A 223,937-nucleotide genomic window follows, 5' to 3' on the forward strand; every position below is an offset into this window, starting at 1 on the left:
AGCGCCTGCGCTTCGCCATCCGCGAAGGCGGCCGCACCGTCGGCGCCGGCATCGTCGCCTCGATCGTCGAGTAATCGGCGGCGCATGAGTTGGGCAAATGGCGCGCAAGCGCGATTTGCCCCGCGACGCCGGCATCGTCGAGCGATCGACGAAGGTAGAACAGGCGAAAGGCCCGGCCGGCGCCGCTATGCGGTCCCGGCATGGCCGCCACGAGAGATTTAGTCGGTCGCACCGCTTGCCGACGACGCGAAAATAGTGCAAATGGCGCGCACGCGTGATTTGCACCCTGCTTCGTCATGGTGCGATCGCCAAAGGACAAGGCCGGCCACGGCCGCTCAAATAGGAAGGGGCAGGGGAAACCCTGTCCCTCCGATCTTTGAAAAGCTAGCGGACTGGCCGGACATTAATCGAAGTTCAATGCGTGCTCCTCTATGGAGCCGCGGTAAACAAGAACAAGGACAAGTCGTATGAACGGCCAGAACATCCGCATTCGCCTCAAGGCGTTTGATCACCGGATCCTCGATGCGTCGACGCGCGAAATCGTGTCGACGGCCAAGCGCACCGGTGCAGGCGTGCGCGGCCCGGTGCCGCTTCCGACGCGTATTGAAAAATTCACGGTCAACCGGTCGCCTCACATCGACAAGAAGAGCCGCGAACAGTTCGAGATGCGCACCCACAAGCGTCTTCTCGACATTGTCGACCCGACCCCTCAGACGGTCGACGCCCTGATGAAGCTCGATCTCGCCGCCGGCGTCGACGTAGAGATCAAGCTCTAATCAGGTTTCTCAAGTCCGGCGTAAGCCGAATAACAAGGAAGGTACGTGGCGGTAACGCCAACGGCTTCTAGGAACGGGAAACCCGAAGGTCGGACGACCTCCGTGGAATCCTTAAACAAGAGGCGTGTGGGGGCGGTGCCCCGACAGGACTTCTAAGAGGAATGAACCATGCGTTCAGGTGTGATTGCACAGAAAGTGGGAATGACCCGCGTCTACAACGACGCAGGAGAACACGTTCCCGTAACAGTTTTGCGATTGGACGGCTGCCAGGTCGTCGCCCATCGCACGGAAGAAAAGAATGGCTACACCGCAGTCCAGCTCGGTGCCGGCCACTCGAAAGTGAAGAACACGTCGAAGGCGCTTCGCGGCCAGTTTGCCGCAGCAAGCGTCGAGCCGAAGGCGAAGCTCGTCGAGTTCCGCGTTTCCGCCGACAACCTTATCGAGATCGGTGCGGAGCTTTCCGCTAGCCATTTTGTCGCCGGCCAGCTGGTCGACGTCACCGGCACCACGATCGGTAAGGGTTTTGCCGGTGCGATGAAGCGCCACAACTTCGGCGGTCTGCGCGCCACGCACGGCGTGTCCGTCTCGCACCGTTCGCATGGTTCGACCGGCTCCAACCAGGATCCGGGTCGCGTCTGGAAGGGCAAGCGCATGGCTGGTCACATGGGCCAGACGCGCGTCACCACCCAGAACCTCGAGGTCGTCTCGACCGATGAGGACCGTGGTCTGATCCTCGTCAAGGGCGCCGTACCGGGTTCCAAGGGTTCCTGGATCGTCGTTCGCGACGCCATCAAGTCCGGCACGCCGGCTGACGCTCCGCGTCCGGCCGCTGTTCGCGCCGCAGCCAAGTAAGGGAGCCTGGTTATGGATCTCAAAGTCACGACCCTCGAAGGGAAGGACGCCGGCAAGGTTTCCCTCTCCGACGCGATCTTCGGTCTGGAGCCGCGCGAGGACATCATCGCCCGCGTCGTTCGCTGGCAGCTCGCCAAGAAGCAGCAGGGCACCCACAAGACCAAGGGCCGCTCGGAAGTTTCCCGTACCGGCGCCAAGATGTACAAGCAGAAGGGCACGGGCCGCGCTCGTCACCATTCTGCTCGCGCTCCGCAGTTCCGCGGCGGCGGCAGGGCCCATGGCCCGGTGGTTCGCAGCCACGAGCACGACCTTCCGAAGAAGGTTCGCGCGCTCGGCCTGCGTCACGCCCTTTCCGCCAAGCTGAAGGCAGAAGACATCATCATCATCGATGATCTCGTTGCTGCCGAAGCAAAGACCAAGGCACTGGCCGGCTCGTTCGCCAGCCTCGGCCTGACCAACGCCCTCTTCATCGGTGGCGCCGAGCTGGACAACAACTTCAAGCTCGCAGCACAGAACATCCCGAACGTGGACGTTCTGCCGGTCCAGGGCATCAACGTTTACGACATCCTGCGCCGTGGCAAGCTGGTGCTGTCCAAGGCTGCAGTCGAAGCTCTGGAGGAGCGGTTCAAATGACGGATCTTCGCCACTATGATGTGATCGTCTCGCCGTCGATCACGGAAAAGTCGACGCTGGTCTCCGAACAGAACCAGGTCGTATTCAACGTCGCCAAGCGCGCTTCCAAGCCTGAGATCAAGGCCGCGGTCGAAGCTCTGTTCGGCGTCAAGGTCACGGCTGTGAACACGCTCGTCCGCAAGGGCAAGGTCAAGCGTTTCCGCGGCTTCTCCGGCCGGCAGGGAGATGTCAAGAAGGCGATCGTCACGCTTGCTGACGGTCAGTCGATCGACGTCTCCACCGGGCTCTAATCGGGCAGTCGGCTAAGGACAGAGGAAACAAGAAATGTCATTGAAAAGCTTCAACCCGACGACCCCCAGCCAGCGCCAGCTGGTCATCGTCGATCGGTCGGCTCTCTACAAGGGCAAGCCGGTCAAGGCACTGACCGAGGGCCTGAGCTCCAAGGGCGGTCGCAACAACATGGGCCGCATCACCGTTCGCTTCCAGGGCGGCGGTCACAAGCGGACCTACCGCCTGATCGACTTCAAGCGTCGCAAGTTCGACGTCGAGGGCACGGTCGAGCGTCTCGAGTACGACCCGAACCGCTCCGCGTTCATCGCGCTTGTCAGCTATCCCGATGGCGAGCAGGCCTACATCCTCGCGCCGCAGCGTCTTGCTGCCGGCGACAAGGTGATCGCCTCCGACAAGGCCGTCGACGTCAAGCCGGGCAATGCGATGCCGTTGCAGAACATCCCGGTCGGCTCGATCATCCACAACGTCGAGATGAAGCCGGGCAAGGGCGGCCAGATCGCCCGTTCGGCTGGTGCGTTCGCGCAGCTCGTCGGTCGTGACCAGGGGATGGCGATCCTTCGCCTGAACTCCGGCGAACAGCGCCTCGTGCACGGCTCCTGCCTTGCTTCGATCGGCGCGGTTTCCAACCCGGACCACGCCAACATCAACGACGGCAAGGCTGGCCGTTCGCGCTGGCGCGGCAAGCGTCCGCACGTTCGCGGCGTCGTCATGAACCCGGTCGACCACCCGCACGGTGGTGGTGAAGGCCGTACGTCGGGTGGTCGTCACCCGGTTACCCCGTGGGGCAAGCCCACCAAGGGCAAGCGTACGCGCTCGAACAAGTCGACCGACAAGTTCATCATGCGTTCGCGCCATCAGCGCAAGAAGTAAGAGAGGTAGTCAGGAATGGCTCGTTCAGTATGGAAAGGCCCGTTTGTTGACGGCTATCTTCTCAAGAAGGCTGAGAAGGTGCGCGAAGGCGGCCGCAACGAAGTTATCAAGATCTGGAGCCGTCGCTCCACGATCCTGCCGCAGTTCGTCGGTCTCACCTTTGGTGTCTACAACGGCAGCAAGCATGTTCCGGTCAGCGTCAACGAAGACATGGTCGGACACAAGTTCGGTGAATTCTCTCCGACCCGGACCTACTATGGTCACGGTGCGGACAAGAAGGCGAAGAGGAAGTAACGATGGGCAAGGCAAAAGCCGAACGTCGGCTGAAGGATAACGAGGCGCAGGCCGTTGCGCGCACGATCCGCGTCAGCCCCCAGAAGCTCAACCTGGTTGCCGCGATGATCCGCGGCAAGAAGGTCGACCGCGCTCTGGCCGAACTTGAATTCTCCCGCAAGCGCATCGCCGGCACGGTCAAGAAGACCCTGGAATCGGCGATCGCGAACGCAGAGAACAACCATGATCTCGACGTCGACTCGCTCGTCGTCGCTGAGGCTTTCGTCGGAAAGTCGATCGTCATGAAGCGCTTCCACGCCCGCGGTCGCGGTCGTGCATCGCGTGTCGAGAAGCCCTTCTCGCACCTGACGATCGTCGTCCGTGAAGCCGAAGCCAAAGGGGAGGCCGCATAATGGGTCAGAAAATCAATCCGATCGGCTTGCGCCTCGGCATCAACCGTACCTGGGATAGCCGCTGGTTTGCCGACAACGCCGAGTATGGCCAGCTGCTCCACGAAGACCTGAAGATCCGCAAGTATCTGATGGCCGAACTGAAGCAGGCCGGCATCTCGAAGGTCGTCATCGAGCGTCCGCACAAGAAGTGCCGCGTCACGATCCACTCGGCTCGCCCGGGTCTGATCATCGGCAAGAAGGGCGCGGACATCGAGAAGCTCCGCAAGAAGCTTTCCGAGATGACCAGCTCGGAGACGCACCTCAACATCGTCGAGGTGCGCAAGCCGGAAACCGACGCGACGCTGGTGGCCCAGTCGATCGCCCAGCAGCTCGAGCGTCGTGTGGCCTTCCGCCGTGCGATGAAGCGTGCGGTTCAGTCGGCGATGCGTCTTGGTGCCGAAGGCATCAAGATCACCTGCGGCGGCCGTCTGGGCGGTGCGGAAATCGCGCGTACCGAATGGTACCGCGAGGGCCGCGTTCCGCTGCACACGCTGCGTGCGGACATCGACTATGGTACGGCAGAAGCGGAAACCGCTTTCGGCATCTGCGGCATCAAGGTCTGGATCTTCAAGGGCGAAATCCTTGAGCACGATCCGATGGCCTCCGAGCGCCGCGCGACCGAAGGCGAAGCCCAGGGCGAACGCCAGGGCGAACGCCGTCGCCGTGAAAACGCTTAATTCGCTTTAGGCGAGCAGATCGGAGAATAGAAAATGTTGCAGCCAAAGCGTACTAAGTACCGCAAGCAGTTCAAGGGCCGCATCAAGGGCGTCGCCAAGGGCGGCTCGGACCTCGCCTTCGGCGAGTTCGGCTTGAAGGCTCAGGAACCCAACCGCGTCAACGCCCGCGAGATCGAGGCGGCCCGCCGCGCGATCACCCGCTACATGAAGCGTGCCGGTCGCGTCTGGATCCGCGTGTTCCCGGACGTTCCGGTGACCGCCAAGCCGACCGAAGTCCGCATGGGTAAGGGCAAGGGTTCGGTCGAATACTGGGCATGCAAGGTCAAGCCCGGCCGTATGATGTTTGAGATCGACGGCGTCAGCGAAGAGATCGCCCGCGAGGCTCTTCGTCTGGGTTCCGCCAAGCTCTCGGTCAAGACGCGCTTCGTACAGCGCATTGCAGAGTGAGGATTGAGCCATGAAAGCCGCAGATGTTCGCGCCCTCAGCGCCGACCAGCTTAACGACGAGCTTGCCAAGTTGAAGAAGGAGCAGTTCAACCTGCGCTTTCAGAAGGCGACTGGCCAGCTCGAGAAGTCCTCGCGTATCAACGAAGTCCGCAGGGACATCGCGCGCGTGAAAACCATTGCCCGCCAGAAGGCGGCAGAAGCCAAGGCCTAAGGACCAAGAAAAATGCCGAAACGCATTCTGCAGGGCACCGTCGTCAGCGACAAGAACGACAAGACTGTTGTCGTTCGGGTCGAACGCCGCTTTGCACACCCGCTTCTTCAGAAGACCGTTCGTCGTTCGAAGAAGTACAAGGCGCACGACGAAAACAACCAGTACAAGATCGGCGACGTCGTCTCCATCGAGGAGTGCGCGCCGATTTCGAAGGACAAGCGCTGGACGGTGGTTTCCGCCCAGGCCTGATCCAACACTTTTCGCGCAAGGGCTTGCCCTTTGCGCGAAAACCTGTATGAAGCAGCGCAAGGACGCTCGGAATCGCGAGCGTCTTTTGCTTTCAGCGCAGGGAAGGTCCCGGGTTTCGCCAGGCGGAACTAACGAGGAAACCACCTTGGCAAGACCCATCCCGCGCGAAAACATGGATTCTCATAAGCTGGAACAGGGGGCATCCGCGCCCAACCGGTCCGGTTACAACAAGAAGGCGACCTGACATGATTCAGATGCAGACTAACCTCGACGTGGCGGATAATTCCGGCGCACGTCGTGTCATGTGCATCAAGGTGCTGGGCGGCTCCAAGCGCAAGTACGCTTCGGTCGGCGACATCATTGTCGTCTCGATCAAGGAAGCGATTCCGCGCGGCCGCGTAAAGAAGGGTGACGTGATGAAGGCGGTTGTCGTTCGTACCGCCAAGGATATCCGTCGCGCCGATGGCAGCGTCATTCGTTTCGACAGCAACGCAGCTGTCCTGATCGACAACAAGAAAGAGCCGATCGGCACCCGTATCTTCGGACCGGTTCCGCGCGAACTCCGCGCCAAGAACCACATGAAGATCATCTCGCTGGCTCCGGAAGTACTCTAAGGGGGCGATGGCTATGCAAAAGATTCGCAAGGGCGACAAGGTCGTCGTACTCACCGGTAAGGACAAGGGCCGTACCGGCGAAGTCATCCAGGTGATGCCGAAGGAAGACCGCGCGGTCGTGCGCGGCATCAACATGGTCAAGCGCCATCAGCGCCAGACTCAGTCGCAGGAAGCCGGCATCATCACCAAGGAAGCCTCGATCCACCTGTCGAACATCGCGATCGCCGACCCCAAGGACGGCAAGCCGACCCGCGTCGGTTTCAAGATCGAGGGCGACAAGAAGGTCCGTGTGGCAAAGCGTTCGGGAGTTTCGATCGATGGCTGAGACCAAGTATGAGCCGCGGCTCAAGAAGGAATATGTCGAGCGTATCCGCAAGGCGCTGCAGGAGCAGTTTTCCTACGCCAACGAGATGCAGATCCCGCGCCTCGACAAGATCGTGATCAACATGGGCGTTGGTGAATCGACGGGCGACTCGAAGAAGCCTTCGGTTGCAGCTGCCGATCTCGCAGCAATCGCCGGCCAGAAGCCGGTCATCACCCGCGCGCGCAATTCTATCGCCGGCTTCAAGCTGCGCGAGGGCATGCCGATCGGCGCCAAGGTTACCCTGCGCGGCGTTCGCATGTACGAATTTCTGGATCGCCTCGTGAACATCGCGCTGCCTCGGGTACGCGACTTCCGGGGTCTGAACCCGAAGTCCTTCGATGGTCGTGGCAATTTCGCCATGGGCATCAAGGAGCACATTGTGTTCCCTGAAATCAACTACGACAAGGTTGATCAGATGTGGGGCATGGACATCATCGTTTGCACGACGGCCACTAACGACGACGAAGCTCGCGCTCTGCTGAAAGAGCTGAACTTCCCGTTCCGTCAGTAATCCGTAACGACAAGCGTAAAGAAGGATAACTGTTATGGCGAAAACGAGCGCAGTTGAAAAGAACAAGCGCCGCCGCAAACTGGTTGCCAGCCAGGCCGCAAAGCGTGCGGCCCTGAAGGCAATCATCCAGAACCAGTCGCTTCCGATTGAAGATCGGTTCAAGGCCACCCTGAAGCTTGCCGCCCTGCCGCGCAATGGCTCCAAGACCCGCATTCGCAACCGGTGCGAAGTCACGGGCCGTCCGCGCGCATTCTATCGTAAACTCCGCATGTCGCGTATCGCGCTGCGTGAACTCGGCAATCTCGGCAAGGTGCCGGGCATCGTCAAGTCGAGCTGGTAAGGAGACGGGTACATGGCAATGACTGATCCGCTGGGCGATATGCTCACCCGTATCCGCAACGGTGCTGCTCGCCGCAAGTCGAGCGTTTCGACGCCGGCCTCCAAGCTGCGCGCACGCGTTCTCGATGTCCTTCAGGCCGAAGGCTACATCCGCGGTTACTCCGAAGTCGAGTTTGGCAATGGCAAGTCCGAGCTGAACATCGAGCTGAAATACTACGAAGGCGCGTCCGTGATCCGCAAGATCGACCGCGTCTCCAAGCCGGGCCGCCGGGTTTATGTCTCGGTCAAGTCCATTCCGCAGGTCGCGAACGGTCTCGGCATCACCATCCTTTCGACCCCGAAGGGCGTGATGGCCGATCACCAGGCACGCGAACAGAACGTTGGTGGCGAGCTTCTTTGCTCTGTCTTCTAAGGCAGGCAAGGAAACTCCATAGCGAACAGACAGGATAGAAAATGTCTCGTATCGGTAAAAGACCCGTTCCGGTTCCCGCTGGTGTCACGGCTTCTGTTGATGGCCAGAAGGTTTCGGCAAAGGGCCCGAAGGGTGAACTCTTCTTCGTCGCAAACGACGAAGTTTCCGTGAAGCTGGAGGACAACGCCATTGTCGTTCAGCCGATCAATCAGTCCAAGGACGCTCGGTCGAAGTGGGGCATGTCCCGCACGATGATCGAAGGCATCCTCAAGGGCGTCAAGGACGGTTTCGAGCGCAAGCTCGAGATCAACGGCGTTGGTTACCGTGCGTCCATGCAGGGCAAGAACCTGCAGCTGGCGCTCGGTTTCAGCCACGACGTGGTCTATGAAGCCCCGGAAGGCATCACGATCGCTGTTCCGAAGCCGACCGAAATCATCGTGTCCGGCATCAACAAGCAGCAGGTCGGCCAGGTTGCCGCGGAAATCCGCGAATACCGCTCCCCCGAGCCCTACAAGGGCAAGGGCGTCAAGTATGCCGAAGAGCGGATTGTCCGCAAAGAAGGCAAGAAGAAGTAAGGAACACGCGAAATGGCTAGCAGGAAAGAACAACTTGCACGTCGTGCCAACCGCGTGCGCCGTCAGATCAAGGCGGTCGCCAACGGTCGCCCGCGCCTGTCGGTTCATCGCTCGTCGAAGAACATCTACGTACAGGTCATCGATGACGTGGCCGGCAAGACGCTTGCGTCCGCCTCCACGCTCGACACCGATCTGCGCTCGTCTTTGAAGACGGGCGCCGACACGGCAGCCGCTGCTGCCGTCGGCAAGCTCATCGCTGAGCGTGCCGTCAAGGCTGGCGTCAAGGAAGTGGTCTTCGACCGCGGCGCCTTCATCTATCACGGCCGCATTAAGGCTCTGGCCGAGGCTGCCCGTGAAGGTGGTCTGAGCTTCTGATCGTTGTTGGCGGGCCTCGTGCCCGCCATTCGACGATCAGTGGGTAGTGGTCGCCTGTCCGAAAGAACAAGGCGATCTTTTGACAATCTGCCGATTGCACCCGGAAAAGAAAAAGGAAAAGGACAATGGCACAGGAAAGAAGGGGCCGCGAGGATCGCCAGCCCCGTGAAGAGCGCGACAGCGAATTTGTCGACAAGCTCGTAGCAATCAATCGCGTCGCCAAGGTGGTGAAGGGCGGCCGTCGTTTCGGCTTCGCAGCCCTCGTCGTCGTCGGCGACCAGAAGGGCCGCGTCGGCTTCGGCCATGGCAAGGCTCGTGAAGTTCCGGAAGCGATCCGGAAGGCCACCGAAGCCGCCAAGCGCGACCTCATCTTCGTTCCGCTGCGCTCCGGCCGCACGCTGCACCATGACGTTCACGGCCGTCACGGCGCCGGCAAGGTGCTGCTGCGCTCGGCCAAGGCCGGTACCGGTATCATCGCCGGCGGTCCGATGCGCGCCGTCTTCGAAACGCTTGGCATGCAGGACGTCGTTGCCAAGTCGACCGGTTCGTCGAACCCCTACAACATGATCCGTGCGACCTTTGACGCGCTGAAGAGCCAGATGCATCCGAAGGACATCGCGGCACAGCGCGGCATCAAGTACGCAACGCTGCAGGCCCGCCGCGCTTCCGCCGGCGTCGCTTCCGAAGAATAAGGGAGCTTGAACAATGGCTAAGAAAGAAACTGTAACGAAGACGGTCACCGTCGAGCAGATCGGCTCGCCGATCCGCCGCCCGGCCGTCCAGCGCCAGACGCTGATCGGCCTTGGTCTCAACAAGATGCACCGGGTTCGCACGCTGGAAGACACCCCTTCCGTGCGCGGCATGATCCGGGCCGTCCAGCACCTCGTTCGCGTCGTCGACGAGAAGTGAGGGAGATAAGCTCATGAAACTGAACGAAATCAAGGACAACGAAGGCGCAACCCAGAACCGCAAGCGCGTCGGTCGCGGTATCGGTTCGGGCTCCGGCAAGACCGGTGGTCGCGGCGTCAAGGGTCAGAAGTCCCGCTCGGGCGTCTCGATCAATGGCTTCGAAGGCGGCCAGATGCCCATCTACCGCCGTCTGCCGAAGCGCGGTTTCAACAACATCTTCGCTGCCGAATTTGTCGTTGTATCGCTTGACCGTCTTCAGAAGGCGGTTGACGCAGGCAAGCTGGACCCGAAGGCAACGGTTGATGCAGCAGCCCTGAAGGCTGCCGGCGTGATCCGTCGGCCGAAGGACGGCGTTCGCATCCTGGCGGACGGCGATCTGAAGGCGAAGCTTTCGATCGAGGTGGCAGGTGCCTCCAAGGCCGCGATCGAGAAGATCGAGAAGGCCGGCGGCAACGTTAAGCTGCTTTCGGCTGCTGCCGAGTAAGTTTCGAATTTTTGAACGCCCGGAGTGCTTCATTCCGGGCGTTCTCGCTCCCATATGAGAGCCTCACACTGGCAGGCGAAGCACGCTTCGTTTGTTTCTCGGGAGAATAGACCGCGGTGAGGCCTGGATTGCTTGACAATCCGCGTTCTGCCCGGTTTACCCTCCGTTCCGCCTGCTTCGCCTTCGGTCGGGCCGGCAACGAAATTCAGGCGTGCGATTCGGTCGGGCGGGAAGCCGGGCAGGGGCGCGCCGCAACGGATCAGCCGTTGTCCGGGTCTGGGATCCCTTCCTCCGCCTCGGGCATGGTTACGCGGAGAAATGCATGGCTTCGGCAGCGGAACAACTTGCCTCCAATCTCAATTTTTCGACCTTCGCCAAGGCAGAGGATCTGAAGAAGCGCCTCTGGTTTACCCTCGGCGCGCTGCTGGTCTATCGGCTTGGAACCTATATCCCGCTTCCGGGCTTGAACGCGGACGCGTTTGCCCGTGCCTTCCAGGGGCAGAGCGGCGGTATCGTCGGTCTGTTCAACATGTTTTCCGGCGGCGCCGTCGAGCGCATGGCGATCTTCGCGCTGGGCATCATGCCCTACATCTCGGCCTCGATCATCGTTCAGCTGATGACGTCGGTTGTTCCGGCGTTGGAGCAGTTGAAGAAGGAAGGCGAGCAGGGGCGCAAGATCATCAACCAGTACACCCGTTACGGCACTGTCCTGCTCGGCGCCTTGCAGGCCTATGGCATCGCGGTCGGGCTCGAAGGCGGTGAGGGACTGGTGTTGGATCAGGGCTGGTTCTTCCGCATCTCGACGGTGATCTCGCTGCTCGGCGGCACGATGTTCCTGATGTGGCTTGGGGAGCAGATCACGTCGCGCGGTATCGGCAACGGCATTTCGCTGATCATCTTCGCCGGCATCGTCGCGCATCTGCCGACGGCCCTTGCCGGTACCCTTGAACTCGGCCGCACCGGCGCGCTGTCCTTCGGCGTCATCGCTGCCGTGGTTGCCATGGCCGTTGCCGTCATCGCGCTGATCGTCTTCGTGGAGCGGGCGCAGCGTCGCCTGCTGATCCAGTATCCGAAGCGCCAGGTCGGCAACCGCATGTTCCAGGGCGACACGTCGCATCTTCCGCTCAAGCTCAACACCTCGGGCGTGATTCCGGCGATCTTCGCTTCGTCGCTGCTGCTGCTGCCGGCGACGCTGGCAGGCTTCAGCAACACGACCGAACTGCCTGGCTGGGCAACGACCATCATTGCCGCGCTTGGCCACGGCAAGCCGCTCTACATGGTCTTTTATGCGGCGATGATCGCGTTCTTCGCCTTCTTCTATACGGCCATCGTGTTCAATCCGAAGGACACCGCCGACAATCTGAAGAAGCATGGCGGCTTCATTCCGGGCATCCGCCCGGGCGACCGCACCGCCGAATACATCGACTACGTGCTGACCCGTATCACGGTGCTTGGCGCCATTTATCTCGTCTTCGTTTGCATCCTTCCGGAGATCCTGATCGCGCAGACCGGCGTGCCGTTCTACCTTGGTGGTACGTCGCTTTTGATTGTTGTCAGCGTCACCCTTGATACTGTAGCACAGATTCAGGGTCACCTGATCGCACAGCAGTACGAGGGGCTGATCAAGAAATCGAAGCTGCGCGGAGGAAAGAGGGGACGATGAGACTGATATTTTTGGGGCCGCCGGGTGCCGGCAAAGGCACCCAGGCGAAGCTCCTGACGGAAAAGCACGGAATTCCCCAGCTTTCCACCGGTGACATGCTGCGCGCCGCCGTCGCGGCGCAGACGGAAGTCGGCAAGCGGGCAAAGGCGGTCATGGACGCGGGGCAGCTTGTCTCCGATGCGATCGTCAACGAGATCGTCTCCGACCGCATCGATTCGCCGGACTGCGCCAAGGGCTTCATTCTGGATGGTTATCCGCGCACCGTTCCGCAGGCGCAGGCGCTCGACGAAATGCTTGCCGGCAAGGGGATCGGCCTCGATGCGGTCATCGAGCTGAAGGTAGACGAGGCGGCGCTGGTTCGGCGTATGGAGACGCGTGTGGCCGAAACGATTGCCGCCGGTGGCTCCGTCCGCTCCGACGACAATCCGGAAGCCTTCCGGCGGCGGCTCGCCGAATACCGTGAAAAGACTGCGCCGTTGTCGAACTATTACGCGACAACGGGAAAGCTGAAGACGGTCGACGGCATGGCGGACGTCGATACGGTCACCAAAGAGATTGGCAGGATCCTGTCCTAGGTCGGACCATTGCCAAAACGAGGGGCCGGGGTTGACTTTTCCGGCCGATTCCTCTTAAGACAGCGCCAACTCGCGACATGGAAGCGATCGGCGCGGATTTCTCGGAACAACGGGGTCTGGGGCGGTCGCTTTTGACGTGTCTCGAACTTCTAGATTGAACGAAGCGGCCACCGGCCGTATGACGAAGAAACCCACTTGCCGGATGGCAACTGGAAGCAAGGAGAACAGGCGTGGCTCGTATCGCTGGCGTCAACATCCCGACTGCAAAGCGCGTCGTTATCGCGCTGCGTTACATTCACGGGATCGGCCCGAAATTCGCACAGGAAATCATCGAAAAGGTCGGCATTCCTTCGGAGCGCCGCGTGCATCAGCTCACCGATGCCGAGGTCCTGGCGATCCGTGAAACCATCGACCGTGACTATCAGGTTGAAGGCGACCTGCGCCGCGAAACCTCGATGAACATCAAGCGTCTGATGGATCTCGGCTGCTACCGGGGTCTGCGCCATCGTCGTAGCCTTCCGGTTCGCGGCCAGCGCACGCACACCAACGCCCGTACCCGCAAGGGGCCGGCGAAGGCGATCGCGGGCAAGAAGAAGTAATTTCCCGCAGGCGGGAAATTGGAGGCTGGTGCATGGCGCCGGCCTCTTTTGAGTTTCGGGCGGGGCCTCGGCTGCATCTGCAGTGGCTGGTTTTCAAGGTTGCCCCGGTCGGTGGAGCTGCTGGGATTACGGCAGTGACGATATCGCCGCGCGGAGATCCTTCAGGGATGTCGGTGCAAACAACAATTCAGGGCAGGGGCGTGTCAGCTCCCACCCGGTGGAGCCGCTGGGACTACGGCGGTGTCGAGATCAACGAAAGGACTACCCATGGCCAAGGAAGCCGCACGCGTCCGCCGTCGCGAACGCAAGAACATCACCTCCGGTGTTGCTCACGTCAATTCTTCGTTCAACAACACGATGATCACCATCACCGACGCACAGGGCAACGCCATTGCCTGGTCGTCGGCCGGCGCCAAGGGCTTCAAGGGTTCGCGCAAGTCGACCCCGTTCGCTGCCCAGATCGCTGCCGAAGACTGCGCCAAGAAGGCCCAGGAACACGGCATGAAGTCGCTCGAAGTCGAAGTCTGCGGCCCGGGTTCCGGCCGTGAATCGGCGCTCCGCGCCCTCCAGGCTGCCGGCTTCATGATCACCTCGATCCGCGATGTGACGCCGATCCCGCACAACGGCTGCCGTCCGCGCAAGAAGCGCCGCGTCTGATCATTCAAATTCGTCATGCCGGTGAGCGCGGTTTGTGCGCTCCGCCCGGCTCTTCAAGGCTCGGCCGTCACGATTGGATGGTGGCGGCGAACGGAAGGCAAAAGATATGATCCAGAAAAACTGGCAGGAACTGATCAAGCCGAACAAGGTGGAGTTCGCCTCCTCCGGTCGCACCAAGGCAACGCTCGTCGCAGAACCGCTCGAGCGCGGCTTCGGTCTGACCCTCGGCAACGCGCTGCGCCGCGTGCTTCTGTCGTCGCTGCGCGGTGCTGCTGTCACCGCGGTCCAGATCGACGGCGTACTGCATGAGTTCTCCTCGATCCCGGGTGTGCGGGAAGACGTGACGGATATCGTGCTCAACATCAAGGAAATCGCCATCAAGATGGACGGCGATGATTCCAAGCGCATGGTCGTGCGCAAGCAGGGTCCGGGCGTCGTGACCGCCGGTGACATCCAGACGGTTGGGGACATCGAGATCCTTAACCCGAACCATGTGATCTGCACGCTCGACGAGGGCGCGGAGATCCGCATGGAGTTCACCGTCAACAACGGCAAGGGCTACGTTCCGGCTGACCGCAACCGCGCCGAAGACGCGCCGATTGGTCTCATCCCGATCGACAGCCTCTACTCGCCGGTCAAGAAGGTGTCCTACAAGGTTGAAAACACCCGCGAAGGACAGGTTCTCGACTACGACAAGCTGACGATGTCGATCGAAACCGACGGCTCCGTCACCGGCGAAGACGCGATTGCATTTGCCGCCCGCATTCTTCAGGACCAGCTGTCGGTCTTCGTCAACTTCGACGAGCCGCAGAGGGAGACCGAGGAGGAGGCCGTCACCGAGCTTGCCTTCAACCCGGCGCTGCTGAAGAAGGTCGATGAGCTCGAACTGTCGGTCCGGTCGGCGAACTGCCTGAAGAACGACAACATCGTCTACATCGGCGACCTGATCCAGAAGACGGAAGCGGAAATGCTCCGCACGCCGAACTTCGGCCGCAAGTCGCTGAACGAGATCAAGGAAGTTCTCGCTTCCATGGGCCTGCATCTCGGCATGGAAGTGCCGGCCTGGCCGCCCGAGAACATCGAAGATCTCGCCAAGCGCTACGAAGACCAATACTGAGAAAACAAAAGGCAGGTTGATCTCTGCCTTTCCCCGTCAAACAGCAGGCGTGATGCCTGTATGTGCCAGGAAACGGCAGGGCCGATGCGATATCGGCAGACCTGCATTGAAGGAGAATAGCAATGCGCCACCAGAACGCCGGCCGCAAGCTGAACCGTACCGCCAGCCACCGCAAGGCGATGTTCGCCAACATGGCTGCCTCGCTCATCACCCATGAGCAGATCGTGACCACCCTTCCGAAGGCGAAGGAAATCCGTCCGATCGTTGAAAAGCTCGTCACGCTCGGCAAGCGCGGTGACCTGCACGCCCGTCGTCAGGCGATCTCGCAGATCCGTGATGTCGCTGTCGTCTCGAAGCTGTTCGACGCGATCGCTTCGCGCTACGCCAATCGTAACGGCGGCTACCTTCGCATCATGAAGGCCGGCTTCCGTCAGGGCGACAACGCTCCGCTGGCCGTCATCGAGTTCGTCGACCGCGACGTCGCCGCCAAGGGCGCCGCCGACAAGGCCCGCGTTGAAGCCGAGGCTGCTGCCGAAGCCGCCTGATTTCGGGCAACGGAATGAATGAAGAGGCCGGGTGCGTGAGCGCCCGGCCTTTTCGCGTTGGGTTCTATCGGCTCTGGAGAGTTACTCAGTCGGCGATGGCGTTTTCCAGTCTCCGCAGGGGAAGGACGGGACGAGCGTGGCGCGGCTTTGTCCTTCTCCCCGATTACGGGGAGAAGGTGCCGACAGGCGGATGAGGGGCAGTCCAGATGCAAACGCGTGACCGCGTACGAGAGGTGGCGGCGGCGACCTGCGGTTACCGCGCCCGCTCGAAGCTCGGCCGTCCCACCTGGGCCCGTCGCCATTGGTTGTAGCGTGGCCGGATCGGCCGCCAGAGCAGCAGAACCGCCACCAGGCCGATATAGATCGATTGCTGCGGGCCGACCACCTTCACCGACAGCGCGTAATGCAGTGCGCCGGCGGCGGCGATGATATAGACAAGCTTGTGCAGCCGGATCCACCGCGCTCCGAGCCTGCGGATCGACAAATTGTTGGACGTCAGCGCCAGCGGAACCAGCATGACCAGGGCGGCCATGCCGATGGTGATGAACGGGCGCTTGGCGATATCGGCGAGGATCGTCGGGAAATCCAGGTACTTGTCGAGGATCAGGTAGGTCGAGAAATGCATCAGGACGTACCAGAAGGCCAGCAGTCCGAGTGCGCGACGGTAGCGGATCCAATTGATGCCGAAAAGGTCGCGGATCGGTGTGATGCAGAGCGTGGCGATCAGGAAGCGCAACCCCCAGAGGCCGAGCAGGTGCTCGAACTCCTTGATGGCATTGCCAGGCAGTTGGCCCGTAGCGCCGAGATAGAAGCCGGAGATGGCCGGGACGAAGCCGAGCGCATAGAGCGCCCAGATGGACGCGCCATGATATTTTCGGGGCAGGGCGGGGATCGCGGCCATCATCAGAAGTTCTTCGCCAGGTCCATGCCGGCATAGAGGCTGGCGACCTCGTCGGCGTAGCCGTTAAAGGGCAGCGTATCGCGCCTGCTGCCGCCGAAGAAGCCGCCTTCGCCGATCCGGTTTTCCGTCGCCTGGCTCCAGCGTGGATGGTCGACCGCCGGATTGACATTGGCGTAGAAGCCGTATTCGTTCGGGGCCGCGATGTTCCAGGTGCTCGGCGGCTGCTTGTCGGTGAGCGTGATCTTGACGATCGACTTGATCCCCTTGAAGCCGTATTTCCAGGGCACCACAAGACGGATCGGTGCTCCGTTCTGGTTCAGCAGTGTCTTGCCGTAGAGGCCGACGGCGAGAATCGTCAGCGGATGACGGGCTTCGTCCAGCCGCAACCCCTCAACATAGGGCCAGGGCAGCGGCTGAAAGTAGCCGGATTGACCGGGCATCTGCTCCGGTCGGACGACGGTTTCGAAGGCGACATACTTGGCGCTGCCAAGCGGTTCGACCTTGTCGAGCAGGCTCGCCAGCGGGAAACCCACCCAGGGGATGACCATCGACCATGCCTCGACGCAGCGCATGCGGTAGATGCGTTCCTCGAGCGGGAACTTCAGCAGGTCTTCGAGCCCGAACTCCTTCGGTTTGGCGACCATCCCTCCGACTGAGACCGTCCATGGCGTCGGTTGGAAATCGCCACTATTGGCCGCCGGATCGCCCTTGCCCAATCCGAACTCATAAAAGTTGTTGTAGTTCGTCACGTCCTTTTCCGGGGTCAGCGCTTCGCCGACCTTGAATGCGGATGGCGAGGCCTCCAGCGCAGCCGCGCGCGCGCTGTCCGCCGAAGCGAAAAGCAACCCGCCGACCGCTGCCCCGACAAAACTGCGTCGGTTCATGAAGATGGCCTCCGGCGTGATGTCGTGGGCGGCAATCTTCGGCGGGCGGTATGCGGTCATGGTGGTTTCCTTGAGGTAGCAAATCAGGCACGATTGTCGTGGCGGGCCGAATGACACCAAAGTTTCAATCACGAAGCTAGGGGGCGAACGACCACGATTTCGTGCGCGGTCCGTGAGGCAATTTCGCATCCGACCGCAGCGGTCTATTTGCCTTTTTCCTTGCCAAATCTTATCTGAACGTGGCGGCAACGAAAGGGAGAATCTTTGATGAAATTCGGCCACGGCCTTGCGACTGCAATCCTTGTTCTGTTGACCGTCTCCGCGCCCGCGATGGCGCAGGAAAAGTCCGTGCCCACTTCGCAGATGGAGATGCAACTCTCCTTTGCGCCGTTGGTCAAGAAGACCGCCAATGCGACGGTCAACGTCTACGCTGAGCGCGTGGTGGAGCGACGCTCGCTCTTCAACGATCCCTTCTTCGACGAGTTTTTCGGTCAGCGCATGCCGAACCGGACGCAGAAGCAGTCCTCGCTCGGCTCGGGAGTCATCGTCGGTACGGACGGCATCGTGGTGACAAACAATCACGTCATCGAGGGAGCCGACGACATCAAGGTGGCGCTCGCCGATGGCCGCGAGTACCCGAGCAAGGTTCTGCTCAAGGACGACCGCGTCGACCTGGCTGTTCTGAAGATCGAATCGAAGGACGCGTTCGAAACGCTGCCGCTCGGCGACAGCGACGCCGTCGAGGTGGGCGATCTCGTGCTGGCGATCGGCAACCCCTTCGGCGTCGGCCAGACGGTGACCAGCGGCATCGTTTCCGCGCTGGCGCGTAACCAGGTGAAGGCCGGCGATTTCGGCTTCTTCATCCAGACCGACGCCGCGATCAACCCGGGCAATTCCGGCGGCGGCCTGATCAACATGAAGGGCGAGCTGATCGGCATCAACACCGCGATCTTCTCGCGCGGCGGCGGCTCGAACGGGGTCGGTTTCGCCATCCCGGCAAACCTCGTCAAGGTTTTCGTCGCCAGCGCCATCAGCGGCCAGACGTCGTTCGAGCGCCCCTTCATCGGCGCTACCTTCGACGCCGTCACGTCCGACGTCGCCGAGGCGCTCGGCCTCGACAAGGCCCGCGGCGCGCTCGTCTCGAGCGTCCTGCCGCGGAGCCCGGCCGAGAAGGCCGGGCTGAAGCCCGGCGAGGTGGTGACCGCCGTCAACGGCATAGCCGTCGAGCATCCCGATGCGCTCGGCTATCGTCTGGCAACCGTCGGCATCGGCGGCACGGCGAAGCTGACCGTCAGTGACGGCGGCAAGGAGAAGGTGCTGACAATCGCGCTCGATCGCGCTCCCGAAACGCCGCCGCGCGACGAGCGGCATATCGAAGGCCGCAATCCCTTCGCTGGCGCCGTGGTGGCCAATCTTTCGCCGCGCGTCGCCGAAGAACTGCGCATGCCGGCTAGCTCCGTGGGGGTCGTGGTGACCGACATCGCCCGCGGTTCGCCGGCCGCGCGCATCGGCCTGCAGCCGCGTGACATCATTGTCGAGCTCAACGGCACGAGTGTCGCTTCGACCGACATCCTCGAGCATCTGGTTGCCGAGGACCCCTCGGTCTGGCGGGTCGAGATCGAGCGCGACGGCCAGCGCATCCGCCAGTACTTCCGATGACCGATCTGTTCGCCCCCTCCGAGCCGCAAGGAATGGCCGCCAAGCGACCGCTTGCCGACCGCTTGCGGCCGCAGTCCCTCAGCGAGGTCACCGGCCAGGAGCATCTGACCGGGGAGGACGGCGTTCTCTCCCGGATGATCGCCTCGGGCTCGCTCGGCTCGATGATCTTCTGGGGGCCGCCGGGTACCGGCAAGACGACGGTCGCCCGGCTGCTTTCGGGAGAGGCGGGTCTCGCCTTCGAGCAGATCTCGGCGATCTTCTCCGGCGTGGCGGACCTGAAAAAAGTGTTCGATGCGGCCCGGCAGCGCCGGATGGGTGGGCGGCAGACGTTGCTGTTCGTCGACGAGATCCATCGCTTCAACCGCGCCCAGCAGGACAGTTTCCTGCCGGTGATGGAAGACGGAACCATCATCCTCGTCGGAGCGACGACGGAAAATCCTTCCTTCGAGCTCAACGCCGCTCTGCTTTCGCGCGCACGGGTGCTGACCTTCAAGCCGCACGATGAGGCGAGCCTTGAGGAACTGCTCAAGCGCGCCGAGGCGGCGGAAGAGAAATCCCTGCCGCTGGCGCCAGACGCGCGCGCCTCGCTGCTGCGCATGGCCGACGGCGACGGCCGGGCCGTGCTGACGCTTGCCGAAGAGGTCTGGCGCGCGGCGCGCCCCGGTGAGGTCTTTGGCCAGGACGATCTCTTCCGCGTCGTGCAGCGGCGGGCGCCGGTCTATGACAAGGGGCAGGACGGTCACTACAACCTGATTTCGGCCCTGCACAAGTCGGTCCGTGGTTCGGATCCCGATGCTGCGCTTTATTACCTTTGCCGGATGTTCGATGCCGGCGAGGATCCGCTGTTCATCGGCCGCAGGCTGGTGCGGATGGCCGTGGAGGACATCGGCCTTGCCGATCCGCAGGCGCTGGTGGTCTGCAACGCGGCCAAGGACGCCTATGACTTTCTCGGTTCCCCGGAGGGAGAGTTGGCGCTGGCGCAGGCCTGCGTCTATCTCGCCACGGCGCCGAAGTCGAACGCGGTCTATACCGCTTTCAAGGCGGCCACGCGCACAGCCAAGGAGAACGGCTCGCTCCTGCCGCCGAAGCATATTCTCAATGCGCCGACGAAGCTGATGAAGGGCGAGGGCTACGGCGAAGGCTATCGCTACGACCACGACGAGCCGGATGCCTTTTCCGGGCAGGATTATTTTCCGGAGAAGCTGGGGCGACGGACATTCTACGATCCGCCGGAGCGCGGCTTCGAACGGGAGATCCGCAAACGGCTGGACTGGTGGGCAAAGCTGCGGCGCGAGCGCGGCTGAGCGGGGTTCGTCCGCGGCGGTCAGGGGGTGGCGACGATGCGTGGACCAGCCGGCACTTTTGGCTTTGAGACGACCCGAACGGAGGATTCGGCCTTGCCGGCATGACCTTCCATGTCGACAACGACGTGCCAGTGGGCGTCCTTCGGGATCGTCAGCCGAATCGGCGATTTTTTCGCCACACCGCCCACGAACTTGTGCTGGCGCGCATTCTTGAAGCGATCAAAGTCGTCGTTGGTCATCAGGCGGACGTTCGCAACGGCCGAAAGGGTAATCTCGATCGTGACGCCGGCACGGATATCCTTGAGATCGTAGTGGGTGAAGGGAAAACTGATCTGTGCCATTGCCGCCCTGCCGTGTCATTACTCGGCTAATATGCGGCCCAGCCGTTAAGGATCGGTTGGCAGTGGCGGGCAAATTGCGCGCAGCTGTGCGGTGTCTTGTTGCTGTGGAGAAACGCAAGCGGCAACAGCTCGCCGAACCGACACCGTGACGGTTACGTTATCCGGACCAAACGCCGAACCCGCAGCGCGCGCATCGATCTGCCCAGTGACCAGTGCGACGGTCAGTTCTTGCTGTCGTCGAATTTCGGCGGGGCGATCGGATCGCTTGCGGGAAACGACTCTTCGAGCGCTTCGTCAAGGTAGTCGTCTTCCGCCTTTCGTTTCGCCTCCTCGTCCTCGGGGGACTTGGGCCGCGTCGGCTGCTTGGCTGGCTGCTTTGCCTTCGTCATCACATTCTCCCGGGTTGGCGTTTTCGACCATCGGGCGGTTACTCTTTGTCGATCAGCGCTAGAATGCGCCTCTGTGTGTCCTGGTCCTGGGTGCGGATCGCATCGAGCAGAGTGGCCAGTCTACCACGAAGACCGTGGATCTGATCTAAAAGCCGCATCGCGACGTCCACACCGTCCACGTTGACACCCATCGGTCCGACAAGGTCCTGGATCAGGCGCGCCCGTGCCAGGTCCGCTTCATGGAAGATGCGTATCCCGTTCTCCTCTTCCGGGATGAGCCAGCGGTGCTCGACCCAGAAATCGAGAACCGCGATCTCGATCTCGAGATTGCTGCAGAATTCGGTGTCCTTCATCTCAGCCTCCCATGTGTTTGCGCGGCCGCTGTGCCTTTCCGGCCTCCCAGCCCTTGACGAAGGCGGTGAGCTCCGGATCCGCTGCGGGCGGCAACGTCACCTGCAGGGTCACGTAGGCATCGCCATGGCCACCGCCCGGCTTGTGCAGACCTTTGCCCTTCAGGCGCAGGACCTTGCCGGTGTTGGAGTTGGCCGGGATCGTGACATTGACCGCGCCGTCGAGTGTCGGAACGCGAATTTTGCCTCCCAGCACCGCCTCTGACAGGGAGATGGGCACTTCATAGCGGACGTCGTCGCCGTCCTGTCGGTAGAAGGAATGGGGGCGGACCCGGATTTCGATGCGGGCATCGCCGGCGGGGCCACCATTGACGCCCGGTTCGCCCTTGCCGCGCAGCCGCAGCGTCTGGCCGTCGCGCGTTCCGGGTGGGATGGTGAGGTCGATCGGCGGACCGTCGGGGAGGCTGATCTGCTTCTTCGCACCGTTAGCAGCCTCGAGGAAGTCGATCTCCATGGAAAAGTAGGCATCGCGGCCCTTGGATTGGCGTTGGCCGTGGCTGCGCCTTGAAAAGAAGCCGGAGAAGATGTCGTCGGCGGCGCCGAAATCCGAAAAGCTGTGCGCGCTTTCGTACCGGTTGGCCGTGTCGCCGGCCGAGGCATAGTCGCGATAGAAGTGCCTCGGCGGCGTCTCCGCACCGGTCTCGTCGATCTCGCCGCGATCGTACTTGCCGCGCTTGTCTTCGTCGCCGAGCAGGGCGTAGGCCGCCGAGACGGCCTTGAACCTGTCCTCCGCATCCTTGTCGCCGGGGTTGAGATCGGGATGCAGCTTCTTGGCAAGCCTGCGATAGGCACTCTGGATGTCCTTCTGGGTGGCATTCTTGCCGACGCCTAGGACCTCGTATGGACTGCGACTCATTCGCTTTTCCTCGAACCATGACATTTGCATCGTGGACAACGACCGGTCCCCGAAACGTGTCACGTCTTTGCTCTGATCTCAACCATCGTGCAGGGAACGGGAATGGACAGGGATGCGGCAATTCATCGCCGGTTGGGACGGAATGTAGCCTGGTTCTTAGCTGCGCTGCAGGACGATGTCGCTGGTGGCGATGTCTTTGCCCGTCGACAGGTCCTTGTCGACGGTCCGCAGCCTGAGGCCGTTGGCGCCGATCTTCTGGATCATCATCTGCGCCGACCGGTCGCCATTGACGATCCGGCTCCAACGGACGGCCAGGTTGATGGAATTTCCCTGCCGGCTTCCAGAAAGCACGGAGCGGCGACCGGTCGGGCCGACATAGATGCCCTTATAGCGCCCGGCGCTGGAATCCAGCGCCGCGGAGATTGTCCGGCTGAACAACAGAAGGCCGCGGCAGGTCGCCTTCATGTCGATCGACGCACCCTCTGCCGTCGAGACGAGGCGGCACTTGACGCTGATCGCGGGCCTGCCGATCCCGGGTGATGACGGTGCCCTTGCCGCTCCAGTTTCCGGCAAGCGAATTCAGGAACGCGGTTTCATCGGCCATCGCGGGATGCGTCGCGAACAACAAGAACAACAACAACGGACAGCGCCGAAGGATCTGCGGTACACGCACCATGGGTCTGTTCCGGTCATCTTCTAAGCTGGCGACGAGGACGCTAGGACCTCATCTTGTCTCATACACGGCTCGATGGCGAGCGGTTACCGCGTGCTACGATCGGCCGATGCGTATGAAACCGATCGATGGCTTGACGAACAGCCGTTTGCTGTGCCGCTGCGCCTGATGCAGGTTGCATGGTAACGGAAACCGGTGAGACCGGCACGGCAAATGGGGCATCCCGATCGCCGTGCCGGTCCCCTGCCAGGTGCCGATGAACCGGTTCATCCCGCCTGCGAACTGTTCGCGGTACGAGAAAGGTCAGCTGGATTGCCCGGAGACCCAATTGTGCCAGTCGTCCACGCTGCCGTGGAAAACGTTGAGGTCGATCTTTTCGCTCACACCATGCGACAGGCCGGAACCGGAATACTGCCAGAACACCCACTTGCGGCCCGGATAGCGCTTGGACGGGTGGGCGGCGACTGAACGCAGCCAGAAGGGGTAGTCGAGGAACTCGCCGCTGAGATTGTCGGCGTAGAAGTCGGGCGCGGTATAGATGATCGGTCGCTGGCCGTAATGGCGTTCCAGCTTGTCCATGAACACCTGCATCTTTTCCAGCACCTTGGCGCGCGACAGCCGCCGCTTGCAGCTCGATTCGGCATTATATTCGACGTCGATCACCGGCGGCAGCGCGCCCGGTTCCTTCGGCACGTTGCGAATGAACCAGTCGGCCTGTTCGCCGGCCGTTCTGCACCAGTAGAAGAAGTGGTAGGCCCCGCGTTTGATCCCGGCGTCCTTCGCCCGCTGCCAGTTCTTCCTGAACATCGGATCGATGTGGTCGCCGCCGTCCGTCGCCTTGATGAAGGCGAAGTTCGCCCCCTGCTGTCGCAGTGTCACCCAGTCGATTTCGCCCTGCCAGCGCGACACGTCCACTCCGTGCACCGCATGGCTGCGTGGAGAGATCTTGCCGAAATTGATCGGCTTGGCGTCGCGGAAGCGCTGGCTGTAGACCTTGCTGCGCCCGCCCGGTGCCGAACCGATTGCCGGTGCCGCGGGCGCGATCATCTGCAGCGGCCGTTGCGAGGGGATCGCCATCCCGGCCGTCCGCGTCACCGCCTCGAACGCCTGTTGGTCGGGGACCTGTCCCGCCCACGCAAGCTCCGTCTGTGGCTCGCCTTCCCGCGTTGCGGCGACCTCGCCGATATCCGCCGTCGGCACAGCCGAAGCGGCTCTGGCGACCGAGTTGGTCGTCTCCCGGGAGGGGCGCTTGGCCTGGGTGTCGTCGCCGCCGAATCTGCCGCCGCAACCTGCGAGCACCAAACCGAGGAGAAAGATTGCTGGAACAGCCGATAGACGCATGGAAACCCGCTACGCAAAACAAACCGACGGCATTGAATGCGCCGCCTGGGACCATTGGAACGTCAAGGCTAACGGGAAATTACCAAGAAAGACTGAATCCGATCTTTATAGAAATCCGGGGTCTCAACTGACGTCCGGCCGACAGATAACGGCGGCCTTACACGTTTTCAGCGGCTTGTGTCGCGGCGAAACCCATTCCGAGATGCCCAACGCCTTGAAGGTGCCCAAACACCGTCGCCCGCAGCGACAGGAAAACAGGCGCAATGGCGAAAACGTGATCGCGCCGTGAAGGAGAATGGCCGGATACCCGGCCATTCTGTGTTCGGTTTCAACGGGGCCGATGCTCGATCAGACCCCGATCTTGCCGCCGCCGATCTTGGTGATCGCCACGACAGCGGGGCGTACCGGCATGTCGTCCTTGAAGTCGGGCCAGCGGGTGGAGAGGTCCTCGTAATAGGACGGGCGGCCGTGGCCATCCCAGTCCTCGCCGCCGTCGCCCGGATGCTGCACGGCGACGAACACCGTCTCGTCGTCCGGGGTGAAGAGCGGGCCGCACATTTCGGCGCCGACCGGCACGCGGAAGAACAGCTTCGAGGTGGCGCGGGCGTCGCCTTCGGTGTCGACCGCCCAAAGGCCGTCGGTGCGGCCGGTCGCCTTGTTGGAGTTGCCGTCGGTCGAGACCCAGAGGCGCCCGGCGGCGTCGACGGCACAGTTGTCGGGCATGCCGAACCAGCCGTTCTTCGTCGTTTCCGTCGAGAACGTGGCGCCGACCTCGGCAACGGACGGGTCGCCGCATTTCAGCAGCACCTCCCACTTGCCCGACGTCGCGGTGAAGTCGCCGCCGTCTTCCTCGATCTCGATGATGTGACCGAAAGCGTTCGCCGCGCGCGGGTTGGCGGCATCGACCTGGTCGGCCTTGCGCTTGGAGTTGTTGGTCAGCATCACGTAGACCTTGCCGTTGACGCCGTTCGGCTGAACGTCTTCCGGGCGGTCCATCTTGGTGGCGCCGACAAGGTCGCCGGCGCGGCGGGTTTCGATCAGCACGTCGGCCTGGCTGGCAAAGCCGTTTTCGGCCGTCAGCGGGCCCTCGCCATGCACGAGCGGCAGCCACTGCATCGTGCCGTCCTCGTTGAACTTCGCGACATAGAGCGTGCCGGCGTCGAGCAGATCCATATTGGCGGCGCGGTCGTTCGGATTGTAGGTGCCGTCGGTGACGAACTTGTAGACATAGTCGAAGCGCTCGTCATCGCCGAGATAGAACACCACCTTGCCGTTCTTGGCGACGATCGATTCGGCGCCCTCGTGCTTGGTGCGGCCGAGGGCGGTGCGCTTCTTCGGCACCGAATTCGGGTCCATGACGTCAACCTCGACGATCCAGCCGAAACGGTTCGGCTCGTTCGGCTCCTTGGCGAGGTCGAAGCGGTCGTAGAAATTCGCCCAGTCGTAGCCGCTGTCCGGAACGCCGTAGCGCTTGTAATTGGCGGCTTCGGCATGGTCGGCCGGCAGTTCGCCGGAGAAGTAGCCGTGAAAATTCTCTTCCGCCATGATGTAGGTGCCCCACGGGGTTACCCCGCCGGCACAGTTGTTGAGCGTGCCGATGACCTTCGTGCCGGTGGCATCGGCGGACGTCTTGACGCGGTCGTGGCCGGCGACCGGGCCGGTAAGCCGCATTTCGGTGTTGGCGGTGATGCGGCGGTTATACTTGCCCTCCGGCACGACCTGCCACTTGCCGTCGACCTTGCGGATCTCGACGATCGTGCCGCCATGAGCGGCCATCTCGACGTCGACCTGGTCCTTCGACAGCTTGCCCTGCTCGATCTTGCCGTCGACAATGGTGACGAGGCCGGGGAACATCAGGTGCGGGTTGGTGTATTCGTGGTTGACGACGAGCAGGCCGTGCTCGGCCGAGCCGTCGAGCGGGATGAAGCCGACATAGTCGTTGTTGTAGCCGAACTGGCGTTCCTGCGCGGCGGCCGTCTGCTTCGTCGGGTCGAATTCCGGGGCATCGGCGAAGATCGCATCGCCCCAGCGCAGCAGGATGTCGGCGTCATAGCCCTCGGCGACATGGTGCGTGGCATCGACGCCGGCCTCGACCTCGGGGAACGAGAAGGCCGAACCGCCGTTTGCGCGCGCCTCTTGCGCGCTCAACAGTGCGGCCGGGCCGACGGTCGCGGCGATCGCCGAAACGGCGAGCGAGCCCTGCAGAAAGCCGCGGCGCGAGAAGCGCTTGCCGATGATCTCGCCCATTGTCGGATTCAGGCTCGTGTTGTGGCCGTCGCCGTCGGCGTCCTCGAGCTGGGTCGTCGGAAAGATCTTCTGGGAGAAGTGGTCGGTCATAAGGCTGCCTCCAGTTGGTAGCGGACTCGCTGTCAGAGTCGTCCAGCCTTTAGCCAAGGGATGCTTCCGTTTTGCGACAGGTCGAGCCTGGCCACGCGCCATCTTTGCGTCCGGGCCTATGGATGATTGTTTCGATGCCAACGCACCGTTCATTGCCAGCCGCGGGAACTTTGCCATGCCTTGAGGATTGAAAGGAGGAAGGCGATCGGCCAGCAAACCGCGGATCGCGGCATCAAGAAGGGCACCGCATGGCAAAATGCGGACGTCGTACGATTCTTTACGAACAGCCTGGGAAGGTCTATTGTTGGACGTCTGGCCTCGGCCCCCGAACAAGGGCCCCCGTCTTCTCGTGCTGTCCGACCGAAGCCGCGTCTAATTCGACATGGCCGCTGCGTTCATTTGATTTTTGGCAGCTGAACGGGCGGCGCTCGCGCGCGCCCTCTGTGTCTCAAAAGTGGAGGAGTTGTCGCCATGCTCTCAGACCTTCGTTGTGCTGGATCCCTCTCTAGAGGGGAGGTCGAGCGGTTGCAGAAGGTTCTCGACGAAATATGTCTGAACGAACGTGTCGCCCATCATTCGGCTTTGTGTGACGAAGTCGGAAAGCAGATCGTTCATCTCTATCGAAGCGGGATCCGGGATTCGTCCGAAATCATGGCGATCATGGAATTGCGTTTCCGCCGCCACTAAAGGGCGTCGATCTTTCTAGAGCCATCCACCCGAGAAGCCCGCCCTGCGCAAACCGGCAACGACCGGCCCGCATCGGCGCATGGTGTTCCACAGCAGACCGGTGCGATAGTTTTCGATCATCAGCACGACTGGCCCCTGATCGACGCCAAAATGAAAGGGACTGACCCACCATCCGGCGGATGTCCCGTCAACGGGAAAGGACGGGTTGAAGGAGGATTTGAAGCCATAGAGCCGGGTCATGCCCAGGTCCATTCGCGCAAAGTTCCTGACGGTGGGAACGACGATCTCCGGGGCGAACGGCAGCGATGCAACGACAACCCATGGCGACACCGTTCCATCGTCCGGGCCAAATGGCGCGCCGCGCGCAACGTAGTCGAAGAATTCCCGTTCCACGCCGTCAATGGTCCTCTTGATCCAACCCGGTCCGTCACTGGCCGTAAAACCCCAGCAATGTTCGCCATAGCCGGAAAAATGCAGGGGGTTGCGGATGGCGTACTCTTGATGGACGTATGTGGCGTGCCGGCTGTTCCGAAAGTAGTCGCTATCATGTTCGCGCATGAACGCGTCGCGGATGCCGCGAAAATCGATCCATAAGTGCGACAGTTGGTGGGTGAAGAGCGGGCCGGAGTAAAGCAACTCGCGCCCGTAGATGTTCCGCCATTCGTAGCTCTCGGTGTAGGCGGCGTAGGATTCCGGCGGCAACGGGTGGGTTGGCGACCCCAGCCCGAGGATGTAGAGCAGCAGACCCTCGTCGTATCCCCGCCAACGATGAGGAATGAATCCGCTCTCAGGCCTCCATCCGTGGGTCAGCGTCAGGCCGCGATCGCAAGCCCAGTTCCAGTCGGCGCGTTCGTAGAGTTCGGTGGCGAGACGGCGGACCTCGATCTCCTCGGCGGCATCGCCGTCAAAGTACGCCGCCACTGTCAACGCGCCCGCGAACAGAAAGGCCGAGTCGACCGTGGACAACTCGCAGTCCCAGACGCGGCGCCCCGTTTCAATGTCGAGGAAGTGATAGAAGAACCCTTTGTAGCCGGACGCATCCGGCTCGGGGCCTTGCGGGCAGGAGAGCAGGAACTGCAGCCGTTGCCGCGCGATCTTGACTGCAAACTGGCGGATGACGACGCCACGCTCTACCACCACCGGGATTGTGGCGAGTGCCATTCCAATTGCCGCTATGCTCGCGGGCGAGGCGGGCGACGTCTTGTCCCTTACGAGCCCGTTATCCGGATTGGTGCATTGGAGATAGTATAGAAGCGTGGTGAACTGCAGCCGGCCAAGGTCCTGATCCGTCGGCATGCGATGCAAATCCGGAGCGGTCGAAAGCTGTTGGGACATCGCGCTTATCCAGAGGCAAGCCGGAGATCGGGGCAGCGGCCATCGCCGGCAATCAGCACCCTCGGAATTGCCGGTCAGGCCGGCCATTCCGTCACATGTTGTCGCCTTCCGTGGACGTTTTCCGCCTCGCATCAGCAGGCGCCTTGCTGCCCCATTTCCAGCCACTGATCGAAGGCATGTCGTCACCGTGCTCTTCGATATATTCCCGGTGCTCGATCAGCTTCGAATGGATGGCCTGCTTGAAGTAGGCCGCGCGGGCACCAAGTTGCGGCAGTCGGTCTATGACGTCGCCGACGAGATGAAAGCGATCGATCTGGTTCAGAACCACCATGTCGAACGGCGTTGTCGTCGTTCCTTCCTCCTTGTAGCCGCGAACGTGCAGGTTCGCGTGGTTGGTCCTTCTGTAGGTCAGTCGGTGGATCAACCAGGGGTAGCCGTGGAAGGCAAAGATGATCGGCTTGTCCCGGGTGAACAAGGCGTCGAAATCCCGATCCGACAGCCCGTGCGGATGCTCTTCCGCCGGCTGCAGCTTCATCAGGTTCACGACATTGATGACACGCACCTTCAGATCGGGCAGGTGCTCCCGTATCAATTCGACCGCCGCCAGCGTCTCCAGGGTCGGCACATCACCGCAACAGGCCATCACGACATCCGGCTCGCTGCCCCTGTCATTGCTGGCCCATTCCCAGATGCCAAGTCCCATGTTGCAATGCTTGACGGCCTCGGACATCGTCAGCCATTGCGGGGCGGGCTGCTTTCCGGCGACGACGACGTTGACGTAGTTGCGGCTGCGCAGGCAATGGTCGGTCACCGACAACAGCGTGTTTGCATCGGGCGGCAGGTAGATGCGAATCACGTCGGCCTTCTTGTTGGCGACATGATCGATGAAACCCGGATCCTGATGACTGAAGCCGTTGTGATCCTGTCGCCAGACATGCGAACTGAGAAAGTAATTCAGAGAGGCGATCGACCGGCGCCAGGGTATGCCGTTGCACACCTTCAGCCACTTTGCATGCTGGTTGAACATCGAGTCGATGATGTGAATGAAGGCTTCGTAGCAGGAGAAGAAGCCATGCCGGCCGGTCAGGAGATAGCCTTCCAACCATCCCTGGCACTGGTGCTCGCTGAGAACCTCCATGATGCGGCCGTCCGGGGAGAGATGATCGTCGTCAGGATAGATTTCCGCCATGTAGCAACGGTCCGTCACCTCAAGCACGTCCTGCCAGCGATTGGAATTATTCTCGTCAGGGCTGAACAGGCGGAAGTTCTTGCTTTCCATGTTCGCCTTCATTACGTCCCGCAGAAATTTTCCCATGACGCGGGCGGATTCCGCCGTTGTCGCTCCGGGGCTCGGCACCTCGACGGCGTAGTCCCTGAAGTCCGGCAGCTTGAGGTCGCGTAAAAGCAGCCCGCCATTGGCGTGCGGATTGTCGCTCATCCGGCTATGGCCGGTGGGGGCCAGCGCTGCGATCTCGGGCCGTAGCCGGCCGGATGCCTCGAACAATTCCTCGGGGCGATAGCCCTTCATCCATTGTTCGAGAATGCGAATGTGTTCCGGCTTGTCCATCTCGCCCATCGGCACCTGGTGCGATCGCCAGTAGTCCTCGCACTTCTTGCCGTCGATCTCCTTCGGGCATGTCCAGCCCTTCGGTGTGCGAAAGACGATCATCGGCCACGTCGGACGCTTCAGGTTGCCGTTTGTGCGGGCGTCGGCCCAGATCCGCTTGATTTCCGCCACGACGGCATCGAGCGTGCCGGCCAGTTGCTGGTGGACCTTGTCGGGCTCGTTCCCTTCGACGAAATAGGGCCGGTAGCCCATGCCCTCGAAGAACTTGCGCAGTTCATCCTCGGGAATGCGGGCAAGGAAACACGGATTGGCGATCTTGTATCCATTGAGGTGGAGGATCGGCAGGACGCAGCCGTCGCGGGCAGGATTGAGAAACTTGTTGCCCTGCCAGCCGGTTGCCAGCGGGCCGGTCTCCGCTTCGCCGTCGCCGACGACGCACGCGACGATCAGATCCGGATTGTCGAAGGCGGCACCATAGGCGTGGCTGAGCGCATATCCGAGCTCTCCCCCCTCGTGGATGCTGCCCGGGGTTTCCGGGGCGACGTGGCTGGGGATGCCGCCGGGGAAGCTGAACTGCTTGAACAGCCGCTTCATGCCCTCCGCGTCCTGGCTGATATTCGGGTAGAATTCGCTGTAGGTGCCTTCGAGATAGGCATGCGCGACCAGCGACGGACCGCCATGGCCGGGGCCGATCACGTAGATCATGTCGAGATCGTCCCGCTTGATCACCCGGTTCAGATGCACATACAGCATGTTCAGGCCAGGGGATGTACCCCAGTGACCGAGCAGGCGTGGCTTGATGTGCTCGCGCTTGAGAGGCTCACGCAAGAGCGGATTGTCGAGCAGGTATATTTGACCGACGGACAGATAGTTGGATGCCCTCCAGTAAGCGTCCAACAGGTGGAGCTCTTCCGCCGAAAGAGCGATTTCGGTTTGCCCATCGGTCGGTCGGTCTTGCCTGCCCTTGGCCGTCTTGTCCGGTTCCATCGAAGTCTCCTGTCAAGTCGGATTGGTTCGAGAGCATGCTTGCTTCCAACTGGCGACGGCGGCCATCCCCTCGCGGCCGGTCAGGTAAAGTGCTCGACGACGCCTTTTACGCCGGGAACGCTTTCGGCCACGGTACGAGCGGCCCGCTTGCACTCTGACGCTTCCACAACGCCCCAGAGATGAACGATCCCGTTCTCCACGGTCACCTTGAGGCCAAGTGCTTCCAGACCGGTGTTTTCCAGAAGCCGAACCGTGACGCTCTTTTGAATGGCCTCATCGCCCGATGCTGTCCCATCCGGCCTGGCCGCTATGATTGCTTGCAGCAGGTCGGCACGGCTGACGATACCCACAAGGGCCCCATCCCGGGTGACCGGGATGCGTTTGATGCCATGGCGCTGCATGAGCGTCGCAGCCCGAGATACGGAGGCATTTTCGTCGATTGTTATCGGATCGGGGGTCATCGCGTCGCCAACCTTCCAGGAGGTGCGCCTGACGTAGGCATTGGCGCGCTCCTCGGCAGGTTCTGTCGGCTCTGGATCGGAAGCGATCAAGGCTCCGCCCAGTTCCGTCCTGCGGATCAGATCGCCTTCGCTGATGATGCCCGCGAGCTGACCATCCCCGCCAACCACCGGCAGGCCGCTGACGCGATGGTCCAGCATGATCCTGGCCGCCTGCCTGACACTGTTATCGGGCGACACACCGACAATGGTCGGCGACATGACATCCTTGACGCGCATCTTGGTTCCAGCATGAACATTCGCAGAATGTCACGTTACCCCCCTCGCGGGAGTTCGACAACCAGTTCGCACCAACTGACGTCCGTGCCCTCAGCCGGGATACGAAGCCTCGACGACCGCCAGCGCCGCCATGTTGACCACGCCGCGGGAGGTCACCGAAGGCGACAGGATGTGAGCGGGCAGGGCGGCGCCGAGCAGAATCGGGCCGACGTGAAGACCGTCCATCATCGTCTTGAGGACGCCGAGCGAAATGTTCGCGGCGTCGAGATTCGGGAACACCAGAAGGTTGGCCTCGCCGGTCAGCGTGCTCGTGGGCATCACGCGCTGGCGCAGCAATTCGGATATCGCGGAATCGCCGTGCATTTCGCCGTCGGCCTCCAGTTCCGGTGCCCTTTCCCGGACAAGCTCCATGGCCTTGCGCATCTTGAAGGCGCTGACCGAATCGCGCGAGCCAAAATTGGAATGCGACACCAGGGCCGCACGTGGCGTGATGCCGAAGCGGCGGATTTCCTTCGCCGCCATTACCGTCATCTGCGCAACTTCCTCCGCGCTCGGCTCGAAGGTGACGTAGGTATCGGTGAAGAAGGTGGCGCCCCGCTGGGAAATCAGCAAGCTGAGGGCGGAGAAGTCGGTTACGCCTTCGCGCAGGCCGATGATCTGCCGAACGTCTCGCAGGTGCTTGGCATAGCGGCCTTCGACACCGCAGATCAGCGCGTCGGCCTCGCCGCGCCGCACCGCGAGCGCGCCGATGACCGTCTGGTTCGTGCGAACGATCGTGCGGGCGGCCTCTGGAATGACGCCCAGCCGGCCGACCAGCTTGAAATAGTCGTCGACATACTCGCGGTAGCGCGGATCGTCTTCCGGGTTCACCACCTCAAAGTCCGCCGACGGGCGGATGCGCAGGCCGTAGCGCTCCAGCCGGGCCTCGATGATCTGCGGCCGGCCGATCAGAATCGGCTGGGCCGTGTTCTCCTCGAGCAGCACCTGGGCTGCGCGCAGCACCCGCTCGTCCTCGCCCTCGGCGAAGATCACGCGCTTCTTATCCGCCTTTTTCGCTGCCGCGAAGATCGGCTTCATGATGAAGCCGGAGCGCCAGACAAAGCGGTTGAGTTGATCCAGATAGGCGTCGAAATCGGCGATCGGCCGGGTGGCGACACCGCTTTCGGCGGCGGCGCGCGCGACGGCCGGGGCGATGCGCAGGATCAGGCGCTGGTCGAACGGCGATGGGATCAGATAGTTCGGGCCGAACACCGGCGTATCGCCGGAATAGGCACGCGCCGCGACGTCGGAGACCTCCTCGCGGGCGAGGGCGGCGATGGCCCGGACCGCGGCCATCTTCATCTCCTCGTTGATCGTGCGGGCGCCGCAATCGAGGGCCCCGCGGAAGATGTAGGGGAAGCAGAGGACGTTATTGACCTGGTTGGGGAAATCGGAGCGGCCGGTGCAGATCATCGCGTCCGGTCGGGCGGCGCGGGCCTCTTCGGGCATGATCTCCGGCGTCGGGTTGGCCAGCGCCATGATCAGCGGCTTGTCGGCCATGCGCGCCAGCAGTTCGGGTTTCAGGACGCCGGCGGCGGAAAGGCCGAGGAAGACATCGGCGCCGTCGATCGTCTGCGCCAGTTCGCGCTTGTCGGTCTCCTGCGCATAGACGGCCTTCCACTGGTCCATCAGCGCTTCCCGGCCCTTGTAAACGAGGCCTTCGATGTCATGCACCCAGATGTTCTCACGCTTTGCGCCGAGGGTAACGAGCAGATTGAGGCAGGCGAGGGCGGCCGCGCCGGCGCCGGACGCGATGATCTTTGCCTTGGCGATGTCCTTGCCGGCAAGCTCCAGTCCGTTCATGATCGCCGCGGCGACGATGATTGCCGTCCCATGCTGGTCGTCATGAAAAACCGGGATGTCCATCTTCTCGCGCAGCCGGCGCTCGACCTCGAAGCATTCGGGCGCCTTGATGTCTTCCAGATTGATGCCGCCGAAAGTCGGTTCGAGGGCGGAAATGACGTTGACCATCTCGTCCACGCTTGCTGCGTCGATCTCGATATCGAAGACGTCGACGCCGGCGAACTTCTTGAAAAGAACGGCCTTGCCTTCCATCACGGGCTTGGACGCCAGCGGCCCGATGTTGCCTAGGCCCAACACGGCCGTGCCGTTCGAGATGACCGCGACAAGGTTGGAGCGGGCGGTGTAGTCCGCTGCCGTTTCCGGATTGTCGCGGATCGCCAGACAAGGCGCGGCAACGCCGGGCGAATAGGCAAGTGCCAGGTCGCGCTGGTTGCCAAGCGGCTTGGTCGACTGGATCTCCAGCTTGCCGGGGCGGGGATAGCGATGGAAGAACAGGGCCTGCTGGTCGATGTCGCCGCTCGTGGGCTTGGAATTTGCTTTCGATTTGTCGCCAGTGGTCATGTTCTTCGCCCGCTTCATTCGCTCTTCCGCCCCTCTTCTGGCACGGATGGGGCGCGCCGTGAAGTTGGGACCGATGCCATAAAGCCCCATTTGGCCTCACTTGCAACCACCAACCCTGCCTTTGTGGGATGACCAGCGGCGCCACCATCAGGGGTGCGCCGGCCACGGTGACCAGTGGTTGTCGAGGGTGGCTGCTGATCGTATGAAAACGTCGCTTGAGCCAAGGAGGCCGGGATGGAATCGGAAGCAAACAAATCGATCGTTCAGGACTATATAGCCGCATTCAATACATTCGACCTGGAGAGGCTCGCGGAACTTTTCGCCCCGGACGCGAAGATCTACGGTGTGCTCGGTTTCGGCCTGCTTGCCGATGTCGTACCGATCTGGCGCGAGTTGCACGAGGGGATGAACATGCGGCTCGAAGCGCTCGATATTGCTGCCGACGGCTGCAATGTCGTGGTGCGGCTGCGCGAGACGGGCCGCTTCACCGGGACGTTCCGCGGGCTCGCTGGTCACGAACCGACCGGGCGTTCTTACGAGATCACCGCGATGGAGTGGTTTATCATCAAGGATGGCCGCATCACCTGCCGTTGGGGTGCGCGGGACAGTGCCGCCATTGCCCGCCAGGTCATCGGATAGCGCCAGCGCGAATCGGGATCGTTTCGGCGCGGCTGTCATTCTGCTGATACACGAGTCTGGTTTTCACCGTGCTTGGAGACAGGGTCTCCAGGAGAGGTATTTGCCGGAGTGCATGGGATGAGCGCCAACGACCCGACACCGAACGTGTGCCGCGTGAGGACCCTGTTCCTGTCGGACGTTCATCTCGGTTCCAGGGCAGCGAAGGCCGACTTTCTGCTTGACTTCCTGCGGTGCCATGAAGCGGAAACGATCATCCTTGTCGGGGATATCGTCGATGGCTGGCGGCTGAAGCGCAGCTGGTACTGGCCGCAGAGCTGCAACGATGTGGTTCAGAAACTGTTGCGCAAGGCGCGCAAGGGGACCCGGATCGTCTACATTCCGGGCAACCACGACGAATTCCTGCGGGACTTCCCCGGCGTTCACTTTGGCGGCATCGAGGTCGCGCAACAGATCATCCACGAAGCGGCCGACGGCAAGCGCTACCTGGTGCTGCATGGCGACGAGTTCGACGTCGTCGTCCGCAACGCCCGCCTCCTCGCCTATCTCGGGGACTGGGCCTATGATGCGGCGATCGGCGTCAACATCGTGCTTGCCGCCGCGCGCCGGCGCCTCGGCATGCCCTATTGGTCGTTTTCGGCCTGGGCAAAGCTGCGCGTCAAGCACGCGGTGAACTTCATCGGCGCCTTCCAGCGCGTGGTGGCGGAAGAGGCGCGCAGGCACGACGCCGACGGTGTGATTTGCGGCCACATCCACCATGCGGTGATCGAGGAGTTGGACGGGATCCGCTATATCAACACCGGGGACTGGGTGGAGAGCTGCACGGCCGTCGCCGAGCATTTCGACGGCCGAATGGAGCTGATCGCCTGGCAGTCGCCGGCCGCTCGTTCAACCGTTGCCGCCTCCAACTCGCGCGAACTGGAAGCGCGGGCGCCGAAGGCAGCGTGAAGAGCCGCAGGTCTCGAGTATGTGAGCCTGCTCGGAACAGTCGGGCGAAAAATCACGCCTACTGCGCAGCAAGCGCATCTTGAGGGCTTGAGACGCGCTTGCGATGACTTCATCGGCTGAAGTCGTGGAGCGGGAGAACCCGCAGGAGCTGGCAGAAATCACGGATTGGCGCATCTGCCTCAGCGTGGTAATCCTTCCCATCCTTCTGTTCAGGTTCCAAACATGCAATCGCCTCACGGCATGGTCGCGACCGCTGGTCCGCCGCGCCTCTTCGTTCTGCGAATCGCGATCGTCTTCTGCGCTCCGATGCTGGTGAACGGCATCGCGCTGCCGTTTTTCCCGACCTGGCTCCATACGCTGTCGATGACGGACTGGGAAATCGGCGTGGTGCTGGCGGTGCCGATGGTGGTGCGTGTCTTCACCGCGCCGCTCGCAGGCATGATCGCCGATCGGATCGGCGACCGGGCCAGCGTGCTGGTCTGGTCGGGGACGATGTCGCTTGCCACGGCCGTCGCGCTGCTCTTCACCGACCATTTTTGGCCCGTGCTGATCCTCTACACCCTGCAGGGGATCGTCTATGCGCCCTATCTGCCGATCACCGATGCGATCGCCCTCAGCGGCGTGCGCCGCTGGCACTTCGACTACAGCCGCATGCGCTTCTGGGGCTCGCTCGCCTTCATCGTGTCGACCATGGTGGGCGGCTGGCTCTCAGGGATTTTCGGTGGGGCGATGGTGCTGCCCGCCATGACGGTCGGCTTCGTCACGACGGTCATTACTGCCTTCATAGCACCGCGCATCGGCAAGCCGCGCCGGCCGTCGCCGATTTCGGCGCTGGCGGTCACTCCGACCGGTTCGGCCGGCCAGATCGACGTGCAACTGATGATGATCGGCGCGGCCCTGGTGAATGCCAGTCACGGCATGTTCTATGCCTTCGCCGCGATCCTCTGGGGTGCGGAGGGCTACTCGGGCACTGAAATCGGCGTTCTCTTCAGCGTCGGCGTCGCCGCGGAGGTGCTGTTCTTCATCGTTTCCGCCCGCCTGCGCCGGCGCATCAGCCTCTGGACCATGATTGTCCTCGGCTGCTCGGTCTCCGTCTTCCGCTGGATCGTCTTCCCGCAAGACCTCGGCTTTGCCGGCTATTTCGCGCTGCAATGCCTGCACGCCTTCACCTTCGCCGCCATTCACGTCGGCGTGCAGGGGCGGATTGTCGAGCGGGTCGCCGAGGAGAAGGAAGCCTCCGCGCAAGGGCTCTATTTCTTCTACAACGGCATCTTCATGGCCCTGACGACGTTTCTGTCGGGCTATCTCTTCGCCTGGTATGGCATCGATGGCTTCTATGCGATGTCGGCGGTCGCGGCCCTCGGACTGGTCCTGTTGCTGCTCGCCCGCAGCATTCAGCCCCAGAGACTGGGATCTGGCGGGAACACCAGCGAGTCCACGTAACGAAGGCCGGGCTCGCGATCGCGCGCCAGAAGGAGCGGGCCGTCCAGGTCTACGAAATCCGCGCCTTGCGCCAGTAGCACCGCCGGGGCCATCGCCAGCGACGAGCCGACCATGCAGCCCACCATCACCTTCAGGTTCAGACGGGCCGCCTCGGCGCGCAGGTCGAGCGCTTCCGTCAGGCCGCCCGCCTTGTCGAGCTTGATGTTGATGGCGTCGTAGCGATCGGTCAGTGCTGCAAGATCGGCTGTGAGATGCACGCTCTCGTCCGCGCAGACGGGAACGACCCGCTCCACATGCGCCAGTGCCTCGTCCCGGCCGGCCGGAAGCGGCTGTTCGATCAGGGAGATGCCGGCCTCGGCACAAACGGCGAGGTGATAGGCGAGTGTCTCGCCGGTCCATCCTTCGTTGGCGTCGAGGATGATGCGGGATTTCGGCGCGGCGTCACGAACGGCGCGGATGCGCGTTGCGTCGTCCGGGGTACCGACCTTCACCTTCAACAGCGCGCGATCCGCGTGGCGGGCGGTCTGCGCGGCCATCACCTCCGGTTCGCCGAGCGAGATCGTATAGGCGGTGGTGAGCGGCTGCGGCGGCGCGGCGTTGATCATCGACGCTACGGGCATGCCTGTGCGCTTGGCCTCGAGGTCCCACAACGCGCAATCGACGGCGTTGCGCGCTGCGCCGGCGCGCATGATCTGCCGAAGCTCCTCACGCGAGGCGCCCGACTCGACGGCCGCTGTCGCGGCGGCGATTTCCGCCAGAACGCTGCCGAGCGATTCGCCGTAGCGCGCATAGGGTACGCATTCGCCCCAGCCGGCATGACCGTCTGCGGTGATTCGGCAGGTCACGACGGCCGCCTCGGTCTTGGTTCCGCGCGAAATCGTGAAGCCGCCGGCGATCGGAAACGTCTCTGTGGCTGAGGCAAGGGTTCGACGCATGTCTTGTTCGGCTCCCAATCGATTTTTTAGGGTGGTCCGGCGACCGGATAAGGCTTCTTGCGGTGACAGATCAAGGCCGAGCCGATATGAGTCGCAATCAACGGTTCTATCATTTTTTGCCTGCATCGTCCGGGAAGAAGCAAGAGCATTGAATTCCGCGACCATCCCATCCGCCGAGATCGAGACTGCCAGCCGTCCGCAGGACGGCGGTGAGGTCTGGCGGCTTTCCGGGGCATGGCGTGCGCAGACCGCAGTCGCCGCCAAGCGCAAGCTGGACGCACTGAGTCACGGCAGGGGACCGCTCGAAATCGACCTCAGCGCGATCGAGGGGATGGACACGGCCGGCGCCTGGCTGATCCGCCAGGCGATGACCGGACTGCAGCAGGCCGGCGCGCAGGTTCGCGTCACCGATCCGCACGGCCGCTTTCTGGATTTGATCGAGGCGCTGCCCGCGCTATTGCCCGAGCCCGCCGCTGACAAAGAGCGCCGGGAAGCACTGCACACGCGGCTGTTGTCGGCGATCGGCAGGAATGTCGTCGAGATCTGGGGCGACGTGGTCGCCGCGATGTTCATCCTCGGCTCGGCGGTGCGCGGCGCGCAGCTCAAGCTCGGCCGCCACAGCGGCCTCTCGCCGGCGGCGATCGTCAACCAGATCGACCACATGGGGGTGCGGGCCGTCCCGATCATCACGTTGATGTCCTTCCTCATCGGCGCGATCATCGCCCAGCAGGGGGCATTCCAGCTGCGCTACTTCGGCGCCGAAGTGTTCGTCGTCGACCTCGTCGGGATCCTGCAGTTGCGCGAGATCGGCGTCCTGCTCACGGCCATCATGATCGCAGGCCGTTCGGGCAGCGCGATCACGGCCGAAATCGGCTCGATGAAGATGCGCGAGGAAATCGATGCCCTGAAGGTGATGGGCCTGTCACCGATCGGCGTCCTTGTCTTTCCGCGGCTCGTGGCGCTGACCGTCGCGCTGCCGCTCCTGACCATCATCGCCAATTTTGCGGCGCTGTTCGGGGCTGCTGTCGTGGCCAACGCCTATTCCGGCATCACCTTCGACACGTTCTTGGCGCGGCTGAGGGAAGCGGTCGACATGTCCACGGTGGTGTCGGGCATGATCAAGGCACCGTTCATGGCGCTCGTCATCGGCATCGTCGCATCCGTGGAGGGGCTGAAGGTGGGCGGCAGCGCCGAATCGCTCGGGCTGCGGGTCACGACGTCCGTGGTGAAGTCGATCTTCGTCGTGATCCTCATGGACGGACTGTTCGCCATGTTCTATGCGGCAATCGACTTCTGATGGACGGGGTTCGCGTGGACAAGCAAGCTGGAAGCACGAGAGAGGTGGTGCTCTCGGTCAAGGACCTGACAGTCGGCTTCGGCGACCGTATCGTGCTCGACCGGCTGAACCTGGACATCTACCGTGGCGAGATCCTCGGTTTCGTCGGGGCGTCCGGCTCGGGCAAATCAGTGTTGATGCGCACCGTGCTGCGCCTTCTTCCGCGTCGCGCCGGCACGATCCATATCCTGGGCGCCGACTACGACCGGACGAGCGAAGTGGAGCGAATGGCGCTCGACATGCGCCTCGGGGTGCTCTTCCAGCATGGTGCGCTCTTCTCCTCGCTGACGGTGCGCGAGAACATCCAGGTGCCGATGCGGGAATATCTCGACCTGCCGCAATCGATGATGGACGACCTCGCGCGGCTGAAGATCGAACTGGTCGGCCTGGCGCCGGAAGCGGCCGACAAGTTTCCTTCCGAACTGTCGGGCGGCATGATCAAGCGTGCGGCGCTGGCGCGGGCCCTTGCGCTCGATCCGGATCTGGTTTTTCTCGATGAACCGACCTCCGGTCTTGATCCGATCGGTGCGGCTGAATTCGACGAACTGATCGCCAAGTTGCGGGACACGCTGGGCCTGACGGTCTATATGGTGACGCATGACCTCGACAGCCTCTTTTCCGTGTGTGACCGGATCGCGGTGCTGGCGCAGAAGAAAGTGCTGGTCGAGGGAACGATCGACGACATGCTGGCCTGTGACGATGCCTGGGTGCAGGCCTACTTCCGTGGAAAGCGCGCCCGGTCGATCGTCAGGAAGTGAGCGGCTGCCGTGGCTGGACGTCGCGCGCCGGGTGGGGTTGAATTGATGCAGGCAGACGGGAAACGATTCCCGGGAAGCCTGCAAGAGGCGCCGGCGGCGCGGTTCGGACGAATGCGGGTGCATTGAGAGACATGGAAACAAAGGCCAATTACGCGATCGTCGGCTTCTTCACCTTGCTGGTGATCGCGGCCGCTTTCGGTTTCGTCTACTGGATGTCACAGTATGGCCGCAGTGGCGAGATGGCGCCGCTCGCCATTCGCATCCCGGGGTCGGCCAATGGCCTCAGCGTCGGCTCGCCTGTGCGCTTCAACGGCATACCAGTCGGGACGGTGCGCAACCTCGCGATCGATTCGGACGACCCGCGCTACTCCATCGCTCTGACGGAGGTCTCGACCGAGGCGCCGGTGAAGCAGTCGACATCGGCCGTGCTCGAGGTTCAGGGGCTCACGGGGGCTGCCTACATCGAGCTCTCCGGCGGCAGGGCGGAAGACAAGAACATTCTGAAACTTGCCCTTGAGACGGACGGAACCGCCGTTCTCGTTGCCGAACAGTCGAGCGTCACCAACCTGCTTGCGACCGCCGACAAGATTCTCAAGCGCGCCGACGACGCCATCTCCGACATCCAGGGGTTCGTCGCCGATGCGCGCGGCCCGCTCACAGCGACCATCCGGAACGCGGAAAAGTTCTCCGATGCACTGACGCGGAACTCGGACAACATCGACAAGTTCCTGCAGAGCATCGGCGGGCTATCCGATACTTTCACCGGTCTTTCCGGCCGGCTCGACGCGACGATGGCGTCGCTTGATTCGCTGCTAAAGGCGGTGGACGCGAAGAAGATCGACCGTGTCGTATCGAATGTCGACAAGGTGACGTCGGACCTGGCTGCCGCGTCCGGTGACGTGAAGGGCACGATCGAGAGCTTCAAGCGGGCAGCCGAAACCTTCGACAGCGTCGGCAAGAACGCAACCGCGACCCTGGACAAGGTCGACACGCTGATCGCGGCCGTCGACAGCGAGAAGGTGAAGCTCACGATCAACGACATCAATGCGGCGAGCGCCGATGCGCGCCAGGCGATTGCCTCCATCAAGGGCGTCACTGACAAGCTTGGCGCCCGCAAGGACGATATCGATCAGATCGTCACCGATGTTCGGCAAATGGCGAGCAAACTGAATGCTGCCTCGAGCCGCGTCGATGGCGTCCTCGCCAAACTTGACGGTTTCCTCGGCGAGGGTGAGTCCGAATCGCTGTTTGCCGAAGCGAAAGCCACGCTGCAATCCTTCAAACAGGCGGCCGACACGCTCAATGCCCGCATCGGTCCCATCGCCGACAACCTGCAGCGCTTCTCCGGCGGCGGCTTGCGGGACGTCGAGGCGCTCGTCGGTGAGACGCGGCAGGCGGTCCAGAGCCTGCAGGGCACGATTTCCAATTTCGACAAGAACCCGAGCCGGCTTCTGTTCGGCGGGGAGACAGTCAAGACCTACGACGGTCGGGCGCGCCGATAGCGGGCGCACTGTGGCCGCAACTCCACAACCATTGAAGCGATCGCCTTTCCCCTGCCTTCTCCTCACGCCCGGCGGTGACAGCCTGCCGGGCCGCTGCTACAGATTGCATATAGGAGAGATTCGCACAGCATGACGGTATTGGGGACGACGCGGCAGGGATACGGATGGGCGACGAAGGTCGCGGTTTTGGCCGTTTCCGCAGCCGCACTTGCATCGTGTGGCGGCGCAAAGGCTGTGAACGACACCTTCAATCTGACATCCGTGCCCACGGTGGAAGGACCCTCTGCCCGCGGTCGCCAGATTCTCGTGCCCGAGCCCTCCGCCCTGAAGGCGCTGGGTGGCGATCAGGTGGTGGTGCGGCCGGCATCGTCCGAAATCCAGTACCTCGCCAGGGCGCAATGGAGCGACAGCCTGCCGAAACTGGTGCAGGCGAAGCTGATCCAGGCCTTCGAGACAACCGGACAGGTCGGCGGTGTCGGAAAGCCGGGCGAGGGGCTTGCGATCGACTATCAGGTTGTGACCACGCTGCGGACCTTCGAAGTGCGCACAAATGGGCCGGCAACCGCCGTGGTGGAAATCTTCGCCAAGATCGTCAACGACCGCAACGGGACGGTCAGGGCGCAGCAGGTCTTCCGTGCCACCGCGCCCGTTTCCGGCTCCGGCGGCCCGGCCTTCATAGCCGGGCTCGACGCGGCCTTTGCCCGGGTCACTGCCGACATCGTCGCCTGGACGCTGAAGTCGATCTGACGACGCAGCCGCTCACGTCGCGGTTTGCCGATTCCGACGGCTCTGCCTTGACGCTACCCCTCCCGCTGTCGCAGCCGCTTGTTCGCACCGGATCTCGCGGGCCATGACCAAGGTCGCCGACATTCTGCAAAGTGCCCGCACTATTCCCGACCCGGCAATCACGCTGTAGACTGGCTGAATGGGCGCCCGACGATCCCGCCCTGAGGCAGAACGTCGGCGACCTTGCTCCCGATGGCCGAGGTCTTAATGTTTATGACGCCTGGGGCTCCGAGATCGTCGAGAAAGTGGAGCACGCGGAACTTTTCCTCTACCCCGGCGATCTGCACGACTTTGCCGACAGTTCACTCCCGTCCTATGACGCGGGTGCGTCCGTGCTGCTCGCCAGCCGTGTGCGCGCATTCCTGGATCGCGTTTGATCCAAGCCGCCAGACGCGTGGACCGGCGTCGGCTTTGCTTCCATGCTGCTGAACCGGAAACGCCTCGTCAATCGGCGGGCGCGGCGGGCCGGCTCGCAGGCGCGAACGGCCAAAACAGAACGGCCGCTTGCGCGGCCGTTCTGCAGTCTGAACTTGTTCAGTCGCCTCAGTTGAAGCGGCCGGCCGCGTGGGCGAGCATCGTATAGACCTTGCCGGTGTCGGACGTCAGGTAGGACTGGGTGAGCACCTTGTCGCGGTCGTTGCGCGCAACGTCGGCCAGGAGTTTTTCGAAGTCGCCGATGTAGCGGTCGACAGCGGTCCTGAACTCAGGTTCGTGATCGTACTTACGCTTGATCTCGTCGAAGGTCTGCTGGCCCTTCAGCGTGTAGAGACGACGGGTGAAGACGTCGCGCTCGCCGCGCTGGTAGCGGCGCCAGAGGTCGACCGATGCGTCATGATCGATCGCGCGGGCGATATCCACCGAAAGCGAATTCAGCGATTCGACCACGTGGTGCGGATTGCGGGCATCCGCCGTCCGCTGCGGCTGGTTCTCGGTTCGCTGCGGTTGACCGAACTGCTGCTCCTCGCGGGAGGCGCCGCGCAGGAGATCGCGCATCCAGCCGCCGCCTTCGGCCTGACGGCCCGGTTCGGCGGGCACCTGGGACCCTTGCGGAGCCTCGCGGACCGCCGGCGTCGACGCGCGCTCGAGGCCGAGGCTACCACGCAGCGGCGGGGCGCTCTCTTCCTGCCGCGGCGGGGCGACCGGCTGGGAGACCTGCTGGATCGCCTGGGCAACGGTCTGGGCGGCGGTCGGACGATAGTCCACCGGCCGCGAGACTTCGAGGCTCTGGGCGGACTTGCCGATGATGTCGCTCAGATCCTGCAACGCCTTGATCTGCTCCGAGACCGCGCGGCGCATGCTGGCGGCGCTCTCCTTGGCCTCTTCCGGGAGATCGAAGGCGCCGCGCTTCAGTTCCGTCCGGGTCTGGTCGAGTTCGCGCCGGATATCGGAGGCGGCGCGCCGGATCTCGTCGGTCGCACCCGAGAACTTGCCGAGCGCGTCGTCGACCGCCTGGCGCAGCGTTTCACCCATCTTCTGGGTGGCGGCGTCGGACTTCTGGCCGGTCTCGACGACAAGGCGATCCACGTCGGACAGCGTCGCGCCGACGCTGCCGCGCAGGCGGTTGGCAACCTCGCGGGCGCGCTCCTCGGCGTTGGCGAAGGCACCCTCGACCGCATGGCCGGCCTCCTCGCTGGCCTTGGCCAGCGCGTCGCGCAGGGTGGCCGATGCGGCCTGTGCGCGTTCCTCGGTTTCGCTCAGCAACTGGCCGACGTCGGTGAAGGACGCCTGGATGCCGCTGCGCAGGTTGGCGGCGACCTGGCCCGAGCGCTGCTCGGCGCGGCTGAAGGCGCCTTCCACCATGCCCTCCAGCGAGCGCATCGTGTTCTCGATATCTTCCGACCGCTGGACCAGGCCGACCGCCAGCGCGCGCAGGGCGTCCTGGCGTTCTTCCAGCGTGCTGACCAGATTGGACTGCGCCGCGCCCAGAAGCTCCGTGGCCTGGGAGAGCAGCTTCGAGTGATCCTCGAAGCGGCCAACGATACCGCCGATCTGTGACAGCGTCCCGTTCGAGATGTCCGAAAGCCGATCGATCTTGCCCTCGAGCAGGCGGGATACGGTCGAGACCACGTCGGCGGACGAGGAGAAGCGCTCGCTCGACGACGTCAGCTGCTCGTCCACCTTGGCGAGGTTGGTGGTCGCCTCGCTGACGAGCGCCGCAATCGCGTTGTTGCTGCCGGAGAGACGGTCGATCAGGCTGAGCACGCTGCCCTGAAGACTGGATTCGACCTGGTTGAGCGCCTGCGCCGCCTCCTGTGTGCGGGCCGTGATCGCCCCAAGCGTATCGTTGGTGCGGGCGGAGATCGCCTCCAGCAGTGCGGCATTCTCGGTGCGCAGCCGATCGGCATTTTGCTCGGCCGCCGCGGTGATCTGTTCGGCCGCCTCGCGTCCGACCGCGGCATAGCGTTCGATGATCGGCTTGGCCTGTTCGTCGAGGATGCGCGACAGTTCGGCCGAACGGCCGGCGAGCATCGAGTTCAGTTCGCGGGTGCGCTCGTCGAGCGTCGCACGGATCGAGGAACCGCGCGCTTCCAGCGCCTTGTCGATGTCGGAAAGGCCGGTGCGGATCGACTGGCTGTGGCCTTCCAGGCGGCCCTCGACCTCGGCGAAACGGCTGGCGGCGGCAGCGGTCGTGCTCTCGACGGAGCGGGTAAACGCTTCGTTGCGAGCGGCAAGATTCTCCGCAAATGCCTCGCCGGTCTTGGCGATCGTCTCTGCGGCGCGCTGCGCCTCGGCGCCCATGTCATGGGCTGCGCGGGAAACTGCGCTCTGAAGGGAGGTGCTGAGACTTGCGAATTCCTCGCCGGTCTTGGCCAAAGTCTGAGCCGAGCGGACGGCTTCGGCATCCATGTCCTGCGCAGCTTGCACAACGGCTTCACGCAGGGTCTGCGCCAGGCCTGCGGCCTTGCCGTCGATCGTGCGGTTGACGTTTTCCAGGCCGATCGTCAGCGCCTTGTCCATGGTGGCAAGGCGCTCGCCGATCCGCCCCGTCCGCTCGTCGATCGTGCCGGCAATGCGGCTTGCCGCTTCCTCGGTCACGCGATCGATCTCGGACGCGCGGCCGGCAAGCGTATCGGAGATGCGCCGGGTAACGTTCTCGCTCACATCCTCAAGAGTTCCGACGCTGGTGCTGACGGCCAGACCGATCGCATCCGACGAGGCATTGGCCGCCCGTTCGAGGTGTTCGATGCTGCTCGTCACCGCGCTATTGACGCTCTCCGAAGCATCGGCAGCCGCCCGCTCCAGATCGCCAAGCCGGTCGGAAAACGTCTCGGCAATACGGTTGCCGGCGGAGTCGACAAGGCCGGAGAGTTGTTCGACGCCATGCTGGATACGGTTTTCCAATGCGCCGAGATTGCCTTCGATCCGGCTTCCGGTGCCGTCCAGGCGGCTGGCGACGGCGTGGAGGGTGACATCCATGCGATTGCCGAAGGTTTCGGCGACCTGCGCAATCTCGTCGGAACTGGCGCTGAGGCGCTCGGCAACCGCGCCGGCGCTGTCGCGCAACCGCCTGTCGAGGGCCGTCGCGCTGCCGTCGATGGTGCGGCGCAGGTTTTCCTCCTGCTGCTCAAGGGTCATTTCCAGCATGCTGGCACTGGTGGCAATCGAGGTTCCAATTGCCGTCACCTGGTCGGAAAGGGTCTCCGACAGTTGTTGCTGGCCCTCGCTGATCGCGACGTTGATGGCGGTGATGCGGTCGTCCAGCGTCGTGCGGATCTGGTCGTGCGTGGAGACCAGGGAGCTTGCAAGCGCCGTCGCCCGTTCGGACAGCGTGCCGGCGATTTCGGCGGCGCGGCCGGAGAAGGCGTCGGCGAACTCCGCCACCTGGCCGGAGAGGACGCCGCCGATCTGTTCCGTACCCTCGCTGAGAACGGTCTCCACGCGGTTCGCCGCCTGATGGATCGCTGCCTTCATCGCTTCGGTGTTGCTGCCGAGCACGGTGTCGAGCGACTCCGTCCGCTTCGACATGACGCCGTCGATCTCCTGCGCCGCCCCCGAGAGCACCGTCTCGATCCGAGTGGCAGCGGAACCGACCGATGTTTCCAGCGCGCTGCTCGTTTCGTTCAGCATCGAGGACAACGAGGCTGTCCGTTCGGACAGTGCGTTGTCGATACGGTTGTGGCTCGCGGCGATCGACGAGGTGAACTCGTCGGCCCGGCTCGCGAGGGTTTCTTCCATGCGCGTCTGCGCCATGTCGAGAACCGTGACGAAGCCGAGGGTTCGGGACTCGAGCGCGTTGGTCAGCCGCTCCTCGCTGGCGGTCATCGCGCCGACAAGATGCTCGGCATGGGTGCCTACGCCGCGCTCCATTCGCTCCTGGATCTGGGTCAGGCTTCCGAGGAGGCTCTCGGAGCGCTTGTCGAGAGCCGACTGCATATTGTCCTGGGCCTCGCCGAGGGTCGTCTGCATCCGGTCCTGCGCAGACTTCATCACGTCGCGCATCTTGTCATGGGCACCGTCCACGGAAGCGCGAATCGACTCGGCGTGGCCGCTGACCGCGCTTTCAAAGACTTCCTGACCGGTTCCAAGCGCCGTGGTCAGCGCAAACGACTGGTCGGTCAGCGTCGTGGCAAGGCGGTCGATGCTGCTGCTGAGGACGCCCTCGATCGCTTCGTTGCCACCACTGAGCGTCTCGTTCAAGCGACCCAGGCTCTCCATCAGTTTCGTGTCGAGCGAGCCGGCGCGCTGGTCGAACGCCTCGGCGAAGTCGGCCAGGCGCTTGTCAAAGGCGCCGGCGACATGGCCGATGGTCGCCTGCAGCTTTTCATCGAAGAAGCCGGAGCGCAGATCGAGATCCATGATCGTGTCGTCGGCGGCGTTCTTCAGATTTTGCCGGAATTGCGCGCCCTTTTCGTCCAGTGTCGCATTCATCGTCTGGATGACATCATCGAGACCGCTGACGACGGCCTGCTGGCCGATCGTCAGGCTCTCGTTGATTTCGCGTGTCCGGGCAATGAGGGTTTCATTGAGTTGGCGCGCGCGCTCGTTCAGGGCCGCATTCAGCTTTTCGGTGTTTGCGTCGAGCGAGGAGGCGCGGGTCTCAAATTGCTTGAGCAGCGCCTGACCCTGCCTTTCCATCGCCGCGGTGAGCCCCTCCAGCCGACTGTCGAATTCGTTGGCAAGCGCGAAACCGGAAGAGTTGAGCGTCGAGAGCAGCGAATCCGTCCGGGCGGCGAGCATTGAACCCATCGTCTGCGTCGCACTGTCAGACTTTTCCATCAGCATGGCAGCGCGCGTGTCGATCATCGAGGCAAAGGCTTCTCCGGACGTGGCCATCCGGGCTGCGATGTCCTCGCTCACCGTTTCCAGATCCCGGCGCAGTTGCTCGTTGGCGCCCGATATCGTGGTGCGGATCCGCTCGGAGTGGTTGACGATCGCCTCACGTTCGGCGCCGAGTTCCTGCACAAGCGTGCGAACGCGAATTTCATTGTCGGCGTAGCTGCGTTCGAGCGCATTGACCTCGGAGTGGACGAGGGTCTCCAGTTCGGTGGCGCGCGCGATCGTGCGCTCGATGCCTTCGTTCATTGCCGACACTTCACGCCGGACGGCCTGTCCCACGGACATGATCCGTTCGGCGGCAACCGTTTCAGGCTCCGACAGCCGCAGGGCGACCTCCGCCATCGAACGGGCGGCGTTGCGCAGTTCCTGGGCGCGCGCGATCATCGTCGCAAAGGCGAAGAACAGCATGATCGGCATGACGATTGCGACGAGCATGCCAATGGCGCCGGGAAGGGCGACGAGATCGGCGACCGAGCGGATTTCCCAGATCTTCGGCGCATACAGCAGGTTGGCCACGCCGAGGCCGCCGACGACCCACAACGCGGAGATCACGGCCGCCATGCGTATGGCGGAACGGCCGGAGCGGACGTCGATCGAGCGCAGGATCGCAGCCGGGGTCTTGCGCGAGGCGTCGTTCGCCGGCGTGAAGGCCGGGCTCTTCGGCGCCGGTTCCGGCGCAACACTCTTACGGTCGTACTTTTCCGCCGTCTCAGGCTGAGCGGCGGCGCGTGGTGCGGCCTTGGCGGTCTCGGCCGTAGCGGCACCGGCGTCCTTCGCCGGCTTCGCTGGAGTGGTCGGTGCGAGGTCGTCGAAATCGATCTTCAGCGCTTCTTCCAGGGCCTGGAAAGCGGTGTCGTCAATCGACTCGTTGGTTTTCTTCGTCGCCATGCGAATACGCCTCGTTACTCTTGTACGGAAAAGATCCCGGTTTCTTGCCGCCTGCACAAGTTCCGCATCTTTTCTTTCCGATCGTGGCGGGCGCAACGCAGAGACTTTTCGTCAACGCTGCGATGGCGGGTCGCCACTTGTTACTCCAAACACGCTGGATAGTCCCAAATCCGCAAGGCAGACACCTTCCGAAACCGGTTATCCACCGGGACTGTCTCGCCTTTTCGGCGTAGACCCGACCCTAATCGTATCGTAGTGACACATTAGCGTGTTCCACACAATTGACAGGCAGGCGGGCCGACAGGGTTCCTAACAGAAAGTTAACGGCAAAATAGGGCCTATCACAGCGGAAAGACAGGGAATTCGCACCTAATCGGCGTCGTTAACCATAGTTGCCGAAACTGCGGGGCGATCCGGTCCTCCTTTAACCCGGATGGCGTCGGTCTGGCCTCAGAGTGGATCCCAGGCATGCAGCCCGAGGAACCGCTACTTCGAGGCGCCCCATCGCGCCCGCAGCTGCGGCCTTGCGCAAGTCTGACCCACGACGATACACGCCTGAGCAGACGGTGCAACCAGAGGGAAGAAAATGGACGATCGCTATCCCCAGCCCGACGCTGGTCAAATCGCCCGGAGGGTGGAATGAGACAGGTGCTCGATCTGGAACACCTCGGCCGGCAGACGATGGGAGACAAGGTGGTTGAGCGCGAGGTCCTGCTGCTCTTTTCGGGACAAGCGCGCCGCTGCGCCGAAGAACTCGCAGAAGCGGACGAGGCCGGCCGCAGGGCGATAGCCCATCGCCTGCAGGGCGCCGCTTGCAGCATCGGCGCCTTCCCGGTTGCTGCGGCCGGGCAGGCATTGGAAGGCGATCCGGCCAGCGACGCGTATCTGGCCACGTTTCGCGCGGCGCTAGCGGAGGTGGAAGACTTTATCCGGAAGCTCTGCGCCTGACCGGCGGCGACGCAACCGGAATGACGGATGCCGCTGCGGGAGCTGGAGTGGGGGCATGCGGCCGGGCGATGTTGACTGGCGTTTGGAATTGTTGGAAGTAACCCGCCGACCCGTGGCGTCCCCGGTGGGGAGTTTCAGGCGCCGCTGCCTGCATTCAACGCCAGACCGAACAATCAATCCGGAATTTTACGATGACCAAGCTTACAATCGTCGCATTCGATGGCACGTCGCACGAGTTGGAGGTGGCCAATGGCTCGACGGTGATGGAAAACGCCGTGCGCAACTCGATCCCGGGGATTGAAGCCGAATGCGGCGGCGCCTGCGCCTGTGCCACCTGTCACGTCTATGTCGACGAGGCCTGGACCGCGGCGGTCGGATCGCCGGAGGCGATGGAAGAAGACATGCTCGACTTTGCCTACGATGTCCGTCCGACGTCGCGGCTGAGCTGCCAGATCAAGATGTCCGACGCCCTCGACGGCCTCGTCGTTCATGTGCCGGAGCGGCAAGGCTGACCTTGCGTCGGCGCGCGGCCGGGTAGGGTGGAGACATGTCGGATAGCCGGAATACCGATGTTCTGATTGTCGGGGCTGGGCCGGCCGCCCTTTTCGCGATCTTTCAGTTGGGGTTGTACGGCCTGCGCTGTCAGGTGATCGACGGGCTCGGTCGGCCGGGCGGGCAATGCGCCGTATTGTACCCCGACAAGCCGATCTACGACGTTCCGGGGTTTCCGGAAATCGATGGGCAGGAGCTCTGTGAGCGACTGATGCGTCAGGCCGCCCCCTTCGAGCCCCGCTTCACCTTTGGTCGCACCGTCACCGACCTGACCCGTGATGCCGGTGGGGAGTGGCTGGCGCAGTTGGACGACGGTTCGCACCTTCGGGCCGATCATGTGCTGATCGCCAGCGGGATCGGACTCTTCAGCGCGCCCACGGACGGCAGCGCAACCGATGCCGAACTCAAGCCCGGACCGGCGGCGGTTTGGCCGCTTGAGCGTAGCCGCGGCGGCATTGTCGTGGATCCCGCAACATTCGAGACTTCGGAGCCCGGGCTGTTTGCGATCGGCGATGCGTGTGACTATCCCGGAAAGGTGCGGCTCATTCTCTCCGCCTTCCACGAAGCAGCCCTCGCCACCCAGGGAATTCGACGCCGACTCGCAGACGGCAAAGCGGCGTCGGTCGAGTACACCACCGCGTCGAAACGCATTCGTGAAAAGCTCGGCCGACCGTGATGGTGCGCGAGGGAAATCGATCCTGAAAAAAAAAGCGCCTCGCCGGTCCCATGGACGAGCGAGGCCAGGAGGGCGCATCGTAGGCGGGCGAGGGAGGTAACACCCGTCTAACCAGATAGACGCGCCAGGAGAACCTGTCACAAATTTTGAATTTCCAGCGCCGAACTTCCTGTTCGACTATCAAGAAAAAGATAGTGCGATTCTCTGCCTGGCGCCATCGCTAGAATTCACCAGTCATTTGCTGGCTTTGAGGGAGCGATCACTTTCGAGTGAACTGCTCTACTGTCGCCGACGGGGGAAATACTTGGTTGTGTCGATTGTCCGCGCAACTATTTCGCGCGATCTAGCCGGTAGGCCAGCAGCCGCAACATCCGTTCGTTGAAGTTGTAGGACTCGACGCGATCGAAGCGGGCCTGGTCCTTGTCGTGTGCTTCGACCACGGCCGCGGTTGTCCGGTCGACTTTCGCCTGCAACTTTGCGCAATCCCTGTCGGGGCGCAGCGCCTTCAACTCGCGCTCCAGATCGCGCGCGTGGTTTCTGGCGATCTCGGCGTGGCGTTCCTCGTGCCGCTTGATGTCGGCGGAGAGCGTGTCCCAGATCAGGCCAAGCGACTTCGAGGCGCTGCGGCGGTACTTCCAGCGCGGCAGGATAATGTTGGTGGAGACCGTGACCTTCGCGTTGCCCACATAGCATTTGTTGCCACGCCGGACGTAGGAAACAGAGCCGCCAAACCGGATCTTCGTTGCGCCGGGGTGACGAGACCCCGTGGCCTTCATCTGCGGGCCGCGCTTGTTCAATTCCTCGTCCAGTTCGGAAGCGGTACGCCCGCCGACCGAGTAGTAGGAGAAGGTCTTGTTCGTGATGGTTTCGCCTTGAGAGGGCGCTGCAATGACCGTCATCGACAGGAGAAGGACGAGCGGTCGGAGCATGGGGATAGCCGGCATGAATTTCCTCAAGGTCCGGGGCGGGTAGGGCAAGGGTGCAGGTGGGTCGGCTTCCGGTTCAACGCGTCGAAATGTTCGGTCGCATTGCAAACCTGTGAAGTCGGTTGAACTTGCCCCGACCTTGGGGCATAGCCTCTGCAGGTGCAACAGCTTTTCGTGCTGCCGGCCCATCGCTAACGGATGTTCCCATGTTTTCTGCCTTCGCCCCGTTCCACTGGTCACTCGCCCACGGCCGCAGTCTGCTACTCGGACCTCAAGGCGTGATCATGGCAATTGTCAACGTCACGCCGGATTCTTTTTCCGATGGCGGGTTGCACAATTCGACGGAGAAGGCGATCGAACACGCGCGTTCCTGCCTGTCGCAGGGCGCCCAGATCATCGACATTGGCGGTGAATCGACCAGACCCGGCGGCGCCGTGGTCTCCGCAATGGAAGAGCAGGATCGGGTGCTGCCTGTGATCGAGGCACTAGCGCGGGATGTTCGGGCGGTGATTTCAATCGACACCTATCGTGCCGAAACGGCGCGGCTGGCGGTGCTGGCAGGAGCCCATATCGTCAACGACGTGCATGGACTGCAGCGAGAATCGGCGATCGCCCAGGTGGCGGCACAGACCGGAGCGGGCCTGTGCATCATGCACACGGGGCGCGACCGCGAGAAATTGCCGGACGTGATCGAGGATCAGTTCGCCTTCCTCGGACGGTCCCTGGAAATTGCCGCCGAGGCTGGCGTCGCGGACGAAGCGATCGTGCTCGATCCGGGGTTCGGCTTTGCCAAGGATACTGCGGAGAATTTCGAGCTGATGGCCCGTTTCGAGGAGCTACTGCGCTTCGAGCGGCCGATTTTGGCGGGCACCTCCCGCAAGCGCTTCGTCGGCGCGGCCACCGGCCGGGAAGCCGCCGATCGCGATGCGGGTACGGCGGCGACCACCGCGTTGCTGCGGCAGGCAGGTGCGGCGGTGTTCCGGGTGCATGATGTCGCAATCAACAGGGACGCGCTGGCAATGGCGGATGCTATGCTGGAAGCCCGGTTCAAAGTTGCCGCGCACGCCGGCGAGTGAAAGACAGAATTCAAGATGACCAAGACATACACGATCACCCTCAAGAATTGCGCCTTCTTTGCCCGTCACGGCCTGCACGACGCCGAGGAGTTTCTCGGCCAGCGCTTCTTCGTTGACGCCGAACTGGAGGTGACACCGTCCAAGCCGCTTTCCGACGACCTCATCGATTCGACGGTCGACTACGGCGTCGCCTTCAAGGAAATCGAGGCGATCGTTACCGGCCGCCGACGGTTCCTGATCGAGGCGCTGGCGCAGGAGATCGCAACGGCGCTCTGCGCCCGGTTCCCGCAGATCAGCCGCGCCAGGATTTCGGTGCGCAAGCCGAATGCACCGGTCGCCGGTGTGCTCGATTACGTGCAGGTGACGGTGGATCATGTCGTCTGAACGGCTCGGCCATCGGGCAACGCTGGGGCTGGGCGGCAACATCGGCGATCCAGTCGCGGCGATGCGCTCGGCCTTGCTTGCGCTGGACGCACGCGCGGACTGCCGGGTGTCGCAGGTCTCGAGGCTTTACCGGACGCCGCCGTGGGGCAAGACCGATCAGGCCTGGTTCGTCAATTCCTGTGCGCTGATCGAGACTGCCTTGGCGCCGGAAGCGCTGCTCGAGGTCTGCCTCACGGTGGAGCGGCAGATGAAGCGGGAGCGGATCGAGCGCTGGGGGCCGCGAACGATCGACATCGATATCCTGACTTATGACGACGTTTCGCAGTCCGGCGGGCGGCTGGAAATTCCGCATCCGCGCATGACGGAGCGCGGTTTCGTGCTGATGCCGCTGGCCGATATCGCCGCAGACCAGGTCGTGCGGGGCAGGGCGGTTGCCGATTGGCTGGCAGTCGCGGACGTGACCGGCATCGAGCGAACGGGCGAGGATCGCGATTGGTGGCGGGAGTCGGCCGATCCTACTTGATCGAGCCGACCGCCATCGTGTCGACGCGTCGGTTCAGCGACATGCCGATGACCGGAATCATCTGGTCCTCGACCTTCACCGAGATCGTGATGTTCATCGTGTTGTCGTCCTGCAGGCGGGCGATCAGGGCGCCATTCAGCTGCTGACGGTTGATGGCGACGACGACCTTGTCGCCCGAGACGTTGCCCGAGAGGATATCGAGACCCTTGCCGGCTGCGCCATCGAGGAACTTGCCCTTGTAGGTTCCGCCGGTGCGTGTGATCAGGGCGGACATCGGCTGCTTGAACACGCCGACGCGGCAATGTCCGTCGAGCTGAATGCCGGTTCCATCAATCGTGGCGCTGTCGCCGCTCAGGCTGCAGGTGAACTTGGTGCCCTTGTACTTGCCGGCGACGATTTCGCCCGGCCCCTGCCAGGTGCCGGTGACCTGATCAAAGAAAGCCTTATCGTTTGAAGCAGCCTGGACCGGGCTTGCGACGGAAGACACGGCGACAAAAGCCGCTGCGATGCCGCGGGCGATCAAAGAAGTGCGCGAATACATGAACGATCCTTGACGGGCTGGTCGATTTTCTGGGTTCAGCCTTGCGTGAAATTGGTTAATGGAGCGTTTCGACAGCGTGTGCGGCGCACTATTTTGACGCGGTGGGCCATCGATGTCCACAAGGCTGTAACACCGGCGTCACGCCTGATCCTTGCCGCGGCCGGTGAGTGCGCCGGGCGCCAGATCGGCGATGAAGTCGCCCATGCGCGGACGTTTCAGCGCGGAGAACGGCATCGGGCGGCACAGATCCATCGCCGCAATTCCGATGCGCGCCGTCATCAGGCCATTGACGACGCCCTCGCCAAGGCGCGCCGATAGCCTGGAGGCCAGGCCATGACCGAGCACCTGCTGCACCAGGCTGTCGCCGACCGCGATCGAGCCGGTGACGGCGAGATGGGCAATCACGTCGCGCATGAGGCGCAGCATGCCGAGACTGCCCGGTCGGCCGCCGTAGAGCTCGGCCATCCTGCGTATAAGGCGGCTGCTCTCGAAGAGCACGTAGCCGAGGTCGACGAGCGCCCGCGGCGAGACCGCGGTAACGATGGAGACGCGCTTGGCGGCGGCGAGGATCAGGACACGGGCCTCGCGGTCCAAGGGTGCCAGCAATTCGCGCTCGGCCAGGTCGAGCAGGTGCGGGCCGTCGATGATATCGCCTTCCGTCTCTTGGAGGCGGCTGCGGCCGCGCGCCGTCTGCGGCCGGCTTGCAAGAAGATGCGTCAGGCGGTGGATTGCCTTTCGCGCTGGGGCAGGGGTGGGCGCCGTTGTGGCAGCGATCACCTCCTCTTTGACATTCTGGACGGCGGCCAACCGATGCAAGCCGGCGAGCTCCCGCAGCACGATGGCCAGGAGCGCCAATACGCCAAGGGCGGCAGCGCCCATCGCGATGTAGCCGAGCCAGTCGCTGCGGGAGAAGAGGCCGCGGATCAGGCGATCGACCCAAAGCCCGACGGCCAGCGATAGCAAGATGCCGAACGCCGCCGTGGCAATGCCGCCCAGCGTGATGCGGCGACGGCGCGGCCGTGCCTCCTCGGGCGGCGGAAGCGTCTCCAGATCGAGCGTGGTTTCGGCGAAGGGATCGTCCGCGTCTGGCGTGAGAATCACCCCTTCCGAATGCTGCGAGGGGCGGCGCGGTGCCGATGGCTCCGGCAGGCTGGCCTTTGGCGGGCTCTCCGGCACGGCAAATGCGGCGGGGCGTCGGCCGGTGGAGCGCCCGGTTGAGGGTTTGTCGGTCATGCCAGCCGATCTCCGATCAGGTATTGCAGCGCACGGTCGAGCCGGATGTGCGGGATGGACAGCTTCATTTCGCCACCGGGGGCGCCCATCTCCGGCGGGCGGAAGCGGACAAAGTTCAGCGTCGGCGCGAGCGGCTCCTGCGAGTGCGATTCAACGGCCTGGAACAGGGTCTCGGGATCCTCGGGCAGGTCTCCGGGAAAGATGGCTGTCTTGCGGTTGCCGTCGAAGGTTTCCCCGTCGATCGTCTCGCCGGCCATCGGGGTGCCGACGATCACCGGCAGTGACGTGCCCTCCTGCTTGACGGTTGCTTCGCGGGTCGCGCGGACGGAGGCGATCGCCATCACCTCGACGCCCGCGCCGCTCAGGCCAATTCGCTTGATGGCGCGGTCGACGAGGCGGCGGGTCAGGGCTTCCAGGTGGGGATGGCTTTCGTGATGAAGGTGATCCGCCTTGGTCGCGGCGACGACGACGCGGTCGATGCGGCGGGACAAAAGCGAGCCGAGGAAGCCGCCGCTGCCGGGGCGGAAGCAGGCCATGACATCGCCCAGCGCCCGCTCGAGGTCGTGTACCGCCTCCGCGCCGCGGTTGACCGCCTGCAGGGCGTCGATGAGCACGATCTGCCGATCCAGCCGCGCAAAATGCTCACGGAAGAACGGCTTGACCACATGCGTCTTGTAGGCCTCGTAACGGCGCTCCATCATCGCCCAGAGCGAGCCCTTCGGCGCTGCGCCCGCTGGAAGGTTCGGCAGCGGGGCAAACGTCAGCGCCGGGGAGCCTTCGAGGTCGCCGGGCATCAGGAAGCGCCCGGGCGGAAGGGTCGACAGCGAGCGCTCGTCCGACTTGCAGGCCCTGAGATAGAGCGTGAACGCTTCCGCTAGGCGACGGGCGGTCGTTTCGTCTGCGGCGGCGCGCGGGTCGAGCAATGCGGCGGCGCCGAGCCATTCGGTTGAGAGCTGGCGGCGGACACCGGTGTGGGCGAGCGTGATCGTGCTGGCGCTGAACGCCCGAAAATCCTGACCGAGCAGCGGCAGGTCGAGCAGCCACTCACCGGGATAATCGACGATGTCGATGGCGAGGCGACCGGCCGACCACAGCCGACCCCAACCGCTGGCGCTTTCGTAGTCCAGGGTGATGCGCAATTGCGAGATCGCACGGGTGGAATCGGGCCAGAGGCGCTCGCCGACGAGGGCGCGCACATGGTCTTCATACTGGAAGCGTGGCACGGCATCGTCCGGTTGCGGTTCCAGGCGGACCCGCGAGATCCGCCCCGAACGGCTTGGCTCGAACAGCGGCAGCCGGCCACCGTTCAAAAGATTGTGGACGAGCGAGGAGATGAAGACCGTCTTTCCCGCGCGGGAAAGCCCGGTAACGCCAAGGCGGATCGACGGATTGACAAGGCTTGCGGCGCGGTCGGTCAGATTGTCGAGGGCGATCAGCGCATCGTCTGCAAGGTTTGTGAGTTTCGACAATCCCGTTCCCCGGTGTGATCAGGTCCTTCGGCGATATAGGTAAGGGTGACCGTCGGAAAAAGCCAATGCGATCAATATTCACAAGCCTGAGTGCGGCGTGATGAAACAGGACAGCCGGCCGCCGGAGAAGTCCCGGTCGGTCGGCCTGCGGTCGAAATCGATGGTCGCAAGGGCGGCAGTGGGGAAACCGGCCGGCGCCGCCGTGTCGGCGACCGGCAAGCCGACGACGCGGCGAAAGAATTCCTCGATCGTCGGATTGTGGCCAACAATCATCACGGAGGTCTCCGCCCGATCGGCAAAGGCGACCTCTGCATAGGCATTGATGGAACCCCCATAGAGCGTATCTACATACTCGATCGGCAGTTCTTCTCCCAACGTCCGCTTCAGCGGTTCGGCGGTTTCCCTGCAGCGTACGGCCGTCGAGGAGATGACGACCTGCGGCCGGTATCCCTGATCTGCCATCTCTTCGGCCAGGATCTCGGCTTCCGCATAGCCCTGATCGTCGAGGGTCCTGTCGAAATCCGACTTCCCCGGTTCCGCCCAGCCAGCGCGGGCGTGCCGCAGGAGATAGAGCCGAAAGACCCCGGAGGTTGCCGTTGCCAAGCTGCTGTTCCCTTCGTCCCGTTGCGCATCACACAAGCTTTGTTTTTCCATCCCCGCGCCGAAAAGATCAACTGCTTTTGCTTTCCTGCTCCGCAGCGGAACCAAGCGATCGGACCGACGTTTTCATCGCAAGAAAAGCCGGCCCATAGGCGGCCAGCGCCCTGCCGGCGGGACGGGAGGTGCTGCATCGTCTGCCGCGTGTATCCGACGAGCGATCGTTATCTTGTTTATAAAATAGCCGGATAGTCTGCAGATCGGGCAGATTCAAATTTCGGTGCGCAAGATCAGGCAGGCTTGAATCGGCTCAAGCACAGGGATATACAGCGCCCCTTGAGATGTATCTTCAGGAGAATCGCGTTGAGTGAGAAGATCGATCTTAGTACCTTTGTCCTCAATGAAGACGAAGAGTTCATGAATGCCAACCAGCGGGCTTATTTTCGCGCGAAGCTGAATGCTTGGAGAAACGACATTCTGCGGGAAGCGCGTGAAACCCTCGATCACCTGGCCGAGGAGAGCGCCAATCATCCAGACCTCGCCGACAGGGCATCTTCCGAAACAGACCGCGCCATCGAACTGCGAGCCCGCGACCGTCAGCGGAAGCTGATTTCCAAGATCGACGCCGCTTTGCAGCGTCTGGACGAGGGCACCTATGGTTTTTGCGAGGAGACCGGCGAGCCGATCGGGTTGAAGCGGCTGGATGCCCGGCCGATCGCAACGCTGTCGATCGAGGCGCAGGAGCGCCACGAGCGCCGCGAGAAGGTTTATCGCGACGAGTAAGCCTCCAGGGGGATGCGGGTCAGGAGGCCGCGACCACCGAGCGCTTTGCTTGGGCCGTAAACTTTGCGACGTTGCAGGATCAAAACAGGGTTGATCCCGCCGGGGTGCTGGCGGGATCTTTTTATTTGTGGCACTGCACCCACCGTATTATGCGTTCGTCAGGTCACGACTTGCGGCTGGCGGAGAGTTCGCCGAGCAGACGCGCCATTTCCGCTTCCGTTTCCTCGCGGCTTTTCGGCGGCTCGCGCTGTGATTCGAGCGTTGCCGGCTCGCCGCGGGCACCGGGGGGAAGACCGCTTGCCGGGCGGGCGGGAGACGTTGCGATTTCCGCCTCCAGGATCCTCTCGAACTCGCTGACGAGCGCCGCATTGTCGGCGGCGGACTTTGGAAGCGCCTGCGCGGCCGCGGGTGTCGGCAAAATCGCGTGTTGGCCGTCGGGGCGGTCGCTGCCGGTGCCGACGGGATTTGTCAGGACGCGGTCCCGCGCGCGATCGAGGGCATCGATCAGGCTTTTTTCCGACGTTGCGGGCTGGCCGACGGGGGGCTGCGGGAGTGTTGGCGTCGGCGTGCCGGCACTGCCGGTGCGCAGCGTCTGGGGGGCCGGCTGGCCGGGCGCCAGCCGGGGCGTTTCCGGCTGCGTCGGCGCAGGCGCGTGGACCGGAATGTCGTCTTCACCATAGAGAACGTGCCCCATGGATGAAATGCTGTCGGAAGGCAGCGGCGGGGGCATCACCGGCTCCGGTCGCCGCTCTTCCGCAGCCGGCCGAGCGCGCGGAGCGGGTTCCCGCATTGGCGCGAGCGCGGCGCGCGCGGCTGCCGGCATCGCTGCAGGCTGATCCGCGTGTGGCGCCGTTTCCTGGACCGCAGCGCCAGCCTGCTCCGAAACGGCCTCTGCACCGGCAGTCATGATCCGGCTCTCGATGACGATGTCCGTCGGGCCGCCGATCATCAGAAGATGCTCGACGTCGTCGCGGCGGACCAGCACGAGCCGGCGACGTGTGTCGACCGCGGCTGCATCGAGGACGGCAAGGCGCGGCTGGCGGTTGCGCCCGCCACGGATAAACGGCGATGAGGGGCGGCGTCGAACGATCCAGAGCACAAGCGCCAGGCAAGCCAGACCAAGCAGAACGGCGAGCGCGGCAACAATGAATTTCGTGCCGTACTGGGCGATTATGTCCTCGAACATGAAGAGCTACTCCTTGGCGACACGATGGGTCCATTTGACGACTTTTTTCAGGCCTGCACAAGAACGGCCGACGGCCTGTCCTGTAAAGGGTCGCCCGGGCATTCGCAATCGGCCGGGAAGGGCGGGATACAACGTGGCCATAATCCCTGTGCATAGAGGCTTGCCGTTTTCATTCCTTTGCTTTTCGGGGTTCCCTCAAATAGCTAGAAGTGATTCTGCAGTTGTCTCCCACGCCGCGCGGCCTTCAGCAGTTCAGGCCAAGAGAGTGAGCGATGTCTAAGATCCGCCAGGAGGTCGAATATCACGCGCCGCTCGTCGAGCGCAGCAGCCGCCCCGGCGTGATCCTGCGGATCGTGCTGCTTGCGATCGTTTTGACCGCGTCGGCGGGCGCCTTCATCGTCTTCAAGAATCAGCTCGACAACGAGATCGTGCTCGGCATCCTCGGCGTGCTGGCAATGGTGGGGATCTTCTTTTTCGTCTCGGCCATGATCGGCTTCATCGAGATCATGCCGCAATCGCGCCCGGACGAACTGGCGCGGACCTTCGTCGACACCCAGCCGGACGGTACGCTGGTGACGGACCGGAAGGGGCGGATCGTCTATGCCAACGCCGCCTATGGGGCGCTGACCGGGGCGACCAGCGAAAGCGACGCCCAAACGCTCGAGACCTTGTTTTCGCGCGATCGCGAGGCGAGTGAATCGGTCTACCGGCTGATGAACGGCCTGCACGAAGGGCAGGAAGGCGCTGAAGAGTTCCGCCTGCTCAAACCGCTGAACCCGGGCACCGGTGTGGGGTCCGGCGCGCGCTGGTATCGGCTGAAGGCGCGTGTGCTTCCCAACCGCGAAGGGGGCGGACCGTCGCTCTACGTCTGGCAGATTGCCGACATCACGTCGGAGCGCGACGACCAGGAGCGCTTCTTCAAGGAATTGCAGAACGCGATCGACTACCTCGATCACGCGCCGGCCGGCTTTTTCTCCGCAGGGCGCAAGGGCGAGATCGTCTATCTGAACGCGACGCTGGCCGATTGGCTCGGTATCGATCTGACGAAATTTCATCCCGGAACACTCTCGGTCGGCGACCTCGTCGCGGGCGAGGGGCTGGCGCTGGTGCAGTCGGTGCAAGCCGAACCCGGTGCGATGCGCACGAAGGTGCTCGACCTCGATCTGCGCAAATCCAACGGACAGAGCCTGCCGGTCCGCCTCGTTCACCGCGTCAGCGCGACGCGCGACGGAGCGCCGGGTGAAAGCCGCACGATCGTGCTGGCCCGCGATGGTGCCGACGATGGCGATGCATCCGCCTCCAACGCGATGATGCGCTTCACCCGGTTCTTCAACAACACGCCGATGGCGATTGCCTCCGTCGACGGCGCAGGGCGCATCCTGAGCACCAATGCCCCGTTCCTGAAGCTGTTTTCCGGCGTCGTTTCCCGCGATGACATCGAGCGCGGGGCAAGGCTGGAAGCGATCGTGCACGAGAGCGACCGCCCGCGGCTGGTGGCTGCATTGGATGCCGCCCGCGACCGTCAGGGCGACATCCCGCCGATCGATTCGCGCTATCCGGGCGACGAGGGGCGGCACTTCCGTTTCTATGTGAACGCCGTCATTGACCAGAACGATCAGGCGCCGGAGGAGGCGGCGATTGTCTACGCCGTCGAGATCACCGAGCAGAAGGCGCTCGAGACGCAGATGGCGCAGACCCAGAAGATGAACGCGGTCGGCACGCTTGCCGGCGGCATCGCGCATGACTTCAACAACGTGCTGACGGCGATCCTGCTTTCCTCCGACCACCTGCTGTTGTCGGCGCGGCCGTCGGATCCGAGTTTCGCGGACCTGATGGAGATCAAGCGAAACGCCAACCGCGCGGCCGTGCTGGTGCGCCAGCTGCTCGCCTTCTCCCGCAAGCAGACGATGCGGCCGAGCGTGCTGCAGATGACCGACGTCATCGGCGACCTGCGCATGCTGGTCGACCGCATGACCGGCACGAAGGTCAAGATCGAGGTTGACTATGGGCGCGACCTCTGGCCGGTCCGCTCCGATCTCGGCCAGTTCGAGCAGGTGTTGATCAACCTCGCCGTCAATGCCCGCGACGCCATGCCCGACGGCGGCACGATCACCTTCCGCACGCGCAATGTGACCGCCTCGGAAGTGGCGGCGTTCAACTATCGCGAATTGCCGCCGGCGGACTATGTCGAGATCGACGTCGTCGACCAGGGCACCGGCATTCCGGCGGAAATCCGCGACAAGATCTTCGAGCCCTTCTTCACGACGAAGGAAGTGGGCAAGGGGACCGGGCTCGGGCTGTCGATGGTCTACGGCATCGTCAAGCAGAGCGGTGGCTACATCTTCGCCGATTCCGAAATGGGCAAGGGCACGACGTTCCGCATCTTCATGCCGCGCCACATCGAGGAAGCACCGGTCGCCGCACCCGTCGAGAACGCGGCGCAGAACGTCTCTGCGCCCGCGCCGGCAGCAAAGGAACCCCGTGACCTCACCGGCGACTCGGCCGTCGTCCTTCTCGTCGAGGACGAGGAGGCGGTCCGTCGCGGCGGAAAACGCATGCTGGAGACGCGCGGCTACACCGTCTACGAAGCCGGTTCCGGCGTCGAAGCGCTCGACATCATGGAGGAACTGGACGGTGCGGTGGACATCGTCGTTTCGGACGTGGTCATGCCGGAAATGGACGGGCCTTCGCTGTTGCGAGAATTGCGCAAGAAATACCCGGACCTGAAGTTCATCTTCGTCTCCGGCTACGCTGAGGACGCGTTCGCCCGCAACCTTCCGGCCGATGCCAAGTTCGGCTTCCTGCCCAAGCCGTTCTCGCTCAAGCAGCTTGCAGAGGCGGTGCGGGAGATGCTGGACGGGTAGGCGCCCATCCGGCCGCGTTCCGGGCGGACGGGCTATGCCGTCCACCGCCCTGCCGCGGTGGAGGACTGCCTGACCCCGCTCAGACCGCAAGCGCCACCGCGATCTCCGCCGCAAGCCGTGCGTTGTTCTCCACAAGTGCGATATTGGTCGCCAGGCTGCGGCCGTCGGTGAGGCGGAAGATCGTGTCGAGCAGATAGGGCGTCACCTCCTTGCCGGTGATCTCGTCGCGTTCTGCATTGTCCAGCGCGCGCTCGATGTAGATCTCCATCTCCGGGCGCGGAATTTCGTTTTCCGCCGGCACCGGGTTGGCGACCAGCATGCCGCCTGCAATGCCGAGTTGCGCGCGCACGGCCTGGAAATTGGCGATCGCCGCCGGGCTGTTCAGCATCAGCGGGCTCGGCAGGCCGGAATCGCGCGACCAGAAGGCGGGAAAATTCGGGCTGTCATAGGTGACGACCGGCACGCCACGCGTCTCCAGCACCTCAAGCGTTTTCGGGATGTCAAGGATCGCCTTGGCGCCGGCGCAGACGACGATGACGGCGGTGCGCGCCAGTTCTTCCAGGTCGGCGGAAATGTCGAACGTTTCCTCGGCCTTGCGGTGAACGCCGCCGATGCCGCCGGTGGCAAAGACGCGGATGCCGGCGAGGGCGGCGCCGATCATCGTCGCGGCAACCGTGGTCGCGCCGGTGCGCCGCTCGGCGATGGCGAAGGCAAGATCCGCACGCGAAACCTTCATCGCGCCGCTCGTCTGGGCGAGCGCCTGCAGTTCGGCGTCATCCAGGCCGATGTGCAGCACGCCATCGATCACGGCGATGGTGGCGGGCACCGCGCCCTCCTCGCGAATGATCCGTTCGACGCTTCGCGCCATCTCCAGGTTACCCGGATAGGGCATGCCATGCGTGATGATCGTGGACTCGAGCGCCACGATCGCGGCGCCGCGTGCCTTTGCGGCGGTGACCTCGTCGGAATAGGCGATCGGCAGGAGCGGGGAGGCGGATCTCGTCATCGTCGGGTCCTCGGGTTTCGTTGCTTGCAGGATGGGCCGGGCATCGGCGGCCGTCAAACCGCCCTCATGCCAGCATTTCCGCCTCGGGCACAAGAGCGACGACGCGCGCGAGCAGTTCGGGCTCGAGCTCCTCGGCGACGGCGAGCGGCGAGCGCACGGCGATGAGGGCGGCGGCGGTACCCTGACGAAGCGAGGCGGCAAGCGACTGGCCGTCCAGCCGGGCCGAGAGAAACCCGGACGCCAGCGCGTCGCCGGCGCCGGTCACGTCACCCAGCGCTTCGAGCAGCGGCGGCGCCAGCATCGCCGCACCGGTCGCGTCGAAGGCGATCGCCGCATTCCGCCCGCGCGTCACCACGCCGGAAGACAGCCCCGCACGCCGCAGGATGTCCGGCCATTGCCGCGGATCGTCCGGCCGGGCCTCCGCCAGCGCGCGCGCCTCCGCCTCGTTCATGAACAGGCAGGTGAGCACGGGCAGGGCGGTTCGGAACCGGGCGACCTTGGCGGGGGAAATCGCAATCCCGCACGCCGGCTTGCCGGCAGAGCGGGCCGCTTTCGCGATGGCTGCGACCGTCTCTTCCGGCAGATTGGCGTCGGTCAAGACCGCATCGGCCCGCGCGATTGCCTCCCGCACCGCGCGCTGTTGCAGGCGTCGCGGCGAAAACAGGCGGTAGAGTTCCATGTCGGCGAGCGCGATCACCAGGTTGCCGTCGCGCTCGATGATCGCCGTATAGCTGGGCGTTGCCCGGTCGAGAAAGATGAAGGGGGTGTCCTCGACGCCGGCGGCCAGGGCCGCGGCGGCGACGAGCTCGCCGTCGCTGTCGCCGCCGCGCGGAGCGATGAGGCGCACGGCATGACCGAGGCGCGCAAGGTTGCGCGCCGCGTTGAAGGCGCCGCCGCCGGCTTCGACGAACCAACTGCCGGGATTGCTGGCGCCGGGGGCTGTCTCGCCGTGGATGCGGCCGCGGCGGTCGACATGGGCTCCGCCGAGCACGAGGATGTTTCTACCGGTCATTTTCCTGCCTTTGCACGATCCGATTCGGACGATCTTTCCCCTCGCGCCGATCGTCGCGGCGATGGTAGAATGTCCGTGCAGTCCCTTGAAACGAAAAGGGAACGTACGGTCGAATATCGAAATTTATCAATTGCATCGTGTGCTGTTGTCAAAAGAGAACAAAAAGTGTACAAAGCTTCCATCGGCGGCTTCATTGCCTGTCTGGCCCCAATAACCTAAAGGTGGAGCAAATGGCACAAAACACTTTGCGGCTCGTAGAGGACAAATCGGTGGACAAAAGCAAGGCACTCGAAGCGGCACTTTCTCAGATCGAGAGGTCGTTCGGCAAGGGCTCGATCATGAAGCTCGGCTCGAAGGACAGCGTCGTCGAGATCGAAACCATCCCGACGGGCTCGCTCGGTCTCGACATCGCGCTCGGGATCGGCGGGCTGCCCAAGGGGCGAATCATCGAGATTTACGGGCCGGAAAGCTCGGGCAAGACGACGCTGGCGCTGCAGACAATCGCGGAAGCCCAGAAGAAGGGCGGCATCTGCGGCTTCGTCGATGCCGAGCACGCGCTCGATCCCGTCTATGCCCGCAAGCTCGGCGTCGATCTGGAAAACCTCCTGATCTCGCAGCCGGACAATGGCGAGCAGGCGCTCGAGATCACCGACGCGCTGGTTCGCTCCGGTGCGATCGACGTGCTCGTGATCGACTCGGTCGCCGCACTCACGCCGCGCGCCGAAATCGAGGGCGAGATGGGCGACAGCCTGCCGGGTCTGCAGGCCCGCCTGATGAGCCAGGCACTGCGCAAGCTGACGGCCTCGATCTCGCGTTCGAACACCATGGTCATCTTCATCAACCAGATCCGCATGAAGATCGGCGTCATGTTCGGTTCGCCGGAGACGACGACGGGCGGCAATGCGCTGAAGTTCTACGCCTCCGTCCGCCTCGACATCCGCCGCATCGGCGCGGTCAAGGAGCGCGACGAGGTGATCGGCAACCAGACGAAGATCAAGGTCGTCAAGAACAAGATGGCGCCGCCCTTCAAGGAGGTCGAGTTCGACATCATGTATGGCGAGGGCGTGTCCAAGACCGGCGAGCTGATCGACCTCGGCGTCAAGGCCGGCATCGTCGAAAAGTCCGGGTCCTGGTTCTCCTACAACAGCCAGCGCCTCGGCCAGGGTCGCGAAAACGCCAAGCAGTTCCTGCGCGACAACCCGGACGCGGCGCGCGAGATCGAGATGGCGCTCCGCCAGAACGCCGGCCTGATCGCCGACAAGCTGCTCGATGGCAAGCCCGAGGCGGACGAGGGCGACAGCCTCGCCGAAATGTGATCGGCACCGCGCCGAAGGAGCAGCCGCAAAGACCTGCTCCTTCGGCGTGCGGAGCGATTTCCCCTCGACAGCTGCCATGCGGATTGACGTCGGCGTTTGCTGTCGTCGCCGAGGACGAAGAAATTTAGATAAAGCAAAAGCCCGCCACGTGATCTCTCTCGTGACGGGCTTTTTTCTTTGACCCGGCACAAGGCCGGGTCTTGATCGTTTATGTCCAGGTTGCCGCTCAGGCGGCCATGGCCTTCTTCAGGTTCTCGTCGATCTTGTCGAGGAAGCCGGTGGTGGAGAGCCACGGCTGGTCGGGACCGATCAGGAGCGCCAGGTCCTTGGTCATGAAGCCGGCTTCGACGGTGTCGACGCAGACCTTTTCGAGCGTCGATGCGAACTTCGCCAGTTCGGCATTGCCGTCGAGCTTGGCGCGGTGCGCCAGGCCGCGGGTCCAGGCGAAGATCGAGGCGATCGAGTTGGTCGAGGTCTCCTCGCCCTTCTGATGCTGGCGGTAGTGGCGGGTCACGGTACCGTGCGCGGCCTCCGCCTCGACCGTCTGGCCGTCCGGCGTCATCAGCACCGAGGTCATCAGGCCGAGCGAGCCGAACCCTTGCGCGACGATGTCGGACTGCACGTCGCCGTCATAGTTCTTGCAGGCCCAGACATAGCCGCCGGACCACTTCAGCGCCGAGGCGACCATGTCGTCGATCAGGCGGTGCTCGTACCAGAGTTTCGCTTCCTTGAACTTGTCGGCGAACTCCTTGTCGAAGACCTCCTGGAAGATATCCTTGAAGCGGCCGTCATAGACCTTGAGGATGGTGTTCTTCGTCGACAGATAGACCGGCACCTTGCGCTGCAGGCCGTAGTTGAACGAGGCGCGGGCGAACTCGGTGATCGAGGCGTCGAGGTTATACATGCCCATGGCAACGCCGGCGGACGGCGCGTCGAAGACATCGTATTCGATTTCTTTGCCGTCCTCGCCGACGAACTTCATCGTCAGCTTGCCCTTGCCGGGGAACTTGAAGTCGGTGGCGCGGTACTGGTCGCCGAAGGCGTGGCGGCCGACGATGATCGGCTTGGTCCAGCCGGGCACGAGGCGCGGCACGTTCTTGCAGATGATCGGCTCGCGGAAGATGACACCGCCGAGAATGTTGCGGATCGTGCCGTTCGGCGACTTCCACATCTTCTTCAGCTTGAACTCCTCGACGCGCGCCTCGTCGGGGGTGATGGTGGCGCACTTGACGCCGACGCCATACGTCTTGATCGCGTTGGCGGCGTCGACTGTCACCTGGTCGTCGGTGGCGTCGCGGTTCTCCATGCCGAGGTCGAAGTACTTCAGGTCGATGTCCAGGTACGGATGGATCAGCTTGTCCTTGATGAACTGCCAGATGATGCGGGTCATCTCGTCGCCGTCGAGTTCGACGACCGGATTGGCGACCTTGATCTTTTTCATGGATTGCCTCGTAGCCTAGTGGGGCCGGATGCCCCGTTTCGTGAAGTAGCGATCGCGTGCGGCTATACCACTTGGGGCAGGGAAGGCAAAGCCGACCAAGGACTGAGAGACTTTATTTTCGCCCGGCAAGGAATATGCTCCGCGACTCAGATGCCGGGACGTCGACGGATGCGAGTCGATCCCGGAAAATTGCCGCAAAGGGTGGCCAATTGGTAGCGCGTCAGCCTGGGCCGCTTGGCCCCCATGCAATCCTTTCCGTGGAGATTACCACAATGCGCCTATGCCTCGCCGCCGCGCTCGCCCTGATGCCGTCCCTTGCACTTGCGGCAGACGCTGCCGAACCGGTGCGTGAAATCATGACCACGGCAACGAGCAACTGGGCCGATCTTGCCGGCGACAGCGACGACATGCCGGACTATGTCGACTATTTCAACGACGGTTTCCTGCAGCGTCTCTACAGCAAGGATTTCGTCGCCAAATATCGCGAGGCGGCAAAATATCCGGCCTACGAAGATGGCGGATCGCCGTTCGACTACGACGTGATTGCCATGGGCCAGGACGGCTGCTCGATCAAGGATCTCAAGATCGAGGCGGCGCCGGCTTCCGCTGGCGTGACCACGGTCAAGACGACCTTCGACAACACCCATTGCTTTGGCGAACGGGCAGCGGACTGGAAGCCGGCGGAGGTGGATTTCCAGGTGGTCGAGGAGGATGGCCGACCGGTCATCGATGATATTCTGCGGCCGCAGGACGGCGATCCGGGCTCGCTCAAGGCGGAACTGGTGGAGATCGCAAAGGAAGGGGCCAATCCGCAGCCGGAGGCCATTTCGCCCGAATAGGGCGGCATTCTTCCCTTTTCCTACGGTCTGTGGCAGGGGAACGCCACCTGAAGGGCCGGGATCACCCAGGGTCCGGCGGATGACGGGTCAACGGAAAAACGACGGTTGAGCGGATGGCGGGTACGAACAGCGAGCGGCAACTGATAGCGGAAGGGCCCGCAATCATATTGGTCCACCCCCAGCTTGGAGAAAACATCGGCATGGTGGCGCGCGCCATGGCCAATTTCGGTCTGGCGGAACTGCGGCTGGTCAACCCGCGGGATGGCTGGCCGAGCGAGAAGGCGATCTCGGCGGCAAGCAAGGCAGACCATGTCATTGCGGCCACCAAGGTCTTCTCTTCGCTGGAGGAGGCGATCGCCGATCTCAATTTTGTCTATGCGACGACGGCGCGCGACCGCTACGGCTACAAGGAAGTCCGCTCGCCGGTGGTTGCGGCCGAGACGTTGCGGGCGCGTTTTCGCGCCGGCGAGGCGACCGGCATCCTGTTCGGCCGCGAGCGCACCGGGCTGACCAATGAGGAAATCGCGCTCGCCGACGAACTCGTCACCTTTCCGGTCAATCCGGCGTTTGCGTCGCTCAATCTGGCACAGGCCGTGCTGCTGATGAGTTACGAGTGGATGAAGACCGGCATGGGGTCGATCGAGGAAACCGCCTTCAGCGCGCTGCCGCAGCGTCCGGCAAAGAAGGACGAACTGCAAGGTCTGTTCGACCATGTCCAGGAGGCGCTGGATGCGCGCGGCTACTTCCGTCCCGCCGCCAAAAAGCCGAAATTGATCGAAAACCTGCGCTCCGCACTCACCCGTCCCTCCTTCACCGGTTCGGAAATCCAGGTCTTGCGTGGCATCGTTTCCTGTCTCGATCGCTTTACCCGCGACGCGCCGCGTGGCTCGGGCGCGCCGGCGCCGAACCGCACCCGCAACAGAAGACCGAAGGCCGCCCGCAGCGATGAATGAACCCAAGCCGATCCTCGTGTTCGACAGCGGCATCGGCGGGCTGACGGTGCTGCGCGAGGCGCGGGTGCTGATGCCGGAACGGCATTTCATCTATGTCGCCGACGACGCCGGCTTTCCCTATGGCGGCTGGGAAGAGGCTGCGCTGAAGAGGCACATCATCGCGCTCTTTGACAAGCTGCTGGCGCAGCACGCCCCGGAGATCTGCGTCATTGCGTGCAACACGGCCTTTACGCTCGTTGGTGCCGACCTGCGCGCCACGTTTCCGACGATGCGCTTCGTTGGCACCGTTCCGGCGATCAAGCCCGCCGCCGAGCGAACGCGCTCCGGGCTGGTGTCCGTGCTGGCGACGCCGGGAACGGTCAAGCGCGCCTACACGCGCGACCTGATCCAGTCCTTTGCGAGGCAATGCCATGTGCGCCTTGTCGGCTCGGAAAATCTGGCGCGGATGGCTGAGGCCTATATCCGCGGCGAAACGCTGTCCGACGAGGCGGTGATGGCCGAGATCAGCCAGTGCTTTGTCGAGCGGGACGGGTGCAAGACCGACATCGTCGTGCTGGCCTGCACGCACTACCCGTTCATGGCGAACGTCTTCCGCCGCCTCGCGCCCTGGCCGGTCGACTGGCTCGATCCGGCGGAGGCGATCGCCCGCCAGGCGCGCCGGCTGGTGCCGTCGCGCGAAGTGCTGGCGCCCGGCGAGGATATCGCCGTCTTCACCTCCGGGAAGCCGGATTTTGCCACGCAGCGACTGATGCAGGGGTTCGGCTTGAAGGTCTGATACAGCGCCCTGCCTTGAGGGTTGCACCTTGCTGTTCTGTCCGAAGCGCGGGCGGCCAGCTTCGCATCCTCCGCGTTCCGGGCCACGATTCGATCGATCACGACTCCGACACAGCCGATGCGCCGGTGACCTTGATTGAGGACGCTTAGGCAAGGGCCACCTTCCTGTGGGTTTTTGCAATCACTTGCCCGCTGCAGCCAATTTCATGCTAGGCCTGTCCCGTTTTTCCGGCCGCACCAGACTGGCCGGGTCCATGGATGAGCACGAGGGTTGAATGAAGGTCGGCATCGACATGGGAACGGCGCAGGGCGGCGCGCCGGCCACGCTCGATATCGAGGAATTGCTCGCAACCCGTCTGCTCGTGCAGGGAAATTCCGGCTCCGGCAAGTCGCACCTGCTGCGGCGTCTGCTGGAACAATCGGCGCCCTGGGTGCAGCAGTGCATCATCGATCCCGAGGGCGATTTCGTCACGCTCTCCGACAAGTTCGGCCATGTGGTCATCGAGGGTGAGCGCACCGACGCCGAACTGATCGGGATTGCCACCCGCATCCGCCAGCACCGCGTTTCCTGCGTTCTTTCGCTCGAAGGCCTCGAGGTCGAGCAACAGATGCGTGCGGCCGGCATCTTCCTGAACGCGATGTTCGATGCCGACCGCGACTACTGGTATCCGGTCCTCGTCGTGGTCGACGAGGCGCAGATGTTCGCGCCGTCGGTCGCCGGCGACGTCGGGGAGGAGGCCCGAAAGGTTTCGCTCGGCGCGATGACCAATCTGATGTGCCGCGGCCGCAAGCGCGGGCTTGCCGGCGTGATCGCCACGCAGCGGCTGGCGAAGCTCGCCAAGAACGTCGCGGCGGAAGCCTCGAACTTTCTGATGGGGCGAACCTTCCTCGACATCGACATGGCGCGCGCTGCCGACCTGCTCGGCATGGACCGTCGCCAGGCGGAGATGTTCCGCGACCTGAAGCGCGGCTCCTTCGTGGCGCTCGGCCCGGCGCTGTCGCGCCGCCCGCTGCCGGTGACGATCGGGCCGGTCGAGACGTCCGCCCGCTCGACGAGCCCGAAGCTGATGCCGCTGCCGGAGGCGCCCCAGGATGTCGAGGACCTGATTTTTAGGCCCGATCCGGAAGAACTGACCCGCCCGCTCGTGCGCCGCGTCGCCCCGCAGCCGCGGCCGACGACAGACATCCTTGCCGAGCTGTCACGGGCCCGGCCGGAGCCCGTCGCCGCCGAGCCTGCGCGCCCTGCGGCGCCGGAAATGCCGGCTGAGGAGCGCGACGCGCTGCTCGACCAGGTGCTGGCCGAAATTCTCGACAATCCCGGTGCCGCCTTCCGCGCCGACGCGGAGCTGTTCCAGGATTTCCTCGTCCGCTGCCGCATCCGCCGGGTGCCCGGCGCGCCGCTGTCGCTGCCGGCCTTCCGCCGCAAGATGGCCGTGGCCCGCTCCGGCGTGGATGCCGAGACGGCCGGAACGGAACTGTGGGCGACGGCGCTGGAGCTGTCGCGCGCGGTGACCGAGGATCTGCAGGGCGTCTTCCTGCTCGTCGCGCAGGCCGCCGTGCGTGGCCTGCCGTGCCCTTCCGATGCAATGATCGCCCGCGCCTATGGCACCCACTCGGCCCGCCGCGCCCGCCGCCTGCTCGGATATTTCGAGGAGCAGGGTCTGATTGTCGTCCACAGCGACATGGCGGGCCTGCGCATCGTCGCCTTCCCGGACCTGGGCTGCGAAACCCAGCCGGGTGACGCCAACGGGCCGGACCTGACGGACACGCTGCGCCAGGCAGCGGAATAGACCCGCGGATGTCCATATTCCGTTTGACAAATTTGTAAAACGTACCTATTGAGCCCCCAACGCCGGGCAGAGATGTCCGGTGTTTCATTTGACATGTCCCGTGGCTTCTCCGGTCCGCGTATCGTGAGAAACCTGTCAGAAGGCCGAAATGGCGTTCAGAGGAGGGCGTGTTTCCTTGATCCGGCTTGGAAGCAAACCGGTGTAACTGATTGAAAGGAAATGCGATGAGCAAGCGCGCTTCATCAAAGTACAAGATCGACCGCCGCATGGGCGAAAACATCTGGGGCCGCCCTAAGTCCCCGGTGAACCGCCGCGAATACGGCCCGGGCCAGCATGGCCAGCGCCGCAAGTCCAAGCTGTCCGACTTCGGCGTGCAGCTGCGCGCCAAGCAGAAGCTGAAGGGCTACTACGGCGACATCCGCGAGAAGCAGTTCCGCGCCATCTACGACGAAGCCAACCGCCGCAAGGGCGACGCCTCGGAGAACCTGATCGGTCTGCTGGAATCGCGTCTGGACGCGATCGTATACCGCGCCAAGTTCGTACCGACCGTCTTTGCTGCACGCCAGTTCGTCAACCATGGCCACGTCAAGGTCAACGGCGTCCGCGTCAACATCGGTTCCTACCGCTGCAAGCCGGGCGACGTCATCGAGGTGCGCGAAAAGTCCAAGCAGCTCGTATCGGTTCTCGAATCGGTGCAGCTCGCAGAGCGTGACGTTCCGGACTACATCGAAGTCGACCACAACAAGATGGTTGCGACCTTCGCACGCGTTCCGGCCCTCTCCGACGTGCCGTACCCGGTCATCATGGAACCGAACCTGGTCGTCGAATTCTATTCGCGTTAATCCTGGCCCCGGCCGATGGATTTTGGAAGCCGCCCCGAAACGGGCGGCTTCCGTCGTTTCGGGGCGCAATTGTCATGGCAGCCGTCCGGCAAACCTTCGAGCGCGCAGAAACCGCTTGATCTTGCTGGGCCGGGTGGGCAATGCCTCTGCCGGAACGAGGATAACAGCGGCAGCGCACCGGACAGGAGCGGAATGATGAACGTCGCGGCAAGTACCGACAGCAGGGAATTCGCGGAAGCCGGGGCGGCTGACATTGGCCCCGATCATCCGCTCTTTTCCCAGATGCCATCGTCGGTTTCTTTCAACAAACTGCGCAAGCGGCTGCTTCGGCAGGTTCGCCAGGCGTTCGACGACTTCGCCATGCTGAAGGGGCAGAAGCGCTGGCTCATCGGGCTTTCCGGCGGCAAGGACAGCTATGGCCTGCTGGCGCTGCTTCTGGACCTGCAATGGCGCGGCCTGCTGCCGGTCGAACTGATCGCCTGCAACCTCGATCAGGGCCAGCCGAACTTTCCCAAGCATGTCCTTCCGGACTACCTTGCCTCGATCGGCGTCAGGCATCGGATCGAGTATCGCGATACCTATTCGGTGGTGAAGGAAAAGGTGCCGCAGGGGGCGACCTATTGTTCGCTCTGTTCACGTCTGCGGCGGGGAAACCTTTACCGGATCGCACGGGAGGAGGGGTGCGATGCGCTCGTTCTCGGGCATCATCGCGAGGATATCCTCGAAACCTTCTTCATGAATTTCTTCCACGGCGGCCGGCTGGCCTCGATGCCGGCCAAGCTCCTCAACGACGACGGCGACCTGATGGTGCTTCGCCCGCTCGCCTACGCCGCGGAGGACGACCTTGCAAAGTTCGCGACGGCGATGCGCTTTCCGATCATCCCGTGCGACCTCTGCGGCTCGCAGGATGGCCTGCAGCGCAATGCGATGAAGGCGATGCTGGCCGATATCGAGGCGCGCATGCCGGGCCGCAAGGACACGATGCTGCGCGCCTTGGCGCACGTGAACCCGTCCCACCTGCTGGACCCGACGCTCTTCGATTTCTCCTCTCTTGCCGCGGTATCTGCAAATGACGACACGAATTGACATCAACGCTCTCGCATTTCTTCTCAGCGAGGCGGCGGAGGCCGAAATCCGCCCGCGTTTTCGCGCGCTTGGCGAAGGCGACGTGCGCACGAAGACCAGCGCGATCGACCTGGTGACGGAGGCCGATGAGGCCGCCGAGCGCTACATCAGGGCCGGCATGGAGGCGGTTCTGCCGGGCGCCCTGTTCATCGGCGAGGAGAGCGTCGCCGCCGAGCCGGCGCTCTTGTCGAAACTGGCGCAGGCCGATCTGGCGGTGATCGTCGATCCGATCGACGGAACCTTCAACTTCGCCGCCGGCGTGCCGCTGTTCGGCGTCATGGCGGCGGTCGTTTCGGGCGGTGAAACCATCGCCGGCGTCATCTACGATCCGATGGGGGACGATTTCGTTCTGGCCGAGAAGGGCGCCGGTGCGTGGCAGACCGGCGGAAATCGCCCGGCAGTTCGCCTGAGGGCGACGGATGCGGTGCCTCTTTCCGAGATGACCGGCATGGCCTCGACCAGTTTCTTGCCCGCTGAAAAGCGCGCGCGGGTGATGGCCAATCTCGCCAAGGTCGCGTTTGCCGCCAACTACCGTTGCGCGGCGCACGAGTACCGGACCTTTGCGGCGGGTCACCTGCACTATCTGATGTATAATAGGTTGATGCCTTGGGATCATCTTGCTGGCACGCTGATCAGCCAGGAGGCCGGCGCCTATGCGGCCCGTTTCGACGGTTCCGCCTACGAACCGCGGCATCTCGACGGCGGTCTCCTGATCGCGCCCGACAGCGAGAGTTGGCACATGCTGCGGCGCAAGGTGTTCGTTGTCTGAAGTGTTTCGATAGCGACAGCAGCCCGGCTCTTTCGTCCGGTCTTTTGCGCTCAAGGACTTGAGCGCGCAGGATGCCGGATCGAGTCCGGCATGACGGAGCCGTATTAGATGCGGCGCGAAGGGGCTTGAAAGGCTTCGTCAGGACTCTAAGGCCCGGACCGTTCGTCCGGGCCATATTCGTTGGTGCGGTAGCATTCAGGCCGGCTGGCTGTGGGCCTGGAACAGCTTTCCCCGTTCCGCGATCAGCACGAAGATAAGGCCAACGACGCCGACCGAAAAGAACCCCAGCACAAGCGGCAGGGCGGTGCCGTCGAAGGCCTGGCCTATGCCGCCGCCGATGATGGCGCCGCCCGCCGTGCCCATGAAGCCGAGGACGGACGAGGCTGTGCCGGCAACATGGCCGAGCGGCTCCATCGCCAACGAATTGAAGTTCGAACCGATCCAGCCGAACTGGAACATCGCCAGCGCAAACAGGATGATGAAGATCGGGAAGGGCACATGCCCCGGCCAGGCGAGCGTGCAGGCCAGCCAGATCGTGTTCACGGTCAAAAAGCCGACCAGGGCCCCATGTGACAGGCGCCGCATGCCGAAACTTCCGACCAACCTCGCATTGACGAAGGACGACAGGGCCATGAACGCGGCGACGGCGGCAAACGCGACGGGGAACCACACGCCGAGGCCATAGATGCCGACATAGATCTGCTGGGCGGAATTGATGAAACCGAACAGCGCGCCGAAGATGAAGGTGCTCGAGAGCGTGTAGCAGAGCGCGACGCGGTTCGTCAGAACGATCCGAAATCCTTCCAGGATCGACGCCGGCGTAAAGGGGCGAACGTCCTTGGGGGCGAGCGTTTCCGGCAGCCGAAAGTACATCCAGGCGGCGACCAGCGTTCCGATCACCCCCATGAAGATGAAGATCAGGTGCCAGTCACCGAACAGCATGACGACCTGTCCGGTGCCGGGAGCAAGCACGGGAACGATCATGAAGACCATCATGATCAGTGACATGACCTCGGCCATGGCCCGGCCGCCGAAAATATCGCGCACGATCGAGACTGTGATGACGCGCATGGCGGCGGAGCCGATGCCTTGCACGAAACGCAGCGCCAACAATGCTGCGAAGCTCGGGACGAGCACGGCAACGAAGGAAGAAACGATATAGATGCCCAGCCCGACAAACATGGGGATCCGGCGCCCGAACCGGTCGGAGATCGGTCCATAGAGCAACTGCGCAAAGGCAAATCCGAGCAGATAGGCCGAAATCACGTACTGCCGGTGGTTCTCGTTTTCCACGCCGAGGCTCGCGCCGATCTGCTGGAGGCCTGGCAGCATGATGTCGATGGCTAGCGCGTTCAGCGCCATCAGCATAGCCATCAGGGCAATGAATTCGATCCTGCCCATGCCGTTCAGGCGGCGGATGGCTTCGGCCGAAAGTGCGCTCATAACGAAAATCCATACTTAAATGAGAGGAGGCGCCGTTGGAGCGGCGCCTCGGTCGATTTCCGGTCTGCGTGCGGTCCGAAGGTGCCTTATGCGGCGCCCTTGACTGCAATCCCCTGTCCTTCGAGGTGGGACTTCAGCTCCCCGGACTGGAACATTTCGCGGACGATGTCACATCCGCCGATGAACTCGCCTTTGACGTAGAGCTGCGGAATCGTCGGCCAGTTGGAATAGTCCTTGATGCCCTGGCGCAGGTCCGCGTCGGCGAGTACGTTGATGCCCTTGTAGTCGACACCGACATAATCGAGGATCTGCACGACCTGACCGGAGAAGCCGCACTGCGGAAACTGCGGTGTGCCCTTCATGAAGAGCACGACGTCGTTGTTCTTGACCTCATTGTCGATGAAATCGTGAATACCGCTCATTTCGAATCCCTTTTCTATCCGGGTTCAAGGCCCGGACCGCTGAGTTGCCCCCTAGATAGCACGCGCGGGACGAATTTCCATCACCCCGCGTCGATATGTTCCATCAAATCTGATGATGAACCGGCCTCGGCTGAAGGCGTCTCTTCCGAAAGCGGGAACCGGTTTCGTGACAAGGAATGCCCGGAAGAACAACGACCGCTTTGTAAGTCAATCTGGAACGCCACCCACCTAGACGCGGCGGCGCTGCTTGCTGCGGGCGGCGGCGGTCCTTCGCCGGCTGACCTGCTTGCGGGCAGGCTTCGGCTTTAGGGCGGCCTCGACGATGTCCGCCAGAATGTCGCCAGACTTGGCCTTGCTGGTACGACGTCGGGTTCGCCTCGTCTTCGTCCTGCGCACGCCGGATTTGGTCAGCACTTCCTTCAAGGCGCTGCTGACCACCCCGGAGACGAAGTCCTCGATTACGCCCGCCATCGTGGCGAACTCACTCCGGTGCCGATGTCTGCAGGGCGAGCGCGTGGAGAACGCCGCCCATGTTGCCCTTCAGCGCATTGTAGACCATCTGGTGCTGCTGCACCCGGGTCTTGCCGCGAAAGGCTTCCGCGACGACTTCGGCAGCATAGTGATCCCCATCGCCCGCGAGATCCCGGATCGTGACCTTGGCCCCTGGAATGCCGGCCTTGATCATGTCTTCGATTTCACCTGGTGCCATGGGCATGTGATGCACTCCCTTTTCTTCTATTCGGCGGCAGCCGCTGCATTCGAACTGCCATCCATGAAGTCAGGGAACCACGATTCATGGGTGCTACGCAATTGCTCAATCGAGACCGCCAACAGATCGTCGACCACGAGGCTCGAGCCTTCGACGGTGCCGAGGCGGCGGAACGGTACCCCGGCGCCTTCTGCATTGGCGCAGAGGAAATTGGCGAGGTCGGCCGGCATCGTCACGACATAGCGCGCCTGGTCTTCGCCGAAGAGAAGGGCGTGCGCCGGGCCATTTGCCTCCGACAGGCTCAGCTTCATGCCCTTGCCGGACGCCATCGTCATCTCGGCGAGCGCGACCGCGAGGCCGCCGGAGGAAATGTCGTGGCAGGCGCTAATCTGGCCGTTGCGGATCGCCGAGCGGACGAAGTCACCGTTGCGGCGCTCATCCGCAAGATCCACCCTCGGTGCCGGACCGTCGACGATGCCGAGCACGTCACGCAGGTAGACCGACTGGCCAAGATGCGTGCCGTCGCCGCCGATCAAGACGACGTGGTCGCCCTCATTGGCGCTGCCAATCTTGGCCATGGTCGACCAATCCGGCAGGAGGCCGACGCCGGCAATCGTGGGTGTCGGCAGGATGGCGACCCCGTTCGTCTCGTTGTAGAGCGACACGTTGCCGGAGACGATCGGGAAGTCGAGCGCGCGACAGGCTTCGCCGATGCCCTGGATAGCCTTGACGAACTGACCCATGATCTCGGGCTTTTCCGGGTTGCCGAAGTTCAGGTTGTCGGTCGCGGCCAGCGGCTCGGCGCCGGTGGCTGTGATGTTGCGCCAGCACTCGGCGACCGCCTGCTTGCCGCCCTCGAACGGATCCGCCTCGACATAGCGCGGGGTGACGTCGGAGGAGAAGGCGAGCGCCTTGGTCGGATGGCCCTCGACGCGCACGACGCCGGCGTCGCCGCCGGGGACCTGCAGCGAATTGCCCTGGATCAGCGTGTCATACTGCTCGTAAACCCAGCGGCGGCTTGACTGGTTCGGCGAGCCGACCAGCTTGAGCAGCGCAAGGCCGTAGTCGTTGGGCTCGGCGACCAGCGAGGCGGGCAGGGGCGACGCCGTGCCGGGCTCGCGCCACGGCCGGTCGTATTCCGGCGCCTCGTCGCCCAGTTCCTTGATCGGCAGGTTCGCGACTTCCTCGCCCTGGTGGAGGATGCGGAAGCGCAGATCGTCGGTCGTATGGCCGACGATGGCGAAATCGAGGCCCCACTTGTGGAAGATGGCCTCGGCTTCCTTCTCCTTCTCGGGGCGGAGAACCATGAGCATGCGCTCCTGGCTTTCCGACAGCATCATCTCGTAGGCGGTCATGTGCTCCTCGCGCACCGGCACGAGGTCGAGGTTGAGCTCGATGCCGAGATCGCCCTTGGCGCCCATTTCGACGGCCGAGCATGTGAGGCCGGCGGCACCCATGTCCTGGATGGCGATGACCGCGCCGGTCTGCATCAGTTCGAGGCAGGCTTCCAGCAGGCACTTCTCGGTGAAGGGGTCGCCGACCTGCACGGTCGGCCGCTTCTCCTTGATCGACTCGTCGAACTCGGCCGACGCCATCGTCGCGCCGCCGACGCCGTCGCGGCCGGTCTTGGCGCCGAGATAGACGACGGGGAGGCCGACGCCCTCGGCCTTGGAGTAGAAGATGCCGTCGGTCCTGGCGAGGCCGGCGGCAAAGGCGTTGACGAGGATGTTGCCGTTGTAGCGCGGGTCGAACTCGACCTCACCGCCGACGGTCGGAACGCCGAAGGAATTGCCGTAGCCGCCGACGCCGGAGACAACGCCGGAGACCAGGTGGCGGGTTTTCGGATGGTCCGGCGCGCCGAAGCGCAGCGCGTTCATTGCCGCGATCGGTCGGGCGCCCATGGTGAAGACGTCGCGCAGGATGCCGCCGACGCCCGTGGCCGCGCCCTGGTAAGGCTCGATGTAGGAGGGGTGGTTGTGGCTCTCCATCTTGAAGACGACGCAGTCGCCATCGTCGATGTCGACCACGCCGGCGTTCTCGCCGGGACCCTGGATGACGCGCGGCCCCTTGGTCGGCAGCGTGCGCAGCCAGCGTTTGGAGGACTTGTAGGAGCAGTGCTCGTTCCACATCGCCGAGAAGATGCCGAGCTCGGTGAAGGTCGGTTCGCGACCGATCAGCGACAGGATGCGCTCATATTCATCCGGCTTCAGCCCATGGGCGGCGATAAGCTCTGGGGTGATCGGGCGGCTGTTGGAGATGGTCATCGTCTCTCGTCTTGTCCGTGGGAGTAGGCTTTGCGGTCTCTTTAGCGCATGCGGAAGACCGGCGCGACAGGAAAATAGCCGCCTCACACGGTGGCGGCCGGTGGGTTCAGAAGAGTTCGCTCACTCTTTCGACGGGGCGGCATAGGCGGGCCCCCTTCTTGGTGATCACGATCGGTCGCTCGATCAGGATCGGGTTCTCCAGCATGGCGTCCATCAACTCGCGATCGGTGCGGGCAGGGTCCAGAAGCCCCAGTTCCTTGGCCAGTGGCTCCTTGGCGCGCAGGATCTCACGCGGGGTGGCGTCCATGGCCACAAGGATGCTGACGAGCTCCTCGCGCGTCGGCGGATTCTTCAGATATTCGATGATTTCTGGCTCGTGTCCGGCCGCGCGGATCATCTCCAGTGCCTTGCGCGACGTCGAGCAGCGGGGATTGTGGAGGATCTGGATCGTCATTGCACCCTCAAGAGGACAACCGGCGCAGGAAGGGCATCCTGACGCGAGCAATTTCGTACTTCGAAGTCTTAAGTTTACGCAGGTCTACCGGCAGCCCTTGCCGCCGGAAGCCCAGCGCTTCACGTCCGTGGCGATCCGCGAAGAGACAGGCTCATCCATCAACGGTCCGAAGGCGCTGAGCTGTGCCGGCTGCCCCTCGGCCTGCACCACCAGCATCGGCCGCGATTCCGGTGAACGGCGCGGCACCACGAGGATACGCGGCCTCCCCGAGAACGAGTTCAGTTCGGGTGCGAGGCGATAGGCAGAGAACGCGGCGTCGCCCGATTTGAACCAGCAGGTGTTGGCGCCGAGCGCGATCCGTTCCATCGTCGGCAGGGCGGCGCTGCTTGCCCTGGGGGCAGGCGGTGCCGGCTGACAGGCGGAACCGAGACCGGCTGCAGCGAGAACAAGCGGAATGAGGGCCTTGGACGAGGCAATGGGGCGCATGGCGAGCCTTTCAGACGGGACAGGCGCCCCTGATACGGGCGTAAGGTTAAGCGGCGATTACGTCGAGGGCCGAGGCGAAAAGGCCGCGGCCGTCGGATCCGCCGTGGGCGGCCTCGATCAGGTTTTCCGGGTGCGGCATCATGCCGAGCACGTTGCCTTGCTCGTTGATCACGCCGGCAATGTCGTTCAGCGAGCCGTTCGGGTTGGTCCCTTCGGCGTAGCGGAAAACGACCTGACCGTTGGCCTCGATCTTCGCCAGCGTCTCGGCGTCGGCGAAGAAATTGCCGTCGTGGTGGGCGACCGGGCAACGGATGATCTGGCCCTGGCTGTAGGCGCGGGTGAAGTCCGTGTCGGCGTTTGCGACTTCGAGCTTGATCTGCCTGCAGACGAACTTCAGCGAGGCGTTGCGCATCAGCGCGCCTGGCAGCAGGCCTGCTTCAAGCAGGATCTGGAAACCATTGCAGACGCCAAGCACCTTCACGCCGGCCTCGGCCTTCGCCTTGATCGCCTGCATCACCGGCATGCGGGCGGCAATTGCGCCGCAGCGCAGGTAGTCGCCGTAGGAGAAGCCGCCCGGGATGACGATCAGGTCGACACCGTCCGGGATCTCGGTCTCCGTCTGCCAGATGGTCAGGGGCGCCTTGCCGGAAATCTTAGTGAGCGCTGCGATCATGTCGCGGTCACGGTTGAGGCCTGGAAGCTGGACGACGGCTGATTTCATGGGTGTGGCTCAAACTTTGCCTGGGCCTCAGCGAGTTCACGCAATTCGAGGCGGTTTTCGATACGGTCGAGGCGCTGGTCCACGCGATCAAGGCGCGTGTAAATCTGATGAACGTCCATTTGCATGGATGCAACGACACCACGCAGATTGCTCATTTCGGTTTTTATGCTGGCGGTATCGAACTTCAGGGAAGAAATGTCCCCCTGAATTTTCTTCAGCATCTCGTAAATCAGATCGCCATCGACAGTCGCCATCATAAATCCTCAACTTCTAAGCGAGGGCGATAGTGTAGTTCTCGATCACCGTGTTCGCCAGAAGTTTCTCGCACATGTCCTTCAGCTCGGCCTCGGCCTTGACCTTATCGGCGGTCTGGAGTTCCAGGTCGAAGACCTTGCCCTGACGGACATGGCCGACGCCGTCAAAGCCGAGCGCGCCGAGCGCGCCTTCGATCGCCTTGCCCTGGGGGTCGAGAACGCCGTTCTTCAGCGTGACCGTTACGCGTGCCTTGATCATGTGTTCCTCTTCAGACGGATACTCGTTTAGCCATACGGCCGGGGCGGACCGAAGCCGCCCCCAAAATTACTTCACCAGCACGGGACCCGTGCCGCGGATCGGTTCGTTCTCGTTGATGATGCCGAGACGACGCGCCACCTCCTGGTAGGCTTCCAGCAGTCCGCCCATGTCGCGGCGGAAGCGGTCCTTGTCCATCTTTTCCTGGGTGTTGGTGTCCCAGAGGCGGCAGCTGTCGGGCGAAATCTCGTCGGCGATGATGATGCGCATCATGTCGCCTTCATAGAGGCGGCCGCACTCGATCTTGAAGTCGACGAGCTGGATGCCGACGCCGAGGAAGAGGCCGGAGAGAAAGTCGTTGACGCGGATGGCCAGCGCCATGATGTCGTCGAGTTCCTGCGGGCTCGCCCAGCCGAACGCGGTGATGTGCTCCTCGGAGACGAGCGGGTCGTCCAGGTTGTCGGCCTTGAAATAGAACTCGATGATCGAGCGCGGCAGGACGGTGCCTTCCTCGATCCCCAGGCGTCGGGAGAGCGAGCCGGCGGCGACGTTGCGCACGACGACTTCGAGCGGGATGATCTCGACTTCCTTGATCAGCTGCTCGCGCATGTTAAGGCGGCGGATGAAGTGGGTCGGGATGCCCATCCTGTTGAGATGGGTGAACAGGTATTCCGAGATCCGGTTGTTGAGCACACCCTTGCCGTCGATGACGTCATGCTTCTTCTTGTTGAAGGCGGTGGCGTCGTCCTTGAAGAACTGGATCAGCGTGCCAGGCTCTGGACCCTCATAGAGAATCTTGGCCTTGCCCTCGTAGATACGGCGGCGACGGTTCATTGATTTTGTCTCTGCAGTTGGCGTCCTAGGGTGACGCAGATATAGTTTCTTTCCGGGGTCCTTAAACGAATTGGGCCGCTTTAACAATCGGCCAGTGCGCCATATCCCTTAATTCCGGGCTTTGCGGCCGGTGCTTGACGAATGGCATTTGCACTTTCGACACGCTTTTGATTTATGGACCGGAAAACCCATCTAGAATGTGTCTGTTATACATATAGGGAGTCGCCACATGACCACCATGCAGGATCGCGAAAAAGGCTTCGAGGCCAAGTTTGCGCTGGACGAGGAACTTCGCTTCAAGGCGGAGGTCCGACGCAACAAGCTTGTCGGCCTGTGGGCTGCCGGGTTGCTGGGCAAGAGCGACCCGGAGGCCTATGCGAAGGAGGTCGTGGCCGCCGATTTCGAGGAAATCGGCCACGAGGATGTGGTGCGCAAGCTGAAGGCGGACTTCGATGCCGCCGGCATCGCAAAGACCGAGGATGAGATCCGCCGCCAGATGCTCGAACTTCTGGGCGTGGCGGTGGAGCAGCTCCAGAACGGTTGAGGCGACGTCGTTTCGACGCGCTTCCCGTGGCGAATAAACGATAAAGGGCGCGGCCTCGGCCGCGCCCTTTATCGTTGAGCGCCGAGCCCGCAATCAGGCCTGGCCAAAGACGCGCTTAAAGATCGTGTCGACATGCTTGGTGTGGTAGCCAAGATCGAACTTTTCGCGGATTTCCTCTTCCGACAGCGCGGCCCGCACCTCCTGGTCGGCCAGCAGTTCGGCAAGAAAGTCCTTGCCTTCTTCCCAGACCTTCATGGCGTTGCGCTGCACGAGGCGATAGCTGTCCTCGCGCGAGACGCCGGCCTGAGTGAGGGCCAGGAGAACACGCTGCGAGTGAACAAGTCCACGGAACTTGTCGAGGTTCTTCATTATGTTTTCCGGATAGATCACCAGCTTCTCGATGACCCCAGCCAGGCGGTGCAGAGCGAAGTCGAGGGTTACGGTCGTATCGGGACCGATGGCGCGCTCGACGCTCGAGTGGCTGATGTCGCGCTCGTGCCAGAGTGCGACGTTCTCCATGGCGGGGACGACCGACATGCGCACGAGGCGGGCAAGGCCCGTCAGGTTTTCCGTCAGCACCGGGTTGCGCTTGTGCGGCATGGCCGAGGAGCCCTTCTGGCCGGGCGAGAAGAACTCCTCCGCCTCAAGAACCTCGGTGCGCTGCATGTGGCGGATCTCGATCGCGACATTCTCGATCGATGAGGCGATGACGCCGAGCGTGGCAAAAAACATCGCGTGACGATCACGCGGAATGACCTGCGTCGAGACGGGCTCCGGCACGAGGCCGAGTGCGGCGCAGACATGCTCCTCGACCCGCGGGTCAATGTTGGCGAAGGTGCCCACGGCACCGGAGACCGCACCAGTTGCGATTTCAGCCCGGGCGGCAAGAAGACGTGCGCGGTTGCGGTCCATCTCGGCATAGAAGCGGGCAAGCGTCAGCCCCATCGTCGTCGGCTCGGCATGGATGCCGTGGCTGCGACCGATGCGAACGGTATCCTTGTGCTCGAAGGCCCGCGCCTTGAGGGCGGCGAGGACGCGGTCGAGACCGGCAAGAAGAATGTCGGCGGCACGAACGAGCTGGATGTTGAAAGTGGTGTCGAGCACGTCCGAGGAAGTCATGCCCTGGTGTACGAAGCGCGCGTCGGGGCCGACGATCTCGGCCAGATGCGTCAGGAAGGCGATGACGTCGTGCTTGGTGATGGCTTCGATCTCGTCGATGCGGGCGACGTCGAAGGTGGCCTTGCCACCCTTGTCCCAGATGGTCTTGGCTGCCTCCTTGGGGATGACGCCGAGTTCTGCGAGCGCGTCGCAAGCGTGCGCCTCGATCTCGAACCAGATGCGGAATTTCGTTTCGGGTGACCAGATGGCGACCATGTCCGGGCGGGAATAGCGGGGGATCATCGGCTTTCAGCTTTCTCTGGGAGGAGTGTTGGCGCCCCTCTACCAAGAAAGGCGGCCAAGCTCAACGCATGGCTTTTGCAAGCCAGAGGCTCACGCCCGCAAGAACGGGAAGTCCTGCCGGAAGATACAGCCCCAGTCCCATGACCGCAAACTGATAGACACCGGAAGCAGACGTGCCGACGAACTGGCGGATCCCCATGCGTGACAGGATCGGATGGTGCCACTGCGCATAGAAGAGGCGGTAGTCCATGGCGAAGAGGAAAGCGGTCATTGCAATCGTGCCCAATGCGAGAAGCACAAAGCATGCAGCAAAGCGCGTCTCGACGCGACCATAGCGGCTCAGCAGGCGCGCGGTTGGGACGATGAACGGCCAGGCAAGCAGACCACCGGCGAAGAAGAGGACCGCCAGTTCCATCAGGTGGAGCGTCTCGAGATGGTTTCGCCGGTAAAGGGACACGATCGCCGAGAGGGACATCAGGGCGCCCCAGCCGACCGCACCGGCCAGAAGCCGCGTCAGCGGCGGGAAAATGGGAATGGTGTTTGCGCCGTTCGGCACCTGTCCGGCCCTCGAACCTCCCGATGCCGCATCCGTATCCGTGCTCATGGCTTTAGCGGCACGGCGAGCCATCGGCCGTCGAGGCCCTCGAAGCCGTAGCGGAGCAGCATCACAAGCGCCATGTGGATCGTCTGCGATCCGCCCTGATGGGTGACGACGCCGGAGATGCGGTATCCGGTCGGGCAGCCCCGGCTCTGCGGCACACGGTCGTCGCGGTGGACGGTTTCGTTCACCGGCTTGCCTGCCTTTTCGGTGAAGGCCAGTTGAAAACCCGCACTGCGTTCGATGAGGCCCTTGCAGGTGTCCGGCACCGGTGCCTCGGTCTCCGTCAGCGTCAGCGTGTACGGCTGACCGACGCGTGGCTCTGCGGGAAATTCGTAGTAGCGAATGGACTCCGGTGCGGGACCGACTTCACTGTAGGGATTGAAGGCGACAAGCTGGCCCGGATTGTCATTCAGGCTGTAGCGTGCCACCAAAGGATTGGCTCTGGCTGCGGCTTCGGTCCGCACGCGCCGCAGGCTGGAATCGTTTTCCGGTCCCTGGACGCGGATCGGCGTGCCTGAAAGATAGGTGTCCTTTGCCGTGTCGATGAAATAGATGTTCGAGTATGCCGAGCCCGATCCGTCCTGGATGCCGAACTCCTCGTAGGCGAAGATGCCGCCGTCCGCAGAAAATCCGATCGGCCGGAACTGGGCAAAATCTCCGCCCAATGCGCAGGCCGGCGCGAGCATGGCGCCAGCCGACAGGGCGGTGATCTTGCCGGATCGTCTCAACCGCGTGCCCCTTCCGCATTGGCGCGCAGAGTGTCAATCGTTTTGCGATAGGCGTCAACATGGCCGCCACCGAAGATGGCGGAGCCGGCGACGAAGACGTTTGCGCCCGCGGCCGCCGGTCTGGCGATCGTGTCGACGGTAACGCCGCCGTCGACCTGCAGCTCGATCGGACGGTCCGCGATCATTTTGCGGATGCGCGCAATTTTACGTTCCATTTCCGGAATGAATTTCTGGCCGCCGAAACCGGGATTCACCGTCATCACCAGGATCAGGTCGAGCTTGTCGAGAATGTATTCCAGGACCGCTTCGGGCGTGGCGGGATTGATCGAGACGCCGGCCTTCTTGCCGAGCGCCCTGATGGCCTGGAGGGAGCGGTCGAGATGCGGGCCGGCTTCGGCATGGACGGTGATGCCATCGCAGCCGGCCTTGGCGAAGGCTTCGAGATAGGGGTCTGCCGGAGCGATCATGAGATGGCAGTCGAAGAAGGCTTCGGTGTGCGGGCGAAGCGCCTTGATCACATCGGGGCCGTACGAAATGTTCGGTACGAAATGACCGTCCATGATGTCGAGATGGATCCAATCGGCGCCGGCGGCGACGACGTCGCGCACCTCCTGGCCAAGCTTGGCATAATCGGCGGCGAGGATGGACGGGGCGATCCGGATGGGGCTGGGCATGGCTTGGGCTCCGAGGGCGACGTGATGTTGGGTGCCCATACCATCGCTTCCGGTGCCGGACAACGATGGATCGCGCCACGGCGGCCCTGGCGCCGTCATCCCGCCCGCCAGGCGGGCAGGAGATCATCCGGCATTGGCGTGGCGTCATGCACGCCGCGGGCGATGGCGCGGGCCATGGTGGATGCAGCGGCGGCACACAACGGGATGAACTCCTCGATCGTGACAGTCCTGCCGCTTGTGCCGGTGGCGAGCGCAAAGACGAGGTCGCCATCGAGCGGCGTGTGCGCCGGCCAGAGCGCGCGGGCGAAACCGTCATGGGCGCAAACGGCGAGCCGCTTGGCCTCGGCCTTCGTCAGGATGGCGTCCGTCGCAATGACCGCGATCGTGGTGTTCGTCGGCCCATCGCCAGCCGTGGTGAGTTTCGTGCGCGGCCGACGCGCCTCGTCCGAAACAAGCGTCGGCATCCCGAGGCCGCCGAACTCGGCGTCTTCTTCGAGCGGTGCAGCCCAGAAATGCCGGCTGGAGCCCAGCGTCGCGGAGCCAAGCGCATTGACTGCGGCGAGCGCGCCGACGGTGATGCCGTCGGCAAGAACGGTCGAGGCGGAGCCGAGGCCGCCCTTGAAGGTGGCTGTCGTCGCGCCGGTGCCGGCGCCGGCCGTGCCGGTGGCAAACTCGGTTCCGGCCGCCTGTGTCGCCGCATAGCCGAGTTCCCGGTACGGCGGATAGCGCCCCCAATCCTTGTCGCCGCCATTGGCCAGGTCGAACAGGATTGCGCCGGGGACGATCGGGACGCGGAAGGGCCCAACGGCAAAGCCGCGCCCCTGTTCGCGCAATGCCGCCTGCACGCCGGACGCCGCGTCCAGGCCGAAGGCGGAACCACCGGAAAGGCAGACGGCATCGATTGTCTGAACGGTGTTGTGCACCTCGAGAAGGTCGGTTTCGCGCGTGCCGGGCGCGCCGCCGAGCACCTGCACCGCGGCGACGGACGGCTTTTCGCAGACGACAACGGTGACGCCGGATTTCAGCCGATCGTCGGAGGCGTTGCCGACGCGTAGGCCAACGACGTCCGTGATCAGGTTGCGCGCTCCGGGTCTCATCAGTCACCCTCCAGCGTGGTCTCTATGGGCGTGAAGCGGTCCTGCTTCCATTCCATCAGCCGATAGGGATTGTCGCGCAACTCGTGCCCTGCACCGAAGCCGATCGGTCCGATGACCGTGAGAAATGTATCGGCCACGAGCGCATCGCTCAGCGGTTGCTGGGCGGATGCGGCCACCGCCGCCGCCTTGCTGACAAGCGTTGCTGCGGCATGGGCGGAAAAGACATAGCCTTCCGCGACGAGCCCCGCTTCCCTCATCGTGGCGGCGAGCGCCGCGCTTTCCGGCGTCACGCCGTCGATAGGCAGGACGATCGCCTGCGTGCCGTCAGGCAGTGGCGTGGTCGCATCTGCCGCCATCATGGACTCGCCTCCCATGAACGCCAGCGGCAATTTTTCTGCACGCGCGTCGCGGACGATGACGGCCATGTCGCCGCGGTCCCCGCCGACGAAGACACGGGCTGCGCCGGCCTTTGCGAGGCGGCGCACCAGGCCGATCTGCTGCTCCTGCGCGGGGCGGAAGGTGTCGACGAAGACGGGCTTCATGCCCTTTTCCTCGAGCTTCAGGCGGATCGCCTCGACCAGTTCCCGCGCATGGATGGTCCCATCGTCGATCAGGGCGAAAGGCTCGGCCGCCCAGGCAGTCGCGATGACGTCGACGGCCTTCTGCGCCTCCATGCCAGGCGCCGGCGCCAGCCGGAAAAGCGGCCAGCCCCGTTTCAGCGCGTCTTCCATCAGCACGCCGGAGCGCGCCGACAGCGTGATGGCGGGAATGCCCGCTTCCGCCAGCGCCGGCAACGCGGCCTGCAGGTCCTCGGTGCAGAGGAAACCGATGGCTGCGTCGGCACCGGCTGAAAGGATGTCCTTTGCAATCGATGCGTCCCCCTGTTCGTCGCAGGCCTCGTCGATTTCGACGATCTTGCTTCCGTCCGCCGCGGCGGCGAAACGGGCGCCTTCCCGGATCTGCTCGCCGAGAATCGCGAAAGGTCCCGTCTCCGGCGCGACGACCGCGATCGTCGGCCCTGCCGCGGTGGCGGGCGTGGCAAGCGCGAGGATGGACGAGAGGGCGATGGCGAGGCGACGGTACATGAAAAAATCCGGGTCGTGACGCGCAACCTTGTACGAAGGGAACGGCATCGGTCAAAGCAAAAGATGACCGCAATGTGCAGCCGCTCGCGTTCCCCGTCGTGAGTGCGGTGCAAAATCCTGGAAAATGTCGTTTTTGGGCTTACATTTTTCTTTATTCTTTCCATGTATCCCTTTCCACGAAGGGAGATCGCCGTGTTGGATCGATTGATGCTGGACCCGCCGCTGTATCGCGACGCCATGAGCCGCTACGCCGGGCACGTCCAACTCGTGACCACCGCCTTTGAGGGAGAACGCCGCGGCGTGACCATCACGGCGGCCTGTTCGGTTTCAGACAATCCGGCGATCGTGCTCGCCTGCCTGAACGTGACCAATCCGCGCAACGAGATCTTTCGCAAGAGCGGGCATTTTGCGCTCAACGCGCTGGCGGCAGACCAGGTCGAACTCGCCAATGTCTTCTCCGGCCGCGATCCTGCGATACCCGGCGACCGGTTCTCACAGGGACAATGGACCGAGCTCGTCACCGGTTCGCCGGTTCTGGTCGGCGCGCTGGCCTCGTTCGATTGCCGTTTGCTCGAGGTCAAGGTGATGGCCACGCACATGATTCTCTTCGGCGAGGTGCTGGGGCTGGCATATGGCCCGGAAAAACCGGCGCTGATCTATATGGACCGGGACTACCGCACGCTATAAGTTCTCCTCCAGAGCGGAGGAAGCATGGCAGCCTACAAGAAGGGGACCGTTCCCCAGTCGATCGAAGAGACGCTCGAGATGCTCGCGGCAGGCAACTACCTGGCCGGGCGATCGCTGGCGACGGTGCTGTTCCTCTCGCTGAAGATGAAGCGCCCGCTGTTCCTCGAGGGCGAGGCCGGCGTCGGCAAGACGGAGATCGCCAAGGTCCTTGCCAGCGCACTCGATCGCCCGCTGATCCGGCTACAGTGCTACGAGGGGCTCGATATCGCCTCTGCGGTGTACGAGTGGAACTATCCGGCGCAGATGCTCGAAATTCGTCTCGCAGAGGCGGCCGGGACGACCGATCGCGAACGCATCGAGTCCGACATCTTCTCCGATCGCTACCTCATCCGCCGCCCGGTGCTGCAGGCGCTGTCGTCACCGGACGGTCGCGCACCCGTGTTCCTGATCGACGAGCTCGACAGGACGGACGAGGCCTTCGAGGCCTTTCTGCTGGAAGTGCTTTCCGATTTCCAGGTAACGGTGCCCGAGCTTGGCACGATCCGCGCCGCCGAGCCGCCGATCGTCATCATCACGACGAACCGGACGCGGGAGGTGCACGACGCGTTGAAGCGGCGCTGCCTCTACCACTGGGTCGACTATCCGAAGGCGGAACAGGAGCTGGAGATCATTCGCCGCAAGGTGCCGGGCTGCAACGAAGTGCTGTCGGCCCAGATCGTCGCCTATGTGCAGAAGCTGCGCACGCTCGATCTCTTCAAGAACCCGGGCGTCGCCGAGACGATCGACTGGGCGACCGCGCTCACCGAACTCGACCGCACGGCGCTCGATCCGGAAACCGTCTCCGACACGCTCGGCACGCTCCTGAAGTACCAGGACGACATCGCCCGGATCGAAGGCGGTGAGGGGCGGAAGCTCTTGGACGAGGTGAAGTCCGAGCTTCGCGCGGCGGTCTGACCATGATCGAGGCGGCGACAGACGGGCTGGTCGTGCCGCCGATGCCGCCGGGCGACGGCCGCTTTGCCGACAATATCGTCCATTTCGCCCGCGCGTTGCGCAAGGCAGGCTTGCGGATCGGGCCGGCGGCGGTGGCAGATGCGATCGAAGCCGTGCAGGCGATCGGTATCGGCGATCGCGACGAATTCTACACCGCGTTGCATTGCACGCTGGTGACGCGCCACGAGGATCAGGCAATCTTCGACGAGGCGTTCCGGCTTTTCTGGCGCTCGCGGGACCTCGTGCAGAAGATGATCGCGATGATGTCCCCCGTCGTCCGAACGGATGCGGAAAGGGAAAAGAAGAAGGCGGGCGAAACACGCCTGTCGGACGCGCTCTTTGCGGGGCGGCAGGACGCGGCGCGGCCGTGGGAAGAGCCGGAGATCGAGGTCGACGCGCGTTTCACGACCTCCGCCAGCGAGGTGCTGCGCAAGACCGATTTCGCCCAGATGACGGCAGCGGAACTGCGGGAAGCCAAGCGTGCCATCGCCAGCCTCACATTGCCGATGGACGAGGTCAGGACGCGCCGCTTTCGCCGCAGCACGCGAAAGGCGATGGTGGATGCGCGGGCGACGATGCGGCAGGCGATGCGCACGGGCGGTGCGTTGATCCTGCCGCGGCATCGGGAACCGAAAATGGTGCATCCGCCGCTGGTGGTGCTTGCCGACATTTCCGGCTCGATGAGCCAGTACACCCGCATCTTCCTGCATTTTCTCCATGCGCTGACCGACCGGCGCCGGCGGGTCCATACCTTCCTGTTCGGCACGCGGCTGACCAATGTGACCCGGCAGATGCGCCATCGCGATCCGGATGAGTCGGTCGAGGAGTGCGCGCGCACGGTGGAAGACTGGTCGGGCGGCACGCGCATCGGCGAGACCCTGAAGGAGTTCAACCGGCTCTGGTCGCGGCGTGTGCTGGGGCAGGGCGCGATCGTGCTGTTGATCACCGACGGTCTTGAACGCGAAGGCATCGCGATCCTCGAAACGGAGATGGACCGGCTGCATCGCTCCTGCCGCAGGCTGATCTGGCTCAATCCGCTGCTGCGTTTCGAGGGCTTCGAGGCGCGGGCGCGGGGGGTGCGCGCCATGCTTCCGCACGTTGACGAATTGCGCGCGGTGCACAATCTTGAAGCTATATCGGATCTGGTCGCCGCGTTGTCCGGCAATGGTGGCGAGCGCGCCGACCCGCGACGATTCCTCGCCGCGATGCCGTGAAGGAGGCCGGGATGGAAGAGACGATCGATACGCTCGATCCGCTGGCGGTTGCGGAACGATGGATGGACGACGGGCGCAATGTTGCGATTGCGACCGTGGTCGAGACCTGGGGCTCGGCGCCGCGGCCGACCGGCAGCCATCTGGTCATCGACGGTGACGGCAATTTCCACGGATCGGTGTCGGGCGGCTGCGTGGAAGGGGCGGTCATCAGCGAGGCCCTTGAAGTGATCGAAAGCGGCGAACCGAAAATGCTGGAATTCGGCGTCGCCGACGAGACCGCCTGGCGGGTCGGGCTGTCCTGCGGCGGACGGATCCGCGTCTATGTGGAGCGGCTCGGCTGATGGATCCTCTCGTCTTGCGCAAAGTGAATGCCGAACGTCGCGCGCGCCGCGCCGTGGTGCACGTTACCGACCTCGGCGACGGGCGCGACCGCCTCGTGCGCGAGGGCGACGCTGTCGTCGGACCGCTCGGCGCGGCGATCGCCAGCGTGTTTCGATCCGGCAAATCTGGTGTCGTTGAGCTGGAGGGGCGCAGCTATTTCCTCAATGTCCACCTCCCGCCAGCGCGGATTGTCGTGATCGGCGCGGTGCATATCAGCCAGGCGCTGGCGGCGATCGCCAAGGTTGCCGGATTCGACCTGACGATCATCGATCCGCGCACGGCTTTCGCCACTGAGGAACGGTTCGCCGGCGTCGATCTGGTTGCCGACTGGCCGGAGGATGTGCTGAAGGCGCGTCCCCTGGATGCCTATTGCGCGCTCGTCGCCGTTACCCACGATCCGAAGATCGATGACTTTCCGATCCGTGCCGCCCTCGATGCCGGCTGCTTCTATGTCGGTGCGCTTGGCAGCCGGAAAACCCACGGAAAACGGATCGAACGGCTTACGGCGCAGGGCGTCCAGCAGGAAGCGCTTGCTCGCATCTCGGCGCCGATCGGTCTCGATATCGGAGCGGCGAGTCCGGCGGAAATCGCGGTGGCGATCCTGGCCGAGATCATCCAGGCCTTCCGCCGGCGCGATTTGCGAACGGAGGCTGCGCCATGATTTTCGGAGACGTGGCAGTTCACGAAGCGACGGGCGCAATCCTGGCACATGGCGTACGCGCCGAGGGGGTCTCCCTTTCCAAGGGCCACATGCTGTCGGACGCGGATTGCCGGCAGTTGCGGGCCGCGGGGGTCGAAAGCGTCACCGCGGTGCGGATGGAGCCCGGCGACATCGACGAGAATGCGGCCGCCGCTCGCGTCGCTGCGGCGATTGCCCCCGACCACCTGACCTTCACCACCCCCGCGACGGGCCGCATCAACCTGCACTCCGCCGTTGATGGCCTGTTTCGTGTCGATCGCGCCACGATCGATCGCTTCAACCGAATCGATCCGGCGATCACCATTGCCACCTTGCCGGACCGCGCGACCGTGCGGCCGGGCGACATGGTGGCGACGATCAAGATCATTCCACTGGCCGTTCCGGCCATGATCGCCGATCAGGCCGCTGCCGTCCTCGCCGCCGCCGCCGTCGTCGTGCGGCCGTTCACGGCCCGCCGGGTGGCGATGATTGCGACCGTCCTGCCTTCGCTGAAGCCCTCGGTGATGGACAAGACGAGGCTCCTGCTGGAGCACAGGCTCGCGCCCTCGGGAAGTTCGCTCACCGGCGAAGTGCGCGTGGCGCATCAGACGGCGGCGTTGGCAGCAGCGCTGGAGCCGGCGGCTCGTGACAGTGAACTCGTCGTCGTCTTCGGCGCCTCGGCCGTCGCCGATTCGGAGGACGTGATTCCTGCGGCGATCCGAGAGGCGGGCGGGCGCGTCGAGCAGGTCGGCATGCCCGTCGATCCGGGCAACCTTCTCGTGCTCGGCCAGATCGGTGATACGCCGGTGATCGGTGCGCCCGGCTGCGCCCGAAGCCCGAAGGAGAACGGCTTCGACTGGGTTCTCGCGCGCATCCTTGCCGGCGAGTCACCCGGAGCGGTCGATATCACGGGCATGGGTGTCGGCGGACTGCTGGCGGAGATACCGACCCGGCCGCGGCCGCGGGAACTGAAAGGCGAGCGCAGGGCAAACGCGATCGGGGCAAAAGACATCGTCGTCATCGTGCTTGCGGCGGGGCAGGCACGTCGCATGGGGAGTGTCGGGGGGCACAAGCTGCTCGCCGAATTCGATGGCGTTCCGCTGGTGCGCATGGCGGCCTCGGCGGCGCTTGCCGCCCAACCGGGCAAGGTCGTGGTCGTCACCGGGCATCGGGCAGATGCGATCGAGGCGGTCCTGGCCGGGCTGCCCGTGGAGATCGTCCGCAACCCGCTCTACCGCGAGGGGATGTCGACCTCGCTCAATGCCGGGCTTGATGCCGCCGGCGCTGATTGCAGCGGCGTCCTGGTCCATCTGGCCGACATGCCGAGGGTTACGCCGGGGGACCTGCGCAAACTGATGGCAGCCTTCGCGTCGGCCGGCGGAAGCGCCGTCGTGCGGGCCGTCTCGGACGGCAAGCGCGGCAACCCCGTCCTCCTGCCCCGTTCGACATTCGCCGCAATTCGCCGGCTCGAGGGCGACGTAGGCGCCCGGCACATCATCGAGACCTCCGGCCTTGATATCATCGACGTCGAGATCGGTGCGGCCGCACACCTGGACGTCGACACGCCGGAGGCAGTGGTGCAGGCCGGCGGCTTGCTGAAGGGCTAGCGATGGACAACGATGCGATCGAGGAGATGTTCCAGTCGCTCGGGCCGGTGACGATCAAGCGCATGTTTGGCGGGAAGGGCATCTACGTCGGCGACCTGATCGTTGCGCTCGAGGTGGATGGCGAGATTCTGCTGAAGGCCGATGAGGTGACGATCCCCGAATTTGAGATGTCAGGGTGCCGGCAATGGACCTACGAGGGAGGCCGGACCCGTGCGCCGCTGAAGATGCCCTACTGGACCATCCCTGAGGACGCCTTCGATGACCCGGATCTGATGGCGGAATGGGTGCGGTTGGCCCTGGACGCGGCGCTGCGCGCCAAACCGCTCAAGCGCTAGTTTCCGGCAGGCGCCCGGTGGCATGAAGTGCGGCAACGGCGTCTGCCGTGAAGCGCGAGAGCGGCTGCGGCAAAGCGTCGAGCGCGAACCAGCCGAATTCCGGCAGCTTCTGCGGTTCCATGACCCGCGGCTCTCCCGTGAAATCCTCGCTCACATAGATGACGGACACCCAGTGCTGGTTGTCGGCCGCGATGATCTGTTCGGAAAGACAAAGAAAATCGATCTGACCGATCGCCAGGCCGGTCTCCTCCTCGGCCTCGCGCCGGGCGGCGTCCTGCGAACGCTCCATGTGGTCGACCTTGCCGCCGACGATGTTCCAGTGGCCTGCTTCCGGTGGACGCGTACGGCGATAGAGCAGAAGCCTGCCGTCGCGCACGATGGCAAGTCCGCAGCCGACACCGGGTATGTCGACCCCAGGGACGGGCATGGAACGGGATCAGGCCTTGCCGGCGATCAGCATGAAGGCGGGGATATCGTCGCCGAAGCCGATCGGCGTCGGGCCGTCATCCTCGTCGCGGCGGTAGCGGCTGCGGCGGTCGCGATGATCGTCATTGGCTGGACGCTGGTTGCGCACCGGCTGGCTGGGTTTGCTGTCGTTATGACGATCGGCCTTCACGCTGTCGTTTCCTCTTTCCGCCGCCTCAGTTTGGCGCACAGTATCGTCCTTGCGCGTGTCACCCTTGTGACTGTTGCCGCGGTCGCGGTCGCGGCCACGTTCACGTCCCTTGCGCGGCTTTTCACGCTCGTCGCTCTCGGCGGCAGGCGGCAGCGCGGAAAGATCGCCGTTCAGCCATTCGACCGTCTGGCCGATGAGCTTCTCGATGGCGTCGGAGAACTTGGTGTCGCGCTTGGTGACCAGCGTGAAGGCGGCGCCGGAGCGGCCGGCCCGGCCGGTGCGGCCGATGCGGTGGACATAATCCTCGGCGTGGATCGGCACGTCGAAGTTGAAGACATGGCTGACATCGGGAATGTCGAGGCCGCGGGCAGCGACGTCGGAGGCGACGAGCAGCTTGATGTTTCCGTCCTTGAAGTTCGCCAGCATCGTCGTGCGCGAGCGCTGGTCCATGTCGCCGTGCAGGGCGCCGACGGAGAAGCCGTGCCGGTCGAGCGAACGGAACAGGTCGGCGACGTCCTTCTTGCGGTTGCAGAAGATGATTGCGTTCTTCAGGTCTTCCTGGGCGCGGATCAGGTCGCGCAGGGCCGAGCGCTTCTCGTAGTCCTTGGAATGCGTTGCGACGAAGCGCTGCGTCACCGTCGTGGCGGTGGAGGCGGGCGCGGAGACCTCGATGCGCTCGGGGTTCTGGAGGAAACGATCGGCGAGCTTCTGGATTTCCGGCGGCATGGTCGCGGAGAAGAACAGCGTCTGCCGGGTGAAGGGGATCAGCTTGGCGATGCGCTCGATATCGGGGATGAAACCCATGTCGAGCATCCGGTCGGCCTCATCGATCACGAGAATATCGACGCCGGTCATCAAAAGCTTGCCGCGCTCGCAATGGTCGAGCAGGCGACCGGGCGTCGCAATCAGCACGTCGGCGCCGCGCTCCAGCTTGCGATCCTGTTCGTCGAACGAGACGCCGCCGATCAGCAGGGCGATGTTGAGCTTGTGGTTCTTGCCGTACTTCTCAAAATTCTCGGCGACCTGCGCTGCGAGTTCCCGCGTCGGTTCAAGGATCAGCGTGCGCGGCATCCGTGCCCGGGCGCGCCCCTTTTCCAGAAGCGTCAGCATCGGCAGAACGAAGGAGGCGGTCTTGCCCGTTCCGGTCTGAGCAATGCCGAGGATGTCACGACGTTGAAGCGCGGGTGGGATCGCCCCCGCCTGGATTGGCGTTGGAATGGTGTAGCCCGCGTCCGTGACAGCGGAGAGTACTTTTTGGCTCAAGCCAAGGTCAGAAAAAGTGGTCAAAGGGAAATCTGTTTCCGTTCCGGTTCTCGCGAACGCCTGGGTTTCAGCTTTGGTAATGATCGCTGGATGGAGCGCACTTAGTCTGAAAGCGCCGGAAAGTCAAGGAAACGCGCGATTCTTGCGGATTCGCAAGCGGGACGAACACGATATGCGGTTAACACCCTCAGAATGGTCGCTTCAGTTCAGGTAGGCCGACAGCTTTGTTCCCGCCGCGATAAAGCGCGCCGGATCGCTCGCGCGGCCGTCTTGGCGTACCTCGTAGTGCAGGTGCGGTCCGGTCGAGCGGCCGGTCGATCCGGACAGTCCCACGATGTCGCCGGTTTCGACCGTTTCGCCGACCTTCGTCAGGATTCTGGAGAGATGCGCATAGCGCGTGACAAGGCCGCCACCGTGATCGATCTCGACCAGATTGCCGTAGCCGCCATTGCGGCCGGCCGAAACGACCGTCCCGGAACCTGTTGCGCGAACCTCGCTGCCGGTCGGCAGGCGGAAATCGATGCCGGCGTGCAGGGCGAGGCGGCCGAGGAACGGGTCGGTGCGATTGCCGAAACGGCTGGTAATGTCGCCCCTGGGGGCAGGGGTGGCGAAGGGCAGCTTCCGTGCGGTGTTGCGCACCGTGTCCAGCCGGTTCAACGCGTTGTCGAGCTCTCCGAGCGAAGACACGAACGCATCGTCGGTCTGCGGCTCGACGAAGGGGCCGCCGATCGCGCTGGCATTGTCGGCCGCGATCTGCGACTGGAGATCGATCCCCATGTGACCGACGATGGACTGGATCGCGTCCGCCATTTCGGCTGCGCCATCCGTCAGTGCGCGGATTCGCGTCATCTGCTCGCGCTCGACGTCCTTCAGCGACAGGGTCAGGCTCGAGAACATCCGGTCGGTGCGGTCGGCGACGGACTCGCCAGGCGCGGCATAGGCGAGGGGGGCGATGGATGCCTTCCGGGTCGCTTCGGCTGTCTCGCGCCCCAGAAGCTTGTCGATGGCCTTCAGGCCGGCTGCGGCATCGGCGCGCCGGCCATAGGCAAGCGGTTCGGCTTCGACGGCCGGCTCTTCGAGCGAGGGCTCCGACACTCCGGAGCTGCCCGCACGGCTCAGCAGCGTGTCGAGCTTGCCATTGCGTTCCGTCAGCGCAAGTTGCTGTTGAAGCAGTTTTTCGACCTTGTCTTCAACGATCTGCTGGTCAAGGAGCTGGCGGCTGGTCACGCGATCGACCTGGGCGCGCAGAGCGGAGATCCGATCCTCGTAGTCGTGTTGCATCCGGGCTTGGCGAGCCATGGTGGCGCCGATCAGCCCGTCGCGAAGGACGAGATAGGATGTGGCGGCGAGATAGCCGACGGTAAACATGCCGGCAAAACACATCGCCACCGCCGTCATCCAGGGACGGACGGTCATGTGGCGGATCTTGTCGCCGCTGGCGAGAATGATGATGTGCTGCTGCTCGCGCTTGCCGAACACGCGATTTTCAGGACGATCCGCCACCCTCATCTCCCGACCACCAAAAGAATCCCTGCCCCAGGGGTGTGGGGATTACAGCCTGTTAAGGTTAACAAACGTTTTAGGGATCAGCTTTGACTGACGGAGACCAGGCTGCGGTAGAAGGAAGGGGTCAATCCGGCTTCGGCGCGGGCCACATCGTTGAACGGCGCCTTGAGCGGGCCGCGGAAATTGACGCGCACCAGTTCCCTGAATGTCGCCGACGGATCCTTCTTCTCGCGTGCGCAGAGAAAGCGGAACCATTTTGCCCCGACCGCGACATGGCCCTTCTCATCGTTGTAGATCACGTCCAGGATATCGGCGCTTGCGGTGTCGCCGGTCTCACGCATCTTGGCCTGAAGCACGGGCGTGACGTCGAGGCCGCGCGCTTCCAGAATGAGCGGCACCACCGCAAGGCGGGCGGTGAGATCGTTGCGCGTGCTGTGGGCCGCCTGCCAAAGTCCGTCATGGGCCGGAAGGTCCCCGTATTCGGCGCCGAGTTCGCGCAAGCGGTCGCGCACCATGCGGAAATGCTTCGCTTCCTCGAAGGCGACCTGCATCCAGCCGTCGAAAAAGGAATGCGGAACACCTTCCGTCGTGAAACGCGCGACAATGTCGAGCGCCAGGTCGACGGCATTGAGTTCGATGTGGGCAAGCGCATGCAGCAGCGCGATCCGGCCCTTGAGGGTGTGCAGCGATCGCTTCTCCATGTTCTTCGGTGGCACAAGCACGGGCCTGTCCGGGCGACCGGGCCGGTCGGGGAGCGGTGGGTCCAGTGGCGAGCGCAGCGACAGGGTGCGCGCAAACCAGCGGCGCGCCGTCTCCTGGGCGAGTTCGGTCTTCAGGTCCAGGTCGGCCGAAAGGATCGCTTGAGTCGCGCCGCCGCGCAGGCTTTTGAGCGAGGAAAAACGTGAACTGGCAGGTGGATGCGGCATTGAATTAAAGTTCTTTCGCCCGCGCCAGGACGGCTTCGGCGTGACCGGCGACCTTTACCTTCGGCCAGATTTCCGCGATCTTTCCATCTGCATCGATCAGGAAGGTCGTGCGCTCCACACCCATGTAGTGACGGCCATACATGCTTTTTTCCTTCCAGACGCCATAGGCTTCGAGGACCTGATGGTCCTCATCGGAAAGCAGGCGCACCTTCAGGTCATGCTTCGATTTGAACCGGTCGTGCTTTCCTGCCGGGTCAGGGGAGAGACCGAGGACCGCGACGCCCGCTTTCTCGAACTCGCCGAGAAGTGCCGAGAACGCGATGTTTTCGGCGGTGCAGCCTTCGGTGTCGTCCTTCGGGTAGCAAAACAGCACGACGGGTTTACCGCGCAAATCGCTCAAGGCGATCTGGCCGCCGCCGTCGCTTGGCAGCGTGAAATCGGGAGCCATCGTTCCTGGCGACAATTCTGCCATGGGATTTCCTTTCTTTGGACAGGTTTTTCGGTCATGCGGGCGCTATCCCCGGTATATAGTCTCAAGTGGAATCGTCGCAATCGGTCGATCCATGTGGCTGGCTGAAAGTCTACCGGCATCAACAACGGAACAATCGCGATATGAGCGAAATCCGCGGCGAAAAGGTGAAGTTCGGCAGGGGCGACATCGTCTGCCTGCATGAATTGCCGTCGGCGCAGGCGCATGAGCCGATCGTGCTGCATTGCACCCATCGGCCGGGCCACTTCGCCGTGCTTTTGCGCGTGATCGGTGGACTTGGAGCGCTGGCTGCCCTGCTTCTGCTGCTGGTTGTAGCAACGGTCGAGAGCGGGCTGGCGGATGCGCCGCTGAACGCGCGGGCGCTTGCCGCCCTGAACGGTGCAGTGGGGCCGGGCTACCGCGCCACGGTGGAGAAAACCGTGCTCCGGTTTTCCAGCTTCGGCGGTCTGGCGCTGAAAGCTGAGAACGTCGTTCTTGCGGAAAAATCGAGCGGTGGAAACGTGGCCAATGCGAGCGCGGTTGCGATCGTGCTCGATCCGCTTGCGCTGCTGACGGGGCGCGTCTCGCCCTCGAGGCTGGATATCGATCAGGCGATGTTCAATCCGGCCCTCCTGCCCAAGGGGCCGCCCATCGACTTGGATACGGTTCGCATCGATTCGATCCCAGACTTTCAGGAACTCGCCTTTGATCGCCTCGAGGCGATCAAGGCGATGATTGCGGGCAACGGGCTTTCCCGTGTCCGGATCACCAACCTTGTCCTGCCGGTGACCGACACCGCAGGGCGGCCTCACTCGTTGAACATTGAAAACCTGACCTTTGCGCGGACCAGCGGCGATATGTCGATCGAAGGGCGTTACGCACTGGACGGCCAAGCGGGGACCATAGAGCTCGTTGCGAAGGGTGCCAGCGGTCTCAACGAGGTGAGCGGCCTGATTTCCGCTGTCCCGCTTGGCGCGTTTTCGCTGCGGCAGACCCCAGGCGGCGAACCCGCATGGGGGATTGATGCGCGGGCCGACGTCACCTTAGCCGCGACGCGTGGTGGCAACGGCGCTGAGCCACGGCTCGAACTGGTGGCGGCTACCAATGGCGGCACCGTGTATTTTGACGCCATTGGCGCGGCACTCAAGCCGACCAAGCTTGCCACCTTCTACGATTTTGCCCGCCGCTCGATCGAAATCGCTCCGTCGCAGGTTCGTGTTGGTTCATCCTCGTTTCCGTTCACCGGCGGCCTGATCGATCTGGACCGGCTGCCGAACCAGCGCGACCAGGGGTTCGCCGTCGATCTTGTGTTGCATAAAGCGGTCAGTGCGCCAGAGGATACGGGCGAAGCTCCGGTCAGCTTCGACGCCAAGATCGCGGGTCGGCTGATCCCGAAAACGAATCAGGTGCTGTTCGACCAACTCGGCGTGTCGAGCCCGCATGGGTCGCTCGCAGGGTCGCTCGGGCTGACCTTTGGCGGAAAATCCCCGGGGGTGAGCTTCGCCATGGTCAGCGACCGCCTGCAGGCGGTCGCGGTCAAGCAGTTGTGGCCATATTGGCTTGCCAAGAAGGCGCGCCAGTGGGTCGTGGGCAACATCTTCGGCGGGACCGTCACGAATGGTCGCATCGAAGTGTCGATGGCGGACGACCGCAAGGCCAGGCCCGATGGGCGGCTTGTGCTGGAGAAGGGCGAATTGATGATCGCCTTCGACATCGCCGATACGCGGCTCAACGTGACCGGTGCGATCCCGCCGCTGCGCGACGCGTCCGGCCATTTCGAGCTCCACGGCGAGAGTGTCGATATCAACTTCAAGGGCGGCACTGCTTACATGCCGTCTGGGCGGTCCGTGGCTGTGAAGGGCGGCACCTTCCGCATGCCTGACACCTCCGAGCGGCCCTTGATGGCGGAGATGGACATCAATCTGGCAGGCGCAGCAGATGCGGTCGCCGAATTGGTGACCTACAAGCCGATCGACGTGCTGAAGCGGACGGAGTTCGCGCCGGAGGACTTCACCGGTCCGGTCGAGGCGAATGTCAAGGCGCGCCTCGGGCTCGTCCGTGATCAGAATCCCCCGCCGCCGGAATGGACCGCCGACATCAATCTTCTCGGCGTGGATCTGAAGAAGCCGATCACCGGACGGCAGATTTCCCAGGTCGAGGGGCAACTCGTGATCAATCCCGCCCGCGCCGACCTTAAGGCCAAGGCACGTGTCGACAAGGTGCCTCTGGACATCGTTCTCGTCGAGCCGGTCGACCGTTCGTTGGATCTGAAACGCGAATTGAAGATCTCCGGCACAGTCGGGGATCAGGATCGGGCTCGCCTGTTCCCGGGCCTGAACGATCTGCTGTCGGGCCCGTTGGCTCTCGCTGTCACAACGCAGGCCGATGGCCGCCAGCGGGTCGAGGCCGACCTGCGGCGCACGGTCGTGTCGCTGCCATGGGTCGGCTGGACCAAGGGCGCTGGCGTGCCGGCGAAGGCAACCTTCGTCATCGACAAGCAGGAGGACGGCGCCACGCACCTGTCCAGTCTCAGCTTCTCCGGTGACGGCTTCTCGGTTTCTGGAGACGCAGTTCTCAAGGGGGCTTCGTTACATTCCGCGCGGCTCGACGAAGTGCGACTGTCGGCGCAGGATCGGTATGCGCTCACCATCGATCGTGCCAAGTCGGGATTTGTCGTGAAGGTGCAAGGGGATGTCGCCGATGCGCGCCCTGTGCTTGGCCGGCTGAAGGCAAACCCGACCGGGGCAGGCGATGGGAAGGATGAGGTGCCGGTCTCCATCCATGCCAATCTTGGGCAGGTCATCGGCTTCAACGGCGAGGCGCTCCGCAACGTCAGTCTCGACTACGCAACGAACGGCGGCCGACTCTCCGGTCTGGACCTCAGCGCCCTGACCGGTAGCGGCCAGGCACTGGTGGCCAAGCTGGGCAAGGCTGGGGGAACGCTCGAGCTGACAACCGGCGATGCGGGCGCGCTCGCCCGGTTGGCCAACATCTACAGGCACATGGAGGGAGGGCTGTTGAACGTCCGCCTGATGGCCGGTGCCGACGGCAGCTGGCGGGGACCTGTCGACGTCCGCAAGTTCAAGCTGACGGGCGAAGAAAAGCTACGCTCGATGGTCTCGACACCGGCCGGTGGCCGCAGCCTCAATGAAGCCGTCCGCAGCGAGATCGATACGAGTACGATGCATTTTTCACGCGGATTTGCCTTCGTCGTGTCGAAGGGCGGCACACTGCGCGTGGAGAACGGCGTGGTGCGAGGAGAGGCGGTCGGCGCGACCTTCCAGGGCACGGTTCGCGACGCAAGCGACCGGATGGAACTGACCGGCACTTTCATGCCGGCCTACGGCCTCAACCGGCTGTTTGCCGAACTGCCGCTGATCGGCTTCATTCTTGGCAACGGCAGCGACCGCGGCCTGATCGGCATCACCTTCAAGCTCAGCGGCCCGTTCGACCGGCCGGGTCTGGTGGTCAATCCGCTTTCGATCATCGCGCCGGGCGTGTTCCGCAACATCTTCGAGTTCTGACCGCCCGGCTTGCTGTGGGCAGCCCCAGTTCGCGTGCGGGTGCTTCCGATTCGCTGAGGCAAAGAAACGGCCCGCGACCATCGATCGCGGGCTGTTTCATTCGTCGGAGGGGTTGCGTTCGTTCCCGCTCAGGCGGGCCGGACGAGGATGTGTTTCTTCTTGCCGAGCGACAGCTTGATCACGCCGTCGGCCGTGATCTCGCCGCCGCCGATCGTCATCCGCTCGTCGGTGACGGTGTGATCGTTGATGCGCACGGCGCCGCCCTGGACGTGGCGGCGGGCTTCGCCGTTGGATCCGGCAAGACCGGCGCGGACGATCAGGGACAGAAGGCCGATGCCGCTTTCCAGTTCGCCGGCCGGAATTTCGACCGAGGGAAGGTTTTCGGCGAGCGCCCCCTCCTCGAAGGTCTTGCGGGCGGTTTCCGCCGCCTGCTCGGCGTTCTCGCGGCCGTGCAGCATTGCGGTGACCTCGGTGGCGAGGATCTTCTTGACCTCGTTGATCTCCGAGCCGCCAAGCGCCGAAAGCCGGGCGATCTCGTCCATCGGCAGCGTGGTATAGAGCTTGAGGAAGCGGGTGACGTCCGCATCCTCGGTGTTGCGCCAGTACTGCCAGAAGTCATAGGCCGACAGCATGTCCGGGTTCAGCCAGACGGCGCCGGACAGCGACTTGCCCATCTTGGCACCCGAAGCGGTGGTCAGGAGCGGCGAGGTCAGCGCGTAGAGCTGCGGCGTGCCCATGCGGTGGCCGAGGTCGAGGCCGTTGATGATGTTGCCCCACTGGTCGGACCCGCCCATCTGCAGCCGTGTGCCGTAGCGCTTGTTCAGCTCCACGAAGTCGTAGGCCTGCAGGATCATGTAGTTGAATTCGAGGAAGGACAGCGACTGCTCGCGGTCGAGGCGCATCTTGACGCTGTCGAATGACAGCATGCGGTTGACCGAGAAGTGGCGGCCGACGTCGCGCAGGAACTCGAGGTAGTTGATGCCGAGCAGCCAGTCGGCATTGTTGATCATCAGCGCGTCCTTCGGCCCGTCGCCATAGGTCAGGTAGCTGGAAAACACCTTCTTGATCGAGGCGATGTTGGCGTCGATCGTCTCCGGCGTCATCAGCTGGCGTGCTTCGTCCTTGAACGAGGGATCGCCGACCATGCCGGTGCCGCCGCCCATCAGCGAGATCGGCCGGTGGCCGGTCTGCTGGAACCAGTGCAGCATCATGATCTGGATCAGGCCGCCGGCGTGCAGGCTCGGCGCGGTCGGATCGAAGCCGATATAGGCGGTCACGGTTTCCTTGGCGAGCAGGTCGTCGAGGCCGGTCTCATCCGAGATCTGGTGGATGAAGCCGCGCTCGCTGAGCGTGCGAAGGAAATCTGACTTGAAACCCGACATTGGTCTTCTCTCTTGTGGGGGGAGGTTTTATTTAAGTGGACGGCCGGGCGTTTAGCACTGTTTTTGCGCATAATCACTTCAAAAGTGATTCTGGATTTCTTCAATGAGACAAATGAGAACCGCAATCGGCCTGATGAGCGGCACCAGCATGGACGGCATCGATGTGGCGCTGCTGAGGACCGACGGCGAGGTGCGGGTCGTCCGCGGACCGTCCATGGACATTGCCTATGATCCGTCGTTCCGTCGCCGCCTCCAGGCCGCTCTTGAAACGGCGAAGGCGATCGAAAAGCGGGAGGAGCGGCCGGGGGATCTGGCGGAGGTCGAACGCGAGCTCACCCTTCGCCACGCGGCTGCCGTGCAGGCCTTTTTGCACGAAAACAACATGGCGCCGGCCGACATCGACGTCGTGGGCTTCCACGGCCAGACGGTGCTGCACCGGCCGCGACAGGCGCTCACCGTTCAACTCGGCGACGGCGCCCTGCTGGCGCGGGAAACCGGCATCCCGGTCGTTTTCGACATGCGGGCGAACGATATGGTTCATGGCGGGCAGGGGGCGCCGCTGATTCCGGCCTACCACGCCGCGCTGGCGCGCAATCTCCCGGCGGACTGCGCCTTGCCCACGGTTTTCGTGAACATCGGCGGCATCTCCAACCTCACCTATGTCGGCGCGGACGGGCGGATCGTCGCCTTCGACAGCGGGCCGGGCAACACGTTGATCGATCAATGGGTCGAGGCCCACGCCGGGGTTCCGTTCGATCAGGGCGGCATGATCGCGAGCGAGGGCCGGATTCTCCCCGATCTCGTGGCGCGATACCTTTCCAACCCGTTCTTCGTCTCGGACGAGCGGCGATCGCTCGACCGCAACGACTTCACACCGCCGGCCGGATCGGAGGCGACGCTTGAAGACGGAGCACGCAGCTTGGCCCGTGTGACGGCAGCGGCAATCCTGAAATCGGCCGGTCACCTTCCGCAGGGGCCGAAAACCTATGTCGTGTGCGGCGGCGGGCGCCTCAATCGGGCGATCATGGGCGACCTTGCCGAGCTTGCCGGCGCCACTGGCGCGGTGGTCATGACGGCGGAAACCGTCGGCCTGAACGGTGACAGCATGGAGGCGGAGGCCTGGGCCTATCTTGCCGTGCGCTCGCTGGAGGGGCTGCCTTTAACCTTTCCCGGCACCACAGGGGTGCGGATGCCGGTCACGGGCGGTGTTCTGTCCACGCCTCAGCATCGATAGCACAAAAAAATCCGCCGGATTTCTCCGGCGGATCGAAGTCGGTCGTTGTTCTCCGGGGCTACCGCAGGCGCTTGGCCGCCGGCTCCGGGACCAGTTCGCCGGCGAGCCTGCGGTCGAGATAGTCCTCGCACTCGGCCATCAGCGTCTCGATCTGGCCGTTGAAGAAGTGGTTGGCGCCCGGGACGGTCTTGTGGGTGATCAGGATGCCCTTCTGCGCCTTCAGCTTCTCCACCAGGCCGTTGACGTCCTTTTCCGGGGCCACCTTGTCGGCGTCGCCGTTGATGATCAGGCCGGAGGACGGGCAGGGTGCGAGGAAGGAAAAATCATAGATGTTCGGCTGCGGCGCGATCGACATGAAGCCTTCGATCTCCGGCCGGCGCATCAGAAGCTGCATGCCGATCCAGGCGCCGAAGGAGTAACCGGCAACCCAGCAGCTCTTCGAATCCGGATGCAGGCTCTGCACCCAGTCGAGCGCGGATGCCGCGTCCGACAGTTCACCCGCGCCATGGTCGAATTCACCCTGGCTGCGGCCGATGCCGCGGAAATTGAAGCGGAGCGTCGTGAAGCCGCGCTTCTGGAACATGTAGAACAGCTGGTAGACGATCTGGTTGTTCATCGTGCCGCCGAACTGCGGATGCGGGTGCAGGATGATGGCGATCGGGGCGTTCTTCTGCTTGGAAGGCTGATAGCGGCCTTCCAGGCGACCGGCGGGTCCGTTGAAGATGATTTCGGGCATTCGTTCTCCGGCGTGTTTCTGGATCAAAAACCGTTTCGACAGCCCTGGATGTCTTGACGAAACCAGTCAGCTTTTCTAGAACCAGTTTAGAACCGTTCGAAACTTAAATCTGCGCTGAGCGCGTATCGAGGTTCGTCTCTTACGGCAAGCGCGGCGGAAATTTCAAGAAAAATGCACGCTGCCTCGCCAGGCGCAGGATTGGAGCCCTTTGTAACCATGCCAGGACGGCCGAGGACATATCTGGATTGGAACGCGACGGCACCGCTTATGGCGGACGCCCGTGAGGCGATGATCGCCGCGCTCGACCTGTCCGGCAATCCGTCGTCCGTGCATGGCGAAGGTCGGGCCCTGCGTGCTCTGATCGACGGCGCCCGCCGTGACGTGGCTGTGCTTGCCGGCGCCGAGGCGGCGCATGTGACCTTTACCAGCGGCGCCACCGAGGCGGCCAATATGGTGCTGACGCCCGACTTCCGCATGGGGCGTACGCCGCTGAAGGTCGGCCGCCTCTATGTGTCGGCGATCGAGCATCCGGCGGTACGCGAAGGTGGCCGATTCGAGAAGGAGCAGGTTTCCGAAATACCGGTGATGCCATCGGGCGTCGTGGACCTTGTCGCACTTGAAACCCTTCTGGAAGCCCATGACGCGTCGAGCGGGCTGCCCATGGTCGCCATCATGCTGGCGAACAACGAAACGGGGATCGTGCAGCCGGTGCGCGAGGCAGCCGCAATCGTGCGCAAGCGCGGCGGCCTGTTCGTCGTGGATGCCGTTCAGGCTGCCGGCAGGATCCCGCTCTCGATCGGTGAGATCGATGCGGATTTTCTGGTTCTGTCGGCGCACAAGCTTGGTGGCCCCAAGGGAGCCGGCGCGCTGGTGTCGCGCGGCGAGGTGCTGATGCCGGCGCCGCTGATCCATGGCGGCGGTCAGGAGAAGGGACACCGGTCGGGCACGGAGAATGCGGCAGCCCTGGCGGGCTTTGCGGCGGCCGCTCGGGCGGCACGCGAGGATATCGAGGCGCGCAACGCGCGCCTGGCGGGACTGCGCGACCGGATGGAGGATCGGATGAAGGCTCTTGCCGGCGGTCTCGTCATCCACGGTCAGGGAATGCCGCGCCTGTCCAATACGACCTTCTTCAGCCTTCCGGGCCTGAAGTCCGAGACGGGGCAGATCGCTTTCGACCTGGAGGGCATTGCGGTTTCGGCCGGATCCGCCTGCTCGTCGGGAAAGGTCGGCGCCAGTCATGTGCTGACCGCAATGGGTTTCGATGCGGCGCTAGGAGGCTTGCGCGTGTCGCTTGGGCCGACGACGACCGAGGCCGACGTGGATCGCTTTCTTGATGCGTTTGCGCGCATCGCAGCCCGGCGGCGACAGGGGGTGTCGGCGGCCTGACGGAAAGTTGCGGAAACGCAAGTTTTTGCTTGCCAAAAGGTGTGAAAAGCCCCTTCTGGCGCTTACATAACCGGCGGGATACCCGCCAGACGTTGACAAGCTGCCGGACCTTGGATCCGGCGAGATTGGAGAACGATATGCCTGCCGTGCAGGAAACGATCGATCAGGTCCGTCAGATTGACGTCGACCAGTACAAGTACGGCTTCGAGACGACCGTCGAGATGGAAAAGGCGCCGAAGGGCCTTAACGAAGACATCATCCGCTTCATCTCGGCCAAGAAGAACGAGCCAGACTGGATGCTCGAGTGGCGGCTTGGCGCCTATCGCCGCTGGTTGACCCTCGAGGAGCCGACGTGGGCGCGCGTCAACTACCCGAAGATCGACTTCAACGACCTCTACTACTACGCCGCGCCGAAAAACCAGACCGGCCCGATGTCGATCGACGATGTCGACCCGGAGATCATCAAGACCTATGAGAAGCTCGGCATTCCGCTGCGCGAGCAGGAGATTCTCGCTGGCGTGCAGACCTCCAAGGTCGCTGTCGACGCGGTGTTCGATTCCGTCTCGGTCGTCACCACCTTCAAGGAAGAGCTGAAGAAAGCCGGCGTGATCTTCATGTCGATCTCGGAGGCGATCCGCGAGCATCCGGAACTGGTGAAGAAGTATCTCGGCACCGTCGTGCCGACGACCGACAACTACTATGCAACGCTGAATTCCGCGGTCTTCACCGACGGCTCGTTCGTGTTCGTGCCGAAGGGCGTTCGTTGCCCGATGGAGCTGTCGACCTACTTCCGCATCAACGAGAAGAACACAGGCCAGTTCGAGCGCACGCTCATCATCGCCGAGGAAGGCGCCTATGTGTCCTACCTCGAAGGCTGCACCGCGCCGCAGCGCGACGAGAACCAGTTGCACGCTGCCGTGGTCGAACTGGTGGCGCTGGACGATGCCGAAATCAAGTATTCCACCGTCCAGAACTGGTATCCGGGCGACAAGGAAGGCAAGGGCGGCATCTACAACTTCGTCACCAAGCGGGGCGATTGCCGCGGCGAGAACTCAAAGATCTCCTGGACGCAGGTGGAAACCGGGTCGGCGATCACCTGGAAGTATCCGTCCTGCATCCTGCGCGGCGACAATTCGCGCGGCGAGTTCTACTCGATTGCCGTCTCGAACGGCCATCAGCAGATTGACTCGGGTACCAAGATGATCCACCTCGGCAAGAACACGTCGAGCCGCATCATCTCCAAGGGCATTGCCGCAGGTGTCTCGCAGAACACCTATCGCGGCCAGGTCTCGACCCATCGCAAGGCGGAGAACGCACGCAACTTCACGCAGTGCGACTCGCTGCTGATCGGCGACAAGTGCGGCGCGCACACCGTGCCCTACATCGAGGCGAAGAATTCCTCGACCCAGTTCGAGCACGAGGCGACCACCTCCAAGATCTCCGAGGACCAGCTGTTCTACTGCCTGCAGCGCGGCATTCCGGAAGAGGCGGCGATCGCCCTGATCGTCAACGGCTTCGTCAAGGAAGTGATCCAGGAGCTGCCGATGGAGTTCGCGGTCGAGGCGCAGAAGCTGATCAGCATCAGCCTCGAAGGCTCGGTCGGCTGACCGCCGCCGTTGAAAGAATTAGGCGCGCCTTTGCGCGCCATGTCCCATTCGATCCCGCAGAGGATACTTTTCATGCTTGAAATCAAGAACCTGCACGCACGCATCGCCGAAGGCGGCACCGAGATCATCCGTGGCCTGAACCTGACGGTGAAGGACGGCGAGGTGGCCGCGATCATGGGCCCGAACGGCTCGGGCAAGTCGACGCTATCCTATATCCTCGCCGGTCGAGAGGAATACGAAGTTACCGAAGGCGACATCCTCTATAATGGCGAGAGCATTCTCGAACTCGACCCGGCCGAGCGCGCCGCCAAGGGCGTCTTCCTGGCGTTCCAGTATCCGGTCGAAATTCCGGGCGTCGCCACCATGCAGTTCCTGAAGGTCGCGATGAACGAGCAGCGCAAGGCGCGCGGTGAGGACGAATTGTCGACGCCGGACTTCATGCGCCGCGTCAAGGAAGCCGCCGGCGAACTGCAGATCTCGCCGGAAATGTTACGCCGCCCGCTCAACGTCGGTTTCTCCGGCGGTGAAAAGAAGCGTGCCGAAATCCTGCAGATGGCGCTGCTGGAGCCGAAGCTGTGCGTGCTCGACGAGACCGACTCCGGCCTCGACATCGACGCGCTGAAGATCGTTGCCGACGGCGTCAATGCGCTGCGTTCGCCGGATCGTTCGGTCATCGTCATCACCCACTACCAGCGCCTGCTCGATTACATCGTGCCGGACACGGTGCATGTGCTCTACAAGGGCCAAGTGATCAAGTCGGGCGACAAGACGCTGGCGCACGAACTCGAGGCCAATGGCTACGCCGACATCATCGAGGCTGCTGCCTGAGCCGGGAAGGACACGATCCATGAACATCCAAGCTGGGATTAAGTTGACCGCGGCGGAAGCCGCTCTGGTCGACGCCTACAATGAACAGATCGGCGATCTTCCGGGTGATGGTGCGACCATTGCAGCCCGGGACATGCTGCTGAGCGAGTTCAAGGCGGCCGGGCTGCCCAACCGTCGCGTCGAGGCCTGGCACTACACCGACCTGAAGTCGCTGCTGCGCTCGGTTCCAAATTTCGAACTTGGTGCACGCGCCAACCGGGTCGATCCGATCGTGCCGGGCTCGATCGTCCTGTCTGTCACGAACGGCCAGGCCAACGAGCGCAGCCTTCAGGGCGGCATTTCGCTGAAGAGCTATTCCGACGCCCTGCAAGACGGCACGGCGGCCGAGCGGCTGGTCGAACGGGACCGGGACGACACGATCGCGCAGATCAACGGTTCCTTCGTCCGCGACGGTTTCGTGCTCGACTTCGCCGACGGCCTTGAACTCGATGCGCCGCTCGAGATCCAGTCGGTGCAAAACTGCGGTCAGGTCAACACGCGCTTTCCCGTTCGCTTCGGGAAGGGTGCCCGGGCGACCGTGATCGAGCGGCATCTGGCGGTCGGCGACGAGGCTTCGTTCGTCACGTCGGTTAGCGACGTCAAGCTGGAGGATGACGCCGAGATCACCTGGATCATCTTCCAGTCGCAGGGCGAAGCCGACACGCACCTTGGCCAGCTCAAGGCGGCTCTTGGCGCGAACGCCAAGCTTCGCCTCTATGTCATCAATGCCGGCGGCAAGCTCGTTCGGCAGGAGGTCCACGTGACGGTGGCCGGCGAAGGCGCCGACCTGACGCTGCGCGGCATCAACCTGCTTGGTGGAGACAGCCATACGGACCTGACCTTCACCGTCGGCCACAACGTGCCGCACACGACGTCTTCGGAAGTCATCAGAAATGTGGTCTTCGACCGTGCCAAGGGTGTGTTCCAGGGGCAGATCCGTGTTGCGCCCGATGCCCAGAAGACCGACGCGAAGATGTCGTGCAACACGCTGCTGCTGTCGGATGATGCGGAGTTCTCGGCAAAACCGGAGCTCGAGATCTTCGCCGACGACGTGCAGTGCGGGCATGGCGCCACCGTGATCGACATCAATCATACGCAGCTGTTCTACCTGATGGCGCGCGGGATCCCGGAGAACAAGGCGCGCGCCATGCTGGTCAACGCCTTCGTCGCCGAGATTGTCGAGGAGCTGGAAGACGAGCCGCTGGTCGAGGCGCTGGAAGGCGTCATTTCCGAGTGGCTGGAAAAGCACGCCTGATTGGCCGGAGTGGACTGTCGAGATGAATGAGATCAAGCCTGTCACGACCTATGACGTCGAAGCCATCCGCCGGGACTTTCCGATCCTGTCGCGGGAGGTCTACGGCAAGCCGCTGGTCTATCTCGACAACGGCGCTTCGGCGCAGAAGCCGAAAGCGGTGATCGACGCGATCGCGCACGCCTACTCGAACGAATACGCCAACGTCCATCGCGGCCTGCATTTCCTGTCGAATGCGGCCACCGATGCCTATGAGGGCGCGCGCGAGAAAGTAAGGCGCTTCCTCAACGCGCCGTCGGTCGACAACATCATCTTCACCAAATCGTCGACCGAGGCGATCAACACGGTTGCCTACGGCTATGGCATGCCCAAGCTCGGCGAGGGCGACGAGATCGTGCTGTCGATCATGGAGCACCACTCCAACATCGTTCCCTGGCATTTCATCCGCGAGCGGCAGGGGGCAAAGCTCGTCTGGGCGCCGGTGGACGACCAGGGTGCCTTCCACGTCGAGGATTTCGTCAAGTGCCTGACGGAGCGTACGAAGCTGATTGCGATCACACACATGTCGAACGCGCTCGGCACGGTCGTTCCGGTGAAGGAAATCTGCAGGATCGCCCGCGAACGCGGCATTCCGGTGCTGGTCGACGGCTCGCAGGGTGCGGTCCATCTGCCGGTGGACGTGCAGGACATCGACTGCGACTGGTACGTGATGACCGGCCACAAGCTCTATGGCCCGTCCGGCATTGGCGTGCTGTATGGCAAGACGGATCGGTTGAAGGAGATGCGGCCGTTCCAGGGCGGCGGCGAAATGATCGTGGAAGTGACCGAGGACATCGTCACCTACAACGACCCGCCGCACCGCTTTGAGGCCGGCACGCCGCCGATCGTCCAGGCCATCGGCCTCGGTTACGCGCTCGACTACATGGACCAGATCGGCCGGGCGGCGATCGCCGCACATGAGGCGGATTTGACGGCCTATGCGTTTGAGCGCCTGTCCAGGGTCAATTCGCTGAAGATCTTCGGCACGGCGCCCGACAAGGGCTCGATCTTCGCTTTCGAGCTCGAGGGCATCCATTCGCACGACGTCTCGATGGTGATCGACCGGGCAGGCGTTGCTGTGCGCGCCGGTACCCATTGCGCCCAGCCGCTCTTGAAGCGTTTCGGCGTAACCTCCACATGCCGGGCATCGTTCGGCATGTACAACACGCGTGCCGAGGTGGACGTTTTGGCCGACGCCCTGGACTACGCGCGCAAGTTCTTCGCCTGAGGAGTTGGAAATGTCACTCGAAGCCACCGAAGAGAAAGCCGACGTCCGCGAGGGCATCGTCACCTCCGCCATTCCGGCGGACGAGTTGGCCCGCCTCAGCGACGACATCATTGCCGCCCTGAAGACGGTGTACGATCCGGAAATCCCCGCCGACATCTTCGAACTCGGCCTGATCTACAAGATCGACATCGAGGATGACCGGATGGTGAAGATCGACATGACGCTGACCGCGCCCGGTTGCCCGGTCGCCGGCGAAATGCCGGGCTGGGTGGAAAACGCCGTCGGCGCGGTTGAGGGCGTTTCCGGTGTCGAGGTGAAGATGACCTTCGATCCGCCGTGGACCCCGGACCGCATGTCGGAAGAGGCGCAGGTCGCGGTCGGCTGGTACTAGGGCGCAGGCTTCGGAGACGACCTGCTGCACCGGAGTATTGATCCGTTTACCCGGCCCCACTACATTCTTGTTCAGACCCATCGGGCCTTGAACCCGGCTGGCGAAGGAGATGGCTGATGGCCTTTGCAATAATGACCCTGACCGATGCCGCCGCCGATCGCGTCAAGGCGATCGTGGACAATGCCGGCGGCGACGCCAAGGGCATTCGCGTCGGTGTGAAAAAGGGCGGCTGCGCGGGGATGGAGTATTCCGTCGATCTCGTGACCGAACCGAATCCCAAGGACGACCTCGTCGAGCACGCGGGCGCCAGCGTGTGGGTCGCGCCGGAGGCCGTGCTGTACCTGCTCGGAACCGAGATGGATTTCGAGGTCACCACGCTTCGTTCCGGCTTCACCTTCAAGAACCCGAATCAGACGTCTGCTTGTGGCTGTGGCGAATCGGTCGAACTGAAGCCGGCCGATCTCGCCGCGCTTGCGGCCGCCGGCAATGCGACCGTGCGGGTCGGTTGATTGCTCCATCCGTAACGTGGGCGTTTAACCCGTTCTCACGACCACGTAGGTGGCGGGGGTTTTCTTTGCCCACCGGTTCGTCTTGCTGACCCGCGCTCAGTTGCCAGAGCGGCTGTTTTTCTTCGCTGGGCCTGCGGTCCGTTGCTGTGGCCACCCATTTTCCCCTCGGGCCATTGGCTCGATGTGGAAAGCGCCACCACCAACCGTGTATGATGCCGACCACACAGCCGGGAGGTGGCATTGACAGGGGCGTACTCGCTGCAGGGCTTTGCAACATCGATCTACGAGTCGTTGCCTCTGCCCGTGATCGTCACGGCAGCCGACCTGTGCGGCCTTACGCTGAACGAGGCGGCAAGGCGCGCGTTGGGGTGCGAGGAGCGCCAGGCTGGCGCCGAGCCGCTGGCAACTCTGATTGACGAGCCGGACCTTCCGCTTCTTCTCCACCGACTTTCGCTCGGCGAGCGCACCGATACCCATTGCCTGCGATTCCGTCGGGCGAACGGCACAGGATTCGCAGCGATGACGCATGTGCTCGCCGTTGAGGCGGACGGCGGCGAGGCCGGCTACGCCGGCTACGCGTTGGTTTTGCGCAGTTTCGTGGACGGAGGCAGCCACGTGGCGCAGGCCCTTCCGGGCAACCGGGTCTATGCCGCGCTCGAGGCGATCACTGAAGGTGTCGCCATCTTCGACCGCGACGAAAAGCTTTTGATGTTCAACAGGGCCTTTCGCGATCGCTGTCATCCGGCAAGAGATGCAGTGCAGGTCGGGGCAACGATGGAAGACATCGTCCGGGCCAATCTTCGCAGCGGCCTCTATCAGGGCATCGTGGAGGGAACGCCGGAGGCCGAAGCCTGGGTTCAGTCGCGGCTGCGCCACCATCGCGAGCGTGGCGCGCCGCAGGTCATCCCATACAGCGATGGACGATGGATTCGCTCCGAGAGCCATGTTGCCGAAAGCGGCGAGGTGGTCGCCGTGCGCATCGATGTGACCGACCTCAAGCGTGCCGAACAAGTTTTGCGAGACAAGCACAGGCAGCAGTCGAGCTTCCTGCAAATATTCCCCGACATGCTTGTGCGCACCGATGGGGAGATGGTGATCCAGTTTGCCAACGATCAGTATGCGGCGTTTCTCGGATCGACGCCGGAAAAGCTGGTGGGGACGAGTTTCTGGGAAGTGGCCCGAACAAACGATGAGCGCGAGGCCCTTGGCAATCCCGGCGACTACACACCCAAGATGCCGCTGCGCACGCGTGAAATCTGCTACACAGGTGCCGACGGGCAGCCGGTCTGGCTGCTCTGGACGGCGATCGCAAGCTTCGACGACGGCAAACCGGTTGAATTTCTGGCGGTGGGCAGGAACGTCACCGAAACGAAGCTGCAACACGAACAGCTTTCCATTCAAGCAGTGGAGCTACAACGACGGAACGAGGCGCTGAACCAGTTCACGGCAACGGTCTCGCATGATTTGAAAGCGCCGATCCGACATATCGCCTCCTTCGCCGAAATGATCGCCGAGGAGGTCGATGAAGGACGGCTTGGCGAACTGGCGGTTCACGCCCGCTACCTGCAGCAGGCCGCCTCGCGCGTTCAGAAACTGGTGGAACGATTGCTGGAATATTCGCAGATTGCCTACCAGATTCGCGATTTCCAGAGGGTTTCCCTCGACGCGGTCGTTGTCGACGCGCTGTCGATGCTGGCCGGGCACATTCGGGAAACGGGCGCTGACGTGGAGGCTCGGCCTCTCCCCATCGTTCTCGGGGATCCGGAACTCCTGCGCAGGTTGATGCAGAACCTGATCGGAAACGCAATCAAGTATCGCCATGCCGATACCGCGCCGAAGGTCCGGGTCTATGGCGATAGCACTCACGATAAGGTCACGGTCGTGGTCGAGGACGAAGGGATCGGGATCGACCCCAAACATGCGGACCGGATTTTCGATTTGTTCCAGCGTCTGCATCCGGACGAAAGCCGGTTTGCCGGAACGGGCATCGGGCTGGCGCTCGCCAAGCGGATCGTCGACAGCCACCACGGAACGATTGCGCTCGATCCGGACTACCGGAGCGGTGCGCGGTTCGTCGTGACGCTTCCGAGGGGATGAGGTGGGGTCGCAGGGCTGCTGCGCGTCGCCAGGGCGATGAATCCAAGACTGATCTGGCCGCACTCTTGTCGTCGCCTGAAATACCCGGCACGGCCCAAGAAAAACCCCGGCCTTTCGGGCCGGGGTCTTTCGTTGGCTGCGTTACTCTGCCGCTTCCGCGTAGTCCTCGAGCGGCGGGCACGAGCAGACGAGGTTCCGGTCGCCAAAGACGTTGTCGACGCGGTTGACCGGCGACCAGTACTTGTCGACCCGGAAGGCGCCCGGCGGATAGCAGGCCTGTTCGCGCGTGTAGGGACGGTCCCAATCGCCGACGAGGTCCTCGACCGTGTGCGGGGCGTTCTTCAGAGGGTTGTTGACCTTGTCCATCCGGCCTTCCTCGATGGCACGGGCCTCCTCGCGGATCGCCAGCATCGCATCGCAGAAGCGGTCGAGTTCGGCCTTCGTCTCCGATTCGGTCGGCTCGATCATCAGCGTGCCGGCCACCGGCCAGCTCATCGTCGGGGCGTGGAAGCCGCAGTCGATTAGCCGCTTGGCGACGTCGTCGACGGTCACGCCGGCGCTGTCGACCAGCGGGCGCGTGTCGATGATGCACTCGTGCGCCACCCGTCCCTTCGCCGACTTGTACAGCACGTCATAGGCGCCCTTCAGCCGGGCAGCGATGTAGTTGGCATTGAGGATCGCCACCTTGGTCGCCTGGGTCAGGCCTTCCCCGCCCATCATCAGACAGTAGCTCCAGGAGATCGGCAGGATCGACGCCGAGCCGAACGGAGCGGCCGAGACCGCGCCGGCCTCGGCCGTGCGTGGGTCCTTGGGCAGGAACGGCGCCAGATGCGCCTTCACGCCGATCGGCCCCATGCCCGGACCGCCGCCGCCATGCGGGATGCAGAAGGTCTTGTGCAGGTTCAGGTGGCTGACGTCGGAGCCGATGTCGCCGGGGCGGGCAAGCCCGACCATGGCGTTCATGTTGGCGCCGTCGAGATAGACCTGCCCGCCGTGGTTGTGGACGATCTCGCAGATCTCGCGCACGTTCTCCTCGAACACGCCGTGGGTCGACGGATAGGTGATCATGCAGCATGAGAGATTTTCCGCATACTGCTTTGCTTTTGCGCGGAAATCCTCCATGTCGATGTCGCCGTTGTCGCTCACCTTGACGACGACGACCTTCATGCCGGCCATCTGCGCCGAGGCCGGATTGGTGCCGTGCGCCGAGGTCGGGATCAGGCAGACGTCGCGGTGCGCATCGCCGTTGGCGATGTGGTAGTCGCGGATCGTCAGCAGGCCCGCATATTCCCCTTGCGCGCCGGAATTCGGCTGCATGGAGATCGCGTCATAGCCGGTAATCGCGCAGAGCTTGGCCGACAGGTCGTCGATCATCTCGCGGTAGCCTTCCGCCTGATCGGCCGGCGCGAAGGGATGGATCTCCGAGAACTCCGGCCAGGTGATCGGCAGCATTTCGGCGGTCGCGTTCAGCTTCATCGTGCAGGAGCCGAGCGGGATCATCGAGCGGTCGAGCGCGAGGTCGCGGTCCGCCAGCCGGCGGATGTAGCGGGTCATTTCGCTTTCCGCGCGGTTCATGTGGAAGATCGGGTGGGTCAGGTAGGCACTGGTGCGGAGCAGGTTCGACGGCAGACGGTAGCCCGGCTCGAAGTCCGAAACCTCGAAGTCGCCGCCGAAGGCACGCCAAACCGCTTCCAGCGTCACCGGCCGCGACCGCTCGTCGAGACTGATGCCGATGCGGTCGTCGCCGATCTTGCGCAGGTTCACCTCTTCGGCGACCGCCGCCTTTAGGATGATGCCCTGCAGCTTGCCGACATGGACGGTGATCGTGTCGAAGAACACCTCCGGCTCGACCGTGTAGCCGAGCTTCTCCAGTCCCATGGCGAGGCGGACGGTCTTCTGGTGCACGCTCTGCGAGATCGCCTTGATGCCCTGCGGGCCGTGGAAGACCGCATACATCGAGGCCATGACGGCGAGCAGCACCTGGGCGGTGCAGATGTTCGACGTCGCCTTCTCGCGGCGGATGTGCTGCTCGCGCGTCTGCAGCGACAGGCGATAGGCGCGGTTGCCGCGGGCATCGACGGAGACGCCGACGAGGCGGCCGGGCATGTTGCGCTTGTAGGCGTCCTTGACGGCCATGTAGGCGGCGTGCGGCCCGCCGTAGCCGACCGGAACGCCGAAGCGCTGGGTCGTGCCAATGGCGATGTCGGCATCCATGTCGCCCGGAGACTTCAGCAGCGCCAGAGCGAGCGGATCAGCGGCCACGACGGCGATCGCACCGGCGGCATGCAGCGAGGCGATGACGTCGGTGAAGTCGTGCACGTGGCCGTAGGTGCCCGGATACTGGAAGATTGCGCCGAAGACCTCGGACGGGACCAGATCCTTGAACGGGTTGCCGACCTTGATCGACCATCCGAGCGGTTCGGAACGGGTCTTCAGCAGCGCGATCGTTTGCGGGTGGCAGTTCTCGTCGACGAAGAAGGTCGTCGCCTTGGAGGTCGAGACGCGCTCAGCCATGGCCATCGCCTCGGCGGCGGCGGTCGCCTCGTCGAGCAGCGAGGCGTTGGCGATGTCGAGACCGGTCAGGTCGCAGACCATGGTCTGGTAGTTGAGCAGCGCCTCCAGCCGGCCCTGGCTGATCTCCGGCTGGTAGGGCGTGTAGGCCGTGTACCAGGCCGGGTTTTCCAGGATGTTGCGCTGGATGACCGGGGGCGTGATCGTGCCGTAGTAGCCCTGGCCGATCAGCGAAACGAGCTTCTGGTTCTTGTTCGCGGTCTCGCGCAGCTTGTCGAGCGCCTCGCGCTCGGTCATCGGCGCGCCCCATTCGAGCGGCTTCTGCTGGCGGATCGACGACGGCACGGTGTCGTCGATCAGCGCGTCGAGGCTGTCATAACCCACGACCTTCAGCATCTCCTCCATCTCCTTCGGAGAGGGGCCGATATGGCGACGGTTGGCGAAGTCGTAGGGCTGGTAATCGGTGAAGGTAAAATCCTTGGGCAGGTTCATCAGCCGACGAGCTCCTTGTAGGCCGCCTCGTCAAGCAGATCATCGGCGTCGGCCTTGTTGGCGAGCTTCATCTTGAAGAACCAGCCGGCGCCCTGCGGGTCGCTGTTGACGAGGGACGGGTCGTCGACGATCGCCTGGTTGGTCTCCAGGCATTCACCATCAAGCGGGGCGTAGACATCGGATGCGGCCTTCACGGATTCGACTGTCGCCGCGTCGCCGCCCTTGGAGAAGGACGTTCCGACGGCCGGCAGCTCGACGAACACGAGGTCGCCGAGCTGTTCGGCCGCATGAGTGGTGATACCGACGGTGGCGACGTCGCCGTCGATCTTCAGCCACTCGTGTTCTGCGGTAAATTTCAGCATGGGTGGGCCTTTCTGATCAGCGTTTGAAGGTGTTGGAGACAAAGGGTAGGGCGCTCACGGAGACTGGCAGGAACTTGCCGCGCACTTCTGCAAACAGATCCGTGCCGGGTGCTGCGAGCGCGGTCGCGACGTATCCCATGGCGACGGGGTTCTGCACCGTCGGGCCGAACCCGCCGGAGGTGACGTGGCCGACCTCGGTTTTGCCATCGGCATCGGCGTAGAGCCTTGCCGGCGGACGAACGGGTGCCTTGCCGTCGATCTTGAGGCCGACGCGGCGCCGCGCGGTGGTCTTTTCCAGCTGATCGAGGATGACATCGGCACCCGGGAACCCGCCGGCACGGTCGCCGCCGCGGCGGCGCACCTTCTGGATCGCCCATCCAAGCCCCGCTTCAGCCGGTGTCGTGGTGGTGTCGATATCGTTGCCGTAGAGACAGAGGCCAGCCTCGAGGCGCAGCGAGTCACGAGCGCCGAGGCCGATCGGCTGGACGTCCGGGTGATCAAGCAGCCGGCGGCAGACCGTTTCCGCCTGCGCGGCCGGGATGGAAATCTCGAAGCCGTCCTCACCCGTATAGCCGGCGCGGGAGACGATGCATTCGGCGTCGTGAAGATCGCAACTGCGCACGTCCATGAATCGCATGTCGGCAATGTCGGCCCAGAATTCGGCGAGCACCGTTTCGGCACGCGGCCCCTGCAGGGCGATCAGGGCCCGGTCCGTCAGCATGGTGACGTCGCAAGTATCGCCCAGATGCTTTTGCAGATGCGCGAAATCGGCGTCCTTGCAGGCGGCGTTGACGACAAGGAACAGATGATCACCGCGATTGGTGATCATCAGATCGTCGAGGATGCCGCCGGCGTCGTTGGTGAAAAGCGCATAGCGCTGGCGGCCCTCGGCAATGCCGAGCACATCGACCGGCACGAGCGCCTCCAGCGCGCGGGCCGCGTCGGCATTGTCGCCGGAGCGGGCGCGAATGACGATCTGTCCCATATGCGAGACGTCGAACAGGCCTGCGGCAGTGCGCGTATGAAGGTGTTCCTTCATGACGCCTGCGGGAAACTGCACCGGCATCTCATAGCCCGCATATGGCACCATGCGGGCACCGAGCGAGACATTGAGATCGTACAACGGGGTTTTCTTCAGCTCAGACGTACCGTCCAAAAGGCGCCCTCCAGTCTGTTGGCGTGCGCTTGCACGCCGGCTCATCCTACGGCGCCTGCGCGCCGCTCTTCAGAGCCCCCTCTGTCCCTTCGCCTGAGATTGTTATCCCTTCGGCGGGCGTGTGAACGCCTCTCTCCAGAGTCCTGTCGGCACCTTGCTGGTCCTTTTGCCTGAGAGTTTCCGGGGCGGTTGCTCCTTCGGCACCGGCCATACCCGTTTGGGTGGCCGGTTTCTCCCAGCGAGGTCATGCCACATAAGAGCGTCGGCGCAATTTTGGCAAGAGCGTTGCGTCGCCGCGGAGCAAATATTTGTCGTCCTCGCTCGCGTGGCGGAAACTGGCCCCGAAAAGGGAGCCGCGCTACGTGATGGTTCTCAAATCGCGGACGGCGCGTGGTGCAGGCGGATGGGTCCTGGCAAAAATGTCTGGGCGAAGGGGGGCGGCCCGGGTGTTGCCGCCAAAACAAAACCCGCCGAAAGACATCGGCGGGTTTGTAATGGAGCAAGTCCGGTCTTGGGACCGGTCTGCATCAGTCGCTCGATCAGCGCTTTGAAACGGGTACATAGTCCCGCTTGGGGGCCCCGATATAGAGCTGGCGCGGACGGCCGATGCGCTGTTCCGGATCCTCGATCATCTCGTTCCACTGGGCGATCCAGCCGACGGTGCGGGCCAGTGCGAACAGCACGGTGAACATCGTGGTGGGGAAGCCGAGTGCCTTGAGCGTGATGCCGGAATAGAAATCGATATTCGGGTAGAGCTTCTTTTCGATGAAGTATTCATCGGTGAGCGCGATACGCTCGAGCTCCATCGCGACTTCGAGCATCGGATCGTCCTTGATGCCGAGTTCGCCGAGAACCTCGTGCGTCGTCTTCTGCATGATGCGGGCGCGCGGGTCGTAGTTCTTGTAGACGCGATGGCCGAAGCCCATCAGACGGAACGGATCGTTCTTGTCCTTGGCACGCGCGACGAACTCCGGAATGCGATCGGCCGTGCCGATCTCCGCGAGCATGTTCAGCGCTGCCTCGTTCGCGCCGCCGTGTGCCGGGCCCCAGAGGCAGGCGATGCCGGCTGCGATGCAGGCAAACGGATTGGCGCCCGACGAGCCGGCGAGGCGTACGGTCGAGGTCGACGCGTTCTGCTCGTGGTCGGCGTGCAGGATGAAGATGCGATCCATCGCCCGCGACAGGACCGGATTGACGGTATACTCTTCGCAGGGCACGGCAAAGCACATGCGCAGGAAGTTCGACGCATAGTCGAGGTCGTTCTTCGGGTAAACGAACGGCTGGCCGATGTGATACTTGTAGGCCATCGCCGCGATCGTCGGCATCTTGGCGATCATGCGCAGCGATGCAACCATGCGCTGGTGCGGATCGGTGATGTCGGTGGAGTCGTGGTAGAAGGCCGACAGCGCACCGACACAACCACACATCACCGCCATCGGATGGGCGTCGCGGCGGAAGCCGGTGAAGAAGCGCGACATCTGCTCATGCACCATCGTGTGGTGGGTGACGCGATAGTCGAAGTCGTCCTTCTGCGCCTTGGTCGGCAGTTCGCCGTAGAGAAGCAGGTAGCACACTTCCAGAAAATCGCCGTGCTCCGCCAGTTGCTCGATCGGGTAGCCGCGATGCAGGAGAACGCCCTCATCACCGTCGATGTAGGTGATCTTGGACTCGCACGAGGCCGTCGAGGTGAAGCCCGGGTCATAGGTGAAAGTGCCGGTCTGCTTGTAGAGCGTGCCGATGTCGATCACCGACGGACCGATCGATCCGGATCGCAATGGCAACTCCACTTTCTTGTCACTGACAGTGACTTCCGCGCTCTTTCCCGTCATGAGGATCTCCATCTGCTGGTGTGGCACAGGCAGTGCCTGTCGTGGCCGTGCCGCTTTGCTAGCCCAAAATCGCATCGTCGTGCCCGGCAAGACGAAGGCCGCATTTGTGCAATGCAAAAACAAACATTCCGGCATCGCAATATCTACTCTTCCTCGCCAGTTGCAAGCAACTTATGGGCGAGATTCGAGAATTATGGAGGGTGCATCCTTTCTCGGAAAGCGAGTGCATTGGTGCGGAATTTGCGATTGCAAAACAAAATCTGAAGTTGCATGATGCCGCTGGATATGGCTGGGGCAGGCGCCATGGGGGAGGGAAACGCTACCAAAGTCGCAATCCCGGCCGCCCACGCGGCCCGGAGCCTGCAGAGCCTGCAGACGGCAAGCCAGCCAACCGCAATCACGGGCGGTCGAACGGTCGTTTTCGCGGCGCGTCCGGGCGGTTTAAGGCGCTGGTTCGGCGCCCCCCTGGCGTCGGGATGGGCGGCAGCGTGGCAGTGCGAGCGAGACCACGGCAGCGTCTTCCTGTTCGTTCCCGTCTTTATCGGCGCAGGGGCATGGTGCTGGTACGCGCTCGCCCGTGATCCGCCGCTGGCGCCGCTGCTGATCGGTCTGATCGGCTGCGGGTTCACCGCGGTGGCCCTGCGCTATCGCCAACCCTTGCTGTCCGTTGTCGCGCACGCCGCATTCCTGCTGCTTCTCGGCATGACGCTGTCTGCGTTTGAGAGTTGGCGGGTTTCGACCGTCATGCTCGACCAACCGGTGACGACGACGATCAAGGGACAGGTGCTGTCGAGCGAGGCCGACGATCGCGGTCGCATGCGCTACCGGGTGGCGCTGCTGTCGACCGACGGCCCGACCCTGCGGCGGCCACCTGGCCATATCAGTCTGCTGGCGCGCAGCCCCCACGTGCCGGTGCCGATCGGCAGCGGGATCGTCGGACGTGCGCGGCTGAACCCACCGTCCGGACCGGCGCTGCCGGGTCTCAACGACTTTGCATTCGACGCCTATTTCGCCGGGACAGGCGCCATCGGCTACTTTTACGGCAAACCGACGGCGACGGAGCTGAACCCGTCGGCGCGAGGCGAGACCGTATCCGCGGCAGCAATCCGAATGGTAGCCGAATGGAGGAGTGCCGTCACGCAACACATCCGCGGCCGCATCGGCGGCGATGCCGGCGCCATTTCCGCCGCCCTGATCACGGCAGAACAGCGCGGCATCAGCCCGGAAACGGTGGAGGCTTTGCGGCAATCGGGCCTCGCTCACGTTCTGGCGATTTCAGGGCTCAACATGGCCCTTGCGGCGGGCACCTTTCTGGTCGGCGCCCGTCTGCTGCTGGCACTGGTCCCGGGGGCAGCCGAGCAGTTCCCGGTGAAGAAGATCGCAGCCGTCGGCGGATTGATCACGGTCACGCTCTACATCATGATTTCCGGCGGCGCGGTTTCGGCAATCCGCTCGTGGCTCATGATCGTCGTCATGCTGTTCGCTGTCTTATTCGACCGCACCGCCATCAGCCTGCGCAACGTTGCGCTCTCGGCCTTGATCATTCTGGCAGTGACCCCGTCGGCGGTCACCGGTCCCGGCTTCCAGATGTCCTACGCGGCAACCCTGGGCCTCGTCGCGGGCTATGGTGCCTGGCGCGACTGGTCCGCGCGACGCCCGCGGTGGATCGGTGACCGGTCACGGGTCCTGTCGGTTGCATCCGCGCTTGTCGGTGGAATTCTGCTGTCGTCTCTGATCGGCGGGGTCGCGACGCTCGTCTATTCCATCGGGCACTTCCATCGAATCCCGGCCTATGGCCTCGCCGGAAACCTTCTTGCGATGCCGATCATATCGTTCCTCGTCATGCCGATGGCCGTCATCGCCATGCTGCTCATGCCGTTCGGACTGGACGGCATCCCGCTCGCGATCATGGGACGGGGCGTCGACTGGATCATCGCGATGGCCAATTGGGTTGCCGGCTGGGGCGGAGAGGTGGTCACCGGCCGATTGCCGCCGCTGGCTTTCACGCTTGTCGCGGCTGGAGGCGGGCTGGTCTGCCTGTTTCGCACCCGTTTCGCAACCATCGGTCTCTTACCACTCGTCTTCGGCGTGGCTGTCGTCGCCGTCCGCCCCTCGGATGTGCCGCCCGAGGTTCTCGTGTCGAAGGACGGCCGGCTCGTGGCGCTCGTCATGCCCGGAGAAGCCGCCACGAACCGGTCGCGGCCGCCCGATTTCATCTACGATCAATGGCGTCGTGCCCTTCGCCTTGGTACCCATCGATCGCCAATGTTCCTCACCGATGGCGATGCCGCGCAATGGCGGACGGCGACTGGAAGTGGCGCGGGCACCCATCGCTCGGAGGGCCTGGTTGGCCTGGCAGTGCCGAAAGTCCGTCCGCAAGGACGGCAGCGCCGAGGCATGGATAGGGAGGTGGCGCCTGATCCTGTTGCGATCGCGCGGGCACGGGACGACATGGATTCTGCGTTCGCCGTAGCCGCCAACGACAAGCGGTTCGTTTGCCGCCGCAAGGAGTGGTGTGCCGGCACCGCGCCGTCCGGTTGGCGTGTCCTCGTGCTCGAGGATCCGGCCCTTCTCGGGGCCGCCTGCGACCGTGCCGATCTCGTGGTCATATCACGCTACATTCGGATGGAAACCTGCCGTTCCGGCGCGAAACTCGTTTCGGCACGCAGCCTGCGTCGCACCGGGGCCCTCGAGATAACACCGCGGCCTGCCGATCGGCCTGCCGATTGGACCGGCCGATTACGCTACAGCGTTCGCAACGCCGTCACGACGCATCACCGCCCCTGGAGCCGACACCGCCTGTACGACTGGCGGACGAACACCTTCTTCGATTCAGAAAATGCAGTCAGTGATAACGGCGAATGAGGCCGACGAGCTTGCCCTGAATTTTCACTCGGTCGGGGCCGAAGATGCGGGTCTCGTAGGCGGGATTGGCGGCTTCCAAAGCAATGGAGGCGCCCTTGCGGCGGAAGCGCTTCAGTGTCGCCTCCTCGTCGTCGACGAGGGCCACGACGATCTCTCCCGGGTTGGCGGAGTTCGTGTTGCGGATGATGACGGTATCTCCATCCAGGATCCCGGCCTCGATCATCGAGTCGCCCTTGACTTCCAGCGCATAGTGCTCACCAGCACCGAGCATCTCCATTGGAACGGAGATGTCATGGGTGTTGTTCTGGATTGCCGAGATCGGCACGCCGGCGGCGATGCGCCCCATGACCGGAACCGAAACCGACCCATCCGCCACGGCGGCGGCCGGCCTGGCCGGGGAGGGCGCTGGCATTGGCTTGCCAAGGCTTCCTTCGATCACCGATGGCGAAAAACCGCGCCGCGCCTTCAGGCTGGGCGAATAGGCTTCGGGCAGCTTGATCACCTCGAGTGCGCGTGCCCGATTGGGCAACCGACGGATGAAGCCGCGCTCCTCGAGCGCGGTAATCAGCCGGTGAATGCCCGATTTCGAGGCGAGGTCGAGGGCATCCTTCATCTCATCGAATGACGGCGGAATGCCGGTCTCCTTCATCCGCTCGTGGATGAACAGCAGCAGTTCCTGTTGTTTGCGGGTCAGCATGGCTCGTCACCCAGAATCGTGAAACAAATCCAGAACGGACACTATCTGTTCCACATGTGTTCCGCAAGGGGCAAATTTCAATCAAAGGTACAGCGGCTCGTGTGAGACTGTCGGCCGCGAGGCCGGCGGCAGCTTCCATGGTCGGGAAAAAGGCCCTATCGGGGACGAGGGGCCTTCTTCCCGGTTCAACTGCGACACGGTTTGCGCGCCGATTAGGGGCAGGCGGCGATGTAGCGACGCCCGTAGCGATCGCGGTAGTAACACCGACCGGGCTGTCCGGCCACGTTGCCGATGACGGCGCCGGAAACGCCGCCGATCGCGGCCCCGACGGCTGCGCCCCGAACGTCATTGGTGATGGCGCCGCCGATCACTGCACCGGTGGCTGCGCCGATGCCGGCCCCCCTCTCGGTTGGCGTGCAGCCGACCGCTGCGAGCCCGGCCAGAACGAGTATTAGGGAAATCTTGGTCATCTCCATTCCTTCCTGTCTCGTTGATTTTCTTGCCTGTCGATATCTTGTCCACCCCAACCAGCCGTCAAGTGTAATCCGGTTTTTCGTCCAGGTACAACCGGTCGTGGCGCATGCGCGTTCGGGCGAATGTTGCGATCGGACAGATACGATCATGCCGGTAGCGCCTTCAAGGCGGTCGGGGATCGGTCAGATCGGGTGACACGCTAGTGCGCGCTATAGGCACCATCCACGAGATGGTAGCTGCCCGTGATGAAGCTCGCCTCGTCCGAGAGCAGGAAACAGACGAGTGCTGCGACTTCTTCCGGTCGTCCCCGTCGCCCCATCGGCTGCAGCGACTCCATCCGACGGCTGCTCGCCAGTTGCGGATGCTCCGCCAGGAGCGGGGTATCGATCCAGCCGGGACCGACGGCGTTGATGCGGATCCCGAACTTGGCATATTCGATCGCCGCGACCTTGGTCAGTCCCGTGACACCGTGCTTTGCCGCCGTATAGGCCACAGTAAAGGGCAGACCGACGCAACCGAGCACGGAGGAAACGTTGACGATCGCGCCACCGCCCGACGCCATCATGGCGGAAATCTGATGCTTCATGCCGTAGAAGACCCCGTTCAGATTGACGTCCATCACCTTCTGCCAATCGTCGATGGGATAATCCCCACTGGGAAGCCGCGGTCCGTGAATACCGGCATTGTTCACCGCCAGATGCAAGCCGCCGCATCTTTCCACCGTGGTTTCGACCAGCATCCCGACCGCTTCGGCGTCGGTGACGTCCACCGCGACCGCATGGGCCTTGTCTCCATGCGCCCGACGGATCTCGGCGGCAACGCCCTGCGCGGCGTCATGGTCGACGTCGGCGAGGACAACCTCGGCGCCGCCGGCGGCCAGGCGCCGCGATATGGCGGCACCGATTCCCGAGCCAGCACCCGTCACGATCGCGACTTTTCCATCTAAGGCAAACGCCATCGCGTCCCATCCCTGTTTGACTGCCATGGCCAGTCGAGCAGAGGCCGCCCTTCGACGCAAGGGGATTCATCGGAAGCAGAACCGGCATGGTTGGCCGGCACTCTTTTTCTCCCTGGCTTCAATCAAAGGGAGAGACTTGGCCGAAGCGCGCCGCAATGGTATCCATAAAAAAGCAGGGGTTCGTCTGATCGCTAGCAGGTGCAAATGGACAGGAACTTCATGACGCGTCGGGGATTGGTGTTCCTGGGGCTGGGCCTGCTGGCCTCTGGATGCAGTTCGACCTTCGGATCGACGGGATACCCCTCCATGTCGACCTATCGCGTTGCCTCCCAATACCGCCGTCGTCAGGTCGCGTATGAGGGCAACGAGCCGCCCGGAACGATCGTCGTCAACACCTCGGAACGTTATCTCTACCTCGTCGAGGGCGGTGGGCAGGCGATACGTTATGGGGTCGCCGTGGGCGAGGAGGGGCTGACATTCAGGGGAGAGGCGACCGTCGGCCGCAAGGCGGAATGGCCCTCGTGGAGGCCGACGGACGACATGATTCGGCGTAAACCGCGGCTGGCGCAGTATGCGGGCGGCGTGGAGGGCGGTCCGCATAACCCGCTTGGGGCGGCCGCGCTCTATCTCTACCAGGGCAATCAGGACACCATGTACCGGCTGCATGGGACGAATGAACCGTGGTCGATCGGGCATGCGGTCTCAAATGGATGCGTGCGCTTGACGAACGAGGACATCATCGATCTCTACAGCCGCGCACCCGTGGGAACGCGCGTGAAGGTCATTTGACAATACATCCGGGAGGATTTGGCCAAAGGTCCATGTGTTTCCTGCCTTTGCGGCTATAAAAATCAAACCTTCCGCCAGTTTTGCGCGGCGGTTATTTCGAATGGCCGCCGTCAAGCATGCACATACGAGGCCCTTGTTCATTGAGGACACGGTCTACTGAACAACCGGAAGCGACGGTCCTTTCGCCAAGAGCCGTCGCTGGAAGCGGCATCGTACCCTGCAAGCGCGCGCAGGATAATCGACGATCACGGCTTGAAACAATTCGTTGATAAATCTGATCTTGCCAGCTCTTTGCAGTGATTAACTTTGTGTCGCTTCCGCACTATGCCTTTGTTGCTTTTGCGGTTATTAGTAGTAGCGTTGCCTTCGAAAACCTATTCCGTTCCAAGGAAAGGACATGTTGATGAGCAGACTTCTGATCGTGACAGTAGCAGTACTTTCCGTAGTCAGTCTGAGTGCCTGCGGCACAGTCGGCAAAGGCAAGGGCAAAGCCCCGCCACCAGTCGAGCAGCCGGCACCCGTATATAAGTGACAACCAGCTTAAAAAGGGGAAGTGCCTGGTGGCACTTCCCCTTTCTGCGCGCTCTCTCCAGCAGTGAATCCAGCGGCTGTTGCCGATAGCAGGCGAGGGTGCTTTCCAGCCAAAATTGGGCTACCCTGACCGCGGCACCGGTAAATGGAGCGTGTTCTATGACGCTGGGAAAGAGCCATGCATCGCTTATAGTCGCCCTTGCGCTTGGACTTGCGTCCTGCCAGTCCGAGGACAAGCCCCCCCAGCCGCGCTACGTGTCTGACTATCGCGGCTATACCGGTGCTGCAGATGGGGTGACGCAGCGCAGCCAGAAGCTTTATTTTATCGAGTTCCGCTCACGCTACGCGCTCAGCTATGGCCATACCTACGTGGTCTTCGGGCGCACCGACAAATCCGGCAGGATGATCAATCCCGAGGTCGCTGGCCTCGCGCCGGCCTCTACGGATGCGGCGCCCTATGTGCTTGGCCATTTTATACCGGTCCCGGCCGAGACCGGAGCGAGCGATGGCGACCTCGAAGAGGAATATCGTTCCGCAAGCTGGCGCGTCATGCTGACCGAGGCCGAATACCAGAAGACCGTTGCGTTCATTCGGCAACTGCAGGCCAAGTCCAAGTTCTGGCAGGCGACCGTCAACAACTGCAACGCCTGGACCGGGGAGATCGCAAAGTTCATGGGCTTCAAGACGCCGCCCATCTGGCTCAGGCCGCAGCAGTACATCACGCAGCTTCGCGAGATGAATGTCGGCTGAAGAGCGCTGCCGCGTTTGGCGTTGGAACGTGCAATCAAGCCGATGCGGGGATCGTTTCGTTTCCGCCTCCATCGCCGCGTCTGCAGGTATTCGTTTTGGACCATGCACTTTCCGGCTTGTCAGAGACAAAATCCGCTGTGCAGTATGAGCAAAATCGAGCAGGCTCTGAATCTAAATGAATCTATCCGCTGCCGCAGTCGGTCAAATACTATGGGTGCTCGGCGTTATTGCCTGGTACGTGATCCGCTACCCCTTCGAACGCCGCGCCAAGCGCGTCCGGATCGTCACGAATCGGCGTTCGTTCGTTGACATGGTCGGTCTGGTGGCGGCCACGCTGGGGCTCGCGGTCGTGCCCGGTATCTACGTCGCCACCGGCTTTCCCGAGGCGGCGGATTACCCCGCCCGCATGTGGGCCATCGCCATCGGGGCGGTTTCGTTCTTTTCTGCGATGTGGCTCTTTCGCCGGACACACAAGGAACTCGGCAAGAACTGGTCGATCAGCCTGGAGATTCGCGACAAGCATCAACTGGTCAGCGGCGGGCCATACGCGCTGGTTCGCCACCCCATGTACACCTCGTTCTTGCTGATGGCGCTCGGCCAGGCTTTCCTGCTGTCGAACTGGGTCGTCGCACTGGCCGGCTTTGTCGGATTTGCGCTGCTCTTTTTCCTCAGGGTCGACAAGGAGGAGCGCATGATGCTGGACAGTTTCGGGGGCAGCTATCGCGACTACATGGATCGGACCAAGAGACTGATCCCCTACATTTATTAGAGGTGCATGATGCGCGGCCGCGCTTTGAAGATTTCGGCACCGCGACGCCTCGTCGGCGACCTCATGCGGTTTTCGATCGGCATTCCGCGCGTTACGGTGCAGCGGCAAATGAACCTGGGCGCGCTTGTTAGCGCAAGGGCGGCGCAGCCGCAGCGACCGTCATGGACCGTGCTGTTCCTGAAAGGGTACGGGCTGCTTTCGCAGGAAACGCCGGAACTGCGCCGTGCCTATGTCAAGCTCCCGAACCCGCATTTCTACGAGTACCCCGTCAGTGTCGCCTCCGTCGCGCATGAGCGCGAGCATGAGGGGGAGCGAATCGTCCTTTTGGGGACCATCAGGGCACCCGAGCGCCGCAGCATATCCGACCTCCAGGCGATGATCAGTGCCGCGCGCTCGCGCCCGGTCCACGAGATCAAGGAGTTCCGGCGCGCGCTGAGGCTCGCGCGGTTGCCGGGACCGGTCAGATGGCTGCTGATGTGGCTGGGACTGAACATTGCCCGGCAGCGCGGCCGCCATTTCGGCACGTTCCAGTTCTCCGTCTATTCCGGCCTCGGCGCGGAATCGTTCAACCCGCTGACGCCGCTGACCACCCTGCTCAACTATGGCCCGATTGCCGAAGACGGCACGGTCAATGTCCGCATCCTCTACGACCACCGGGTCATGGACGGGGCGAATGTCGCGCGGGCGCTGGAGCGCTTCGAGGAGATATTGAACGGTGAGGTCGCCATGGAAGTGAACGGCCTTGCCCAGGACGGGGCGAGGCCGGTGCAGCCAGCGAGGACGGCCGGATGAGCCTCGGTTCCGAGTTGCGGCCGGCGGTCGTCGTTGTCGGGGGCTCCCGTGGCATCGGCAAGGCGATCGCGACCGTCGCCGCGCGGCAGGGCGGCCCCGTCGTGCTCGTCGCGCGCTCGCACGACAGCTTGCTGGCAGCCGCAACCGAAGTGCAGGAGGCCGGCGGCGAAGCCTTCACGCTGGACCTCGATCTGTTTTCGGCCGGGGCGTCGCTGCGTCTCGAGGCGTTCCTCCAAGAGAATCGTCTGTATTGCGACGTTCTCGTCAATAGCGCCGGCTATGGCCTGCGCGGCGCCGCGACAACCCTGCCGATCGGCGAGCAACTGGGGATCATCGATGTCAATGTGCGGGCGCTGAGCGAGCTGACGCTTCGTTTCCTGCCGGGCATGCTCGCGCGCCGGCGTGGAGGGGTGCTCAACCTCGGTTCCATTGCCGGTTTTACCCCCGGGCCCAACATGGCGCTCTATTATGCCAGCAAGAGCTTCGTGCGCTCGTTCTCCGACGCCCTGCACGAAGAGTTGCGCCACGCCGGCGTTACGGTGACCTGTGTGGCGCCGGGACCGGTGGAGACGGAATTTCTCGACCGGTCCGGGGCCGGCCGGGCAATGTTGTTCAAGGTTCTGCCGAGAGCGGATGCCGTCGATGTGGCCGAAAGCGCCTGGCGTGGCTTCAAGGCCGGCCGCCGGCTGGTGGTGCCGGGTGTATCCGCGAAACTGACGGCTTTCGTGGCATCGATTCTGCCGACCGCGGTCTTGCTGCCGCTGATCGGCCGGCTGCAGCGTCGCGGCAACGACCCCTGCCCATGCGGATCGGGCGCAAAGTACAAGAACTGCTGCGGCAAAGGCTGGCTGAGCCGGATCGCCCCCGGTGGCTGAGGCGCCTCATTCAGCGACACCCGCCGCAGGCAAATTCACCGCAGGCGCATCCGGACAGGGTGGCAGCGGCCCGAACGGCCTACATGCAAGTGGATCCCGGCCTGTGGCTGTCCTGTGCGCCAGGCGCGGGCGCCGTGGGCCAGCAGCATGCCGACCAGGTCCTTGGTCTTGTTGCGTGAGCGCGCCAGACCGATATCGGCGATCCGAAGCGCTGCCTCGTGGAGAGGGTGAAGACCGTTCCTGTTGCCGCGCTTGCCACCAGATCCGGGCGGGGAGCCAATCACATTCTCGTTCATCGCCATAACGTGCCTCGTACGCAATACTCTATCGAGGACGGCGGACGCCGAAAGTCAGCGTCCCCGGCCTTGCCGCCGCCACCGGTAATCTGACCCATCCGGTGGCTGTCGCGGTTAGGCTGATATCTTTGCCGCACTGGCGCATGAAAAAGCGTCCCGCGCAGCCACGCTCGTCACTGCTGGCTTGCCCAGCAGGCAATACCTTTCTTCTTCAGGACCTTGCAGGCGTTCACGGCGCTGTCCTGGCCGGAAAAGCCGCCAAAACGGGCGCGGTAGAGCTGTTCGTTGCCGTTGCCGAAGGCGACGGTGAACGGTTGGGCGCCACGCAACGCCTTGCCGCCGCGGTCCTGCGCCTTTTCGAGGAGTGCCTGTGCCTGATCGCGATCCGGAGTCGCGCCGATCTGAATGACCCAGCCGGAGGGAATGGATCGGTCTTTCGAAGCGGCAGTAGACGAGGTGGTCAGGGCGTCGACGGCAGGATCGACGTCCCCTTCCTCCACCACCGTTTCCGCTGGGGCAGCCGCTGGCACGGCGACGTTGCGCTGGACCCGAAGGGTGGCCGCGAGCGCGTCCTTGCCGACGACGCGGGCTGCGTTCGCGTCGGTGGTCGCGGCATAGGCCATCTCGATACGCGATTCTTCGTAGCGATACGTCGGTACCGGCCCGTTCTCAGGCAGTTCGACGTTTCTTGCGGTTTCACCGCCGGCTGCGGATGCTGATACGCTGTTTGCCGCCGCATTTGCCGTGAGCGTCGGGGCGTCGGCGGTTTCGGCGATCAGGTTGCCGCCGCCGCGCCGGGATGCTGCCGGCATGTAGCGGGCGATGAGTTGCTTCATCTGCTGGTCGCGAGAGGCGCCGGTGCGCCCGCCGAGTACGACGGCGACGACGCTGCGGCCGTCCGCCTGGGCGGAGGTGACCAGGTTGAAGCCGGACGCACGTGTATAACCGGTCTTGATGCCATCGACCCCACGGACAACCCCGAGAAGCCGATTGTGGTTACCGATCGTCGCCTTGCCGTAGCGAAAGCTGCGGGTGCTGAAATAGTCGTAGTACTGCGGAAAATGTTGACGGAGCGCCAGCCCGAGGCGCGCCTGGTCGCGGGCCGTCGTGACCTGCGCGGTGTTCGGCAACCCGTGCGCGTTGCGATAGACGGTCCGGGTCATGCCGAGCGCGCGAGCCTTCTGCGTCATCAGGCGGGCGAAGCGCTCTTCGGAGCCGCCGAGGAACTCGCCAAGGGCCGTCGCGACGTCGTTGGCCGAACGCGTGACCAGCGCCATGATCGCCTGCTCTACCGTCAGCTTGCTGCCGGGGCGCACCCCGAGCTTGGATGGAGGCTCCTGGGCCGCATTCTTTGAAACCGGAACGAGCGTGTCCTTGCGGATCTTGCCGGCCTCTAGAGCCTCAAAGGTCAGGTAGATTGTCATCATCTTGGTGAGCGAGGCCGGATAGCGCTGTTCATCCGGCGCTTCGCTGTAGAGCACCTTGCCCGTTTTCGCGTCGATCACGATTCCGGCATATTTCGGGTTCGCCTGCGCAGTGCCGGCAGATGCGGCCACGGCCACGGCCAGACCGCCAGCCACGAGGAGAGCCTTGGCCGTGGCGGCTGCGATCCCGGTCGCGCGTGAAAAGATGACAGAGGATAGGGAACGGAACACGCTGTTACTCTTCAAGTCTCGGATTGCTGGGCCGGCCGGATGCGGATCGCGGACGGCGATTGGAGAGAGACTATCGGGGCAGGGTTACCAATCGGTTTATGATGAATCATTCGTTGCGCGGAGGTGTCGGTTTTTATCGATGACTCTTGCCGGGGAGCTGGCGATCCGCGAGTGCGGCTTGGGCGAAGTTTCGGATGGCATGCTCCATCGCCTGCCACTGCGGCAAAAGTCTGCTCGAAAACCGATAAAGCAGCGACAGATCGTCGCCGATGTGGATGTCCCTCTGGCAGTCCGCGCTGGTGGACGGCTGTCCCGTTTCGGGCAGGACGCAACGCACGGCGTAGGTTGCCCCGCCCGGCAACGCTCCCAGCAGCATGACCTCGTCGGCATAGCCGGAGTCCTGTTTCAGACGGCGCAGAGTGAGCCCGCCAGGGCCGGTTTCCGGGTCGCCCTGGAACAGGTGCGAGTAAATCGGATCGACCCGTCCGGACATGTCGCGGGACATGGTGCTTTGGGAAAGTTGGATGAACACAAGGCTCTCCGGTCGGCCGACATCGTTGAAGCGCAGCCGGTTTGCGTTCGAGTAGCCCTCCATTTCCGGCCAGGTCAGGTAAAGATCGATGCGGTCCGCCCGCCCGCTATGGCGTTGTTCCTCAAAGCGGATGGCGTTTGCGGGCAGTCGAAGGCGGTCCTGGCCGATCAGGACATCGTGCATCTCGCGGCTTTCGGTGTGGCCCGCCAGGGCGATGTGCTCGCCAAGGGTGCGGCCACCAAGGCTGATGGCAGCCGTCAGGGCTGCGAGCGCGGCAGTGCCGATGGTGAGCCGCTTCAGGAAGCGTGCCGAGAACAGTGCGGCTTCATCGGGTTTGCGGACATGGGATCTGGCGTGCATGGTTCCCCCGTAACGGCCTCGCAGGCCCCGCTCTCGGTATGGGGGAAGGGGCTGGCGCAAAGCTTGCTCGATGGCGGGGAGCTTTACTGATCGTGGTTAACAATCGGTAATCGCGCGGGTCTGTTGAAGCCGGCCGGCGGGTAAAAAGCCAAAGATCTGGGCAGTCGAAAAAAAAGCGGCCGGCTCGGGGACAGGTGAGCCGGCCGCCGCAGGCGGGCCGCAGTCGGGACGAAGATTGGAGAATGACCGGGCCTTTTGTGTTGATGTGGGGCAGCGTCTCGGATGTTGCCCCCGCGAAGTTGTGGGCAGATGTCAGGCTGTCAGCGGGCTATGGCCGGACGCTGCCGACCGCGGTGGCGCGTCCGTCCTCGAGCTTGACCCACTTGCCGGCGTTGCGCTCGGACTGGCGCTTGAGGAAGCGGTATTCGGTCTCTGACCAGAGCAAGACCTTGTCGCGCATGTTGTCGAGAACGAAGTCGCCACGATCCGTGCGGACGGTGAGGACCGCATGGCCCTCGCCGTTGGGCTGCAGGACGACCGTAATCAGCAGGTCGGACGGGGAAATGCCGGCTTCGATCAACAGCCTGCGCTTCAGCAGGACGTAATCTTCGCAGTCGCCGGCGACGCCCGGATAGGTCCAGCGCTCTTCGACGCCATAGATCTCGTCATCGGTGAGCGGCTCCACCGCGCTGTTGACGGTGTAGTTGATTTCCAGGATTTGCTTCCAGTTCGTTTCGTTCAGTTCAAGCGGATCGCCGGCGGAATTGGCTCCGCACTCGTCGGCATACTGCTTGCAGAATTCGTAGTGCCCGATCGGCTGGTTGGTTGGGCCGGTTATCGTCATGCGGGCTGGAAGCGCCTGGGCAGCCGAGCTGAATACGAGCGAAGCGATAACCCCGAATATCCCTGTCCAAGTTGCTTTTTTTGTCATGGTCCTGTCCCTGTGTTGGTAGGGACAATGACAGGTATTTTTTTATCTCACGCGAAGTTGCGAAGTATAATTAAGTGCAAAGTTTCGATGACTTAGAATAAAGTAAGAATAAAATTCAAGTCAACTTAGATTTTAAATTGACTAAAATTGTAACGATCATATGTGCCGGCCGAGGCGCGGTTGCTCGTTTGTCGCGAGCTGTAACCTGCTGAAATCGCTTGTTTTGTAATCAGTTTCGCGCTTGCGCGTTGCCGATTTCCGTTGGCCGGCGCGAGCGATCGGTGTTCGGGAAAGGGCTTTCGGTCGGCCGCAGTCGTCGGGAGTGATGCGTCAATCCGTGCGACAACCGGCCGCCGCCGACCCCGCGGAAAAAAAGACGCGGCATGCAGGAAAAAGAAAAAGGGGGCGTAAGCCCCCGGGATGCAGGTCGCCGAGGCGGCGCCCGCTTACAGGAATTCGGTGAGCGCTTCCTTCGGCTGCACGCTGGAGAACTCGATCGCAACGCCTTCCTGGAAGTGGCGAACGACGCGACCGCGCATGTTGCCGAGTTGGACCGGTGTGCCGACAGCCGGCCGAACCTCGATATCGACGGCAGCACCCGACAGTGACAGGTCGATGATGCGGCACGGATAGTGGCGGCCGTCGTCGAGCGCCAGTTCGGTTCGGGCGTTGCGCGGCGTCAAGCGATCGTGTTGCCGGTCCTCGGGAAGGCCCAGCTCGTGCTTGTTCGCGATCCAGGTCAATTGTGCCGCCAGCTTCTCCCGCTTGCGGTCGGTCGCATTGACTGTGATGACAAAGCCGTCATCGGTCAGTCGCTCGACCGTTCCTTCGATGCGGCCGAGGTGGTCCACATAGGCGATGATGCGCTCGCCGGCGCGCGGGCGGGCGTGACAGGCGAAGAAGACATCGCCCGGCGACATATGGAGCGCAACGCAGTCGAACTCCTCATGGTTGGGCAGCATGAGGCGCCCCGGCAGATTGACCGAAACGCGCTGGAAGCTCCGCTGTTCGGAATGCGGTCGGTGGGCTGTCGGCGATGCTTGCTGGAACGAGTACATGGGCAGACAGGGCCTGATGGAATTCTCTTTCCAACTTGTAACCTTTCGAGGTTAACAGTTCGTCATCGCGGTTCGTATCGGCCTTTCGCCATCCGGTGGCTGGCCGAGGCTATCTGCCGCCGTCGAAGACCCGCAGATGCAGGACGCGGCGCACGACCTGACCGAAGTCGTGCTTGCTGACGGCCATCGATGATCGGGGCAGGGGAATTGGCGGGCGGGCCTGCAGAAAGGCGTTCTGCCGCTCGTGATCCATGATGGCGACCGTGTCGATCGTCATGTAGCGCAATGGTACATCGAGTGGCCGGATGGGACTGATCGGACACAGTGCGCCGAAGATGCGATCCGCTTGCGCCGATTGCGAGGTCATCGGCAGGAGCAGGATCTCGATTCCGGCGGGTTCGGCGGAGCGCCCATAGGCACTCGCCGCAAGAATAGCCGGTGTGCGCCGAGTGAGGATGTTGGCACAGATTCGCGAGACTTGCGCGCGGACATCCGGTGCGAACAGCCGCGGAAAGCCGGTGGTGCGAAGCTCGCGGCCGAACAGGGTGCACACGCGGGTGCCCGCAAGCCGGAAGATGGGGCCGGGTGCGTCAGACCGTTCGAGGATGAAAAGATCGGGGAGAATTTGGCGAAGATCGGCGGGCTCGATGTCGCGCCGATCGGGAACGTCCCGGCCTGCGCGAACCCGGGACCAGTAGTCGTAGACCGTTTGTGCTGTCGTCGTCTGCATCGCATTTCCATTCGCGGTGTGCCGATACGGCACGTCATGTGCCGACAATTTCCGCCTGAACGATGCGATGCGAAGAGCGTGCCAACCGGGGTGTTAAGGTTAACCATTGGTTTCGATTGTGCGTGGCGGCGGGCCATGGCACACCGTCATCATCACGAAGGGAAGCCTTCAGCACAATTGTCGGGCCGGGGTTTTGGGGGCTCGGGGCCGTACGGCGAAAGCTGTACGGCCCGTCTTTTATCTGTATAAACGCCGCAGTGCTCACCTCCCGGGACGCGGCGGATACGATGGATAGTGACAGCAAGGACGTTTTGCCCGGAGGGGCCCGGAAGCGGGAACCTGCATTCAATCTGCCGGCAAGCCTGGTGGTGGCGCTGTCGATCCTCACGTTCATCCATGCGGTCCGTGCGTATCTGCTTTCACCCGGAGCGGACGAGTGGGTGCTGCGGATGTTTGCATTCATCTCTCCGACCTTTGCGCCACAATTCCTGGCGCCAGACCGGGCCTGGGCGTGGACAACGGTGACCTATTCGTTCCTGCACGGCAGTTGGGAGCACCTGCTGTTCAACGGGTTCTGGATGGTGGCGTTCGGCGCACCCGTTGTCCGCCGCATCGGCACGTGGCGCTTCATCCTGTTCTGGTTTCTTTCGGCCGTTGCTGCTGCCGCACTGCATTGGATGATGTACGCTGGCGAATTGTTTGTCCTGATCGGCGCATCAGGCGTCGTTTCCGGCCTGATGGGCGCGGCCGCGCGCTTCGTCTTTTCGCCAAGCGGTCGCATCAGCCGCCAGTTCGCCCACCGCAACCGCCTGCTGTCCGTGCGCGAATGCCTGTCGAATCGTTCGGTCCTGGTCTTTTCGGCCATCTGGTTTCTGACCAATTTCGCAATCGGATTCGGGCAGTTCTTCGGCGGCACCGACGGCGCAACCGTCGCCTGGGAAGCGCATATCGGCGGTTTCCTGTTCGGCTTCTTCTGCTTTCCGCTATTCGACGGTCTGCGCACCGAAGGTGAGGCGCCGCGCCGTTCGAGCTAAAGGGCCGGTCGATTGGCGGACTTGCATTCGGTGGTCTCGTAGCGCACCATGACCGGGTGTTCGGCTTGCACGGCACACGAGGAGGGTCGGTTTTGGTGACCTTCTGCTGCCAGGGTGATCCTGTCGGGTTTCCTGCCGCTCTGCATCATGTTGCACAGGAGGAAGGCATGTATGTAAAGTCCATCCTTGACGAAAAGGGCCGCAATGTCGTTACCGCCGGTCCGCAACTTACAGTTCGTCAAGCTGCCGTCTATCTGCGAGACAATCACATCGGAGCCATCGTTATCGTCGACCGAAATGATCGGATCGCGGGCATCCTGACGGAGCGCGACATCGTCGCCGCAGTCGCCAAGAGCGGGGCCGATTGTCTGGACAGGCCGATTTCCTCGGTGATGTGGGCTAACGTCCATCGGTGCGGAGAGACCGCTACGGTGGAAGAGATCATGGAGATGATGAGCAAACTGCGGGCACGGCATATCCCGGTGGAGAAAGACGGCCGCCTCGTGGGGATCATCTCGATCGGCGACGTCGTCAAGGCCCATATTCGCTCGATCGAACGGGAAGCGGAAGAAATCAAGGCCTACATTTCCCGCTGAGTGCACGGAAACGATCACGTCCGGCGAGCCCGTTAGGGCGCTGGCGGTGTCTGGCGCCGCGACGCAACCAGCGTGCGGACGGCTACCGTATCAGCGCTTCCTGCATGCGCTTGATCTCGGCGATCTTCGACTTGGTTTCCACATAGCCGCGGTCGATCGCTTCTCCCGCGCGGTGGAATTCGGACAGGCCGATGTCGCTCAGGCGCGGATGCAGGGCCAGATCGGGCGGATCGCCGGCCAGCCGCGCACGGGCGATGCGGTCCTGGATGATGTTGAACGATTGCACCATCACGCTGGTCAGACCAAGCCGTACCGCACCGCTCTCCTGTCGTGCGGCAGTGTCCATCGGCTGCGCGCTCGCGATATGCTTGATGACCGCGGAGCGACCGTAGAGATCGTAGTTCAGGTTCACGGCCACGACGAGCGGCTGTTCATAGGCCCGGCAGACGGAGACGGGCACCGGGTTGACGAGCGCCCCGTCGACCAGCGTGCGCCCGTTGCACTGGATTGGCTCGAAAATCCCGGGCAGGGCGTAGGACGCCCGGATCGCGGTGATGAGGGAGCCGCCACCGATCCAGACCTCGTGGCCGCTGTTGATCTCGGTCGCCACCGCGACAAACGGCCGGCCGAGGGACTCGATCGAGAGATTTTCCAGATGTTCCTGCATGCGCCGCGTCAGGCGCATGCCGCCGAACAGGCCGCTGCCGCGGATCGTGAAATCGAGCAGGCTGGCAAGCCGGCGCATGGTGAGCGAACGGGCGAAGCTTTCCAGTTCGTCGAGCTTGCCGGCCAGATAGCATCCGCCGACCAGGGCGCCGATCGAGGTTCCGGCGATCATGCTGACTTCGATCTGCTCCTCATCGAGCGCGCGCAGCACGCCGATATGCGCCCACCCACGCGCCGCACCGCCACCGAGCGCCAGGGCGATCCGTGCGCGGCTGTCGACGGTTGGGGCAGGGGGAGGCAGGCTGTTGACGGACGGATCACCCGGATCAGACGTACCCGCCGTGCTTCGGCTGAAACTCCAGTTCAACATGATGACGGGCCTCCGATGTGGAGAAGGCTTGACACGCGCATGAGTTCCCCAGCCGCCTCCGCTCTTTCTGAAGAATAATGCAAACAAGGCGTGCTGGCACTGGTCTCGGGATCAGCCCAATCTGCCTCGTTGAGGCGATAGTGTTGGCTTTGGCTCATCAATAAGGTGTAGTCAGGGCAGGCGGGCAATAGCCCGCAGGAAAAGATCGAATTGGGCCAACAGGGACATGTCTGCGCGTGGTGATGAGAATCTGCTGCCATGGCTGTCTTCCGTCCAGCGCGTTGCCGGAGGCCGAAATCGGCTCACATGCATCGCGCAGCTTGATTGCGTCCGCGCCGCTGGCGCGTCGGAGACATTACGAACCCAATCCATTGCCAATTGATGAACTGTCCGGAGTCCGAACCCGATTGCCCGTTGGCGCTATGCCTTGCCGTAGACATCGTTCGGATCGAACTGGATGCGATCGTCGGCCACGGTCAGCCGTGCTTCGTCGCCATTGCGGCTGACGGTGCGATAGAAGCACGAGCGGCGGCCGGTGTGGCAGGTGGCGTCGTGCCCGGCCACGGAGACCTTTAGCCAAACCGCATCCTGGTCACAGTCCGTGCGCAGTTCGACGACCGTCTGCAGGTTTCCGGACGTTTCGCCCTTCTTCCACAGCGCCCTGCGCGAACGGCTCCAGTAGTGGGCGATGCCGGTCTCGATCGTCAGCGCCAGCGCCTCGGCATTCATGTGGGCGACCATCAGGAGTTCGCCATCGCGGGCGTCGGTGACGACGGCCGTGACAAGACCATGCTCGTCGAAGCGCGGCGTAAAGGCCCCGCCGGTTTCCAGTTCGGTCTTGTCGGTGGAGGGGGTGTCAAACTGCATCGCCATGCCCGGTGCGGACGGGGTCGGCGGCCTCAGCCGCGACCCCGGATCATGGTCATGAAGCGAACCTGTTCGGCCGGCTCGCTCTTGAACGCGCCGGTGAAGGTGGTCGTCAGCGTCGTCGAGCCCTGCTTCTGGATGCCACGCATCGCCATGCACATGTGCTCCGCCTCGATCATCACGGCGACGCCGCGGGGGCGCAGCGTCTCGTCGATGGCGTTGGCGATCTGCGCCGTCATCGATTCCTGAGTCTGCAGCCGGCGACCGTAGATCTCGACCACACGGGCGATCTTTGACAGTCCGAGCACGCGACCAGCCGGCAGATAGGCGACATGGGCGCGGCCGATGATCGGAACCATATGATGTTCGCAGTGCGAATAGAACGGGATGTCCTTGACGAGCACGATGTCGTCGTAGCCCGCCACTTCATCGAAGGTGCGACCCAGCACCTCCTCGGGGTCGAGGTCATAGCCGGAAAACAGCTCACGATAGGCCTTTGCGACCCGGGCCGGCGTGTCGAGCAGGCCCTCGCGCTCCGGATCGTCGCCGGCCCAGCGCAACAGGACGCGTACGGCGTCCTCGGCCTCTTTCTGCGAGGGACGGCCCGCCTTGTCGTCGCCGACCGGGAAATTCTTTATTACCGCGTCCATGTATCCATGGCCTTTCTGCAGGTTGACTCGCGTCAATGTCGGACTCGCCACTGGCCATTCGCCTAACCCTGCAGGCTTGGGTTCCGTTGGCGGGCTCCGGGGCTTTCCGATCTCGGCTTCTCAGTGCGCTCGATCGTCCGGCACGGTTTCCCAAACAACAGGCGACCTTTCGGCATTGCAAAACGGTCGCCCCAACACGACATAGCATATAGTATCGCCGGATGGCTGTGGAAGAGGCTGGGCGCGACACCGAGTGCTTTTTTCACGGCCGCGCTGGAAAATTGTGCCCGGCTGGAGCAAAATTGCGCACAAAGTAGAAATCAGGACAGGGAAAACGCAAGTTCGATGGACGACATCTACAACAGCCGCATTCTTGATTTTGCTGGCAATATCCCGCGAACTGGTATGCTGGCCGATGCCGACGCGGAGGCGGCCGCGCACTCGAAGCTCTGTGGTTCGAAGGTGCGGATCTGGCTGAAGATGGACGGCGACCGGATCAGCGATTTCGCGCATGAGGTGAAGGCCTGCGCGCTCGGCCAGGCCTCGTCCTCGATCATGGCGCGCCACGTCGTCGGCGCGACGGCCGCGGAGGTCCGACAGGCGCGCGAAGACATGCTGGCGATGCTCAAGGCCGATGGCGACGGACCAACTGGACGCTTTGAGGACATGCGCTTCCTGCGCCCGGTGCGCGACTACAAGGCCCGCCACGCCTCGACGATGCTGACCTTCGATGCCGTCGTCGACGCGATCGGCCAGATCGAGGCAAAGCGGCTGGAGACGGTGGGGTGAGGGGGTGCTTTTCAAGCTTGCCGTTCCGTCATCCCGGCCGGAACGCCGGGATCCAGCGCGCTCAAGCCCTTGAGCGCGGAAAAGACCTTTGCGCCGCCGACGCGGCGCTGGATGCCGGCTCGAGGCCGGCATGACGGAGACGTCGCGGCATGTGTAACGCCCCCGACTGCGACCACACCTCCGACCGCCGACAATATCGCGGCCGCAACTGGCCCGGCCCCTTCGCCAAAACACCGGGACGATTGTTCGGAGTGGGGGGTGTCCGCCTCTATCAACTGACGTTGTCCGGCTTCATCGGCAATTCCTGCCGGCACCTGCCGACCTGCTCGGAATACGGCTACGAGGCGATCGCCCGCCATGGCCTTTGGCACGGCGGCTGGATGGCCCTCTTCCGCGTTGTCCGCTGCGGACCGGGCGGCACGTCGGGCTTCGATCCCGTTCCGGAACGCCTGGCCACGCGCTTTGCCTGGTGGGCGCCCTGGCGATTGTGGCGGGTGTCTTCCCACAAAACCGCTGACACACGCTGAGCCTTGCGGACCTATGCCATCGAGGCATGGCGAGACGAACTTCAACTGGTGCGCGATCAAAAGCCTGACGTGAAAGCGACCAGCGGGGAGCAGATTCTTTACTCGCGCCCCGAAACGCACTAATCAGGCCGCAGATCAATCACCCGACTGGTCATCTGTTGTTTCGACCACCCGCATTCGTTGGCGGGACTGGATAGGAGTTCATGATGTCGAATACCGTTTCCCTCACTTTTCCCGATGGCTCCTTGCGCGAATTCCCTGTGGGCGCGACCGGCCGCGACGTGGCCGAGTCGATCTCCAAGTCGCTGGCGAAGAAGGCTGTTGCGATCGCGCTTGACGGCGAGCTGCGCGACCTTGCCGATCCTGTTGCCAATGGCCGGATCGAGATTGTTACCCGCGACGATGCCCGCTCGCTCGAACTGATCCGCCACGATGCCGCGCACGTGATGGCGGAAGCCGTACAGGAGCTGTGGCCGGGCACGCAGGTGACCATCGGTCCGGTGATTGAGAACGGTTTCTACTACGACTTCGCCAAGGACGAGCCCTTCACCCCCGACGATCTGCCGAAGATCGAAAAGCGGATGAAGGAGATCATCGCCCGCAACAAGCCGTTCACCAAGGAGATCTGGTCGCGCGAAAAGGCGAAGGAGGTCTTTGCCGCCAGGGGCGAGGCCTACAAGGTCGAACTGGTCGACGCGATTCCCGAAGGCCAGGACCTGAAGATCTACTACCAGGGCGACTGGTTCGACCTCTGCCGCGGCCCGCACATGGCCTCGACCGGCCAGATCGGCACCGCCTTCAAGCTGATGAAGGTGGCGGGCGCCTACTGGCGCGGCGACAGCAACAACCCGATGCTGACCCGCATCTACGGCACCGCCTGGCATACCCAGGAAGAGCTCGACAACTACCTGCACATCCTGGCCGAGGCCGAGAAGCGCGACCATCGCCGCCTCGGCCGCGAGATGGACCTGTTCCACTTCCAGGAAGAGGGGCCGGGCGTCGTCTTCTGGCACGGCAAGGGCTGGCGCATGTTCCAGACGCTGGTTGCCTACATGCGCCGCCGTCTCGCCAACACCTACCAGGAAGTCAACGCGCCGCAGGTGCTGGACAAGTCGCTCTGGGAAACCTCCGGTCACTGGGGCTGGTACCGCGACAACATGTTCAAGGTCACCGTTGCCGGCGACGACACCGATGACGACCGCGTCTTCGCGCTGAAGCCGATGAACTGCCCCGGGCACGTCCAGATCTTCAAGCATGGCTTGAAATCTTACCGCGAACTTCCTGTCCGGCTTGCGGAATTCGGAAACGTCCACCGCTACGAGCCGTCCGGCGCGCTGCATGGCCTGATGCGCGTGCGTGGCTTCACCCAGGACGACGCGCACGTTTTCTGCACCGACGAGCAGATGGCGGCCGAGTGCCTGCGCATCAACGATCTGATCCTGTCGGTCTACGAGGATTTTGGCTTCTCCGAGGTGGTGGTGAAGCTCTCGACCCGGCCGGAGAAGCGGGTCGGTTCCGACGAGCTGTGGGATCGGGCCGAAAGCGTGATGATGGACGTGCTGAAGCAGATCGAGGCGCAGTCCGGCGGCAAGATCAAGACCGGCATCCTGCCGGGCGAGGGCGCGTTCTACGGCCCGAAGTTCGAATACACGCTGAAGGACGCGATCGGCCGCGAGTGGCAGTGCGGCACGACCCAGGTCGACTTCAACCTGCCGGAACGTTTCGGCGCGTTCTACATCGACCACGCCTCCGAGAAGCGCCAGCCGGTGATGATCCACCGTGCCGTCTGCGGCTCGATGGAGCGCTTCCTCGGCATTCTGATCGAGAACTTTGCCGGCCACATGCCGCTGTGGATCTCGCCGCTGCAGGTGGTGGTCGCCACGATCACCTCGGAAGCCGACGACTACGCCCGCGAGGTGGCAGAGCAACTGCGTGACGCCGGCCTGACGGTCGAAACCGACCTTCGCAACGAGAAGATTAACTACAAGGTGCGCGAGCACTCCGTGACTAAGGTGCCGGTCATCATCGTCTGCGGCAAGCGCGAGGCCGAGGAGCGGACGGTCAACATCCGCCGGCTCGGATCGCAGAACCAGACGTCGCTGTCGCTCGACGAGGCGATCGCAGCCTTGACGGACGAGGCCACGGCACCGGACCTGAAGCGGAAGGCAACCCGCGTTATTGCCTGAAGCAACGCACCCGGGCTTCGCCTTCACCACGAAGGCGGAGCCTGTTTTCAGCCGTTATTGGATCTCAGCCCAGCGCCTTGACCGGATACGACAAGAGTTGCGAGAAGCGACCGCACCGTTCAGGCCAGCGGCCATCCGGTCCGGCGGGAGGGCAATCGATCAGTCGATCACCGCCTGCGCTTGCTGCTCGGGGGTCTCCGTCAAGAGAACCTCGACGTCCGTGTTCTGGCCGGCCGTCACGGTAAAGTCGCGCTGGTAGATCTGCTTCTTGTTGCGGGCCACGGCCGTGTATTGACCTTCGGCGAGCACGAGGGTCGGAAAAGCCCCTACGCTTTCGCTGACCACGTCGCCGGAGGAGGTGAGGATGGACCAGGCCGTGTCGGCGATCGCCTCGCCGCCTTCTTCGGCGACGAGCTTGAGTGTCAGCTGCGCCGCCCGGTGCTGGATGGTCGCCTGGATCAGCTTGCCGGCCTCGACCTGGATATCGGCGCGAATCACCGCATTGACGGTGCCGTAGTCGGAGACGACGTGATAGGTGCCGGCGTTGAGGCGAACCACCGTGTTCGGTTTGACGTCGCGCACGATAAGGCTGCGCTCGCCGTCCTCGCCGACTTCCGATGAATAGATCGAGAAAGTGAGGTCGTTCGGCGGGATGCGCACGTCCGAGCCGGAGACGGCGTTCAGCATGATGCCGCCTGCATCCAGCACCATGACCTGTTTTTCGACCGGGCCCGATTCGGGCACCAGCAGCTTCTTGGTCGCCGCGGCACGGCCGAACGCGACATTGACGAAGTATTCGCCCGGCACCAGCCGGAACGCGGCCGAACCGCCCTCGGACGTCGCCAGCAGCGGCAGTTTGCCGTCGGCGCCCGGGATGGGGGAGAAAATGCGCCAGCTGAGGCCGTGCTGCATCGGTGAGCCGTCCGCGGTCAGCAAGGCTTCGCAAGTGACTTCGCGCAGGTTCTGCGGCTCGGCCTCGCCGGTGACGAGCGGATTGAAGGACGTCAGCTTGCCGCTCTTCTTCGGTGTCGTGATCTGGGAAAAGCTCTCCAGCGTATCCTGTGCGACGGCTGCATTTGCGACAACCATGCAGGCGCAAAGAGAGAGTATCCCGGCAAGAGCGGAAAGACGTTGGGTGGGCATGGCGAAGGTTGACTTCCTGACTCGTTGGCTCCACTTGAATGCCCGGCACATGGCAATTTGATGGCCGCCCGACGGCCGCACGTTAGTGGAACTTCCCCTGGATGAAAACCGATATCAGACTTTTCGACTATCTTTCCAACCGTCGCTCCATTCCGGCCTTTCAAATGGCATCGCCCGGACCCGGCCAGGCGGAAATCGAATCCATGCTGCGCCTTGCCTCGCGCGTGCCCGACCACGGCAAGCTGGCGCCCTGGCGCTTCATCGTCTATCGGGGCGCCGAGCGCGAACGCATTAGCGCCGAACTCTTCAAGATTGCCATTGCCGACAAGCCCGATCTTTCGGCGGAAATGATCGCTGTTGAGAACACACGGCTTTCGCGTGCGCCTGTCGTGGTGGCCGTCGTCAGCACGGCGGCGCCGCACCCGAAGATTCCCGAATGGGAACAGCTGATGTCGGCCGGGGCGGTGTGCCTCAATCTGCTGATGGCGGCCAACGCCCATGGGTTCGCCTCCAACTGGCTGACGGAATGGTACGCCTTCGATGAGCGCGCCTATCCCGTGCTCGGCGTCAAGCCGGGCGAGAAGATTGCCGGCTTCATCCACATCGGCACCGCGATGGTGCCGCCGACGGAGCGGCCGCGTCCGGACCTCAAGGACATCGTGTCCTGGGTCGGGGAGCCAGACTGAGGGAAAGGAACGATGTTTTACGACACGGCGGCCAATGCGCACGGTTTGAGCCACGATCCCTTCAAGGCGATCGTGTCGCCGCGTCCGATCGGCTGGATCGGAACGAAGGGAGCGGATGGAAGCCTGAACCTCGCGCCCTATTCCTTTTTCAACGCGGTCAGCGACAAGCCCAAGCTGGTGATGTTTTCTTCGAGCGGCCACAAGCACAGCGTTCGCAACATCGAGGAGACCGGGGTCTTCACCTGCAGTTTCGTCAGTCGCAGTCTGACCGAGCAAATGAACATGACGTCGATTGCCGCAGACTACGGCGAGAGCGAGTTCGAAATCGCCGGGCTAACGCCCGCGCCGGCGCGCCTTGTCGATGCGCCGCTCGTCGGTGAGGCATTCGCGGCACTTGAGTGCCGGATGACCGAAGTGATGCGACCACGCGGATTGGACGGAATGTTTTCGGACAGCTGGGTCGTTTTCGGCCAGGTCATCGGCATCCACATCAAGGACGAGGCCGTGCGAGACGGTCGCCTCGACATGTCGCTCGTCCGGCCGGTCGGACGCATGGGCTACATGGACTATTGCGACGCCGGCGAGGTGTTCGAGATGATGCGGCCGCAACGCCGGTAGCGCTCTGGGCGCCGCCGGCCCGTCAGGCCGACGCCTCGAAAGCCGCATTGATTGCCGCAAGCTGACCGGGCTCGACGGTGGCGCGGCCATCGAAGCCGTCAACGCGTGCCGCCCGGCATTGGCTTGAAAATTCCCGACCCACAGGGTTCGGGGTGACATCATAGGCGCAAACGCCGGCTGCCTTCGCGGCGATCAAGGTGGCGGCGCGGGCCTGAGCGAACGCGTCCGTCCAGCGGCCATCCGCCTCCTGATGCCGTACGGCCCCAAGTGTTTGCGCCAGCGCGCGCCAGTCCCAGACCAGACCGTGCAGGCGCTGCGACTTTCCGCGGAAACCGGCTTGCGAACGTGGTGGGGGCAGGAGGCCGTCGGTGAAGGCGAGGATGCGCGTCGTGCCGTTCGTCAGACCTTCTTCGGCTTCGGCGACGGACAGCAGCACGTCCAGCCTCTGGGCATCGGCGCCCGAATGGCAGTTCGTCAGGACGATACCGGTCGGGCCGAGCCGGATGAGCGAACGAAGGGTGTTCTCATGCTCATCCGGCAGCGTGAGAAAGAGACCGATTCCGGGCTGGACGCGGGGTGCGAGCGATGGGTCGCACACGAGTGCATCGGCGCCTCCGCAGTCTGCAGGGGGGGCGTCTTTACCGACAAGCAACAACGAACGAAACGATTTTGGCATGTATCCTTGTAGGTCCGCTGGCCGTCGGCTGCAATGTGCCGGCGTTCTCAGTGCCTGCGGTTGCGGGCGCGACGGGTTAATAAACATGGTGAACCAATCGTAAACCATTTGTCGCTAGCATTGACGCATTGCAGATGGAATCTGAAGCATTGGGGCGCCACGTGATCATCCACGCCTTTCTCAGATGGGCTGAAACCGCAAAGACAAGTGACCGGGCGAAGGCAGCAAGTGCGCTCGCCAGAGCCTACGCCAGTGACGCCATCGGGCGGGACGAGCGGAACGCGGCCGAGATGGCGATGCTGTTCCTGCTGGACGACCCCGCGCCGAAGGTGCGGCTGGCGCTGGCCGAGGCGCTTGCCGACTGCGCTGAGGCGCCGCGCGCGGTGATCGTGGCATTGGCGGAAGACCAGCCCGAGATCGCAGCACAGGTCATCCTGCGTTCGCAGGTGCTGACGGACACGGACCTGGTTGATCTTGCCGCCCATGGCGGCGACGTCACGCGGTCGCTGATTGCACATCGCCGCGTCCTGTCCCGAGTGGTCTGCGCGGCTCTGATCGAGATCGGCAGCGTGTTCGACGTCCTGACATTGCTGGCAAATGACGGCGCCTCGCTCTCAAAGCCGAGCCTTAAGCGAATTTGCGAGCGTCACGGCGACGACGCGGAGGTCCGGGCCCTGCTTCTGGAACGGGAAGATCTTCCCAGCGATGCCCGGCAGGCGCTTGTCGAGAAAGTCGGATCGGCGCTCGCCGGATTCTCGCTGGTGCAGGCTGCGATCGGAACGAGCCGGGTGCAACGCGTCACGCGCGAGGCTTGCGATGTGGCGACGATCGGCTTGGCGGCGGATGCGGATGCGGGAGAAATCGACCAACTGGTGGAGCATCTTCGTGTCTGCGGTCGACTGACCCCGCTATTTCTGATGCAGGCCCTTTGCGCGGGGCGTATCGAGTTCTTCGCTGCCGCCATCGTGAACCTTTCCGGTCAGCGGGAACGGCGCGTCCGCTCGATTCTGGCGGATGGCCGCCAGGCCGCCATTCGGGCCCTGTTCGAGGCTTCGGGTCTGGAGCGGGATGTCAGCGCCCTGTTTGCCGATGCGGTGCTGCTCTGGCGCAAGGACGCCAGGCGTGGCGCTGCGCCGGCCAGCGTCTCTGCGCGGCTTGCCGCTCGTGCCGGCGAGGCCCTCAGCGGCGCGTCGCGGGAGTTGCTGGAGAGGATTGAAGGATTTTCGCGCGCCGAACAGCGTCAATCCGCGCGGGCCTTTGCCATCCAGGCGCAAGTCGCCGCCTGACTTCCGCCGCGCACTGTGCGACAGCCCAGTCCGCATACGGCTTGGCGATCGACCCGTTGTGACGATGGACGCGGTCAGATGTCGATGTTTTCGGCGAAGGCGGCGCGTTCCTGGATGAAACGGAAGCGGGCGTCGGCCTTGGTTCCCATCAGGTTGTCCACGGCTTCACGCGTGCCTTCGAAATCCACATCGTCGACCTCGACCTTGAGCAGCGTGCGCTTGGCCGGATCCATCGTGGTTTCCTTGAGCTGCGAGGGCAGCATCTCGCCGAGGCCCTTGAAGCGGCCGATCTCGACCTTGCCGCGGCCGGAAAATTCCGTGCGCATCAGTTCTTCACGATGGGCGTCGTCGCGGGCGTAGCCGACTTTCGCGCCCTGGCTGATGCGATAGAGCGGCGGCACGGCGAGGTAGAGGTGTCCGCCGCGGATCAGCTCCGGCATCTCCTGATAGAAGAATGTGATCAGCAGCGTGGCGATGTGTGCCCCGTCGACGTCGGCGTCCGTCATGATGATGACGCGCTCATAGCGCAAGTCTTCCTCGCGATACTTCGACCGCGTCCCGCAGCCCAACGCCTGGATCAGGTCGGCGATCTGCTGATTGGCGCCGAGCTTTTCGCGGCCGGCGCTGGCGACGTTCAAGATCTTGCCGCGCAGCGGGAGGATCGCCTGGTTGGCGCGGTTTCGCGCCTGTTTGGCCGAGCCGCCGGCCGAATCGCCCTCGACGATGAAGAGTTCTGCGCCCTCGGCGGAGTTTTGCGAGCAATCGGCCAGCTTGCCGGGGAGGCGCAGCTTGCGCACCGCCGTCTTGCGGCTAACTTCCTTCTCCTTGCGCCGGCGCAGGCGCTCTTCGGCGCGTTCGATCACCCATTCGAGCAGCTTGGCTGCTTCGGCGGGATTGTCGGCGAGATAGTGGTCAAAGGGGTCGCGCAGCGCGTTCTCGACGATGCGTTGCGCTTCGACGGTGGCGAGCTTGTCCTTCGTCTGGCCGACGAATTCCGGTTCGCGGATGAACACCGAGAGCATGCCGACGGCTGAAATCATCACGTCGTCGGTGGTGATGACAGATGCGCGCTTGTTTTGCGTCAGTTCGGCGTAGTTCTTCAGGCCCTTGGTCAGCGCGATGCGAAGGCCTGCTTCGTGCGTGCCGCCGTCGGCGGTCGGGATCGTGTTGCAATAGGAATGGATCAGCGAGTCGCCGCCATACCAGGTGACGGCCCATTCGAGCGCCCCGTGGCCGCCGGACTTTTCCGTCTTGCCGGCAAAGATCTCGCGCGTGACCGTGTATTCCTTGCCAAGCGTGGCCTGCAGATAGTCCTTGAGGCCGCCGGGGAAATGGAAGACGGCCTTTTCCGGCGTCTCCGAACCCTCCTGCAGCAGGGTCGGGTCGCAGCTCCAGCGGATCTCGACGCCGCCGAAGAGATAGGCCTTGGAGCGGGCCATGCGGAAGACGCGACTCGGGTCGAAACGGGCGTGCGGGCCGAAGATTTCCGGGTCTGGATGGAACCGCACCTTGGTGCCGCGGCGGTTCTGCACGTCGCCGACCTCTTCCAGCGGCCCCTGCGCGACGCCCCGCGAAAAACGCTGGCGGTAGAGCTTGCGGTTGCGGGCGACCTCCACCTCGAGGTGGTCCGACAGCGCATTGACGACGGAGACGCCGACGCCGTGCAGGCCGCCCGAGGTCTCATAGGCCTTGCCGTCGAACTTGCCGCCTGCATGCAGCACCGTCAGGATGACCTCGAGCGTGGACTTGCCCGGCATCTGCGGATGGTTTTCCACCGGTATGCCGCGACCATTGTCGGTAACGGTCAGGAAGCCCTCGGCGTCCAGGCTGACCTCGATGAAGTTGGCATGGCCGGCGACGGCCTCGTCCATTGCGTTGTCGATCACCTCGGCAAAGAGATGATGCAGTGCCTTCTCGTCCGTGCCGCCGATATACATGCCTGGGCGCATGCGGACCGGTTCGAGCCCTTCGAGGACGCGGATCGCGGACGCGTCGTAGTCGCCGCCGTCGCCCGACGGGTGGGCGGGGCGCGCCGCAGCTGGTGTGGTTGCTGCCGTAGCCGGCTGCGCGGGACGCGGCGTCGCGGGGGCCGCGTCTGGTTTGGGCGTGCTTTCGATTTTGGCGAAAAGATCGTTGTTGTCGTCCATCGGGCTGTTCAGACTTTGTTCCGGGTTGGCCATCGGATAGGCCGAGATGGCTGGCAATTGCAAGGCTTCGCATCGATCCGGCGAATCACCGCAAGTCTGGCAGAATTCGACTGGTTTCGCGATTCGTTCTCTTTCGAGGCCAAGGCTCTTGCCGCAAAGCTCGCACCGATGAGTTTTCCGCCGAGGATTGCGCCGCCGGGCCCGGAATGGCAAGACGTGCCGCCGCAAGGGAGCCAGACTCGATGCCTCAGTCCACAATTCATTGCCGCTTACGGCCGGTTCTGGCCGCGGTCCTGCTTTTAGCCCTACCGTACACGGCGATGGCGGCAGCATTGCAGCCCTGGAAGGACGAACTGTTCTCATATCCCGCGGTTCTTGAAATTGCAGACGGCGGTGCGCTGCGCGTGGTCGACTATCAGGAAATGCGCGACATCAACGGTCGCGACCAGATCCCGGAACGACGCGTCAAGGCACCCTACGTTTCCACCGCCGTCAAGCGCGAACAGGAGAACCTGACGCTCGAGACGTCGGGGGGGCCTCTCGACGTGGCAGCGACGGGGCGGCAGAAGGGAGCCTCATTCTCCGTGATCTTCATCCATGGGCGCGGCGGAGACCGGCGGCTTGGCAACAACGACTGGAGTTTTGGCGGAAACTTCAATCGGCTGAAGAACCTCGCCGTGCGCAATGGCGGGGTCTATTATTCCGCAAGCGTCAAGAGCTTCGACGAGAAAGGCGCCGCACCCGTTGCCGGCCTGATCCAGGAGGTGCGGCGCAACTCGCCCGGCGCCCCGGTCGTGCTGTCGTGCGCCTCCATGGGCAGCTTCATCTGCTGGCAGATCGCGCGCAATGCCGATGCGGTGCAGGACCTTGCCGGCATGGTCATCATGGGTGGCGCTGCCGATCCGAACTACGCCGACAGTGCCGCCTACAAGGCGAAGCTGCCGATCTATTTCACCCACGGCGAGCGCGACAAGGTCTACGCTGCGGACGACCAGATCGCGCTCTTCCGCACGCTTCTCAAGGCCGGTGTCCCCACGCAGTTCGTCCTGTTTCGCACCGGTTCGCACGGCACGCCGGTACGGATGACCGATTGGCGTGAGACGCTGAACTGGATCCTGGCGCAATGAGGTCGCGGCCATGGGATGGGCGCGGCTGTTGCGCTTTGCCCTTACATTGATCGTGCGGATTTGCTAGGGCGCTCGAAACGATCGACACCATTGGGAGGCAGCATGACCCCGGACGTGACCCCGCTTGTAGCCGGAAACTGGAAGATGAATGGCACTCGGGCCTCGCTCGACCAGATCAAGGCGATGGCAGAAGGCGTGAAGGGGCCGCTGTCGGAAAAGGTGGAGACGTTGATCTGCCCGCCGGCGACGCTGCTCTATGTCGCGACCGCGCTCTGCGACGACAGCCCGTTGATGATCGGCGCGCAGGACTGCCACCACAAAGTCTCCGGCGCCCACACCGGCGACGTTTCCGCCGAGATGATCGCCGATTGCTTTGGAACGCACGTCATCGTCGGACACTCGGAACGCCGCACCGACCATGCCGAGACCGACGCCTTGGTGCGCGTGAAGGCCGAACGGGCGCATGAGGCCGAACTGGTTGCCATCATCTGCATCGGCGAGACGGCCGACGAGCGCAAGGAGGGCAAGACGCTCGACGTGCTGAAGGCTCAGCTTGCGGGATCCGTACCGGACGGTGCGATGGCGGAGAACACGGTCATCGCCTATGAACCGGTCTGGGCGATCGGTACCGGCCTGACGCCGACCGCCGCCGACATTGCCGCAGCCCATGCCTTCATGCGGGAGGAACTGAAATCACGGTTTGGCGGGGAGGGCGCGACGATGCGGCTCCTTTACGGCGGCTCGGTCAAGCCGGGCAATGCAAAGGAACTGATGGGCATTGCCAATGTCGACGGTGCGCTGATCGGTGGGGCAAGCTTGAAGTCGGAAGACTTTCTCGCCATTTACCGGGCGTACGAAGCGTTGACGGCCTGACGCCGGCTTTTGCCGGCAAGGGCTTGGAATGACCGCCGGCTTGGTATATTGAGCCGCATTCTCCTTCTTGTGCCTTCGGGCGGGATCTCAAAATGCAGACCGTTTTGCTTGTCATCTATCTCATGGTCGTCGTGGCTCTGATCGGCATCGTGCTGATCCAGCGGTCCGAGGGCGGCGGTCTCGGCATTGGCGGCGGCTCCGGCTTCATGTCGGCCCGGGGTGCTGCGAACGCCCTGACGCGCACGACCGCAATCCTGGCCGTGCTGTTCTTCGCGCTGGCGCTCGCCATGGGCATCCTGTCCCGCTACGAGTCGAAGCCGACGGACATCCTCGACCGGATCCCCGGCACGTCCGGCAACGGCGCGGGCGTTCTGGACTCGCTCGGCGGCGAAACCCCGGCTCCGGCGGCACCGGCAAACAACAACGCTGTTCCGACCGACAGTGGTGCGGCTCCGGCAACGGGCAGCGGCCAGGCGCCGGCAGCGCCAAGCCAGCCGACCGACGTCCCGACCGGTCAGTAACAGAAAAAACGATGTGATCCGGCCGGCAGGCGCATCCGCCCGCCGGCCGTCTTCTTGTGCGAAAACCAGGCATTCCCCACGAAAAATTGCCCCAAGGCAATTTTTCGGTGGCGGAATCATTAGTGAAAAGGTATCCGGTGACTCCCATGGCGCGATATGTATTCATCACAGGCGGCGTGGTTTCTTCCCTCGGAAAAGGAATTGCGGCCGCCGCTCTCGGAGCGTTGCTTCAGGCCCGTGGCTACCGGGTGAGGCTTCGCAAGCTGGACCCCTACCTCAACGTCGATCCGGGCACGATGAGCCCGACGCAGCACGGCGAGGTTTTCGTCACCGACGACGGCGCGGAGACGGACCTGGACCTCGGCCACTACGAGCGCTTCACCGGGCGCTCGGCGACGAAGACCGACAACATCACCACCGGTCGCATCTACAAGAACATCATCGACAAGGAACGGCGCGGCGACTATCTCGGCGCGACCGTTCAGGTGATCCCGCACGTCACCAACGAAATCAAGAACTTCATCACCGATGGCAACGAGGACTACGACTTCGTCATCTGCGAGATCGGCGGCACGGTCGGCGACATCGAGGCGATGCCGTTCATGGAGGCGATCCGCCAACTCGGCAACGACCTGCCGCGCGGCACTGCGGTCTACGTCCACCTGACGCTGATGCCGTACATCCCGGCGGCGGGTGAACTGAAGACCAAACCGACGCAGCACTCGGTCAAGGAACTTCAGGCGATGGGTATCCACCCGGATATCCTGCTGGTGCGGGCCGACCGGGAAATACCGGAAGCCGAGCGCAGAAAGCTGTCGCTGTTCTGCAACGTGCGCCCCACCGCCGTCATCCAGGCCCTGGACGTCTCCTCGATCTACGACGTGCCGCTCGCCTACCACAAGGAAGGCCTGGACGACGAGGTTCTGGCCGCGTTCGGCATCGAGCCGGCGCCGAAGCCGCGTCTCGAACCCTGGCAGAACGTTTCGGATCGCATCAAGACGCCGGAAGGCGAGGTGACGATTGCGATCGTCGGCAAGTACACCGGGCTGAAGGACGCCTACAAGTCGCTGATCGAGGCGCTTCACCACGGTGGGATTGCCAACCACGTGAAGGTCAACCTCGACTGGATCGAGTCCGAGGTTTTCGAGAAGGAAGATCCGGCGCCGTATCTTGAGAAGGTGCACGGCATCCTCGTTCCGGGCGGTTTCGGCGAGCGCGGTTCGGAAGGCAAGATCCAGGCGGCCAAGTTCGCGCGCGAGCGCAAGGTTCCCTATTTCGGCATCTGCTTCGGCATGCAGATGGCGGTGGTGGAAGCGGCCCGCAACCTGGCAGGAATTGAGAAGGCGTCGTCCACGGAATTCGGCAAGACCGAGGAGCCGGTCGTCGGCCTGATGACCGAGTGGGTCAAGGGCAATGAATTGCAGAAGCGGAGCGCGTCCGGCGATCTCGGCGGCACGATGCGGCTTGGCGCCTACCGTGCGACGCTGAAGGCGGGCACCAAGATCGCCGACATCTATGGCTCCACCGAGATTTCCGAGCGCCATCGCCACCGTTACGAGGTGAACGTCGATTACAAGGACCGTCTCGAGAGCTGTGGCCTGGTCTTCTCGGGCATGTCGCCGGACGGCGTGCTGCCGGAAACGATCGAATACCCCGACCATCCTTGGTTCATCGGTGTCCAGTATCATCCGGAACTGAAGAGCCGGCCGCTCGACCCGCATCCGCTGTTCGCAAGCTTCATCGAGGCGGCGCTGGAGCAGTCGCGGCTCGTCTGACGCTCTCGATTGCCAAATGATGAAATCGGGGCCCGGTCGAAAGACCGGGCCTTTTCATGTCCGGGATCTCCCTTGCCGATCGGCCAATGCGGGTTCATTCCGTCGCGACGGGCGGTTCTGATGCTGGGGCCGGCACTGTTTCTGCAGGTTCTTGGCTGTCTGCCTCGAAACGCTCCCGCACGACAGTGACCGTGCACGGCGCGTGGGCGGCGACCGTGCCCGAGACGCTGCCGAGCATGGAGCGCATCCGTGATTCGCCGCGGGCGCCCATGACGATCTGGTCGACGCGGTTCTGCCGGGCAAATTCCAGGATCGCATCGGCTGGCGACACGGCCTCCAGGACGTGGAATGTTATCGGCCCGCCGCGCGCTTTCAGCGGCGCCGCCCACGCATTCAATTCTGCAAGCCTTAGGACGCGCTTGTTGCGTCCTTCCTCGTCGAGGGACGTATCGATTGCGACCCGATTGATGCGCAGGACGTTCACGCACGCGATGCGCGCGTCCGGCATGCCGTCGACGATCGAGGCGACGGCGCGCCGCAGTGGGCCTGCCGTGGCAGCTGCCGCCGCACCAAGGTCGAGCGCGACTAGAACCATTCTCGGGTCGGCCTTCTGTGCAGTGCCGGGGTGCCGGCTCAAAGTCTCGATCGGAACGGGATTGAAACGGCGGCGGATCACCTCGAGAAAGGGATCCCGCTTCATTCTCGAGGCGCGTGCCGTCAACTTGACCCGTGAAAGGTCCTGCAGGTCGGCGGCGAGCTCGGCTGCGGTGAGGTATCGCCAGGCCGGATTGACCTCGAGGCAGCGCAATATCACTTCCTGCAGGGCGTGCGGGATGGCACCGCTTCGGGCACGCGGCGGCCACGGATCGCGCCAAAGGCGTTGCTTGAGCCCACTGAGGCGCTGCGGGTCGCCAAAGGGATGCTCGCCGGTCGCCAAAAAATACAACATCGACCCGAGGGCGAAAATGTCGCTGCGATAATCGTGCCGGCGGCCGAGAACCTGCTCGGGCGCCATGTAGGGCGCGGTTCCGTAGGGCAGGCGAAACTCCTCCTGCATCAGGTCTGGCAGCAGATTGTGGCGGGCAAGGCCATAGTCGATCAGCACCGCTTCGCCGGTTTTGCGCATCAACACGTTGGCCGGCTTGAGGTCGAGATGGACGACGTGTTGGCGATGCAGCGCATCGAGCGCGATGGCGACGTTGGCGCCGTGTCGGGCGACTTCGTCGGGCGGCAGCGGCAGACGGTCCGAGAGCGTGGCGAGGGACGGGCCGGGGACCCGTTCCATGACGAGATAGGGCAATGAGGAAAAGTCGCCGCTGCCGACAAACCGCGGCACGTGCGGTCCCGAGAGCCGCGGCAGGATCATTTGCTCCATCTCGAAGCTGACGATGGCGGCCGGATCGTCGCCTTCCCCGAGCATCGGGATCTTCATCAGAAGCGGAAAATCGATGTCCGGGCGCGTCACGCTCCAGAGGCGGGCCATGCCGCCGGTGTGGGCAAGCTCGCCGATCGTGAAGCCATCGACGATGTCACCGGTGTGGACGCGCCCGTTCGACATGCGTCAGCGCCCGTCCAGAAGACGTTCTGCGATCGAGCGAGGCAGGCCGGCTGCACGGATCTTCTCCGCGGCCAGTTCGACATCATAGGCTGTACGCATGAAACGAAGCTCGTTGGTGTCCGTATCGAGAAGGCAGAAGGCGGCTGCGGGATTGCCGTCGCGTGGCTGCCCCACGGATCCGACAACCGCCAGCCACTTGCGTTGCTGCAAGAGCGGGATGGCGGTGGCGTCGCGCGGTTCGAACGGCGTCGTCCTGTTCGTTGGGCCGGTGCAATAGAGCGCAGGGACATGCACGTGACCACAGAAACTGACGCGTTCCAGGCAGATCGCCAGGTGCGCGTCGGCATCCGCGCTGTCCAGGACGTAGTGCCATCGTTCCGGTGCCGTGGCCTCGGAGTGAACATAGTATCGGCCGCCGTCCTGCGCCTCCATCGGCAGGGCTGCGAGAAAAGCGCGCGCTTGCTCGCCAAGTTGCCGGCGCGTCCACTCCATCGCCAACGCGGCGGTGGCGTTCATCCTGATCGCGGTGTCCGATACAGCCTGGTCATGGTTGCCGCGCAAAATGATCGCACCGCTTTCCGCCAGGGCCATGGCGCGCTCGGTGCACCATACGGGATCGGCGCCATAGCCGACGAGATCACCGAGGAGAACCACCTCGGAAGCGCCTGCGGCCGCGGTTGCGGCCAGGACCGCTTCAAAGGCCTCGCGGTTGGCATGAATGTCTGAAAGGATGGCAATCAGCATGGTGCGACCATCGGGCAAACGCGGCAGGACGCAACCATAGCGATTCTTGCCGGCCGCGACCATTCGCCGAACGAATGATGGCGCAGACAACGATTTTTGTAGTTGCCGGCGGAGGACGTCATGCCCTCCGCCGGCATTCCGGCTCATTCGGCCGGCGGTAACTCGCTGACATCCATCGTCTGCAGTCTGTCACCGATTCCGTCTGCGCTGGCCGGAGCGCGGCCGCGCAGGGATCTTTCAGAGATGTCGATGACCGGTTGGCCAACCCGGGCCGCCTGGAGCGACTGCTCCAGTTCGTCGTCCTGCCGCAACGAGGCGGAACCCGGCCGTTCGCCGCGGGCGGCTTCTAGCTGACCGTTCAAGATTGCTCTTTCGGTGCGAAGCTGGCGGATTTCGGCTTTCGCGATTTCAAGGCTGGTCCGCAGTTGCCCGATTTCGTGCCGATCCGACTCGGCACGCGTCTCCAGATCGCGACGGGTCCCCTCCCAGTCACGCTCCCGCTGGTTGCGCAGGCCTTCAAGCTCCCGCAGTTTCAAGGCGAGTTCGTTGTTCTGCGCGGCGAGATTGCGTCGGCCGTTCTCGCTTTCCGCGCCGCTTGCCCGGGCGCGCGACAGCTCTTCCGCCAGCCGCTCGCTGCGCGAAGTGATCGATTGCAGGTCGGACTTCAGCCGCTTCAGTTCGGCACGGGTGGTGCGCAGTTCCTCGTCCGTCATGCGGTTGCGACCGTTCGCTGTTGCGAGCAGCTTCTCCGCCAGTTCGGCTTTCGAGCCAAGGGCTTCCTGTCGCGTGTTCATGTGCGCGATCTGGAGGGCGGTCGAGTTTTGCAATCCCTCCAGTTCTTCCTCGAGATGGCGGTTCTTCTCCTCCAGAACCGCAATCTCCTGACGCAGCCCGGCCGTGCTGGCCTGCAGGCTGCGCAGAAGGACCTCCTGCTGCGACAGCGTATTCTTCAGCTGGTTCTTTTCCTCGTTCAGACGGGTGATCTCGCGTGACTGGGCAGCGTTTTCCCGTCGCGAAGTCTCGGCCAGCAGTTGATGGGCGGTGGTCTCGACGTCGAGCTTTTCGCGGAGTGTCGCCAGTTCGCGACTGCGCGATTCGAGTTCCTGCTGTGTCCGCTTCACCATCGCGGTCGCCTCGTCGAACTGGCCGCTGCGGTCGGACAGTTCGCGCTCGGCATCGGCCAGCCGCGTTTCGATGATCGTGAGCTCTTCGCAGGTCACGCCATGCAGGGCTTGCAGCTTGACGTATTCCTGCCGGACGGAGTCAATCTCGACCCGAAGCTGGGCATTGTCGGCCCGGACTTCCTTGTTTTCGCTGGCAAGCCGCCCGTTGTCCTGATCGAGCTTGCGGCGCGTGGTGCCTTCGTAGTCAAGCAACGAACCAAGCCGTGCGCATTCGACGCGCAGCGTTCCGACCTCGTTCAAGGAGCGGGAGTGGGCCGTGAGCAAGGTCGACACACGGTCCTGAACGATGGAAAGGCTTGCAACGAGTTCCTCGGAAGACTGCTTGTTCTCCTCCAGCGCCAGGCCGAAGGCTTCGTAGTCGGCGGTTTCTGTCGAGGCCGCCGGAACGCTGGTTTCGACGGGTTGGGTTGAAGTGTCTCGCGCCCTCACCGTCGAACCGGCGTCAAACTTCGCGCCGTACTTTGCCGCCACCCTGCCATTGTCTTCACTGCGACGAAAAAAACTCATGACCATCCCTTGCGCCCCGGGTTCAAAAGTCAAAATTCCTGCAGCCTGCGACTACACTTCCCAGCGGCTTCAAATTGCTTGAATATATCAGTATTTCAGCATCTTCAGTTCGGGCGGCGATGTCATTGACCTCGACCGGCAGGTAAGCTGCTGCGGTCAATCTTGTCAAAATGGTGGCAGCCATCCGGCACGCGAGTTAAGAGTAATTAACAACTTTTTTGCGTTGCCCCGACGCATTTCCACCTGACGCCGCGTGAGTTGCACGTGCGGCGCCTGCGGTGGCCAGCCCTTGCCAAGACGCATCAAAAAGGGCAAAGCACGCACCAATTAGAAGCCCGGATGCCGTCATGAATGCGAAACCAAGGACGCCCCGATCGATCGACCATCTGGTCATGCCTGTCTGCGATCTGTCTGTTGCGCGCGAGCGGCTGACGCGGCTCGGCTTCACCGTTGCGGCAGATGCGCGCCATCCGTTCGGCACGGAAAACTGCTGCGTCTTCTTGTCGGACGGCTGTTACCTGGAGCCGCTCGGCATTGCCAACCGGGAAGAATGCGAGGCGGCTGCGCGCGCGGGCAATGTTTTTGTGGCCCGTGACCAGGCCTTTCGGTTCCGGCGCGGTTCGGACGGCTTTTCCGCGATCGCGATGACCACCGACGACGCATGGGCCGACAGCAAGCGCTATACTGCCGAAGGCTATTCGGCCGGTGATGTTCTGGAGTTTTCCCGCGATATCCTGTTGGCGGACGGCACCAGCGCGACCGGCAGTTTCCGGCTGGCCTTTGCAGCCGATCTGCGCGCTCCCGATTTTTTCTTCTTCGCCTCGCAGCGCGTCGTGGCGCTGCCCTCGGACCGTGCGGTGCTGGAGCAGCACGAAAACGGCGTCGTGGCGCTGTCCGAGGTCGTGCTTTCGGAGCAGAATCCGACGGATTTCCAGTATCTCGTTCAGCTTGCCGCCGACGAGCGCGAGGTGGAGGCCCATTCGTTCGGCATGAGCGTGGAGACGCCGCGTGGGCGGATCACGGTGCTCAATGGCGCCGGCATGCGCGGCTTCTACGGTGTGGAGGCCGTTGCGGCTGATCGCGGACTGAAGGGCGAGGCTTTGGTCTTCCGCGTGGACGACATGGCGCGCTGCCGCCGCCATCTTGAGCGCAAGGACATCGAGTTCACCGAGCGTGGCGATCGGCTGATCGTTGCGCCCGCTCCAGGGCAGGGCGCCCTTTTCGTCTTTGGAGAATGACATGAAAACGAACGCAGTCGTCACCGCCGGCGAGGGGTCTGGCAAGGTCGTCTTTTCACAGAATGAGAAGCTGGTTCTGATGGCGGGTCCCTGCCAGATGGAGAGCCGCGACCATGCCTTCATGATCGCCGGCAGGCTGGTCGAAATGTGCCGCGCGCTTGGTGTGGGGCTGGTCTACAAGTCCTCCTACGACAAGGCCAACCGTACCTCGCTCGCCGGCAAGCGTGGCATCGGCCTGGAAAAGGCGATGGAGGTCTTCGCCGACCTGAAGAAGGAATACGGATTTCCGGTTGTCACCGACGTGCACACGGAAGAGCAGTGCGGCCTGGTCGCCCCGACCGTCGACGTCCTGCAGATTCCGGCGTTCCTTTCACGGCAGACCGACCTGCTCGTCGCCGCCGCAAAGACCGGTCGCGTAATCAACGTCAAGAAGGGCCAGTTCCTGGCGCCTTGGGACATGAAGAACGTGCTGGCGAAGCTCACCGAGAGCGGCAACCCCAACGTGCTGCTTTGCGAGCGTGGTGCGTCGTTCGGCTACAATACACTTGTCTCCGACATGCGTTCGCTGCCGATCATGGCCTCGCTCGGCGCGCCGGTCGTGTTTGACGCGACCCATTCGGTGCAGCAGCCGGGCGGCCAGGGCGGGTCTTCCGGCGGCCAACGCGAATTCGTCGAAACGCTGTCGCGTGCGGCCGTCGCCGTCGGGATCGCGGGCCTGTTCATCGAGACGCACGAGGATCCGGACAACGCGCCCTCGGACGGCCCGAACATGGTGCCGCTGAAGGATATGCCGCGGCTGCTGGAAAGATTGCTGGCGTTCGACGCCGTGGCAAAGGCCTGAAGCATGTCTCCCCAAAATGGGGACCGGTTTCGGGACAAAGACATGCGAGGAGCTAGACAGCATGTCTCCCGAAAGTGGGAACCGGTTTCGGGATAAACACATGCGAGGAATAGAGGGCTAAGGCACGTCAAGCGACACCAGATCGCGCCGTGCTGGCGCCTCATCAACACGGTGTCACAGGGCTGCGCTATCCCGCACCGTGAGTTCGAAGATTGAATTTGATCGATCAGGATGCTGATCGATCTCGACTATCGCTGACCAGCTCCTAACCAGGGAAGAGAACCATGACCGCAATCATCGACATCATCGGCCGCGAGATCCTCGACAGCCGCGGCAACCCCACCGTCGAAGTGGACGTTCACCTCGAAGACGGCAGCTTTGGCCGCGCCGCCGTTCCCTCTGGCGCGTCGACCGGCGCGCACGAGGCCGTCGAACTGCGCGATGGCGGCACGCGCTATCTCGGCAAGGGCGTCGAGCGCGCCGTCGAAGCGGTCAACGGCGAGATCTTCGAGGCCGTCGGCGGGCTCGATGCCGAAAACCAGGTCCTGATCGACCAGACGATGATCGAACTCGACGGCACGCCGAACAAGGCGCGCCTTGGTGCGAACGCGATCCTCGGCGTCTCGCTCGCCGTCGCCAAGGCGGCGGCTGACGCCTCCGGCCTGCCGCTCTACCGTTATGTCGGCGGGCCGAACGCCCGTGTCCTGCCGGTTCCGATGATGAACATCATCAACGGCGGCGCCCATGCCGACAACCCGATCGACTTTCAGGAATTCATGATCGTGCCGGTCGGCGCCGAAACGATCCGCGACGCCGTCCGCATGGGCTCGGAAGTGTTCCACACGTTGAAGAAGCAGCTCTCTGCCGGTGGCTTCAACACCAATGTCGGTGACGAGGGTGGTTTCGCGCCGAACCTGGAATCCGCCCCCGCCGCCCTCGATTTCATCATGAAGTCGATCGAGAAGGCCGGCTACAAGCCGGGCGAGGACATCCACATTGCGCTCGACTGCGCCTCGACCGAATTCTTCAAGGACGGCAAGTACGTGCTCGAAGGCGAAGGCCGCATGCTCGAGCCGGGTGCGATGGCCGACTACCTGGCCGAACTCTGCGCCAAGTACCCGATCTTCTCGATCGAAGACGGCATGGCCGAGGACGACTGGGACGGCTGGAAGCTTTTGACCGACAAGATCGGCGGCAAGATCCAGCTCGTCGGCGACGACCTGTTCGTCACCAACTCCGCCCGCCTGCGCGACGGCATCAAGATGGGCGTCGGCAACTCGATCCTCGTCAAGGTCAACCAGATCGGCTCGCTCTCCGAGACGCTCGACGCCGTCGAGACCGCCCACAAGGCGCGCTACACCGCTGTCATGTCGCATCGTTCCGGTGAAACCGAGGATTCGACGATCGCCGACCTCGCGGTCGCCACCAACTGCGGCCAGATCAAGACCGGCTCGCTCGCTCGCTCCGACCGCACCGCCAAGTACAACCAGTTGATCCGCATCGAGGAGCAACTCGGCCCGCAGGCGAAGTACGCCGGCCGTTCGATCCTGCGCGGCTGAGGCAAACAGTCATTGGGGGCCGCCGAGCACGGAAGTGATCGGGGTAGTCGCCCCTCACCCTAACCTCTCCCCGCACGCGGGGAGAGGGGATGCAACCTCTCCGAGGTGCCTTTTGCCTGCCTGTCCTCGACGGCCCGTGCGGTGCCACAGTCGCCCGCTTTCCGCTTTGTCTCGTTCTTCTTTGATCCCTGTATCTGCCGGTGCGTGGCCGCTTGCGTCCTTCGCCCCGCTAGCAGGGATAAGGTGCCGGCAGGCGGATGAGAGGGCGGTTGACATTCCCAGCGGAAGCCGCCTGGCCTCGCCACCCCTCCGTCATGGTCAACGCTCGGTTAACCGGTCGGCGTTACAGTGAGCCCGTACTGCGTATCGAGGCTCCTCCATGTGGACCAAACATCACAAACAACGCCGGCTTGGCCGGTTTGTCGTTCCGGCGATCACGATCGCCTTCCTCTCCTATTTCAGCTATCATTCGATCCATGGCGGTTTCGGACTGCGTGCGATGGAGCAATTCGAACGTCACCGGATTACCCGCCAGGCGCGGCTTGACGTGCTGGTCGAGGAGCGCAAGCGGTTGGAGCGTGAGGTCGCGCTGATGAGCGACGGCTCGCTGGAAAGGGACATTCTGGACGAGAAAGCGCGCTTCGCACTCAACATGTCGCGAAGCGACGAGATCGTTATTTTCCACTGATCGGGTCGATTAACTGAAATCAGGTTAATCGGCGATACTGCTTTTATTTCAGTCGTTTGCGCGGAATGCGAGCCATGCATTTATGGCATTGCTCGAGCGTCTTCCTTCCCCTATGGTTTGTGCAAAAGGCATGAACCCGGGGAGGGCTGTATGGCTCCGCGTAAAACCGCGACCGTATCGAGCCGCAAGAGTGCGGCAAAGCCTGTGAAGAAAGATTTCAACGGCGGCATCATCGCCGACTTTTCCAAGGAAGACGATCTCAAGGCCTATCGCGAAATGCTGCTGATCCGGCGTTTCGAGGAAAAGGCTGGCCAGCTCTATGGCATGGGCTTCATCGGCGGCTTCTGCCATCTCTACATCGGCCAGGAGGCCGTCGTCGTCGGCATGCAGGCTGCTCTGAAGGATGGCGACCAGGTCATCACCGGTTACCGCGACCACGGACACATGTTGGCCTGCGGCATGAGTGCGCGCGGGGTGATGGCGGAACTGACCGGACGCCGCGGCGGCCTTTCCAAGGGCAAGGGCGGCTCGATGCACATGTTCTCCAAGGAGAAGCATTTCTACGGCGGCCACGGCATCGTCGGTGCGCAGGTGTCGCTCGGCACCGGTCTTGCCTTTGCCAACAAGTATCGCGGCAGTGACAATGTCTCGCTCGCCTATTTCGGCGATGGCGCTGCCAACCAGGGCCAGGTCTACGAGAGCTTCAACATGGCAGCCCTCTGGAAGCTGCCGGTGATCTACATCATCGAGAACAACCGCTACGCCATGGGCACTGCCGTTTCGCGCGCTTCGGCCCAGACGGACTTCTCGCAGCGCGGCGCTTCCTTCAACATTCCGGGCTACCAAGTCGACGGCATGGATGTGCGTGCCGTGAAGGCCGCGGCCGACGAGGCCGTGGCGCATTGCCGCTCGGGCAAGGGGCCGATCATCCTCGAAATGCTCACCTACCGCTATCGCGGCCACTCCATGTCCGACCCGGCGAAGTATCGCTCCAAGGACGAGGTGCAGAAAATGCGCTCCGAGCACGACCCGATCGAGCAGGTGCGCGCGCGGCTGCTGGAGAAGGGCTGGGCCACCGAGGACGAATTGAAGCAGATCGACAAGGAAGTGCGCGACGTCGTGGCCGACAGCGCCGACTTCGCCCAGTCCGATCCGGAGCCGGATGCATCCGAGCTCTACACCGACATTCTGATCTGATCCGGGCGGAGGAACCAACATGCCGATCGATATTCTCATGCCCGCCCTGTCGCCGACGATGGAAGAGGGCACGCTGTCCAAGTGGCTCAAGAAGGAAGGCGAAGCCGTCAAGGCCGGCGACGTGATCGCCGAGATCGAAACCGACAAGGCAACCATGGAAGTGGAAGCCGTCGACGAGGGGACGATCGCCAAGATCGTCGTTCCGGCCGGCACTGAAAACGTCAAGGTCAATGCGCTTATCGCCGTGCTTGCGGCCGACGGCGAAGACGTCGATCAGCTCGGCAAGGGCGTCGGCGAGGAAAAGGTGCAGCCTGTAAAGGTCGACGACGCGCCGGCGGCCGCCAAGGTTGTGCCGGCCGCAATTACCGTCCCGGCCCAGCCGATCGCGCCGGTCGCCGCCGATCCGGACATTCCGGCCGGCACGGAAATGGTCTCGATCACCGTTCGCGAGGCGCTGCGTGACGCCATGGCCGAGGAAATGCGCCGCGACGACGACGTCTTCGTCATGGGCGAGGAAGTGGCCGAGTACCAGGGCGCCTACAAGATCACCCAGGGCCTGTTGCAGGAGTTCGGCGCCCGTCGGGTGATCGACACGCCGATCACCGAGCACGGCTTCGCCGGCGTCGGGGTTGGCGCGGCGATGACCGGCCTGAAGCCGATCGTCGAGTTCATGACCTTCAACTTCGCCATGCAGGCGATCGACCAGATCGTCAACTCGGCGGCAAAGACCCTCTACATGTCGGGCGGCCAGATGGGCGCGCCGATTGTATTCCGCGGTCCGAGCGGCGCGGCCGCCCGCGTCGCCGCCCAGCACTCGCAGTGCTATGCCGCCTGGTATAGCCACATTCCGGGCCTCAAGGTCGTCATGCCCTACACGGCAGCTGACGCCAAGGGCCTGCTGAAAGCTGCGATCCGCGACCCGAACCCGGTGATCTTCCTCGAGAACGAGATCCTCTACGGCCAGCACTTCGATGTGCCGAAGCTCGACGATTTCGTGCTGCCGATCGGCAAGGCTCGCATCCATCGTTCCGGCAAGGACGCCACCATCGTCTCCTTCGGCATCGGCATGACCTATGCGACGAAGGCGGTCGCCGAGCTGGAGAAGGAAGGCATCGACGTCGAGCTGATCGACCTGCGCACCATCCGCCCGATGGACCTGCCGACGGTCATCGAATCGGTCAAGAAGACCGGCCGTCTCGTCACCGTCGAGGAAGGTTTCCCGCAGAGTTCGGTTGGCACGGAGATCGCCACCCGCGTCATGCAGCAGGCCTTCGACTATCTCGACGCGCCGATCCTGACGATTGCCGGCAAGGACGTGCCGATGCCGTATGCGGCCAACCTCGAGAAGCTGGCGCTGCCGAGCGTCGGCGAGGTCGTCGAGGCGGTGAAAACCGTCTGTTACAAGTAAGGGGAGGGCGGAGACATGCCGATCAACATCACCATGCCCGCCCTGTCGCCGACCATGGAGGAGGGCAATCTCTCCAAGTGGCTCGTCAAGGAAGGCGACACCATCAAGGCCGGCGATGTGATCGCCGAGATCGAGACCGACAAGGCGACCATGGAAGTGGAAGCCGTCGATGAGGGCACGATCGCCAGGATCGTCGTTCCGGCCGGTACCGAGGGCGTCAAGGTCAATTCGCTGATCGCGGTGCTCGCCGCCGAGGGTGAGGACGTCAAGGCGGCGGCGAGTGCTGCCGGCAACGGCTGGGCACCCGCTCCAAAGGCAGAAGCGGCCGCATCCGCGGCGGTGCCGGCACAGGCGGCACCAAGCGCCCCTGCCGCATCGGCCGCGTCTGCGGCGCCCTTTGCCGCCCCGGCCAAGGTCGACGGCAACCGCACCTTCTCTTCGCCGCTGGCCCGTCGTCTCGCCAGGGAAGCGGGCATCGACATCGCGGCGGTCACCGGCTCCGGTCCGCATGGCCGCGTTGTCAAGGCCGACGTCGAAGCGGCGGTTGCCGGTGGCGGAGCGAAGAAGGTTGCCGCCGCGCCGGCCGCGGCTGCCGCTGTACCGGCAGCCCTTGCCAAGGGCCCGTCCGACGAGGCCGTGCTCAAGCTGTTCGAGGAAGGCTCCTACGAGCTCGTGCCGCATGACGGCATGCGCAAGACGATCGCCCGCCGCCTCGTCGAATCCAAGCAGACCGTTCCGCACTTCTACGTCTCGGTTGATTGCGAGCTCGATGCGCTGATGGCGCTGCGTGCGCAGATCAATGCGGCCGCCCCCGAGCGGGACGGCAAGCCGGCCTACAAGCTGTCGGTCAACGACATGGTCATCAAGGCCATGGCACTGGCACTTCGGGATGTTCCGGACGCCAACGTCTCCTGGACCGAGTCCGCGATGGTCAAGCACAAGCATTCCGACGTCGGCGTCGCCGTGTCGATCCCGGGCGGCCTGATCACGCCGATCATCCGGCACGCGGAAACGAAGAGCCTGTCGGCCATCTCCAACGAGATGAAGGACCTCGGCAAGCGCGCCAAGGAACGCAAGCTGAAGCCGGAAGAGTACCAGGGCGGCACCACCTCGGTGTCCAACATGGGCATGATGGGCGTGAAGAACTTTGCCGCCGTCATCAACCCGCCGCATGCGACGATCCTCGCGGTCGGTGCGGGTGAGGAGCGCGTTGTCGTGAAGAGCGGCCAGATGGTCATTGTCCAGGCGATGACGGTGACGCTCTCGACCGACCACCGCTGCGTCGACGGCGCACTCGGGGCCGAGCTTCTGCAGGCCTTCAAACGCTACATCGAGAATCCGATGGGGATGCTGGTTTAATGCCTTTTCCCTCCCCCTTGCGGGGAGGGTGTCCGCGCAGCGGACGGGTGGGGGTGCCGACGAGGGGGAGACAGCCAGCCATGGCGTGGAATCGTGAGAATCCGAAGCCAGCCAGCCGGGAGGCTATAAGGAACGCGCCGCGCTTGCGTCGGTCCTTGACTGACGCGGAACGTCGGCTCTGGACTGCCCTTCGCAAAGAGTTGCCGGAGGTGCCGGGCACGCATTTCCGACGCCAGGTGCCGATCGGTGGTTACGTAGCGGATTTCGTTTGCATGGGAAGACGTCTCATCATCGAAATGGATGGCGAGATCCATGCGGACCCGCAACAAAAGAGACGGGATGCGGAACGTGATGCCTATCTTCGGGCTCAGGACTTTCGGGTCATTCGAATCAAGAACCGTGATGTGATGCTGGATATGAAAGCCGTTCTTAGAACGATAACGGTCGAGCTCGGGGGATACACCCCCACCCCTAGCCCCTCCCCGCAAGGGGGAGGGGTACGAGGAGCCTCTGAATGAAAACCGTCCTCTGCTACGGCGACAGCCTCACCTGGGGCTATGACGCGGAGACGCTCGGGCGCCATGCGCCGGAGGACCGCTGGCCGAGCGTCCTGCAGAAGGCGCTCGCGCGCGAGGTGCAGGTGATCGCCGAGGGGCTGAACGGCCGGACCACCGCCTATGACGACCATCTCGCCGATTGCGACCGCAACGGCGCCCGCATCCTGCCGACCATTCTGCACAGCCACGACCCGATCGACCTCGTCATCATCCTGCTCGGCGCCAACGACATGAAGCCGACGGTCTGCGGCACGGCCTTCGGCGCGGTTCAGGGCATGGAGCGGCTGGTTGAATTGGTGCGGCACCACGCCTGGTCGTTCGACAGCGAGGAGCGGCCGGACATCCTGATTGTCGCGCCGCCGCCGCTCTGCGAAACGGCCAACACCGCCTTTGCGGCGATGTTTGCCGGCGGCGTCGAGCAGTCGGCGATGCTGGCGACGCTCTATGCGGATCTGGCCGACGAGAAGGGCTGCGGCTTCTTCGACGCGGGTTCGGTGGCACGGACGACGCCGCTCGACGGCGTGCATCTGGATGCGGAAAACACGCGGGCGATTGGCCGGGGGCTCGAGCCGGTCGTGCGCATGATGCTGGGGCTTTGATGACGATGTTTGATGGAGATCAAGGAGTTACCCATTTGGCAGTCTAGGCTTGCGGCATCGACTTGAAAAGGAGATGCGACCATGCCGAACACACCGCACCAGCTGGCAGAGGAATTCCCGGACTATGTCGGCAAGATCCGGCACTTGCGGGAGACAGACGGGCACTTTCGCCGCATCACGGATGAATATGAGGTGGTGAACCGAGGGATCCACCGGGCCGAAACGAACATCGAGCCTGCGGACGACTTCCACATGGCGGACATGCGGAAGGAGCGGATGCGGCTCAAGGATGAAATCTACGGGATGCTGACGCGGCTGGAAGCTGCCGACACGCATCCCTGAGGACCGGAGATGCTTCCGCTCCTCGGACAACGACGGTGGTGCCTTCAACGGAAGACGCCCACAGAAGATAAAGAGGAGTGGAAGCGCTCATGGCGAACGCCTACGACGTCATCGTTATCGGTTCGGGTCCCGGTGGCTATATCGCCGCGATCCGCGCCGCCCAGCTCGGCCTCAAGACGGCGATCGTCGAGCGCGAGCACCTGGCCGGCATCTGCTCCAACTGGGGCTGCATCCCGACCAAAGCGCTGTTGCGCTCGGCCGAAATCTTCCATTACGCGAAGCATCCGGGCGATTACGGCATCAAGATCGACGGCACGGTGACGCCGGACCTGAAGGCGATCGTCGCCCGCTCGCGCGGCATTGCCCAGCGGATGAACGGCGGCGTCGGCTTCTTGATGAAGAAGAACAAGGTCGACATCATTTGGGGCGAGGCAAAACTGACCAAGCCCGGCGAGATCGTCGTATCGAAGTCCTCGAAGAAGCCGGTCGAGCCGCAGGCGCCGCTGCCGAAGAATGTCCTGCCGGAAGGCACTTACACCGCCAAGCACATCATCATCGCCACCGGGGCGCGCCCGCGTGCGCTGCCCGGCATCGAGCCGGACGGCAAGCTGATCTGGACCTATTTCGAGGCGATGAAGCCGGAGGACATGCCGAAGTCGCTGCTCGTCATGGGGTCCGGCGCGATCGGCATCGAGTTCGCCTCGTTCTACCGCACGCTCGGCGTCGAGGTGACGGTGGTGGAGGTCATGCCGAGCGTCATGCCGGTCGAGGATGCGGAAATCTCCGCGTTTGCCAAGAAGCAGTTCGAAAAGCAGGGCATGAAGATCCACCTGGAGGCCAAGGTCACCAAGGTGGAGAAGGCCGCCAATTCGATCACCGCTCATGTCGAGATGAAGGACGGCAAGGTCGAGAAGATCACGGCCGACCGGATGATTTCCGCGGTCGGCGTTCAGGCCAACATCGAAAACATCGGGCTGGAAGCACTCGGCGTGAAGACCGACCGCGGCTTCATCGCCATCGACGGCTACGGCAAGACCAACGTGCCGGGCATCTACGCGATCGGCGACGTCGCCGGCCCGCCGATGCTTGCGCATAAGGCCGAGCACGAGGCGGTGATCTGCGTCGAGAAGATCGCCGGCCTTCCGAACGTGCATCCGATGGACAAGCTGAAGATCCCCGGCTGCACCTACTGCCACCCGCAGGTCGCCTCGGTCGGGCTGACCGAAGCCAAGGCGAAGGAACTGGGCCGCGACATCCGCGTCGGCCGCTTCCCCTTCGTCGCCAACGGCAAGGCGATCGCGCTGGGCGAGGATCAGGGCATGGTCAAGACGATCTTTGACAAGAAGACCGGCGAGCTGCTCGGCGCCCATCTGGTCGGCGCGGAAGTGACCGAACTGATCCAGGGCTTCGTCGTCGCCATGAACCTGGAGACGACCGAGGAAGAGTTGATGCACACGATCTTCCCGCACCCGACGATCTCTGAAACGATGAAGGAAAGCGTTCTCGATGCCTATGGACGGGCGCTGAACGCCTGAAACGGGCGGCCGGTGAGATGGTTGCGCCTTGGTCGACTGCAGCTTTCTTGCCAGAGGCGTGCGAAGGGGCATGGCGATGGCCCGACCGCTCCCGTCATCCCGGATTTGATCCGGTATCCAGCGGCGCCGCGTCTGCGGCGCGGAAGGTACTTTGTTCGCGCAAGGACTTGCGCGGTCTGGATGCCGGATCAAGTCCGGCATGACGGTGGGTGGGGTGCTGGCTGGCGCGATATGCGCGCTGAAGGATGAGATGCGGCACGGCGTGCCAATGCGTTCCCTCAGCGCGACAAGCAAGGGCAGTCGCCACAGCGCGGACGAACGGGAAGGGAGGCTTGAATGCAGGTGGGCTGGATTGCTGGGATCATCATTGGCGGCGTGGCCGGATGGCTCGCCGGCAAGCTGATGGACCTCCGCTTCGGTGTCTTGATGAACATCGTCATCGGCATGGTCGGCGCCGTGCTGGCGAATGCGATCTTCGATCGGGCCGGCATCCATGTCGCCAGCGGTTGGCTGGGTTACCTCGTGCAGGGTTTCGTCGGCTCCTGCATTCTGTTATTCCTCGCGAAACTCGTCAGGCGTTGACGGCTTTTCGCAGCACGGTCGGTTAAAGGCAGGTATTTATGGTCACGATTCTTGACAGGACCAATGGCGATGAACCGCGTGTCCGTCATCCGGAAAAGGCGCATCGCCCCGACACCGAAGTGCTGCGCAAGCCCGAATGGATCCGCGTCAAGGCGCCCGTTTCGAAGGGCTACCAGGAGACGCGCTCAATCGTGAAGGAAAACAAGCTGGTGACGGTCTGCGAGGAAGCGGGCTGCCCCAACATTGGCGAGTGCTGGGACAAGAAGCATGCCACCTTCATGATCATGGGCGAGATCTGCACGCGCGCATGCGCGTTCTGCAATGTTTCGACCGGCAAGCCGAACGCGCTCGATCAGGACGAGCCCGAGAACGTCGCCAAGGCCGTCAAGCAGATGGGCCTGTCGCACGTCGTCATCACCTCCGTCGACCGCGACGATCTCGATGATGGTGGCGCCGAGCATTTCGAGAAGGTGATCTTTGCGATCCGCGCCGCTTCGCCGGCGACGACGATCGAGATCCTGACCCCAGACTTCCTGAAGAAGCCCGGCGCGCTGGAGCGCGTGGTTGCCGCCAAGCCGGACGTCTTCAACCACAACATGGAGACGGTCGCCGGCAACTACCTGACCGTCCGGCCGGGTGCGCGCTATTTCCACTCGATCCGGCTGCTGCAGCGGGTGAAGGAGCTCGACCCGACCATGTTTACCAAGTCCGGCATCATGGTCGGCCTCGGCGAGGAGCGCAACGAGGTGCTGCAGTTGATGGACGACCTGCGCACCGCCGACGTCGACTTCCTGACGATCGGCCAGTACCTGCAGCCGACCCGCAAGCACCACAAGGTGGAGAGGTTCGTCACCCCGGAGGAGTTCAAGTCCTATGAGACGGTTGCCTACACCAAGGGCTTTCTGATGGTCTCCGCCAGCCCGCTGACGCGCTCGTCCCACCATGCCGGCGACGATTTCGCCCGGCTGAAGGTTGCCCGCGAGAAGAAGCTTCTCGCCGCAGCGGAGTAATTTTCGATCTGCAAGTTGATGCGGGCCGTGGTTGTGAAACTGCGGCCCGCATCCTTTTGGCTGAGCCGGTTGTCTGCCAAGGCCTGCGGGCGTAGGCTGCCGGTGTCGCCTCTCGCTGGCGGCAAGTTATCGGTTTGTCCGCCAGGAGGTTGCGGATGGATATCGAGGCCCTGTTCCGACAGGCGGCAGACGAGGCCGCCCGGTATCGCAATTCCGTTCCCGATCGGCTGCATCGACCCGGTCAGGACTACGCGGCGGCATCGGCGGCATTCGAGGAGCCCTTGCCCGAGGCCATGTCCGAGCCGTGTGCGATCCTTGAAGCGCTGGTGGCGCGGGCGGAACCCGGCCTGCACCTGATGACCGGCCCCCGCTTCTTCGGCTGGGTGATCGGGGGCTCGCATCCCGTCGGCGTCGCCGCCGACATGCTCACCTCCGCCTGGGGCCAGAATGCCGGAAACCATTCCGCGGCCCCGGCCGCTTCTGCCGCCGAGGCGATTTCCGCGCGGTGGCTGCTCGAGCTGCTCGAACTGCCGCGGGAGAGCTCGGTCGGCTTCGTCACCGGCGCGACGGTCGCAAATTTCACCTGTCTGGCGGCGGCGCGCGGCGAAGTGCTGCGCGGGCAGGGCTGGGATGTCGACGCGCAAGGGCTGTTCGGCGCCCCGCCGATCACCGTGCTGATCGGCGACGACGCGCACACCACCGTGTTTTCGGCCTTGCAGTTTCTCGGTCTTGGACGGGAGCGGGTCATCAGGATCGCAACCGATGAGGAAGGGCGCGTTCGACCGGATGCGTTCGTGACGGCGCTGGCAGCCATCGAAGGGCCGGCCATTGCCATTTTCCAGGCCGGTCAGATCAACACCGGCGCCTTCGACAGTTTTGCCGAATTGATCCCTGCCGCGAAGGCAAAGGGCGCCTGGGTGCATGTCGATGGTGCCTTCGGTCTCTGGGCGCGAGCCTGTCCTGCCAAATGCCCGCTCGCGGCCGGCATCGAAATGGCCGACAGCTGGGCGACGGACGGGCACAAGTGGCTGCAGACACCCTACGACTGTGGTTATGCGATCGTGCGGGACGAACTTGCGCACCGGCGCGCCATGACGATTGCCGCCAGCTATCTGCCGCTGGCGCAGGCCGGCGAGCGGGACCCCTCCCATTACGTGCCAGAATTGTCGCGCCGCGCCCGCGGCTTTGCCACCTGGGCGATGATGAAGCATCTCGGTCGCAGCGGCATTGCCGAGCTCGTGGCGAGAAACTGCCACGCCGCAGCCGAAATCGCCCGCATGCTTGCGGCCCGCGACGGCATCCGCGTGCTGAACAAGGTGCAGCTCAACCAGGTGATTGTCCGCTTCGGCGACGGCCTCGCCCCGGACGCGGCCGACCGGATGACGCAGGATGTGGTTGCCCTGCTGCAGAAGGAGGGGCAGATCTTCGCCGGCGGTGCTGCGTGGCGTGGCCGCCAGGTGATGCGGATATCCGTTTCGAACTACCAGACCGACGAGGACCAGGCCGAGATCGCGGCGGAAGTCATCCTCGCGGCCTATGCAAGGGTGTCGTCCGGGATGGCTTGAGCGGTTGGGGCAATGCGACGCTTCTTCGCCGGACCATCTTGTTTCGCGGCCTGTGTTTGAATATCTGGTCAGCATGCCCAAGTTTGAAACACACCGTCCCGTCCCGCATACGCCCGAGCAGATGTACGCCCTCGTTGCCGACGTTGAGCGGTACCCCGAGTTCCTGCCGTTCTGCGAGGGGCTAGTCGTGCGCTCGCGCAAGGAGCGGGACGGAAAGGAGCTTCTGATCGCCGATATGACGGTCGGCTACAAGGCGATCCGGGAAACGTTCACGACGCAGGTGCTTCTTCACCATGCCGAGCTTGCGATTGACGTGAAATACATCGACGGCCCGTTTCGCTATCTCGACAATCGCTGGCGGTTCGAGCCGCGTGGCGAGGGTGGCTGCAACGTCCACTTCTTCATCGATTACGAGTTCAAGAGCCGCATCCTCGGCGCCTTGATGGGGTCGATGTTCGACCGGGCCTTCCACATGTTCTCAGAAGCCTTCGAGAAGCGCGCGGGGACGATCTACCGAAGCTGAACACCCGGCAGGCTGCCATGCCGTCGGCGGTGACGGGCATCCGGCAGAGGCTTCAGTTGGCGCCGAGGTCCAGAAGCATGGCCAGCGCACTTCGTACCGTGGCAAGCCGGATCTGCTGCCGGCCGATGTCGCCGTAACGCATTTCCAGATGCCGGCATTCGCTGTTGCGCCGGGCTGCGGCGAGATGAACGAGTCCGACCGGCTTGTTGGCCGAACCGCCCGCGGGGCCGGCGATGCCGGTGACGGCCACGGCGATGTCCGCTTCGGAGCCGGCCAGCGCGCCACGGACCATTTCAAGCGCAGTTTCGCGCGACACGGCCCCATGCGCCGCGAGCGTTTTCTCCGATACGGCGAGCAGCTTGATCTTGGCGCGGTTGGAATAGGTGACGAAACCGCAGTCCACGACACTGGACGATCCCGGTATCTCGGTCAGCAGTGCGGCGATGAGGCCGCCGGTACAGGATTCGGCCGTCGCCGCCCGAAGCCCGCGCGCGCTCCAGTCCTCCACCAGTCTTCGCGCTGTCTCCTCGAGGTCGGCGGGCCACATGGTCATAGCTGCGGGCTCCGGTAGACGACGGTGGCGGTGGCGATCGCTGCGATGCCCTCGCGGCGGCCGATGAAGCCGACCCTTTCGTTGGTCGTCGCCTTCACCGAGCAGCGATCGAGGCTGATCCCCAGCATGTCGGCTAGGTTCTTCCGCATTTCCTCGCGGCGCGGGCCGATCTTCGGCGCTTCCGCGATCAGCGAGACGTCCGCATTCATGATCACGCCGCCCCTGTCGCGCACGATCTTCGCCGCATGTTCGAGAAAGATGCGCGACGCGGCGCCCTTCCATTGTGGATCGGAGGGCGGGAAGTGGTCGCCGATGTCGCCGGCGCCGCAGGTGGCAAGCAGGGCGTCCGTCAGCGCGTGCAGCGCCACGTCCGCGTCGGAATGGCCTGAAAGTTTCTGGTCGTGCGGCAGGAAGATGCCGCAGAGCGTCACGCCGTCCCCATCGACCAACTGGTGGACGTCGTAGCCGTTGCCGGTGCGCACGTCGGGCAGGGCGGTTGCGGAAAGGCGCGCGTCGGCCATGGCGATATCCTTTTGTAGCGTCAGCTTGACGTTGTCGATGGCGCCTTCGACCAGGCGGACCGGGATTGCGGCCCACTCGGCAATTGCTGCGTCATCGGTAAAATCGTCGCGCCCGCTGGCGGCGGCGCGCCGATGGGCGTCCAGAATGGTGGCAAAATGAAAGGCCTGCGGCGTCTGTGCTGCAAACAGACCGGCGCGCGGCACCGTTTCGGCAACAAGACCATCGCCATCCGCGCGTTTCAGCGTATCGGTGACGGGAATGGCGGGGAGCACGGCGCGGTCGCCTGCGACAAGGGCCGTTTCGATCCGCCGAAGCAGATCCGCATCGACGAAGGGGCGGACGGCATCCTGAATGAGAACGTGGGTGATGTCGGATCCGGCGAGCGCCTCAAGTCCGGCGAGGACGGATTGTTGCCTCGTCCGGCCGCCAATGACCGTGCGGATGCGTGCCTCGCCGTGCGCCACGCGGGCAAGAGCGTTGGCAAACAGGTCTCTGTCGTCGGGATGGATGACGACAATGACGTCCCGGGCCGGGCGCCAGTTGATGAAGGCTTCCAGCGTGTGCGTGATCACTGGCTTGCCACCGATGCTGCGGTATTGCTTCGGGCCATCCGGGTGAGACCCCGCCCGTTCTCCGCGTCCCGCGGCGACGACGATCACGCCGCACGAGAGCCTGCTGTTCTCGCCCATGCCCTGCCACTTCCTCATTCAGGTGTTTCGGCCGGTTTAGACCGTTCGTCGCAACAAGGCCAGCGATATGCGGAAAATTGCGGGTGACGGTCGAAACGACTTGGCAAGTCGAAATCGACTGGCTAAAAATAGTGCATAACCTCCCTCTGCATGAAAGATGAGCATTTGATTCAGGCGGATCTCTCGGCACCCCTGACGATCGGCAATCAGACCCTGCGCAATCGCGTCGTGCTGGCGCCGATGTCGGGCGTGACCGACCTGCCGTTCCGTGAACTCGCGTGGCGCTTTGGCGCGGGCCTCGTGGTTACCGAGATGGTGGCAAGTCGCGAACTTGCCGGCAATGCGCCTGAGTCCTGGGCGCGGATCCGCAATCGCGGAATTCGCCCGCACATGGTTCAACTCGCCGGCCGCGACGCGCACTGGATGGCCGAGGCGGCGCGCCTTGCGGAGGCAAGCGGCGCCGACATTATCGACATCAACATGGGCTGCCCGGCCAAGAAGGTCATCGGCGGCTACTCCGGTTCGGCGCTGATGCGCGAGCCTGACCACGCCCTGCGCCTGATCGAGGCCACCGTTGGAGCCGTCAAGGTGCCGGTGACGGTGAAGATGCGGCTCGGCTGGGACCATGACAGCCTGAACGCGCCGGACATTGCCGCGCGCGCCGAGGGCGCCGGCGTGCAAATGATCACCGTGCATGGCCGCACCCGCATGCAGTTCTATGAGGGCAGGGCGGACTGGGACGCGATCCGCGCGGTTCGCGATCGGATCACGGTGCCACTGATCGCCAATGGTGATGTGGACACGGCGGAAGACGCCGCGGACATCCTGAGCCGGTCCGGCGCGGATGCCGTCATGGTCGGCAGGTCTGCGCAGGGGCGGCCATGGCACCCCGCCGTGCTCGCGGGAGCCTGTGATGAACCGACCCGGGCGCAGCGCGCCGAGACCGCCGTGGAGCATTACCGGATGATGCTGGATTTCTACGGCCCCGTCGCCGGCCTGCGCCACGCGCGAAAGCACGTCGGCTGGTACCTGGAGCGCCATGCTCCCTGGCTGGAGCGCACGGAAAAGGCGGCGCTGATGACATCGACCGACGGCGAATTCGTCGCAACCCGATTGGCCGAAGCCCTGATCGCGCCCGGCGGGCCGGCGACGCTGGAAGAGAAGGCGGCATGAGCGGCGCGGGCAGTAAAGAACAGTTCGACGGCAACGGGCTGGCTCTGGCGGTGTTGAACGCGATGCAGCACCCCGTCATCCTGGTCGACGAAGCCGGTCACATCGCCTTCGCCAACTGGGAAGCGGAGTCGTTCTTCGGGGCAAGCGCCAGCCATTTGTCGCGGCATGAATTCAGCAATTTCATTCCCTTCGGAAGTCCTCTTCTGACATTGATTGAACAAGTCAGGGAGCGCCGGGCGCCGGTCAACGAGTACCGTGTGGATCTGAGTTCGCCACGACTCGGGGCCGACAAGCTGGTCGATCTCTACGTCGCGCCGGTCACCAGTGAACCCGGCTCGGTCGTCGTCGTCCTGCAGGAGCGGTCGATGGCCGACAAGATCGACCGGCAGTTGACCCACCGCGGCGCGGCCCGGTCCGTTACCGGGCTTGCGTCAATGCTCGCGCACGAGATCAAGAACCCGCTTTCGGGCATTCGTGGCGCGGCACAGATCCTGGAGACGTCCGTGTTGGACGAGGACCGGCCGCTGACGCGGCTGATCTGCGATGAGACCGATCGCATCGTGTCGCTTGTCGATCGCATGGAGGTTTTCTCGGACGAGCGTCCGGTCGACCGTGTCGCGCTGAACATTCATGCCGTCCTTGATCACGTGAAGGCAGTGGCGCGCGCCGGTTTCGCCCGCAACGTCAAGATCACTGAGAACTACGACCCATCCCTTCCACCGGTCTTCGCCAACCGCGACCAGCTGGTTCAGGTGTTCCTCAACCTGATCAAGAATGCGGCGGAGGCGATCGGCGACAGGTCGGAGGGGGAGATCCTGCTGACGACCGCGTACCGGCCGGGCATCCGGTTGTCGGTGCCGGGAACGCGGGAAAAGGTGTCGCTGCCGCTCGAATTCTGCGTGCACGACAACGGGCCAGGCGTGCCGCCAGACCTGCTGCCGCACCTGTTCGACCCCTTCATCACGACCAAGACCAACGGATCGGGTCTCGGTCTGGCGCTCGTCGCCAAGATCATCGGCGGTCACGGCGGCATCATCGAATGCGACAGCCAGGGCCACCGCACGACCTTCCGCGTGCTGATGCCGGCATCGAAGGGTGGCAGCGAGGATGACGATCTCTCCCGAGAACAAAGGAACTAGCAGATGACAGGCGCCACAGTCCTTGTTGCCGATGACGATGCGGCGATCAGAACCGTTCTCAACCAGGCGCTAAGCAGAGCAGGCTACGATGTTCGGATTACCTCCAACGCCGCAACCCTGTGGCGATGGATCGCCGCCGGCGAGGGCGACATCGTCGTGACCGATGTCGTCATGCCCGACGAGAATGCCTTCGACCTGCTGCCAAGGATCAAGAAGGCGCGCCCCGATCTGCCGGTTCTGGTGATGAGCGCCCAGAACACCTTCATGACCGCGATCAAGGCGTCTGAACGCGGCGCCTATGACTACCTGCCCAAGCCCTTCGATCTGACCGAACTGATCGCGATCATCGGGCGCGCGCTGGCCGAGCCGAAGAAAAGGCCGGCGAGACCGGATGACGACCTGCAGGATGGCATGCCGCTGGTGGGGCGCTCGGCGGCGATGCAGGAAATCTATCGGGTGCTGGCGCGGCTGATGCAGACGGACCTGACGCTGATGATCACCGGCGAATCCGGGACGGGCAAGGAACTGGTCGCGCGCGCCCTGCACGACTATGGCAAGCGCCGCAATGGACCCTTTGTTGCGATCAATATGGCGGCGATCCCGCGTGACCTGATCGAGTCGGAACTGTTTGGCCATGAGAAAGGCGCCTTCACCGGCGCGCAGAACCGCTCGACCGGCCGCTTCGAGCAGGCCGAGGGCGGCACGCTGTTTCTCGACGAGATCGGCGACATGCCGATGGACGCGCAGACGCGGTTGCTGCGGGTGCTCCAGCAGGGCGAATATACGACCGTGGGCGGGCGCACGCCGATCCGCACCGACGTCCGGATCGTCGCCGCCACCAACAAGGACCTCAAGCAGTCGATCAATCAGGGGTTGTTTCGAGAGGATCTCTACTATCGGCTGAACGTCGTGCCGCTGCGGCTCCCTCCGCTGCGCGACCGGTCGGAAGACATCCCCGACCTCGTTCGCTATTTCGTCCAGCAGGCCGAAAAAGAGGGACTCGATGCCAAGCGATTCGATCAGGAGGCGCTGGATTTGCTGAAGGCGCATCCCTGGCCTGGCAACGTGCGGGAACTGGAGAACGTTGTCCGCCGCCTCACCGCGCTTTATCCACAGGATGTGATTACAAGCGAAATCATCGAATCCGAGCTTCGCGCGGATATTCCCGATAGCCCGATCGAGAAATCCGCGCCCCGCAATGGCGCTCTCACGATCGCCCAGGCGGTCGAAGAGAACATGCGCCGGTATTTTGCCAGTTTCGGCGATGGCTTGCCGCCGCCCGGGCTCTACGACCGCGTTCTCGCCGAGATGGAATACCCCCTCATCCTTGCCGCGCTGACGGCCACCCGGGGCAACCAGATCAAGGCGGCCGATCTTCTCGGCCTCAACCGGAATACGCTTCGCAAGAAGATCCGGGAACTGGGTGTCTCGGTCTATCGCAGCTCCCGCCTGGCTTGACTTCGCGTCGGTCCGCGTTGCATTTTCGCCACATTGTGTTGCTTGGTGGTAACAGATGCGGCGGTGGCGAATAGGCTGAGTCTCTCCGCCGTTTCCCATGCAGATCAGCGGTCGCCGCTGGTCGCGGGGCGTCAAAGCGGACGAGGGCCCGGTCGGTCTCGATCGGTGGAGCGAGTGCAGCGAATGGATGAGAATGCGACGTCGATCGAGGGCGGCGACGACAGTGCCGGCAATACGCGCGACCGCAGGGCATCGTTCGCACTCCCGGGCCTCCTGCTTGCCGGCGGGGCGCTGATTGCGGCGACGCTGTCGCTCTTTATCCTGCTCGGTCTGACGCCGATCAAGCCGGTGACGAATGTCATCATTGCTTCTGTGGCGGTGAATGCGCTGTTCGTCCTTGGCCTGATGATCCTGATCGGCCGCGAGATCGTGCGGCTTTTGCGGGCCAGGTCGCGCGGACGCGCTGCTGCCCGGCTGCACGTGCGCATCGTTGCGCTGTTTTCGATCGTGGCGATCACTCCGGCCATTCTCGTAGCGATTTTTGCGTCGATCACGCTCGATGTCGGGCTCGATCGGTGGTTTTCCATCAGGACGCAATCGATCGTCAGCTCTTCGCTGAATGTGGCGCAGGCCTATGTGCTGGAAAACGCCAGCTACCTGCAGGGCCAGACCGTCTCGATGTCGAACGATCTGGAACGCAACCGGCAGCTCTACAGCCTCGACCGCACCGGCTTCACCGATCTGATGACGCGGCAGGCCCGCGGCCGAGGCATGCTGGGCGCGTTCCTGGTGCGCGGCGACGGCACGCTGATCCTGCGGGCAAACATACCGACCGACAAGCCGCTGCCGACGGTACCGGACGAGGCCCTGAAGGCGGCGGCAGCAGGCCAGCCGACGCTGATTCCACCGGGGACCACCAACCTCGTCGGCGCCGTCATCAAGATCGACAACATTCCGGACACCTATCTCTACACGGTGCGGACGGTCGATCCGGAAGTGATGCGCTCCATGCGGCTGATGGAGGACAACACCGCCGAATACCGCGCGCTGGAGGCCGGGCGGACTTCGCTCCAGGTCGCCTTCGCCGTGCTCTATCTCGGCTTCGCGCTCATCGTGCTGCTCGCGGCGATCTGGACTGCGATTGCCGTGGCCGATCGGATCGTGCGGCCGATACGCCTGCTGATCGGTGCCGCGGACGCCGTTGCTGCCGGCAATCTCGACGTCGAGGTGCCGGTGAAGAGCGCCGATGGCGATGTCGGCAGCCTGTCGCGAACCTTCAACAAGATGATCGCCGAGATCCGCGCCCAGCAGGGCCAGATCCTCGACGCCAAGGACGAGATGGATCATCGCCGCCGCTTCATCGAGGCCGTTCTGTCCGGCGTTACGGCTGCCGTGATCGGTGTCGAAGAGGGGGGAAGACTGACGATCGCCAACTCGTCGGCCGAGCAGTTGTTCGGTCGCAGCGCTGGAACGCTGGTCGGTGCGCGCCTGGCAGAGATAGCGCCCGAAGTGGATGCCGTGCTGCAGGAGGCCTCGCATCGCTACCGCAACGACCATCGCCGGCAGATCAACATCATGCGCGGCGGCACCGAACGCACGCTGAACGTGCAGGTGACGCGCGAGGAGACGAAGGACGCGGTCGAATCCTATGTCATCACGATCGACGACATTACCGATCTCGTCATCGCGCAGCGCTCCACCGCCTGGGCAGACGTGGCCCGAAGGATCGCCCACGAGATCAAGAACCCGCTGACGCCGATCCAGTTGTCGGCGGAGCGGATCAAACGGCGCTACGGCAAGCAGATCGACCAGGAAGACCGCGCCGTCTTCGACCAGTGCACCGACACGATCGTGCGGCAGGTGGAGGACATTGGCCGGATGGTCGACGAGTTCTCGGCGTTTGCCCGCATGCCGAAGCCGACCAAGGACAAGTCCGATCTGCGGGCAATCCTCAAGGATGCCGTGTTCCTGCGGGAGATGGGCAACAGCCATGTCGCCTTCCTGAAGGAATTCGGCGACGAGCCTCTTATCGGCAATTTCGATGCCCGCATGCTCGGGCAGGCCTTCGGCAACGTCATCAAGAACGCGGTCGAGGCGATCGAGGCGCTGGCGGCGGACGCGCAGCGTGGCGAGCGCAAAGTGCTCGTTCGGGCACGCCGGGAGGAGAGCGGCCATTTCGTCGTCGACATTGTCGACAACGGCAAAGGCCTGCCGACCGAGAACCGGCACCGGATACTCGAACCCTACATGACGATGCGCGAGAAGGGTACGGGCCTCGGCCTCGCAATCGTGAAGAAGATTATCGAAGACCACGGTGGACAACTCGAATTGCACGATGCTCCGCCGGACTTCGACCACGGCCATGGGGCAATGATCCGTGTGATCCTGCCCGTCGAGGACAAAATGGCCGTCGATGCGGATGAAACTGACAAGGAACTGACCCATGGCCTCTGACATTCTGGTGGTGGACGACGAAGAGGATATTCGCGAAATCGTGTCCGGGATTCTGTCCGACGAGGGCCACGAGACGCGGACCGCCTTCGACAGCGACAGCGCGCTTCAGGCGATCAGCGACCGCCTGCCACGCCTCGTCTTCCTCGACATCTGGATGCAGGGAAGCAAGCTCGACGGGTTGGCGCTGCTCGACGAGATCAAGAGCCGGCATCCGGACTTGCCGGTGGTGATGATTTCCGGCCACGGCAATATCGAGACCGCGGTTTCGGCCATCCGTCGCGGCGCCTACGACTTTATCGAGAAGCCGTTCAAGGCGGATCGACTGATTCTGATCGCCGAGCGCGCGCTCGAGAACTCCAAGCTGAAGCGCGAAGTGACGGAACTGAAGCGGCGCTCCGGCGATGCGGTGGAACTGATCGGCACATCGGTGGCGGTGTCGCAACTGCGCCAGACGATCGACAAGGTCGCCCCGACCAACAGCCGCATCATGATCCTCGGACCCTCCGGCGCCGGCAAGGAACTGGTGGCGCGGATGATCCATCGCAAGTCGACGCGCGCCGGCGGGCCTTTCGTGGTGCTCAACGCCGCGGCGATCACGCCGGAGCGGATGGAAATCGCGCTGTTCGGCACCGAGGGAGGGGGCGGCCAGCAACGCAAGACGGGCGTGCTCGAGGAAGCCCATGGCGGCATTCTCTATCTCGACGAGATCGGCGAGATGCCGCGCGAGACCCAGAACAAGATTCTTCGTGTTCTCGTCGACCAGCAGTTCGAGCGCGTCGGTGGCTCCAAGCGGGTGAAAGTCGATGTGCGGATCATTTCCTCGACCGCCTACAACCTGGAGAGCCTGATTGCCGAAGGGGCGTTCCGCGAAGATCTCTATCATCGTCTCGCCGTGGTACCCGTGCGCGTTCCGGCGCTTGCCGAGCGACGTGAGGACATTCCCTTCCTGGTCGACCTGTTCATGCGGCAGATCAGCGAACAGGCCGGCATCCGTGCGCGCAAGATCGGTGAGGACGCGCTTGCCGTCTTGCAGGCACACGACTGGCCGGGCAACATCCGGCAGTTGCGCAACAACATCGAACGGTTGATGATCCTTGCCCGCAGCGATGGCCCGGACAGCCCGATCACCGCCGACATGCTGCCGACCGACGTTGGCGACATGCTGCCGAAGGTGTCTTCGCAAGGCGACCAGCACATCATGACACTGCCGCTGCGCGAGGCTCGCGAAATGTTCGAGCGCGACTATCTGATCGCACAGATCAACCGTTTCGGCGGCAATATTTCACGGACCGCGGAGTTCGTCGGCATGGAGCGGTCCGCGCTCCATCGCAAACTGAAGTCGCTTGGCGTCTAGTTCGGCCGGCACCGCAAGGGGTATAGAATGAAGGTCATCATCTGTGGGGCTGGCCGGGTCGGCTACGGGATTGCCGAACGCCTCTCCCAGGAGGGCAACGACGTTTCGGTGATCGACACCTCGGCGCCGCTCATCTCTGCCATCACCGAGACGCTCGACGTCAGTGGCATTGTCGGCCATGGCGCCTATCCCGACGTGCTCGCCAAGGCGGGGGCCGACGAGGCGGAGATGATCATAGCCGTCACGCTGCACGACGAGATCAACATGGTCGCCTGCCAGGTGGCCCATTCGCTCTTCAAGGTCCCGACCAAGATCGCGCGTATTCGCGCGCAGAACTATCTGGCAACGGAATACTCGGATCTTTTTTCCCGTGACGATGTGCCAATCGATGTGGCGATCTCGCCGGAAATCGAAGTCGGCAAGATGGTGCTGCGGCGCATCTCCTATCCCGGCGCCACCGACGTCGTGCGCTTCGCCGACGACCGGATCGTCATGGTGGCGATCGAGTGCATGGAGGATTGTCCCGTCGTCAATGCCTCGATGCGGCAGTTGACCGATCTGTTTCCGGACCTGAAGGCAACGGTGACGGGAGTATACCGGGACAACCGGCTTTTCGTCCCGCATTCGACCGATGAACTGCAGACCGGTGACCTCGCCTATGTCGTCTGCGAAAACACGCACGTCCGTCGCACCCTTTCGCTGTTCGGCCACGAGGAAAAGGAAGCGGCGCGCATCGTGATTGCCGGCGGCGGCAACATCGGTTTGTTTGTGGCAAAGACGATCGAGGAGTTCCAGCCGAAAACGCGGGTCAAGATCATCGAAAGCGATCGTGAACGCGCGATTCACATCGCAGAACAGTTGAAAAGCGCCGTGGTCCTTCACGGGTCCGCACTGGACCAGAAATTGCTCCAGCAGGCCGAGATCCAGGATGCGGACCTTGTCGTCGCCCTGACCAACAACGATCAGATCAATATTCTCGGCAGCGTGATGGCGAAGAAGCTCGGTTGCAAGCAGAACCTCGTGCTTCTGAACGAGCCATCGTTCCAGGACTTCGCCAAGAGTCTCGGGATCGACGCGCATATCAATCCGCGCGCGGTGACGATGTCCGGCATCCTCCAGCACGTCCGAAAGGGGCGGATCCGCTCGGTTTATGCCGTGCAGCGCGGATCAGCGGAGGTGATCGAGGCTGAGGCGCTGGAGACCTCGCCGCTTGTCGGCGCACCCTTCCGCGAACTCGAACTGCCCGACGGCATCCGCATCGGGGCGATCTATCGCGACGGAACCGTCCTGCGTCCCGATGGCGACATGAAGATCAAGGCCAAGGACCGGGTGGTATTGTTCGCTACGGGTGACGCCGTGCGGCACGTCCAGCAGCTTTTCCGTGTCAGCATTCAATACTTCTAAAGGTTTCAGGCGGTTTTCATGCCACGTTTTGCCTATGTCAACGGAAGATATGTCCGCCACAGCGATGCCGCGGTGCATGTGGAAGATCGCGGGTACCAGTTCGCCGACGGGGTCTACGAGGTGTGCGAGGTGCGGCACGGCCTGATCGTCGACCTGACGCGGCATCTGGACCGCCTTGACCGGTCCTTGCGGGAAATCCGGATCGCCTGGCCCATGACGCGGGCGGCCCTGATATCCGTGGTCCGGGAACTGCTGAGGCGCAACAAGGTCCACAACGGCCTGTTCTATCTGCAGGTGACGCGCGGCGTCGCCCGTCGTGACCATGTCTTTCCCGCCGATGGTACGCCGTCTTCGATCGTCATCACCGCAAGAGCGACCGACCCGCGCATCATCGCGGCCAAGAATGCCAACGGCATCAAGGCGATCACGGTGCCTGAGAACCGATGGGACCGGGTTGACGTGAAAACTGTCGGCCTCTTGCCGAATGTGCTCGCCCGCCAGCAGGCGAAGGAGGAAGGCGCGCAAGAAGCGATCTTCGTCGACGCCGAGGGCTGCGTGAAGGAGGGCGCTGCAACCAATGTCTGGATCGTCGATGGAAACGGTACGCTCCGCACCCGCCCGGCCGACCACGGCATCCTGCGAGGGATCACGCGGACGACATTGATGGAGGTCGCGGAAAAGCTCGAACTCGCGGTCGAGGAACGCCCCTTTACGGTCTCGGAAATGCTGGCGGCACGCGAGGTGTTCATCACGGCCGCAACGAGCATCTGCTTTCCGGTGGTGGAGGTCGACGGAAAGGTCATTGCCAATGGCCACCCAGGCACCACCGCCCAGAAGCTGCGGGAAGCATTTTTCGCCGTTGCGGAGAAGACAGCGATTTGATACCAAATCCGACGGGGGCGGCAAACAGTGTGCTTGTGAGGGCTCCCCGGGCATTTTTGTTTATCAGTCAACCGATCAGCAGGATCGGCAATCAAGAAAGTAGCGGCGCCATGGCGGAACGTTCTCAGAATTTGCAGGACCTTTTCCTTAATACCGTTCGCAAGCAAAAGATTTCCTTGACGATCTTCCTGATCAACGGTGTTAAGTTGACCGGCGTAGTTACGTCGTTCGATAACTTCTGCGTCCTGTTGCGTCGAGACGGTCATTCGCAACTCGTCTACAAGCACGCAATCTCCACCATCATGCCCGGCCAGCCGCTGCAGATGTTCGAGACTGAAGAAAGCGCCTCCTGACAAGGTAACGGCACATTAGCAAGCGAGATACAAGCCAGGAATCCATCGTGCCGGAGCGCGAGAAGCGGCGTGACGATTCGCGCGCAGTGGTCATCGTTCCGGTTTTTAAAAGGGCGAGGGCGGTCGATGCGACCGGGCCTGTCGCGCGGTCAGACGAAGCGCGTCTGGCCGAAGCGATCGGTCTGGCCCGGGCGATCGACCTTGACGTCGTCCACTCGGCGATCGTGGCGGTGGCGCAACCCAAGCCTGGGACGCTGCTCGGCACCGGCAAAATCGAGGAAATCTCGGCTGCGCTCGATGCGAGCGACGCGGGCCTTGTGATTGTCGATCATCCGTTGACGCCGGTGCAACAGCGCAATCTCGAGAAGGAGTGGAACGCGAAGGTCATCGACCGGACCGGCCTGATCCTTGAGATCTTTGGCCGTCGTGCCTCGACCAAGGAAGGCACGCTGCAGGTCGAGCTGGCGCATCTGAACTACCAGAAGGGGCGGTTGGTCCGCAGCTGGACCCACTTGGAACGCCAGCGCGGCGGCGCAGGCTTCATGGGCGGTCCGGGTGAAACGCAGATCGAAGCGGACCGGCGGCTCCTGCAGGAGCGGATCGTGCGTCTGGAGCGCGAACTGGAGCAGGTGCGTCGCACGCGCCAGCTTCACCGCGCCAAGCGCAAGAAGGTGCCGCACCCGATCGTGGCGCTGGTCGGCTACACCAACGCCGGCAAGTCGACGCTCTTCAACCGGATCACCGGCGCGGGGGTGCTGGCCGAGGATATGCTGTTTGCCACGCTCGATCCGACGCTGCGCCGGATGAAGCTGCCGCAGGGCAGGACCGTGATCCTTTCCGATACCGTCGGTTTCATCTCCGACCTGCCGACCCACCTCGTGGCCGCCTTCCGGGCAACGCTGGAAGAAGTTCTGGAAGCCGACCTGATCCTGCACGTGCGCGACATGTCCGATCCGGACAACGGGGCGCAGGCCGGCGACGTGCTGCGGATTCTCGCCGATCTTGGAATCGACGAGAAGGACGGTGCCGAGCGCATCCTGGAGGTCTGGAACAAGATCGACGACCTGCCGCCGGAAGCCCGCGATGCGCTGGTGCAAAAGGCGGGGGCAACGCCGAATACCATCGCGGTGTCCGCACTCACCGGCGAAGGGGTGGACAAGCTTCTGGACGAGGTCAACAGGCGGCTGTCCGGCGTTCTGGTGGATCGCGACGTCGTTCTTCCCGTGGACAAGCTCCAGTTGCTGCCGTGGCTCTACGACCATTCGATCGTGGACGAGCGCGAGGACCTGGAAGACGGCAGCGTCCGCATCACTGTGCGGCTGACGGAAACCGAGGCCGGGGAACTCGACCGCCGCTTGGGGCATGGAGCCCGACGGCCGCTCGAAGATTGGGAATAAGGATTGTCCGGGCGGCGGCGATTAGAGTTGCCGCTCGATCGCCTTCGCCGCCTGCCAAAGCTCCTCCATCCGCTCCAGCGTTGCCGCCTCGAGCGTCTCGCCTGCGGCTTGAAGTTCCGTCTCGATATGGGCGAAGCGGCGGCGAAACTTGGCATTCGTGCCGCGCAGCGCCATCTCGGGATCGGTGTCGGTATGGCGGCCGATGTTGACCACGGCAAAGATCAGGTCGCCCAGTTCGTCCGACACCTTCTTGCGGTCGCCGTGACGAAGCGCCTCGCGCAACTCCCCGATTTCTTCCTCGATCTTGTCGAGAATGGGCTCCGGCTCGGACCAGTCGAAGCCGACCTTGGCGGCCCGTTCCTGTAGCTTCAACGCCTCGACGAGCGCAGGCAGCGAACGCTGCACCGAGCCGAGAAACCCGGGTTCGGTCTCCGGTGGCAGGCCGTGCCTCGCGCGCCGCTCGGCCCGCTCTCGCCGCTCCGCCTGCTTGATCGCATCCCATTGGAGTTTGACTGCTTCGGGCGTGTCTGCGCCGGACCGGTCGAAGACGTGCGGATGGCGACGAATCATCTTGCGCGTCACCGCTTCGACGACGTCGCCGAAGCCGAAATCCCCTGCTTCCTCGGCCATTCGGGCATGAAACACGACCTGTAGCAACAGATCGCCAAGCTCGTCGCAAAGGTCATGCATGTCGCCGCGCTCGATGGCGTCGGCCACCTCATAGGCCTCCTCGATGGTGTAGGGCTTGATCGTCTCGAACGTCTGGACGATATCCCAGGGGCAGCCGGTCTCGGGCTGGCGCAGCGCTGCCATGATATCGACCAGGCCCTTAATGTCGCGGGACGGCTGCATGCTGCTCTCTCCGTGGTGCCGCTCAGTTGAGCGGGATGCTGTTGGTCTCTTTGCCCGACTGATAGATGCCGGAGAGCCGATCATAGGCCGACCTGATCCGTGCCGTTTGTGCCTTCAGCGTGCTTTTGAGGGGTTCGTCCTGCGCCTCGACGAGATCGGCGATGAAATAGGAGTGCCAGAAGGCGTTGTTGCGGCGGTAGCCGCCCGGTTCAAGCCCGAAGACCTCCTTCAGGATCTTCAGGTCATGCGGAATTGCGAAGGCATCGCGTGAGTCCTCGTGACTGAAGAAGGAATAGAAATTGTCGAACCCCGCCCAGGTGATGGCGGACATGCACATCGTGCACGGTTCGTGAGTGGACAGGAAAATCAGGTCCTTGGTGGAGATATCTCCAGCCGTTTCATAAAAGCGCTTCAGCGCATGGACTTCGCCGTGCCAGAGCGGATTTTCCAGCTCGTTGTTCGTTTCGGCGACCACGACCGACAGGTCCGATTTCCGCAGGATCGCGGCGCCGAACACCTTGTTGCCGGCGGCGACCCCACGCTCGGTCAGGGGGAGAATGTCGAATTCGATAACGTCGAGCAGGCGTTTCGGTAGCGTGGCTGCGGTCAAGGCCGGGGATCCTCTGTCAAATGTGGGGACTGTACGGCCGCACATCCTTGAGGGGAAGCGCGAAACGCTCCACCGGCTAGCCGTTAACGACTTTCGGCAATGCCTCTGCGGCCGAAACCCGATTACGCCCGTCCTTCTTCGCCTGATAGAGCGCCTGGTCGGCCGCGTTGATCAGGTGCTGATAGTCGGGGTGGCCGGTGTGGAGCGCCACACCGATCGACACCGTTGCACGGATCGGTGTCGCATCGCCGATCGCGATTTCCGCCCCCATGACAGCGGCGCGCACCCTCTCGGCAACCTCAAGGGCGCCGTCCAGGCCGGTCTCGACCAGGGCGACCAGAAATTCTTCGCCACCATAGCGGAACACGATGTCGGCAGTGCGCGTATTGTCGGCGATGACTTCGGCAATCTGGCGCAGCACGGCGTCGCCGGCTGCATGCCCCCAGGTGTCGTTGACCTGCTTGAAATGGTCGGCATCGATCATCATGACGGAAAGGGGCGTTCCGTGCTGCTGGCACAGCGCGATCTCTCGCCCGAGGATCGACGGCAGAAACTTTCGGCTGAGCGTGCTGGTCAGCGGATCGCGGCCGCCGGCTGCGGCGGAAAGGCTCTGGAACAGGTCCGACAAGAGGAACTTGATCTCTTCGACGCGTGTTTGCAGGCTCGCGACGAGCGGCAGGGCATCCGGTCCGTGCAGGGACGCAAGGCTCGCGATGGTTGGAAGCAGTTGCTCGTCGATCTCCTTCATGGCGGTATCGATGCTGTTGAGCATGATCGATCCCTGGAACATCACGCTGGCGCGGTGACGAAACCATAGACCGAATTCCGATGTCGAGATCGGCTTGAGGGCTGCGCTGCCAGCGCCGCCAAGCAGCCCAAAAATGGTGGATTGGCTCCACTCGAGGAGGGCTGCCCGTTGGCTCTCGCGCTCGACATTGACGTCCTGGCCGAGAGTGAACAGCCGGTATGCCTCCTCGATCTTGGCGCGCTGCGCCACGCCGGTGACATAGGCCTGGCTCATCAGCAGCATGGAGTAGTCGACGATCTCGTTCAGGAGGACGATTGCCGTCGCTCCCTCGCTGTTGCCGTGATTGGCCAGAAGGACCTTGGCCACATCGCTCTTGATCAGGCTCGAGCCTTCGAGAACGAGATGGACCGGGATCTTCATGCGCGCATGCACGTCGCCCATCTTCGCCTGGCGTTCGGCGAAAGTCGTCAGATCCTGTTCGGGGTCAAAGGCCGCCAGCGACAGCATCCAGCGCCGAAGAGAGGGGCTCAGACGATCGACGACCACCGCATGGTTGAGAAACCTTGATGCTTCCTCGTGCTGGAAGAAAACCTCGTAAAACCTTTCGACCAGTCGGTCGACGTGTTCCGTGACGACGTCGGACAGGGTCTGTCGCGCCTTGACGAGGCGGTCTTTTTCACAGGAGTACCAGAGGTTCAGGCATTTCGGAGAGGCATTCATGGCGGACCTTCCCAGTCGTTTGCCCTCTCTAGTAAGAGGGAGTTTCAATTTGATTAAAGAAAGAGTTATCGAACTTTGAGAGGCCCGATCGGCCACGCGCCGGACGGGTTTTAAGATGGGGCGAGGGTTGTTTTGCGCCGCCCGCCGGATCGGTGGAACAGAAATGCATGCCGGCCCGCGCACACGATATTCCGTTTCTTCTTTTGCCGGGGCCGATTTGCGATAACGGCGGTCCAAGTGAAGAAGGATCCGTTCGTGAGCAACCAGTCCCGCCTTTCTGTCTTCCCCGCCTTTTTCCGCGTCGCCGGAAAAAAGGTGGTGGTATACGGCGATGGCGATGAGGCCTTTGCCAAGGTCCGACTGTTGCGCAACACGCAGGCGCGCATTGTCGCTTTTGGCCCGGATCCGATTGCCCCGTATGCGGAGTTCCTAGCCGCTAACGGTGTCGAGCACGTGAAGGCGCAATTTTCGGCGGGGCAAATGGACGGCGCAGCGCTGGTCTTCGCCGCGACCGGCAATGCGGCGCAGGACGCGATGATCGTGGCGGCTGCCCGGGCCGAGCGGATCCCTGCCAATGCCGTCGATCAGCCGGACCTTTGCGACTTCTATACGCCCGCCCTGGTCAACCGTGCGCCGGTGGCCGTGGCGATCGGCACGGAAGGCGCCGGCCCGGTGCTCGCGCAACTGATCCGGGCGCGTATCGATCAGGTTCTGTCGCCGTCGCTCGGTGGGCTCGCCCGTCTGGCGGCCGAGTATCGCGATGCCGTCGAGCGTTTCGTGCCGCGCGGCGTGTCGCGGCGCATATTCTGGCGCGGCTTCTTTGCCGGCGATGTGGCCGATGCGGTGCATGCAAACGATATCGGCGCTGCGCGCCGGTCCGCCGATGCGCTGCTGGCCAGATCGGGGCAGGCGGAGGGACGTGTCTGGCTCGTGGGTGCCGGGCCCGGCGCCGAGGATCTCCTGACCTTGCGCGCGCAGCGGGTGATGATGGAGGCAGACGCGATCGTCTTCGACGCGCTTGTGCCCCAGGTCATCGTCGACATGGGGCGCCGCGATGCCGAGCGGATTTCCGTCGGCAAGCGCAAGGGCTGCCATTCGAAGTCGCAGGACGAGATCAACGACCTGCTGGTGGAGCTTGGCCGAGCAGGCAAGCGCGTCGTGCGGCTGAAGTCCGGCGACCCCCTCGTTTACGGCCGTGCCGCCGAGGAAATGGCGGCGTTGCGCGAGGCCGGCATCACCTATGAGATCGTCCCGGGTATCACGTCGGCCTTCGCCGCCGCCGCCGATTTCGAGCTGCCGCTGACCCTGCGCGGCGTCGCCTCGTCGCTCGTGTTCACCACCGGCCATGACCTGACTGGTGCGGTGCTGCCGGACTGGGCGCGGCTGGCGGTGTCCGGCGCGACGATCGCCGTCTATATGGGGCGCACGGTTGCCGCCTCCGTCGCCGGGCGCCTCATGCAGGCTGGGTTGCCTTCGGAGACCACCGTCGCCGTGATCGAGAACGCCAGCCGGGCCGACAGGCGCCTGCTGCACGGCACGCTCAAGGACTTGCCGGACCTGCAACATCGCGACGAATTGACCGGCCCGGTGATGGTGATCATCGGCGACGCGGTCGCCGGCGCAAATTTCGAACATTCCGTTCCGCTCGTCCGCAACCGTGCGACGGCGGAAACCGCATTGCTGGGAGCATGACATGACAGAAAAGGTTCTGACCGCAAACCGGTTGGCGGACGGCGTATCGGTGTGGCTCGACGCCGCCGGCACCTGGAACGAGTCGCTGCAGGCAGCCTTCGTCGCCCGGCACAAGGAGGCCGTCGAAGCGCTGGAGGCAACCGGCCGGCAGGCCTTTGCCGACAACAAGGTGGTCGATGTCAATGTTGTCGACGTCGAGGAAATCGATGGCGTCCTGCGGCCGCTGCGCATGCGCGAACGTATTCGGGCCGAAGGTCCGTCCATCCCCTATGCAGCCGGTTATGCCGGGCTGAAGACGACGCGCGCGGCTGCGGCCTGAGGACCAGACATGTATCGTTACGATGAATTCGACCACGCTTTTGTTGCCGGCCGTGTCGCCCAGTTCCGCGACCAGGTGGCGCGCCGCCTGTCCGGAGAGCTTGCCGAAGACGCGTTCAAGCCGCTGCGGCTGATGAACGGCGTCTATCTGCAGCTCCACGCCTACATGCTGCGCGTCGCGATCCCCTATGGCACGCTGAACAGCCGCCAGATGCGGATGCTCGCCCATATCGCGCGCAAGTACGATCGCGGTTACGGCCATTTCACCACGCGCCAGAACATCCAGTTCAACTGGCCGAGGCTTGCCGACATGCCCGATGCGTTGGCGGATCTTGCCACTGTCGAGATGCACGCGATCCAGACCTCGGGCAACTGCATCCGCAATGTCACCGCCGACCATTTCGCCGGGGCGGCCGCCGACGAAGTGGCCGATCCGCGGCCCTATGCCGAGATCCTGCGCCAGTGGTCCTCGGTCCACCCGGAGTTTTCCTTCCTGCCGCGCAAGTTCAAGATCGCCGTCACCGGCGCCGAGCGCGACCGCGCGGCGATCCAGGTGCACGATATCGGCCTGCACCTGAAGAAGAACGACCAGGGTGAGATCGGTTTTGCCGTCTATGTCGGCGGCGGGCAGGGCCGCACGCCGTTGGTCGCCAAGAAGATCCGCGACTTCCTCCCGGAGGCGGACCTGCTGTCCTACATCACCGCGATCATGCGCGTGTACAACCTCTACGGCCGCCGCGACAACAAGTACAAGGCCCGCATCAAGATCCTCGTGCACGAGACGGGCGTGGAGGAATTGACGCGTCAGGTCGAGGCCGAGTTCGCCGAACTGAAACACAGCGAGTTGAAGCTCCCCGAAGCCGACATCCGGGCGATCGCCGCCTATTTCGCCCCGCCCGCACTCGCACCGCGTGCCGAGGGCTGGGCCGGCCTGGCGCGGTGGAAGAAGGCCGATCCGGAGTTCGCCCGCTGGGTCCAACAGAACGTCCAGCCGCACAAGCACCCCGACTACGGCATGGTGACGATCTCGCTCAAGCCCATCGGCGGCATTCCCGGCGACGCGACGGACGCACAGATGGAGGCGGTTGCCGACATTGCCGAGGACTATGCCTTCGACGAGATCCGCGTAAGCCACGAGCAGAACCTGATCCTGCCGCATGTGGCGCTCGCCGACCTCGAGCCGGTCTATCGCGCGCTCGTGGCCGCCGGGCTTGCCACGGCGAACGCCGGATTGATCACCGACATCATCGCGTGCCCTGGGCTCGATTACTGCGCCCTTGCCAACGCCCGCTCGATTCCTGTCGCGCAGGAGATTTCCGAACGCTTCGCCTCGCCGGAGCGCCAGGCCGAGATCGGCGAACTGAAGATCAAGATCTCAGGCTGCATCAACGCCTGCGGCCACCACCATGTCGGCCATATCGGCCTGCTCGGCGTGGAGAAGAAGGGCGAGGAACTCTATCAGATCACGTTGGGCGGTTCGGGCGACGAAAACACGTCGATCGGCGAGATCATCGGCCGCGGCTTCGAGCCGGAGAAGGTGACGGATGCCGTCGAGGTCATCGTCGACACCTATCTCGGCTTGCGCCTTGACGCGTCCGAAACCTTCCTTGCCGCCTATCGCCGTGTCGGGCCGCAGCCGTTCAAGGCTGCACTCTACGGCACTGCGGCAGAAGCGGCATGACGGGGGCGCGTGACATGACAAAAATCTGGAAAGAAACCGGATTCGTCGGCGACGATCCATGGGTGATCGAGACCGAAGAGACCAAGGTTGGCTCGAACGAGAAGGCGATCATCGGCCTTGAAGACTTTCTGGCGCGGGCAAAGGAAGGCAAGGAGGGCGGGTTCGGCGTGCTGATCAAGCCGGCGGACGACGTGCGCCGGCTCGCCGGACATCTGGACCGCGTTGCGCTGGTTGCCGTGGCGTTCCCCGCCTTCAACGACGGGCGCGCATTCAGCCATGCGTCACTGCTGCGCTCGCGCCTCGGCTTTACGGGCGAGGTGAGGGCGGTAGGCGACATCCTGATCGACCAGATCCCGCTGATGCTCCGTTGCGGCATCGACAGCTTCGCGGTCTCCAACGCCACGGCATTGAAGCGGCTTGCGGAAAATCGCCTGCCGGGAATTGCCAACCATTACCAACCGACGGCCAAGCCTTCGATGGAGGCGAAATCCTATAGTTGGCGCCGCATTGGCTGACGACATATTGTCGCAAATCGGGCTCGTCGCCGGTTGCCCCCGGCAGCGGGCCTTTTCCGTTTCCCTTGGAAACTATATATCCCAGCCACGACACCGGAAGTGAAACGCATGCAAATTGCGCATGGCCGGGTTCCATTGGAACGCAATGCCTTTCTTCGCCGCGCGCGATATAATATTTGCTCATACGCACAAACGTCCGATCGAATGCAGGAAACCACCACGCATGAACGCGCCAGCCAAGACTGAAGAATTCGCAGCTACCGTTCCCGCCGGGGTCTATGCCGAAACGGTGACGAACGTGCAGCACTATACCGATCGGTTGTTTCGGTTTCGCATGACGCGCCCCGCCGGCTTCCGCTTCCGCTCCGGTGAATTCGCCATGATCGGGCTGATGGTGGACGGCAAGCCGATCTATCGCGCCTATTCGATCGCAAGCCCCGCCTGGGACGAGGAACTCGAGTTCTTTTCGATCAAGGTGCCGGATGGCCCCCTGACGTCGCATCTGCAACAAATCAAGCAGGGCGATCAGGTGCTGATGCGCAAGAAGCCGACCGGTACGCTGGTGCTCGATGCGCTTACTCCGGGCAAGCGTCTCTATATGTTTTCGACCGGAACCGGCATCGCGCCGTTCGCAAGCCTGATCCGCGATCCGGAAACGTATGAAAAGTTCGACGAGGTGATTCTCACCCACACCTGCCGTGAGGTGTCGGAACTCAAATACGGTTTCGATCTGGTCGAGGAGATCGCCAGGGACGCGCTTCTGTCCGAGATCGTTGGCGGCAAGCTGCGCCACTACGCGACCGTGACGCGGGAGCCGTTCGCCTACCAGGGGCGCATCACCGACCTCATCCGTAGCGGCAAGATGTTCGCCGACCTCGGCGTCCCCCCGTTCGATCCCGCGGTCGATCGCGCGATGATCTGTGGTTCCGCAGCGATGCTGAAGGAGACCAAGGCCCTGCTCGAACAGGCGGGTCTGACCGAGGGCGCCAACAGCAAGCCGGGCGAGTTCGTCATCGAGCGCGCTTTCGTCGACTGATTCGATCGTCCCTCTTGTCACGACCCGGCGCATGGCTGCCAGACGCGGCTAGCTTGGGCGCGGACGGCTAGCCTCTAGAACTCGCCGATATAGGCCATCAGCCTGGACATGTCGGCCGCCGCCGCTGCGGCGTCGCCATCGCAGATTGCTCCAATCACCTTCAGGTGGAGATCGACGGACCGTTTCATGTGCCGATCATCGGCCTTTGCAAACCAAAGACGCCTGGCGTGGGGTTGCAGCGGCGCGAGGGCCGCGGTGAGAAACCTGTTCGGGCATGCGGCTTCCATTGTCTCGTCGAACGTCTGGTCGGCGGCAAGAAAGCCTGCCATGTCCGATCGAAGCGCGCTGTCAGCCATCGCCTCGGCCGTAACGAGCAGCCGCTCCCGGTCTTCCTTGGAGGCATGTGACGCGACGAGTTCTGCGGCGAGCGGCTCAAGCCGTTGACGCGCGGCGAGAACGTGCACGTGATCGTCCGCACCGATGCTGGCGATCTGCAGGCCAACGCGCGGTTTGACCTCGATCATTCGCTGCCAGGCCAGCTTCTGGATCGCCTCGCGCACCGGGGTGCGGCCATGGCCGGCAAGGTCTATAAGCTGTCTTTCAGTGACCGGTGCGCCGGGCTCAAGCTTGAGCGTCACGATCAAGCCTTCGAGGGCCAGGTAGGCGAGGTGGGCCTGTGACCCGGTTGCTCTCGTCATCGGCTGGATGTCCGTGAAATACCAAATTCGCCGCCCGCGTCGGGCGACTCGGTTGATATATCACAACATCGCCCACGGGCGATGCCGAGCTTCAAGCCACTGTGCGCGGTTTTCCGCGCTGCCTCGCAGGGACACCGATGCAGGAAACGGTAGCGAAGGGAGGCCCTGCAATCGGGGCCTCCCTTCGCGGGCTGATTCAAGCCAGCAGGAAATCGCCCTTGTTCAGGTCGGCGATGTCGAAGTTCTTCAGAAGCAGGATGTCTGTCGCAGCGAACGTGATGTGCACGTCCGCGCCCACCTGGTCGGCCTTGCTCATGACCGATGAAGCGCTCTTGAAACCATAGCTGCGCAGATCGATCTGATCCAGGCCGTTGGTGAAGTCGAGAATGGTGTCTTTCCCGTATCCCTTCCTGAAGATGAAATCGTCATAACCCGACCCGCCGGCAAGGATGTCGTTACCGGCGCCGCCATTCAGAACGTCGTTGCCGGCACCGCCCGACAACCGGTTGGCGTAGCCGTTGCCGATCAGCTTGTCGTTGTAATTCGTGCCGTACAGGTTCTCGATCGAAGAATAGATGTCGCCCTTCGCATCGTTGGTGTTGAGCGACGGGTTGGAGAGGCTGGCCGTCACACCCTTCGTCGCCGTGGCATAGCTCGCCGTGTCCGTGCCGCTTCCACCATAGAGTCTGTCCGCACCAGCGCCGCCATAGAGGGCGTCGGAGCCTTCCTGGCCGTACAGCCTGTCGTTGCCGTTGTTTCCGTACAGTCTGTTTGCCGCCTCGTTGCCGATGATCTCGTCATTGCCCGAGCCGCCTTTGGCATTCTCGATCAGGGAGCGCGTGTCGTCCCGGTACAGCAGTGCGTTGAAGATGTTGCCGCGGGCATAGCCGTCGTTCGGGCCACCGCCGAGATCGGCAAGCTGCACCTTGCTGAACACCGAGTAGGAGCCCGGTCGCAGATCGAGTTCCAGGGCGTTCTTGTAGGAGGAAAGGTCGTAGGTGTCGTTGCCTCCGCCGTCCCAGATGGTTGCAAAGATCCGGTTGGCCCCGGGGGAGATGGCGACCTGACCATTGACATAGGTCTGGCCGTTGCCGGGGTTCCACTTGTAGGTGGTGTTGCCCGAGTTCGTCGTGTAGTCGGCGCCATACATGTGCTGGAGCGCGTAGATGTCCGCCATCATGAAGGTCTGTGGCGCGTCGTAGTCTCCGTACGTATAGCCGTCGCCCACCGCACCCACGAATGTCCGATAGGTCATGACCGTGTATTCGACCGTATCGTATTCCGTCGGCATCATTGCCAGGCCGTCGCCCGTGTGAGCGTGCTCCAGCCCGAGCGAATGCCCGACTTCGTGAATCAGCGTGTGCCAGGCGTAGTTGCCGGCCTTCGGAGTGCGCAGGTTCAACGTCGGATCCCCCGCATAGTCCGTGCCGAACCAAAGGTCGCCGGCTTCCGCATAGGTCCCCGGGAAATAGGCCTTTGCCGTGGGATTGTAATAGGTGGACTCGGCGAAGCGAAGCGTCGCGGTGCTCGACGAATTGCTCTGGGAAACGCCGAGGTTGGTGAACCCCTCAACGGAAAACCCGTCGTTGGCGGCGGAGCCATAGGACTTTTCCAGCGCGAACAGGGCCGCTTTCTTCACGCCGTCCGACACGGCACGGAAACCTTCGTTCGGCTCGGAATAACCGGAGTAATTGTATTGGCTACTCGAGGTCGGGAAGGCGTAGGTGACGCTTCCGCTCCAGGCCGTTTCGCTGAGGATCGAGTCGATGAAGGCGGAGCCAGTGGCGGAGATAGTCTTGGTCTTCTTTCCAATTCCGGTCATTCACAAAAGTCCTTGTCCATATGCAGGCGAATCAATTGGCCGAATTTCTGGTTCGGAACGGTCCAATTTTTAAGGAAACGTGTTAAAATCAAAAGGTTGTGTATCGACGCAGGTGCCGGAGGGGCGGGAAAATGCCATCATGTTGCCAACCATCATATTGACTGTCGTCGCTGCGCTCTGTTCAGCGCCGGCAAATCTGACAAACGCCAAGCCGTTGCCGGAGGCGGTGATGCAAAAGGGTCCGAACGCGGGGGAGGCGATAGCGGCAGAATATGCCCGCCTCAAGGCAAAAGGCACGCGTGAAGCGCTGGAGCTGTTCATCGAACGACATCCAGGCGACCCGCTGGCCGAAAAAGCCAGGCAAGAGATCGAGCGCCTCTACGGCAAGGACCGAGCGCCGCGGTAGAGTGTGCGACTATAGAACGCGGACGGGCGGGCGCAGCAGCAGGATCTCGCACGGGTCGCCGATCTCTGTAGCTTCCGCAAACGGTGGCCGCACGATCAGGCAGTCGGCCGCGGCGAAGAGTTTCATCATCGACGAATCCTGCTTGGCGAACGGCGTTGCTTCGAGCACGCCGTCTCCCCGCTGTGTCACGCTTGCCCGCACGTAATCCTGGCGCTGGTCGTTGGCGGAGAGACGCGCTCCGGCGGTGGCGAAGGTGCGGCGATCGGACTGCGGAAGTCGGGCCAGCCGCCGGATCAGCGGCTCCAGGAAGAGTAAGGCGCAGACCATGCTGGAGACGGGATTGCCGGGAAGGCCGAGGATCTGCATGCCGCCGAGTCGGCCGACCATCAGGGGCTTCCCGGGGCGCATCGCGATCTTCCAGAAATCCAGTTCCATCCCTGCCGACAGCAACACCGGCTGGACCAGATCGAGGTCTCCCACCGACGCGCCGCCCAGCGTCACCAACACATCCGCGCCGCACGCCTTCGCCCACTCGACGGCGTCGAGAATGGCATTTGGTTCGTCCGCGGCGATGCCGAGGTCGATCACCTCGGCACCGGCCTCGCGCGCGATCGCTGCGACCCCGTAAGCATTCGACGCGACGATCTGGCTTGCGCCGAGGGTCGATCCCGGCGGAACCAGTTCGTCACCGGTTGCAAGCAGCGCCACCTTCGGTCGCGCAAAGACGCTGAGCACGGGATGGTTCATCGCCGCGGCGACAGTCAGCCTCCCCGCGTCGAGCAGTTCTCCCTGCCTCAGCACGGCTTCGCCCTCGGTGAAGTCCTGGCCGCGCGGGCGGATGTGGCGGCCAAGCGCCGGGAGGAACCTGGTCCGGATGCGGTTGTCGTCCAACTGTTCGGCGTCCTCCTGCAGGAGAACAGTGTCGGCCCCGGCTGGCATCGGTGCGCCGGTGAAGATCCGGACCGCTTCACCCGGACCGACCGAGCCGGTGAAGGCATGGCCCGCCGCGGACCGGCCGATGACCCGCAACAGCGTTCCGACCTGAAGGATATCGGCGTGGCGCAGCGCGTAGCCGTCCATGGCGGAATTGTCGAACGGGGGTTGCGTCAGGCGGGCGAGAACATCTTTTGCCAGCACCCGACCGCAGGCTTCGTGCAACGGCACGTTTTCTGTCCGTTCCGGCGGTCTTGCTGCGTTCAACAGGCGTTCGAGCGCATCTTCGACCGGCAAAAGCGCCATGGTTAGCTGTTCTCCCCACGCAGGTAGTCGCCAGATCGCCCGCCCGATTTCGCCACCAGACGGATGCCGCCGATTTCCATTTCGCGATCGACGGCCTTGGCCATGTCGTAGATCGTCAGGCAGGCAACGCTGACGGCGGTGAGTGCCTCCATCTCCACCCCGGTGCGGCCGGTCAACTTGGCGGTCGCCTCGACGCGCAAGCCGGGCAGGGCGGGATCCTCGACGATCTCCACAGATACCTTTGTCAGCATCAACGGATGACAGAGCGGAATGAGGTTTGACGTCTGTTTCGCAGCCATGATGCCGGCGAGCCGGGCCGTGCCGATCACGTCGCCCTTCTTGGCGTCCCCTTCCCGGATCAGCGCCAGGGTTTCGGGACGCATCCGGATTGTGCCCTCGGCGACAGCAACGCGGACGGTCTCGGCCTTCTCGCCGACATCGACCATGTTGGCCTCGCCCGAGGCGCCGATGTGGGTCAATGCGCTGCTGGCAGGCGTCGTCATTCGGCCGCCATCACGCTGGAGGCGCCGGTGAGAAGTGCGCGGGTGGCGGCGGTGACGTCGTCCTGGCGCATCAGGCTTTCGCCGACGAGGAAGGTGGAAATCCCGGCGGCCTTGAGCCGCTGGCAATCGGTGTGGGTGAAGATCCCGCTTTCGCCCACGAGCAACCGGTCGTCGGGCACCATCCGCGCCAGCCGTTCGGAAACGGCCAGATCGACGTCGAAGGTTCGAAGGTTCCGGTTGTTGATGCCGAGGAGCTTCGATTTCAGCTTCAGTGCGCGCTCCAGTTCCGCCTCGTCATGGACTTCCAAGAGCACGTCCATTCCAAGCGAAAAAGCGTGATCCTCCAGTCGCTCGGCCTCGTCATCGGAAAGCGAGGCCAGGATCAGCAGGATGCAGTCGGCACCCCAGGCGCGTGCCTCCTGAACCTGATAGGTATCGAACATGAAATCCTTGCGCAGGGCGGGCAGATCGCACGCCGTGCGAGCCTGTGTCAGGAACTCGGGTGCCCCTTGAAAACTCGGCCCGTCCGTCAGGACCGAGAGACAGGCGGCTCCCCCGGCCTGATAGGCTCTGGCAAGGGCCGGCGGATCGAAATCCGGCCGGATCAGCCCTTTGGAAGGACTGGCCTTCTTGATTTCGGCAATCAGTCCGAACGTGCCGGCGGAGCGTTTCGTCAGAAGGTTGGCAAGGAAGCCGCGCGGCGGCTCCTGATCCCGGCTCCTGGCGCGCAGCTCGGCGAGCGGCACGCGTGCCTTCGCCGCCTCGATCTCCTCGCGCTTGTAAGCCTCGATCTTCCTGAGAATGTCGGTCATGAACGAAACCTATCCTTATTCGCCGGCGTTGGAAACCGCGATGAGCCGGGTCAGCGCCGCGCGGGCGCTGCCGCTTTCCAGCGACTGTCGGGCAATATCCATGGCTTCGCCGATCGTCCCGGCCTTGCCGGCGACGATCAACGCGGCGGCGGCGTTGGCGAGCGAGATGTCGCGATAGGGCGTGTCAGCACCATCCAGGACCGCAAGAAGGGCTTCGGCATTGTAGGCCCCGTCACCGCCGCGAATGTCGTCCAGCGTGACCTGGGGAAGGCCAAAGTCGGCGGGCGACAGCTCGAAGGTGCGGATCTTGCCGTTCTCGAGCGCGGCGACCTGCGTCGTCCCGGTCGTCGTTACCTCGTCGAGGCCCGAACCGTACACGACCCAGACGCGCTCGGAGCCGAGGTCGCGCAGCACTTCGGCCACCGGCACCAGCCATTGTGCGGCATAAACGCCGAGCAGTTGGAACTTCACGCCGCCGGGGTTCGAGAGCGGCCCGAGCAGGTTGAAGATCGTGCGCGTGCCCAGTTCGACGCGCGACGGACCGACGTGTTTCATCGCCGGGTGATGCAATGTTGCAAACATGAAACCGAGGCCGGCTTCCGCGACACAGCGAGAAATCGCCTCCGGGCCGATGTCGAGCTTGACCCCCAGGCAGGACAGGGCATCGGCGGTGCCGGATTTCGAGCTTTGCGCGCGGTTGCCGTGCTTGGCCACCGGAACGCCGGTGCCCGCAACGATGATCGAGGCGAGCGTCGAGATGTTGTAGGTGCCGGCCCCGTCGCCGCCGGTTCCGACGATATCGACCGCATCAGCCGGCACCGAAACCGGTAGCATTCGCGCGCGCATCGATCCCACGGCGCCGTAGATCTCGTCCACGGTCTCGCCGCGAACCCTGAGCGCCATGAGAAAGCCGCCGATCTGCGACGGCGTCGCCGAGCCGGACATGATGATCTCGAAGGCAGCGCGCGCCTCCTCGCGATCGAGCGGCTGTCCTGCGGCAACCTTGGCGATGAATGGTTTGAGGTCAGACATGTCCGCTTCCGTGTAATTGCTTCTCTATTGCATGCTGCGTTCAGCAAGCGCCCGGTTGATCGAGACGCCGTAGGACGACTGGAGGTCGCTGACCATCTGGTCGAGAATGTCGTCGCCGCTCGCGCGCGCGACGGCCTCGATCTGCTGATCCGCGGCGGCAAGCGCATCGCCGGCGGCCTCGCTGTTTACGTCGGTGACTTGCAGCACGATCTGGCCTTCGCCGCCGGTGCCCGGCGCATTCGCCACATGGCCGTTGGGGCCTGCAAAGGCGGCGGCGACAGCTGCCGGGCTGAGCACCAGGTCTTCAGTACCGCGCCGCAGGCCGGCTTTCACCTCGACCGCTATGCCCATGTCCGCTGCGATGTCGGCGAGCTTTTCACCCTTGCGGACCCGTTCGGCAATCTCGGCCGCCTTTTTCGCCAGCGCCTCGCGCTGCTGTTCTGCGGTCCAATCCGCCACGACCTTCTCGCGTGCCTCGTCCAGCGTGCGGTCGCGCGCGGGGACGATATCGAGGACCTCGTACCAGAGGTAGCCATCGCGGCCATAGTTGATCGGTGGGCTCTCGAGTCCGACGTCGGTCCTGAAAGCTTCGGCCAGAAGGGCGCTTTCTTCGGGCAAGGGAATGTCTTCTCCGTCCTTGCCCTTGCCGGTGTTATCGACGGCTTCAATGGTCACAGCCTTGAGCTTCGTCTGGCTGGCGGCGTCCTCCAGCTTCGCACCGTTCGCCTGGGCTTCCTCGAAGCGATCGTGCACCGCCATCAGATCCTGGCTCGCCTGTGCCAGCGCCAACTCGCTTCGCAGTTCGTCCTTGACCTCGTCAAAGGATTTGGTCGTTTCAGGTCGGATGTTCGTCGCCCGCAAAATGACGGGGCCGAACATTCCATCGACGACCGGCGATGTGCCGCCGTCGGCAGCGATCGCAAAGGCGGCTTCTGCAAGCGTCTGGTCCGGCATTGTCGCCTTGCTGAAATCGCCGAGCAGGACGTCGGTCGCCATCTTGCCTTGCTCTGCGACCAGCGCATCGTACGTAGTGCCGGAAGCCAGCTTCGCGGCGGCCTCGTCGGCGGCCTTGCGATCGGCGAAGGTCAGCTGCTCGATGGTGCGCGTCTCTGCGGTACGGTACTTCTCCTTGTTCTTCTCGTAGTCTTCGCGCACCGCCGCATCATCGATCGCCGACGGATCGGCAATGTCCTGCGGCGACAGCGCAACATAGACGATCTTGCGGTATTCCGGCGCGCGATACTTGTCCTTGTTGGCTTCAAACCAGGCCGAAATCACGTCGTCGGCCGGCGTCTTGACCGGATCAATATTGGCGTTGGAGAGCAGCACATAGTCCAGGCTGCGGGTCTCGCTGCTGTATTGTTTGATCGCGTTCGTCAGGGTTGCCGGAGCCTTGTAGCCATCGGAAACGGCTTCGACGATCTGGCTGCGGACGGCCACCTGGCTGCGGTTGCTGATGTAGTCGTTTTCGCGCAGCCCCGCATTGCGAAGGATGGAGGAGAAGGCGACGCGGTCAAACTTGCCGTTCGGTCCCTTGAAGGCGGGATCGTCGGCGATCAGTTGCGCCAGGCGGTCCTCGCTGAGCCCAAGGCTCATGTCGCGGGAGAGCTGGTCCAGTGCGGCGCCGGCGATCAGCTCGGCAAACACCTGGTTCTCGACCCCGAATGCGCGGGCTTGCTCGCTCGTCAGGCGCGTGCCGAAGCGCTGCGACAGCGCTGCGATCTGGCGTTCGTAGGCCAGGCGGAAATCGGTCGGAGAGACCTTCACGTCTCCCACCGTCACCACGGCGCTCGAGGTGCCGGTCACGAGCGAGCTCGAAATGCCCCATACGCCGAATGAGGCGACAAGAATGAGCAACAGGGCTTTCGCAACCCAGGTTTGGGCGCCTTTTCTCAAAGTTTCGAGCATACTTCGCATTCCTAGCTGGTTCGGCGGCTTGCCGTCGGAATTCGTCTCATAACGGAAAGTTCGGCGGAATAGAAGTATAATGGGCAAGCCTGAAACGGTCGCGGCCATGATGTTGCCGACGCGGCTTCAGGCATGCAATCATCGGTTGGTTTCGTGCCCTGGCGGAAACAGGCCAGTGTTCGGCGAATTCCTTCGTCGGCGAAAGATTATAGTCTGAAATAATCGATGAATTGCAGAACGCACGCGTTCTGCGAAGTTCGCATCGGTGGTTTGCCGGGTTGTCGCGAGGAGGGCGCCCGGCAGGAAGGGTATTCGCATGGAATCGACCATAGTGACGATCAACCTGTTCGGTGCGGTGGCGCTGCTGCTGTTTGGTCTGGCGCAGGTCAAGGACGGCGTGACTCGTGCCTTCGGCGGACGCCTGCGCAAGGGGTTGGCGCTTGGTACCGGCGGACCCTTTCGCGCGTTCGTCGCGGGCTTCCTGTCGACAATCGCCCTGCAAAGCTCCACCGCGACCGCGCTGATGACGGCTTCCTTCGTCGAGAAGAACCTCATCCGCTCACGCATGGCGCAGATCGTGCTGTTGGGGGCAAATGTCGGGACGGCGGTCACAGCCTGGATCGTCGCGACCGGCATCGAGTGGGTCTCGCCACTGGTGATCCTGATCGGGTTCGTCCTTTACCGCTCGCGCTCGACGTTTCGGCAAGGGGCGGGCGCCGCCCTGGTGGGCGTTGGCCTGATGTTGCTGTCGCTGCATCTTCTGAGCCTGGCGACCGAACCGATGCGCGCATCCCCCGCGCTGGCCGCGTTTCTTGCCCTGCTCGATGGCGCCTGGCCCGTGGCGCTGGTCTTCTCGACCGCGCTTGCCTTTGTATCCTCCTCCAGCCTTGCGGTCGTCGTGCTGATTCTGTCCTTGACGACCATGGGCATCCTCTCGCCGGCCCTGACCGTTGTTCTGGTGCTCGGCGCCAACCTCGGCGGTGCGATTCCGCCCGTGATCGCAACACTGCGGCTGCCGGCGCCAGCGCGGCGCGTAACGATCGGCAACCTCCTTGTGCGGGCGATCGGCTGCCTGATCGCCCTGCCGTTCGCAGGGATGGCGGCCGACGCGCTTGCCCATCTGCCGTTGCCGGCGACGAAATTGCCGGTCGACGCCCATCTTGCCTTCAACATCGTCGTTGCCCTGATCTTCTGGCCGCTTTCGCCCATTCTGGCGCGCATGATGGAGCGCCTGGTGCCCGACGACCCGATGGCGGAAACGGGACCGCAGCATCTTGACGAAACAGCGTTTGCCACCCCTGTCGTGGCGTTGTCGGGGGCTACCCGGGAGGTTCTGCGCGTCGGCGACCTGATCGAGACGATGCTGATTCACACGATGAAGGCGTTCGAGGACAACAATTCTGCCGAGCTCGAAAAGATCGGCCGGCTTGAAAAGCAGGTCGACGAGTTGCAACAGGCGATCAAAATCTACCTGTCTCGCCTCGGTCGCCAGGGATTGAACGAAGAGAACGCGGCACGGTCGATCGTCATCATCGACTATGCGATCAACCTTGAGCATGTTGGCGACATCATCGAGAAGGGGCTGCAGGAGCAGGTGCGCAAGAAGATCGTCAACGGGCTGCGCTTCTCCGCCGATGGTTATGCCGAGCTGACCGGACTGTTCAACCTGACGATCGACAACCTGCGCATCGCCCAGACGATCCTTGTCACGCGCGATTTCGGGTTGGCTCGGCAGCTCGTCGAGGTGAAGGTCGCGGTGCGGCACCTGGAGAAGGAGTCGGCGGAGCGCCACCTTGCCCGTCTTCGCGATGGTCGTCTGGAGAGCCTGCAGACCAGTTCCCTACACCTGGACATGCTGCGCGACCTCAAACGCATCAACGCGCATCTGGTTTCGGTCGCCTATCCCATTCTCGACGAGAGCGGGCTACTGGTGGAAAGCCGATTGCGAAACAGCGAGTAGCGAAAAGTCCTTTGTCTGTTTATGGGTGCCGATGCCAACCGGCCGCATCCGACACGAGTGAAACGAGGAGCACAATGCGCAAGGACGAGACGACACGCAGTTGCCTGGCTGTCATACTGGCCGCGGGGGAAAGCACCCGCATGAAATCGTCCCTGTCGAAGGTGCTGCATCCGATCGGCAACCGCGCCATGATTGCCCATGTGGTCGATGCGCTGGCCGGGGCAGGGATCACCGAGGTGGCCCTTGTTCTTGGCCGTGACGCCGAGAAGGTCGAAGCAGCCGCGCGAAATCCGCACGTCCGTGCCGAGACCTATATCCAGAACGAACGGTTGGGGACGGCGCACGCGGTCCTTGCCGCGCGCGCGGCGATCGAAAAGGGCTATGATGACGTGCTTGTGGTGTTTGGTGACACGCCGCTTCTGACGCCGGTTCCGCTTCAGGCGGCGCGGGCCGGGCTCGCGGCGGGCAGCGACGTCGTCGTCGTGGGCTTCAATGCCGCCGACCCCTTCGGCTACGGCCGCCTGATCGTCGATAATGGCGAACTGCTAGCGATTCGCGAAGAGAAGGACGCGTCGGTCGAAGAGCGGGCGATCACCTATTGCAACGGCGGCCTGATGGCGATCGACGGCCGCAAGGCGCTGGCGCTGATCGACAGGATCGGCAACGCCAACGTCAAGGGCGAGTATTATCTGACCGACATCGTCGAGGTCGCGCGCGCTTCCGGCGGGCGCGCGACGGCCGTCGAGGCGCCCGAGGAGGAACTGACCGGCTGCAACACCCGCGCCGAGCTCGCCTTCATCGAGCGGCTCTGGCAGCAGCGCAGGCGCACGGAAATGATGCTATCCGGCGTCTCCATGATCGCCCCGGAGACCGTGTTCCTGTCCCACGACACCCGGATCGGTCGCGATGTCACGATCGAGCCGAACGTCGTTTTCGGTCCGGGTGTGACGGTGGAGAGCGGTGCCGTGATCCACGCCTTTTCGCACCTGGAAGGTGCCCATGTCGGCGCAGGGGCGACCGTTGGCCCGTTCGTACGGTTGCGGCCGGGCGCCAATCTCGGCGCCGAGGCGAAGGTTGGCAATTTCTGCGAGGTGAAGAAGGCGGAGATCGGCGCCGGTGCCAAGGTGAATCACCTGACCTACATCGGCGACGCGTTCATCGGCGCAGGCAGCAACATCGGCGCGGGCACGATCACCTGCAACTATGACGGCATCAACAAGCACGAGACCCGCATCGGGGCACACGCGTTCATCGGGTCGAATTCGGCCCTTGTCGCACCCGTCACCATTGGCGACGGGGCCTATGTCGCCTCGGGCAGCGTGATCACCCAGGACGTGCCCGACGACGCCGTCGCCTTCGGCCGTGCCCGGCAGGAAAACAAGCCGGAGCGGGCCAAGGTCATCCGCGAACGCAACGCGGCGATCAAGGCGGCCAAGAAGAAGGCCGCCGAGTAGGTGGCCAACGGCGTTAACGACTGAAACCGAATGTGAGCGCGAACCCATTGCGCTTACTGCAAAAATCGCTACCTGAATGCGGCAGTTTCCACTGCATATCTCCAAAAGGCGGAATCGATTTTCGTTGCGGAATGTGCGCCGAATCAAAGCGCCGGCCATCCATTGCTCGTCCAAGGATCGGCGCGGAGTCCAGAACGGAGTGATTTCATGTGCGGTATTGTCGGCATCGTCGGTAGCGAGCCCGTTGCCGGGCGGCTTGTCGAGGCGCTCAAGCGCCTTGAATACCGCGGCTACGATTCAGCCGGGGTGGCCACCATCAGGGATGGACGGCTCGCGCGCAGGCGGGCCGAGGGCAAGCTCGTCAACCTCGAGGCGCGGCTTGCAGCCGAGCCGCTTGCCGGCACGATCGGCATCGCGCATACCCGCTGGGCCACGCACGGCGCGCCGACCGAGGCCAATGCCCACCCGCATTTCACCGACGGGATCGCCGTCGTGCACAACGGCATCATCGAGAATTTTTCCGAGATCAAGGACGAACTGATCGGGGCCGGCGCGCAGTTCGTGACGCAGACCGACACCGAGGTGGTCGCCCAGTTGCTGGCGCGGTTGCGCCGGGAGGGTCATGGCCGGCGGGACGCCATGCTGGCGATGCTTCGCCGCTTGACGGGCGCCTATGCGCTGGCGGTGATGTTCGAGGACGATCCGTCGACGATCATGGTCGCCCGCAATGGCCCGCCGCTTGCGATCGGGCATGGCCAGGGCGAGATGTTCCTCGGCTCGGACGCGATCGCGCTAGCACCCTTCACCTCCGAGATCACCTACCTCGTCGACGGCGACTGGGCGGTGGTTGGCCGGAACGGCGCGCATATCTTCGATCTCGACGGGAATCCGGTCGAGCGCCGCCGTCAGGTCTCAAATGCTAGCGCCTATATGATCGACAAGGGCAATCATCGCCATTTCATGGAAAAGGAGATCCATGAGCAGTCGGAAGTGGTGTCGCATACGCTGAGCCACTATATCGATTTCATCGACGGAAAGGTGAAGAAACCAGCCGAGTCGATTGATTTCGCATCTTTATCCGGTCTTGCGCTGTCGGCGTGCGGAACGGCCTATCTCGCAGGTCTGGTCGGAAAATACTGGTTCGAGCGCCTGGCCCGCCTGCCGGTCGAGATCGATGTCGCCTCCGAGTTCCGCTACCGGGAGATCCCGCTCAATCCGCAGTCCGCGGCACTGTTCATCTCGCAGTCGGGCGAGACGGCCGACACGCTGGCGTCGTTGCGCTATTGCCGCGATGCCGGGCTGAAGATTGGGGCGATCGTCAACGCGCCGGAGTCGACTATCGCCCGGGAAGCGGATGTCGTTTTCCCGACGCTCGCCGGGCCGGAAATCGGCGTCGCCTCGACCAAGGCCTTCACCTGCCAGCTCGCGGTCCTTGCGTCATTGGCGATCCAGGCGGGTCGCGCGCGGGGCACACTGAGCGAAGCGGAAGAAGCCGCCCTGGTCCGCAGCCTTTCCGAGACGCCGCGCCTGATGGCGAACGTGCTCAACACGATCCAGCCTGCAATCGAGCTTCTGGCGCGCGAACTGTCCAAATGCCGGGACGTGCTGTATCTCGGGCGCGGCACGAGCTATCCGCTGGCGATGGAAGGCGCGTTGAAGCTCAAGGAAATCTCCTACATCCATGCCGAGGGCTACGCGGCCGGTGAGTTGAAGCACGGTCCGATCGCGCTGATCGACGAGAACATGCCGGTGATCGTCATCGCACCGTTCGACCGTTTCTTCGAGAAGACCGTGTCCAACATGCAGGAAGTGGCGGCGCGGGGCGGGCGGATCATCTTCATCACCGACGAGCGCGGCGCGGCGGCGACCAAGCTCGAAACCATGGCGACGATCGTGCTGCCTTCGGTGGACGAGATCATCGCGCCGATGATCTTCTCCCTGCCGATCCAACTGATCGCCTATCACACCGCCGTCTTCATGGGCACGGACGTCGACCAACCCCGTAACCTGGCGAAATCGGTGACGGTCGAGTGATCATCCGTGACGAAACCGCGGCTGACGTCGACGCGATCCGCGCGTTGACGGCAGTCGCATTTGCCGACATGCCCTACAGCGATGGCTCGGAGCCCGCGATCATCGATCGGTTGCGGGAAGCGGGCGCTTTGACGCTTTCGCTGGTGGCTGGAGATCAAGGCCAGGTTGTCGGCCACGTCGCGTTTTCGCCGGTGACGATCGTCGGCGAAGCGGAGGGCTGGTACGGACTCGGCCCGATTTCCGTGCTGCCGGCTTGCCAGGGTCAAGGGATTGGCAGCGCGCTCGTCATCGAAGGTTTGAAACGGCTGCGAGGGCTCGACGCCAAGGGCTGTGTGCTCGCCGGCAATCCGGCCTACTACGGCCGCTTCGGCTTTTCGGTCGATCCCGCCTTCACATGCGCGGGAATCCCGCCGGAGTATTTCATGCGCCTGGCGTTTTCGTCGGTTTACGCGGGCGGAACGGTTGCCTATCATCCGGCTTTCTACGGCTGAGAGAAAAGCAGCGCTGGATCGCGATGACCGAGATCGTACCCCGACTTTCCGTGGCCACGCGGCTCCGCAACAACTTTCTGACCGGGCTGGTCATCTGCGCGCCGATTGCGATCACGATTTGGCTGACATGGGCTTTCATCGACTGGGCGGACAGCTGGGTAAAGCCCTACATCCCCAACCGCTACAACCCTGAAAGCTATTTCCAGTTCGCCATTCCCGGCTTTGGCCTGCTGATCGCGCTGGTCGTGATCACGCTTGTCGGCTTTCTCGGCAAGAACCTCATCGGCCGCTCGATCGTCAACTTCGGCGAATCGATCCTCAACGGCACGCCGCTGGTGCGCACGGTCTACAAGAGCCTGAAGCAGATCTTCGAATCGGTGCTGAAGGAGAAGGGGACGTCCTTCAACAAGGCCGGGTTGATCGAGTACCCGAGCGCCGGGCTGTGGTCGATCGTCTTCATCGCCACCGACGCCAAGGGCGAGATGAAGTCGAAGTTCGAAGCGATGGGGCGCGACATGGTCGCCTGCTTCCTGCCGCCGACGCCGTTTCCGACCGCCGGCTACCTCGTTTTCGTGCCGCGCGAAAAGATCGTGCCGCTCGACATGAGTGCCGAGGATGCGGCGAAGCTGATCATCTCGGTCGGCCTCGTCACGCCGCCGGACCGGCTTGTCGCGCCACCGACGCCGCTTGCAGCCAAGTTGAAGCAGAAATTCAAGAAGTGAGGAGGCTCAGCCGGCGCGCAGGAACCGGATCGCCTCGTCGCGCCGGTAGAGATAGAGCAGCGTGCGCAGCGCGTTGCCGCGTTCGGAGGTAAGGTCCGGGTCCTTTTCCAGTGCGTAGGCGGCGTCTTTCCGGGCGATCTCCAAAAGATCGCCATGGGCTTCGAGGCTGGCAAGGAGAAATCCCGGCGTGCCCGACTGGCGCGTGCCGAGCAATTCCCCCTCGCCACGCAACTTCAGGTCTTCTTCGGCGATCCGGAAGCCGTCCTCGGTCTCGCGCAGGATGGCCAGCCGCGCCCGGCCGTTTTCGCTGAGCGGCCCCTTGTAGAGCAGGATGCAGGTGGAAGCGCTGTCGCCGCGCCCGACGCGGCCGCGCAACTGGTGCAACTGGGCCAGCCCGAAGCGTTCGGCATGCTCGATCACCATGATCGTCGCGTCCGGCACGTCGACGCCGACCTCGACGACCGTGGTGGCGACGAGCAGGCGCGTCGCGCCGTTCTTGAAGGCGAGCATCGCCTCGTCCTTCTGCGGCCCGGTCATGCGGCCGTGGACGAGACCGGCCATGTCGCCGAAGACACGCGCGAGCGTCTCATGGCGCTCCTCGACCGACATCAGGTCTGATTCCTCGGTCTCCTCGACCAGCGGGCAGATCCAGTAGGCCTTCTTGCCCTCGGCAATGGCGGTGCGAAGGCGTTCGACGATCTCGCCTGTTCGTTCCTGCGGCATGACGACGGTCTGGATCGGCTTGCGGCCGGCGGGCTTCTCGGTGAGCTTGGAGACATCCATGTCGCCGAAGGCGGCCAGCACGAGCGTGCGCGGGATCGGTGTCGCCGTCATCACCAGCATGTGCGGCGAAATCCCCTTGGCCGTCAGCCGCAGTCGCTGGTGCACGCCGAAGCGGTGCTGTTCGTCGACCACGGCAAGGGCGAGGTCGCGGTAGGTCACATCGTCCTGGAAGAGCGCATGCGTGCCGATGACGATGCTGGTTTCGCCGGAAGCAATCCGTTCCAGGATCTGGTCGCGTTCGCGGCCCTTCGTCCGGCCTGTCAACACGGCAATGGTGATGCCTGCCGGCTCGGCCATGCGAGACAGCGTCGCATGATGCTGGCGGGCAAGGATTTCGGTCGGCGCCATCAGCACGGCCTGTCCGCCCGCCTCGACGGCTGCAAGCATCGCCATCAGGGCGACCGCCGTCTTTCCCGAACCGACGTCGCCCTGGAGCAGGCGAAGCATGCGCTGGTCGGTTGCCATGTCCTTCAAGATGTCATCGACCGCGGCAGACTGGCTACCGGTGAGCGCGAAGGGGAGTGCCGCCTGCACCAGGCGGCTCAGATTACCGGTGGCGATCACCGGCCGGCCGGCGAGGCGACGCAGGGTCTGCCTAACGAGTGCGAGCGAGAGTTGGCCGGCGAGGAATTCGTCATAGGCGAGGCGCCGGCGGGCGGGCGCCTGCAGGTCGATATCCGCCGCGTCGCGTGGATGGTGCAGGGCTATGAACGCATCCGACGCACTCGCGAAGCCTTGGCGCGCAAGCAGGGCGCCATCGATCCACTCCGGCAGGGCGGGAATGCGCGACACGGCCGCTTCGACCACCTTGCGCAGGGTCCGGGGCGACAGGCCGGCCGTCAGCCCGTAGACCGGCTCGACCATCGGCATCGCCTCCGCCTCGCTGGCCTTGACCATGAAATCCGGGTGGACCATCGAGGCGCGGCCGTTGAACCAGTCCACCTTGCCGCTGACGATCACCTGCTCGTCCACCGGCAGCGCCTTCGCCAGCCAGTCGCCCTTGGCGCGGAAGAAGGTCAGCGCCAGTTCCCCGGTATCGTCGTGCAGGAAGACTCGGTAGGGCACGTTCGACTTGCCGCGCGGTGGCGGCTGGTGACGATCGACGCGACCGGAAATCGTCACGATCGCCCCTTGCGGTGCATGGGCGATTCCCGGCTGATGGCGCCGGTCGATCAGGCTGTGCGGCGTATGAAAGACGAGATCGATGACCCGGCAGTCGTCGATGCTTTCCTGGCCGAGCAGCTTTGCGAACAATTCGCCGGTCTTCGGCCCGATGCCGGGCAGGGAGGATAGGGAGGCGAAAAGGGGATCGAGCAGGGCGGGGCGCATGGTAACAAGATGCCCCGGAGAATCGCCGCTTGGCAAGCTGACAATCCGGTTTCGAGCGTCTATAGAGACCGCGATGGTCGCCGCCGCTAGCCGGCCGGCTCCAGTCGCCACCATGGCGCTGATCCCTTTGGACGGGCGCAGCGATCCGAATGCGGGAAAGACAACGGACATGACCGGCAGCACACGCTCCAGCGCAGACATCGAACCGCGCCGCAAGCGCATTCTCTTCCGGTGCTGGCATCGCGGGATCCGTGAGATGGACCTGGTGCTGGGCGCGTTTGCCGACGCCGAGATCACCACGCTTTCCGATGCCGAACTCGACGAGCTGGAAGCGATCATGGCCGAGGACGATGCGGATCTGGTGAAATGGGTGACGGGTGAACGGCCGGTGCCGGAACGGTTTCGGACCGGACTGTTTCCGCGCATCTGCGCGTTCACGCCGGACTTCTCGCCAGTGACGGCAGAAAGCCTCGGGAAGCCGCGATGATCCCGGGCCTCGACACCGCTGCCCTTGCCGCGATCGGCCAGTCCGCCACCATCGGCGCGGTGCCGAGTGGCGCCGAGCCGCTCATCCTAGCCGAGCTGGCGCGGGAACTCGGTCCCGTCGCCTATGTCATGTCCGACGGACAGCGCGTCGGCGACATGGAGCAGATGCTGGGCTTTGCCGCTCCCGACATTCCCGTGCTCACGCTGCCCGGCTGGGACTGCCTGCCCTATGACCGCGTTTCGCCGAGCGCCGACACCTCCGCGCGCCGGCTTTCTGCCCTCTCGGCGCTGATCGCCCACAGCAGGAAACCGCATCCGGCGATCGTGCTCGTCACCGTCAATGCGATGTTGCAGAAGATGGCTCCGCGCAAGGTCATCGGCAGCCTTGCCTTTTCCGCCCGTCCCGGCAATCAGGTGCGGATGGACGACCTGGCCGCCCGCCTCGAACAGAACGGGTTCGAGCGGGTCGCGACCGTGCGCGAGGTCGGCGAGTATGCCGTGCGTGGCGGCATTCTCGACGTCTTCGTCCCCGGCACCGAGGAACCGTTGCGTCTCGATTTCTTCGGCGACACGCTGGAGAGCATCCGTGCCTTCGATCCGGCCAGCCAGCGTTCGACGGGCCAGGCGAGAAGCCTCGACCTCAACCCTATGAGCGAGGTGACGCTGACGCCGGAGACGATCAGCCATTTCCGCACGCAATATCTTACCCTGTTTGGCGCCGCGACGCGCGACGACGTGCTTTACCAGGCGGTTTCCGAGGGCCGGCGCTATGCCGGCATGGAACACTGGCTGCCGCTGTTCTACGACCATCTGGAAACGGCTTTCGACTATCTTGCCGGCTTCCGCATCGTCACCGACCACACCGCGCGGGAAGCGGCGGCCGAGCGCTCCAAGCTCGTTCGCGACTATTACGAGGCGCGCCAGAATTCCGCCTCCGCCAAGGGGCAATTGGCGCAGGCTACGCCCTACAAGCCCGTCCCGCCCGGGCAGCTCTATCTCGATGACGAGCGCTTTTCCGCCCTTTTGAACGAGCACGATGCGATCCGGCTGTCGCCGTTCAACGAACATGAGGGCGAAGCGCGGCGGGTCTTTCCGATCGAAGCCCGCACCGGAGCGCGCTGGGCCAAGGCCGTCAAGGAGGGAGAGGCCGGCAACGACCGGGTGAACGTCTTCGACCAGGTGGTGAAGTACATCGCCGATCTGCGGTCTTTCGGCCGCAAGGTGCTCATCACCGGCTGGAGCGAGGGCTCGCTCGACCGCCTGATGCAGGTGCTTGCCGAGCATGGCCTCGGCAATGTCGTGGGCGTGTCCGATCTCGCTTCGCTGCGCAAGCTGAAGCCGGGCGAGGCGGGGTCGGCCGTGCTCAGCCTGGAAAACGGCTTCGAGGCCGGCGATCTCGTCTTCATTGGCGAGCAGGACATTCTCGGCGACCGCATGGTCCGCCGCTCGCGCCGCCGCAAGCGCGGCGCCGATTTCATCGCCGAGGTCGCGGGGCTGGACGAGGGCAGCATCGTTGTCCACGCCGAGCACGGCATCGGCCGTTTCGTCGGACTGCGCACGATCGAGGCGGCCGGCGCGCCGCATGCCTGCCTCGAATTGGTCTATGCCGACGACGCCAAGTTGTTCCTGCCGGTGGAGAACATCGACCTGCTGTCGCGCTACGGCGGCGAGGGGAGCGACGCGATTCTCGACAAGCTCGGCGGCGTCGCCTGGCAGGCGCGCAAGGCCAAGCTGAAAAAGCGCCTGCTGGAGATGGCGAACGGCCTGATCCAGATCGCCGCCGCCCGCCTCGTGCGCCATGCGCCGGTGCTGACCGCGCAGGACGGCGTCTATGACGAATTCGCCGCCCGTTTCCCCTATGACGAGACGGAGGATCAGGCCAATGCGATCGACGCCGTGCGCGAGGACCTTGGCGCGGGGCGGCCGATGGACCGGCTCGTCTGCGGCGATGTCGGCTTCGGCAAGACCGAGGTGGCGTTGCGGGCTGCCTTCATCGCGGCGATGAACGGCGTTCAGGTCGCGGTTGTCGTACCGACCACGCTGCTCGCTCGTCAGCACTTCAAGACCTTTTCGGACCGCTTCCGCGGCCTGCCGATCCGGATCCAGCAGGCCTCGCGCCTCGTCGGCTCCAAGGAGCTGGCGTTGACCAAGAAGGAGGTCGCCGACGGCAAGACCGACATCGTCGTCGGCACGCACGCGCTGCTCGGAAGCGGAATCAAGTTCGCTAATCTCGGCCTTCTGGTCATCGACGAGGAGCAGCACTTCGGCGTCAAGCACAAGGAGCGGCTGAAGGAGCTGAAGAGCGACGTGCATGTTCTGACGCTGTCGGCCACGCCGATCCCGCGCACGTTGCAGCTTGCCATGACCGGCGTGCGCGAGCTGTCGCTGATCACCACGCCGCCGGTCGACCGCATGGCGGTGCGCACCTTCATCTCGCCGTTTGATCCGCTGGTGATCCGCGAGACCCTGATGCGCGAGCACTATCGCGGCGGCCAGAGCTTCTACGTCTGCCCGCGCCTCAGTGACCTGGCGGAGATCCAGGAGTTCTTACAACAGGACGTGCCGGAGCTGAAGGTGGCGGTGGCGCACGGGCAGATGGCGGCGACCGAGCTGGAAGACATCATGAATGCCTTCTACGACGGACGCTATGACGTGCTGCTGTCGACGACGATCGTCGAGTCGGGGCTCGACGTGCCGACGGCGAACACGCTGATCGTGCACCGCGCCGACATGTTCGGGCTTGCCCAGCTCTACCAGTTGCGCGGCCGCGTCGGTCGCTCCAAGGTGCGCGCCTTCGCGCTCCTGACCCTGCCGGTGAACAAGAAGCTGACGGCCACGGCCGAGCGGCGGCTGAAGGTGCTGCAGTCGCTCGACACGCTCGGCGCCGGCTTCCAGCTCGCCAGCCACGACCTCGACATCCGCGGCGCCGGCAACCTGCTCGGCGAGGAGCAGTCCGGTCATATCAAGGAGGTCGGCTTCGAGCTGTACCAGCAGATGCTGGAAGAGGCCGTGGCTGAGATCAAGGGTGACGAGGAGATCGTCGATACCGGCTGGTCGCCGCAGATTTCCGTCGGCACGCCCGTGATGATCCCGGACGACTACGTGCCGGACCTGCACCTGCGGCTCGGACTTTACCGCCGGCTCGGCGAGATCACTGAACTGGCCGACATCGACGCCTTCGGCGCCGAACTGATCGACCGCTTCGGTCCGCTGCCGCTCGAGGTCCAGCACCTGCTGAAGATCGTCTACATCAAGTCGCTCTGCCGCATTGCGAACGTCGAGAAGCTCGATGCCGGCCCGAAGGGCGTCGTCATCCAGTTCCGCCACAAGGAATTCCCGAATCCGGCAGCACTGGTCGGCTACATCGCCAAGCAGGGATCGCTGGCGAAGATCCGCCCGGACCAGAGCCTGTTCCTGTCACGCGATCTTCCTACACCGGCGAAACGGTTGACCGGAGCCGCCCAACTGATGACGCAACTGGCGGCGCTGGCGAAACAGGTGAACTGAGGGGGCCGCATGCGAGCCGTGCGGACGTCGAGTCCGGCGCGTCTGTCAAACAACACTACGCTTTGGCTACGGACCAACAGGTACTTGCCGCAAGTTTCAGTGCAGCGTTCTGTGACAACGCGTATTGATGTGCGGCTTCAATCGAGCATGCGATTGCATCCGGTCGTTGTGGGGCCTTTCGCAGGTATTGCCACGAGCAGGCCATGGCGACTGCTCCTTACCCATCATAGCATTACTTGCTGCCGACACGCGATGCTAAGCAAACGGCATGGCTTGCAACAATTTGTCCTGAGTATCAGAAGATGGAACTACCGCGGCGGTAGGTTCGGGGAATCGATGAAGAATATCAGAGTATGAGATGGGGCCGGCGATTGGCTGCCCCCTGAATCCAATGTAATCTTGAAACTTAAAGCCATCCCCCTTGATCCGTCGATCACCCTCCATCCACACGGATGGAACGCCGTAAGCGTCCGCTACGATCAGTCCATGCAGGCTGCTCGATACTACGACATCGGATGACGCGATGTGCTCAGTTATCGTTTTTGGATCACCCAACAGGTCGATGATGCGCCAATTTTTGGGAAGAGAGGATGAGTGGCTGCGAACAAAGTCGGCATGGGTGATGAAATGCGGAATGACTGAAACTGCGGCCGTTGTCTTCGCGGGTTTCGGCCAAATGAGAGGCAAAAGAAGAGCGGGGTCCCCCATCGGTATGTTGAGAAGCCCAATCTTATCAAGGCTCAAAGGGCCGCGAACCGCATGAACGGTCAACCTTTGTGGCCAATATGCCATGCCTTTGCTATTCATGTAGCCGGAACCCCAGGCATGCAACGCACGCCAAGGCCGACGCCGGAGAGGGTTAACTCCCTTTCGCCTGTGATAGCTGTCCAATATGCTTCCGATGCCGATTAAATCGGCTCTGGCCATTTCTACGAATTGGGGATCGATATTAAACAGTTCTCGTAACAGCGGAGACATCAGGTTGTCACCGTAGTTCTCTGGCTGGTCACCGAATTGGGCACCAGTGGACGCGGCATATACTTTGATCGTCCTCATGGGGCCTCGGTCCAAACGGATTGCCAGTTGTCGTATTGCTTGTTTATGTTCCGGTCACCACGCCAATCTCGCCCAATGTCTAATATCGGGTAGTTCGGAGCGTCGCCGAGCACCAAACTGCGAAAATCTGCCACATAGCGTTCAAGCGCCGGATTGACGCTTTTGTAGAACTGTTTCTCCGGATCAAATCGATCGTCCATGATCTCGGCGCAGCGTCGTGCGAATGGTCCCCGGAGAAATCCGGGAGACGTGGTGAAGATCGACATCCGCGCCGATTTAAGGGGAGTTTTCATTCCAAAAATGGTTAAACGTTTTCTTCCATACGCATATGGGCCTTTTTCCCCGATGGGCCAGCGCTTATCGGCATGGTTGAAACAAATCTGAGCCAAGCGATCATCTCGATGAAACGCGGCCAGATCCGCCGGTCCGATGGCGTGCTGAAGAACCCAATCATCTTCGAGGTGCAACGCCAGAGGTGCTTTAATCTTCGACCAATTCCTGCGCACTGCCGCAGTGAAACCTGCCTTGTCCGGCGTTGAGATTTCCGCATTAGGAAAAAGATCATTGATTATATCGACGCAACTTTTTTGGTCGGCTTCATCACCAAATATCGGGTCGATATTCGCGATAAATCTCTGGATTTTGAAGTTCTGAAAAAGCTGCTTGTTGAAGCTGCCCAGGGTCCTCAAAAGGAGATCGGGTCGCCTACCTGCTATCAGGCAGACATCGATTTCTAAAACGTCACGCACAAGAATATTCAACAGTTCTTTCCTGCCCTGCCGGCCGTCGATCGATATACCCATCTGCCTGAGCAGGCGCAAGAGCTGAAGGTCTAGGGATCCGAGCCGTTCGCGCCTCCGCGTTCAGCGGCAGCCGCACACTGGTCGGCTACATCGCCAAGCAGGGATCGCTGGCGAAGATCCGCCCGGACCAGAGCCTGTTCCTGTCACGCGATCTTCCTGCACCGGCGAAACGGTTGACCGGAGCCGCCCAACTGATGACGCAACTGGCGGCGCTGGCGAAACAGGTGAACTGAGTGCCACAAGACCACCCACGGCGATCGCGCCGTCAGTGCGTGACGCCGGCCATGAAGCGGGCGAACAGCTCGCGCTGCGAGGAAATGCCAAGCTTGGCGTAGATATTGCGGCGGTGGATGCGCACGGTTCCGCTCGCGACTTTCAGCGCCTGGCCGGTGGCTTCGGCCGAGTACCCCTTGAGGATGAAGCCGACGATCTCGCGCTCGCGCGGGGTCAGGCGATCGAGCCCCTCTCCGGTTAGTTCCGGGCGGCTGATCGTCTGCGCGGTGAACTCCTTTGCAAGGCCGCTCCATTGCCGACGCATCAGGGCCGTGACGACGGGCGCGACCGCGGTGAGGCGCTGAAATTCGGCGCGGCTGAACACCTTCTCCTGACGCATCAGCGACAGCACCACGTGGCATTCGCCGGGCATTTCGGCGAAATAGCCGATCTCCTCGGCGATTTGGGTGCGCTGGTAATAGGTGCGGAAATACTCACCCTGATAGAAGCGGTCCGGTGCCAGCGTCTTCAGCCGATACAGCCCGGGCGGCACCGGGCGCACCGCGCTCTGGCAGAACGGGTCGAGGAGATAGGGGCCCTCCTGATAGTCGGCGACGAACAGCCGGCGCCGATCCTCCGGAAAAGTGTCAAAGATGTCGATCGGTTTGCTTTCCCCGCAGTATCCGAAGACCACCGTGAAGGAAAAAGGCACGATCGCCTGCAGCCAGGCCGTGAGCGCCGGGCAGAAGCCGGTCTGGCCGATCAGGTCGATGACGGTGCCCAGTTCCGCCGCATGGAGGGAGCTCTGCCGTGAAACAGGCGTCATGACGCGAACTATGCCTTTTGTGATATATACAGTTTTGAAAGAGTTTCCTACGTTTTCCCGCAAGTCAAGCAATAGTAGCCGAAGTCGAGCATGGTGAATCAGACAATTGCCGAGCTGCGGAACGTGACCAAGCGTTTCGGAGCGGTGACCGCTGCGGAAGGCCTGGATCTGGCGATCTTCCAGGGCGAGTTCCTTTCCTTCCTCGGCCCTTCGGGGTGCGGGAAGACCACGGCTTTGCGCATGCTCGCAGGCTTTGAGCAGGCGAGCGAGGGTGATGTCCTGATCGACGGAACAGTCGTCAACCGCGTCCCGCCCTATCAGCGCCCGGTCAACATGGTGTTCCAGCAGTACGCGCTCTTCCCGCATATGGACGTAGCGCGCAACGTCGCCTACGGGCTGAACCAGCGCCGGCCGCGCCTTGCCCGGGCCGATATCGCCGCCAAGGTGGCGCGCGCGCTCGATATGGTGCGCCTGCCCGGCTTCGCCGACCGGCGGATCTGGGAAATGTCGGGCGGCCAGCAACAGCGCGTGGCGCTGGCGCGGGCGATCGTCAACGAGCCGAAGATCCTGCTTCTCGACGAGCCGATGGCGGCGCTCGACAAGAAGCTGCGCCACGACATGCAGATCGAGTTGAAATCGCTGCAGCGGGAACTGGGCATCACCTTCGTGCTCGTCACCCACGACCAGGAGGAGGCGCTGTCGATGTCGGATCGCGTCTGCATCATGCACCGGGGCCGGATCGCCCAGATCGGCACGCCGGAAGAACTCTACGACCAGCCGCAGAACCGCTATGTCGCCGACTTCATCGGCCGGTCGAACTTCATTTCGGCGCGTGCCTTAGGGCGTGACGGCGAACGGCTGGTTGCCGAAGGGCCGGGCGGCCTGCGCTTCGTTGCGCGCGCGGCGGAGAAGACAGCGGGCGAGGGGGCCGTGACGCTGTCGCTGCGCCCGGAGGAGATCCGCGTCGCGCCGGACGGCGTGGCAGCCCAGGGGCACGAGATGCAGGTGATGCACCGCATCTTCCTCGGCGAGCACGTCGAATATCATTTGCGTTCCAAAGCGCTGGACCACCTGATCGCGGTGGTGCCGCGCTCGACCGACATTGCCGAGGGCACCCCCGGCGTCGGCGTGACCGTTCGCGTTTCCTGGCGCGACGGCGCCGCGCTCGCGCTGGCGGAAGACTGATTTCGTGCGGCGGGTGCGTTGAGCGCCCGGCACCCGTTTGACTACGTCGACAACTGGGAGGACATCGATGACTGACAACAGCGGGCATATCACGGCAAAGGAGTTCCTGGAGCGGCTAGAGAGCTACCGCAAGGGCTCGATTTCGCGGCGCCATTTCCTCGGGGTCACCGGCCTCGGGCTTGCCACTTCGGTTCTGGCCGGCGCCATGCCCGGCCTTGCATCCCGCGCCCGGGCGGCCGGCAATATCGGCGACCGCGTGGTCATCGCCACCTGGCCGAACTATCACGATCCGGCCGATTTCGAGGCCTTCAAGGCCGCCACCGGCTGCGCCGTGGACATGAACGTCTTCGGATCGAACGAGGAGATGCTGGCCAAGCTCCAGGCCGGCGGCACCGGCTGGGACGTGGTGGTGGCGACCAACTACACGATTACCACCTATGTGGGCGAGGGGATCATCGAGGAGATCGATCTGTCGCGGCTGCCGAACTACGACAAGACGGCGACCGATCCGCGCTTTGCCGGTCCCGGGATCGTCGACGGCAAGACCTACGCCATCCCGCGCAACGTCGGCACCACCGGCTTCTGCCTCAATACTGCCGATTTTTCCGGAACCCGGCCCACAAGCTGGAAGGAGTTCTGGGACCTGACGAAGGGCGAGCTTTCCGGCCGCTCGATCGTGCATGACTACCAGCTTACCGCCATTGGCAATGCGCTGAAATATTTCGGCTATTCCTTCAACTCGGTCGATCCGAAGGAACTGGAAGATGCCGAGAAGCTGCTGATCGAAGCCAAGCCGCATCTCTTCGCCATCACCTCGGATTACCAGCCGCCGATGCGCTCGGGCGATGCCGCCATGTCGATGTGCTGGACGGGCGATGCGACCCAGCTTCACCGCGACATACCCGAGATCGTCTATATCCTCGGCAAGGAGGGCGGCGAGATCTGGTCGGACTTCTTCACCATCCCCGCCTCGGCGCCACACAAGGACGCTGCCTATGCGCTGATCGACTTCCTGCTCGAGCCGAACATGGCGGCAAAGGAAGCCCAGTTCCATGGCTACGCCACCGGCGACAGCCGCGTGGATGCGCTGCTGCCGGCCGAGATGCGCGAAAGCGAGATCCTCTATCCGGCAGCCGAGCTTCTCAACGCACTGGAGTTCGGCGCGGCGGTCACCATGACCAACCCGCAGCGCGCAGAAATCCTCGCGCGCTTCAAGTCGGCCTAAGGAGCGGGACGTGCGACCATCCCTGCGCACCACCCTGTTTCTGGCTCCGGCCACGGCCTGGCTCCTCGCCATGTTGGTGTTGCCGCTGGTGGTGGTCGTCGTCTTCAGCTTCGGCGAAAGAGGGGCCGCGGGCGGTTACGTCCCGGCCTTCACCTTCGACAACTACCTCAATCTCGGCGCCCGCTGGGCGGCGTTCAGGAATACGCTGACGCTCGCCCCGCTCGGCACGGTGCTGTGTCTGCTGATCGCCTATCCGCTGGCCTATTTCCTGGCGCAGAAGGCCCATCCGCGCTGGCGCACCGCGCTTCTGATCCTGGTGATCGTGCCGTTCTGGACCTCGATCCTGATCCGCTCGTATGCCTGGATCCAGATTCTCGGCGGCAACGGCCTGCCGCGGCTCATCGGCGAGCTCGGTTTCGACCGGCCCCGCTTCATCAACACGCCGTTCGCGGTGATGGTCGGCATCGTCTACGGCTATCTGCCGCTGATGGTGTTTCCGATCTATGTGGCGCTGGAAAAGCTCGACCGGCGCCTGCTGGAAGCCTCGAGCGATCTCGGCAGCCCGCCCTGGCGCACCTTTCTCCAGGTGACGCTGCCGCTGTCGCTTGCCGGCGTGGCGACGGGCTCCATGCTGGTCTTCATCCTGCTGATGGGCGAATTCCTCATCCCCCAGCTTCTCGGCGGCGGCAAGGTCTTCTTCGTCGGCAATGCACTGGTCGACCTGTTCCTGCAATCGCGAAACTGGCCCTTCGGTGCGGCGATGGCGGCAACGCTGGTGCTGGTGATGCTGGTGACGGTGTCGCTCTATCTGCGCAGCCTGCGGCGGCTGTCCGGCGGGCGCGACGACGTGGCATTGATGTAGGGGATAGCGATGCGACTCTATGCTCTCGCGGTCTACCTGTTCCTCTATATCCCGATCGGGGTGATCGCGCTCTTTTCGTTCAATGCCGGGCGCCATGCCGCACAGTTCAGCGGCTTCTCGCTGCAGTGGTACGGCAAGACGCTCGCCAACCCCTTCGTGGTCAACGCCGTCAAGACCAGCTTCACCGTCGCCGTCACCTCGGCGCTGCTGGCGACCCTCTTCGGCACGCTGGCGGCGGTCGCCCTGCAGGGCGTGCGCGGCCGGCTGCGCCTCTTTTATGACGCGCTGATTTATGTGGCGGTGATGGTGCCGGGAATCGTCATCGGCATCGCCACGCTGATCGCGCTGGTGACGGTGTTCGACACACTCAACCCGCTTCTTGCCACGCTATTCGGCCCGGAGAACCCGGTCCAGCTCGGCCTCGGCAAGGGTTCGCTGATCGCAGCCCACGGCCTCTTCACCATGGCGCTGGTCATCATCATCGTGCGTGCCCGGCTGCAGGGCATGGACCGCTCGCTGCTCGAGGCCTCCGCCGATCTCGGCGCGCCGCCGATGCGCAGCTTCGTCCAGATCACCCTGCCGCAGATCGCGCCTGCGGTGCTGGCCGGCTTCCTGCTGGCTTTCACCTTCAGCTTCGATGATTTCATCATCGCCTTCTTCGTCGCCGGATCCGAAACCACCCTGCCGATCTACGTGTTTTCGTCGATCCGGCGCGGCGTGACGCCGGAAATCAACGTCATCGGCACACTCGTTCTGGCCGCGTCGCTGCT

The 223,937-nt window shown here is 63.5% G+C and carries 218 protein-coding genes, 2 pseudogenes and 1 riboswitch (1 of these 221 running past the window's edge); of the genes and pseudogenes, 134 read left to right on the top strand and 86 right to left on the bottom strand.

The window, feature by feature from the left end:
- The 28 genes from JNC62_RS08820 to rplQ all read left to right on the top strand — a co-directional run.
- Positions 1-74, top strand: a 74-nt coding sequence (locus JNC62_RS08820; protein WP_445482862.1) for an EF-Tu C-terminal domain-related protein, incomplete at its 5' end; no start/stop codon positions are given.
- 393 nt (positions 75-467) lie between these two features.
- Positions 468-776 (top strand): 30S ribosomal protein S10, encoded by a 309-nt coding sequence (gene rpsJ / locus JNC62_RS08825; protein ID WP_108001314.1) that lies wholly within the window; start codon positions 468-470, stop codon positions 774-776.
- 168 nt (positions 777-944) lie between these two features.
- Positions 945-1,628, top strand: a complete 684-nt coding sequence (rplC, locus tag JNC62_RS08830; RefSeq protein WP_374837921.1) for a 50S ribosomal protein L3 — start codon at positions 945-947, stop codon at positions 1,626-1,628.
- 12 nt (positions 1,629-1,640) lie between these two features.
- Positions 1,641-2,261, top strand: a complete 621-nt coding sequence (rplD, locus tag JNC62_RS08835) for a 50S ribosomal protein L4 (RefSeq protein WP_374837923.1) — start codon at positions 1,641-1,643, stop codon at positions 2,259-2,261.
- On the top strand, positions 2,258-2,551 hold the full coding sequence (locus JNC62_RS08840) for a 50S ribosomal protein L23 (RefSeq protein ID WP_374837925.1): 294 nt from the start codon (positions 2,258-2,260) through the stop codon (positions 2,549-2,551). Before rplD ends, JNC62_RS08840 begins: the two co-directional genes overlap by 4 nt.
- A 34-nt stretch (positions 2,552-2,585) precedes the next feature.
- A complete protein-coding gene (gene rplB / locus JNC62_RS08845; protein ID WP_374837927.1) occupies positions 2,586-3,422 on the top strand; it encodes a 50S ribosomal protein L2 in 837 nt (278 codons plus the stop codon).
- 15 nt (positions 3,423-3,437) lie between these two features.
- On the top strand, positions 3,438-3,716 hold the full coding sequence (gene rpsS, locus JNC62_RS08850; protein ID WP_075627127.1) for a 30S ribosomal protein S19: 279 nt from the start codon (positions 3,438-3,440) through the stop codon (positions 3,714-3,716).
- Between the two features lie 2 nt (positions 3,717-3,718).
- Positions 3,719-4,108, top strand: coding sequence for a 50S ribosomal protein L22 (gene rplV, locus JNC62_RS08855; RefSeq protein ID WP_374837929.1), 390 nt, complete (start codon positions 3,719-3,721; stop codon positions 4,106-4,108).
- Positions 4,108-4,824 (top strand): 30S ribosomal protein S3, encoded by a 717-nt coding sequence (gene rpsC, locus JNC62_RS08860; RefSeq protein ID WP_374837931.1) that lies wholly within the window; start codon positions 4,108-4,110, stop codon positions 4,822-4,824. The genes rplV and rpsC overlap by 1 nt, the downstream gene beginning before the upstream one ends.
- Positions 4,825-4,857: 33 nt before the next feature.
- The gene (rplP, locus tag JNC62_RS08865; RefSeq protein ID WP_003573792.1) at positions 4,858-5,271 is read left to right on the top strand and encodes a 50S ribosomal protein L16; all 414 of its coding nucleotides are present in this window, start codon (positions 4,858-4,860) and stop codon (positions 5,269-5,271) included.
- Positions 5,272-5,281: 10 nt separating this feature from the next.
- Positions 5,282-5,482 carry a 50S ribosomal protein L29 gene (gene rpmC / locus JNC62_RS08870; RefSeq protein ID WP_374837933.1) on the top strand — a complete coding sequence of 67 codons (201 nt, stop codon included), beginning with the start codon at positions 5,282-5,284 and terminating at the stop codon, positions 5,480-5,482.
- Between the two features lie 12 nt (positions 5,483-5,494).
- On the top strand, positions 5,495-5,731 hold the full coding sequence (rpsQ, locus tag JNC62_RS08875; RefSeq protein WP_374837935.1) for a 30S ribosomal protein S17: 237 nt from the start codon (positions 5,495-5,497) through the stop codon (positions 5,729-5,731).
- 245 nt (positions 5,732-5,976) lie between these two features.
- The gene (gene rplN / locus JNC62_RS08880) at positions 5,977-6,345 is read left to right on the top strand and encodes a 50S ribosomal protein L14 (protein ID WP_119258425.1); all 369 of its coding nucleotides are present in this window, start codon (positions 5,977-5,979) and stop codon (positions 6,343-6,345) included.
- Between the two features lie 13 nt (positions 6,346-6,358).
- On the top strand, positions 6,359-6,670 hold the full coding sequence (gene rplX, locus JNC62_RS08885; RefSeq protein WP_374837937.1) for a 50S ribosomal protein L24: 312 nt from the start codon (positions 6,359-6,361) through the stop codon (positions 6,668-6,670).
- Positions 6,663-7,220 (top strand): 50S ribosomal protein L5, encoded by a 558-nt coding sequence (gene rplE / locus JNC62_RS08890; RefSeq protein WP_374837939.1) that lies wholly within the window; start codon positions 6,663-6,665, stop codon positions 7,218-7,220. The genes rplX and rplE overlap by 8 nt, the downstream gene beginning before the upstream one ends.
- A gap of 34 nt (positions 7,221-7,254) precedes the next feature.
- Entirely contained in the window at positions 7,255-7,560 is a 306-nt protein-coding gene (rpsN, locus tag JNC62_RS08895) for a 30S ribosomal protein S14 (RefSeq protein ID WP_374837941.1), read from the top strand.
- 12 nt (positions 7,561-7,572) lie between these two features.
- Complete coding sequence (gene rpsH / locus JNC62_RS08900; protein WP_374837943.1) at positions 7,573-7,971, top strand: 30S ribosomal protein S8; 399 nt, start codon at positions 7,573-7,575, stop codon at positions 7,969-7,971.
- A 41-nt stretch (positions 7,972-8,012) separates the two neighbouring features.
- Positions 8,013-8,546 carry a 50S ribosomal protein L6 gene (rplF, locus tag JNC62_RS08905; RefSeq protein WP_374837944.1) on the top strand — a complete coding sequence of 178 codons (534 nt, stop codon included), beginning with the start codon at positions 8,013-8,015 and terminating at the stop codon, positions 8,544-8,546.
- 12 nt (positions 8,547-8,558) lie between these two features.
- Complete coding sequence (rplR, locus tag JNC62_RS08910; RefSeq protein ID WP_108001329.1) at positions 8,559-8,921, top strand: 50S ribosomal protein L18; 363 nt, start codon at positions 8,559-8,561, stop codon at positions 8,919-8,921.
- Between the two features lie 125 nt (positions 8,922-9,046).
- The gene (gene rpsE, locus JNC62_RS08915; protein WP_374837946.1) at positions 9,047-9,613 is read left to right on the top strand and encodes a 30S ribosomal protein S5; all 567 of its coding nucleotides are present in this window, start codon (positions 9,047-9,049) and stop codon (positions 9,611-9,613) included.
- A 13-nt stretch (positions 9,614-9,626) separates the two neighbouring features.
- The gene (gene rpmD / locus JNC62_RS08920) at positions 9,627-9,830 is read left to right on the top strand and encodes a 50S ribosomal protein L30 (protein ID WP_374837948.1); all 204 of its coding nucleotides are present in this window, start codon (positions 9,627-9,629) and stop codon (positions 9,828-9,830) included.
- 13 nt (positions 9,831-9,843) lie between these two features.
- Positions 9,844-10,314, top strand: a complete 471-nt coding sequence (gene rplO / locus JNC62_RS08925) for a 50S ribosomal protein L15 (protein WP_374837950.1) — start codon at positions 9,844-9,846, stop codon at positions 10,312-10,314.
- A 322-nt stretch (positions 10,315-10,636) separates the two neighbouring features.
- Positions 10,637-11,977: a preprotein translocase subunit SecY gene (gene secY / locus JNC62_RS08930; RefSeq protein ID WP_374837952.1), complete on the top strand. Its 1,341-nt coding sequence runs from the start codon at positions 10,637-10,639 to the stop codon at positions 11,975-11,977.
- A complete protein-coding gene (locus JNC62_RS08935) occupies positions 11,974-12,552 on the top strand; it encodes an adenylate kinase (RefSeq protein WP_374837954.1) in 579 nt (192 codons plus the stop codon). Before secY ends, JNC62_RS08935 begins: the two co-directional genes overlap by 4 nt.
- Positions 12,553-12,782: 230 nt before the next feature.
- Complete coding sequence (gene rpsM / locus JNC62_RS08940; RefSeq protein ID WP_374837956.1) at positions 12,783-13,151, top strand: 30S ribosomal protein S13; 369 nt, start codon at positions 12,783-12,785, stop codon at positions 13,149-13,151.
- A gap of 267 nt (positions 13,152-13,418) precedes the next feature.
- Positions 13,419-13,808: a 30S ribosomal protein S11 gene (gene rpsK, locus JNC62_RS08945; protein WP_023513823.1), complete on the top strand. Its 390-nt coding sequence runs from the start codon at positions 13,419-13,421 to the stop codon at positions 13,806-13,808.
- Positions 13,809-13,914: 106 nt separating this feature from the next.
- Positions 13,915-14,925 carry a DNA-directed RNA polymerase subunit alpha gene (locus JNC62_RS08950; protein ID WP_374837957.1) on the top strand — a complete coding sequence of 337 codons (1,011 nt, stop codon included), beginning with the start codon at positions 13,915-13,917 and terminating at the stop codon, positions 14,923-14,925.
- 122 nt (positions 14,926-15,047) lie between these two features.
- Positions 15,048-15,470 carry a 50S ribosomal protein L17 gene (gene rplQ / locus JNC62_RS08955; protein ID WP_374837958.1) on the top strand — a complete coding sequence of 141 codons (423 nt, stop codon included), beginning with the start codon at positions 15,048-15,050 and terminating at the stop codon, positions 15,468-15,470.
- Between the two features lie 253 nt (positions 15,471-15,723).
- Here the strand turns inward: rplQ and msrQ are convergent, their stop codons facing one another.
- Positions 15,724-16,371 carry a protein-methionine-sulfoxide reductase heme-binding subunit MsrQ gene (msrQ, locus tag JNC62_RS08960; protein WP_374838376.1) on the bottom strand — a complete coding sequence of 216 codons (648 nt, stop codon included), beginning with the start codon at positions 16,369-16,371 and terminating at the stop codon, positions 15,724-15,726.
- 2 nt (positions 16,372-16,373) lie between these two features.
- Positions 16,374-17,315, bottom strand: a complete 942-nt coding sequence (gene msrP, locus JNC62_RS08965; protein WP_374837960.1) for a protein-methionine-sulfoxide reductase catalytic subunit MsrP — start codon at positions 17,313-17,315, stop codon at positions 16,374-16,376.
- Between the two features lie 207 nt (positions 17,316-17,522).
- Between msrP and JNC62_RS08970 the strand changes: the two genes are divergently transcribed.
- Together JNC62_RS08970 and JNC62_RS08975 are read left to right on the top strand one after the other, a co-directional pair.
- The gene (locus JNC62_RS08970; protein WP_374837962.1) at positions 17,523-18,914 is read left to right on the top strand and encodes a DegQ family serine endoprotease; all 1,392 of its coding nucleotides are present in this window, start codon (positions 17,523-17,525) and stop codon (positions 18,912-18,914) included.
- Complete coding sequence (locus JNC62_RS08975; RefSeq protein ID WP_374837964.1) at positions 18,911-20,218, top strand: replication-associated recombination protein A; 1,308 nt, start codon at positions 18,911-18,913, stop codon at positions 20,216-20,218. Before JNC62_RS08970 ends, JNC62_RS08975 begins: the two co-directional genes overlap by 4 nt.
- 20 nt (positions 20,219-20,238) lie before the next feature.
- Here the strand turns inward: JNC62_RS08975 and JNC62_RS08980 are convergent, their stop codons facing one another.
- The 5 genes from JNC62_RS08980 to JNC62_RS09000 form a co-directional block, all read right to left on the bottom strand.
- The gene (locus JNC62_RS08980; protein ID WP_374837966.1) at positions 20,239-20,559 is read right to left on the bottom strand and encodes a DUF1883 domain-containing protein; all 321 of its coding nucleotides are present in this window, start codon (positions 20,557-20,559) and stop codon (positions 20,239-20,241) included.
- Positions 20,560-20,780: 221 nt separating this feature from the next.
- Positions 20,781-20,948, bottom strand: a complete 168-nt coding sequence (locus JNC62_RS08985) for a hypothetical protein (RefSeq protein WP_374837968.1) — start codon at positions 20,946-20,948, stop codon at positions 20,781-20,783.
- A gap of 38 nt (positions 20,949-20,986) precedes the next feature.
- Entirely contained in the window at positions 20,987-21,301 is a 315-nt protein-coding gene (locus JNC62_RS08990) for a chaperone modulator CbpM (protein ID WP_374837970.1), read from the bottom strand.
- A gap of 1 nt (position 21,302) precedes the next feature.
- Positions 21,303-22,214 (bottom strand): DnaJ C-terminal domain-containing protein, encoded by a 912-nt coding sequence (locus tag JNC62_RS08995; RefSeq protein WP_374837972.1) that lies wholly within the window; start codon positions 22,212-22,214, stop codon positions 21,303-21,305.
- Between the two features lie 156 nt (positions 22,215-22,370).
- Positions 22,371-22,679 (bottom strand): hypothetical protein, encoded by a 309-nt coding sequence (locus JNC62_RS09000; RefSeq protein ID WP_374837974.1) that lies wholly within the window; start codon positions 22,677-22,679, stop codon positions 22,371-22,373.
- Between JNC62_RS09000 and JNC62_RS09005 the strand changes: the two genes are divergently transcribed.
- On the top strand, positions 22,678-22,914 hold the full coding sequence (locus JNC62_RS09005) for a hypothetical protein (protein ID WP_374837976.1): 237 nt from the start codon (positions 22,678-22,680) through the stop codon (positions 22,912-22,914). The genes JNC62_RS09000 and JNC62_RS09005 overlap by 2 nt on opposite strands.
- A 276-nt stretch (positions 22,915-23,190) precedes the next feature.
- On the opposite strand, the gene JNC62_RS09010 is transcribed toward JNC62_RS09005, so the two are convergent.
- Entirely contained in the window at positions 23,191-24,228 is a 1,038-nt protein-coding gene (locus tag JNC62_RS09010) for a glycoside hydrolase family 25 protein (RefSeq protein WP_374837978.1), read from the bottom strand.
- On the opposite strand from JNC62_RS09010, the gene JNC62_RS09015 reads away from it, so the two are divergent.
- A complete protein-coding gene (locus tag JNC62_RS09015) occupies positions 24,227-24,517 on the top strand; it encodes a hypothetical protein (RefSeq protein ID WP_374837980.1) in 291 nt (96 codons plus the stop codon). The genes JNC62_RS09010 and JNC62_RS09015 overlap by 2 nt on opposite strands.
- Before the next feature lie 59 nt (positions 24,518-24,576).
- On the opposite strand, the gene JNC62_RS09020 is transcribed toward JNC62_RS09015, so the two are convergent.
- The 5 genes from JNC62_RS09020 to JNC62_RS09040 all read right to left on the bottom strand — a co-directional run bounded on the left by JNC62_RS09020 (position 24,577) and on the right by JNC62_RS09040 (position 34,281).
- Positions 24,577-26,565 (bottom strand): PhoX family protein, encoded by a 1,989-nt coding sequence (locus JNC62_RS09020; protein ID WP_374837982.1) that lies wholly within the window; start codon positions 26,563-26,565, stop codon positions 24,577-24,579.
- A gap of 702 nt (positions 26,566-27,267) precedes the next feature.
- Positions 27,268-28,587: a glucoamylase family protein gene (locus tag JNC62_RS09025; RefSeq protein WP_374837983.1), complete on the bottom strand. Its 1,320-nt coding sequence runs from the start codon at positions 28,585-28,587 to the stop codon at positions 27,268-27,270.
- Positions 28,588-28,678: 91 nt separating this feature from the next.
- Positions 28,679-31,141, bottom strand: coding sequence for a phosphoketolase family protein (locus JNC62_RS09030; protein WP_374837985.1), 2,463 nt, complete (start codon positions 31,139-31,141; stop codon positions 28,679-28,681).
- 80 nt (positions 31,142-31,221) lie between these two features.
- Positions 31,222-31,878 (bottom strand): CBS domain-containing protein, encoded by a 657-nt coding sequence (locus JNC62_RS09035; RefSeq protein WP_374837987.1) that lies wholly within the window; start codon positions 31,876-31,878, stop codon positions 31,222-31,224.
- Between the two features lie 90 nt (positions 31,879-31,968).
- Positions 31,969-34,281, bottom strand: coding sequence for an NADP-dependent malic enzyme (locus tag JNC62_RS09040; RefSeq protein ID WP_374838378.1), 2,313 nt, complete (start codon positions 34,279-34,281; stop codon positions 31,969-31,971).
- Between the two features lie 234 nt (positions 34,282-34,515).
- Between JNC62_RS09040 and JNC62_RS09045 the strand changes: the two genes are divergently transcribed.
- The 3 genes from JNC62_RS09045 (at position 34,516) to JNC62_RS09055 (ending at position 37,308) form a co-directional block, all read left to right on the top strand.
- Positions 34,516-34,920: an ester cyclase gene (locus JNC62_RS09045; protein ID WP_374837988.1), complete on the top strand. Its 405-nt coding sequence runs from the start codon at positions 34,516-34,518 to the stop codon at positions 34,918-34,920.
- Between the two features lie 117 nt (positions 34,921-35,037).
- Positions 35,038-35,865, top strand: a complete 828-nt coding sequence (locus tag JNC62_RS09050) for a UDP-2,3-diacylglucosamine diphosphatase (RefSeq protein WP_374837990.1) — start codon at positions 35,038-35,040, stop codon at positions 35,863-35,865.
- Positions 35,866-36,087: 222 nt separating this feature from the next.
- Positions 36,088-37,308, top strand: coding sequence for an MFS transporter (locus tag JNC62_RS09055; protein ID WP_374837992.1), 1,221 nt, complete (start codon positions 36,088-36,090; stop codon positions 37,306-37,308).
- Here the strand turns inward: JNC62_RS09055 and dgcA are convergent.
- On the bottom strand, positions 37,260-38,243 hold the full coding sequence (gene dgcA, locus JNC62_RS09060) for an N-acetyl-D-Glu racemase DgcA (protein WP_374837994.1): 984 nt from the start codon (positions 38,241-38,243) through the stop codon (positions 37,260-37,262). The genes JNC62_RS09055 and dgcA overlap by 49 nt on opposite strands.
- Positions 38,244-38,391: 148 nt before the next feature.
- On the opposite strand from dgcA, the gene JNC62_RS09065 reads away from it, so the two are divergent.
- The 5 genes and pseudogenes from JNC62_RS09065 to JNC62_RS09085 all read left to right on the top strand — a co-directional run.
- Positions 38,392-39,540, top strand: a complete 1,149-nt coding sequence (locus JNC62_RS09065; RefSeq protein WP_374837996.1) for an ABC transporter permease — start codon at positions 38,392-38,394, stop codon at positions 39,538-39,540.
- Positions 39,540-40,337, top strand: a complete 798-nt coding sequence (locus JNC62_RS09070; protein WP_374837998.1) for an ABC transporter ATP-binding protein — start codon at positions 39,540-39,542, stop codon at positions 40,335-40,337. Before JNC62_RS09065 ends, JNC62_RS09070 begins: the two co-directional genes overlap by 1 nt.
- Positions 40,338-40,468: 131 nt before the next feature.
- Positions 40,469-41,839 (top strand): MlaD family protein, encoded by a 1,371-nt coding sequence (locus tag JNC62_RS09075; protein WP_374838000.1) that lies wholly within the window; start codon positions 40,469-40,471, stop codon positions 41,837-41,839.
- Between the two features lie 129 nt (positions 41,840-41,968).
- A complete protein-coding gene (locus JNC62_RS09080; RefSeq protein ID WP_374838001.1) occupies positions 41,969-42,586 on the top strand; it encodes an ABC-type transport auxiliary lipoprotein family protein in 618 nt (205 codons plus the stop codon).
- A gap of 176 nt (positions 42,587-42,762) precedes the next feature.
- A pseudogene (locus JNC62_RS09085) lies at positions 42,763-43,002 on the top strand (dienelactone hydrolase family protein); the annotation flags it as partial.
- 166 nt (positions 43,003-43,168) lie between these two features.
- Here the strand turns inward: JNC62_RS09085 and JNC62_RS09090 are convergent.
- The gene (locus tag JNC62_RS09090; protein ID WP_374838003.1) at positions 43,169-48,790 is read right to left on the bottom strand and encodes an apolipoprotein A-IV repeat region-like domain-containing protein; all 5,622 of its coding nucleotides are present in this window, start codon (positions 48,788-48,790) and stop codon (positions 43,169-43,171) included.
- Between the two features lie 648 nt (positions 48,791-49,438).
- Between JNC62_RS09090 and JNC62_RS09095 the strand changes: the two genes are divergently transcribed.
- From JNC62_RS09095 to JNC62_RS09105, 3 genes are all read left to right on the top strand, one after another.
- A complete protein-coding gene (locus tag JNC62_RS09095) occupies positions 49,439-49,738 on the top strand; it encodes an Hpt domain-containing protein (RefSeq protein WP_374838005.1) in 300 nt (99 codons plus the stop codon).
- A 191-nt stretch (positions 49,739-49,929) separates the two neighbouring features.
- Positions 49,930-50,250 (top strand): 2Fe-2S iron-sulfur cluster-binding protein, encoded by a 321-nt coding sequence (locus JNC62_RS09100; protein ID WP_374838006.1) that lies wholly within the window; start codon positions 49,930-49,932, stop codon positions 50,248-50,250.
- A 35-nt stretch (positions 50,251-50,285) separates the two neighbouring features.
- Positions 50,286-50,966 (top strand): NAD(P)/FAD-dependent oxidoreductase, encoded by a 681-nt coding sequence (locus JNC62_RS09105; protein WP_374838008.1) that lies wholly within the window; start codon positions 50,286-50,288, stop codon positions 50,964-50,966.
- 329 nt (positions 50,967-51,295) lie between these two features.
- On the opposite strand, the gene JNC62_RS09110 is transcribed toward JNC62_RS09105, so the two are convergent.
- Positions 51,296-51,910, bottom strand: coding sequence for a DUF922 domain-containing Zn-dependent protease (locus JNC62_RS09110; RefSeq protein WP_374838010.1), 615 nt, complete (start codon positions 51,908-51,910; stop codon positions 51,296-51,298).
- Between the two features lie 188 nt (positions 51,911-52,098).
- Here JNC62_RS09110 and folP point away from each other — a divergent pair, with 188 nt between their 5' ends.
- Genes folP through folK form a run of 3 tightly spaced genes read left to right on the top strand, consistent with a single transcriptional unit; the run spans position 52,099 to position 53,875 of the window.
- Complete coding sequence (gene folP / locus JNC62_RS09115) at positions 52,099-52,968, top strand: dihydropteroate synthase (protein ID WP_374838012.1); 870 nt, start codon at positions 52,099-52,101, stop codon at positions 52,966-52,968.
- A gap of 15 nt (positions 52,969-52,983) precedes the next feature.
- Positions 52,984-53,352 carry a dihydroneopterin aldolase gene (folB, locus tag JNC62_RS09120; RefSeq protein WP_374838014.1) on the top strand — a complete coding sequence of 123 codons (369 nt, stop codon included), beginning with the start codon at positions 52,984-52,986 and terminating at the stop codon, positions 53,350-53,352.
- Entirely contained in the window at positions 53,342-53,875 is a 534-nt protein-coding gene (folK, locus tag JNC62_RS09125) for a 2-amino-4-hydroxy-6-hydroxymethyldihydropteridine diphosphokinase (RefSeq protein ID WP_374838015.1), read from the top strand. Before folB ends, folK begins: the two co-directional genes overlap by 11 nt.
- On the opposite strand, the gene JNC62_RS09130 is transcribed toward folK, so the two are convergent.
- The 4 genes from JNC62_RS09130 to JNC62_RS09145 all read right to left on the bottom strand — a co-directional run bounded on the left by JNC62_RS09130 (position 53,868) and on the right by JNC62_RS09145 (position 57,721).
- Positions 53,868-54,416, bottom strand: coding sequence for a hypothetical protein (locus tag JNC62_RS09130; RefSeq protein WP_374838017.1), 549 nt, complete (start codon positions 54,414-54,416; stop codon positions 53,868-53,870). The genes folK and JNC62_RS09130 overlap by 8 nt on opposite strands.
- 138 nt (positions 54,417-54,554) lie before the next feature.
- Positions 54,555-55,649, bottom strand: a complete 1,095-nt coding sequence (locus JNC62_RS09135; RefSeq protein ID WP_374838019.1) for a YcjF family protein — start codon at positions 55,647-55,649, stop codon at positions 54,555-54,557.
- Positions 55,646-57,118, bottom strand: coding sequence for a YcjX family GTP-binding protein (locus JNC62_RS09140; RefSeq protein ID WP_374838021.1), 1,473 nt, complete (start codon positions 57,116-57,118; stop codon positions 55,646-55,648). The genes JNC62_RS09135 and JNC62_RS09140 overlap by 4 nt, the downstream gene beginning before the upstream one ends.
- A 78-nt stretch (positions 57,119-57,196) precedes the next feature.
- The gene (locus JNC62_RS09145) at positions 57,197-57,721 is read right to left on the bottom strand and encodes a SixA phosphatase family protein (protein WP_374838023.1); all 525 of its coding nucleotides are present in this window, start codon (positions 57,719-57,721) and stop codon (positions 57,197-57,199) included.
- A 357-nt stretch (positions 57,722-58,078) separates the two neighbouring features.
- Between JNC62_RS09145 and dksA the strand changes: the two genes are divergently transcribed.
- Positions 58,079-58,498, top strand: coding sequence for an RNA polymerase-binding protein DksA (dksA, locus tag JNC62_RS09150; RefSeq protein WP_374838024.1), 420 nt, complete (start codon positions 58,079-58,081; stop codon positions 58,496-58,498).
- A gap of 163 nt (positions 58,499-58,661) precedes the next feature.
- Here the strand turns inward: dksA and JNC62_RS09155 are convergent, their stop codons facing one another.
- Positions 58,662-59,684: a flagellar biosynthetic protein FliO gene (locus JNC62_RS09155; protein ID WP_374838026.1), complete on the bottom strand. Its 1,023-nt coding sequence runs from the start codon at positions 59,682-59,684 to the stop codon at positions 58,662-58,664.
- A gap of 272 nt (positions 59,685-59,956) precedes the next feature.
- On the opposite strand from JNC62_RS09155, the gene cckA reads away from it, so the two are divergent.
- On the top strand, positions 59,957-62,548 hold the full coding sequence (cckA, locus tag JNC62_RS09160; RefSeq protein WP_374838028.1) for a cell cycle histidine kinase CckA: 2,592 nt from the start codon (positions 59,957-59,959) through the stop codon (positions 62,546-62,548).
- Positions 62,549-62,627: 79 nt separating this feature from the next.
- Here the strand turns inward: cckA and JNC62_RS09165 are convergent, their stop codons facing one another.
- Together JNC62_RS09165 and JNC62_RS09170 are read right to left on the bottom strand one after the other, a co-directional pair.
- Positions 62,628-63,554, bottom strand: a complete 927-nt coding sequence (locus JNC62_RS09165) for a pseudouridine-5'-phosphate glycosidase (RefSeq protein ID WP_374838030.1) — start codon at positions 63,552-63,554, stop codon at positions 62,628-62,630.
- Between the two features lie 64 nt (positions 63,555-63,618).
- On the bottom strand, positions 63,619-64,566 hold the full coding sequence (locus JNC62_RS09170) for a carbohydrate kinase family protein (protein ID WP_374838031.1): 948 nt from the start codon (positions 64,564-64,566) through the stop codon (positions 63,619-63,621).
- Between the two features lie 230 nt (positions 64,567-64,796).
- Here JNC62_RS09170 and recA point away from each other — a divergent pair, with 230 nt between their 5' ends.
- The gene (gene recA, locus JNC62_RS09175) at positions 64,797-65,882 is read left to right on the top strand and encodes a recombinase RecA (RefSeq protein WP_374838033.1); all 1,086 of its coding nucleotides are present in this window, start codon (positions 64,797-64,799) and stop codon (positions 65,880-65,882) included.
- A 226-nt stretch (positions 65,883-66,108) separates the two neighbouring features.
- Here the strand turns inward: recA and JNC62_RS09180 are convergent, their stop codons facing one another.
- Positions 66,109-67,323, bottom strand: a complete 1,215-nt coding sequence (locus JNC62_RS09180; protein WP_374838035.1) for an NADP-dependent isocitrate dehydrogenase — start codon at positions 67,321-67,323, stop codon at positions 66,109-66,111.
- Between the two features lie 272 nt (positions 67,324-67,595).
- On the opposite strand from JNC62_RS09180, the gene JNC62_RS09185 reads away from it, so the two are divergent.
- The 7 genes from JNC62_RS09185 to JNC62_RS09215 all read left to right on the top strand — a co-directional run bounded on the left by JNC62_RS09185 (position 67,596) and on the right by JNC62_RS09215 (position 74,415).
- Positions 67,596-68,162, top strand: coding sequence for a hypothetical protein (locus JNC62_RS09185; RefSeq protein ID WP_374838037.1), 567 nt, complete (start codon positions 67,596-67,598; stop codon positions 68,160-68,162).
- A gap of 113 nt (positions 68,163-68,275) precedes the next feature.
- Complete coding sequence (locus tag JNC62_RS09190; RefSeq protein WP_374838039.1) at positions 68,276-69,115, top strand: RNA methyltransferase; 840 nt, start codon at positions 68,276-68,278, stop codon at positions 69,113-69,115.
- Positions 69,108-69,890, top strand: coding sequence for a glutamate racemase (murI, locus tag JNC62_RS09195; protein WP_374838041.1), 783 nt, complete (start codon positions 69,108-69,110; stop codon positions 69,888-69,890). Before JNC62_RS09190 ends, murI begins: the two co-directional genes overlap by 8 nt.
- A gap of 274 nt (positions 69,891-70,164) precedes the next feature.
- Positions 70,165-71,679 (top strand): helicase HerA domain-containing protein, encoded by a 1,515-nt coding sequence (locus JNC62_RS09200; RefSeq protein WP_374838043.1) that lies wholly within the window; start codon positions 70,165-70,167, stop codon positions 71,677-71,679.
- Positions 71,680-71,903: 224 nt separating this feature from the next.
- Entirely contained in the window at positions 71,904-72,521 is a 618-nt protein-coding gene (gene rpsD, locus JNC62_RS09205; protein ID WP_374838045.1) for a 30S ribosomal protein S4, read from the top strand.
- A 195-nt stretch (positions 72,522-72,716) separates the two neighbouring features.
- Entirely contained in the window at positions 72,717-73,607 is an 891-nt protein-coding gene (gene ttcA, locus JNC62_RS09210) for a tRNA 2-thiocytidine(32) synthetase TtcA (RefSeq protein WP_374838047.1), read from the top strand.
- Positions 73,591-74,415: an inositol monophosphatase family protein gene (locus tag JNC62_RS09215; RefSeq protein ID WP_374838048.1), complete on the top strand. Its 825-nt coding sequence runs from the start codon at positions 73,591-73,593 to the stop codon at positions 74,413-74,415. Before ttcA ends, JNC62_RS09215 begins: the two co-directional genes overlap by 17 nt.
- A gap of 195 nt (positions 74,416-74,610) precedes the next feature.
- On the opposite strand, the gene JNC62_RS09220 is transcribed toward JNC62_RS09215, so the two are convergent.
- The 11 genes from JNC62_RS09220 to purC all read right to left on the bottom strand — a co-directional run bounded on the left by JNC62_RS09220 (position 74,611) and on the right by purC (position 82,258).
- Positions 74,611-75,816 carry a multidrug effflux MFS transporter gene (locus JNC62_RS09220; RefSeq protein WP_374838380.1) on the bottom strand — a complete coding sequence of 402 codons (1,206 nt, stop codon included), beginning with the start codon at positions 75,814-75,816 and terminating at the stop codon, positions 74,611-74,613.
- A 128-nt stretch (positions 75,817-75,944) separates the two neighbouring features.
- Positions 75,945-76,280 (bottom strand): Grx4 family monothiol glutaredoxin, encoded by a 336-nt coding sequence (gene grxD / locus JNC62_RS09225; protein ID WP_374838050.1) that lies wholly within the window; start codon positions 76,278-76,280, stop codon positions 75,945-75,947.
- 228 nt (positions 76,281-76,508) lie between these two features.
- Positions 76,509-76,751, bottom strand: a complete 243-nt coding sequence (locus tag JNC62_RS09230; RefSeq protein WP_374838052.1) for a hypothetical protein — start codon at positions 76,749-76,751, stop codon at positions 76,509-76,511.
- A gap of 10 nt (positions 76,752-76,761) precedes the next feature.
- Positions 76,762-76,995, bottom strand: a complete 234-nt coding sequence (locus tag JNC62_RS09235; RefSeq protein ID WP_097140948.1) for a BolA/IbaG family iron-sulfur metabolism protein — start codon at positions 76,993-76,995, stop codon at positions 76,762-76,764.
- A gap of 20 nt (positions 76,996-77,015) precedes the next feature.
- Complete coding sequence (purL, locus tag JNC62_RS09240; RefSeq protein WP_374838054.1) at positions 77,016-79,253, bottom strand: phosphoribosylformylglycinamidine synthase subunit PurL; 2,238 nt, start codon at positions 79,251-79,253, stop codon at positions 77,016-77,018.
- 106 nt (positions 79,254-79,359) lie between these two features.
- The gene (gene arsC, locus JNC62_RS09245) at positions 79,360-79,707 is read right to left on the bottom strand and encodes an arsenate reductase (glutaredoxin) (protein WP_374838055.1); all 348 of its coding nucleotides are present in this window, start codon (positions 79,705-79,707) and stop codon (positions 79,360-79,362) included.
- 84 nt (positions 79,708-79,791) lie between these two features.
- Entirely contained in the window at positions 79,792-80,193 is a 402-nt protein-coding gene (locus JNC62_RS09250) for a hypothetical protein (RefSeq protein ID WP_374838057.1), read from the bottom strand.
- 46 nt (positions 80,194-80,239) lie between these two features.
- On the bottom strand, positions 80,240-80,914 hold the full coding sequence (gene purQ / locus JNC62_RS09255) for a phosphoribosylformylglycinamidine synthase subunit PurQ (protein ID WP_374838058.1): 675 nt from the start codon (positions 80,912-80,914) through the stop codon (positions 80,240-80,242).
- The gene (locus JNC62_RS09260; protein WP_374838060.1) at positions 80,911-81,168 is read right to left on the bottom strand and encodes a hypothetical protein; all 258 of its coding nucleotides are present in this window, start codon (positions 81,166-81,168) and stop codon (positions 80,911-80,913) included. Before JNC62_RS09260 ends, purQ begins: the two co-directional genes overlap by 4 nt.
- A gap of 16 nt (positions 81,169-81,184) precedes the next feature.
- Positions 81,185-81,427, bottom strand: coding sequence for a phosphoribosylformylglycinamidine synthase subunit PurS (gene purS / locus JNC62_RS09265; RefSeq protein WP_374838062.1), 243 nt, complete (start codon positions 81,425-81,427; stop codon positions 81,185-81,187).
- Between the two features lie 66 nt (positions 81,428-81,493).
- Positions 81,494-82,258 (bottom strand): phosphoribosylaminoimidazolesuccinocarboxamide synthase, encoded by a 765-nt coding sequence (gene purC, locus JNC62_RS09270; protein ID WP_374838064.1) that lies wholly within the window; start codon positions 82,256-82,258, stop codon positions 81,494-81,496.
- Between the two features lie 229 nt (positions 82,259-82,487).
- On the opposite strand from purC, the gene JNC62_RS09275 reads away from it, so the two are divergent.
- Positions 82,488-82,802, top strand: coding sequence for a DUF1476 domain-containing protein (locus JNC62_RS09275; RefSeq protein WP_374838065.1), 315 nt, complete (start codon positions 82,488-82,490; stop codon positions 82,800-82,802).
- Between the two features lie 93 nt (positions 82,803-82,895).
- Here the strand turns inward: JNC62_RS09275 and purB are convergent, their stop codons facing one another.
- The 6 genes from purB to JNC62_RS09305 all read right to left on the bottom strand — a co-directional run bounded on the left by purB (position 82,896) and on the right by JNC62_RS09305 (position 88,388).
- On the bottom strand, positions 82,896-84,203 hold the full coding sequence (gene purB, locus JNC62_RS09280) for an adenylosuccinate lyase (RefSeq protein ID WP_374838067.1): 1,308 nt from the start codon (positions 84,201-84,203) through the stop codon (positions 82,896-82,898).
- A 61-nt stretch (positions 84,204-84,264) separates the two neighbouring features.
- Positions 84,265-84,807 (bottom strand): hypothetical protein, encoded by a 543-nt coding sequence (locus tag JNC62_RS09285; protein ID WP_374838069.1) that lies wholly within the window; start codon positions 84,805-84,807, stop codon positions 84,265-84,267.
- Positions 84,804-85,532: a DUF2259 domain-containing protein gene (locus JNC62_RS09290; RefSeq protein WP_374838070.1), complete on the bottom strand. Its 729-nt coding sequence runs from the start codon at positions 85,530-85,532 to the stop codon at positions 84,804-84,806. The genes JNC62_RS09285 and JNC62_RS09290 overlap by 4 nt, the downstream gene beginning before the upstream one ends.
- Entirely contained in the window at positions 85,529-86,206 is a 678-nt protein-coding gene (gene rpe / locus JNC62_RS09295) for a ribulose-phosphate 3-epimerase (protein WP_374838072.1), read from the bottom strand. The genes JNC62_RS09290 and rpe overlap by 4 nt, the downstream gene beginning before the upstream one ends.
- A gap of 95 nt (positions 86,207-86,301) precedes the next feature.
- Positions 86,302-87,306 carry a P1 family peptidase gene (locus JNC62_RS09300; protein WP_374838382.1) on the bottom strand — a complete coding sequence of 335 codons (1,005 nt, stop codon included), beginning with the start codon at positions 87,304-87,306 and terminating at the stop codon, positions 86,302-86,304.
- Entirely contained in the window at positions 87,303-88,388 is a 1,086-nt protein-coding gene (locus JNC62_RS09305) for an ABC transporter substrate-binding protein (RefSeq protein WP_374838074.1), read from the bottom strand. The genes JNC62_RS09300 and JNC62_RS09305 overlap by 4 nt, the downstream gene beginning before the upstream one ends.
- Before the next feature lie 192 nt (positions 88,389-88,580).
- Between JNC62_RS09305 and JNC62_RS09310 the strand changes: the two genes are divergently transcribed.
- From JNC62_RS09310 to JNC62_RS09340, 7 genes are read left to right on the top strand one after another with little or no spacing between them, the layout of a single operon-like run.
- On the top strand, positions 88,581-89,075 hold the full coding sequence (locus JNC62_RS09310) for a flavin reductase (RefSeq protein WP_374838076.1): 495 nt from the start codon (positions 88,581-88,583) through the stop codon (positions 89,073-89,075).
- 24 nt (positions 89,076-89,099) lie between these two features.
- A complete protein-coding gene (locus tag JNC62_RS09315) occupies positions 89,100-90,029 on the top strand; it encodes an AAA family ATPase (RefSeq protein WP_374838078.1) in 930 nt (309 codons plus the stop codon).
- Positions 90,030-90,031: 2 nt separating this feature from the next.
- Entirely contained in the window at positions 90,032-91,282 is a 1,251-nt protein-coding gene (locus JNC62_RS09320) for a vWA domain-containing protein (protein WP_374838080.1), read from the top strand.
- Between the two features lie 11 nt (positions 91,283-91,293).
- Positions 91,294-91,623 carry an XdhC family protein gene (locus JNC62_RS09325; protein WP_374838082.1) on the top strand — a complete coding sequence of 110 codons (330 nt, stop codon included), beginning with the start codon at positions 91,294-91,296 and terminating at the stop codon, positions 91,621-91,623.
- Positions 91,623-92,324, top strand: coding sequence for an XdhC family protein (locus tag JNC62_RS09330; RefSeq protein ID WP_374838084.1), 702 nt, complete (start codon positions 91,623-91,625; stop codon positions 92,322-92,324). Before JNC62_RS09325 ends, JNC62_RS09330 begins: the two co-directional genes overlap by 1 nt.
- Positions 92,321-93,949 carry an NTP transferase domain-containing protein gene (locus JNC62_RS09335; protein ID WP_374838086.1) on the top strand — a complete coding sequence of 543 codons (1,629 nt, stop codon included), beginning with the start codon at positions 92,321-92,323 and terminating at the stop codon, positions 93,947-93,949. Before JNC62_RS09330 ends, JNC62_RS09335 begins: the two co-directional genes overlap by 4 nt.
- A 2-nt stretch (positions 93,950-93,951) precedes the next feature.
- Positions 93,952-94,284 (top strand): TfoX/Sxy family protein, encoded by a 333-nt coding sequence (locus JNC62_RS09340; protein ID WP_374838088.1) that lies wholly within the window; start codon positions 93,952-93,954, stop codon positions 94,282-94,284.
- Here JNC62_RS09340 and JNC62_RS09345 read toward each other — a convergent pair.
- The 5 genes from JNC62_RS09345 to bcp form a co-directional block, all read right to left on the bottom strand.
- Positions 94,274-94,711 carry an NUDIX hydrolase gene (locus JNC62_RS09345; RefSeq protein ID WP_374838090.1) on the bottom strand — a complete coding sequence of 146 codons (438 nt, stop codon included), beginning with the start codon at positions 94,709-94,711 and terminating at the stop codon, positions 94,274-94,276. The genes JNC62_RS09340 and JNC62_RS09345 overlap by 11 nt on opposite strands.
- A 9-nt stretch (positions 94,712-94,720) precedes the next feature.
- Positions 94,721-96,187, bottom strand: a complete 1,467-nt coding sequence (locus JNC62_RS09350) for a DEAD/DEAH box helicase (RefSeq protein WP_374838092.1) — start codon at positions 96,185-96,187, stop codon at positions 94,721-94,723.
- Between the two features lie 177 nt (positions 96,188-96,364).
- The gene (locus JNC62_RS09355) at positions 96,365-97,672 is read right to left on the bottom strand and encodes a M23 family metallopeptidase (RefSeq protein ID WP_445482861.1); all 1,308 of its coding nucleotides are present in this window, start codon (positions 97,670-97,672) and stop codon (positions 96,365-96,367) included.
- Positions 97,673-97,749: 77 nt separating this feature from the next.
- Positions 97,750-98,595 carry a ferritin-like domain-containing protein gene (locus JNC62_RS09360; RefSeq protein WP_374838096.1) on the bottom strand — a complete coding sequence of 282 codons (846 nt, stop codon included), beginning with the start codon at positions 98,593-98,595 and terminating at the stop codon, positions 97,750-97,752.
- Positions 98,596-98,599: 4 nt separating this feature from the next.
- The gene (gene bcp / locus JNC62_RS09365; RefSeq protein ID WP_374838098.1) at positions 98,600-99,067 is read right to left on the bottom strand and encodes a thioredoxin-dependent thiol peroxidase; all 468 of its coding nucleotides are present in this window, start codon (positions 99,065-99,067) and stop codon (positions 98,600-98,602) included.
- Between the two features lie 140 nt (positions 99,068-99,207).
- Here bcp and JNC62_RS09370 point away from each other — a divergent pair, with 140 nt between their 5' ends.
- The gene (locus tag JNC62_RS09370; RefSeq protein WP_374838100.1) at positions 99,208-102,588 is read left to right on the top strand and encodes a YhdP family protein; all 3,381 of its coding nucleotides are present in this window, start codon (positions 99,208-99,210) and stop codon (positions 102,586-102,588) included.
- A 128-nt stretch (positions 102,589-102,716) separates the two neighbouring features.
- Here the strand turns inward: JNC62_RS09370 and tyrS are convergent, their stop codons facing one another.
- Entirely contained in the window at positions 102,717-103,970 is a 1,254-nt protein-coding gene (gene tyrS / locus JNC62_RS09375; RefSeq protein WP_374838102.1) for a tyrosine--tRNA ligase, read from the bottom strand.
- Between the two features lie 103 nt (positions 103,971-104,073).
- Between tyrS and JNC62_RS09380 the strand changes: the two genes are divergently transcribed.
- Positions 104,074-105,204 (top strand): anhydro-N-acetylmuramic acid kinase, encoded by a 1,131-nt coding sequence (locus JNC62_RS09380; protein WP_374838104.1) that lies wholly within the window; start codon positions 104,074-104,076, stop codon positions 105,202-105,204.
- 58 nt (positions 105,205-105,262) lie between these two features.
- Here JNC62_RS09380 and JNC62_RS09385 read toward each other — a convergent pair whose 3' ends face one another.
- Positions 105,263-105,940: an alpha/beta hydrolase gene (locus JNC62_RS09385; RefSeq protein ID WP_374838106.1), complete on the bottom strand. Its 678-nt coding sequence runs from the start codon at positions 105,938-105,940 to the stop codon at positions 105,263-105,265.
- Positions 105,941-106,156: 216 nt separating this feature from the next.
- On the opposite strand from JNC62_RS09385, the gene JNC62_RS09390 reads away from it, so the two are divergent.
- From JNC62_RS09390 to JNC62_RS09425, 8 genes are all read left to right on the top strand, one after another.
- Positions 106,157-107,326: a cysteine desulfurase family protein gene (locus JNC62_RS09390; protein ID WP_374838107.1), complete on the top strand. Its 1,170-nt coding sequence runs from the start codon at positions 106,157-106,159 to the stop codon at positions 107,324-107,326.
- Between the two features lie 137 nt (positions 107,327-107,463).
- Positions 107,464-108,933: a Fe-S cluster assembly protein SufB gene (sufB, locus tag JNC62_RS09395; protein ID WP_374838109.1), complete on the top strand. Its 1,470-nt coding sequence runs from the start codon at positions 107,464-107,466 to the stop codon at positions 108,931-108,933.
- Positions 108,934-109,005: 72 nt separating this feature from the next.
- Entirely contained in the window at positions 109,006-109,761 is a 756-nt protein-coding gene (gene sufC, locus JNC62_RS09400) for a Fe-S cluster assembly ATPase SufC (protein WP_374838111.1), read from the top strand.
- 19 nt (positions 109,762-109,780) lie between these two features.
- Complete coding sequence (sufD, locus tag JNC62_RS09405) at positions 109,781-111,055, top strand: Fe-S cluster assembly protein SufD (RefSeq protein ID WP_374838112.1); 1,275 nt, start codon at positions 109,781-109,783, stop codon at positions 111,053-111,055.
- A 22-nt stretch (positions 111,056-111,077) separates the two neighbouring features.
- Positions 111,078-112,319: a cysteine desulfurase gene (locus JNC62_RS09410; protein WP_374838114.1), complete on the top strand. Its 1,242-nt coding sequence runs from the start codon at positions 111,078-111,080 to the stop codon at positions 112,317-112,319.
- Positions 112,320-112,329: 10 nt separating this feature from the next.
- A complete protein-coding gene (locus JNC62_RS09415; RefSeq protein ID WP_374838116.1) occupies positions 112,330-112,710 on the top strand; it encodes an SUF system Fe-S cluster assembly protein in 381 nt (126 codons plus the stop codon).
- 116 nt (positions 112,711-112,826) lie between these two features.
- Positions 112,827-113,219: a Fe-S cluster assembly scaffold SufA gene (gene sufA, locus JNC62_RS09420; protein ID WP_374838118.1), complete on the top strand. Its 393-nt coding sequence runs from the start codon at positions 112,827-112,829 to the stop codon at positions 113,217-113,219.
- Between the two features lie 240 nt (positions 113,220-113,459).
- Positions 113,460-115,316 (top strand): ATP-binding protein, encoded by a 1,857-nt coding sequence (locus JNC62_RS09425; protein ID WP_374838120.1) that lies wholly within the window; start codon positions 113,460-113,462, stop codon positions 115,314-115,316.
- Between the two features lie 141 nt (positions 115,317-115,457).
- On the opposite strand, the gene gcvP is transcribed toward JNC62_RS09425, so the two are convergent.
- The 4 genes from gcvP to gltA all read right to left on the bottom strand — a co-directional run bounded on the left by gcvP (position 115,458) and on the right by gltA (position 121,666).
- Positions 115,458-118,319 (bottom strand): aminomethyl-transferring glycine dehydrogenase, encoded by a 2,862-nt coding sequence (gcvP, locus tag JNC62_RS09430; protein WP_374838122.1) that lies wholly within the window; start codon positions 118,317-118,319, stop codon positions 115,458-115,460.
- A complete protein-coding gene (gene gcvH / locus JNC62_RS09435; RefSeq protein WP_374838124.1) occupies positions 118,319-118,681 on the bottom strand; it encodes a glycine cleavage system protein GcvH in 363 nt (120 codons plus the stop codon). The genes gcvP and gcvH overlap by 1 nt, the downstream gene beginning before the upstream one ends.
- Before the next feature lie 16 nt (positions 118,682-118,697).
- Positions 118,698-119,837, bottom strand: coding sequence for a glycine cleavage system aminomethyltransferase GcvT (gene gcvT / locus JNC62_RS09440; protein ID WP_374838126.1), 1,140 nt, complete (start codon positions 119,835-119,837; stop codon positions 118,698-118,700).
- A 148-nt stretch (positions 119,838-119,985) separates the two neighbouring features.
- Positions 119,986-120,085: riboswitch (glycine riboswitch) on the bottom strand.
- Between the two features lie 291 nt (positions 120,086-120,376).
- The gene (gene gltA / locus JNC62_RS09445) at positions 120,377-121,666 is read right to left on the bottom strand and encodes a citrate synthase (RefSeq protein WP_374838128.1); all 1,290 of its coding nucleotides are present in this window, start codon (positions 121,664-121,666) and stop codon (positions 120,377-120,379) included.
- A 270-nt stretch (positions 121,667-121,936) separates the two neighbouring features.
- On the opposite strand from gltA, the gene JNC62_RS09450 reads away from it, so the two are divergent.
- Positions 121,937-124,531, top strand: a complete 2,595-nt coding sequence (locus tag JNC62_RS09450) for a ComEC/Rec2 family competence protein (RefSeq protein WP_374838130.1) — start codon at positions 121,937-121,939, stop codon at positions 124,529-124,531.
- On the opposite strand, the gene lexA is transcribed toward JNC62_RS09450, so the two are convergent.
- From lexA to JNC62_RS09465, 3 genes are all read right to left on the bottom strand, one after another.
- On the bottom strand, positions 124,512-125,228 hold the full coding sequence (gene lexA / locus JNC62_RS09455; RefSeq protein WP_374838132.1) for a transcriptional repressor LexA: 717 nt from the start codon (positions 125,226-125,228) through the stop codon (positions 124,512-124,514). The two genes, JNC62_RS09450 and lexA, sit on opposite strands and share 20 nt — an antisense overlap.
- Positions 125,229-125,440: 212 nt before the next feature.
- On the bottom strand, positions 125,441-125,698 hold the full coding sequence (locus JNC62_RS09460; RefSeq protein ID WP_374838134.1) for a YMGG-like glycine zipper-containing protein: 258 nt from the start codon (positions 125,696-125,698) through the stop codon (positions 125,441-125,443).
- A gap of 203 nt (positions 125,699-125,901) precedes the next feature.
- Positions 125,902-126,660 carry an SDR family NAD(P)-dependent oxidoreductase gene (locus JNC62_RS09465; RefSeq protein ID WP_374838135.1) on the bottom strand — a complete coding sequence of 253 codons (759 nt, stop codon included), beginning with the start codon at positions 126,658-126,660 and terminating at the stop codon, positions 125,902-125,904.
- A 204-nt stretch (positions 126,661-126,864) separates the two neighbouring features.
- On the opposite strand from JNC62_RS09465, the gene JNC62_RS09470 reads away from it, so the two are divergent.
- The 6 genes from JNC62_RS09470 (at position 126,865) to JNC62_RS09495 (ending at position 131,166) form a co-directional block, all read left to right on the top strand.
- Complete coding sequence (locus JNC62_RS09470; protein WP_374838137.1) at positions 126,865-127,449, top strand: L,D-transpeptidase; 585 nt, start codon at positions 126,865-126,867, stop codon at positions 127,447-127,449.
- Positions 127,450-127,852: 403 nt separating this feature from the next.
- Complete coding sequence (locus JNC62_RS09475; RefSeq protein WP_310420613.1) at positions 127,853-127,981, top strand: ABC transporter; 129 nt, start codon at positions 127,853-127,855, stop codon at positions 127,979-127,981.
- A 158-nt stretch (positions 127,982-128,139) separates the two neighbouring features.
- Positions 128,140-128,730, top strand: coding sequence for a hypothetical protein (locus tag JNC62_RS09480; protein ID WP_374838140.1), 591 nt, complete (start codon positions 128,140-128,142; stop codon positions 128,728-128,730).
- 175 nt (positions 128,731-128,905) lie between these two features.
- Positions 128,906-129,499: a protein-S-isoprenylcysteine O-methyltransferase gene (locus JNC62_RS09485; RefSeq protein WP_374838142.1), complete on the top strand. Its 594-nt coding sequence runs from the start codon at positions 128,906-128,908 to the stop codon at positions 129,497-129,499.
- A gap of 9 nt (positions 129,500-129,508) precedes the next feature.
- Entirely contained in the window at positions 129,509-130,291 is a 783-nt protein-coding gene (locus JNC62_RS09490) for a hypothetical protein (protein ID WP_374838143.1), read from the top strand.
- On the top strand, positions 130,288-131,166 hold the full coding sequence (locus tag JNC62_RS09495; protein ID WP_374838145.1) for an SDR family NAD(P)-dependent oxidoreductase: 879 nt from the start codon (positions 130,288-130,290) through the stop codon (positions 131,164-131,166). The genes JNC62_RS09490 and JNC62_RS09495 overlap by 4 nt, the downstream gene beginning before the upstream one ends.
- A 35-nt stretch (positions 131,167-131,201) precedes the next feature.
- Here JNC62_RS09495 and JNC62_RS09500 read toward each other — a convergent pair whose 3' ends face one another.
- The 6 genes from JNC62_RS09500 to JNC62_RS09525 form a co-directional block, all read right to left on the bottom strand.
- Positions 131,202-131,468, bottom strand: coding sequence for a hypothetical protein (locus tag JNC62_RS09500; RefSeq protein WP_374838147.1), 267 nt, complete (start codon positions 131,466-131,468; stop codon positions 131,202-131,204).
- A gap of 167 nt (positions 131,469-131,635) precedes the next feature.
- Positions 131,636-133,117 carry a serine hydrolase gene (locus JNC62_RS09505; RefSeq protein ID WP_374838149.1) on the bottom strand — a complete coding sequence of 494 codons (1,482 nt, stop codon included), beginning with the start codon at positions 133,115-133,117 and terminating at the stop codon, positions 131,636-131,638.
- A 133-nt stretch (positions 133,118-133,250) separates the two neighbouring features.
- A complete protein-coding gene (locus JNC62_RS09510; RefSeq protein ID WP_374838151.1) occupies positions 133,251-134,009 on the bottom strand; it encodes a hypothetical protein in 759 nt (252 codons plus the stop codon).
- 328 nt (positions 134,010-134,337) lie between these two features.
- The gene (locus JNC62_RS09515) at positions 134,338-134,940 is read right to left on the bottom strand and encodes a transglutaminase-like cysteine peptidase (RefSeq protein WP_374838153.1); all 603 of its coding nucleotides are present in this window, start codon (positions 134,938-134,940) and stop codon (positions 134,338-134,340) included.
- Between the two features lie 446 nt (positions 134,941-135,386).
- Positions 135,387-135,998: a PilZ domain-containing protein gene (locus JNC62_RS09520; protein WP_374838155.1), complete on the bottom strand. Its 612-nt coding sequence runs from the start codon at positions 135,996-135,998 to the stop codon at positions 135,387-135,389.
- 109 nt (positions 135,999-136,107) lie between these two features.
- On the bottom strand, positions 136,108-136,728 hold the full coding sequence (locus tag JNC62_RS09525) for a PAS domain-containing protein (RefSeq protein WP_374838157.1): 621 nt from the start codon (positions 136,726-136,728) through the stop codon (positions 136,108-136,110).
- 287 nt (positions 136,729-137,015) lie between these two features.
- On the opposite strand from JNC62_RS09525, the gene JNC62_RS09530 reads away from it, so the two are divergent.
- Together JNC62_RS09530 and JNC62_RS09535 are read left to right on the top strand one after the other, a co-directional pair.
- Positions 137,016-137,762: a rhomboid family intramembrane serine protease gene (locus JNC62_RS09530; RefSeq protein ID WP_374838384.1), complete on the top strand. Its 747-nt coding sequence runs from the start codon at positions 137,016-137,018 to the stop codon at positions 137,760-137,762.
- A gap of 167 nt (positions 137,763-137,929) precedes the next feature.
- Positions 137,930-138,358 (top strand): CBS domain-containing protein, encoded by a 429-nt coding sequence (locus JNC62_RS09535; RefSeq protein ID WP_374838159.1) that lies wholly within the window; start codon positions 137,930-137,932, stop codon positions 138,356-138,358.
- A gap of 82 nt (positions 138,359-138,440) precedes the next feature.
- On the opposite strand, the gene JNC62_RS09540 is transcribed toward JNC62_RS09535, so the two are convergent.
- The 3 genes from JNC62_RS09540 to folE form a co-directional block, all read right to left on the bottom strand.
- On the bottom strand, positions 138,441-139,394 hold the full coding sequence (locus JNC62_RS09540; protein ID WP_374838161.1) for a patatin-like phospholipase family protein: 954 nt from the start codon (positions 139,392-139,394) through the stop codon (positions 138,441-138,443).
- Positions 139,395-139,814: 420 nt separating this feature from the next.
- A complete protein-coding gene (hisI, locus tag JNC62_RS09545) occupies positions 139,815-140,267 on the bottom strand; it encodes a phosphoribosyl-AMP cyclohydrolase (RefSeq protein WP_374838163.1) in 453 nt (150 codons plus the stop codon).
- A 26-nt stretch (positions 140,268-140,293) separates the two neighbouring features.
- The gene (folE, locus tag JNC62_RS09550) at positions 140,294-140,911 is read right to left on the bottom strand and encodes a GTP cyclohydrolase I FolE (RefSeq protein ID WP_374838165.1); all 618 of its coding nucleotides are present in this window, start codon (positions 140,909-140,911) and stop codon (positions 140,294-140,296) included.
- A gap of 345 nt (positions 140,912-141,256) precedes the next feature.
- Here folE and JNC62_RS09555 point away from each other — a divergent pair, with 345 nt between their 5' ends.
- From JNC62_RS09555 to thrS, 3 genes are all read left to right on the top strand, one after another.
- A complete protein-coding gene (locus JNC62_RS09555) occupies positions 141,257-141,700 on the top strand; it encodes an iron-sulfur cluster assembly scaffold protein (protein ID WP_374838167.1) in 444 nt (147 codons plus the stop codon).
- A gap of 149 nt (positions 141,701-141,849) precedes the next feature.
- Positions 141,850-142,227 carry a membrane protein insertion efficiency factor YidD gene (gene yidD / locus JNC62_RS09560; protein WP_374838169.1) on the top strand — a complete coding sequence of 126 codons (378 nt, stop codon included), beginning with the start codon at positions 141,850-141,852 and terminating at the stop codon, positions 142,225-142,227.
- Positions 142,228-142,433: 206 nt separating this feature from the next.
- Positions 142,434-144,413 (top strand): threonine--tRNA ligase, encoded by a 1,980-nt coding sequence (gene thrS, locus JNC62_RS09565; RefSeq protein ID WP_374838171.1) that lies wholly within the window; start codon positions 142,434-142,436, stop codon positions 144,411-144,413.
- 159 nt (positions 144,414-144,572) lie between these two features.
- Here thrS and JNC62_RS09570 read toward each other — a convergent pair whose 3' ends face one another.
- Positions 144,573-145,502: an RgsD C-terminal domain-containing protein gene (locus JNC62_RS09570; RefSeq protein WP_374838385.1), complete on the bottom strand. Its 930-nt coding sequence runs from the start codon at positions 145,500-145,502 to the stop codon at positions 144,573-144,575.
- A 155-nt stretch (positions 145,503-145,657) separates the two neighbouring features.
- On the opposite strand from JNC62_RS09570, the gene JNC62_RS09575 reads away from it, so the two are divergent.
- On the top strand, positions 145,658-146,242 hold the full coding sequence (locus JNC62_RS09575) for a nitroreductase family protein (protein WP_374838173.1): 585 nt from the start codon (positions 145,658-145,660) through the stop codon (positions 146,240-146,242).
- 12 nt (positions 146,243-146,254) lie between these two features.
- Positions 146,255-146,860, top strand: a complete 606-nt coding sequence (locus JNC62_RS09580) for a flavin reductase family protein (RefSeq protein ID WP_374838174.1) — start codon at positions 146,255-146,257, stop codon at positions 146,858-146,860.
- Positions 146,861-146,882: 22 nt separating this feature from the next.
- Here JNC62_RS09580 and JNC62_RS09585 read toward each other — a convergent pair whose 3' ends face one another.
- Complete coding sequence (locus JNC62_RS09585; RefSeq protein ID WP_374838176.1) at positions 146,883-147,458, bottom strand: aldolase/citrate lyase/malate synthase family protein; 576 nt, start codon at positions 147,456-147,458, stop codon at positions 146,883-146,885.
- Between the two features lie 212 nt (positions 147,459-147,670).
- Here JNC62_RS09585 and JNC62_RS09590 point away from each other — a divergent pair, with 212 nt between their 5' ends.
- The gene (locus JNC62_RS09590; RefSeq protein WP_374838178.1) at positions 147,671-148,822 is read left to right on the top strand and encodes a DUF2336 domain-containing protein; all 1,152 of its coding nucleotides are present in this window, start codon (positions 147,671-147,673) and stop codon (positions 148,820-148,822) included.
- Positions 148,823-148,896: 74 nt separating this feature from the next.
- Here JNC62_RS09590 and parE read toward each other — a convergent pair whose 3' ends face one another.
- Positions 148,897-150,969, bottom strand: a complete 2,073-nt coding sequence (parE, locus tag JNC62_RS09595; protein ID WP_374838387.1) for a DNA topoisomerase IV subunit B — start codon at positions 150,967-150,969, stop codon at positions 148,897-148,899.
- Between the two features lie 242 nt (positions 150,970-151,211).
- Between parE and JNC62_RS09600 the strand changes: the two genes are divergently transcribed.
- The 4 genes from JNC62_RS09600 (at position 151,212) to pyrG (ending at position 155,265) form a co-directional block, all read left to right on the top strand.
- Positions 151,212-152,096, top strand: coding sequence for a dienelactone hydrolase family protein (locus JNC62_RS09600; RefSeq protein ID WP_374838179.1), 885 nt, complete (start codon positions 151,212-151,214; stop codon positions 152,094-152,096).
- Positions 152,097-152,198: 102 nt separating this feature from the next.
- Complete coding sequence (gene tpiA, locus JNC62_RS09605; RefSeq protein WP_374838181.1) at positions 152,199-152,969, top strand: triose-phosphate isomerase; 771 nt, start codon at positions 152,199-152,201, stop codon at positions 152,967-152,969.
- Positions 152,970-153,061: 92 nt separating this feature from the next.
- Positions 153,062-153,490, top strand: a complete 429-nt coding sequence (gene secG / locus JNC62_RS09610) for a preprotein translocase subunit SecG (RefSeq protein ID WP_374838182.1) — start codon at positions 153,062-153,064, stop codon at positions 153,488-153,490.
- A 146-nt stretch (positions 153,491-153,636) separates the two neighbouring features.
- Positions 153,637-155,265: a CTP synthase gene (gene pyrG, locus JNC62_RS09615; RefSeq protein WP_374838183.1), complete on the top strand. Its 1,629-nt coding sequence runs from the start codon at positions 153,637-153,639 to the stop codon at positions 155,263-155,265.
- A gap of 94 nt (positions 155,266-155,359) precedes the next feature.
- Here pyrG and JNC62_RS09620 read toward each other — a convergent pair whose 3' ends face one another.
- From JNC62_RS09620 to JNC62_RS09630, 3 genes are all read right to left on the bottom strand, one after another.
- Positions 155,360-156,823 (bottom strand): serine/threonine protein kinase, encoded by a 1,464-nt coding sequence (locus tag JNC62_RS09620; RefSeq protein WP_374838185.1) that lies wholly within the window; start codon positions 156,821-156,823, stop codon positions 155,360-155,362.
- Positions 156,824-156,826: 3 nt separating this feature from the next.
- Positions 156,827-157,567, bottom strand: a complete 741-nt coding sequence (locus JNC62_RS09625; protein ID WP_374838187.1) for a metallophosphoesterase family protein — start codon at positions 157,565-157,567, stop codon at positions 156,827-156,829.
- A gap of 143 nt (positions 157,568-157,710) precedes the next feature.
- Positions 157,711-159,258: a coiled-coil domain-containing protein gene (locus tag JNC62_RS09630; protein WP_374838189.1), complete on the bottom strand. Its 1,548-nt coding sequence runs from the start codon at positions 159,256-159,258 to the stop codon at positions 157,711-157,713.
- Between the two features lie 347 nt (positions 159,259-159,605).
- Between JNC62_RS09630 and JNC62_RS09635 the strand changes: the two genes are divergently transcribed.
- The 15 genes from JNC62_RS09635 to JNC62_RS09705 all read left to right on the top strand — a co-directional run bounded on the left by JNC62_RS09635 (position 159,606) and on the right by JNC62_RS09705 (position 174,261).
- Positions 159,606-160,496 (top strand): VOC family protein, encoded by an 891-nt coding sequence (locus tag JNC62_RS09635; protein ID WP_374838190.1) that lies wholly within the window; start codon positions 159,606-159,608, stop codon positions 160,494-160,496.
- A 1-nt stretch (position 160,497) separates the two neighbouring features.
- Positions 160,498-161,337, top strand: a complete 840-nt coding sequence (kdsA, locus tag JNC62_RS09640; RefSeq protein ID WP_374838192.1) for a 3-deoxy-8-phosphooctulonate synthase — start codon at positions 160,498-160,500, stop codon at positions 161,335-161,337.
- A 284-nt stretch (positions 161,338-161,621) separates the two neighbouring features.
- A complete protein-coding gene (gene eno, locus JNC62_RS09645) occupies positions 161,622-162,896 on the top strand; it encodes a phosphopyruvate hydratase (protein ID WP_374838194.1) in 1,275 nt (424 codons plus the stop codon).
- Positions 162,897-163,275: 379 nt separating this feature from the next.
- The gene (locus JNC62_RS09650; protein WP_310420537.1) at positions 163,276-163,584 is read left to right on the top strand and encodes an FtsB family cell division protein; all 309 of its coding nucleotides are present in this window, start codon (positions 163,276-163,278) and stop codon (positions 163,582-163,584) included.
- Positions 163,585-163,734: 150 nt separating this feature from the next.
- Positions 163,735-164,781 carry a pyruvate dehydrogenase (acetyl-transferring) E1 component subunit alpha gene (gene pdhA / locus JNC62_RS09655; RefSeq protein ID WP_374838196.1) on the top strand — a complete coding sequence of 349 codons (1,047 nt, stop codon included), beginning with the start codon at positions 163,735-163,737 and terminating at the stop codon, positions 164,779-164,781.
- 58 nt (positions 164,782-164,839) lie between these two features.
- Positions 164,840-166,189, top strand: coding sequence for a pyruvate dehydrogenase complex E1 component subunit beta (locus tag JNC62_RS09660; protein ID WP_374838389.1), 1,350 nt, complete (start codon positions 164,840-164,842; stop codon positions 166,187-166,189).
- 15 nt (positions 166,190-166,204) lie between these two features.
- Positions 166,205-167,548 carry a pyruvate dehydrogenase complex dihydrolipoamide acetyltransferase gene (locus JNC62_RS09665; protein WP_374838198.1) on the top strand — a complete coding sequence of 448 codons (1,344 nt, stop codon included), beginning with the start codon at positions 166,205-166,207 and terminating at the stop codon, positions 167,546-167,548.
- An 80-nt stretch (positions 167,549-167,628) separates the two neighbouring features.
- Positions 167,629-168,066: an endonuclease domain-containing protein gene (locus JNC62_RS09670; RefSeq protein ID WP_374838200.1), complete on the top strand. Its 438-nt coding sequence runs from the start codon at positions 167,629-167,631 to the stop codon at positions 168,064-168,066.
- Complete coding sequence (locus JNC62_RS09675) at positions 168,063-168,704, top strand: SGNH/GDSL hydrolase family protein (RefSeq protein WP_374838202.1); 642 nt, start codon at positions 168,063-168,065, stop codon at positions 168,702-168,704. Before JNC62_RS09670 ends, JNC62_RS09675 begins: the two co-directional genes overlap by 4 nt.
- Positions 168,705-168,785: 81 nt before the next feature.
- On the top strand, positions 168,786-169,046 hold the full coding sequence (locus JNC62_RS09680) for an HP1242/YdcH family protein (protein WP_374838204.1): 261 nt from the start codon (positions 168,786-168,788) through the stop codon (positions 169,044-169,046).
- Positions 169,047-169,135: 89 nt separating this feature from the next.
- Positions 169,136-170,581 (top strand): dihydrolipoyl dehydrogenase, encoded by a 1,446-nt coding sequence (gene lpdA, locus JNC62_RS09685; protein WP_374838206.1) that lies wholly within the window; start codon positions 169,136-169,138, stop codon positions 170,579-170,581.
- 336 nt (positions 170,582-170,917) lie between these two features.
- On the top strand, positions 170,918-171,163 hold the full coding sequence (locus tag JNC62_RS09690) for a GlsB/YeaQ/YmgE family stress response membrane protein (protein ID WP_374838208.1): 246 nt from the start codon (positions 170,918-170,920) through the stop codon (positions 171,161-171,163).
- A 38-nt stretch (positions 171,164-171,201) separates the two neighbouring features.
- Positions 171,202-172,173, top strand: coding sequence for a lipoyl synthase (lipA, locus tag JNC62_RS09695; RefSeq protein ID WP_374838210.1), 972 nt, complete (start codon positions 171,202-171,204; stop codon positions 172,171-172,173).
- A gap of 155 nt (positions 172,174-172,328) precedes the next feature.
- Positions 172,329-173,738, top strand: a complete 1,410-nt coding sequence (locus JNC62_RS09700; protein ID WP_374838211.1) for a pyridoxal phosphate-dependent decarboxylase family protein — start codon at positions 172,329-172,331, stop codon at positions 173,736-173,738.
- Positions 173,739-173,811: 73 nt separating this feature from the next.
- Positions 173,812-174,261 (top strand): type II toxin-antitoxin system RatA family toxin, encoded by a 450-nt coding sequence (locus tag JNC62_RS09705; protein WP_374838213.1) that lies wholly within the window; start codon positions 173,812-173,814, stop codon positions 174,259-174,261.
- Between the two features lie 52 nt (positions 174,262-174,313).
- Here JNC62_RS09705 and JNC62_RS09710 read toward each other — a convergent pair whose 3' ends face one another.
- Both JNC62_RS09710 and JNC62_RS09715 read right to left on the bottom strand, forming a co-directional pair.
- A complete protein-coding gene (locus JNC62_RS09710) occupies positions 174,314-174,808 on the bottom strand; it encodes a CinA family protein (RefSeq protein ID WP_374838391.1) in 495 nt (164 codons plus the stop codon).
- Positions 174,809-174,810: 2 nt separating this feature from the next.
- Positions 174,811-176,043, bottom strand: a complete 1,233-nt coding sequence (locus JNC62_RS09715) for a bifunctional 2-C-methyl-D-erythritol 4-phosphate cytidylyltransferase/2-C-methyl-D-erythritol 2,4-cyclodiphosphate synthase (RefSeq protein ID WP_374838215.1) — start codon at positions 176,041-176,043, stop codon at positions 174,811-174,813.
- Between the two features lie 132 nt (positions 176,044-176,175).
- On the opposite strand from JNC62_RS09715, the gene dusB reads away from it, so the two are divergent.
- The 9 genes and pseudogenes from dusB to hflX all read left to right on the top strand — a co-directional run bounded on the left by dusB (position 176,176) and on the right by hflX (position 187,639).
- Complete coding sequence (gene dusB / locus JNC62_RS09720) at positions 176,176-177,198, top strand: tRNA dihydrouridine synthase DusB (RefSeq protein ID WP_374838217.1); 1,023 nt, start codon at positions 176,176-176,178, stop codon at positions 177,196-177,198.
- Positions 177,195-178,344 (top strand): annotated as a pseudogene (locus JNC62_RS09725) (two-component system sensor histidine kinase NtrB). Before dusB ends, JNC62_RS09725 begins: the two are co-directional and overlap by 4 nt.
- Positions 178,341-179,795 (top strand): nitrogen regulation protein NR(I), encoded by a 1,455-nt coding sequence (gene ntrC / locus JNC62_RS09730; RefSeq protein WP_374838219.1) that lies wholly within the window; start codon positions 178,341-178,343, stop codon positions 179,793-179,795. The pseudogene JNC62_RS09725 and the gene ntrC overlap by 4 nt, the downstream one beginning before the upstream one ends.
- Before the next feature lie 183 nt (positions 179,796-179,978).
- Complete coding sequence (locus JNC62_RS09735) at positions 179,979-182,249, top strand: sensor histidine kinase NtrY-like (RefSeq protein WP_374838221.1); 2,271 nt, start codon at positions 179,979-179,981, stop codon at positions 182,247-182,249.
- Positions 182,239-183,603 carry a nitrogen assimilation response regulator NtrX gene (gene ntrX / locus JNC62_RS09740; RefSeq protein ID WP_374838222.1) on the top strand — a complete coding sequence of 455 codons (1,365 nt, stop codon included), beginning with the start codon at positions 182,239-182,241 and terminating at the stop codon, positions 183,601-183,603. Before JNC62_RS09735 ends, ntrX begins: the two co-directional genes overlap by 11 nt.
- Positions 183,604-183,630: 27 nt before the next feature.
- The gene (gene trkA / locus JNC62_RS09745; protein WP_374838224.1) at positions 183,631-185,007 is read left to right on the top strand and encodes a Trk system potassium transporter TrkA; all 1,377 of its coding nucleotides are present in this window, start codon (positions 183,631-183,633) and stop codon (positions 185,005-185,007) included.
- 18 nt (positions 185,008-185,025) lie between these two features.
- Entirely contained in the window at positions 185,026-185,889 is an 864-nt protein-coding gene (locus JNC62_RS09750) for a D-amino-acid transaminase (RefSeq protein ID WP_374838226.1), read from the top strand.
- A gap of 110 nt (positions 185,890-185,999) precedes the next feature.
- Entirely contained in the window at positions 186,000-186,242 is a 243-nt protein-coding gene (gene hfq, locus JNC62_RS09755) for an RNA chaperone Hfq (protein ID WP_310420496.1), read from the top strand.
- 44 nt (positions 186,243-186,286) lie between these two features.
- Positions 186,287-187,639 (top strand): GTPase HflX, encoded by a 1,353-nt coding sequence (gene hflX / locus JNC62_RS09760; RefSeq protein ID WP_374838393.1) that lies wholly within the window; start codon positions 186,287-186,289, stop codon positions 187,637-187,639.
- Positions 187,640-187,660: 21 nt separating this feature from the next.
- Here hflX and mazG read toward each other — a convergent pair whose 3' ends face one another.
- Genes mazG through JNC62_RS09775 form a run of 3 tightly spaced genes read right to left on the bottom strand, consistent with a single transcriptional unit; the run spans position 187,661 to position 190,569 of the window.
- Positions 187,661-188,491, bottom strand: a complete 831-nt coding sequence (gene mazG, locus JNC62_RS09765) for a nucleoside triphosphate pyrophosphohydrolase (RefSeq protein ID WP_374838228.1) — start codon at positions 188,489-188,491, stop codon at positions 187,661-187,663.
- 22 nt (positions 188,492-188,513) lie between these two features.
- A complete protein-coding gene (locus tag JNC62_RS09770; protein WP_374838230.1) occupies positions 188,514-189,146 on the bottom strand; it encodes a deaminase in 633 nt (210 codons plus the stop codon).
- 31 nt (positions 189,147-189,177) lie between these two features.
- The gene (locus JNC62_RS09775; protein WP_374838231.1) at positions 189,178-190,569 is read right to left on the bottom strand and encodes a GGDEF domain-containing protein; all 1,392 of its coding nucleotides are present in this window, start codon (positions 190,567-190,569) and stop codon (positions 189,178-189,180) included.
- Positions 190,570-190,824: 255 nt separating this feature from the next.
- On the opposite strand from JNC62_RS09775, the gene cysG reads away from it, so the two are divergent.
- The 5 genes from cysG (at position 190,825) to JNC62_RS09800 (ending at position 195,811) form a co-directional block, all read left to right on the top strand.
- On the top strand, positions 190,825-192,261 hold the full coding sequence (gene cysG, locus JNC62_RS09780) for a siroheme synthase CysG (protein WP_374838233.1): 1,437 nt from the start codon (positions 190,825-190,827) through the stop codon (positions 192,259-192,261).
- A 1-nt stretch (position 192,262) separates the two neighbouring features.
- Positions 192,263-192,580, top strand: a complete 318-nt coding sequence (locus tag JNC62_RS09785; RefSeq protein WP_374838234.1) for a DUF2849 domain-containing protein — start codon at positions 192,263-192,265, stop codon at positions 192,578-192,580.
- A 9-nt stretch (positions 192,581-192,589) separates the two neighbouring features.
- Complete coding sequence (locus JNC62_RS09790) at positions 192,590-194,260, top strand: nitrite/sulfite reductase (RefSeq protein WP_374838236.1); 1,671 nt, start codon at positions 192,590-192,592, stop codon at positions 194,258-194,260.
- A gap of 14 nt (positions 194,261-194,274) precedes the next feature.
- Positions 194,275-194,775 carry a DUF934 domain-containing protein gene (locus tag JNC62_RS09795; protein WP_374838237.1) on the top strand — a complete coding sequence of 167 codons (501 nt, stop codon included), beginning with the start codon at positions 194,275-194,277 and terminating at the stop codon, positions 194,773-194,775.
- Between the two features lie 223 nt (positions 194,776-194,998).
- Complete coding sequence (locus JNC62_RS09800) at positions 194,999-195,811, top strand: ferredoxin--NADP reductase (protein ID WP_374838239.1); 813 nt, start codon at positions 194,999-195,001, stop codon at positions 195,809-195,811.
- Between the two features lie 74 nt (positions 195,812-195,885).
- On the opposite strand, the gene JNC62_RS09805 is transcribed toward JNC62_RS09800, so the two are convergent.
- Positions 195,886-196,509, bottom strand: a complete 624-nt coding sequence (locus JNC62_RS09805; RefSeq protein WP_374838241.1) for a GntR family transcriptional regulator — start codon at positions 196,507-196,509, stop codon at positions 195,886-195,888.
- Positions 196,510-196,705: 196 nt separating this feature from the next.
- Positions 196,706-198,331 carry a M10 family metallopeptidase gene (locus tag JNC62_RS09810; protein ID WP_374838243.1) on the bottom strand — a complete coding sequence of 542 codons (1,626 nt, stop codon included), beginning with the start codon at positions 198,329-198,331 and terminating at the stop codon, positions 196,706-196,708.
- A gap of 139 nt (positions 198,332-198,470) precedes the next feature.
- Between JNC62_RS09810 and JNC62_RS09815 the strand changes: the two genes are divergently transcribed.
- Positions 198,471-198,737 (top strand): hypothetical protein, encoded by a 267-nt coding sequence (locus JNC62_RS09815; RefSeq protein WP_374838245.1) that lies wholly within the window; start codon positions 198,471-198,473, stop codon positions 198,735-198,737.
- A 9-nt stretch (positions 198,738-198,746) separates the two neighbouring features.
- Here JNC62_RS09815 and JNC62_RS09820 read toward each other — a convergent pair whose 3' ends face one another.
- From JNC62_RS09820 to JNC62_RS09840, 5 genes are read right to left on the bottom strand one after another with little or no spacing between them, the layout of a single operon-like run.
- The gene (locus JNC62_RS09820; protein WP_374838247.1) at positions 198,747-199,976 is read right to left on the bottom strand and encodes a molybdopterin molybdotransferase MoeA; all 1,230 of its coding nucleotides are present in this window, start codon (positions 199,974-199,976) and stop codon (positions 198,747-198,749) included.
- Between the two features lie 2 nt (positions 199,977-199,978).
- Positions 199,979-200,479 (bottom strand): cyclic pyranopterin monophosphate synthase MoaC, encoded by a 501-nt coding sequence (moaC, locus tag JNC62_RS09825; protein ID WP_374838249.1) that lies wholly within the window; start codon positions 200,477-200,479, stop codon positions 199,979-199,981.
- A complete protein-coding gene (gene trpC, locus JNC62_RS09830; protein WP_374838251.1) occupies positions 200,476-201,291 on the bottom strand; it encodes an indole-3-glycerol phosphate synthase TrpC in 816 nt (271 codons plus the stop codon). Before trpC ends, moaC begins: the two co-directional genes overlap by 4 nt.
- A 15-nt stretch (positions 201,292-201,306) precedes the next feature.
- The gene (gene trpD, locus JNC62_RS09835) at positions 201,307-202,323 is read right to left on the bottom strand and encodes an anthranilate phosphoribosyltransferase (protein ID WP_374838253.1); all 1,017 of its coding nucleotides are present in this window, start codon (positions 202,321-202,323) and stop codon (positions 201,307-201,309) included.
- Between the two features lie 24 nt (positions 202,324-202,347).
- The gene (locus JNC62_RS09840; protein ID WP_374838255.1) at positions 202,348-204,231 is read right to left on the bottom strand and encodes a SurA N-terminal domain-containing protein; all 1,884 of its coding nucleotides are present in this window, start codon (positions 204,229-204,231) and stop codon (positions 202,348-202,350) included.
- 316 nt (positions 204,232-204,547) lie between these two features.
- Here JNC62_RS09840 and JNC62_RS09845 point away from each other — a divergent pair, with 316 nt between their 5' ends.
- The 5 genes from JNC62_RS09845 (at position 204,548) to JNC62_RS09865 (ending at position 210,892) form a co-directional block, all read left to right on the top strand.
- Positions 204,548-206,191 carry a Na/Pi cotransporter family protein gene (locus tag JNC62_RS09845; RefSeq protein WP_374838256.1) on the top strand — a complete coding sequence of 548 codons (1,644 nt, stop codon included), beginning with the start codon at positions 204,548-204,550 and terminating at the stop codon, positions 206,189-206,191.
- A gap of 74 nt (positions 206,192-206,265) precedes the next feature.
- Positions 206,266-207,645 (top strand): bifunctional UDP-N-acetylglucosamine diphosphorylase/glucosamine-1-phosphate N-acetyltransferase GlmU, encoded by a 1,380-nt coding sequence (gene glmU / locus JNC62_RS09850; RefSeq protein ID WP_374838258.1) that lies wholly within the window; start codon positions 206,266-206,268, stop codon positions 207,643-207,645.
- A gap of 207 nt (positions 207,646-207,852) precedes the next feature.
- Positions 207,853-209,679: a glutamine--fructose-6-phosphate transaminase (isomerizing) gene (gene glmS / locus JNC62_RS09855; protein ID WP_374838260.1), complete on the top strand. Its 1,827-nt coding sequence runs from the start codon at positions 207,853-207,855 to the stop codon at positions 209,677-209,679.
- Entirely contained in the window at positions 209,676-210,170 is a 495-nt protein-coding gene (locus tag JNC62_RS09860; protein WP_374838262.1) for a GNAT family N-acetyltransferase, read from the top strand. The genes glmS and JNC62_RS09860 overlap by 4 nt, the downstream gene beginning before the upstream one ends.
- A 23-nt stretch (positions 210,171-210,193) precedes the next feature.
- Positions 210,194-210,892, top strand: coding sequence for a DUF502 domain-containing protein (locus JNC62_RS09865; RefSeq protein WP_374838264.1), 699 nt, complete (start codon positions 210,194-210,196; stop codon positions 210,890-210,892).
- Between the two features lie 6 nt (positions 210,893-210,898).
- Here the strand turns inward: JNC62_RS09865 and recG are convergent, their stop codons facing one another.
- Positions 210,899-213,004 (bottom strand): ATP-dependent DNA helicase RecG, encoded by a 2,106-nt coding sequence (gene recG, locus JNC62_RS09870; RefSeq protein WP_374838266.1) that lies wholly within the window; start codon positions 213,002-213,004, stop codon positions 210,899-210,901.
- 169 nt (positions 213,005-213,173) lie between these two features.
- Between recG and JNC62_RS09875 the strand changes: the two genes are divergently transcribed.
- Together JNC62_RS09875 and mfd are read left to right on the top strand one after the other, a co-directional pair.
- Positions 213,174-213,491 (top strand): FAD assembly factor SdhE, encoded by a 318-nt coding sequence (locus JNC62_RS09875; protein WP_374838268.1) that lies wholly within the window; start codon positions 213,174-213,176, stop codon positions 213,489-213,491.
- On the top strand, positions 213,488-216,997 hold the full coding sequence (gene mfd / locus JNC62_RS09880; RefSeq protein ID WP_374838269.1) for a transcription-repair coupling factor: 3,510 nt from the start codon (positions 213,488-213,490) through the stop codon (positions 216,995-216,997). The genes JNC62_RS09875 and mfd overlap by 4 nt, the downstream gene beginning before the upstream one ends.
- A gap of 255 nt (positions 216,998-217,252) precedes the next feature.
- Here the strand turns inward: mfd and JNC62_RS09885 are convergent, their stop codons facing one another.
- From JNC62_RS09885 to JNC62_RS09895, 3 genes are all read right to left on the bottom strand, one after another.
- On the bottom strand, positions 217,253-218,053 hold the full coding sequence (locus JNC62_RS09885) for a polysaccharide pyruvyl transferase family protein (RefSeq protein WP_374838271.1): 801 nt from the start codon (positions 218,051-218,053) through the stop codon (positions 217,253-217,255).
- Positions 218,050-218,814 carry a hypothetical protein gene (locus JNC62_RS09890; RefSeq protein ID WP_374838273.1) on the bottom strand — a complete coding sequence of 255 codons (765 nt, stop codon included), beginning with the start codon at positions 218,812-218,814 and terminating at the stop codon, positions 218,050-218,052. Before JNC62_RS09890 ends, JNC62_RS09885 begins: the two co-directional genes overlap by 4 nt.
- Before the next feature lie 307 nt (positions 218,815-219,121).
- A complete protein-coding gene (locus JNC62_RS09895; RefSeq protein ID WP_374838275.1) occupies positions 219,122-219,895 on the bottom strand; it encodes a helix-turn-helix transcriptional regulator in 774 nt (257 codons plus the stop codon).
- 90 nt (positions 219,896-219,985) lie between these two features.
- On the opposite strand from JNC62_RS09895, the gene JNC62_RS09900 reads away from it, so the two are divergent.
- The 4 genes from JNC62_RS09900 to JNC62_RS09915 all read left to right on the top strand — a co-directional run.
- Complete coding sequence (locus tag JNC62_RS09900) at positions 219,986-221,080, top strand: ABC transporter ATP-binding protein (RefSeq protein WP_374838277.1); 1,095 nt, start codon at positions 219,986-219,988, stop codon at positions 221,078-221,080.
- Between the two features lie 67 nt (positions 221,081-221,147).
- Entirely contained in the window at positions 221,148-222,305 is a 1,158-nt protein-coding gene (locus tag JNC62_RS09905) for an ABC transporter substrate-binding protein (protein WP_374838278.1), read from the top strand.
- Positions 222,306-222,315: 10 nt separating this feature from the next.
- Positions 222,316-223,167 (top strand): ABC transporter permease, encoded by an 852-nt coding sequence (locus JNC62_RS09910; RefSeq protein ID WP_374838280.1) that lies wholly within the window; start codon positions 222,316-222,318, stop codon positions 223,165-223,167.
- 9 nt (positions 223,168-223,176) lie between these two features.
- Positions 223,177-223,937 carry the 5' portion of an ABC transporter permease gene (locus JNC62_RS09915; RefSeq protein WP_374838282.1) on the top strand. Its footprint extends 46 nt past the window's final position, so only the first 761 of its 807 coding nucleotides appear in the window; its start codon is at positions 223,177-223,179; its stop codon lies beyond the right edge, outside the window.

Source organism: Mycoplana ramosa, from assembly GCF_041930185.1.
Classification (GTDB): domain Bacteria; phylum Pseudomonadota; class Alphaproteobacteria; order Rhizobiales; family Rhizobiaceae; genus Mycoplana; species Mycoplana ramosa.

Excerpts from the sequence above, each read along its gene's own strand:
- JNC62_RS09660 (WP_374838389.1), top strand. The coding sequence starts at position 164,840 with ATGGAAGAGGGCACGCTGTCCAAGTGGCTCAAGAAGGAAGGCGAAGCC.
- JNC62_RS08970 (WP_374837962.1), top strand. The coding sequence starts at position 17,523 with ATGAAATTCGGCCACGGCCTTGCGACTGCAATCCTTGTTCTGTTGACC.
- JNC62_RS09485 (WP_374838142.1), top strand. The coding sequence starts at position 128,906 with ATGAATCTATCCGCTGCCGCAGTCGGTCAAATACTATGGGTGCTCGGC.
- JNC62_RS09010 (WP_374837978.1), bottom strand. The coding sequence starts at position 24,228 with ATGCGTCTATCGGCTGTTCCAGCAATCTTTCTCCTCGGTTTGGTGCTC.
- JNC62_RS09410 (WP_374838114.1), top strand. The coding sequence starts at position 111,078 with ATGAATGAGATCAAGCCTGTCACGACCTATGACGTCGAAGCCATCCGC.
- JNC62_RS09650 (WP_310420537.1), top strand. The coding sequence starts at position 163,276 with ATGTGGACCAAACATCACAAACAACGCCGGCTTGGCCGGTTTGTCGTT.
- JNC62_RS09800 (WP_374838239.1), top strand. The coding sequence starts at position 194,999 with ATGAACGCGCCAGCCAAGACTGAAGAATTCGCAGCTACCGTTCCCGCC.
- rpsN (WP_374837941.1), top strand. The coding sequence starts at position 7,255 with ATGGCGAAAACGAGCGCAGTTGAAAAGAACAAGCGCCGCCGCAAACTG.
- JNC62_RS09035 (WP_374837987.1), bottom strand. The coding sequence starts at position 31,878 with ATGCGCGTCAAGGATGTCATGTCGCCGACCATTGTCGGTGTGTCGCCC.
- sufD (WP_374838112.1), top strand. The coding sequence starts at position 109,781 with ATGAACATCCAAGCTGGGATTAAGTTGACCGCGGCGGAAGCCGCTCTG.
- JNC62_RS09335 (WP_374838086.1), top strand. The coding sequence starts at position 92,321 with ATGATTTTCGGAGACGTGGCAGTTCACGAAGCGACGGGCGCAATCCTG.
- secG (WP_374838182.1), top strand. The coding sequence starts at position 153,062 with ATGCAGACCGTTTTGCTTGTCATCTATCTCATGGTCGTCGTGGCTCTG.
- purC (WP_374838064.1), bottom strand. The coding sequence starts at position 82,258 with ATGAACCGTCGCCGCCGTATCTACGAGGGCAAGGCCAAGATTCTCTAT.
- trpC (WP_374838251.1), bottom strand. The coding sequence starts at position 201,291 with ATGACCGACATTCTCAGGAAGATCGAGGCTTACAAGCGCGAGGAGATC.
- JNC62_RS09380 (WP_374838104.1), top strand. The coding sequence starts at position 104,074 with ATGAGACAAATGAGAACCGCAATCGGCCTGATGAGCGGCACCAGCATG.
- gltA (WP_374838128.1), bottom strand. The coding sequence starts at position 121,666 with ATGACGGGAAAGAGCGCGGAAGTCACTGTCAGTGACAAGAAAGTGGAG.
- JNC62_RS09530 (WP_374838384.1), top strand. The coding sequence starts at position 137,016 with ATGGATAGTGACAGCAAGGACGTTTTGCCCGGAGGGGCCCGGAAGCGG.
- grxD (WP_374838050.1), bottom strand. The coding sequence starts at position 76,280 with ATGAGCGGTATTCACGATTTCATCGACAATGAGGTCAAGAACAACGAC.
- JNC62_RS09805 (WP_374838241.1), bottom strand. The coding sequence starts at position 196,509 with ATGACGAGAGCAACCGGGTCACAGGCCCACCTCGCCTACCTGGCCCTC.
- murI (WP_374838041.1), top strand. The coding sequence starts at position 69,108 with ATGAATGAACCCAAGCCGATCCTCGTGTTCGACAGCGGCATCGGCGGG.
- recA (WP_374838033.1), top strand. The coding sequence starts at position 64,797 with ATGGCACAAAACACTTTGCGGCTCGTAGAGGACAAATCGGTGGACAAA.
- JNC62_RS09250 (WP_374838057.1), bottom strand. The coding sequence starts at position 80,193 with ATGCGCCCCATTGCCTCGTCCAAGGCCCTCATTCCGCTTGTTCTCGCT.
- JNC62_RS09635 (WP_374838190.1), top strand. The coding sequence starts at position 159,606 with ATGAATGCGAAACCAAGGACGCCCCGATCGATCGACCATCTGGTCATG.
- JNC62_RS09790 (WP_374838236.1), top strand. The coding sequence starts at position 192,590 with ATGTATCGTTACGATGAATTCGACCACGCTTTTGTTGCCGGCCGTGTC.
- JNC62_RS09540 (WP_374838161.1), bottom strand. The coding sequence starts at position 139,394 with ATGTTGAACTGGAGTTTCAGCCGAAGCACGGCGGGTACGTCTGATCCG.
- JNC62_RS09815 (WP_374838245.1), top strand. The coding sequence starts at position 198,471 with ATGTTGCCAACCATCATATTGACTGTCGTCGCTGCGCTCTGTTCAGCG.
- JNC62_RS09080 (WP_374838001.1), top strand. The coding sequence starts at position 41,969 with ATGACGGTATTGGGGACGACGCGGCAGGGATACGGATGGGCGACGAAG.
- trkA (WP_374838224.1), top strand. The coding sequence starts at position 183,631 with ATGAAGGTCATCATCTGTGGGGCTGGCCGGGTCGGCTACGGGATTGCC.
- rpe (WP_374838072.1), bottom strand. The coding sequence starts at position 86,206 with ATGCCCAGCCCCATCCGGATCGCCCCGTCCATCCTCGCCGCCGATTAT.
- JNC62_RS09630 (WP_374838189.1), bottom strand. The coding sequence starts at position 159,258 with ATGAGTTTTTTTCGTCGCAGTGAAGACAATGGCAGGGTGGCGGCAAAG.
- JNC62_RS09795 (WP_374838237.1), top strand. The coding sequence starts at position 194,275 with ATGACAAAAATCTGGAAAGAAACCGGATTCGTCGGCGACGATCCATGG.
- JNC62_RS09785 (WP_374838234.1), top strand. The coding sequence starts at position 192,263 with ATGACAGAAAAGGTTCTGACCGCAAACCGGTTGGCGGACGGCGTATCG.
- rplB (WP_374837927.1), top strand. The coding sequence starts at position 2,586 with ATGTCATTGAAAAGCTTCAACCCGACGACCCCCAGCCAGCGCCAGCTG.
- JNC62_RS09155 (WP_374838026.1), bottom strand. The coding sequence starts at position 59,684 with ATGTTCGAGGACATAATCGCCCAGTACGGCACGAAATTCATTGTTGCC.
- ntrC (WP_374838219.1), top strand. The coding sequence starts at position 178,341 with ATGACAGGCGCCACAGTCCTTGTTGCCGATGACGATGCGGCGATCAGA.
- thrS (WP_374838171.1), top strand. The coding sequence starts at position 142,434 with ATGTCGAATACCGTTTCCCTCACTTTTCCCGATGGCTCCTTGCGCGAA.
- glmS (WP_374838260.1), top strand. The coding sequence starts at position 207,853 with ATGTGCGGTATTGTCGGCATCGTCGGTAGCGAGCCCGTTGCCGGGCGG.
- purQ (WP_374838058.1), bottom strand. The coding sequence starts at position 80,914 with ATGAAATCAGCCGTCGTCCAGCTTCCAGGCCTCAACCGTGACCGCGAC.
- sufB (WP_374838109.1), top strand. The coding sequence starts at position 107,464 with ATGCCTGCCGTGCAGGAAACGATCGATCAGGTCCGTCAGATTGACGTC.
- JNC62_RS09510 (WP_374838151.1), bottom strand. The coding sequence starts at position 134,009 with ATGCACGCCAGATCCCATGTCCGCAAACCCGATGAAGCCGCACTGTTC.
- JNC62_RS09810 (WP_374838243.1), bottom strand. The coding sequence starts at position 198,331 with ATGACCGGAATTGGAAAGAAGACCAAGACTATCTCCGCCACTGGCTCC.
- JNC62_RS09500 (WP_374838147.1), bottom strand. The coding sequence starts at position 131,468 with ATGGCGATGAACGAGAATGTGATTGGCTCCCCGCCCGGATCTGGTGGC.
- JNC62_RS08950 (WP_374837957.1), top strand. The coding sequence starts at position 13,915 with ATGATCCAGAAAAACTGGCAGGAACTGATCAAGCCGAACAAGGTGGAG.
- JNC62_RS09520 (WP_374838155.1), bottom strand. The coding sequence starts at position 135,998 with ATGTACTCGTTCCAGCAAGCATCGCCGACAGCCCACCGACCGCATTCC.
- JNC62_RS09130 (WP_374838017.1), bottom strand. The coding sequence starts at position 54,416 with ATGTATTCGCGCACTTCTTTGATCGCCCGCGGCATCGCAGCGGCTTTT.
- JNC62_RS09000 (WP_374837974.1), bottom strand. The coding sequence starts at position 22,679 with ATGAAGGCGACCTGCCGCGGCCTTCTGTTGTTCAGCCGGACAATCTCC.
- JNC62_RS09100 (WP_374838006.1), top strand. The coding sequence starts at position 49,930 with ATGACCAAGCTTACAATCGTCGCATTCGATGGCACGTCGCACGAGTTG.
- JNC62_RS09480 (WP_374838140.1), top strand. The coding sequence starts at position 128,140 with ATGACGCTGGGAAAGAGCCATGCATCGCTTATAGTCGCCCTTGCGCTT.
- JNC62_RS09165 (WP_374838030.1), bottom strand. The coding sequence starts at position 63,554 with ATGACGAGATCCGCCTCCCCGCTCCTGCCGATCGCCTATTCCGACGAG.
- JNC62_RS09670 (WP_374838200.1), top strand. The coding sequence starts at position 167,629 with ATGGCGTGGAATCGTGAGAATCCGAAGCCAGCCAGCCGGGAGGCTATA.
- tyrS (WP_374838102.1), bottom strand. The coding sequence starts at position 103,970 with ATGTCGGGTTTCAAGTCAGATTTCCTTCGCACGCTCAGCGAGCGCGGC.
- secY (WP_374837952.1), top strand. The coding sequence starts at position 10,637 with ATGGCTTCGGCAGCGGAACAACTTGCCTCCAATCTCAATTTTTCGACC.
- JNC62_RS09360 (WP_374838096.1), bottom strand. The coding sequence starts at position 98,595 with ATGCCGCATCCACCTGCCAGTTCACGTTTTTCCTCGCTCAAAAGCCTG.
- JNC62_RS09075 (WP_374838000.1), top strand. The coding sequence starts at position 40,469 with ATGGAAACAAAGGCCAATTACGCGATCGTCGGCTTCTTCACCTTGCTG.
- rplO (WP_374837950.1), top strand. The coding sequence starts at position 9,844 with ATGAAACTGAACGAAATCAAGGACAACGAAGGCGCAACCCAGAACCGC.
- JNC62_RS09345 (WP_374838090.1), bottom strand. The coding sequence starts at position 94,711 with ATGCCCGTCCCTGGGGTCGACATACCCGGTGTCGGCTGCGGACTTGCC.
- folP (WP_374838012.1), top strand. The coding sequence starts at position 52,099 with ATGTTTTCTGCCTTCGCCCCGTTCCACTGGTCACTCGCCCACGGCCGC.
- JNC62_RS09705 (WP_374838213.1), top strand. The coding sequence starts at position 173,812 with ATGCCCAAGTTTGAAACACACCGTCCCGTCCCGCATACGCCCGAGCAG.
- msrP (WP_374837960.1), bottom strand. The coding sequence starts at position 17,315 with ATGACCGCATACCGCCCGCCGAAGATTGCCGCCCACGACATCACGCCG.
- JNC62_RS09215 (WP_374838048.1), top strand. The coding sequence starts at position 73,591 with ATGACGACACGAATTGACATCAACGCTCTCGCATTTCTTCTCAGCGAG.
- JNC62_RS09020 (WP_374837982.1), bottom strand. The coding sequence starts at position 26,565 with ATGACCGACCACTTCTCCCAGAAGATCTTTCCGACGACCCAGCTCGAG.
- JNC62_RS09355 (WP_445482861.1), bottom strand. The coding sequence starts at position 97,672 with ATGAGGGTGGCGGATCGTCCTGAAAATCGCGTGTTCGGCAAGCGCGAG.
- JNC62_RS09715 (WP_374838215.1), bottom strand. The coding sequence starts at position 176,043 with ATGAGGAAGTGGCAGGGCATGGGCGAGAACAGCAGGCTCTCGTGCGGC.
- JNC62_RS09050 (WP_374837990.1), top strand. The coding sequence starts at position 35,038 with ATGAGCGCCAACGACCCGACACCGAACGTGTGCCGCGTGAGGACCCTG.
- ntrX (WP_374838222.1), top strand. The coding sequence starts at position 182,239 with ATGGCCTCTGACATTCTGGTGGTGGACGACGAAGAGGATATTCGCGAA.
- JNC62_RS09370 (WP_374838100.1), top strand. The coding sequence starts at position 99,208 with ATGAGCGAAATCCGCGGCGAAAAGGTGAAGTTCGGCAGGGGCGACATC.
- JNC62_RS09110 (WP_374838010.1), bottom strand. The coding sequence starts at position 51,910 with ATGCCGGCTATCCCCATGCTCCGACCGCTCGTCCTTCTCCTGTCGATG.
- purS (WP_374838062.1), bottom strand. The coding sequence starts at position 81,427 with ATGATCAAGGCACGCGTAACGGTCACGCTGAAGAACGGCGTTCTCGAC.
- rplD (WP_374837923.1), top strand. The coding sequence starts at position 1,641 with ATGGATCTCAAAGTCACGACCCTCGAAGGGAAGGACGCCGGCAAGGTT.
- JNC62_RS09885 (WP_374838271.1), bottom strand. The coding sequence starts at position 218,053 with ATGAGGACGATCAAAGTATATGCCGCGTCCACTGGTGCCCAATTCGGT.
- rpsC (WP_374837931.1), top strand. The coding sequence starts at position 4,108 with ATGGGTCAGAAAATCAATCCGATCGGCTTGCGCCTCGGCATCAACCGT.
- JNC62_RS09770 (WP_374838230.1), bottom strand. The coding sequence starts at position 189,146 with ATGTGCGGCCGTACAGTCCCCACATTTGACAGAGGATCCCCGGCCTTG.
- JNC62_RS09680 (WP_374838204.1), top strand. The coding sequence starts at position 168,786 with ATGCCGAACACACCGCACCAGCTGGCAGAGGAATTCCCGGACTATGTC.
- JNC62_RS09385 (WP_374838106.1), bottom strand. The coding sequence starts at position 105,940 with ATGCCCGAAATCATCTTCAACGGACCCGCCGGTCGCCTGGAAGGCCGC.
- tpiA (WP_374838181.1), top strand. The coding sequence starts at position 152,199 with ATGACCCCGGACGTGACCCCGCTTGTAGCCGGAAACTGGAAGATGAAT.
- JNC62_RS09700 (WP_374838211.1), top strand. The coding sequence starts at position 172,329 with ATGGATATCGAGGCCCTGTTCCGACAGGCGGCAGACGAGGCCGCCCGG.
- JNC62_RS09620 (WP_374838185.1), bottom strand. The coding sequence starts at position 156,823 with ATGTCGAACGGGCGCGTCCACACCGGTGACATCGTCGATGGCTTCACG.
- JNC62_RS08935 (WP_374837954.1), top strand. The coding sequence starts at position 11,974 with ATGAGACTGATATTTTTGGGGCCGCCGGGTGCCGGCAAAGGCACCCAG.
- pyrG (WP_374838183.1), top strand. The coding sequence starts at position 153,637 with ATGGCGCGATATGTATTCATCACAGGCGGCGTGGTTTCTTCCCTCGGA.
- JNC62_RS08975 (WP_374837964.1), top strand. The coding sequence starts at position 18,911 with ATGACCGATCTGTTCGCCCCCTCCGAGCCGCAAGGAATGGCCGCCAAG.
- arsC (WP_374838055.1), bottom strand. The coding sequence starts at position 79,707 with ATGACGATCCAGATCCTCCACAATCCCCGCTGCTCGACGTCGCGCAAG.
- lpdA (WP_374838206.1), top strand. The coding sequence starts at position 169,136 with ATGGCGAACGCCTACGACGTCATCGTTATCGGTTCGGGTCCCGGTGGC.
- gcvH (WP_374838124.1), bottom strand. The coding sequence starts at position 118,681 with ATGCTGAAATTTACCGCAGAACACGAGTGGCTGAAGATCGACGGCGAC.
- rpsS (WP_075627127.1), top strand. The coding sequence starts at position 3,438 with ATGGCTCGTTCAGTATGGAAAGGCCCGTTTGTTGACGGCTATCTTCTC.
- purB (WP_374838067.1), bottom strand. The coding sequence starts at position 84,203 with ATGATCCCCCGCTATTCCCGCCCGGACATGGTCGCCATCTGGTCACCC.
- JNC62_RS09865 (WP_374838264.1), top strand. The coding sequence starts at position 210,194 with ATGACCGAGATCGTACCCCGACTTTCCGTGGCCACGCGGCTCCGCAAC.
- yidD (WP_374838169.1), top strand. The coding sequence starts at position 141,850 with ATGTGTAACGCCCCCGACTGCGACCACACCTCCGACCGCCGACAATAT.
- JNC62_RS09450 (WP_374838130.1), top strand. The coding sequence starts at position 121,937 with ATGATGCCGCTGGATATGGCTGGGGCAGGCGCCATGGGGGAGGGAAAC.
- JNC62_RS09600 (WP_374838179.1), top strand. The coding sequence starts at position 151,212 with ATGCCTCAGTCCACAATTCATTGCCGCTTACGGCCGGTTCTGGCCGCG.
- purL (WP_374838054.1), bottom strand. The coding sequence starts at position 79,253 with ATGACCATCTCCAACAGCCGCCCGATCACCCCAGAGCTTATCGCCGCC.
- rpsD (WP_374838045.1), top strand. The coding sequence starts at position 71,904 with ATGAGCAAGCGCGCTTCATCAAAGTACAAGATCGACCGCCGCATGGGC.
- lexA (WP_374838132.1), bottom strand. The coding sequence starts at position 125,228 with ATGCTGACCCGCAAACAACAGGAACTGCTGCTGTTCATCCACGAGCGG.
- JNC62_RS09235 (WP_097140948.1), bottom strand. The coding sequence starts at position 76,995 with ATGCCCATGGCACCAGGTGAAATCGAAGACATGATCAAGGCCGGCATT.
- hisI (WP_374838163.1), bottom strand. The coding sequence starts at position 140,267 with ATGGCGATGCAGTTTGACACCCCCTCCACCGACAAGACCGAACTGGAA.
- rpsK (WP_023513823.1), top strand. The coding sequence starts at position 13,419 with ATGGCCAAGGAAGCCGCACGCGTCCGCCGTCGCGAACGCAAGAACATC.
- JNC62_RS09845 (WP_374838256.1), top strand. The coding sequence starts at position 204,548 with ATGGAATCGACCATAGTGACGATCAACCTGTTCGGTGCGGTGGCGCTG.
- JNC62_RS09470 (WP_374838137.1), top strand. The coding sequence starts at position 126,865 with ATGGACAGGAACTTCATGACGCGTCGGGGATTGGTGTTCCTGGGGCTG.
- dgcA (WP_374837994.1), bottom strand. The coding sequence starts at position 38,243 with ATGCGTCGAACCCTTGCCTCAGCCACAGAGACGTTTCCGATCGCCGGC.
- JNC62_RS09690 (WP_374838208.1), top strand. The coding sequence starts at position 170,918 with ATGCAGGTGGGCTGGATTGCTGGGATCATCATTGGCGGCGTGGCCGGA.
- JNC62_RS09820 (WP_374838247.1), bottom strand. The coding sequence starts at position 199,976 with ATGGCGCTTTTGCCGGTCGAAGATGCGCTCGAACGCCTGTTGAACGCA.
- JNC62_RS09895 (WP_374838275.1), bottom strand. The coding sequence starts at position 219,895 with ATGACGCCTGTTTCACGGCAGAGCTCCCTCCATGCGGCGGAACTGGGC.
- JNC62_RS09330 (WP_374838084.1), top strand. The coding sequence starts at position 91,623 with ATGGATCCTCTCGTCTTGCGCAAAGTGAATGCCGAACGTCGCGCGCGC.
- JNC62_RS09340 (WP_374838088.1), top strand. The coding sequence starts at position 93,952 with ATGGACAACGATGCGATCGAGGAGATGTTCCAGTCGCTCGGGCCGGTG.
- JNC62_RS09495 (WP_374838145.1), top strand. The coding sequence starts at position 130,288 with ATGAGCCTCGGTTCCGAGTTGCGGCCGGCGGTCGTCGTTGTCGGGGGC.
- JNC62_RS09005 (WP_374837976.1), top strand. The coding sequence starts at position 22,678 with ATGTCGATCGACGCACCCTCTGCCGTCGAGACGAGGCGGCACTTGACG.
- JNC62_RS09275 (WP_374838065.1), top strand. The coding sequence starts at position 82,488 with ATGACCACCATGCAGGATCGCGAAAAAGGCTTCGAGGCCAAGTTTGCG.
- JNC62_RS09025 (WP_374837983.1), bottom strand. The coding sequence starts at position 28,587 with ATGTCCCAACAGCTTTCGACCGCTCCGGATTTGCATCGCATGCCGACG.
- JNC62_RS09320 (WP_374838080.1), top strand. The coding sequence starts at position 90,032 with ATGATCGAGGCGGCGACAGACGGGCTGGTCGTGCCGCCGATGCCGCCG.
- rpmC (WP_374837933.1), top strand. The coding sequence starts at position 5,282 with ATGAAAGCCGCAGATGTTCGCGCCCTCAGCGCCGACCAGCTTAACGAC.
- mazG (WP_374838228.1), bottom strand. The coding sequence starts at position 188,491 with ATGCAGCCGTCCCGCGACATTAAGGGCCTGGTCGATATCATGGCAGCG.
- JNC62_RS09305 (WP_374838074.1), bottom strand. The coding sequence starts at position 88,388 with ATGTACCGTCGCCTCGCCATCGCCCTCTCGTCCATCCTCGCGCTTGCC.
- JNC62_RS09090 (WP_374838003.1), bottom strand. The coding sequence starts at position 48,790 with ATGGCGACGAAGAAAACCAACGAGTCGATTGACGACACCGCTTTCCAG.
- moaC (WP_374838249.1), bottom strand. The coding sequence starts at position 200,479 with ATGACGACGCCTGCCAGCAGCGCATTGACCCACATCGGCGCCTCGGGC.
- JNC62_RS09260 (WP_374838060.1), bottom strand. The coding sequence starts at position 81,168 with ATGGCGACTGTCGATGGCGATCTGATTTACGAGATGCTGAAGAAAATT.
- rplP (WP_003573792.1), top strand. The coding sequence starts at position 4,858 with ATGTTGCAGCCAAAGCGTACTAAGTACCGCAAGCAGTTCAAGGGCCGC.
- folB (WP_374838014.1), top strand. The coding sequence starts at position 52,984 with ATGACCAAGACATACACGATCACCCTCAAGAATTGCGCCTTCTTTGCC.
- folE (WP_374838165.1), bottom strand. The coding sequence starts at position 140,911 with ATGGACGCGGTAATAAAGAATTTCCCGGTCGGCGACGACAAGGCGGGC.
- JNC62_RS09180 (WP_374838035.1), bottom strand. The coding sequence starts at position 67,323 with ATGAAAAAGATCAAGGTCGCCAATCCGGTCGTCGAACTCGACGGCGAC.
- rplF (WP_374837944.1), top strand. The coding sequence starts at position 8,013 with ATGTCTCGTATCGGTAAAAGACCCGTTCCGGTTCCCGCTGGTGTCACG.
- JNC62_RS09220 (WP_374838380.1), bottom strand. The coding sequence starts at position 75,816 with ATGGGCAGGATCGAATTCATTGCCCTGATGGCTATGCTGATGGCGCTG.
- JNC62_RS09200 (WP_374838043.1), top strand. The coding sequence starts at position 70,165 with ATGAAGGTCGGCATCGACATGGGAACGGCGCAGGGCGGCGCGCCGGCC.
- JNC62_RS09665 (WP_374838198.1), top strand. The coding sequence starts at position 166,205 with ATGCCGATCAACATCACCATGCCCGCCCTGTCGCCGACCATGGAGGAG.
- JNC62_RS09515 (WP_374838153.1), bottom strand. The coding sequence starts at position 134,940 with ATGACAAAAAAAGCAACTTGGACAGGGATATTCGGGGTTATCGCTTCG.
- JNC62_RS09465 (WP_374838135.1), bottom strand. The coding sequence starts at position 126,660 with ATGGCGTTTGCCTTAGATGGAAAAGTCGCGATCGTGACGGGTGCTGGC.
- JNC62_RS09900 (WP_374838277.1), top strand. The coding sequence starts at position 219,986 with ATGGTGAATCAGACAATTGCCGAGCTGCGGAACGTGACCAAGCGTTTC.
- JNC62_RS08980 (WP_374837966.1), bottom strand. The coding sequence starts at position 20,559 with ATGGCACAGATCAGTTTTCCCTTCACCCACTACGATCTCAAGGATATC.
- rpsE (WP_374837946.1), top strand. The coding sequence starts at position 9,047 with ATGGCACAGGAAAGAAGGGGCCGCGAGGATCGCCAGCCCCGTGAAGAG.
- JNC62_RS08990 (WP_374837970.1), bottom strand. The coding sequence starts at position 21,301 with ATGAAGGACACCGAATTCTGCAGCAATCTCGAGATCGAGATCGCGGTT.
- JNC62_RS09460 (WP_374838134.1), bottom strand. The coding sequence starts at position 125,698 with ATGACCAAGATTTCCCTAATACTCGTTCTGGCCGGGCTCGCAGCGGTC.
- rpsQ (WP_374837935.1), top strand. The coding sequence starts at position 5,495 with ATGCCGAAACGCATTCTGCAGGGCACCGTCGTCAGCGACAAGAACGAC.
- JNC62_RS09055 (WP_374837992.1), top strand. The coding sequence starts at position 36,088 with ATGCAATCGCCTCACGGCATGGTCGCGACCGCTGGTCCGCCGCGCCTC.
- JNC62_RS09325 (WP_374838082.1), top strand. The coding sequence starts at position 91,294 with ATGGAAGAGACGATCGATACGCTCGATCCGCTGGCGGTTGCGGAACGA.
- rpmD (WP_374837948.1), top strand. The coding sequence starts at position 9,627 with ATGGCTAAGAAAGAAACTGTAACGAAGACGGTCACCGTCGAGCAGATC.
- hfq (WP_310420496.1), top strand. The coding sequence starts at position 186,000 with ATGGCGGAACGTTCTCAGAATTTGCAGGACCTTTTCCTTAATACCGTT.
- JNC62_RS08985 (WP_374837968.1), bottom strand. The coding sequence starts at position 20,948 with ATGACGAAGGCAAAGCAGCCAGCCAAGCAGCCGACGCGGCCCAAGTCC.
- msrQ (WP_374838376.1), bottom strand. The coding sequence starts at position 16,371 with ATGGCCGCGATCCCCGCCCTGCCCCGAAAATATCATGGCGCGTCCATC.
- JNC62_RS09040 (WP_374838378.1), bottom strand. The coding sequence starts at position 34,281 with ATGACCACTGGCGACAAATCGAAAGCAAATTCCAAGCCCACGAGCGGC.
- JNC62_RS09750 (WP_374838226.1), top strand. The coding sequence starts at position 185,026 with ATGCCACGTTTTGCCTATGTCAACGGAAGATATGTCCGCCACAGCGAT.
- JNC62_RS09525 (WP_374838157.1), bottom strand. The coding sequence starts at position 136,728 with ATGCAGACGACGACAGCACAAACGGTCTACGACTACTGGTCCCGGGTT.
- glmU (WP_374838258.1), top strand. The coding sequence starts at position 206,266 with ATGCGCAAGGACGAGACGACACGCAGTTGCCTGGCTGTCATACTGGCC.
- JNC62_RS09070 (WP_374837998.1), top strand. The coding sequence starts at position 39,540 with ATGGACGGGGTTCGCGTGGACAAGCAAGCTGGAAGCACGAGAGAGGTG.
- rpsH (WP_374837943.1), top strand. The coding sequence starts at position 7,573 with ATGGCAATGACTGATCCGCTGGGCGATATGCTCACCCGTATCCGCAAC.
- rplE (WP_374837939.1), top strand. The coding sequence starts at position 6,663 with ATGGCTGAGACCAAGTATGAGCCGCGGCTCAAGAAGGAATATGTCGAG.
- rplV (WP_374837929.1), top strand. The coding sequence starts at position 3,719 with ATGGGCAAGGCAAAAGCCGAACGTCGGCTGAAGGATAACGAGGCGCAG.
- JNC62_RS09185 (WP_374838037.1), top strand. The coding sequence starts at position 67,596 with ATGCGCCTATGCCTCGCCGCCGCGCTCGCCCTGATGCCGTCCCTTGCA.
- JNC62_RS09575 (WP_374838173.1), top strand. The coding sequence starts at position 145,658 with ATGAAAACCGATATCAGACTTTTCGACTATCTTTCCAACCGTCGCTCC.
- JNC62_RS09190 (WP_374838039.1), top strand. The coding sequence starts at position 68,276 with ATGGCGGGTACGAACAGCGAGCGGCAACTGATAGCGGAAGGGCCCGCA.
- JNC62_RS09015 (WP_374837980.1), top strand. The coding sequence starts at position 24,227 with ATGGAAACCCGCTACGCAAAACAAACCGACGGCATTGAATGCGCCGCC.
- JNC62_RS09490 (WP_374838143.1), top strand. The coding sequence starts at position 129,509 with ATGCGCGGCCGCGCTTTGAAGATTTCGGCACCGCGACGCCTCGTCGGC.
- JNC62_RS09390 (WP_374838107.1), top strand. The coding sequence starts at position 106,157 with ATGCCAGGACGGCCGAGGACATATCTGGATTGGAACGCGACGGCACCG.
- JNC62_RS08995 (WP_374837972.1), bottom strand. The coding sequence starts at position 22,214 with ATGAGTCGCAGTCCATACGAGGTCCTAGGCGTCGGCAAGAATGCCACC.
- JNC62_RS09170 (WP_374838031.1), bottom strand. The coding sequence starts at position 64,566 with ATGACCGGTAGAAACATCCTCGTGCTCGGCGGAGCCCATGTCGACCGC.
- rplQ (WP_374837958.1), top strand. The coding sequence starts at position 15,048 with ATGCGCCACCAGAACGCCGGCCGCAAGCTGAACCGTACCGCCAGCCAC.
- JNC62_RS09315 (WP_374838078.1), top strand. The coding sequence starts at position 89,100 with ATGGCAGCCTACAAGAAGGGGACCGTTCCCCAGTCGATCGAAGAGACG.
- sufA (WP_374838118.1), top strand. The coding sequence starts at position 112,827 with ATGGCCTTTGCAATAATGACCCTGACCGATGCCGCCGCCGATCGCGTC.
- JNC62_RS09570 (WP_374838385.1), bottom strand. The coding sequence starts at position 145,502 with ATGGTTGTCGCAAATGCAGCCGTCGCACAGGATACGCTGGAGAGCTTT.
- JNC62_RS09905 (WP_374838278.1), top strand. The coding sequence starts at position 221,148 with ATGACTGACAACAGCGGGCATATCACGGCAAAGGAGTTCCTGGAGCGG.
- JNC62_RS08840 (WP_374837925.1), top strand. The coding sequence starts at position 2,258 with ATGACGGATCTTCGCCACTATGATGTGATCGTCTCGCCGTCGATCACG.
- trpD (WP_374838253.1), bottom strand. The coding sequence starts at position 202,323 with ATGTCTGACCTCAAACCATTCATCGCCAAGGTTGCCGCAGGACAGCCG.
- JNC62_RS09710 (WP_374838391.1), bottom strand. The coding sequence starts at position 174,808 with ATGTGGCCCGCCGACCTCGAGGAGACAGCGCGAAGACTGGTGGAGGAC.
- JNC62_RS09625 (WP_374838187.1), bottom strand. The coding sequence starts at position 157,567 with ATGCTGATTGCCATCCTTTCAGACATTCATGCCAACCGCGAGGCCTTT.
- rplX (WP_374837937.1), top strand. The coding sequence starts at position 6,359 with ATGCAAAAGATTCGCAAGGGCGACAAGGTCGTCGTACTCACCGGTAAG.
- JNC62_RS09580 (WP_374838174.1), top strand. The coding sequence starts at position 146,255 with ATGTTTTACGACACGGCGGCCAATGCGCACGGTTTGAGCCACGATCCC.
- rplC (WP_374837921.1), top strand. The coding sequence starts at position 945 with ATGCGTTCAGGTGTGATTGCACAGAAAGTGGGAATGACCCGCGTCTAC.
- folK (WP_374838015.1), top strand. The coding sequence starts at position 53,342 with ATGTCGTCTGAACGGCTCGGCCATCGGGCAACGCTGGGGCTGGGCGGC.
- JNC62_RS09045 (WP_374837988.1), top strand. The coding sequence starts at position 34,516 with ATGGAATCGGAAGCAAACAAATCGATCGTTCAGGACTATATAGCCGCA.
- gcvP (WP_374838122.1), bottom strand. The coding sequence starts at position 118,319 with ATGAACCTGCCCAAGGATTTTACCTTCACCGATTACCAGCCCTACGAC.
- JNC62_RS09875 (WP_374838268.1), top strand. The coding sequence starts at position 213,174 with ATGACCGGCAGCACACGCTCCAGCGCAGACATCGAACCGCGCCGCAAG.
- rplN (WP_119258425.1), top strand. The coding sequence starts at position 5,977 with ATGATTCAGATGCAGACTAACCTCGACGTGGCGGATAATTCCGGCGCA.
- rpsJ (WP_108001314.1), top strand. The coding sequence starts at position 468 with ATGAACGGCCAGAACATCCGCATTCGCCTCAAGGCGTTTGATCACCGG.
- JNC62_RS09030 (WP_374837985.1), bottom strand. The coding sequence starts at position 31,141 with ATGGAACCGGACAAGACGGCCAAGGGCAGGCAAGACCGACCGACCGAT.
- JNC62_RS09475 (WP_310420613.1), top strand. The coding sequence starts at position 127,853 with ATGAGCAGACTTCTGATCGTGACAGTAGCAGTACTTTCCGTAGTCAGT.
- JNC62_RS09840 (WP_374838255.1), bottom strand. The coding sequence starts at position 204,231 with ATGCTCGAAACTTTGAGAAAAGGCGCCCAAACCTGGGTTGCGAAAGCC.
- ttcA (WP_374838047.1), top strand. The coding sequence starts at position 72,717 with ATGAACGTCGCGGCAAGTACCGACAGCAGGGAATTCGCGGAAGCCGGG.
- JNC62_RS09775 (WP_374838231.1), bottom strand. The coding sequence starts at position 190,569 with ATGAATGCCTCTCCGAAATGCCTGAACCTCTGGTACTCCTGTGAAAAA.
- eno (WP_374838194.1), top strand. The coding sequence starts at position 161,622 with ATGACCGCAATCATCGACATCATCGGCCGCGAGATCCTCGACAGCCGC.
- pdhA (WP_374838196.1), top strand. The coding sequence starts at position 163,735 with ATGGCTCCGCGTAAAACCGCGACCGTATCGAGCCGCAAGAGTGCGGCA.
- JNC62_RS09590 (WP_374838178.1), top strand. The coding sequence starts at position 147,671 with ATGGAATCTGAAGCATTGGGGCGCCACGTGATCATCCACGCCTTTCTC.
- JNC62_RS09105 (WP_374838008.1), top strand. The coding sequence starts at position 50,286 with ATGTCGGATAGCCGGAATACCGATGTTCTGATTGTCGGGGCTGGGCCG.
- JNC62_RS09675 (WP_374838202.1), top strand. The coding sequence starts at position 168,063 with ATGAAAACCGTCCTCTGCTACGGCGACAGCCTCACCTGGGGCTATGAC.
- bcp (WP_374838098.1), bottom strand. The coding sequence starts at position 99,067 with ATGGCAGAATTGTCGCCAGGAACGATGGCTCCCGATTTCACGCTGCCA.
- JNC62_RS09415 (WP_374838116.1), top strand. The coding sequence starts at position 112,330 with ATGTCACTCGAAGCCACCGAAGAGAAAGCCGACGTCCGCGAGGGCATC.
- parE (WP_374838387.1), bottom strand. The coding sequence starts at position 150,969 with ATGGACGACAACAACGATCTTTTCGCCAAAATCGAAAGCACGCCCAAA.
- sufC (WP_374838111.1), top strand. The coding sequence starts at position 109,006 with ATGCTTGAAATCAAGAACCTGCACGCACGCATCGCCGAAGGCGGCACC.
- JNC62_RS09135 (WP_374838019.1), bottom strand. The coding sequence starts at position 55,649 with ATGACCGACAAACCCTCAACCGGGCGCTCCACCGGCCGACGCCCCGCC.
- JNC62_RS09285 (WP_374838069.1), bottom strand. The coding sequence starts at position 84,807 with ATGAGCACGGATACGGATGCGGCATCGGGAGGTTCGAGGGCCGGACAG.
- JNC62_RS09230 (WP_374838052.1), bottom strand. The coding sequence starts at position 76,751 with ATGGCGGGCGTAATCGAGGACTTCGTCTCCGGGGTGGTCAGCAGCGCC.
- JNC62_RS09735 (WP_374838221.1), top strand. The coding sequence starts at position 179,979 with ATGGATGAGAATGCGACGTCGATCGAGGGCGGCGACGACAGTGCCGGC.
- rplR (WP_108001329.1), top strand. The coding sequence starts at position 8,559 with ATGGCTAGCAGGAAAGAACAACTTGCACGTCGTGCCAACCGCGTGCGC.
- JNC62_RS09535 (WP_374838159.1), top strand. The coding sequence starts at position 137,930 with ATGTATGTAAAGTCCATCCTTGACGAAAAGGGCCGCAATGTCGTTACC.
- recG (WP_374838266.1), bottom strand. The coding sequence starts at position 213,004 with ATGCGCCCCGCCCTGCTCGATCCCCTTTTCGCCTCCCTATCCTCCCTG.
- mfd (WP_374838269.1), top strand. The coding sequence starts at position 213,488 with ATGATCCCGGGCCTCGACACCGCTGCCCTTGCCGCGATCGGCCAGTCC.
- cckA (WP_374838028.1), top strand. The coding sequence starts at position 59,957 with ATGTCTAAGATCCGCCAGGAGGTCGAATATCACGCGCCGCTCGTCGAG.
- dusB (WP_374838217.1), top strand. The coding sequence starts at position 176,176 with ATGAAAGATGAGCATTTGATTCAGGCGGATCTCTCGGCACCCCTGACG.
- lipA (WP_374838210.1), top strand. The coding sequence starts at position 171,202 with ATGGTCACGATTCTTGACAGGACCAATGGCGATGAACCGCGTGTCCGT.
- JNC62_RS09555 (WP_374838167.1), top strand. The coding sequence starts at position 141,257 with ATGGACGACATCTACAACAGCCGCATTCTTGATTTTGCTGGCAATATC.
- kdsA (WP_374838192.1), top strand. The coding sequence starts at position 160,498 with ATGAAAACGAACGCAGTCGTCACCGCCGGCGAGGGGTCTGGCAAGGTC.